The 230686-nt window shown below is 72.6% G+C and carries 164 protein-coding genes and 2 pseudogenes (2 of these 166 only partly in view); 89 read left to right on the forward strand and 77 right to left on the reverse strand.

Annotated elements, in window-relative coordinates:
• The 4 genes from ACLHRZ_RS02945 to ACLHRZ_RS02960 all read right to left on the reverse strand — a co-directional run.
• On the reverse strand, nt 1-50 hold the 5' portion of the coding sequence (locus ACLHRZ_RS02945; protein ID WP_490416609.1) for an APC family permease. 1438 nt of this gene lie to the left of the window's left edge; 50 of the gene's 1488 nt are visible here — the first part of the coding sequence; the start codon lies at nt 48-50; its stop codon lies beyond the left edge, outside the window.
• A gap of 99 nt (nt 51-149) precedes the next feature.
• Complete coding sequence (locus tag ACLHRZ_RS02950) at nt 150-467, reverse strand: hypothetical protein (RefSeq protein ID WP_490416610.1); 318 nt, start codon at nt 465-467, stop codon at nt 150-152.
• Nucleotides 468-647: 180 nt separating this feature from the next.
• On the reverse strand, nt 648-2036 hold the full coding sequence (locus ACLHRZ_RS02955; protein WP_490416611.1) for a S53 family peptidase: 1389 nt from the start codon (nt 2034-2036) through the stop codon (nt 648-650).
• A gap of 164 nt (nt 2037-2200) precedes the next feature.
• On the reverse strand, nt 2201-4438 hold the full coding sequence (locus tag ACLHRZ_RS02960) for an MMPL family transporter (RefSeq protein WP_490416612.1): 2238 nt from the start codon (nt 4436-4438) through the stop codon (nt 2201-2203).
• A gap of 248 nt (nt 4439-4686) precedes the next feature.
• On the opposite strand from ACLHRZ_RS02960, the gene ACLHRZ_RS02965 reads away from it, so the two are divergent.
• Nucleotides 4687-6264 (forward strand): hypothetical protein, encoded by a 1578-nt coding sequence (locus ACLHRZ_RS02965; RefSeq protein ID WP_490416613.1) that lies wholly within the window; start codon nt 4687-4689, stop codon nt 6262-6264.
• Here the strand turns inward: ACLHRZ_RS02965 and ACLHRZ_RS02970 are convergent.
• Entirely contained in the window at nt 6225-7814 is a 1590-nt protein-coding gene (locus tag ACLHRZ_RS02970; protein ID WP_490416614.1) for an FAD-dependent monooxygenase, read from the reverse strand. The two genes, ACLHRZ_RS02965 and ACLHRZ_RS02970, sit on opposite strands and share 40 nt — an antisense overlap.
• A gap of 49 nt (nt 7815-7863) precedes the next feature.
• Between ACLHRZ_RS02970 and ACLHRZ_RS02975 the strand changes: the two genes are divergently transcribed.
• Nucleotides 7864-8559, forward strand: a complete 696-nt coding sequence (locus ACLHRZ_RS02975) for a TetR/AcrR family transcriptional regulator (protein ID WP_490416615.1) — start codon at nt 7864-7866, stop codon at nt 8557-8559.
• A gap of 54 nt (nt 8560-8613) precedes the next feature.
• On the opposite strand, the gene ACLHRZ_RS02980 is transcribed toward ACLHRZ_RS02975, so the two are convergent.
• The gene (locus ACLHRZ_RS02980; protein ID WP_490416616.1) at nt 8614-8976 is read right to left on the reverse strand and encodes an SH3 domain-containing protein; all 363 of its coding nucleotides are present in this window, start codon (nt 8974-8976) and stop codon (nt 8614-8616) included.
• Between the two features lie 242 nt (nt 8977-9218).
• Between ACLHRZ_RS02980 and ACLHRZ_RS02985 the strand changes: the two genes are divergently transcribed.
• From ACLHRZ_RS02985 to ACLHRZ_RS03000, 4 genes are all read left to right on the forward strand, one after another.
• Nucleotides 9219-9620 carry a hypothetical protein gene (locus tag ACLHRZ_RS02985; RefSeq protein WP_490416617.1) on the forward strand — a complete coding sequence of 134 codons (402 nt, stop codon included), beginning with the start codon at nt 9219-9221 and terminating at the stop codon, nt 9618-9620.
• A 76-nt stretch (nt 9621-9696) separates the two neighbouring features.
• Entirely contained in the window at nt 9697-10128 is a 432-nt protein-coding gene (locus ACLHRZ_RS02990; RefSeq protein ID WP_490416618.1) for a DnaJ family domain-containing protein, read from the forward strand.
• A 79-nt stretch (nt 10129-10207) separates the two neighbouring features.
• Nucleotides 10208-10630 carry a hypothetical protein gene (locus tag ACLHRZ_RS02995; RefSeq protein ID WP_490416619.1) on the forward strand — a complete coding sequence of 141 codons (423 nt, stop codon included), beginning with the start codon at nt 10208-10210 and terminating at the stop codon, nt 10628-10630.
• Nucleotides 10631-10678: 48 nt separating this feature from the next.
• Nucleotides 10679-11758 (forward strand): ABC transporter permease, encoded by a 1080-nt coding sequence (locus tag ACLHRZ_RS03000; protein WP_490416620.1) that lies wholly within the window; start codon nt 10679-10681, stop codon nt 11756-11758.
• 25 nt (nt 11759-11783) lie between these two features.
• Here ACLHRZ_RS03000 and ACLHRZ_RS03005 read toward each other — a convergent pair whose 3' ends face one another.
• The gene (locus tag ACLHRZ_RS03005; RefSeq protein WP_490416621.1) at nt 11784-11993 is read right to left on the reverse strand and encodes a cold shock domain-containing protein; all 210 of its coding nucleotides are present in this window, start codon (nt 11991-11993) and stop codon (nt 11784-11786) included.
• Nucleotides 11994-12094: 101 nt separating this feature from the next.
• The gene (locus ACLHRZ_RS03010) at nt 12095-12547 is read right to left on the reverse strand and encodes a MarR family transcriptional regulator (RefSeq protein WP_490416622.1); all 453 of its coding nucleotides are present in this window, start codon (nt 12545-12547) and stop codon (nt 12095-12097) included.
• 101 nt (nt 12548-12648) lie between these two features.
• On the opposite strand from ACLHRZ_RS03010, the gene ACLHRZ_RS03015 reads away from it, so the two are divergent.
• The 8 genes from ACLHRZ_RS03015 to ACLHRZ_RS03050 all read left to right on the forward strand — a co-directional run bounded on the left by ACLHRZ_RS03015 (nt 12649) and on the right by ACLHRZ_RS03050 (nt 21625).
• Nucleotides 12649-13371, forward strand: coding sequence for an HNH endonuclease family protein (locus ACLHRZ_RS03015; protein WP_490416623.1), 723 nt, complete (start codon nt 12649-12651; stop codon nt 13369-13371).
• Nucleotides 13372-13384: 13 nt separating this feature from the next.
• Nucleotides 13385-14155 (forward strand): class I SAM-dependent methyltransferase, encoded by a 771-nt coding sequence (locus ACLHRZ_RS03020; protein WP_490416624.1) that lies wholly within the window; start codon nt 13385-13387, stop codon nt 14153-14155.
• Between the two features lie 271 nt (nt 14156-14426).
• The gene (locus ACLHRZ_RS03025; protein WP_490416625.1) at nt 14427-15089 is read left to right on the forward strand and encodes a transglycosylase SLT domain-containing protein; all 663 of its coding nucleotides are present in this window, start codon (nt 14427-14429) and stop codon (nt 15087-15089) included.
• Between the two features lie 94 nt (nt 15090-15183).
• Complete coding sequence (locus tag ACLHRZ_RS03030) at nt 15184-15861, forward strand: ribonuclease H family protein (protein ID WP_490416626.1); 678 nt, start codon at nt 15184-15186, stop codon at nt 15859-15861.
• Between the two features lie 59 nt (nt 15862-15920).
• Entirely contained in the window at nt 15921-16733 is an 813-nt protein-coding gene (locus ACLHRZ_RS03035; protein ID WP_490416627.1) for an alpha/beta fold hydrolase, read from the forward strand.
• A gap of 752 nt (nt 16734-17485) precedes the next feature.
• On the forward strand, nt 17486-17770 hold the full coding sequence (locus ACLHRZ_RS03040; RefSeq protein ID WP_490416628.1) for a hypothetical protein: 285 nt from the start codon (nt 17486-17488) through the stop codon (nt 17768-17770).
• A 91-nt stretch (nt 17771-17861) separates the two neighbouring features.
• Nucleotides 17862-18797 (forward strand): ALF repeat-containing protein, encoded by a 936-nt coding sequence (locus tag ACLHRZ_RS03045; RefSeq protein ID WP_490416629.1) that lies wholly within the window; start codon nt 17862-17864, stop codon nt 18795-18797.
• 146 nt (nt 18798-18943) lie between these two features.
• Complete coding sequence (locus ACLHRZ_RS03050) at nt 18944-21625, forward strand: glycosyl hydrolase (RefSeq protein WP_490416630.1); 2682 nt, start codon at nt 18944-18946, stop codon at nt 21623-21625.
• A gap of 140 nt (nt 21626-21765) precedes the next feature.
• Here ACLHRZ_RS03050 and ACLHRZ_RS03055 read toward each other — a convergent pair whose 3' ends face one another.
• From ACLHRZ_RS03055 to ACLHRZ_RS03065, 3 genes are read right to left on the reverse strand one after another with little or no spacing between them, the layout of a single operon-like run.
• Entirely contained in the window at nt 21766-22317 is a 552-nt protein-coding gene (locus tag ACLHRZ_RS03055) for a GNAT family N-acetyltransferase (protein WP_490416631.1), read from the reverse strand.
• Nucleotides 22317-23267: a DUF6114 domain-containing protein gene (locus ACLHRZ_RS03060; protein ID WP_490416632.1), complete on the reverse strand. Its 951-nt coding sequence runs from the start codon at nt 23265-23267 to the stop codon at nt 22317-22319. Before ACLHRZ_RS03060 ends, ACLHRZ_RS03055 begins: the two co-directional genes overlap by 1 nt.
• On the reverse strand, nt 23258-23875 hold the full coding sequence (locus tag ACLHRZ_RS03065) for a DUF6230 family protein (RefSeq protein ID WP_490416633.1): 618 nt from the start codon (nt 23873-23875) through the stop codon (nt 23258-23260). The genes ACLHRZ_RS03060 and ACLHRZ_RS03065 overlap by 10 nt, the downstream gene beginning before the upstream one ends.
• A gap of 164 nt (nt 23876-24039) precedes the next feature.
• Between ACLHRZ_RS03065 and ACLHRZ_RS03070 the strand changes: the two genes are divergently transcribed.
• From ACLHRZ_RS03070 to ACLHRZ_RS03090, 5 genes are all read left to right on the forward strand, one after another.
• Nucleotides 24040-31662, forward strand: coding sequence for a type I polyketide synthase (locus ACLHRZ_RS03070; protein WP_490416634.1), 7623 nt, complete (start codon nt 24040-24042; stop codon nt 31660-31662).
• A 161-nt stretch (nt 31663-31823) separates the two neighbouring features.
• Nucleotides 31824-33533 carry a cholesterol oxidase substrate-binding domain-containing protein gene (locus ACLHRZ_RS03075; RefSeq protein ID WP_490416635.1) on the forward strand — a complete coding sequence of 570 codons (1710 nt, stop codon included), beginning with the start codon at nt 31824-31826 and terminating at the stop codon, nt 33531-33533.
• A gap of 141 nt (nt 33534-33674) precedes the next feature.
• The gene (locus tag ACLHRZ_RS03080; protein WP_490416636.1) at nt 33675-34952 is read left to right on the forward strand and encodes a globin domain-containing protein; all 1278 of its coding nucleotides are present in this window, start codon (nt 33675-33677) and stop codon (nt 34950-34952) included.
• The gene (locus ACLHRZ_RS03085; protein ID WP_490416637.1) at nt 34949-36139 is read left to right on the forward strand and encodes a protoporphyrinogen/coproporphyrinogen oxidase; all 1191 of its coding nucleotides are present in this window, start codon (nt 34949-34951) and stop codon (nt 36137-36139) included. The genes ACLHRZ_RS03080 and ACLHRZ_RS03085 overlap by 4 nt, the downstream gene beginning before the upstream one ends.
• A 163-nt stretch (nt 36140-36302) precedes the next feature.
• Nucleotides 36303-37418 carry an alpha/beta hydrolase gene (locus ACLHRZ_RS03090; RefSeq protein WP_490416638.1) on the forward strand — a complete coding sequence of 372 codons (1116 nt, stop codon included), beginning with the start codon at nt 36303-36305 and terminating at the stop codon, nt 37416-37418.
• A gap of 37 nt (nt 37419-37455) precedes the next feature.
• On the opposite strand, the gene ACLHRZ_RS03095 is transcribed toward ACLHRZ_RS03090, so the two are convergent.
• Entirely contained in the window at nt 37456-38592 is a 1137-nt protein-coding gene (locus ACLHRZ_RS03095) for a site-2 protease family protein (RefSeq protein ID WP_490416639.1), read from the reverse strand.
• Between the two features lie 102 nt (nt 38593-38694).
• Nucleotides 38695-39588, reverse strand: coding sequence for a universal stress protein (locus ACLHRZ_RS03100; RefSeq protein WP_490416640.1), 894 nt, complete (start codon nt 39586-39588; stop codon nt 38695-38697).
• Nucleotides 39589-39762: 174 nt separating this feature from the next.
• Between ACLHRZ_RS03100 and ACLHRZ_RS03105 the strand changes: the two genes are divergently transcribed.
• On the forward strand, nt 39763-41232 hold the full coding sequence (locus ACLHRZ_RS03105; protein ID WP_490416641.1) for an alkaline phosphatase family protein: 1470 nt from the start codon (nt 39763-39765) through the stop codon (nt 41230-41232).
• 64 nt (nt 41233-41296) lie between these two features.
• On the opposite strand, the gene ACLHRZ_RS03110 is transcribed toward ACLHRZ_RS03105, so the two are convergent.
• Complete coding sequence (locus tag ACLHRZ_RS03110) at nt 41297-42355, reverse strand: NAD(P)H-dependent flavin oxidoreductase (protein ID WP_490416642.1); 1059 nt, start codon at nt 42353-42355, stop codon at nt 41297-41299.
• A gap of 49 nt (nt 42356-42404) precedes the next feature.
• Nucleotides 42405-42947: a YbfB/YjiJ family MFS transporter gene (locus tag ACLHRZ_RS03115; RefSeq protein ID WP_490416643.1), complete on the reverse strand. Its 543-nt coding sequence runs from the start codon at nt 42945-42947 to the stop codon at nt 42405-42407.
• Between the two features lie 15 nt (nt 42948-42962).
• Here ACLHRZ_RS03115 and ACLHRZ_RS03120 point away from each other — a divergent pair, with 15 nt between their 5' ends.
• Complete coding sequence (locus ACLHRZ_RS03120; RefSeq protein WP_490416644.1) at nt 42963-43829, forward strand: LysR family transcriptional regulator; 867 nt, start codon at nt 42963-42965, stop codon at nt 43827-43829.
• Here the strand turns inward: ACLHRZ_RS03120 and ACLHRZ_RS03125 are convergent, their stop codons facing one another.
• Both ACLHRZ_RS03125 and ACLHRZ_RS03130 read right to left on the reverse strand, forming a co-directional pair.
• Nucleotides 43830-46109, reverse strand: coding sequence for a SpoIIE family protein phosphatase (locus ACLHRZ_RS03125; RefSeq protein ID WP_490416645.1), 2280 nt, complete (start codon nt 46107-46109; stop codon nt 43830-43832).
• Nucleotides 46110-46254: 145 nt separating this feature from the next.
• Nucleotides 46255-46671 (reverse strand): DUF5997 family protein, encoded by a 417-nt coding sequence (locus ACLHRZ_RS03130; protein WP_490416646.1) that lies wholly within the window; start codon nt 46669-46671, stop codon nt 46255-46257.
• A 58-nt stretch (nt 46672-46729) separates the two neighbouring features.
• Here ACLHRZ_RS03130 and ACLHRZ_RS03135 point away from each other — a divergent pair, with 58 nt between their 5' ends.
• From ACLHRZ_RS03135 to ACLHRZ_RS03150, 4 genes are all read left to right on the forward strand, one after another.
• Complete coding sequence (locus ACLHRZ_RS03135; protein WP_490416647.1) at nt 46730-47527, forward strand: LysR family transcriptional regulator substrate-binding protein; 798 nt, start codon at nt 46730-46732, stop codon at nt 47525-47527.
• Nucleotides 47528-47764: 237 nt separating this feature from the next.
• Nucleotides 47765-48649, forward strand: coding sequence for an ATP-grasp domain-containing protein (locus ACLHRZ_RS03140; RefSeq protein ID WP_490416648.1), 885 nt, complete (start codon nt 47765-47767; stop codon nt 48647-48649).
• Between the two features lie 119 nt (nt 48650-48768).
• Nucleotides 48769-51588 (forward strand): M4 family metallopeptidase, encoded by a 2820-nt coding sequence (locus ACLHRZ_RS03145; RefSeq protein WP_490416649.1) that lies wholly within the window; start codon nt 48769-48771, stop codon nt 51586-51588.
• 95 nt (nt 51589-51683) lie between these two features.
• Entirely contained in the window at nt 51684-52079 is a 396-nt protein-coding gene (locus ACLHRZ_RS03150; protein ID WP_490416650.1) for a hypothetical protein, read from the forward strand.
• A 35-nt stretch (nt 52080-52114) separates the two neighbouring features.
• Here ACLHRZ_RS03150 and ACLHRZ_RS03155 read toward each other — a convergent pair whose 3' ends face one another.
• Nucleotides 52115-52621, reverse strand: a complete 507-nt coding sequence (locus tag ACLHRZ_RS03155) for a GNAT family N-acetyltransferase (protein WP_490416651.1) — start codon at nt 52619-52621, stop codon at nt 52115-52117.
• A gap of 152 nt (nt 52622-52773) precedes the next feature.
• Between ACLHRZ_RS03155 and ACLHRZ_RS03160 the strand changes: the two genes are divergently transcribed.
• Nucleotides 52774-54234 (forward strand): outer membrane protein assembly factor BamB family protein, encoded by a 1461-nt coding sequence (locus ACLHRZ_RS03160; RefSeq protein WP_490416652.1) that lies wholly within the window; start codon nt 52774-52776, stop codon nt 54232-54234.
• Between the two features lie 20 nt (nt 54235-54254).
• Here ACLHRZ_RS03160 and ACLHRZ_RS03165 read toward each other — a convergent pair whose 3' ends face one another.
• From ACLHRZ_RS03165 to ACLHRZ_RS03185, 5 genes are all read right to left on the reverse strand, one after another.
• Complete coding sequence (locus ACLHRZ_RS03165; protein WP_490416653.1) at nt 54255-55442, reverse strand: SGNH/GDSL hydrolase family protein; 1188 nt, start codon at nt 55440-55442, stop codon at nt 54255-54257.
• 61 nt (nt 55443-55503) lie between these two features.
• Entirely contained in the window at nt 55504-56076 is a 573-nt protein-coding gene (locus ACLHRZ_RS03170) for a TetR/AcrR family transcriptional regulator (protein WP_490416654.1), read from the reverse strand.
• A 92-nt stretch (nt 56077-56168) separates the two neighbouring features.
• Nucleotides 56169-57479 carry a hypothetical protein gene (locus ACLHRZ_RS03175; RefSeq protein ID WP_490416655.1) on the reverse strand — a complete coding sequence of 437 codons (1311 nt, stop codon included), beginning with the start codon at nt 57477-57479 and terminating at the stop codon, nt 56169-56171.
• Between the two features lie 104 nt (nt 57480-57583).
• Nucleotides 57584-57910: a hypothetical protein gene (locus ACLHRZ_RS03180; protein WP_490416656.1), complete on the reverse strand. Its 327-nt coding sequence runs from the start codon at nt 57908-57910 to the stop codon at nt 57584-57586.
• 193 nt (nt 57911-58103) lie between these two features.
• Nucleotides 58104-58361, reverse strand: a complete 258-nt coding sequence (locus tag ACLHRZ_RS03185; protein ID WP_490416657.1) for a hypothetical protein — start codon at nt 58359-58361, stop codon at nt 58104-58106.
• Between the two features lie 355 nt (nt 58362-58716).
• On the opposite strand from ACLHRZ_RS03185, the gene ACLHRZ_RS03190 reads away from it, so the two are divergent.
• Nucleotides 58717-59355 (forward strand): TetR/AcrR family transcriptional regulator, encoded by a 639-nt coding sequence (locus tag ACLHRZ_RS03190; protein WP_490416658.1) that lies wholly within the window; start codon nt 58717-58719, stop codon nt 59353-59355.
• 52 nt (nt 59356-59407) lie between these two features.
• Here the strand turns inward: ACLHRZ_RS03190 and ACLHRZ_RS03195 are convergent, their stop codons facing one another.
• From ACLHRZ_RS03195 to ACLHRZ_RS03205, 3 genes are all read right to left on the reverse strand, one after another.
• A complete protein-coding gene (locus tag ACLHRZ_RS03195) occupies nt 59408-60727 on the reverse strand; it encodes a nucleotide disphospho-sugar-binding domain-containing protein (RefSeq protein WP_490416659.1) in 1320 nt (439 codons plus the stop codon).
• Between the two features lie 286 nt (nt 60728-61013).
• Nucleotides 61014-62633, reverse strand: a complete 1620-nt coding sequence (locus ACLHRZ_RS03200) for an ABC transporter permease (RefSeq protein ID WP_490416660.1) — start codon at nt 62631-62633, stop codon at nt 61014-61016.
• A complete protein-coding gene (locus ACLHRZ_RS03205) occupies nt 62630-63556 on the reverse strand; it encodes an ABC transporter ATP-binding protein (RefSeq protein ID WP_490416661.1) in 927 nt (308 codons plus the stop codon). The genes ACLHRZ_RS03200 and ACLHRZ_RS03205 overlap by 4 nt, the downstream gene beginning before the upstream one ends.
• Nucleotides 63557-63666: 110 nt before the next feature.
• On the opposite strand from ACLHRZ_RS03205, the gene ACLHRZ_RS03210 reads away from it, so the two are divergent.
• Nucleotides 63667-64242 (forward strand): GbsR/MarR family transcriptional regulator, encoded by a 576-nt coding sequence (locus ACLHRZ_RS03210; RefSeq protein WP_490416662.1) that lies wholly within the window; start codon nt 63667-63669, stop codon nt 64240-64242.
• Between the two features lie 2 nt (nt 64243-64244).
• Here ACLHRZ_RS03210 and ACLHRZ_RS03215 read toward each other — a convergent pair whose 3' ends face one another.
• Nucleotides 64245-64808, reverse strand: a complete 564-nt coding sequence (locus ACLHRZ_RS03215; RefSeq protein WP_490416663.1) for a hypothetical protein — start codon at nt 64806-64808, stop codon at nt 64245-64247.
• 179 nt (nt 64809-64987) lie between these two features.
• Between ACLHRZ_RS03215 and ACLHRZ_RS03220 the strand changes: the two genes are divergently transcribed.
• Nucleotides 64988-65776, forward strand: coding sequence for a polysaccharide deacetylase family protein (locus ACLHRZ_RS03220; protein ID WP_490416664.1), 789 nt, complete (start codon nt 64988-64990; stop codon nt 65774-65776).
• A gap of 14 nt (nt 65777-65790) precedes the next feature.
• On the opposite strand, the gene ACLHRZ_RS03225 is transcribed toward ACLHRZ_RS03220, so the two are convergent.
• Nucleotides 65791-66480 (reverse strand): G1 family glutamic endopeptidase, encoded by a 690-nt coding sequence (locus tag ACLHRZ_RS03225; RefSeq protein ID WP_490416665.1) that lies wholly within the window; start codon nt 66478-66480, stop codon nt 65791-65793.
• Nucleotides 66481-66724: 244 nt separating this feature from the next.
• On the opposite strand from ACLHRZ_RS03225, the gene ACLHRZ_RS03230 reads away from it, so the two are divergent.
• From ACLHRZ_RS03230 to ACLHRZ_RS03250, 5 genes are all read left to right on the forward strand, one after another.
• The gene (locus ACLHRZ_RS03230; RefSeq protein ID WP_490416666.1) at nt 66725-67240 is read left to right on the forward strand and encodes a GNAT family N-acetyltransferase; all 516 of its coding nucleotides are present in this window, start codon (nt 66725-66727) and stop codon (nt 67238-67240) included.
• A 209-nt stretch (nt 67241-67449) separates the two neighbouring features.
• The gene (locus ACLHRZ_RS03235) at nt 67450-68358 is read left to right on the forward strand and encodes a pseudouridine-5'-phosphate glycosidase (RefSeq protein ID WP_490416847.1); all 909 of its coding nucleotides are present in this window, start codon (nt 67450-67452) and stop codon (nt 68356-68358) included.
• On the forward strand, nt 68355-69290 hold the full coding sequence (locus ACLHRZ_RS03240) for a carbohydrate kinase family protein (protein ID WP_490416667.1): 936 nt from the start codon (nt 68355-68357) through the stop codon (nt 69288-69290). The genes ACLHRZ_RS03235 and ACLHRZ_RS03240 overlap by 4 nt, the downstream gene beginning before the upstream one ends.
• Nucleotides 69287-70723, forward strand: a complete 1437-nt coding sequence (locus ACLHRZ_RS03245; RefSeq protein ID WP_490416668.1) for an erythromycin esterase family protein — start codon at nt 69287-69289, stop codon at nt 70721-70723. The genes ACLHRZ_RS03240 and ACLHRZ_RS03245 overlap by 4 nt, the downstream gene beginning before the upstream one ends.
• A 71-nt stretch (nt 70724-70794) precedes the next feature.
• Nucleotides 70795-71544, forward strand: coding sequence for a nucleotidyltransferase domain-containing protein (locus ACLHRZ_RS03250; RefSeq protein ID WP_490416669.1), 750 nt, complete (start codon nt 70795-70797; stop codon nt 71542-71544).
• A gap of 19 nt (nt 71545-71563) precedes the next feature.
• On the opposite strand, the gene ACLHRZ_RS03255 is transcribed toward ACLHRZ_RS03250, so the two are convergent.
• Entirely contained in the window at nt 71564-71989 is a 426-nt protein-coding gene (locus ACLHRZ_RS03255; RefSeq protein WP_490416670.1) for a nuclear transport factor 2 family protein, read from the reverse strand.
• Nucleotides 71990-72114: 125 nt separating this feature from the next.
• Between ACLHRZ_RS03255 and ACLHRZ_RS03260 the strand changes: the two genes are divergently transcribed.
• From ACLHRZ_RS03260 to ACLHRZ_RS03280, 5 genes are all read left to right on the forward strand, one after another.
• Complete coding sequence (locus ACLHRZ_RS03260; RefSeq protein ID WP_490416671.1) at nt 72115-72684, forward strand: PadR family transcriptional regulator; 570 nt, start codon at nt 72115-72117, stop codon at nt 72682-72684.
• Nucleotides 72671-73468 carry an SGNH/GDSL hydrolase family protein gene (locus tag ACLHRZ_RS03265; protein ID WP_490416672.1) on the forward strand — a complete coding sequence of 266 codons (798 nt, stop codon included), beginning with the start codon at nt 72671-72673 and terminating at the stop codon, nt 73466-73468. The genes ACLHRZ_RS03260 and ACLHRZ_RS03265 overlap by 14 nt, the downstream gene beginning before the upstream one ends.
• 84 nt (nt 73469-73552) lie before the next feature.
• Nucleotides 73553-73798, forward strand: a complete 246-nt coding sequence (locus ACLHRZ_RS03270) for an acyl carrier protein (RefSeq protein WP_490416673.1) — start codon at nt 73553-73555, stop codon at nt 73796-73798.
• Nucleotides 73795-74838: a 3-oxoacyl-ACP synthase III family protein gene (locus ACLHRZ_RS03275; protein WP_490416674.1), complete on the forward strand. Its 1044-nt coding sequence runs from the start codon at nt 73795-73797 to the stop codon at nt 74836-74838. The genes ACLHRZ_RS03270 and ACLHRZ_RS03275 overlap by 4 nt, the downstream gene beginning before the upstream one ends.
• Before the next feature lies 1 nt (nt 74839).
• Complete coding sequence (locus ACLHRZ_RS03280; protein WP_490416675.1) at nt 74840-75730, forward strand: hypothetical protein; 891 nt, start codon at nt 74840-74842, stop codon at nt 75728-75730.
• Here ACLHRZ_RS03280 and ACLHRZ_RS03285 read toward each other — a convergent pair.
• The 4 genes from ACLHRZ_RS03285 to ACLHRZ_RS03300 form a co-directional block, all read right to left on the reverse strand.
• Nucleotides 75700-76683 (reverse strand): 3-oxoacyl-ACP synthase III family protein, encoded by a 984-nt coding sequence (locus ACLHRZ_RS03285; protein WP_490416676.1) that lies wholly within the window; start codon nt 76681-76683, stop codon nt 75700-75702. The genes ACLHRZ_RS03280 and ACLHRZ_RS03285 overlap by 31 nt on opposite strands.
• Entirely contained in the window at nt 76680-77297 is a 618-nt protein-coding gene (locus ACLHRZ_RS03290) for a nuclear transport factor 2 family protein (protein WP_490416677.1), read from the reverse strand. Before ACLHRZ_RS03290 ends, ACLHRZ_RS03285 begins: the two co-directional genes overlap by 4 nt.
• A gap of 56 nt (nt 77298-77353) precedes the next feature.
• Nucleotides 77354-78544: a cytochrome P450 gene (locus ACLHRZ_RS03295; protein ID WP_490416678.1), complete on the reverse strand. Its 1191-nt coding sequence runs from the start codon at nt 78542-78544 to the stop codon at nt 77354-77356.
• A 311-nt stretch (nt 78545-78855) separates the two neighbouring features.
• A complete protein-coding gene (locus ACLHRZ_RS03300) occupies nt 78856-79458 on the reverse strand; it encodes a TetR/AcrR family transcriptional regulator (protein WP_490416679.1) in 603 nt (200 codons plus the stop codon).
• 119 nt (nt 79459-79577) lie between these two features.
• Between ACLHRZ_RS03300 and ACLHRZ_RS03305 the strand changes: the two genes are divergently transcribed.
• Nucleotides 79578-80345 carry a class I SAM-dependent methyltransferase gene (locus ACLHRZ_RS03305; RefSeq protein WP_490416680.1) on the forward strand — a complete coding sequence of 256 codons (768 nt, stop codon included), beginning with the start codon at nt 79578-79580 and terminating at the stop codon, nt 80343-80345.
• Here the strand turns inward: ACLHRZ_RS03305 and ACLHRZ_RS03310 are convergent.
• Together ACLHRZ_RS03310 and ACLHRZ_RS03315 are read right to left on the reverse strand one after the other, a co-directional pair.
• Nucleotides 80317-80850 (reverse strand): GNAT family N-acetyltransferase, encoded by a 534-nt coding sequence (locus ACLHRZ_RS03310; RefSeq protein ID WP_490416681.1) that lies wholly within the window; start codon nt 80848-80850, stop codon nt 80317-80319. The two genes, ACLHRZ_RS03305 and ACLHRZ_RS03310, sit on opposite strands and share 29 nt — an antisense overlap.
• Before the next feature lie 29 nt (nt 80851-80879).
• Nucleotides 80880-81071: a hypothetical protein gene (locus ACLHRZ_RS03315; protein WP_490416682.1), complete on the reverse strand. Its 192-nt coding sequence runs from the start codon at nt 81069-81071 to the stop codon at nt 80880-80882.
• 103 nt (nt 81072-81174) lie between these two features.
• Between ACLHRZ_RS03315 and ACLHRZ_RS03320 the strand changes: the two genes are divergently transcribed.
• The gene (locus ACLHRZ_RS03320) at nt 81175-81909 is read left to right on the forward strand and encodes a TetR/AcrR family transcriptional regulator C-terminal domain-containing protein (RefSeq protein WP_490416683.1); all 735 of its coding nucleotides are present in this window, start codon (nt 81175-81177) and stop codon (nt 81907-81909) included.
• 16 nt (nt 81910-81925) lie between these two features.
• Here the strand turns inward: ACLHRZ_RS03320 and ACLHRZ_RS03325 are convergent, their stop codons facing one another.
• The 3 genes from ACLHRZ_RS03325 to ACLHRZ_RS03335 form a co-directional block, all read right to left on the reverse strand.
• On the reverse strand, nt 81926-82936 hold the full coding sequence (locus tag ACLHRZ_RS03325; protein WP_490416684.1) for an LppY/LpqO family protein: 1011 nt from the start codon (nt 82934-82936) through the stop codon (nt 81926-81928).
• A 118-nt stretch (nt 82937-83054) separates the two neighbouring features.
• Nucleotides 83055-84500 (reverse strand): glyceraldehyde-3-phosphate dehydrogenase, encoded by a 1446-nt coding sequence (locus ACLHRZ_RS03330; RefSeq protein WP_490416685.1) that lies wholly within the window; start codon nt 84498-84500, stop codon nt 83055-83057.
• A 112-nt stretch (nt 84501-84612) separates the two neighbouring features.
• Nucleotides 84613-85461, reverse strand: coding sequence for an alpha/beta fold hydrolase (locus ACLHRZ_RS03335; RefSeq protein WP_490416686.1), 849 nt, complete (start codon nt 85459-85461; stop codon nt 84613-84615).
• 193 nt (nt 85462-85654) lie between these two features.
• Here ACLHRZ_RS03335 and ACLHRZ_RS03340 point away from each other — a divergent pair, with 193 nt between their 5' ends.
• The 4 genes from ACLHRZ_RS03340 (at nt 85655) to ACLHRZ_RS03355 (ending at nt 88038) form a co-directional block, all read left to right on the forward strand.
• Entirely contained in the window at nt 85655-86251 is a 597-nt protein-coding gene (locus tag ACLHRZ_RS03340) for a hypothetical protein (protein WP_490416687.1), read from the forward strand.
• Between the two features lie 118 nt (nt 86252-86369).
• On the forward strand, nt 86370-86780 hold the full coding sequence (locus tag ACLHRZ_RS03345; protein WP_490416688.1) for a hypothetical protein: 411 nt from the start codon (nt 86370-86372) through the stop codon (nt 86778-86780).
• Between the two features lie 73 nt (nt 86781-86853).
• Nucleotides 86854-87771 (forward strand): serine hydrolase domain-containing protein, encoded by a 918-nt coding sequence (locus ACLHRZ_RS03350; protein ID WP_490416689.1) that lies wholly within the window; start codon nt 86854-86856, stop codon nt 87769-87771.
• 129 nt (nt 87772-87900) lie between these two features.
• Nucleotides 87901-88038 carry a hypothetical protein gene (locus ACLHRZ_RS03355; protein WP_490416690.1) on the forward strand — a complete coding sequence of 46 codons (138 nt, stop codon included), beginning with the start codon at nt 87901-87903 and terminating at the stop codon, nt 88036-88038.
• Nucleotides 88039-88130: 92 nt separating this feature from the next.
• Here the strand turns inward: ACLHRZ_RS03355 and ACLHRZ_RS03360 are convergent, their stop codons facing one another.
• Together ACLHRZ_RS03360 and ACLHRZ_RS03365 are read right to left on the reverse strand one after the other, a co-directional pair.
• Nucleotides 88131-88535 (reverse strand): hypothetical protein, encoded by a 405-nt coding sequence (locus ACLHRZ_RS03360; RefSeq protein WP_490416691.1) that lies wholly within the window; start codon nt 88533-88535, stop codon nt 88131-88133.
• A gap of 135 nt (nt 88536-88670) precedes the next feature.
• A complete protein-coding gene (locus tag ACLHRZ_RS03365) occupies nt 88671-89270 on the reverse strand; it encodes a TetR/AcrR family transcriptional regulator (RefSeq protein WP_490416692.1) in 600 nt (199 codons plus the stop codon).
• 92 nt (nt 89271-89362) lie between these two features.
• On the opposite strand from ACLHRZ_RS03365, the gene ACLHRZ_RS03370 reads away from it, so the two are divergent.
• A complete protein-coding gene (locus ACLHRZ_RS03370; protein ID WP_490416693.1) occupies nt 89363-90853 on the forward strand; it encodes a carboxylesterase/lipase family protein in 1491 nt (496 codons plus the stop codon).
• 209 nt (nt 90854-91062) lie between these two features.
• Here the strand turns inward: ACLHRZ_RS03370 and ACLHRZ_RS03375 are convergent, their stop codons facing one another.
• The gene (locus ACLHRZ_RS03375) at nt 91063-91521 is read right to left on the reverse strand and encodes a hypothetical protein (RefSeq protein ID WP_490416694.1); all 459 of its coding nucleotides are present in this window, start codon (nt 91519-91521) and stop codon (nt 91063-91065) included.
• Between the two features lie 118 nt (nt 91522-91639).
• A complete protein-coding gene (locus ACLHRZ_RS03380; RefSeq protein ID WP_490416695.1) occupies nt 91640-93157 on the reverse strand; it encodes a flavin-containing monooxygenase in 1518 nt (505 codons plus the stop codon).
• A 239-nt stretch (nt 93158-93396) separates the two neighbouring features.
• On the opposite strand from ACLHRZ_RS03380, the gene ACLHRZ_RS03385 reads away from it, so the two are divergent.
• A complete protein-coding gene (locus ACLHRZ_RS03385) occupies nt 93397-93738 on the forward strand; it encodes a hypothetical protein (protein ID WP_490416696.1) in 342 nt (113 codons plus the stop codon).
• A 17-nt stretch (nt 93739-93755) separates the two neighbouring features.
• Here ACLHRZ_RS03385 and ACLHRZ_RS03390 read toward each other — a convergent pair whose 3' ends face one another.
• Nucleotides 93756-94178 carry a cysteine/serine endopeptidase inhibitor gene (locus ACLHRZ_RS03390; protein WP_490416697.1) on the reverse strand — a complete coding sequence of 141 codons (423 nt, stop codon included), beginning with the start codon at nt 94176-94178 and terminating at the stop codon, nt 93756-93758.
• A gap of 224 nt (nt 94179-94402) precedes the next feature.
• Between ACLHRZ_RS03390 and ACLHRZ_RS03395 the strand changes: the two genes are divergently transcribed.
• Nucleotides 94403-95287, forward strand: a complete 885-nt coding sequence (locus ACLHRZ_RS03395) for a glycoside hydrolase family 19 protein (protein WP_490416848.1) — start codon at nt 94403-94405, stop codon at nt 95285-95287.
• Here ACLHRZ_RS03395 and ACLHRZ_RS03400 read toward each other — a convergent pair.
• The 4 genes from ACLHRZ_RS03400 to ACLHRZ_RS03415 are packed head-to-tail and all read right to left on the reverse strand — an operon-like array spanning nt 95278 to nt 98287.
• Entirely contained in the window at nt 95278-96138 is an 861-nt protein-coding gene (locus ACLHRZ_RS03400; protein WP_490416698.1) for a DUF4232 domain-containing protein, read from the reverse strand. The two genes, ACLHRZ_RS03395 and ACLHRZ_RS03400, sit on opposite strands and share 10 nt — an antisense overlap.
• Before the next feature lie 23 nt (nt 96139-96161).
• On the reverse strand, nt 96162-96728 hold the full coding sequence (locus ACLHRZ_RS03405; protein WP_490416699.1) for a TetR/AcrR family transcriptional regulator: 567 nt from the start codon (nt 96726-96728) through the stop codon (nt 96162-96164).
• Nucleotides 96729-96738: 10 nt separating this feature from the next.
• Complete coding sequence (locus tag ACLHRZ_RS03410; RefSeq protein WP_490416700.1) at nt 96739-98091, reverse strand: amidase; 1353 nt, start codon at nt 98089-98091, stop codon at nt 96739-96741.
• Nucleotides 98078-98287, reverse strand: a complete 210-nt coding sequence (locus ACLHRZ_RS03415) for a hypothetical protein (RefSeq protein ID WP_490416701.1) — start codon at nt 98285-98287, stop codon at nt 98078-98080. Before ACLHRZ_RS03415 ends, ACLHRZ_RS03410 begins: the two co-directional genes overlap by 14 nt.
• Before the next feature lie 110 nt (nt 98288-98397).
• Between ACLHRZ_RS03415 and ACLHRZ_RS03420 the strand changes: the two genes are divergently transcribed.
• Nucleotides 98398-99309, forward strand: a complete 912-nt coding sequence (locus ACLHRZ_RS03420; RefSeq protein WP_490416702.1) for an MBL fold metallo-hydrolase — start codon at nt 98398-98400, stop codon at nt 99307-99309.
• Between the two features lie 5 nt (nt 99310-99314).
• On the opposite strand, the gene ACLHRZ_RS03425 is transcribed toward ACLHRZ_RS03420, so the two are convergent.
• The 3 genes from ACLHRZ_RS03425 to ACLHRZ_RS03435 form a co-directional block, all read right to left on the reverse strand.
• Complete coding sequence (locus tag ACLHRZ_RS03425) at nt 99315-100619, reverse strand: cation:proton antiporter (RefSeq protein ID WP_490416703.1); 1305 nt, start codon at nt 100617-100619, stop codon at nt 99315-99317.
• A gap of 126 nt (nt 100620-100745) precedes the next feature.
• Nucleotides 100746-102491 (reverse strand): chloride channel protein, encoded by a 1746-nt coding sequence (locus ACLHRZ_RS03430; protein ID WP_490416704.1) that lies wholly within the window; start codon nt 102489-102491, stop codon nt 100746-100748.
• 163 nt (nt 102492-102654) lie between these two features.
• Nucleotides 102655-103512, reverse strand: coding sequence for a geranyl diphosphate 2-C-methyltransferase (locus ACLHRZ_RS03435; RefSeq protein ID WP_490416705.1), 858 nt, complete (start codon nt 103510-103512; stop codon nt 102655-102657).
• 239 nt (nt 103513-103751) lie between these two features.
• Between ACLHRZ_RS03435 and ACLHRZ_RS03440 the strand changes: the two genes are divergently transcribed.
• Nucleotides 103752-104315, forward strand: coding sequence for a PadR family transcriptional regulator (locus tag ACLHRZ_RS03440; RefSeq protein WP_490416706.1), 564 nt, complete (start codon nt 103752-103754; stop codon nt 104313-104315).
• Nucleotides 104316-104361: 46 nt separating this feature from the next.
• The gene (locus ACLHRZ_RS03445) at nt 104362-106083 is read left to right on the forward strand and encodes an acyl-CoA dehydrogenase family protein (RefSeq protein ID WP_490416707.1); all 1722 of its coding nucleotides are present in this window, start codon (nt 104362-104364) and stop codon (nt 106081-106083) included.
• Nucleotides 106084-106147: 64 nt separating this feature from the next.
• On the opposite strand, the gene ACLHRZ_RS03450 is transcribed toward ACLHRZ_RS03445, so the two are convergent.
• Together ACLHRZ_RS03450 and ACLHRZ_RS03455 are read right to left on the reverse strand one after the other, a co-directional pair.
• The gene (locus ACLHRZ_RS03450; protein WP_490416708.1) at nt 106148-106339 is read right to left on the reverse strand and encodes a ferredoxin; all 192 of its coding nucleotides are present in this window, start codon (nt 106337-106339) and stop codon (nt 106148-106150) included.
• Nucleotides 106340-106352: 13 nt separating this feature from the next.
• A complete protein-coding gene (locus ACLHRZ_RS03455) occupies nt 106353-107456 on the reverse strand; it encodes a cytochrome P450 (RefSeq protein ID WP_490416709.1) in 1104 nt (367 codons plus the stop codon).
• Nucleotides 107457-107814: 358 nt separating this feature from the next.
• Here ACLHRZ_RS03455 and ACLHRZ_RS03460 point away from each other — a divergent pair, with 358 nt between their 5' ends.
• From ACLHRZ_RS03460 to ACLHRZ_RS03525, 14 genes are all read left to right on the forward strand, one after another.
• A complete protein-coding gene (locus tag ACLHRZ_RS03460) occupies nt 107815-130830 on the forward strand; it encodes a type I polyketide synthase (protein ID WP_490416710.1) in 23016 nt (7671 codons plus the stop codon).
• 79 nt (nt 130831-130909) lie between these two features.
• Nucleotides 130910-141448 (forward strand): SDR family NAD(P)-dependent oxidoreductase, encoded by a 10539-nt coding sequence (locus ACLHRZ_RS03465; protein ID WP_490416711.1) that lies wholly within the window; start codon nt 130910-130912, stop codon nt 141446-141448.
• 41 nt (nt 141449-141489) lie between these two features.
• On the forward strand, nt 141490-146922 hold the full coding sequence (locus ACLHRZ_RS03470; RefSeq protein WP_490416712.1) for an SDR family NAD(P)-dependent oxidoreductase: 5433 nt from the start codon (nt 141490-141492) through the stop codon (nt 146920-146922).
• A gap of 44 nt (nt 146923-146966) precedes the next feature.
• The gene (locus ACLHRZ_RS03475; RefSeq protein ID WP_490416713.1) at nt 146967-165317 is read left to right on the forward strand and encodes a type I polyketide synthase; all 18351 of its coding nucleotides are present in this window, start codon (nt 146967-146969) and stop codon (nt 165315-165317) included.
• A 46-nt stretch (nt 165318-165363) separates the two neighbouring features.
• Nucleotides 165364-175392, forward strand: a complete 10029-nt coding sequence (locus tag ACLHRZ_RS03480; protein ID WP_490416714.1) for a type I polyketide synthase — start codon at nt 165364-165366, stop codon at nt 175390-175392.
• Nucleotides 175389-176648 carry a crotonyl-CoA carboxylase/reductase gene (gene ccrA / locus ACLHRZ_RS03485; RefSeq protein ID WP_490416715.1) on the forward strand — a complete coding sequence of 420 codons (1260 nt, stop codon included), beginning with the start codon at nt 175389-175391 and terminating at the stop codon, nt 176646-176648. The genes ACLHRZ_RS03480 and ccrA overlap by 4 nt, the downstream gene beginning before the upstream one ends.
• 46 nt (nt 176649-176694) lie before the next feature.
• Nucleotides 176695-177894 (forward strand): cytochrome P450, encoded by a 1200-nt coding sequence (locus ACLHRZ_RS03490; protein ID WP_490416716.1) that lies wholly within the window; start codon nt 176695-176697, stop codon nt 177892-177894.
• 142 nt (nt 177895-178036) lie between these two features.
• Nucleotides 178037-179143, forward strand: a complete 1107-nt coding sequence (locus tag ACLHRZ_RS03495) for a tyrosine-protein phosphatase (RefSeq protein ID WP_490416717.1) — start codon at nt 178037-178039, stop codon at nt 179141-179143.
• A gap of 100 nt (nt 179144-179243) precedes the next feature.
• Nucleotides 179244-180455 (forward strand): cytochrome P450, encoded by a 1212-nt coding sequence (locus ACLHRZ_RS03500; protein ID WP_490416718.1) that lies wholly within the window; start codon nt 179244-179246, stop codon nt 180453-180455.
• 8 nt (nt 180456-180463) lie between these two features.
• On the forward strand, nt 180464-180685 hold the full coding sequence (locus ACLHRZ_RS03505; protein ID WP_490416719.1) for a ferredoxin: 222 nt from the start codon (nt 180464-180466) through the stop codon (nt 180683-180685).
• A 286-nt stretch (nt 180686-180971) separates the two neighbouring features.
• Nucleotides 180972-181649 (forward strand): PAS domain-containing protein, encoded by a 678-nt coding sequence (locus ACLHRZ_RS03510; RefSeq protein ID WP_490416720.1) that lies wholly within the window; start codon nt 180972-180974, stop codon nt 181647-181649.
• Nucleotides 181650-181717: 68 nt separating this feature from the next.
• Nucleotides 181718-182782, forward strand: coding sequence for an iron-siderophore ABC transporter substrate-binding protein (locus ACLHRZ_RS03515; protein WP_490416849.1), 1065 nt, complete (start codon nt 181718-181720; stop codon nt 182780-182782).
• Entirely contained in the window at nt 182779-183777 is a 999-nt protein-coding gene (locus ACLHRZ_RS03520; protein ID WP_490416721.1) for a FecCD family ABC transporter permease, read from the forward strand. Before ACLHRZ_RS03515 ends, ACLHRZ_RS03520 begins: the two co-directional genes overlap by 4 nt.
• On the forward strand, nt 183774-184847 hold the full coding sequence (locus ACLHRZ_RS03525; protein WP_490416722.1) for a FecCD family ABC transporter permease: 1074 nt from the start codon (nt 183774-183776) through the stop codon (nt 184845-184847). The genes ACLHRZ_RS03520 and ACLHRZ_RS03525 overlap by 4 nt, the downstream gene beginning before the upstream one ends.
• On the opposite strand, the gene ACLHRZ_RS03530 is transcribed toward ACLHRZ_RS03525, so the two are convergent.
• Entirely contained in the window at nt 184777-186162 is a 1386-nt protein-coding gene (locus tag ACLHRZ_RS03530) for a cytochrome P450 (RefSeq protein WP_490416723.1), read from the reverse strand. The genes ACLHRZ_RS03525 and ACLHRZ_RS03530 overlap by 71 nt on opposite strands.
• A 21-nt stretch (nt 186163-186183) precedes the next feature.
• Nucleotides 186184-186744, reverse strand: a complete 561-nt coding sequence (locus ACLHRZ_RS03535) for a methyltransferase family protein (RefSeq protein ID WP_490416724.1) — start codon at nt 186742-186744, stop codon at nt 186184-186186.
• 268 nt (nt 186745-187012) lie between these two features.
• Between ACLHRZ_RS03535 and ACLHRZ_RS03540 the strand changes: the two genes are divergently transcribed.
• Nucleotides 187013-188458 (forward strand): neocarzinostatin apoprotein domain-containing protein, encoded by a 1446-nt coding sequence (locus ACLHRZ_RS03540; protein ID WP_490416725.1) that lies wholly within the window; start codon nt 187013-187015, stop codon nt 188456-188458.
• A 4-nt stretch (nt 188459-188462) separates the two neighbouring features.
• On the opposite strand, the gene ACLHRZ_RS03545 is transcribed toward ACLHRZ_RS03540, so the two are convergent.
• Nucleotides 188463-189173 carry an MFS transporter gene (locus ACLHRZ_RS03545; protein WP_490416726.1) on the reverse strand — a complete coding sequence of 237 codons (711 nt, stop codon included), beginning with the start codon at nt 189171-189173 and terminating at the stop codon, nt 188463-188465.
• Nucleotides 189174-189205: 32 nt separating this feature from the next.
• Here ACLHRZ_RS03545 and ACLHRZ_RS03550 point away from each other — a divergent pair, with 32 nt between their 5' ends.
• Nucleotides 189206-190372: a copper resistance D family protein gene (locus ACLHRZ_RS03550; protein ID WP_490416727.1), complete on the forward strand. Its 1167-nt coding sequence runs from the start codon at nt 189206-189208 to the stop codon at nt 190370-190372.
• A gap of 349 nt (nt 190373-190721) precedes the next feature.
• Entirely contained in the window at nt 190722-192029 is a 1308-nt protein-coding gene (locus ACLHRZ_RS03555) for a DUF2254 domain-containing protein (protein WP_490416728.1), read from the forward strand.
• On the opposite strand, the gene ACLHRZ_RS03560 is transcribed toward ACLHRZ_RS03555, so the two are convergent.
• The gene (locus ACLHRZ_RS03560; protein ID WP_490416729.1) at nt 192004-192918 is read right to left on the reverse strand and encodes a LysR family transcriptional regulator; all 915 of its coding nucleotides are present in this window, start codon (nt 192916-192918) and stop codon (nt 192004-192006) included. The genes ACLHRZ_RS03555 and ACLHRZ_RS03560 overlap by 26 nt on opposite strands.
• 179 nt (nt 192919-193097) lie before the next feature.
• Between ACLHRZ_RS03560 and ACLHRZ_RS03565 the strand changes: the two genes are divergently transcribed.
• The gene (locus tag ACLHRZ_RS03565) at nt 193098-193682 is read left to right on the forward strand and encodes a DUF6817 domain-containing protein (RefSeq protein WP_490416730.1); all 585 of its coding nucleotides are present in this window, start codon (nt 193098-193100) and stop codon (nt 193680-193682) included.
• On the opposite strand, the gene ACLHRZ_RS03570 is transcribed toward ACLHRZ_RS03565, so the two are convergent.
• Together ACLHRZ_RS03570 and ACLHRZ_RS03575 are read right to left on the reverse strand one after the other, a co-directional pair.
• The gene (locus ACLHRZ_RS03570; RefSeq protein WP_490416731.1) at nt 193643-194068 is read right to left on the reverse strand and encodes a hypothetical protein; all 426 of its coding nucleotides are present in this window, start codon (nt 194066-194068) and stop codon (nt 193643-193645) included. The two genes, ACLHRZ_RS03565 and ACLHRZ_RS03570, sit on opposite strands and share 40 nt — an antisense overlap.
• A gap of 104 nt (nt 194069-194172) precedes the next feature.
• A complete protein-coding gene (locus tag ACLHRZ_RS03575) occupies nt 194173-194763 on the reverse strand; it encodes a snapalysin family zinc-dependent metalloprotease (RefSeq protein ID WP_490416732.1) in 591 nt (196 codons plus the stop codon).
• A gap of 603 nt (nt 194764-195366) precedes the next feature.
• Between ACLHRZ_RS03575 and hppD the strand changes: the two genes are divergently transcribed.
• Genes hppD through ACLHRZ_RS03600 form a run of 5 tightly spaced genes read left to right on the forward strand, consistent with a single transcriptional unit; the run spans nt 195367 to nt 200755 of the window.
• Nucleotides 195367-196470, forward strand: a complete 1104-nt coding sequence (gene hppD, locus ACLHRZ_RS03580) for a 4-hydroxyphenylpyruvate dioxygenase (protein WP_490416733.1) — start codon at nt 195367-195369, stop codon at nt 196468-196470.
• Nucleotides 196467-197597, forward strand: coding sequence for an alpha-hydroxy acid oxidase (locus ACLHRZ_RS03585; RefSeq protein WP_490416734.1), 1131 nt, complete (start codon nt 196467-196469; stop codon nt 197595-197597). Before hppD ends, ACLHRZ_RS03585 begins: the two co-directional genes overlap by 4 nt.
• 13 nt (nt 197598-197610) lie before the next feature.
• Nucleotides 197611-198546, forward strand: coding sequence for a phytanoyl-CoA dioxygenase family protein (locus ACLHRZ_RS03590; RefSeq protein ID WP_490416735.1), 936 nt, complete (start codon nt 197611-197613; stop codon nt 198544-198546).
• On the forward strand, nt 198543-199850 hold the full coding sequence (locus tag ACLHRZ_RS03595) for an aminotransferase-like domain-containing protein (protein ID WP_490416736.1): 1308 nt from the start codon (nt 198543-198545) through the stop codon (nt 199848-199850). Before ACLHRZ_RS03590 ends, ACLHRZ_RS03595 begins: the two co-directional genes overlap by 4 nt.
• The gene (locus tag ACLHRZ_RS03600) at nt 199847-200755 is read left to right on the forward strand and encodes a DMT family transporter (RefSeq protein ID WP_490416737.1); all 909 of its coding nucleotides are present in this window, start codon (nt 199847-199849) and stop codon (nt 200753-200755) included. The genes ACLHRZ_RS03595 and ACLHRZ_RS03600 overlap by 4 nt, the downstream gene beginning before the upstream one ends.
• On the opposite strand, the gene ACLHRZ_RS03605 is transcribed toward ACLHRZ_RS03600, so the two are convergent.
• Nucleotides 200738-202687, reverse strand: coding sequence for a helix-turn-helix domain-containing protein (locus ACLHRZ_RS03605; protein WP_490416738.1), 1950 nt, complete (start codon nt 202685-202687; stop codon nt 200738-200740). The genes ACLHRZ_RS03600 and ACLHRZ_RS03605 overlap by 18 nt on opposite strands.
• 168 nt (nt 202688-202855) lie before the next feature.
• On the opposite strand from ACLHRZ_RS03605, the pseudogene ACLHRZ_RS03610 reads away from it, so the two are divergent.
• Both ACLHRZ_RS03610 and ACLHRZ_RS03615 read left to right on the forward strand, forming a co-directional pair.
• Nucleotides 202856-203872, forward strand: a pseudogene (locus ACLHRZ_RS03610) (extracellular catalytic domain type 1 short-chain-length polyhydroxyalkanoate depolymerase); the annotation flags it as partial.
• Nucleotides 203868-205367 (forward strand): carboxylesterase/lipase family protein, encoded by a 1500-nt coding sequence (locus tag ACLHRZ_RS03615; RefSeq protein ID WP_490416739.1) that lies wholly within the window; start codon nt 203868-203870, stop codon nt 205365-205367. The pseudogene ACLHRZ_RS03610 and the gene ACLHRZ_RS03615, both read left to right, overlap by 5 nt.
• A gap of 20 nt (nt 205368-205387) precedes the next feature.
• Here the strand turns inward: ACLHRZ_RS03615 and ACLHRZ_RS03620 are convergent, their stop codons facing one another.
• A complete protein-coding gene (locus ACLHRZ_RS03620) occupies nt 205388-206230 on the reverse strand; it encodes a LysR family transcriptional regulator (protein WP_490416740.1) in 843 nt (280 codons plus the stop codon).
• Between the two features lie 110 nt (nt 206231-206340).
• Between ACLHRZ_RS03620 and ACLHRZ_RS03625 the strand changes: the two genes are divergently transcribed.
• Nucleotides 206341-207081, forward strand: coding sequence for an acetoacetate decarboxylase (locus ACLHRZ_RS03625; RefSeq protein WP_490416741.1), 741 nt, complete (start codon nt 206341-206343; stop codon nt 207079-207081).
• A 28-nt stretch (nt 207082-207109) separates the two neighbouring features.
• The gene (locus ACLHRZ_RS03630; protein ID WP_490416742.1) at nt 207110-207868 is read left to right on the forward strand and encodes a 3-hydroxybutyrate dehydrogenase; all 759 of its coding nucleotides are present in this window, start codon (nt 207110-207112) and stop codon (nt 207866-207868) included.
• Between the two features lie 185 nt (nt 207869-208053).
• Here ACLHRZ_RS03630 and ACLHRZ_RS03635 read toward each other — a convergent pair whose 3' ends face one another.
• The 4 genes and pseudogenes from ACLHRZ_RS03635 to ACLHRZ_RS03650 form a co-directional block, all read right to left on the reverse strand.
• A complete protein-coding gene (locus tag ACLHRZ_RS03635; protein ID WP_490416850.1) occupies nt 208054-208998 on the reverse strand; it encodes an MFS transporter in 945 nt (314 codons plus the stop codon).
• A 94-nt stretch (nt 208999-209092) separates the two neighbouring features.
• Nucleotides 209093-209617, reverse strand: a pseudogene (locus ACLHRZ_RS03640) (lysophospholipid acyltransferase family protein); the annotation flags it as partial.
• A complete protein-coding gene (locus tag ACLHRZ_RS03645) occupies nt 209614-210093 on the reverse strand; it encodes a phosphatidate cytidylyltransferase (protein WP_490416743.1) in 480 nt (159 codons plus the stop codon). The gene ACLHRZ_RS03645 and the pseudogene ACLHRZ_RS03640, both read right to left, overlap by 4 nt.
• Nucleotides 210094-210452: 359 nt before the next feature.
• The gene (locus ACLHRZ_RS03650) at nt 210453-210818 is read right to left on the reverse strand and encodes a hypothetical protein (protein WP_490416744.1); all 366 of its coding nucleotides are present in this window, start codon (nt 210816-210818) and stop codon (nt 210453-210455) included.
• A 466-nt stretch (nt 210819-211284) separates the two neighbouring features.
• Between ACLHRZ_RS03650 and ACLHRZ_RS03655 the strand changes: the two genes are divergently transcribed.
• On the forward strand, nt 211285-212430 hold the full coding sequence (locus ACLHRZ_RS03655) for a Vgb family protein (RefSeq protein WP_490416745.1): 1146 nt from the start codon (nt 211285-211287) through the stop codon (nt 212428-212430).
• A gap of 60 nt (nt 212431-212490) precedes the next feature.
• On the opposite strand, the gene ACLHRZ_RS03660 is transcribed toward ACLHRZ_RS03655, so the two are convergent.
• Entirely contained in the window at nt 212491-213510 is a 1020-nt protein-coding gene (locus ACLHRZ_RS03660) for an alcohol dehydrogenase (protein ID WP_490416746.1), read from the reverse strand.
• A gap of 192 nt (nt 213511-213702) precedes the next feature.
• Here ACLHRZ_RS03660 and ACLHRZ_RS03665 point away from each other — a divergent pair, with 192 nt between their 5' ends.
• On the forward strand, nt 213703-214422 hold the full coding sequence (locus ACLHRZ_RS03665) for a TetR/AcrR family transcriptional regulator (RefSeq protein WP_490416747.1): 720 nt from the start codon (nt 213703-213705) through the stop codon (nt 214420-214422).
• Nucleotides 214423-214504: 82 nt separating this feature from the next.
• The gene (locus ACLHRZ_RS03670) at nt 214505-214828 is read left to right on the forward strand and encodes a nuclear transport factor 2 family protein (protein ID WP_490416748.1); all 324 of its coding nucleotides are present in this window, start codon (nt 214505-214507) and stop codon (nt 214826-214828) included.
• 54 nt (nt 214829-214882) lie between these two features.
• On the opposite strand, the gene ACLHRZ_RS03675 is transcribed toward ACLHRZ_RS03670, so the two are convergent.
• Entirely contained in the window at nt 214883-215602 is a 720-nt protein-coding gene (locus ACLHRZ_RS03675) for a GNAT family N-acetyltransferase (RefSeq protein ID WP_490416749.1), read from the reverse strand.
• Nucleotides 215603-215680: 78 nt separating this feature from the next.
• Here ACLHRZ_RS03675 and ACLHRZ_RS03680 point away from each other — a divergent pair, with 78 nt between their 5' ends.
• On the forward strand, nt 215681-215890 hold the full coding sequence (locus ACLHRZ_RS03680) for a helix-turn-helix transcriptional regulator (protein ID WP_490416750.1): 210 nt from the start codon (nt 215681-215683) through the stop codon (nt 215888-215890).
• Nucleotides 215891-215897: 7 nt separating this feature from the next.
• Nucleotides 215898-216266, forward strand: coding sequence for a hypothetical protein (locus ACLHRZ_RS03685; RefSeq protein WP_490416751.1), 369 nt, complete (start codon nt 215898-215900; stop codon nt 216264-216266).
• An 18-nt stretch (nt 216267-216284) separates the two neighbouring features.
• Here ACLHRZ_RS03685 and ACLHRZ_RS03690 read toward each other — a convergent pair whose 3' ends face one another.
• The 3 genes from ACLHRZ_RS03690 to ACLHRZ_RS03700 form a co-directional block, all read right to left on the reverse strand.
• Nucleotides 216285-217133 (reverse strand): aminoglycoside 6-adenylyltransferase, encoded by an 849-nt coding sequence (locus ACLHRZ_RS03690; protein WP_490416851.1) that lies wholly within the window; start codon nt 217131-217133, stop codon nt 216285-216287.
• 89 nt (nt 217134-217222) lie between these two features.
• Nucleotides 217223-217570, reverse strand: a complete 348-nt coding sequence (locus tag ACLHRZ_RS03695) for a hypothetical protein (protein WP_490416752.1) — start codon at nt 217568-217570, stop codon at nt 217223-217225.
• Nucleotides 217571-217772: 202 nt separating this feature from the next.
• Entirely contained in the window at nt 217773-218072 is a 300-nt protein-coding gene (locus ACLHRZ_RS03700) for a hypothetical protein (RefSeq protein ID WP_490416753.1), read from the reverse strand.
• Nucleotides 218073-218293: 221 nt separating this feature from the next.
• Between ACLHRZ_RS03700 and ACLHRZ_RS03705 the strand changes: the two genes are divergently transcribed.
• Together ACLHRZ_RS03705 and ACLHRZ_RS03710 are read left to right on the forward strand one after the other, a co-directional pair.
• Complete coding sequence (locus tag ACLHRZ_RS03705) at nt 218294-218890, forward strand: TetR/AcrR family transcriptional regulator (protein WP_490416754.1); 597 nt, start codon at nt 218294-218296, stop codon at nt 218888-218890.
• A gap of 101 nt (nt 218891-218991) precedes the next feature.
• Complete coding sequence (locus ACLHRZ_RS03710) at nt 218992-220161, forward strand: MFS transporter (protein WP_490416755.1); 1170 nt, start codon at nt 218992-218994, stop codon at nt 220159-220161.
• A gap of 81 nt (nt 220162-220242) precedes the next feature.
• On the opposite strand, the gene ACLHRZ_RS03715 is transcribed toward ACLHRZ_RS03710, so the two are convergent.
• Nucleotides 220243-220800, reverse strand: coding sequence for a GlcG/HbpS family heme-binding protein (locus ACLHRZ_RS03715; RefSeq protein WP_490416756.1), 558 nt, complete (start codon nt 220798-220800; stop codon nt 220243-220245).
• Between the two features lie 155 nt (nt 220801-220955).
• On the opposite strand from ACLHRZ_RS03715, the gene ACLHRZ_RS03720 reads away from it, so the two are divergent.
• Together ACLHRZ_RS03720 and ACLHRZ_RS03725 are read left to right on the forward strand one after the other, a co-directional pair.
• Nucleotides 220956-222167, forward strand: coding sequence for a sensor histidine kinase (locus ACLHRZ_RS03720; protein ID WP_490416757.1), 1212 nt, complete (start codon nt 220956-220958; stop codon nt 222165-222167).
• Nucleotides 222164-222793, forward strand: coding sequence for a response regulator (locus ACLHRZ_RS03725; protein WP_490416758.1), 630 nt, complete (start codon nt 222164-222166; stop codon nt 222791-222793). Before ACLHRZ_RS03720 ends, ACLHRZ_RS03725 begins: the two co-directional genes overlap by 4 nt.
• A 7-nt stretch (nt 222794-222800) precedes the next feature.
• On the opposite strand, the gene ACLHRZ_RS03730 is transcribed toward ACLHRZ_RS03725, so the two are convergent.
• The 5 genes from ACLHRZ_RS03730 to ACLHRZ_RS03750 form a co-directional block, all read right to left on the reverse strand.
• Nucleotides 222801-223361, reverse strand: coding sequence for a CGNR zinc finger domain-containing protein (locus tag ACLHRZ_RS03730; protein ID WP_490416759.1), 561 nt, complete (start codon nt 223359-223361; stop codon nt 222801-222803).
• A 41-nt stretch (nt 223362-223402) separates the two neighbouring features.
• Complete coding sequence (locus tag ACLHRZ_RS03735) at nt 223403-225043, reverse strand: ABC-F family ATP-binding cassette domain-containing protein (protein ID WP_490416760.1); 1641 nt, start codon at nt 225041-225043, stop codon at nt 223403-223405.
• 81 nt (nt 225044-225124) lie between these two features.
• A complete protein-coding gene (locus ACLHRZ_RS03740; RefSeq protein ID WP_490416761.1) occupies nt 225125-226759 on the reverse strand; it encodes an ABC-F family ATP-binding cassette domain-containing protein in 1635 nt (544 codons plus the stop codon).
• Nucleotides 226760-227069: 310 nt separating this feature from the next.
• The gene (locus ACLHRZ_RS03745; protein WP_490416762.1) at nt 227070-227261 is read right to left on the reverse strand and encodes a hypothetical protein; all 192 of its coding nucleotides are present in this window, start codon (nt 227259-227261) and stop codon (nt 227070-227072) included.
• Nucleotides 227262-227287: 26 nt separating this feature from the next.
• Entirely contained in the window at nt 227288-228316 is a 1029-nt protein-coding gene (locus ACLHRZ_RS03750) for an alpha/beta fold hydrolase (RefSeq protein ID WP_490416763.1), read from the reverse strand.
• 250 nt (nt 228317-228566) lie between these two features.
• Here ACLHRZ_RS03750 and ACLHRZ_RS03755 point away from each other — a divergent pair, with 250 nt between their 5' ends.
• Nucleotides 228567-229223 (forward strand): maltokinase N-terminal cap-like domain-containing protein, encoded by a 657-nt coding sequence (locus tag ACLHRZ_RS03755; RefSeq protein ID WP_490416764.1) that lies wholly within the window; start codon nt 228567-228569, stop codon nt 229221-229223.
• A 100-nt stretch (nt 229224-229323) separates the two neighbouring features.
• Nucleotides 229324-229794, forward strand: a complete 471-nt coding sequence (locus ACLHRZ_RS03760; RefSeq protein WP_490416765.1) for an SRPBCC family protein — start codon at nt 229324-229326, stop codon at nt 229792-229794.
• Here the strand turns inward: ACLHRZ_RS03760 and ACLHRZ_RS03765 are convergent.
• Together ACLHRZ_RS03765 and ACLHRZ_RS03770 are read right to left on the reverse strand one after the other, a co-directional pair.
• The gene (locus tag ACLHRZ_RS03765) at nt 229757-230341 is read right to left on the reverse strand and encodes a rhodanese-like domain-containing protein (protein ID WP_490416766.1); all 585 of its coding nucleotides are present in this window, start codon (nt 230339-230341) and stop codon (nt 229757-229759) included. The genes ACLHRZ_RS03760 and ACLHRZ_RS03765 overlap by 38 nt on opposite strands.
• A gap of 36 nt (nt 230342-230377) precedes the next feature.
• Nucleotides 230378-230686, reverse strand: partial view of a sulfite exporter TauE/SafE family protein gene (locus ACLHRZ_RS03770; RefSeq protein ID WP_490416767.1) — the final stretch only. It continues 444 nt past the right edge of the window; the window shows 309 of its 753 coding nt (coding positions 445-753); the start codon falls outside the window, past its right edge; the stop codon is at nt 230378-230380.

Genomic DNA, 230686 nt, shown 5'->3' on the forward strand with positions numbered 1-230686 from the left:
GCGTCGCGCCGCAGTCCGGCGCCCGTCCCCCGGTTCCCGATCGTGGCCATCGCAGGCCAGGGTAGGGGCGGGACGGGTGCGGCGGAAGAGGACCGACCGGAAGGTGCAGGAGGTCCAGTACCTGCTGGACTGCACGGACGGCGGACGGCTCAGTGGCCGCCGAACTTCACGCTCTTGAAGACGAACTTGGCGGGGGCCTTCTGCCCGTGGCCCAGGTGGTGCTCCGCACCCTTGCAGCCCTTGTCGGCGTAGACCACGGCGACGCCCTTGGTCTTGTTCTCCGCCTGGCGCGCCTCCTGGGCCATGGCGAGGCACTTGCCCTCCGGCGGGTTGGTGATGAAGTAGGGCTTCCCCTCGGGGCCCCTCCAGTGGAACTCGCCGCCGGAGGCGCCTGCCGTGGCGGCAGGCAGCGAGACGGCGAGGAGGAGACCTCCCAGGGCGGCGACCGCAGTGCGGAACAGGCGCATCACAGATCCTTGCTCTCGACGGCGAAGCAGGCGGGGGAACGGCCCCCGATGCGCTCAACGAGGCTCGGCCCGGTACGACACGCAGTCGTCCGGTGACGGATGGTGACGGCCGGTCAAGCGGGCCGGGGGAGCAGGGCGTTCCCTGCTCCCCCGTTACCCCTGCGGGTGAGTCACGGTGCGTCAGCCGCGGCGGCTCGCCCGGGCGAGGGCCGGGACGAAGCGGGCGGCGTCCACGGTGCCGACGCCGGTCGCCATGTCGTAGCCGTTGACGGCGGTGTAGCCCTCGACGCCCTGGTAGCTGTTGTTCGTACCGTCGTTGACGTCGACGATGCCGGTCCTCTTGCCGTGCGCGGACTGCTTGTACAGCGTGTACAGCGCCTCGTTGATGTCGCCCACACGGCGCTTGGCGGCCTGGTCGGCCAGGGCGACGATGCCGGAGAACAGCGGGCAGGCCTCGCTGGTGCCGCCGGTGATGTCCCAGCCGGTCGCGGTCGGGTCGTAGCTGGAGTAGATCCAGGCGCCGCCGTCGACCGCGGCGGACATCGAGATGTCCGGGGTGCCGCGGCGGTCGCCGACGACGCCCTTGACGGCGTTCTGGAAGGACGGACGGCCGAAGACGTGCGACTGGCCGCCGCCGCCGGAGCCGTGGTCGTTGTAGACGCTGTCGGGCTTGACGCGGTTGCCCTTGTCGTCCAGGTGCAGCTGGGTGCCGCCGATGGAGGTCACCAGCGGGTCGGACGAGGGCCAGGAGTTGACGCGCTCCTTGTAGTAGCCCTTGCCGTCGGCCGTGTTGTCGGTGGCGCCGCCGTCACCGGAGGAGGCGAGCACGGTCACGTGCTTCTTCTTGGCGTCCTCGAAGGCGTACCGCAGGTTCTTGATGCTGGAGAAGTCGCCCTTGTCGAAGCCGGGGAAGGTGTTCTCCGTCGCGCCGAAGCTCTGGCTGATCACGTCGCCGACGCCGCGGTCGATCATGGCCTTCTCGGCGTCCATCATCTCGGGCAGACCGGTGGTGCCCTCGGTCTCCGCGACCGCCGTCTCGACCAGGACGATCTTCGCGTCGGGCGCCACGGCGTGCGCCATCTCGACGTCGAGGGTGGTCTCGCCGGCCCAGCCGGTCATGTCGGAGTTCTTGGGGTCGAACGCGGGGACGTTGCCCCACTTGACGACGTCGACCTTGCTGCTGGGTATGCCGAACTGCTTGCTGTAGACGTCCAGGTCGTGCTGGATCGTCGGCGAGCCGAAGGAGTCGACGATGACGATCGTGCGGCCCTTGCCGGTGATGCCGGCCTTGTACAGCGGCTCCAGGTTGTACGCCTTGCGGTACTGGAGCGGGTTGTAGCAGTTCAGCTTGAACTGGGCCTGGCACTGCTCGATGGGGAGCGGGCTGCCCACGGCGCGCACCAGCGTGTGGCCGGCGACCGCCGGAACCGCCTTGGTGTGCGGGACCGTCGCGGCGTGCGCGGCAGCGGTGGCCCCGGTCAGCGGGGCGGCCGTCAGCGCAGCGGCGGTGAGGGCGGCGGTGACCGCCGTTGCGGCCGCGGTGCGCGACCGGAGACGAGCTACGTGCATGAAATCTCCCTGGGAGGACCGGAGCCGCACGGAGCGGCTGTCGCGATCTCACGGGATGGTCATGCGCAGATCAAGAGTATTTGACGCTTGATATCGAATGTTTTGCCTAAACGCGAAGTTGACGGCCGTTTGCGGAGTCATGCCCTCCGCTACGGCCGGTCCCGTCAGCGCCGCGCGCCGCGTGCGGGCCACCAATTGGCCCGCCCCGCCAGGCACATGACGGCCGGGACCAGCAGGGCCCGCACCAGGGTGCAGTCCAGGACGACGGCGACGGCCAGGCCGAAACCGATGAGCTGCAGCATGGCCAGGTCGCAGGCCGCGAGGGAGGCCATGACGACGGCGAACACCAGCGCCGCCGAGGTGAACAGCCGCGCGGTGCGCTGCAGTCCGGTGGCCACCGCGAGCCGCGTCTCCGTGCCGTTGCGGTGCTCCTCCAGGATGCGGGAGAGCAGGAAGACCTCGTAGTCCATCGACAGGCCGAAGGCCGTGCAGAACATCACCGCGGGGATGATGACGTCGGTGGTGTCGGGGGCGTTGAGCGGCCCCGTCAGCCACTCCAGCCGGCCCTGCTGGAAGACCGCGACGATGATCCCGAACGTGGCCGCCAGACTGAGGGCGTTGAGCAGCACGGCCTTGACGGGCACCAGCAGGCTGCGGGTGTAGGCGAACAGCAGCACCAGGGTGGCCGCCACGGTGAGCAGGACCGCGGCCGGCAGCCGGCCGCCCAGCGCGTCCTCGGTGTCGGTCATCCGGGCCCCGGAACCGCCCACCAGCGCCGGGCCGGGAGCGGGCTCCCGGCGCAGCCGTTCGGTCAGCAGCCGGCCCTCCGGGGACAGCACCGACGGCACCGCCGGGGTGATGCTCAGCCAGGTTCCCGCGGGCCCGGCGAAGCCGGCCCCCCGCGCGTCCGCGTCGGCCGTGAGCCGGCCGGCGCGGTACGTGCCCGTCGCCGTCTGCACCTGCCGCACGCCCGGCAGCAGCGACAGCCGCGCGGCGTAACCGTGCACCGCCGCCGCGGCGGACGCCGCGCCCGGGGACACCTCCGGCGCATCCGAGGTCAGGGCCTCGGCCGGGGGTGCGAGGCGCAGGCCCGGCAGCACCACCGTGGCCGTGTCCTCGGCCTCCGCGGCGAAGTCGGTGCGCAGCCGCTGCGAGGCCCGGGCCACCGGCGAGGAGGGCGGCAGGATGCGGTCGTCGTACATGCCGAACCGCACCCCGGCCCCCGGTGCGGCCAGCACCCCGAGCACCAGCAGGGTGCCCACCGCGACGATCGCCGGGCGCCGTGTCACCCACATCGCCAGCCGGTACCAGCGGCCCTGTGCCAGTGGCCGCCGGGCCCCGCGCCGCCAGCGGGAGAAGAGGTCGAAGCGGTTGACGCGCACCCCCAGCAGCACCAGCATCGCGGGCAGCACCAGCAGCGCCCCGGCCGCCGAGCACACCGCCACGGCCGCCCCGCCGACGGCCAGCGAACGGGTCAGCGGCAGCGGGAAGACCATCAGTGCCCCCAGCGCCGCCGCCACGGTCGTCGCCGAGAACGCCACCGCCCGCCCCGCGGTGCCCAGGGCACGCTCGGCGGCCTGCACGGGCTGCGCCCCCGCGGCGAGCTCCTCGCGGTACCGGCTGACCATCAGCAGGCAGTAGTCGACGGCGAGTCCGAAGCCGAGCGCGGTGGCGATGTTCAGCACGAACACCGACACCGTCATCACCTCGCTGAGCAGCCGCAGCACGGCGGTCGTGGTGACGACCGCGAAGCCGCCCACGACCACGGGCAGCAGCGCGGCGACCAGACTGCCGAAGATCCACAGCAGGATCAGCAGCACCAGCGGCGCCACGACCATCTCGGCGACCAGCGCGCCCTCGGTGCTCAGCCGCTCCATCTCGGCGAACAGGGCGGCCTCGCCGGCGGCCGAGACCTGCAACGGACCGGTGTGTCCGGTCTCCCGGGCCGTCACGGCCTTGCTGGCCGCCAGCACGGCCCGTTCGTCGCCGTGGAACCGCACGGCGACCACGGCGCTGTGCCCGTCCCTGCTCCGCAGCTCGGGCATCTGCTGCGGCCAGTAGCCCCGGACCCAGGCCGTGTGCGGGTCGGACGTCAGCCGCCCGGTCAGCGCACGGCCGGCCTCGGCCGCCGCGGGTGCGTCGACCTGCCCCTTCGTGGTGAGGACCAGCACCAGGTGCGGCTCGCCGCCGCCGAAGTGCGACGCGAGGAAGGCGTCGGCCCGGGTCGACTGCGCCGTGGCCGGGGTCCACCCGCCCGGGGCCAGCCGCTCGCCCACACCGTGCCCGCCCACGGCGGCGGCCAGTGCCACCAGCGTGAGCAGGAGGAGCGTCCCCAGGGCCCGACGGGGCGAACCGTGGGCGACCCCTGCGAGAAGGGAATGGCGAGGCTTTCGGGGGAGCATCACATGGGCGTCCTTCGCAGGGGTCGGAGGCGCCTCCCACCATTAATCATTCAATGTCAAGAAAGGTGCATTGTGGTGATATGGGCGTGTCGCTCGGTCCGGCCGCCGCCGCTGCGAGGGCGGCCGCGGCCCGCGTTCCCCATGTGACATCTGTCAGCGTGCACCGGTGACACAGCCAACTGCCTCGAAGCGCCGCTCACTTGCGACGATGGTGAACACAACGGTTCATCCACCGAGAGGACTTGGCCTTGTTCAAGCGCATCATCGCCTTAGCCGCCGCCACCGCCGCCCTGGCGGGAATCGCCGCGGCGCCCGGCGCGGCGGCGGGAGCACCGGACGGTGCGGAGATCACGGTCGGCGGGCGGGTCACCAACACCGTCCCCGCCACCGCGATCGGCGTCAACACACCCTTCTGGAACCCCTACGTGAAGGATGCCAGGACACCCGGCCTCATCCGCAAGGCGGGCATCAGAACGCTCTCCTTCAACGCCGGAGGGCCCACCGACCTCTACCACTTCGACCACGGCGGCTGGCTGAGCCCCGACCCCAACGGCAAGGACAACGGCGGATACCAGGATCTGAACCCGGAGTTCGGCTTCGACCGGTTCGCCGCCACCGCACGCGCCGCCGGCGCCCGCATGCTCGTGCACGTCAACTACGGGACGGGCCCGACCGACACCAAGGCCGACCCCAGCACCCCCGGACATCCCAAGCCCGGCGACCCCCGCGAGGCGGCCGCCTGGGTGCGCTACGCCAACAAGACCCGCCACTACGGCGTCCGCGACTGGGTCATCGGCGAGGAGACCTACCTCAACGGATGGTTCACCGTCCCCGGCCGGGACTTCCCGCACGAGCCCGACGCCCACGCCGACAAGTCCCCGGCCGCCTACGCCCGCAACGTCATCGCCTACGCCGAGGCGATGAAGGCGGTCGACCCCGGCATCCGGATCGGCATCGAGCTGTTCCCCTACGACCCGGCGAGGCTGACCGACCCCGGCTTCAACAAGGCCATGAAGGAGTGGGACGACACCGTCCTCAACACCCCCGGCCTGGCCCGCGCCGTCGACTTCGCCGACATCCACTGGTACCACGCCGCCTTCGGCCAGAAGCAGAGCGACGCCGACGTGCTGGCCGACACCGCGGCCACCGGCCCCGTCCTGCGCGCCCTGCGCACCGACCTGGACCGGGCCGCGGGGCGGGGACACCGCATCGGCATCACCGTCGGCGAGAGCAACTCCGCGACCCTCAACGCCACTCAGCAGCAGATCAACGCCGTGGGGGCCCTCTACCTGCTGGACAGCAACCTGTCGCTCCTGGAGAACGGCGCCTCCGCCGTCGACTGGTGGGCCCTGTACAACGGCCCGTTGAACATGGGTACCGACAACTGGGGCGAACTCGGCCTGCTGTCGTCCGGAGTGTGCGTACCCGACGGCAAGAACATCGCCGGGAAGAACTCCGCCGGCAAGAAGGGGCAGCAGTGCGAGCCCCCGGTGGGCACCCCCTTCGCGCCGTACTACACGATGCAGTTGCTGACCACCGCGCTCAAGGGCGGCGGCAGCACCCTCGCCACCGCCGTCTCCGGCGGCAGCACCACCCTCACCGCGCACGCGGTCCGCCGGGCCGACGGCACGCTCGCGGTCGTGCTGGTCAACAAGGACCTCCGGCAGACACAGAAGGTCCGTCTGAACCTGCCCCGCGGCTACCGCGCCGACCGCACGCTGACCTGGCAGCAGGGCGACAAGGACCCGGCCACGCAGCACGGCCGGGTGCCCACCGCCCTCGCCCCCTACTCCGCCGCGGTCGTGCTGCTCGCGCCGCGTGGCTGAGGCGCCCCGAACCACTGCCCGAGCGCGGCGTCGAGCCCGTCGAGCTCCTCGCTGTCCGTCGCCCACGCGACGAAGCCGTCGGGCCGCACCAGCAGCGCCGCCAGTTCGGGATGCGAGGTGCATCCGGCCGTGACCGTCCGCACCCGGTCCCCGAACCCCTCGGCCCGGTCCGGGAGACCGGGCCCGGCGGCGCCGAGATCGAGCAACAGCGCCTTGCCGTCGTGGAGATGGTCGGCCAGCCGCGTGCCGTCGGCGAGGACGAGGTCCGGCGCACTCTGGCCCGTCAGCGGATGGTCGCCCGGCAGGTCGTACGTCTGCCAGACGCCCAGGATCTTCTTGACGAAGTACGTGGTGCCCGTGACCGTCCCCATCAGATCGCGCACGACGTTGCGCATCGCCTGCGCGTGCGGCGTCAGCCGCATGACGGCGATCTGCGCCCGGGTCCACTCCAGCACCCACGCGCCGATGGGGTGCCGCTCGGCCGTGTAGGTGTCGAGCAGGCCCTCGGGGGCCGTGCCGTGCACCGTGGCGGCCAGCTTCCAGCCCAGGTTCATCGCATCGCCGATGCCCAGGTTCAGCCCCTGGCCGCCGAACGGCGAGTGCACGTGCGCCGCGTCACCGGCCAGCAGGACGCGACCCTTGCGGTAGGTGCTCGCCTGGCGGGCGTTGTCGGTGAAGCGGGTGGCGGTGAGCACCTTGGTGACCCGGACATCCGCTCCGGAGACCTTGCGCAGGCTCGTCTCCAGCTCCTCGGCGGTCACCGGCGCGTCCCGGTCGGCCGGCGGGCCGTCGAACTCGACGGTGAGGATCCGGCCGGGGAAGGGGCCGTGGACGAAGATGCCGGTGTCGGTGGTCTGCCAGCCGCTTCCCAGGGCCTCCGCGCCCTCCAGCTCCACCACGGCCTGATGGCCGGTGATCTCCGGGGCCGTGCCGGGGAAGTCGAAGCCCGCGAGCCGCCGCACCGTGCTGCGGCCGCCGTCGCAGCCGGCCAGCCAGCCCGCGCGGATCGTCCCCTGACCCGTGCGGACGCTCACGCCCTCGTCGTCCGCGTCGAATCCCTCGATCTCCACGCCCCGCCGCAGCTCCACGCCCAGGGCGGCGGCGCGCTCCAGGAGCACCCGCTCCAGGTCGGCCTGGGGCACCAGGCCGACGTCGGCCGCCGGGCCGAGGTGGGCGAAGTCCGGGTCGGACGTGTCCAGCAGGTCGCCGAACATCGGTATGCCCGCGAAGTGGCCCGCGAACTTCGGCGCGCCCTTCCGCGTCTGTTCGTCGGGGGCGTGCGCCTGCAGGAACTCCGTGACCTCCGCGAGGCGGAGCTTCTGCACCGCGGCCATCGCGGGCAGCAGGCCCCGCCGGTCGAAGGCCACCGCGCTCGGCGTGTTGATGGCCCCCGCCTTGATCGTCCCGTCGGGCTCCGGCAGCCGCTCGACGACGACCACGGCCGTCCCCGCCAGCGCGAGCTCGCAGGCCAGCATGAGGCCCGTGGGACCGGCGCCCGCCACCACGACGTCGTAGTCCGTGGCCCTGACTTCCTGGGTCTTGTCATCCATGGCGATTACTGTAGTCACTAAAAAGATGTGGCCGCTATATAATTTTGGCGTGGAAGATCACAACGAGGACCCGGGGGCCCGGCAGCCGGCCCCGCAGCGCCTGACGCTGCGCGAACGGAAGAAACAGCAGACGCGGAAGCGCATCTCCGACGCGGCCACGGAGCTGTTCTGCGCGCGCGGCTTCGACAGCGTCACCGTCGCCGAGGTCGCGGAGGCCGCACAGGTTTCGGCCATGACGGTCTTCAACTACTTCCCGCGCAAGGAGGACCTCTTCCTCGACCGCATCCCGGAAGCCGTCGAACTCGTCGGCCGCGCGGTCCGCGAGCGGGAACCGGAGCACTCCCCGACGGAGGCGGTGCGCCGCATGCTGCTCGAACTCCACGACCAGCGGCACCCGTTGGCGGGGGTGGCCGACCGGTTCGTGAGCTTCTGGCAGGTCATCGTCGACTCGCCCGCCCTGCAGGCCCGTGCCCGCGAAGGCGTCGAGGAGGTGGAGGAGGCGCTGGCCGAGGCCATCGCGGAGGGGACGGGAGCGGAGGGGACGGGAGCGGAGGGAGCCGGTGCCGGCCCGGGCGGCGAAGGCCCGCGCCTGGCCGCGGCGCTGACCGTCGCGGCCTACCGCACCGCCTACCTCACCGCGGTCCGCCGCCTCATGGCCGGCGAGCGCGCGGAGGACTTCGCCGACGAGCAACGGGCCCTGATCCACCGCGTCTTCGACGCCGTGGAGCGTGCCCTCCGGCAGTGAGACGGCGGGGGCGGGCCCGGCCCGCCCCCGCGCTTCATCTCGTGCTCGCGCGCCTCACTTGCACAGCGGCACCGGCGACAGGTTCTGCACATAACGCGCAGCGACGTAGCCGGGCTTCCCGTTGCCGAGCAGGTACCACAGGTCGTTCCCGTTCACATTCGACCCGTGCCTCTTGCAGGACAGTTCGACGACCGTCCCCGGTTTGAGCGCGCCGAGGTACTTGGACGCCTGCGTCGGACGCTCGCGTACGGACAGCGGCAGCTTGGAGACCACCTTGCCCTTCGGCGGGACCGGCTTCGCCACGGCGGCCGGTGCAGCCGCGGGCGTCCGGGCGCCGGCCGGAACGGCGGCCAGGAGCGTGCCCGAAGCAATCAGCAGCGCGGATGCGCCGACAGCCGCTGCACGACGTACTGACATATACATCAACGTTCCCCCTGTTCTCTCCTCAATGGGCTCAATGGGAGATGCATGGTGTATGACCCATGGGGGAGCGAAACGGTTGCATGGGGGCGCGCGGTCTGTTTACGCATCCCCCCTTCGGGGGTTTCCTCCCGCAATGGGGGCGTACGGCGCGGGGATTGCTGCCAGCCTCGGCGGGTGACGGACGGTCATGGGGACCGTTACCGGGACTGCGGAGGGCGGAGCGGATGAAGAGTACGGTGGCGAAAGCGCGTTGGGTGATGCGCACGATGGTGAGTGCGGTGGGCGCCACGGCGGTGTTCCTGGCCTCCGGCCCCGCGGCCTTCGCGGGCTCGGCGTGCGGAGGGCCGGTCTGCCTCACCGTCGACAACAACGGCCGGTACGTCGCCCGGGCCACGGCCACGCCCGCGAAGGGCGGTGACTTCTTCGGCTACTTCGAGCTGCACGGCCCTCCCGGCCTCCAGGGCCGGAGCGCCTCGCGGCACTGGCGCGCCGGCCAGAAGTACGGCATGGCCCTGGGCCGTTCCGTCCCCGACCGCACGAAGATCTGCATCGACGGCTGGAAGCAGGCCGACGGCAACGGCAAGGACGACAAGCCCGAGCACTACGGGCACGCCTGCGTCGAGGTCCGCGGGCAGTAGCGCGCCGGCGACCGGCACACTGGAGGCGGGAAGCCCGGCGCGGGGCCGGGCCGACGGTTCCTGGAAGGAGCGCACGGTGACCGAACGCAAACCGCCCGGTGTCCGCTTCGAGACATGGGTCGAGCAGCAGATCCGCACCGCGGAGGAGCGGGGCGACTTCGCGGACCTTCCCGGCTTCGGCAAGCCCCTGCCCGGCGACGAGCACCGGCCCTACGACGAGAACTGGTGGGTCAAGGAGAAGATGCGCCGCGAGCAGATCTCCTTCCTCCCGCCGGCGCTCGCCCTGCGCAAGGAGGCCGAGGACGCCCTGGCCGCCGCGGCGGAGGCCAGGACGGAGGCGCAGGTCCGGCGGATCGTCGCGGAGATCAACGAGAAGATCGCCGCGGCCCTCAGGATGCCGCCGCCCGGACCGCCGCTGAACCTCGCCCCGTTCGACGTGGAGGAGGTTCTCGCGACGTGGCGCGAGCGGCGCGGCAGTGAGGAGCAGGGCGGCCGGGAGATGGCGTGATGTGGTGAGGACAGTTCCGGGCCGGGCGGGCAGTGTGGTGGGCGGTCAGACACCCCCCGACACACGTGAGGACGGACGAATGAGGCTCACTGCCTTGCTGACCGTGCCACTGGCCGTGGGAGCGCTGCTGGGCGTTGCGGCACCCCCCGCCCCGGCCAGGGCTGCGGACGTCGTCGATGTGACGCTCACCAATGCCGACAACGGCCGCACGCTGACCGTGCAGAGCGGTACGGACCTGCAGGTCCGGCTCACCGGATCCCGCTCGTCGTACGCCACCTGGACGTGGAGCCTGCCGACGGCGGACGATCCCGAAGTCGCCGACCGGGCAGCGGCGTTGACGTCCGAGGACGGCAGCGCGATGGCGGACTTCCAGATGCAGGGGCCCGGCACGGCGGGCATCTCGGCCTACGAGCGCTGCGTTCCGCAGCCGGGGCGGGTGTGTCCCCACCTGGTCATCCTCTGGAAGGTGACCGTCAGGGTGCAGGACGGCCCGGCTCGCTGAGTTCCATCGATTCCTGCTGAATCCGGCATATCCGCTTATGGTGACCCCATGGCGGATGGGAGCGGCGAGGGCGGAGACCGTGCCGACGCCGTCGGGCGGCGCAAGCGCCCCGGCGAGCTCTGGACGGCGTTCCGTCACTCGCCGTTCCTGCCGGCCACGGTGCTCGTCCTCCTCGTGGCCGCGGCCGCCGGGCTGTTCGCCGGCTCGTACAGCTACGCCATGGCCAACCCCACGCCGCACCGCGTCCCGGTGGCCGTCACCGGGGTGCCCGCGTCCAAGGTCGAGCGCGCCGCGTTCATCCAGGGGATGGAGAAGGCGCTGGGCGCCGAACTGGAATTGCACCACTACGGCACCTACGGGGCAGCCCTTGATGCGGTGGACGAACAGCGGGTCTACGCGATCCTCCGGGAGCGCCCCGGTACCCCCGCACTGGACGTCTCCGGGGCCTCCGGAGCCACCGTGGCGCAGCTGCTGGCCACGGCTGCGCCCAAGGTCGGCACGGCCACCGGCGTGCCGGTGACCGTGCGGGACATCAACCCGCTCCAGCCGGGCGACCCACGGGGCCTCGCCCTCTTCTACATCACGCTCGCCGCGGTGGTCGTCGGGATGGTCGGCTCCATCCAGCTGAGCGTGCACGCCCGCGGCCTCACCCCGGCCGAGCGCATCGCCTTCACCCTCGCCTACGCGCTCCTGGGCGGCTTCGCCATCGCGGCCGTCGTGGACTGGGGACTGGGCGCACTGCGGCTGCCGTTCGTCGAGTCCTGGCTGATCCTGGCGTTCACGATGTTCACGTCGGGGATGTTCTTCACCATGTGCAACACCCTCATCGGCCGGTGGGCGATGATCCCGGCGTGGGGCGTGCTGGTCCTGCTGGGCAACCCGTCCTCCGGCGGCGCGGTCTCCTGGCCGCTGCTGCCGTCCCTGCTGGGCTCGATCGGCCGCTGGCTCCCGCCGGGCGCCTCGGTCAACGCCCAGCACACGGCGGTGTACTTCCGGAGCCACCAGCACGCCCTCCCCTTCGTGGTGCTGGGGGTATGGGCGGCGGTGTCCTGCGCGGTCTTCTGGATCTGGCGCCACCGCCACCCGGGCGGCCGGGAGAAGGAGGTCGGCGCGGTGGCACCGGAGTGACCCGCGCCTTCCTGCCCCGTCCGCCTCACTCCACGACGCGCACGTGCTCCGCGTGGACGGTGCCGTCCGTGTCCATGGCGGGCACGTACGTCACCCGCATGCCCTCGGTGACGAAGGTGAGGTCGTCGATGGCCTCACGGCCGACCCGCACCTCGGACCCGTCGTCACCGTTGATGTAGCCGTATCCCCTGGCCTGGTTGAACCAGCGCACCACGCCGCTGACCCTGTCGCTCATTCCCCCGCCTCCCGCAGTCGGGCACTGTGTGTCAACTACCGTGTACCACAAGGGCGTTCCCGCAGTACAGGAGTGCGGCACGCGCGCAAGCCGAATGGTGCTCAGTGGTGCCAGGCCCGCCCGCCCGTGTTGTGGATCATCCGCTGCAGCACCTTGAGGGTGACGAGGTACTCCTCGTCCGTGATGCCGTCGTGCCGCTCCGCCCACATGGCCTTCTGCCGCTCCGCGCACTTTCGGTGGACGGCTTCGCCCTCGGCCGTCGGCCGGAGCAGGCCCGCCTCGTCGAAGACGATCAACTCCCGTCCGACGAGGTCGTCGATCTCGCCCTGAAGGATGTCCTGCACGTCGAGGTAGTTCTGGAGGAGCGCGGTCACCTCGGCACGGGTCTTCCTGTGTTCGCCGCTCGCCTGGCTCAGGACCCACCACTGGGGCTGGCTCACGCCGAACTCGGCCAGCCCGGACCGGATGTGATGGATGACCGCCTTGTACGCGGCCCAGCTCCAGTAGCCGATGGGCTGGTTGACGAGTTCGGCGTCGGGGTGTGAGTAGTTCATGACCCGAACGTAGAACCTCGACCAAGATTGAGGTCAAGTCGCACGTATCGTGGAGCCTCTGCAGTAAACGATCAGTCAAGAGAGAAGAGACGAGGCCCCCGTTGTCCGCGCGCACCCGCACCGTCGTCGCAGCCCTGCTGCTCCCCCTGGCCCTGGCCGGATGTTCCGGCGGCGGCCACAAAGGCACGGCCGACAGTGACGGCAGGCCCGGGTCCGCGCAAGCGGCCCTCGCCGCACTGCCCGTGAAGAAGGCGGCGTCCAAGGACGGTTACGACCGCACCAAGCAGTTCGGCACCGCATGGTCGGACTCCACGAGCGCCCCCGGCGGGGGCAACAAGTGCGACACCCGCAACGACATACTGCGCCGCGACCTGAAGAACCCTCAGTTCGAAGCCGGTTCGAAGTGCGTCGTCGCCTCCGGCACCCTCGCCGATCCCTACACCGGCAAAACGATCCGCTTCGAGCGCGGCCCGAAGTCCTCGGCGGTGCAGATCGACCACATAGTGGCCCTGTCGGACGCATGGCAGACCGGCGCGCAGAAAATCCCCCAGGACCGGCGCGAGGCCCTCGCGAACGATCCCCTCAACCTCGTCGCGGCGGACGGGCCGGCCAACATGGGCAAGGGCGACAAGAACGCCTCGGCCTGGCTCCCCGCCAACAAGGGCTTCGACTGCACCTACGTGGCCCGGCAGATCGCGGTGAAGAAGCAGTACAAGCTGTGGGTCACCCCCGACGAACGCGACGCCATGAAGAAGGTCCTGGACGGCTGCCCCTCCCAGCAGCTGCCGACCGAGTCCGCGTCCGGCGTCGCCCTCAAGCAGTAGGAGCCGAACCCCCATGTCCTCCGCCGGTGAGCAGGAACGCCTGGAGTCCATTCAGCGCAGCACGGATGCCCACACGGTCTCCGTCCTGGAGGGCCTGTCCCCGGCACCGGACTGGCACTGCCTCGAACTGGGCGCGGGCGCCGGCTCCATCGCGTACTGGCTCGCCGAGCGCTGCCCGGACGGGCGCGTGGTCGCCGTCGACATCGACACCCACCGGCTCGACGGCGGCCGCGCACCGAACCTGGTCGTCCAGGAGGCCGACGTCACCTGCGACGACTTCGCGCCGGGCGGCTTCGACCTCATTCACGCCCGGTACCTCTTCTGTCACCTTCCGGAACGGGACCGCCTCGTCGCCCGCGCGGCCGGCCGGCTCGCCCCGGGCGGCCGGCTGGTCGTCGAGGAGCCGTACCAGCTGCCGGCCGACACCTCTCCCTTTCCCGTGGTCCGGCGCCTGATGGCCGCCTACGGCGATCGGCTCGGCGCCCGCGGCACCGACCTGACCTGGGCCCGTGGACTCCCCGCGCTGCTGGCCCGCAGCGGGCTGGAGGGGGTCGACTTCACCGGCAGGCTCGCCTGCATGGGAGGCCTCGCCAAGGACCGCTGGCGCCCGATCATCGCTCAGGCGGCACCGGGGCTCCTCGCGGAGGGCGCGCTGACGGAGGCCGATCTGGAGGAGTTCGAGCGGCTGCTCGACGATCCGGCCTTCGTCGACATCCCGCAGTTCACGGTGTCGGCGTGGGGGCGGAGCCCCGAACAACAGTCACCGGTGCCCAGCGCAGCGTGACCGCGGGGGGCCTGGCTTGTGAGGGCACCCATAGGGCCCAGGTCACATACGACCCGCGGTAGTGGGCTGCCTATGCGGTCAATTCGGGCATTCTGCTGGTCTTCGGGGTGCCCCTTTCCGCCCGGTTCGGTAGTAGGTCACACCTTTGCCAGGGGATTTTTCCGCGGCTAACACTGGTCGGGTCGCACGGCGCCGTCGATCGGGACACGGCGCTTCTTTTGCGCCAATGACGGCCACTGCGACTTCGCGACTGAAAGGGATCTTCTCGCTCATGCGCTCCACCATCTCCGGCTATACCGCTCTGCCCAAGGCCCACAAGTTCTCCGCCGCTGCTGTTGCGGCGACCGGCGTCGCCGCCGTCGCCCTGGCCGCCGTGGGTGCCGGCACCGCCAGCGCCGCCCCGGCCGTCAAGACGGTCGCGCAGAACGCCAAGGCCTTCGGCGAGACGCAGCAGGACGAGCTGAGCAAGCAGACCGCCACCGCCGCCGCCCAGGCCAGGACCACCGCCGCCGCTGCCAAGACGGGTGCCGAGCGCACCGCCCCGGCCGCGAGCCGCTCCGCCGAGCGCGCCCCGGCCAAGGCCGAGGCCGCCGCTGCGGCCCCCAAGGCCTACGGTGACAATCTGGACGGCTGGATCACGCAGGCGCTGGATGTCATGAAGGCCAAGGGCATCCCGGGCTCGTACGAGGGCATCAAGCGCAACATCATGCGTGAGTCGACCGGCAACCCCCAGGCGGTCAACGACTGGGACGTCAACGCCCAGAACGGCATCCCCTCGAAGGGCCTGCTGCAGATCATCGACCCGACGTTCAAGGCGTACCACGTCGAGGGCACCTCCTGGGACATCTACGACCCGGTCGCCAACATCGTCGCCTCCTGCAACTACGCCGCCGACAAGTACGGCTCCATGGACAGCGTCAACTCCGCCTACTAAGAGCCGCCAGACAAAACACGCAAGGGCGGCGGCACCCGGTCAGGGTGCCGCCGCCCTTGCGCTGCGCGGCCGCAACCAATGGCATGATCGAGGGATGTCTGAACACATCATCGCCGCCTGCGACGGAGCCTCGAAGGGCAACCCGGGACCCGCGGCCTGGGCCTGGGTCGTCGCCGACACGGCGGGCGCTCCCCAGCGATGGGAGGCCGGCCCCCTGGGCAGGGCGACCAACAACGTCGCGGAGCTGACGGCTCTGGAACGGTTGCTGGAGGCCACCGACCCGGCCGTGCCCCTCCAGGTGCGCATGGACTCGCAGTACGCGATGAACGCGGTGACCAAGTGGCTCCCGGGGTGGAAGCGGAAGGGCTGGAAGACCGCTTCCGGTTCCCCGGTCGCCAACCGCGAGCTCGTCGTCCGCATCGACGCCCTGCTGACCGGCCGCACGGTCGACTTCGTCTACGTGCCGGCACACCAGGTGAACGGCGATCCACTGAACGCCATCGCGGACAAGGCCGCCAGCGACGCCGCGGTGGCCCAGGAGGCCGCGGGCACGTCCCACGGGCACACCGAGCTGCCCGTACCGGCCCAGCCTGTTGCGTCCTCCTCCGGCGCACCGGCCAAGCGGACCGCGTCCAAGCCGAAGGCCGGCCGCACAGCCGGGACGATCAAGGCGAAGTTCGCCGGCCGGTGCCCCTGCGGGCAGTCGTACGCGGTCGGGGAGTCGATCTCCAAGGGCCCCAAGGGCTGGGGCCACCCGCTCTGCGCCGCCTGACCGTTCGGCTGCGGGTGAACACGGGATCGATGGTTCGGCCCAACGGGTAGCTTCGGCCCGTGGCTGATCACTTTTCCGTCGAGGCCGGCGGCATCCGCCTCGCCTACCGCGTCTCCGGCCCGCCGGCCGCTCCGCCGCTCGTCCTCCTGCACGGCCTGGGGGAGGGCGCGGCGGACTGGGACGGCGTGGCGCCCGCCTTCGCGCACGACCGGCGCGTGTATGCGCCCGATCTGCGCGGCCACGGCCGCAGCGACTGGCCGGGCGCGTACTCGCTGCCGCTGATGCGGGACGACGTCATCGGCTTCCTGGACGCCCTCGCGCTGGAGCGCGTGGACGTCGTCGCCCACTCGATGGGCGGGCTCGTGGCCTGTCTCCTCGCGGCGAAGTGCCCGGAGCGGGTGCACCGGCTGGTCCTGGAGGACGTCGCCGCTCCGCTGCCCCGGGAGCGGAGCGTCCCGCCCAGGCCGGAGGGCGAGCTCGCCTTCGACTGGGACATGGTGCTCGCCGTCCGGCGCCAGATCGACGACCCCGATCCGCGCTGGCTCGCCGACCTGGGCAGGATCTCCGCGCGCACCCTCGTCCTGGCCGGCGGCCCGGGAAGTCACCTTCCGCAGGAGCGTGTTGCCGAGCTGGCCCGCCGTATTCCGGATGCGCGGTTGACGACGGTCCCGGTGGGGCACCTGATCCACGCTGCGGCTCCGGAGCAATTCACCGCGCAGGTCCGGGAGTTCCTGTGCGGCCTGGTCCCGTCACCGCTCGCCGCGCTGCCGGACCAGCAGAGTCCCCAGGGCGGTGCGCCGGTGCAGCACGGCCCGTCCTGCGCGGACCGTCGTGATCAGGTCCGCGCCGCGCAGCGCGGCCGCGTGGGGTGAACAGGCGGCGTTGCTGACCCCCAGGCGGCGGGCGAGCCCGCTGGTGGTGTGCTCCTCCGCCAGCAGGAGCAGCATCTCGCAGCGGGTCCGCCCCAGTACGCCGGCCAGTGCCGTGTCCGTTCCGCCGGTCCCGTCCGGTGCGAGCGGCAGGCCGGGACCGGCCGGGTAGGTCACGGCGGGCGGATCGGCGACGAGGGGCCGGCCGGTCCAGTGGAACGTGGGCAGGAGCAGCAGGCCCCGGCCGTCCGGCCTGACGTCCTGCTCGACGGGCCCCTCGAACTCCCAGATGTCCTCGCGCAGTCGGGATCCGGGGACGAGCGCGGCGAGCGCGGTGCCGATGCCGTGCTCGGCGACGGTCAGCGCATGACGCGTGAACTCCGCCCGGTGCAGGTCCTGTAGGAGGCACCACACCGGACGCACCAGAATTTCGAACGCCGCGTGCTGCGCGCGGAGCAGCGGTTGCCACGCACCCGCATCTCCCCGGTGCAGATCGCGCACCCATGCCGGGGCGGGCACCGGGTGCCCGGCGCGGACCCGTTCGGGTTCGGAGCGCGCCAGGCCGGGGTCCGTGCTCCGGACGGTGTGCAGGCCCTCCTCTGGGCCGTCACTGCCGTGGCGCAGGCGATGTACGAGGACCACCGCATCGGCGCGGCTGTGAACCTGGAGGGCTACCTGGACCGGGCGCCGCAGCACCCCGGCGAGCGGGGGGAGTTGCTCCCGGTCGCCCGGCACGGAACGGCACGGACCGTCCGTTGCTCCTGCTGGGCACCGAAGGCTTCGCACACCGGCGGGAGTTGGAGCGCTCCCGGTCCGCCGTGCTCACCCGCTCGGGCGGACGGGCCCGGCGGGCGCGGTTCGACGGTGCCGCACACTGGGTGTTCACCGACTACGCCGCCATGGCACCCCAGTTGCAGGCCGCGGGCCTCATGACCGCGGAGGCCCGCCGCGACATGGTCGGCGCGCTCGACCCGTCCGTGTCCGTGCCTGCAGTGCGCAACGCTGTCCGCTCGTTCTTCGCCCGGCACCTCCGGGCGTGAGGGGCCAATTTTGGTCAAGAGATATCTAAAAATGACATAAGCTGGTGTCGGCTATTTACAAGATCCTTATCAGGGCAAGTAGGTGTACTGCGTGAAGCTGACCCGTCTTTCGGCCGCCGTTGCCGCCGCCGCGATAGCGCCGGCCGTTCTGTTCGCCTCCCCGGCGGCCGCCGCCGACGGCGCGCAACTGCCCGCCAACTCGGCTCCCGACAAGGTGTCGGAGACCAAGGACGGCAAGGGCGACAAGGGCACGGAGTCGGCGGCGAAGCAGGACGAGGACAACAAGTTCGCGATCCTGCGGATGCTCAACGGCCAGCCCATCGGCCGCGGTCTTGAGCGTGAGGCGAACAAGGCGCTCAGCGGCACCGCGGAGGACCGGCGTCATTTCCTCGAAGTCGGCCAGTACCAGGCGCGTCTCGAGGACGACCGGGTCCGGGTCTCGACGATCATCAGCGCCGGCGGCCCTGCCGTGCAGGCGGCCGGCAGCAAGGTCCTCGACGACGGTGGCGCCGAGGCCATCAAGGAGTTCCTGGAGAAGGGCCGGTATGCGGCGCAGCGCGAAGACGACGAGGTGCGCGTCAGCCAGATCATCAACGACGGCGGCCCGGCGGTGAAGGAAGCCGGCAAGAAGGCGCTGCGCGGTACCGACGAGGACCTCAAGCACTTCCTGGAAACGGGCCAGTACGAGGCCCGCAAGAAGGACGAGGCGGCCGAAGAGGCGGCCAAGAACAAGCTCGCCGAGGACAAGGGCAAGAAGGACGCCGAGCAGCCGTCCATCGGTGACGGGCACAAGAAGGACGCCGGCCACGACGCCGCCAAGCCGGCCCAGGACGGCGGCAAGTCCTCCGCGAAGACCGCCTCCGCCAAGGACGCTCCGGCCGCTGCCTCCGCCAAGGGCGGCGAGATGGCGTCCACCGGCGCGGACGCCTCCGTGCCGTGGGCCCTCGGCGGCGGAGCCGCCGCCGTCGCAGCGGGCGCCGGCATGGTCGTCGTCGCGCGCCGTCGCCGCGCCGCCGAGCAGGGCTGAACACCCGGACGGGGCCTGGCCGCTGTGCATCGGCGGCCCGGCCCCGGGTCCGACGCTGCGGCCACCTTCCCTGACTGACGTGGCCACGCCAGAATCTCCCTCCTCGGTCCGGCCGCATCCGGCGGCCGCCGCAGGGAGGGACAGGCATGACGCCTCACCGGTATCGACGGCACCGACGGAGATACGCGGCCTGTGTGGTCCTGAGCGCAGCGTTCGCGCTGATCGGCACTCAGTCCCACGCGGCAACCGACCCGCAGCACCGACCCAGACCCTGGCACGCACGCCACCAGGCCGACATCGGCTGGCAGCACAGCCGCCTCGTCCGCTCCGGTCACCGGATGGCCGCGGTCGAGTCCCCCGGCGGGGACGGCGGTTCCGACGAGGCGGAGAACTCGGCCGAGGCCTCGGCCCAGTTCACCGAGGCGCGCACCGCCCCCGGCGTGGTCGCGCCGGGCGCCTACGGGGCCGCCTGGCGGCAGTTGCAGTCGATGCCCCGCACCGACGGGAACTGGTCGCACGTCACCCGGCGTCCCTACGACTCCGACGACCCCCGCTACCGCGACATCAACTCCAACTCCAGCGGCGGCGCAGGCTACGTCACCGGCCGGATCACCGGCATCGCCGCGGACGACCGGGGCTACGTCTACGCGGGCGGCGCCAACGGCGGTGTCTTCCGCTCCCGTACGGGCGGCGGCCACTGGCAGCCCATCGCCGACAGCCTGCCCTCCCTCTCCACGGGCACGCTCGCCCTCGACCACGCCGGGCGCCTCTGGTACGCCACCGGCGAGTCCAACACCGGTGCGACCTCCTTCGTCGGCACCGGCGTCTACGCCCTCGCCGACCCCCGGCACGGCACCTTCCGGCCCGGCGGCCGGGTCGGCGGGCCGGAACTGGAGAGCACCGTCATCCACGCCCTGCGCTTCGCCGGAGACGCCGTCTGGGCGGCCACCAGCCGCGGCGTGTGGTCGCACTCCACCACGGACCTCTCCGGGCCGTGGACGCTGGAGTTCGCCCCCAACCCCGCCTATCTGCCCGGCGGTTCACTCGCGGCCGATCCCGCCGCCCCCTACAAGAACATCGCCAACGACATCGCGGTCGACCCCAAGGACCCGTCCAAGGTCGTCCTCGCGGTCGGCTGGCGCGGCGGCGACACCTACAACGGCCTCTACAGCAAGCAGAACGGGACCTGGCAGCGGCTGTCCTCCCTCGGCGACCTGCCTTCCGGCAGCGCCGACGTCGGCAACGTGACCTTCGCGGCCGCCGCCGACGGCTCCCGCCTGTACGCGGTCGACCAGTCCCCGGCGCAGACGAACAGCAATCCGGACAGCGGCCTGAAGGGCGTCTACGTCTCCAAGTCAGGCTCACCCGCCGGTCCGTGGACGCAGATCGCCGACTACCCGAAGCTCAAGGCGTCCGGCTCGGCCCTGCAGGGCGCCGGCTACATGCCGGGAGTCCAGTCCTGGTACAACCAGTTCCTCCAGGTCGACCCGGCCGACCCGGACCACGTCTACCTCGGTCTGGAAGAGGTCTTCGAGACGAAGAACGGCGGCACGAGCTGGATCACCCCCGGCCCGTACTGGAACTTCCCCTTCCCCTGCTGGAGCGTCGACCCGGCCAAGCGCACCGGTGACTGCTTCCCGACCACCCACTCCGACCAGCACGCCGTCGCCGTCGGCAGTCACCACGGCAAGACCTGGGTGTATGTGGGCAACGACGGCGGCATCTACCGCCGTCCGCTCAAGGGCGCCGTCGACTCGGGTGGCCATGCCAAGGACTGGCAGTCGCTGGCCGACGGCACGATCGACACCCTCCAGTACTACTCGGTCGGCATCGGCAGGGACCGCACGTACGGCGGCGTCTCGGTCACCGGCGGCCTGCAGGACAACGGCCAGTCGATGCTGCGCAGCCGCGACAGGGTCATGGGCTCCAACTTCGGCGGCGACGGCGCCGACACCATCACCGACCCCGCCAACGGCTGCAACATCGCCCAGGAATACGTGTACCTCGACATGTGGGTCACCCAGGACTGCGGCGTGAACAACGGCGCCTGGAGCACCGACCCCGCCAAGGCGACCGAGTACGAAGTGGCGCCGCCGGACAAGGACCTCGGGGGCAACGGGGCCCGCTTCATCGCACCGATCGCCGCCGACGCGAAGGACGCCGGCACCTGGATCGCGGGCGGCCGGCACGTGTGGGTGCAGACCAAGGGCTTCGCGATCCGCAGCGGCGCGGAGTGGAAGAACACCTTCGACCTGGGCGACGGTCACGTGGCGACCGCCGTCGCGGCCTCGGGCGGCAAGGCCTACGTCGCCTGGTGCGGCCCGTGCAACAACCAGGGTTTCACCCGCGGCATCGCGGTCGGCAACACCGACGGCACCGGCTGGCACCAGCTCGCCCTGCCGGCGGACGGCACGGTCCCGAACCGCTACCTCTCCGCGTTCGAGACCGACCCCGCCGACCCGCAGCACGTGTTCCTGGCCGTCAACGGATTCTCCCGCGTCTGGACCGAGGGCCCGGGCGCCGGCGTCGGCCACGTCTTCGAGTCGCGGAACGGCGGCGCCGACTGGACCGACATCTCGGCGAACCTGCCGGACGTCCCGGCCGATTCGGTCCGGCTGCTGCCCGACGGCGGGCTGGCCCTCGGCACCGACCTGGCCGTCTTCCACCGTGCGCCCGGCGCCGGGCAGTGGGAGGCGCTGGGCCGCGCACTGCCGACCACGGCCGCGCTGCAGGTGCGGCTCGGCCCGGACGGGCGGCTCTACGCGGCCACGCACGGGCGGGGCATCTGGTCGTTCGACGTACGGCGCCTGGAGGGGCGCCGGGACTGACGTCCGACGCCGCGGGGGCCGGCGGCATGTGCGCCGGCCCCCTTCCGCCGTCCCGCGGTAGGACAGGGTGCCACGCCCCGCCCGGCAGCGGTGTCGCCCGTGCCGGGGAATCGCACGCCGCGCCCGCCGACGGCGCAGGGTCATGTGCCGCCGGGCGCCCGCCGGTCCGACGCCAGCAGGCCGAAGAGCATGTCGTCCGTCCACTCGCCCTTGATCCAGGTGGCCCGGCGGCGGACCCCCTCCTGCACGAAGCCCAGCCGCTGCAGCAGGCGTGCCGAGCGGACGTTGCGTGCGTCGCACTCGGCGGAGACCCGGTGCAGGCCCCGCCGCTCGAACAGGTCGGCCAGCACCGCACCCACCGCCTCGGCCGCATAGCCGTGCCCCTGCCGCTCCGTGGCGAGGGTGAAGCCGATCTCCGCCTGCATCAGGTTCTCGTGCAGGAAGACGCCGACGTCCCCCACCAGGCAGCCCTCTTCGGTGAGTTCGACCGCGTACTGGAACCAGCCCGGACGGTCCGGGGACCCCTCGGCGAACCCGCGCACCGCCCGGAGCGCCGCGTCGTACGGCACGGGCGCCGTCCAGCCCTGGTAGCGGGCGACCAGCGGATCGGACCGGTACGCGGCGAGCGCCGTCGCGTCCTCGGGACGGAAGCGGCGCAGGACGAGGCGGGGCGTCTCCAACATGACCGTCATCACCGGGTGATCGTCCCAGGAGCCCCGTCCTCCGCCGGCGGCAGGGGGTCCGTTCGCCGTGCCGAGAGGCGCAGCCCGTCGGCGGTGATCGTGTCGCTGGTGGCGAGGGCCTGTTCGGCGACCACGTCCGTCATGAACACGAACGGGGGCACGACGGGCGGGACGGGGAGTGCGTCGGGGGCGAACGACAGGCACAGCATTCCCTGGATGCAGCCGCGGAAGCGGCTGAGGTAGAGCGTGACGTCACCGCTGAGGCGCAATCGGTCCGCGTCCAGGGACAGTTCGTCCCCGCCGTCGTGGGTGCGGAGCCGGAAGTCGGCGAGCGAGGCCGCCGGCATCCTGAGGACCATCACCTTCCGGGGGCCGGAAGCGGTGGGCGTCTCCGCGACCGAGGCCCGGACGACGCCGCGCGGTGCGAAGCGCGAAGCCGTCACGGTCGGCGGTGTGCGGGCCGTTGTGACCGGTGCGGGTGCGGCCCGCGGCGGGGCGGGGCCGGCCATCGTCGTCAGCAGGACGACGGGCAGTGCGGCCGCCAGGGCCCGCGACGGGTCCTGACCGGGGAGGTTTTTCGGGGGAGCCGGGGGCGGTACCGGTTGCACGGTGGGAGTCCACGCGAACCCCATCGCCCCTCCCGCGATCCCCAGCAGCATCCCGACGAGGAAGCCGCCCAGGTTGGTGGCCGCGAAGGAGAACACCGACAGGATCACGGCATGGATGCCCACGTACCGGCGGGAATGGGGGAGGAACCACAGGAACAGGCCCGCGGCCGCCAGCGCGCATCCGAGCCCGGCCGCGGCGATGCCGCCGAGCCCCAGCCCGAACAGCACCCGCCAGGGCGCGAGCGGCGCGGTGACCAGCTCGGCACCGGCGGCGATCAGCAGCAGCCCCGCCCAGAACGGGCGCGTCCGCCGCCAGCGGCGCAGGCGCCGGAGCCCGCGCGTCAGAAGCACGCAGGCCCGTCCAGACTCACCTTGAGGCGCAGCCCCTTGAGCCGGAGGCTGCCGCCGGTGGCCGACCGGGCCTGCGACTTCACCCCGGTCACCGAGACGTCCGCGGCCTGGAGGCCGAACTGCCCCGGCTCGCCCCTGGTTCCGGGCACCCGGTCCAGCGTGGAGGCGTCCCGCCCGATCTCGACCTCGCCGAAGCGGGTGTCCCCGGTCAGCTCGTCGGCGTCGAGGACCAGCCGGCCCGCGGAAATGTTCCCCGCGCTGCCGCCGGCCGTCAACTTGAACACCACCGTCCCCAAAGGGGTCTTCACCTGCGCGGCCTGGCAGATGTCCGACAGCGTCGCGTCGCCGATGCCCAGCAGTGCCCCCGCGTGCCTGCTGCCGTCGGCGGACCGGGACACGTCGACGAACGAGGCGAGCCCCCTGCCCGACAGCCGCCCCGCCGACACCTGGAACACCCGGCCCGACACGGCCATGGACGAGGCCAGCACCCCCTGCGCCATGGCCACCGCCATCGCCGCCGCCACGGCCAGCGCCGGAACGGCGACAACAGCCGCCTTCCTCCAGGCCGTTCTGCCCTCGGGCAGCTCCGGTACGTCCTCAGGTGCCATGGGGAGTGGATGCCCACGAGACAGCCGGACATCCCCGAGGCCGCATCACTCGCTCGGGTGAGTTTGCAATGTTCCAAGTCGCTTGACACATGCGGGGGTTGATATCCGGTTATGGATGTCCGAGTGCCGCGGACCGGCCGCTCCCGGGGGAAGGGCTGAAGACCATGGGCATCGACGGAAGCAGCACGCGCCGCACCGACCGGTCGGTTGCCGTGGTGGGCGCCTCGTGCCGCCTGCCGGGAGGCATCGACGATCTCGACGCGCTCTGGCAGGCGCTGCGCGAAGGCCGGGATCTCGTGACGGAAGTGCCGGCCGACCGCTTCGACGTGCAACGGTTCGTGGACCCCTCGATGCCGCGCCCGGGCAAGAGCTACACGGGGGCGGGCGGATTCCTCGCCGATATCAGGGGTTTCGACGCGGACTACTTCGGCATCGCGCCCAAGGAAGCCGCCCAGATGGACCCGCAGCAGCGGCTGCTGCTGGAGCTCGCGGCCGAGGCCTGCGACGACGCGGGCATCGCCCCGCAGGAGCTGGCCGGTTCGGACACGGCCGTCTTCGTGGGCATCGCGGACCACTCCTACGGCGCGCTGCAGTTGCTCATGACCGAGAGCGTCAATGCCTACACCATGTCCGGCGCCGCCTCGTCGATCGCCGCGAACCGCGTCTCCCACTTCCTGGACCTGCGGGGCCCGAGCCTGGCCGTCGACACCGCGTGTTCCTCCTCGCTGGTCGCGCTCGTCCAGGCCTGCCAGGCCCTGCAGGCAGGAGCGAGCCGCGCCGCCCTGGTGGGCGGCGTCAACCTGCTGCTGAGCCCCTACCACTACGTGGGCTTCTCCCAGGCGTCCATGCTGTCGCCGACCGGCCGGTGCCGGTCGTTCTCGGCCGGTGCCGACGGGTACGTGCGCGCCGAGGGCGGAGGCGTGGTCCTGCTGAAGAGGCTCGCGGATGCGGTCGCCGACGGTGACCGCATCCGCGCCGTGATCGTGGACGGCGCCTCCAACAGCGACGGCCGCACCCCCGGTCTCGCCCTGCCCCGGAGGGAGAGCCAGGAGGCCCTGCTGCGGCAGGTCTACGCCCAAGCGGGCATCGATCCGGACGACATCGCCTATCTGGAGGCGCACGGCACCGGAACCCCGGTCGGCGACCCCATCGAGTGCGAGGCCATCGGCCGCGCCCTCGGCGTCCGCCGCACGCGCGGGGCCCTGCCCATCGGCTCGGTCAAGTCCAACCTCGGGCATCTGGAGCCCGCTTCGGGGATCGCCGGCCTGCTGAAGGCCCTGCTCGTGCTGCAGCACGGGACGATCCCCCCGACCCTCCACGCCACACCGCCCAACCCCCACGTCGACTTCGCCGCGCTCCGACTGGCCCCGGCAGGGGAGTGCCGCCCGACGGACGCCGGCGGGCAGTCCGTGGTCGGCGTCAACTCCTTCGGCTTCGGCGGGACCAACGCCCACGTGATCCTCGCCGCCGCGCCGCCCGCTCCCGCCGTGGCCGCGCCGTACGGCCCCCGGCCGCTCGTGATCTCGGCGGCCTCCCGGCAGGCCCTCGCCGAGACCGCCCGCCGCACGGCCGGCCGCATGGAGGCCGCCGGCCCCGGGGAGTTCTACGACCTCGCCTACACCGCCTCCCTGCGCCGAGGCCGGCGCGCCCACGCCGCGGCCGTGCTCGCGGCGGGCCCCGCCGATGCCGCGGGCCAACTGTCCCGGCTCGCCGACCGGTTGGACCCACCGGCGGCGGAGGACAACAGCCAGGACGAGACAGGAGCTCCCGACGAGAGCACCGAGCCGAGCCGGCAGGACGAAACGGGCGCCGTCGAGGACGCGGCCGTCGTCGACCGCGTCGCCCACGGCCGTATCGTCTTCGCCTTCTCCGGCAACGGGGCGCAGTGGGCCGGCATGGGCGCCGATCTCCTGGCATCCGACCCGGTGTTCGCCGAGGCCGTCGAGTCCGCCGACAAGGCCCTGTTCCCGCACGCCGGTTGGTCGGTCGCCGCGGCCCTGGCCGACCCTGCGCTCGCCTCCCGCCTCTCCGACACCGCCGTCGCCCAGCCGCTGCTGTTCGCCGTGCAGGTGGCCGTCGTCGAGGTGCTGCGGCAACGGGGCGTCCGGCCGGCCGCCGTCGTGGGCCACAGCGTGGGCGAGGTCGCCGCCGCGTACACGGCCGGCGCGCTGACGCTGGAGCAGGCCGCGAAAGTGATCGCCGCACGCGGCGGGGCCCAGGCCGCCACCGCCGGGGCGGGGCGCATGGCCGCGGTGTCCCTGTCCAGTGAGGAGGCCGAGAAGGCGCTCGAAGGCCGCCCACGGCTGGAGATCGCCTGCGTGAACACCCCGCGCGACGTCACGGTCTCCGGCCCCGCGGACCAGTTGGCCGTGCTCAGGGACGACCTGGTCCGCGAGGGCGTCGCCTGCACCGTGCTCGACGTGGACCACGCCTTCCACAGCCCGGCCATGGACCCGGTGAAGCAGCCCCTGAAGGCGGCGCTCGACGGGCTGGCCCCCGCCCCCGTCCGCGTCCCGATGGTCTCCACCGTCACCGCCGCACACGTCAAGGGCACCGAACTGGGCGCCGCGTACTGGTGGCGCAACGTCCGCCGGCCCGTGCTCTTCGCCCACGCCGTGCAGTACCTGCTGGGCAAGGGCCACGACGTGTTCGTCGAGATCGGCCCCCATCCCATCCTGCGGCCCTACCTGCGCCGCCTGACGGAGAAGCACTCGACGCCCGTGGCCGTCGTGCCCACCCTCGCCAAGGACACGGACGGCCCGGCGGCCCTGGAACACACCGTGGCCACCCTGGCCGCCGCCGGTGCGCGCATCGACTGGAGCGTCCACTTCCCCGTCCCCGGGCGCGTCGCCGACCTGCCCGCCTACCCGTGGCAGCGGACGGAGCACTGGAACGGTTCCCCGGGCGCATGGACCGGGACGTTCCGCGAGGGCGGGGTGGACCACCCGCTGCTGGGCGACCGGATGCCGTTCCACGCACCGACCTGGCGCGGGCCCGTCGAGCCGGTGCTCGTCCCGTGGCTGGCCGGCCACCGTGTCGGCGGCTCCGTGGTACTGCCCGCCACCGGCTATGCGGAGATGGCCCTGGCGGCGGGCCGCCGGGTGCTGGGCGGCCCCGCGGAGCTGCAGTACCTGGAGATCCTCCGGGTGCTCCCCGTCCCTTGGGAGAATCCGGGAAGCGTCCACCTCTGCCTCACCCTGTCCCGGGACGACGGCGCGGTCACGGTCACGAGCGCCACCGGGCGCACCGGGGAACCGTCCCTGCACGCCCGTGGCCGGGTGCGCAGGCTGCTGCGGCCGCGGCCCGCCCCGGTCGACGTCGCCGCCGTGCGGGAGCGATGCCGTAGGGAGACGGACCCGCAGGAGCTCTATGCGACGGTGGCCGCCGCCGGGCTCGACTACGGACCGGCCTTCCGCACCCTGCGCACGCTCCGCATGGGGGACGGCGAAGTCCTCGTCGCATACCGGCACGACGACACTTCGGACGCGTACGAGGTGCATCCCGCCCTGCTGGACGGGGCACTCCAGGCCGGGCTTCCGCTCATGGCCGACGCGCTGAAGCGGCAACTCGCCTATCTGCCCGGTGCCTTCGATGCGGTCCGCGTCTGGCAGACACCCCCTGCCGAGGGGCTGTTCCACCTTCGTGAGCGCGGCCGCACGCACACGGAGGTCTGCTGGGACATCACCGTCACCGACGCCGACGGCACCGTCATGGCCGAGGTGGAAGGGTGCAGGCTCCGGCGCTTCGCCGGCCTGCGGGGGACGCCGCTGACCCGCCACACGATCGTCATGCGGGCTCAGCCGCGTACGGACGTACCGGCGGCCCGTTCCCCGCTGCCCGCCCCGGACGCAGTGCTGGCGGCGGCCGGTCCCCGCATCGACGAACTGCGCGCATCATGGAGGTCGTTGCGCTACGACCAGGTGCGGTGCAGGAACAAGGAGGCCTTGGCCCTCGTGGCCGCGGAGTTCGTCACCAGGGCCCTGCACGATGCCGAAGGACCGTTCACCCTGGACGACATCTTCGCCAAGGGGTCCGGTAAACCCCACCACCGTCGGCTGGGGGCACTCATGCTGCCCCTGCTGGGACGTCACGCTCTCGCACAGCGGGAGGACGACGGCAGGTGGCGGCTGACCCCGCACGAGTCATCGGCGTGGGAGGCCGCTCGGCGCATTGCACGTGACCATCCCGCCTACGGGACGGAGGTCGCTCTGGCGGCGCACTGCGGGCAGAGTCTGGAGGAGGTGATGAACGGGGCGAAGGACCCGCTGGAGGTCATCGCACACGGCGGGGCCGATCTGGTGGAGCAGTACTTCGACACCGCACCGTGGAGCCGTTTCCACAACCGGCTGATGCAGGCGCTCGTCTCGGTGATGACCGAGCACTGGCCCGCCGACCGGCCACTGCGCATTCTGGAGATCGGCGCCGGTACCGGCGGCACGACGGCCGCTCTCCTGCCGCTGCTGCCGCCCGAGCGTACCCGGTACGTCTTCACCGATGTCTCACCACTGTTCCTCGGCCGGGCCGAGAAGCGGTTCTCCGGCTACGACTTCGTCGAGTACCGCACCTTCGACCTGAACCGTGCAGCTGCCGAACAGGGGCTGAACGAGGGCGCGTTCGACCTGATCGTGGCAGCCAACGCCCTCCATACGGCCAAGGATCTCGTCCGTGCACTCGGGCGGGTCAACGGCCTGCTCGCTCCCGGCGGACAGCTCATGGCGTTCGAGCTGCACGACCCCGAGATCATGGCCATGACCTTCGGGACCCTGGAGAGCTTCTGGAGCCACACCGACCGGGAACTGCGCCCCGGGCCGCCGCTGTTGTCCGCCCGCCGCTGGCCGGGGCTGCTGAAGGAGTGCGGCTTTACCGGAGTCGTGCGCACGGGCGACGAACGCCGCACCGCCGGCTCCGACGGGTCCGTGCTGCTGGCCGCCGCGCCCGAACGCCCCGTACCGCAGCCGGCACTGCCGGCCGCGGACGACGCGACGGCATGGATCGTCGCGGCCGAGAGCGCCGGCAGCGGGCCGCTGCCCGGCGCAGTGGCCCGGGCCCTCCGCTCTGCGGGCGGCAGCGTCGTCTCCGTGTCTGCTGCCGTCAACATCCCCGAGCACTGGGACAAATTGATTCCGCGGGACGCGGCCGCCGTCACCGTGGTCCTGATCCTGGACCCCGCCCACGGCGACCGTACCCCGGACGAGCTGCTGGACCTCACCACCCGCCGCGCCGCCGTGCTCAGGGCCCTCGCCGTCGCCTGCGACCGGCTGCCCGGCCGCGTCCAACCGACCCTGTGGCTGGTCTCCGGACCCAGCGGCGCCCTGCCGGCCCCCGAGCGGGCAGACGTCCCGGTCGATGCCGCCGCCTGGGGCGTCACCCGCACCCTGGCCAACGAACACCTCCGGCTGACCGTGCGCCGCCTGTCCCTGGAGCGCGCCGCCGACGACCCGGACGGCGACGCCCGCCGCATTGCCCGCGAGCTGCTCGACCCGTCCGACGAGGACGAGATCGCTCTCACCGCCCGCGGCCGCTTCGTCCCCCGTACGGTCGACGTGACCGCGAACCCGCAGGGCTCGGCCGACAGCCGCGACGTGCCCGCCTTCGCCCTGGAGGTACGCGACCCGGGACTCGGTTACCGGCTCGCCTGGACCGAGACCGAGCCGCCGCCCGCGGAACCCGGGCCCGGGGAAGTGGTCGTCGCCGTGCGCGCGGCAGCGCTCAACTACCGGGACGTGATGCAGGCCGTCGGCGTACTGCCCCCGGTCGAGGGCGCCCAGCGGCTGGCCCGCCGGCCCGGCCCCGGCATGGAGTGTTCCGGCACCGTCGAGGCGGTCGGCCCCGGCGTGACCTCCGTCGCCCCGGGGGACCGCGTCTTCGGCCTGGCGCCCGGCACGTTCGCCTCCCACACCGTCACCACCGAGCACGCCCTCGGCCGGATCCCCGCCGGCATGACCTTCGCCGAGGCCGCCACCCTTCCGGTGGTCTTCCTCACCGTCCACTACGCCCTCGGGCACCTGGCCCGGCTGACGGCCGGCGAGACCGTCCTCGTGCACGGCGGAGCCGGCGGAGTCGGCCTCGCCGCGCTGCAGTTCGCCCGTCGGCGGGGCGCCCACGTCATCGCGACGGCCGGCACCGAGGCCAAGCGCAGCCTGCTGCGCGCCCTCGGCGTCGAGCACGTCCTCGACTCCCGCTCCCTGGACTTCGCCGAGGAGATCCGGCAGATCACGGCGGGCCGGGGAGTCGACGTCGTCCTCAACTCCCTGGCCGGCGAGGCCATCACCCGCGGACTGGAGGCACTGCGCCCCGGCGGCCGGTTCGTCGAGCTGGGCAAGCGGGACATCCACGAGGACAAGCCCCTGCGCCTGCGCCCGTTCACCAGGAACATCGCCTTCTTCGGCGTCGACCTCAGCGAGCTCCTCCACGACCCCGACCTGGCCCGGCGGCAGTTCGCGGAGGTCGTCGCCCTGGTCCGGTGCGGCCGCTACCGGCCGTTGCTGCACACCGTCCACCCGGTCGCGCGGGCCGCCGACGCGTTCCGCCTCGTGCAGCACTCGCGGCACGTGGGCAAGGTCGTGGTGGCCTTCGACCCGCTGGACGAGCCGCTCATGGTCGAACGCACCCTGCGTGCCCCGGCGTTCGACCCTGAGGGCACCTATCTGGTGACGGGCGGCCTCGGCGGGTTCGGCGCGGCCACGGCCCGCTGGCTGGCCGACCGGGGAGCACGCAGGCTCGCTCTCGCCGGCCGCCGGGGAGTCGCATCCCCCGAAGCTTCGGGCCTCGTCGAGGAGTTGACCGCCCGCGGAGTCGAGACCAAGGTCTACGCGGCGGACGTCTGCGACGTCGAAGTCGTGCAGCGCATCGTCGCGGAAGCCGAGACGGACGGCCGCCCGCTGCGCGGCGTCGTCCACTCCGCGATGCACCTGGACGACGCCCTCCTGAGCCGGCTGTCGGACGAGCGGTTCCGCTCCGTCCTCGCCGCCAAGCTGGGCGGCGGAGCGGTGCTGGACGCCGTGACCCGGGGCCGGCCCCTCGACCTGTTCCTCGTGTACTCCTCGCTCGTGGCCTCGGTCGGCCACATCGCCCAGGCCCCGTACGTGGCGGGCAACCTCTACCTGGAGGCGCTGGCCCGCAGGCGCCGCCAGGAGGGCCTGCCCGCCCTGGCGGCCGCCTGGGGAGCGCTGGGGGAGACGGGCTACGTGGCCCGCCACAATCTCCAGGACACCATGACGCAGCTGGGCATGGAACCGGTCATGCCCCACGAGGCGTTCCAGGCACTGGAGGAATCCCTCACCGCCCGGCGGGACGTGGCCGGCTGCGGCCGCTACAACTGGGCGGCGTTGGGCGGCCTCCTCGAGTGCGTGGCCGTGCCGCGCTTCGCCGGACTCGTCCCCGTCCTGGACGCCAAGGGAACCCCGTCCCGGCAGGACATCCTCCGCAAGCTCTCCGGTATGTCGCCTGAGCAGGCGGAACAGTTCATCGCCGACTCGCTCGCCCAGAAGCTCGCCGAAGTCGCACAACTGCCGCTGGAACAGATCGACCTCCGGCGCCGCATCGACACCTACGGCGTGGACTCCCTCATGGCCACCGAGGTGCTCACCTCGCTCCGGCAGCAGTACGACGTCGACATCCCGCCGATGGAACTGCTGCGCAGCGAGGGCACCATCACCGACATCGCCCGCATCATCCGCCTGCGCCTGGGCCTGGGCGCCGCGGACGAGGCCACGGTGCCGGCCCTGCCGGTCGTTCGGCAGCACGGGCCCGCGGAGGAAGTGGAGGAAGGCGCCTCTGCCTCCTGAGCACAACGTCCGCTGCGTGGTGGTGACTTGACCGGAGGGTCATGGCCAGGGAGGCGCCTTGGCGCGCCACCGGTTGTGCGGAACCCGGCCGCACGCGGAACGCCCGTAATCCCCTGCCGGGAAAGGTCGTTGAACCCTGCGAAGAGGGAAGAGGGGGTGCCGTGCACGACGAGACCAGCGGAACCGGCCGGCCGCTTCCGGGGCGGCGCCAGGTGCTCACCGCCGCGGCGGCGGCAGCAGGCTGGACGCTCGCCTTCCGGACCGAGGCGCGCGCCGGGGACCCCGGCACACCGCCGTCGTTCCCGCCGGGGATCCGCCTCGTACGGGGTGCCTTCCGCAACTGGTCGGGGGAGCTCGCCCGGGACGCGGTGTGGACCGCACTGCCCGCCTCGCCCGCCGACCTCCCCGTCCTGGCCGACTGGGCACGGGCGCAGCGGTGGCGGCTGCGGGCCCGGGGCAGGTGCCACACCTGGTCGCCGATCCTCGCGGGCCGCGACGAGACCATGGACCGGGTCGTCATGGTCGACGCCACGGAGCACCTGACGTCGGTCGAGGTGCGGCACGGTGATCCGGCGTCGGTCACCGCCCAGGCCGGAGCGGCCATGGACGCGGTCCACGAGGCTCTCGCAGCCGCCGGGTACGGCCTGACCTGTGCTCCCGCCACCGGGTCGATGACCGTGGCGGGCGCCCTCGCCGTCGGCGGGCACGGCACCGGCGTGCCCGCCCGGCCGGGGGCGGGGCACGCGACGACGAGCGACGCGGTGGCATCGCTGACCGCAGTGGTCTGGGACGCCGCGGCCGGCCGCCACCTGCTGCGGACCTTCCACCGGTCCGATCCGGAGACGGCCGCGCTGCTGGTGCACCTCGGCCGGCTGTTCGTCACCGAGGCGACCCTGACCGTCCCGGCCGACGTGCGGTTGCGGTGCCGCAGCACCTTCGACGTGCCGGCCGCCGAGCTGTTCGGCCCGCCCGGCGGCCGGGGGCGGACACTGGAGCAGAGCCTGCGGGAGTCCGGGCGGGTCGAGGCCGTGTGGCTGCCGTACACCGCACCGGCGTGGCTGAAGGTGTGGACCGAGGAACCGCAACGGCCGCCCGCCTCCCGGGAGATCCGCTCGCCGTACCCGTACGTCTTCTACGACAGGATCCCGGAGCCTGTGTCGGACCTGGCCCGCCGGGTCACCGGGGGAGCGGCCGCCGTCACGCCCCTGCTCACCGAGGCCGTGAGCGCGGGCATCCGGCTGGGGCTGACCGCCACGGCCACCTGGGACCTGTGGGGCCCGTCCCGGTGCACCCTGCTCTACCTGCGGCCGGACGTTCCGCGCTGGGTGTTCACCGGCTGGGCCGTGCTCTGCGCGCGAGCCGACGTGCAGCACGTCGTCCACGGCTTCTGGTCCCGTCTCCAGCAGGGGCTCGCGGACCACCGCGCACGCGGGCGGTATCCGGTCAACGGGCCGGTCGAGATGCGCATCACGGGAGTCGACGGTGCGGGCGGCGCCGCCCCGCTGCTCTCCCCGGCCTGCCCGCGGCCCGACCACCCCGAGTGGGACACCGTGGTGTGGCTCAACACCACGGCGTTTCCGGGCACTCCGGGGGCCCGCACGTTCCACCACGACCTGGAGCAGTGGATGCTGGGCCACTTCGCGGGCCGGGCGGCGGTCCGGCCCGAGTGGGCCAAGGCATGGGCCTACGGACCGGACGGGCCGTGGACGGAGAGGTCCGTGCTCGCCGAGGCCTGGCCCGCATCCTTCGGTACGGGCCGCCGGGCGGGCGGGGGCTGGGACGAGGCCGTCGCCGTCCTCGACCGCCACGACCCGGCGCGGGTCTTCTGCAGCCCGTTCCTCGAGGCGCTCTTCCGGCCCGGGGCGGAGTGAGAAGCACACCCCCGCGGAGCCGGACAGGGCCGAAAGGCCCTGGAGAACGGGGCCTCTTGGGCACATGTGCCCGGTGCCATACTGGCGCGCGCCGTCCACGGAAAGGACGGCAGGACCCACCTCCCCGACTGGAGTCTCCCCGTGCCACGCGACACCGTCACCCCCGAGTACCACGCCCTGCTCGCCCGGCACGATGCAATGCGGCTGCGCCGGCAGCTGCTGACACCCGACCAGTCCCCGGGGGCGCGGACCGCCCGTAAGCTGGAGCTGCCCTACGACGGCGCGGCGGACCAGCGGGTGATCGCCCAGTCCCTCGAACTCGTCACCTCCCTCGATGACTTGATCGCCCGTCTCTACGACGCGTTGTTCGAGCACTGGCCCTATCTGCGCTCCCTCTTCCCCGAGTCGATGGACTTCCAGAAGCGGCATCTCGTGCAGATCTTCGGCTATCTGATCGGCCGTCTGCACCGGCCGGACGAAGTGGCCGCGGAGTTCACCCGCCTCGGCCGCGACCACCGCAAGCTCGGTGTGCGGCCCGCCCACTACCAGGCCTTCGAGGCCGCCCTGTGCGAGGCGCTGCGCGGCACGGCCGGAGCGCAGTGGACCGGCGCCATGGAGGAGGCCTGGCTGCGCATGCTGCGTTTCGCCGTGGGCGCCATGAACCGGGGAGCCGAGGAGGCCCTCCGCGAACCGCCCTCCTGGCACGCCACGGTGACCCGCCACGAGCTGCGCGGCCCCGGCCTCGCGGTGCTGCGCGTCAGCCCGCACGAGCGGTACCCCTACCGGGCGGGCCAGTTCGCGGCCGTGGCCTCGCCGCTGCTGCCGCAGGCGTGGCGGCAGTACTCCATCGCCTGCGCGCCCCGGGCGGACGGCGAGCTGGAGTTCCATGTGCGGCAGGCCGGCCCCGGCGGGGTCAGCGAGGCCCTGGTGGCCGGCACCCGCGTCGGCGACACCCTGCGCCTGGGGCCCGCGAGCGGGACGGCGACGCTGGACGCCGCACCGGCGCGCGACCTGCTGCTGGTGGCGGACGACGCCGGCTGGGCCCCCGCCAAGGCGCTGCTGGAGGAACTGGCCGCCCGCCGGAGCAGCCACCGCATGGTGCACCTCTTCCTGGGCGCCCGCCACGCCTCCGAGCAGTACGACGCCGCAGCCGTGGCCGCCCTGGCGCAGCGGCTCCCGTGGCTGCGCGTGGTCCACGTGGCCACCGGGGAGCAGACGCTGGCGGAGTCCGTGGTCCGGCAGCGCGACTGGAGCGGACACTTCGCCTTCGTCAGCGGCCCGCCCGCCGCCGTCGGCTCCGTCGCGACCCGGCTCGCCGCACTCGGGATGCCCGCCGAGCACATCCGGCACGACCCCCTGCCCGGCATGCCGGCCCTCGCCGGCCGCCGTGCGGAGGCCCTCGAAGGAGCAGGCGCATGAGCGGGCCCGTCGTCGCGGGCCACGTCATCGTCATCGGCGGCGGCATAGCGGGCCTCGCGGCCGCCCACCGCCTCGCCGGGACGGGCCGGCGTGTCACCGTGCTCGAATCCACCGCCCGGCTGGGCGGCAAGCTGCACACGGGCGACATCGCGGGCATCCCGGTCGACTTCGGCACGGAGGGGCTGCCCGCCGGGCGCCCGGAGGCGGTCGGCCTGGCGCGGGACGTCGGGCTGGGCGACCGGCTGCGGTTCCCGGCCGCCACCCCGGTCGCCCTGTGGTCCGGCAACGCCCTGCGCCCGCTGCCACGGGGGCACGGGACGGGCGCGCCGGGCGACCCGGCCGCCCTCGCGGACGCGCTGACCCCGGCCGGCACCCTCCGCACCGCCCGGCGCCGGCGGCCCGGTACCGCCCCGCGGTCCGCCGGCCCCGCCGTCATGGGCCTCGACGGCGGGGCCGGGGCCCTTGCGGACGCGGTCGCCGGTGCCGTCCGTGCCGCGGGCGGCCAGGTCTTCCTGCGCACGCCCGTCCTCGCGCTGAACCTCACCGCCGACGGCTGGGAAGTGCGCACCACCGCCCGGACCCTCGTATGCGACGCCGTGGTGATCGCGGCGCCCGCCTGGACGGCCTCCACGCTGGTCGCCGCCGCGGCCCCGGCCGCGGCGGCCGAGCTGTGCGAGATCGGGTACGTGTCGACGGCCGTGGTGACGATGGCGTTCCGGCGCCGCGACGTGGCCGGGCTGGCCGCGCTCGGCGACTGGTCCGGCTTCCTCGTCCCGCCCGCGGACGCCACCGCGTCCATCAAGGCCTCCACCTTCCTGACCGCGAAGTGGGGCTGGGTCGCCGGCCGTGCTCCGGAGCTCTTCGTCCTGCGCACCTCCCTCGGCCGGTACGGGGAGGAGGAGCGCCTGTACCTGGACGACGACGATCTCGCCGGCGCCTCCCGGCACGACCTGCGGGCCGCGACGGGGCTCGCCGCCCGGCCGGTGGCCACGCAGGTCACCCGCTGGATCGGCGGCCTGCCGCGCTACCCCGTCGGCCACCGCGGCCGGGTCGCCCGGATCCGCGGGGCGCTCGGCGGACTGCCGGGCCTGGAGATCTGCGGGGCGGCCTACGACGGGGTCGGCGTCGCCGACTGCGTGGCGAGCGGCCGGGACGCGGCGGACCGGGTCACGGGGCGGGAATCCTGAAGAACGCGAGGCCCGGGCGCGCCTGCCGGGCGCGTTTGTGATGGTTTCGTATCAAAGACCTGCCGATCGACGTGATCATGCAACCCTTGGCCCTGGCTCTCCGTCCGACAGGACGGAACTGACCTTCTTGTCCCTTTGGGGCAGTACCAGCCGGAGCAGCAAGATGACGAACCCACCCGCAGGGATGTACGAGTCCACCGGACGGCGCCGCGCGTCGCGCGCCCGGGGCTGGATCATCGGGGCGGCGTCCGTGGCCACGCTCGGGCTGATCGCCTGGCCGGTGATGAGCCACTACGAGATCCCGCCGTTCAGCGACAAGGGCGACCCCGTCAGCTACGACCGGGCCGGCGGCGGGGGCGACGGCAAGGGCGGGAACGCCAAGCCGGCCGACTCGAAGACGCTGATGCCCACGGGCCCCAAGGCCGACTTCAAGAACCAGAAGACGCTGAGCGACGGCACCCAGGTCAGCCTCGTCACCCTGGACGGCCCGAAGTCCGGCTTCAAGGGCAAGGTGTGGGTCTGGGCGCCCAAGGAGTACACGCAGGACCCGAAGTTCAAGGAGAGCGGCTTCCCCGTGATGGTCGCCCTGCCCGGCGGTCCCGGCTACAACAGCAACTACTGGGCGCTGGGCGAGTTCGGCAAGGACGAGCTCTCGATCGAGAAGAGCATCTCGAAGTGGTACCAGGAGGGCAAGAGCAAGCCGTTCCTGCTCGCCATGCCGGTCCTCAACCCCGGCCCGGACGACAAGGGCATCTACTGGGACGCCAGTGACATCCCCGGCCAGCAGAAGATGGGCACCTGGCTGACCGAGGACGTCCCGGACCTGATGAAGGCCAACTTCCGCACGATCAAGTCCCGTGACGGCTGGGCCTACATGGGCTCCTCCACCGGCGGCTTCGCGAGCCTGAAGTCCGTGCTCAAGCACCCGGACAAGTTCAAGGCCGCCGTCGCCAACGGCCCGGACATCGTGCCCGACTCCCCGCTGTGGAGGGGCCACGAGAAGGAGAAGCAGGAGAACAACCCGGAGGTGCTGGCCAAGCAGCTGGCGGCCACCAAGGGACCGGACGTCTACATCGCCTTCCAGTACGGCACGAAGGAGAACAAGACGATGATCAAGGGTGTCAAGGACTTCATGAGCACCTACGGCAAGGGCCCCGTCCACACCAAGCTCTGGGAGATACCGGGCGGTACGCACAACGGCGCCACGTACCTGTCCAACATGGAGGGCCCCGTGCAGTGGATCAGCGAGCAGCTGGAGGGGCCGACGCCCTCCTCCTGAGCCCCGCAGCAGGACCGTTCCGGCCCGCCGCCGGCCGTCAGATCCGCAGGCCACCGCCCGGATCCGGCAGCCGGCGGCGGGCCATCCGCATCACGTCCTCACTGGTGACGGTCCCGATCAGGCGATCGTCCTCCAGGACGAGGATCACCAGCTGCGCGGCGGGGGCCACCCGGCCCAGCACCTCCACGAGCGCGTCCTGCGGGGCGGCCACCGTGCACTGCGCCAGCGGAACGGCCAGGTCGCGGACGCGCAGCTCCGCCCGCCGCGAGACGGGCACCAGCAGGAGCCGGTTCCGCTCGACGACGCCGCTCGGGCGGCCGTCGAAGTCGGTCACGGGAACCGCCGCGCGCTGTGTCCGCGCCATCACCGTGGCGAGGAAGTCCTCCACGGTGCGCCAGTCGGGCCCCGTGACCGGGGGCGACGTCATGGCGTCGGCGACCCGCACCCCCTCCAGGGCCGCGAGGATCACGGCCTGCCGCATCTCCGCCGTGGCCGAGACGGCCACGAAGCCGCCCACGAGCATGAGCCACAGCCCCGAGCCCATGCCCCGGGTGAGCGCGATCCAGCCCGCGGCGATCATCAGGAAGCCGGCCACCTGACCGCTCCGCCCGGCGACCCGCTGCGCCCGCGGCCGGTCCCCGCCGCGCCACCAGACGGCCGACAGCAGGATCCGCCCGCCGTCCAGCGGGGCGGCCGGCACCAGGTTGAACAGCCCCAGCAGCAGATTCGCCCCGCCCGCCCAGACCAGCACCGCCGAGACCAGCGTCCAGTGCAGGACGTGCCCGGCCCCGTAGCCGGCCGCCAGGGCCAGCCCGCCCAGCACCAGACTCGTCACCGGCCCGGCCGCCGCCACCAGGAACTGGGTACGCGGGGTCGCGGCCTGGCCCAGACGGGTGACCCCGCCCAGCCCCCAGACCGTGATGTCCACGACCCGGATCCCCGCCCGGCGCGCGGTCACGGCGTGCGCCGCCTCGTGCAGCAGCAGGCTCACCGTCAGCAGGACCGCCCCCGCCAGCCCGGCCGTGTCGTAGACGGCGGCGGAACGCCCCGGCACCCACGCCGGCAGGGTCCCGCCGGCGAGCCCGAAGCCGAGGAAGAGGATCAGCACGGGCGCGCTCCAGTGGATCCGCAGCGGTATGCCGAGGAGCTTGCCCAGTGGTACGGAACCGCCCATGCGCCTGGCCCCCTCGCCCTGACCTCCGGCTTCCATCATCCGCCCGCACCCCCGCCCCGCACAGGGGAGGCAGGGGCGCGCCCCGGAGCCCCGGGGGGTGTCCTAGGACGGGCGCGCAACCGCATGCGGGACTGCGATGACCGGACACTGCGCGTGATGCAGGACGCCCTGGCTCACCGACCCCAGCAGCATCCCGGTGAAACCGCCGTGCCCCCGCGTCCCCACCACCAGGCCCAGGGCCTGCTCCGACGCCCCGGCCAGCGCCTCGACCGGATGCCCGCGGACGACGGCGAGCTCCAGCTCCACGTCCGGCCGGGCCGCGGCCGGCTCCGCCGTCGCACCGGCGAGGATCCTCCGGCCCTCCTGCTCCGCGGTCTGCTCGTCCCGGATCCCGCCCCCCTCGGGGCGCCACCACGCGTACACGGCCCGCAGCGCGGCCCCGTGCAGCGCGGCCTCCTCGAAGGCGAAGGCGACGGCCGCCGCGGACTGCGGGCTGCCGTCCACACCCACCACGAAGTACGGCGGCGCCGCGACGGTGTGCTCCCGCTCCGGGACGACGATCACCGGGCAGGGGCTGTGCGCGATGACGGGCAGGGCGACGGAGGCGGAGGAGAACACCTCCTGCACCCGGCTCAGGTGCGAGGAGCCCAGCACGACGGCCAGCGCGTCCCGTGCCTGCTCGCGCAGCACCCAGCCGGGCTCGCCCTCCGCGAGCAGCCCGGACACCTCCGCCTCGGGACGCCGTGACTCGGCGAAGGCCACCGCCTCCCCGAGCACCCGGTCCCCGGCCTCGTGCAGCGCCTCGTTCCACTGCTCCCACGACGGCAGCACGTCCGTCTTCCGGTAGCCGCCGGTCGGGGTCCCCTGGGCGTGGACGAGCAGCAGCGGCGCACCGCGGCGGGCCGCCTCGTCGACGGCCCAGGCCGGGGCCGCCCGCCGCGCGGTGTCCGGCGCGACTCCGGCCACGATCGGGCGAGATCCTCGCGCTCCTGCCATCGCCGCCTCCCAGCGGATCCACGCGTCCCCCTGCCTTCCAGGCTGACGCCGACCGCAGCGGGGCACCACTTCACCGGATCCGGAACCGGAACCCCTTGACCGGGGTCCCGGTGCGGCCCATGGTGGTTCCGGTCCCAGAGCCCGGCAAGTCCGGAGCCCGGCAGAGGAGTGCGCATGGACGCGGACCCGGCCCACGGCATCACCCGGCGCAGACTCCTGGGAGCCGCAGCAGGCATGCCGCTGCTGCCCGGCTCCCTGCGCAAGGCCCTTGCGGCGCCCGTACGGCCGCTGCACTCGCTCGACCAGATCGAGCACGTCGTCCTCCTGATGCAGGAGAACCGGTCGTTCGACCACTACTTCGGCACGCTCCAGGGCGTGCGCGGCTTCGACGACCCGGACGCCGTCACCCTGCCCACCGGCCGCTCGGTCCTCCACCAGCCCGACCCGCAGAACCCCGACGGATACCTGCTGCCGTTCCACGACGACACGAAGACCACCAGCGCCGCGAAGGCCTACGGCACCAGCCACTCCTGGCCGTCCCAGCACCTGTCCTGGAACCACGGCCGGATGGACGGCTGGGTGACCACCCACCGCGCCGCCGACGGCCCGGTCAAGGGCCCGTTCACCATGGGCTACTACACCCGCGACGACCTGCCGTTCCACTACGCGCTCGCGGACGCCTTCACCGTCTGCGACCACTACTTCTGCTCGGTCCTCGGCCCCACGCACCCCAACCGCGTGATGGCCATAAGCGGCACCGTCGACCCTGCCGGGCGGCTCGGCGGACCGGTCGTCGACAACACGTCCACCGGCTTCCGCTGGACCACCTACCCGGAACGCCTGCAGGCCGCCGGGATCAGCTGGCGCTACTGCACCGCCTACCCGCCGGACACCGACCTCGGCTGGTTCAAGGCCTTCCAGGACGCCCGGCCCGGTGACGACCTCTACGAGAACGCGATGGTGCCCTATGCGCCGTCCGACGTTGCGGACATGATCCGCAGGGACGAACTGCCCTCGGTCACCTGGCTGGACGCGCAGTACCTCCCCTCGGTCTACGGCCTCCCCGAGGCGTCCGAGGAACCTCCCAACTTCCCCGCGGCCGGCGCCGAGTACATCTGGACCGTTCTCGACGCCCTGGGCTCGCGGCCCGAGGTGTGGGCGAAGACCGTCTTCGTCATCAGCTACGACGAGAACGACGGCCGTTTCGACCACGTGCCGCCGCCGGTCCCGCCCGAGGGGACGCCGGGGGAGTGGGTCACCGTCTCCCCGCTGCCGGCCGGCGCGGCGGGGATCGCCGGGCCGGTGGGACCGGGATTCCGGGTGCCCGCGCTGGTCATCTCGCCGTGGAGCCGCGGCGGTTGGGTGTGCAGCGAGGTCTTCGACCACACGTCCACGCTGAAGTTCCTGGAACGCCGGTTCGGCGTGCACGAGCCCAACATCAGCGCCTGGCGCCGCAGCACGGTGGGGGACCTGACGTCGGCGCTGCGCCTGCACGACTGCGACCGGTCCTTCCCCGAACTGCCCGACCCCGCACCGCTCCTCGCGCTGGAGGAGCAGGAGGCGGCCACCCTCCCGCCGCCCGCAGTGCCGCCGGTCCAGACCGTCCCGCACCAGGAGCCCGGCCGCCGCCCCCGCACCCCCTGAACGGCCCGAGCCCGCGCAGGATCTGCGGCGGGGACGATCGGAGGGCGTCGGGCGCGCCCGGGTTTCACGCCGTTACGGCGGACAGGGCGGTACGGGTCTCCTCCCAAAGGGTGCGCGTGATCTCGGCGGCCGGTGCGCAGCGCGCCAGGCGGTAGCGGGCCCCGGCCCACAGGTGGAGCCGCTCGGCGTCGCCGGCCTCGGCGGCGGCCGAGCGCAGGCCGCGGGTCAGGTGGTGGACGTGCGGGTAGGCGCTGGGCGCGGTGCCGTCGTGCGCGTCGATGAAGCGGTTGCGCAGCCCCCGGGCCGGGCGCCCGGAGAAGGCCCGGGTGACGGCCGTGGTCCCGAAACGGGCGTCGGCGAGGGCGTCCTTGTGCGTCTGCGAGGCCCCGGACTCGTGCGCGCGCAGGTAGAGGGTGCCCAGCTGGGCGGCGCAGGCACCGCCGCGGAGCACGGCGGCGACGTCCTCGCCGGACCCCAGTCCGCCCGCGGCGACCAGCGGCAGCCGCACCCGCTCGCGCACCGAGGCGAGCAGGTCCGGCAGCGGCACGGTCTCCGGTTCGGCCGCGACGTCGTGCGTGGCCCGGTGCCCGCCCGCCTCCGGTCCCTGGACGCACAGCGCGTCCACGCCGACGGCCTGCGCCGCCTCGGCCTCGGCGACGGTGGTGACGGTGGCGAGGAGGAGGCTGCCCACGCGGTGCAGCGCCTCGGCCTCGGCGGGGGAGGGCAGGCCGAAGGTGAAGGAGACCACGGGCGCGGGCTCGTCGAGCAGCGCCTCGACTTTCGCTTCCCATGCGTCGTCGTCGCCCTCGGCCGCCGGGGCGGGCAGCGTGATACCGAACCGTTCGGCCTCGGCCCGCAGTTCGTCCCGGTAGGCGCCAACAGCCGCGGCCGCCGCGGGGTCCGCAGCGCCCGGCACGAAGAGGTTCACGCCGAACGGCCGTGAGGTCAGCCCGCGGGTGCGTGCCAGCTGCTGCCGCATCCCGTCCGCCGTGCGGTACCCGGCGGCCAGGAACCCCAGGGCGCCGGTGCTGTTGACCGAGGCGACCAGCTCGGGGGTGGACGCGCCGCCCGCCATGGGCGCCTGGACGATCGGGACGGACAGCTGGTCGAGGTGGAACGGCATGGTGAAGTCTCCTGGTTTTCAGTGATGGTGATGGAGCGTCAGAAGGAAGTCAGGCGTGGGCCGGGTCCGCCGCGCGCCGCACGAGCGGTGCGGCGCACACGGCTGCGGCCAGCAGCACTCCGCCGCTGATGGCCAGGGCGGGGCGGTAGCCGTGGGAGAGGACGGGCTGGACGGCCGGCGGCGTGCCCACCAGCACCGTCAGGCACACGGGCAGGACGGTACGGGAGCGAATGAGTTGCGGAACGAATCCCGCGGCGAGTGCGCCGAGCAGGTATCCGAGATAGTTGGCTGTGGCAATCGATGCGCCGTCCGATGCCGTCACATGGGCCTGATGCTCCATCATCGGAAGGATGGGAGTGAACACGAACCGGCCCACTCCCATGGCCACGGCCATCGCCAGAGCGCCTTGCAGGACGACTCTGCGTTCTGCCGGCCCCGATTTCCGCTGCGTCTTGTTCGCCGTTCCGTCGATTCGGCCGGACTGTTCGGACTGGTCCATCAACACGTGGCCAACACCCCCGTGGTCAAGGCGTCTACAGGCATCGAGTGAAGCACGCGAACAATCCAGGCGGAAATGCCTTCCCAAGCGCATCTATGCTGGGGACGCATGGATGTCGAACTCAGACACTTACGCGCATTTCTGGCCGTCGCCCGGCACCTTTCCTTCAGCCGGGCCGCAAGTGAACTCCGAGTTACCCAGCCCTCGTTGTCCCGCTCCGTCCAGCGGCTGGAGGCGGCACTGGGCACCCGCCTCGTCCACCGCACGTCGCGTCAGGTCGCCCTCACCCCGGCCGGCCATTACGCGCAGGACCGGCTCGGACGCCTGCTCCCCGCACTCGACTGCACGCTCCACGCCATCCGCGACAGCGGCACGATCCGGCTCGGCTTCGCCTGGCTGCTGCCCGACCCGTGGACCCAACGCGCCGTCGTCCGCTTCGAGAACGCCACCCGCGGCACCGTCGAGCCGGTGCGCCACGACGACCCCGCGGCGGCCGTCGACCTGGGCGAGGTGGACGTCGCCGTGGTCCGCGGCGCCCCGCCGGGCGGGAACGCGATAGCCGTGCCCTTCCTCGAGGAGCGCCGCGTCGCCGCCGTCTCCACCTCCTCCCCGCTCGCCGGGCGGGACCGCCTGGGCTGGGACGAGTTCCGCAACTGGCCGCTCGTGGTGAACACGGCCAGCGGCTCCACCACACCGGCGGACTGGGCGGACGGCGACGCCCCCGGCGACGTGGTCGCCTGCGGCAATTTCGACGAATGGCTCGAACTCGTCGCCGCCGGACGCGGGGTGGGCGTCGTACCCGACAGCGCCGTGCGCCGCAGCCCGCACTCGTGGATCCGATTCCTGCCGATCGACGACGCGCCCCCGATCCCCGTCCACATCGTCCACTCGCCCGGCAGCCGCCATCCGCTGCTGCGCGCGTTCGTCGAGGCGGCGATGGCGGAACGGCCCTGCCGCGCCCAGGGGACAGTGTGATCAGGCGCTGCCGGGGCCGGTGTCCGGCAGTGCCTGCTCGCTCCAGATGATCTTGCCGGTGGCGGTGTAGCGGGTGCCCCAGCGGTCGGCGAGCCGGGCGACGAGGAACAGCCCGCGCCCGCCCTCGTCCGTGGTCGCCGCGTAACGCAAGTGCGGGGCGGTGCTGCTGGCGTCGGAGACCTCGCAGACGAGGCTGTGGCCGCGCAGCATGCGCAGCCGGATCGGGGCGGCGGCGTAGCGGACGGCGTTGGTGATCAGTTCGCTGAGGATGAGTTCGGTGGTGAAGGACAGTTCCTCCAGCCCCCATTCGGCCATCGTGCGTGCGGCGGCGTTGCGTACCTCGGCCACGGCGGCGGGGTCGGCGGGCACGTCCCACGCGGCGATCCGGGCGGGCTCCAGCAGGCGGGTGCGGGCCACGAGCAGGGCGACGTCGTCGCGGGGCCGCTCGGGGGCGAGCGCGTGGAGCACCGCGTCGCAGGTCTCCTGCGGGGTGCGCCCGGCGCGGGAGGCGAGGGTGTCGCCCAGGGCGCGCATGCCGGCGGAGAGGTCCTGGTCGGCGCCCCTGATGAGCCCGTCGGTGTAGAGCACCAGCCGGCTGCCCTCGGGCAGGTCGAGCTCGGCCGCCTCGAACGGCAGGCCGCCCACGCCCAGCGGCGGGCCGACGGGGACGTCGGGGAACCCGACGCGGCCGTCGGGGCGCAGGACGGCCGGCGGCGGGTGCCCGGCGCGGGCGAGGGTGCAGCGGCCGATGGTCGGGTCGTAGACGGCGTACAGGCAGGTGGCCCCGGTGACCGGCGTGCCCCCGTCGGTCAGGGTGCCCTCGTCGATGCGGGTCACCAGCTCGTCCAGGTGGGCCAGGAGCTCCTCCGGCGGCACGTCGAGCGAGGAGAAGTTGTGCACGGCGGTGCGCAGGCGTCCCATCGTGGCTGCGGCGTGCAGCCCGCGTCCCACGACGTCGCCCACCACCAGGGCCACACGCAGGCCGGGCAGCGGGATGACGTCGAACCAGTCCCCGCCCACGCCGCCCAGCGCGGGCAGATAGCCGGAGGCGACGTCGACCCCGTCGTGCTCGGGCAGCACCCCGGGCAGCAGACTGCGCTGCAGGGTGACGGCCATGGTGTGCTCGCGGGTGAAGCGGCGGGCGTTGTCGATGCTCACCGCCGCCCGGGAACACAGCTCACCGGCGGCGGACAGATCGTCGGCGGCGAACGGCTGCGCCGCGCGCGACCGCAGGAAGGACACCACGCCCAGGGTGGCGCCGCGGGCGGCGAGTGGAGCCGCGATCAACGGCCCGTCCGCCTGCGGCGCGGACACCAGACAGGTCCGTCCGTCGCGCAGGGCGCGGTTCTGCGCCGCGGAGGGGGCGAACGCGACGATCTCCCCCTCGGGGGTCGGCGAGCGGTCGTCGTCGGTGCCGCCCCGGGCCACGCGCAGCAGCCGTACCTCGTCCGCCGGCTCCGGCTCGCCGCCGTGGACGACCGGTTCGGCCAGATCGACGGTAACCGTGTCGGCGAACGCGGGCACCGCCACGTGCGCCAGCTCCTGCGCGGTGCGCCGGACGTCCAGGGTGGTGCCGACGGCGGTGCTGGCGTCGTAGAGCAGCTTCAGGTGCTCGTACATGCGCCCCAGCTCCGCCGGGCCCAGCCCGTGGGTCTGGCGCCGCAGCCGCCGGCTGATCAGCGCGTTCCCGCCCACGGCCATCGCCAGCGCGACGGCGGCGGTACCGAAGAGGAACGGGATCCGCCGGGTGACGTGGCCGCTGAGACCGCGGACCGCTTCCCCGGCGGAGACCAGGCCGACCACCGTGTCGTCGGTGTCGGTCACCGGGACCACGGCCTGCACTTTCGACCCCTTCGGCGTACCGATCGTCTCGGTGAACGACTTCCCGGCCAGCGCGGGAGCGATCGTCCCGATGAACTTCTTGCCGATGAGCCGCGGATCGGGGGAGGTGTAGCGGATCCCGTCGGTGTTCATCACGATGACGAAGTCGACGGCCGACCGCGTGCTGGCCGCCTCGGCTCGCGGCTGCAGCAGTGCGGTCGGGTCGGATGAGTGCAACGCGGCGACGATTCCGGGGGAGTTGGCGAATCCCTCGGCCACGGACAGGGACCGGTCGCGGGCCTCGTGCAGGGCGTCGTCCCGCGCGATGAACACCCACATCACCGCCACGGCGGTGACCAGGAGCAGCACCACCGTGGCCTGGAGGGCGAACACCTGGGTGGCAACGCTCCACTCACGCGGCAGCCGGCGGCGCGGCCGCCGACCGGGTTCCCCGCTCATGCCGGGGCCTGCGGACAGTACCGGTGTACATAGCAGGACATGCCTGCATATCTACACTTTCCCGCCACAGGCCGCGCACATGGCACGCCTGCCACCCGCGATGCGGTGGTGCCGCTCCGCCGCCCACGACGCGGCGGTCACCGCCTCAGGAACGCGCCTGACGCGGCTGCCCGCCCTGCTCGGCGTTCTGCTGCTTGTGCTTCTCCTTGACGCGCACCGCTTCCTTGCGCACCTCGGCCTGGGTGGCGCGCTCCTTCTGCAGCCACTCGGGGGACTCCGTCTTCAGCGCCTCGATCTGCTCGGTGGTGAGAGCCTCGGTGACCCCGCCGCGCGCGAGGCCCGAGATGGAGATGCCCAGCTTGGCCGCGACGACCGGGCGCGGGTGCGGGCCGTTGAGCCGCAGCTCCTGCAGCCACGCGGGCGGGTCGGCCTGCAGGGCGTTCAGCTCGTCGCGCGAGACGACGCCCTCCCGGAACTCTGCGGGGGTGGCTTCGAGGTACACACCCAGCTTCTTGGCCGCGGTCGCGGGCTTCATGGTCTGGGTGTTCTGGTGCGACGTCATGGGGTCAAGGATATCGAGCGTGTGCACCGCTTCCGACCACGCCCGGTAATCTGGCCAGGTGACAGGCTCGGAAGTACAAGCATCTCCTTCGTTCCGGCTCGCGTACGTCCCGGGCGTGATCCCCGCCAAATGGGTGCGGATCTGGCAGGAGCGGCTGCCCGGCACTCCTCTGGACCTCGTTCAGACGTCCGCCGCCGAGGCGCCCGACGTGCTGCGCCGCGGCGACGCGGACGCCGGCCTCGTGCGCCTGCCGGTCGACCGCACGTACTTCAGCGCGATCCCGCTCTACACCGAGACCTCGGTCGTCGTGGTCCCGAAGGACCACGTCATCGCGGCGGTCGAGGAGGTGTCCGCCGAGGACCTCGCCGACGAGATCCTCTTCCACCCCCTCGACGACACCCTCGACTGGGAGCACCCGCCGGGACGGCCCGCGTTCGAGCGGCCCGCGACCACGGCGGACGCCATCGAACTGGTGGCGGCCGGGGTGGGCCTGCTCGTCGTCCCGCAGTCCCTCGCCCGCCTGCACCACCGCAAGGACCTCACGTACCGGCCGGTGACGGACGTGCCCCAGTCGAGCGTCGCGCTGTCGTGGCCCGAGGAGCGCACCACCGACATGGTGGAGGACTTCATCGGGATCGTCCGCGGCCGCACCGTCAACAGCACCCGGGGCCGCCGCGCCGACGCGGAACCGGAGCGCAAGCCCGCGGGCACGGACGGCGCACGGCGCAAGCCAGCCGGCGCCAAGCCCGCGGCCAGGTCCGGCGGCAAGCCGGCGGGCAAGGGCTCGCGCAGCGGCTCCGCCGGCGCCAAGGGAAGCCCCAAGCCCAAGCGCGGCAAGCCGCGGCGCCGGGGCTGAACGCTCCGCAGGAAGTGCAGTGCGTCGACTGCAGGCTCGTCGTGGCTGTTCGCGCAGTTCCCCGCGCCCCTTTGGGGCGCGGTCACGCACTGTACTTCGTCAAGCCCGCCTTAGCCCCGGCAGCACCCCGACAGCACCGCGACACGGCGAGGCCGTGCCCGTATCCCGTCCGTCTGCATCCGGCGTGGTCTGCTGTAACAGGGGCGCCGGTCCGGACCGCTGAGACGGGAGAGTCGCATGGGCGCCGACAGGATCGCGCTGGTGACGAGTGAGGGCGTCGACGAGCACGACGAGGACCTCCCCCTGCTCGTCGACGCCCTGCGCGCCGACGGCTGGGCCGCGGAGGCGGTGCCCTGGGACGCGGACACCGTGCGCTGGGACCGGTTCGACCTGGCGGTCATCCGCTCGACCTGGGACTACGTGGACCGCCTCGGCGAATTCCTGGCGTGGGCCGATGCGACGGCCCATGCCACCCGGCTGCGGAACCCGGCGCCCGTGGTGCGCTGGAACAGCGACAAGCACTACCTCCGCCGGCTCGCCGAACGCGGCGTCCCGGTCGTCCCGACGCGATGGCTCGAACCCGGCCGGCCGTGCACCGAGGCGGACGTCGACGCCGCCGGGGGAGTGGTGGTCAAACCCGTGGTCTCGCTGGGCGCCCGCGACACCGCGCGCTACGAACCCGGCTGCCGCGCCGACGCCGTACGCCACGCCCGCATGCTCCTGGACCAGGGCCGGGCCGTGATGATCCAGCCGTACCTGCGCCGTGTGGCGGAAGGCGAACGCGCCCTGGCCTTCTTCTCCGGCGCCTTCAGCCACGCGATCCGCAAGCAGCCGCTCCTGAGCGAACCGGGAGTGATCGACAACGACAGGACACCCCACCCCGGCGCCGCCCGCTACAAGCCGACCGAGACGGAGACCCGCACGGCGCTCCGGGCTCTGGCCGCGATCCCCGCCCCGGACCCGCTGCTGTTCGCCCGCGTGGACCTCGCACTGAACGAGGCCGGCGACCCGGTGGTCATGGAACTGGAGCTCATCGAGCCCAACTTGTTCCTCCGGCACGACCCGCACGCCCTGGAGCGCTTCGTCGAGGCCGTGGGGGCGGAGAGCCGTCGCCGGTCATGACCCGATCAAGGCCGAAAGTAGTCCGGCGCGAACCGTAACCGTTGATACCGCTGGCATATCACCGCTTGCATAGCCCTGCCCAAGACGTTCCAGGCTTCGGACACGTTGTGGAGGGGAACTTGCGCCAGCCCAGAGCACGCGCAGGAAGACGCAGATCAGGCAGAACACCTCAGGGCATATCCGGTGCGGCGGCGCTGTTCAGCGCCGCCGCACTCGTCGTCACGGCGGCGCCCGCCCACGCCGCGGCGGCCCCGGCGGGCAGCCCGGGAGAGGTGATACCCGGACGGCACACCGCGACGCCCTCGCTGGTGACCGGCATCCGGGACCAGGCCAGGGCCACCGGGAACGCGGCGGACGCCGCGCGCGGGCACCTCGCCGCGAAGGAGGGCCGCTACCGGATCGCGAACCCGGTACGGGACCTCGAACCCCTACGGACCACCACCACCGGCACCACCGAGGTCGTCCGCCTCCAGCAGCGCCACCGCGGTGTGGAGGTGCTCGGCGGCCAGTACGTCGTGCGGATGGAACACAAGAACGGCAAACGCGTCGTCACCGGCACCTCCGGCACGTACTTCACCGGCCTGACCACCGGCACCGAGCCCCAGGTCGACCAGGAACTCGCCGTCGAGCGCGCCGTCGAGGCGACCGTGGCCCAACTCGGCGGGGCCCGGCCCGGGGCGGACGAGCCGACGCTGACCGGCACCGCACGCGGCCTGGTCGTCCTGCCCAGGGGCACCGGCGTGCTCACGCAGCACGTCACCGTCCGCGGCACCGCCCCGGCCACCGGCGAACCGGTCCTCCGCGAGGTGTACGTCGACGCCGCGGCCGGCTATCCGGTCCTCCAGTACAGCGGTATCAAGACGTTCGCGCTCTCCAACCCGCGCCGCGTCCCCCCGGGGACGGACGCACCCACGCTCCCCCCGGCACCGCCGCCCGCCTCCGACTCCGGGATCCAGGGCTCCGGCGTCAAGGTCGACGGCACGACCGTCGACCTGCAACTGGCCCGCGACGCGGTGCACAACACCTACGTGATGCGCGACTACTCCCGGATGCGGGACACCAGCAAGAACGTCCTGGCCACCTGGGACGCGCGCAACCAGTACGCCGGCGACGTCACCGGCCACTGGCCCAACGGCATCGACGAGTTCGCCTCGCCGGCCCCGGCCTTCGGCAAGGACGCCACGGACGCCGGCGCGGTGGACGCCCACTGGGCCGCGGGCAAGGTCTACGACTACTACAGGACGGTCCACGGCCGGGACAGCCTCGACGGCCGTGGCATGACCGTCAACTCCCTCGTCGGCGTGAAGGATTACGGCGCACCGTACGACAACGCCTTCTGGGACGGCACCAAGGCGGTGTACGGCAATGGCGGCGATGAGCACCGCCCGCTCGCCACCGGCCTGGACGTCGTCGGCCACGAGATGACGCAGGGCGTCGTCGAGAACAGCGCGAACCTCGTCTACGCGGGCCAGTCCGGCGCCCTGAGCGAGGCGATCGCCGACTACTTCGGCACCGCGCTCAAGGACGACACGTACAACATCCCCATGGACAGCCCCGACTCCGGGCTCGTGGGCGACACGCTCTGCCGCACGAAGGCACCGCGGGACTGCGCGATCCGTGACCTGAACGACGGCCGGACCACCTCCGGATCGTTCGCCGGCGTGAGCTTCCGCACCGACGACGGCGGCGTCCACCTCAACTCCACCATCTTCTCCGGCGCGTTGTGGGACATCCGCAAGGATCTCGACCGCACACTCGCCGACAAGATCGTCTACAGGGGGCTCACCGAGTACATGACCCCCCTCGACGGCTTCACCGAGGGCCGCGCCGCGGTCATCGCCGCCGCCAAGGACCTCAAGGCCTCGGACGGCGACCTGAAGTCCGTCGAGCGCGCCTTCAACGCCCACGGCATCGTCCCGAACTGGGAGCTGGCCCTCGGCGTGGACTCCGACCAGCTGCTCGGCAAGGTCAACACCATCGACACCGGCATCGGCGCGGGCGGCGGCTGGTGGACCGCCTCCCGGTCCAACGACGACGGCACCGAGGCCTACTCGGTCTGGGCCGGGCGCACCGACGGCTCCGGCGCACCCAAGCTGATCAGCCCCAACGACGGCCGCTACCACGTCTCTCCGGTCACCGACGGCAAGACCGTGGTGTGGCAGGCGTACAAGGGCTGGAAGACGGAGATCCTCGCCCGGCCGCTCGCCGGGGGACCGATCAAGACGCTCTACTCCAGCCGGTACGGCGTCTACTCGCTGCACCTCGAGGGGAAGACCGTGGTCTTCGAGGTCACCCTGCGGCACGTCGGCCAGCGCGTGGTGTACCTGCGGATGGGCGAGACGGACCCGACGTACATTGCGCCGGGCGGCGACGGCTGGGGACGCGGCCCGTCCACGTCGAAGCCGTCCATCGCCGACGGCCGGATCGTCTTCAACGACTGGTACCGCGAGAACCGCAAGTGGCGCACCGAACTCCAGGTCCTGGACACCGCGACAGGGAAGCGGACGGTGCTGCAGCAGATCGGGCCGCAGCAGGAGGTCTTCCAGACCGCCGTCACCGGCAAGCACGCCTTCTGGCTGTCCAGGGACCACTGGCCCAGTGAGACGACAGGGGTGCACCGCGTGAACCTCGACGGCTCCGGTGCCGTCGACATCAGCTCGGACACCGGCAAGGACGCGCTGCAGGGCACCGGCCTGTCGGCCACCGAGGACGCGGTGACCGTCACCGCGCGGATGCCCGGCGCGCAGTACCGCAACGAGGCGCTGTCCAAGCTCTGGCAGTTCTCCGCCGACGGCTCGCGCAGGGCGCGGGTCTCCTGCAACCGCGGTGAGCAGCTGTGGGGTGCGGCCGACAGCGGCACCCGGGTGGTGTGGCTCGACGCCACGACCGGCTACACCGACATCGTCACCCGTTCCCGTCCGGCCGGCCGCTGCGGCTGACCGGCACGGCACGGGCCCGGCCGCAGGGATGCGTGTCCCTGCGGCCGCGGCCTCGTTGAGGCAGGCGGGGTTCAGATGTTCGGAAGGAGACCCGGATGAGTGAACAGCCGCCCGACGACGTGGCCGACGACCGCACACTCCTGCTGTCGGCGACCGGCCCCGACGTCGACCACCCCGGCGACGCCCTGCTCCTGCTCGCCGCACTGGCCGAGCAGAGCGACGACTTCCTGGCCGCCGCCCTGCAGGGCGACCCGGTGCCGGAGGACGAACGCGCCGAGAACCACCGCCGCCGCGCGTACGTCTGGGTGCGCGTCGCCGAGCACCGGTCGGAGTTCGAGCCCGTCGCCGAGGCCGAGATCCGCGCATGGCAGAAGGTCCGGACCGACGAGGTGGGGGACCCGGAGGTCTCGGAGGACGCAGAGGGCGCGGAGGACCCGGAGTCCTCGGAGGAGAGCGAGGACGACAAGGCCACCGCCACAGCGGGCGGGTGACGCCCTCGCTTCCGGCGTCGTCACGTCCGGTGTCGTCACAGGCCTCGGCGCATACAGGTCCGCGGCCACCGGTCCAGGCCGAGTTCCGCCTCGTGCCGGCGGATCCGGGCCAGGCCGGGGGTGAGGTCGCCGTCGTCCAGGGGCAGGAACCCCAGGCGCGCGTAGTAAGGGGCGTTCCACGGAACCTCGGTGAACGTGGTGAGGGTCAGCGCCGGGACCCCTTCGCCCGTGGCCCGGTCGGCCAGGTGGTCCAGCAGGGCCCGGCCGACACCGAGACGCGCGCTGTCCGGATGCACCGACACCTGCTCGACGTGGAGGTTGCCGTCGACGCGGTCCGCGATCAGATACCCGACCGGGGTGCCGGCGTCGTCGGCCGCGACCCAGGCCAGGCCGGCGCGCTGGTGGCGGGTGAGTTCGCCGAGCGACGGCGGCTCGTCGTCGGCGATCTCGGGCATGCCGATCTCACGGAAACACCGTCCGGCGGCTCTCTCGATGTCTTGGAGGACAGGCAGTTCGTCCAGGCGTGCTGCTCGGATATGCATGCATGCATTCTCCAAGGACGGGCGAAGGGGAGCACCCTGCCCCGGTTTGATAGAAATGGCCGTCGGACGAAAGATCGACGACCGACCACACGCCGGGTGCCGGAAAGGCGTTCGCGGCCGAGTGGGCCCGACTGCCCGAGGAGTACCCCGCGGTGAACGATGCCGCACAGCAAAGCCCCCTGCAGCCCCACGAGCAGCAGCCGTCCGACGGCCGCGCCGGCACTGCGCCCGTACCCGGGTACGGCGGCGCACCCGCCCCGGCCACCCTGTCCTCGGCCAGGATCATCGGGATGGTCGTGGCCGCGCTCCTCGCCTTCGTCGCCGTCGTGGCCGTCGGCGTCCGGTGGCTGTGGCCCGCTGTGGGCGTGGGGGAGCGGCACGGGGAGGCGGCGGCCGGCAAGGGGTCGTGGAGCGTGCCCTACATGCCGACCGGCGAGAAGCACCCCCAGAAGATCCGCGGCGTCTGGTTCACGGACAAGGCCGTCGTCAAAGCCCTGCCGGACGGCGTCCACGCCTACGAACCGGCTGACGGCAAGGAGTTGTGGACCGTCCGCAACCCCGACGGCACCAAGCTCTGCCAGGCGTCCACGGACTCCACCGGCGACGTCGCCGTCTTCGCCCGTGGCAAGGGCGACGACTGCTCCACCTTCGCCGCCGTCGACCTGAACTCCGGCAAGCTGCTGTGGGAGCACACCCTCGACGCCGAGGACGACGTCGTCGGCGCCGGCGACAAGATCGCCCGCAGCGGTGACACCGTGGTCGTCTCGGCGGTCGGGCACCGCACCAGCGCGCTGCGGGCCGGCGACGGCACCCTGCTGTGGAAGGAGACCGACGAACTCCTCGGCGGCAAGGACTGCCACGGCACCCTCGGCAACAGGAGCATGGGCTACACCGGCGGCCGCCGGCTCGTCCGCCTGCAGTCCTGCTGGAACGAGGCACGCGCCACCGTCTACGACGCGGTCGGCGTCGACCCCGCCACCGGGCGCGCCCAATGGGCCTACCGGATCGGCGAACACGGCAGCGCGGCCAAGGTGCTCGCCACCTCGCCGGTCGTCGTCAACGTGCCCGGGTCCCGCGACATGACGCAGCTGCGCCCGGTGGTGCTCGACGACGACGGCCGGCTCCGCGCCCGCCTCGCCGACGGCTCCGACACCGACCGCGAACTGCTGAGCACCGACGGCAGTCCGGCCGCCAACGTCCAGATCAAGGGCGACAAGATCTTCGTCGTGGCGCAGAGCAAGGAGACGGACGCCACCGACAACAACAAGATGGTCGCCTGGTCGTTGACGGACGGACGGCGCCTGTGGGAGCAGCGGTCGCGCGGCTATCTGCAGACCTTCTACGCCGTCGCCTCGGACACCGACGACGTCCTCGCCTACACGGCGGGCAACATCCACGACCCCGCCCGGCTCGTACGCTTCGATCCCGCGACCGGCCGTCAGACGACGGTGCGCCGCTACCCGCCGACGCCCCGTACCGCATGGGTCGGCTCCGACCCGCTGGCTCTGGTCAGCCGCGGGCGGCTGTACCTCTCGGCGGGCTATGTCAGCGAGAAGCAGGGGAAGGCGCCGGAAGCCCGGCAGAAGGCGCTGATCGCTCTGCCGGCTTCCTGAGGGCGGTCGCCCTGCTGTTGTCAGGCGCTGCGGTCCGCGAAGGGACCGCAGCCGCTGAACGCCAGCTCGGCGAAGCGGTCGCCGATGCGGCGGTGCGTGGCGGCGTCCGGGTGGAGCCCGTCGGGCAGCGGCAGTTCGGCGAAGTCGGCCTGCCCGTAGAGCTCGCGGCCGTCGAGGTGGTGCAGGTTCGGGTCGTCGGCCGCACGCTGCCGCACGATGCGGGCCAGCTCGTCCCGGATGACGCCCAGGGTCAGCTTCCCGCTCGCGCGCTCCGCCGGATCGCCCGCCGCCCGGAACTGCAGCCGTCCGGTGGCGAGGGCGGCGAGGTCCGGGGCGCTGGGTCCGGGGGCGTCCTCGTGGATGGGGCACAGGATCGGCGAGACGACCAGCAGCGGCGTGGCGGGGTGGCCTTCGCGGACGGTGTCGAGGAAACCGTGGACGGCGGGGCCGAAGGCGCGCAGGCGCATCAGGTCGGTGTTGACGAGATTGATGCCGATCTTGACGCTGATCAGGTCGGCGGGGGTGTCGCGCAGGGTGCGGGCGGTGAACGGGTCGAGCAGCGCGCTGCCGCCCAGACCGAGGTTGATCAGTTCCACGCCGCCGAGGGACGCGGCGCGTGCGGGCCAGATGGCCGTGGGGCTCGCGGCATCGGAGCCGTGGCTGACCGAACTGCCGTGGTGCAGCCACACCTTGCGGCCGCGGTCCGGTGCGGGCTCGACGGGGGCGTCGGTGCGCAGAGCGACGAGTTCCGTGGTCTCGTTGTGCGGCAGCCAGATCTCGACGTCCTTGTCCCGGCCGGGCAGGCCGGTGAAGCGGAGGGTGCCGGCCGGGCCGGGCCGGCTCTCGGCGGCCCCGGTCGTCATGTCGATGGTCAGCGTGCTGCCGCCGGCCACATGGCCCTGCCCGGCCAACCGGCCGTCGACGAGCAGGTCGTACACACCGTCCGGACGGGGCGGGGCGCCCACGTAGACGCGCTTGGTGGGCAGTGTGTCCAGCTCGACGGCGGTGGCCCGGGTCCGGACGACCAGCCGCACGCCGGAGGGCTGGGCCTCCGCCATGGCGAGCTGCCCGTCGGTGCACTGGGCGCGGGCCCGCGCGGGCAGCCGGTGCGGCAGCACCCCGTGCGCGGTGCGCTCCAACTCGAGGGCGCCGCGCAGGAGATCCGCGGTGATGGGCGTGGTGATCCAGTCGTGCTCGGTGGTGTTCATGCTCTCGGCCTGTCGATCAACGTTTTCGGGTGACGGGGCTGTGCGGCGCGGGGGCGGGGTGTCAGGGCGCCGCGGGCCAGTTGCGCAGCAGGGCGTCGAGGGAGTCCAGGATCCGTGACCAGGATTCCTGCGAGTCGGGGGCGCTGTGGCTGAACCCTCCGTCCGCCTCCAGGCTGACGTAGCCGTGGAAGACGCTGCCCAGCAGCCGGACCGCATGCGTCTGGTCGGGCTCCTCCAGGTCGTAGCCGCGCAGGATGGCCCGCATCATCCGCGCGTGCCTGACGCCGGCGCTGGCGGCGGCCGTCTCCGGGTCGAGCCGGAGACGGGCCGCGGCGTAGCGCCCGGGATGCTCCCGCGCGTAGTCGCGGAGGACGTTCGCGAAGGCGGTCAGCGCATCCTTGCCGGCCCGCCCGGCGAGGGCGTCGGCGGCCCGGTCGGCGAGCTCCTCCAGTGCGAGCAGGGCGATCCTGGTCTTGAGGTCCTGGGAGCTCTTCACGTGCGAGTACAGGCTCGCGACCTTGACATCGAACCGCCGGGCGAGCGCCGAGACGGTCACCTGCCCGAACCCGACCTCGTCGGCCAGCTCGGCCCCGGCCCGGGTCAGGCGTTCCGTGGTCAGTCCTGCGCGTGCCATGTCTCTCCTCCTGTGGACAGAATCGATTATGCAGTTGCCTAAAGCTTTTAGGCAAATCGTTCTGCTGCTCAGGAAGCGGGGTGGTGGCGCCGTCAGCCCGCCCATCGACGGCGGGCGAACCGGACGAGAGCACGCAGCGGCTGCACCAGCGCCAGCATCAGGCCCGCAACCGGGAGTACGAGCAGCAGGATCTGGAGGCAGGCCGAGAGCATCGTGAGCGGTTCGAGGTCCGTCGCGTCGGCGTGTGCGAGCAGCAGGGCGGCGCTCTGCCAGTCCGCGCGGAGCAGTTGGGGCAGGTTGACGATCAGCATGCCCAACTGGAGGGCGAGCGCCGGAATCAGGAACAGGACCCATGCCGTGACGACGGTTTGCGGCCACCGCTTGAGGTCCCGCAGCCGGTCGTCCTGGGGGCGGCGCAGCAGGACGCGCTTGAGGATGGGGGCGATGTACTTGAAGAGGTCGGGAATGCCGACCAGGTCCGCGACGATGTAGTAGCCGTCGAACCGCAGCGTGGGAAGCAGTTGCTGAACGATTTCGAGATGGACGGAGAGGAACGCCACCAGGAGCAGCGGGAATCCGGTGAGCGCATAGGCGCCCAACAGCCCGAGAGCGAACAGGGCGTTGAAGTAGACACCGCCCAAGTCGGCCCGGATGCGTCCGGCGCGGCCCAGCCGGTAGGAGTTGGTGATGTCGGTGTAGAAGGCGGGCCAGACGAGATAGATGCCGCATCCCATGGCGCCGGGCCGCACGCCCCCGTACCGGCATGCTGCGCCGTGACCCAACTCGTGGAATGCGCACGAGGCGAGGGCCAGCAGAATGACGAGGAGAACGCTGGACGGGGCCGACAGCACTTCCTGCAGTGCGGCACCGGTGTCCTGTGTCGTCCACAGCCACGCCTCGCCCGCCACGAAGGCGCCGATGACGAGCGCGACGAGCAGCGGGCGGAACAGCCAGGCGAAAAGCCCCGAGAGAAACCAGGTGATGTGCTCCGGGACGACCGCCAGGCGGAAGCGGAAGGAGAGGAACGGGTCTTTCCTGGACGTCGGCGGGGGCGGCGAACCGTCGCTGTGGGTGGTGATGCCGAGAGGCGCGAGTTTCTCGTCGATGAGGAATACGACGTGTGCCGCGGAGAATTGCCGGCCCGTCTCCCGGCTGAGTTCGTCCGCCACCTGCGCCGTGACCGTCCGGCCTTCGTCCGGCGGCCCGCCCCCGCGCTCCCGGTGCCGGCCGTCCAGTGCTCTGACGACCTGGTACAGCAGGGCCGGGAGCCGCACGAGCTGACCGTCGGGGCGGCAGACCAGGTGGGGCGGCTCGCGGTAGCCGGAGTCCTCGAACTCGCCGACCAGCTCCGTCCCGTCCACCAGCCCGGGCTCCCCGGTACGCGGGGCGGATGGCAGGGACATGGGTGCTCTCCAGGAGTGACAGGACGGGTGGACGGCCTGCGGTGGGGTGGGGAAGGGCCGGAAGACTGAGGCCCTTCCCCGTGTTATGCCGTGCTGCTATACGGTCAGTGGCTCGAGACGGCCGCAGGAATACAGGTAAAGGAGGTGTTCGGGTTCTGGGAGTTGAGGCTCAGCGAGCTGAGCAGGCCCGCGGGCTGCGGGTGGTCGATGGCCTGGCAGGAGGACAGCATCGTGGTGCCGTGGTCGCTGGGGGCGGGGGCGAAGACGCCGCCGCCCGTGGCCGCCGCGGAGCTGCTGCTGCCGGCGCCGGCGCTGCTGCCGGGGCCGCCTCCGTGGTTGAACGGAGTGGCCAGGACGCCCAGGACGGTCCGCTCGGGCAGCACCTCGCCCGCGACCATGTCGAGCTCCTCGAAGCTGATGGGGTTCTCCATGCCGTTCCCTTTCTCTCGTTTCCGCGGATTCCGCATTCGGATCGCCGGAACGGCAACCCGAAATCGTCCTCGAAGAAACCCCGTTGGGGCAGGCGTCGAGGACGAGTTCTTGTTTCGTGGAAAGTTGACCGGTGAAGTCAGGAAGTACAGGAAGTACAGGAAGTCGGTGAGGCGGTAAGCGCCGGTGCGGCGGTCAATGACGGGAGACGGCCGCGGGAATACAGGTGGTGGTGTACCCCGGAGTGCTCGGAGCCAATCCCAGCGCGACGAGAAGACCCGGGCCGGGCGCATCCTGCCGGTACTGGCAGGCATAGGCCACCGTCGTCCCGTGGTCCGTTCTCATCAGCATCGGATAGACGGCCTGTTCGGCGCCTGCCGGTGAGACGCTCGAAAGCGCGATCCGCGGCGGAAGCTCCTCCCCGCTCACCCGGTCGAGCTCTCCGAAGGTCACGGCGGACCACATCCCTGGTTCCCTCCCTCTGGGACGGCGCCGTTGCGCCCGGCCCTCCACCGTTCGCCCCCACCGGCGCATGCGGACACAACAGCCCTGGGCTGTTTATGCCTTTGCCGTCCCCTCACAGAGGCTAGCCGGAATAGGAATACAAAACATGTCGCCAACACGCCGATCACCCAGTCGTGTTGGATCGTCCCCCGGGAGGGGGCATACGGCGCAGCGCCCTGACGCCGACGGCGAAAACCGTGTCAGGCATGGAACGTTCGCCCGGACCGGGGCCGGACCGGGCCGGGGCACCGGTGCGGGACAGTCGCCGCTGGTCGTGCGGCGTGCGGCCGTGGAGACTGGTGTGGTGAACACTGCCTCTACCGACGACGGCGCATCGGCGCGAGCAGGCTACCGGCGGTCGGCAGGTTCCCCGCGCGGCGAGGCCAGACGCCGGGAACTGCTCGACCTGGTCGCCGACGACCTCGCGGCCAACGGGCTCCCCGACTTCTCGCTCCGGCGCGCGGCGCGAGCGGCCGGCACCACGCACAAGGTGCTGCTCTACCACTTCGACGGGGCCGACGACCTGCTCAGGCAGGCGATACTCAAGCTGCGCGAACGGCGCATGGACAATGCGCTGGTTGCCGCCGCCCGGGATCCGGCCCATCGGACGCTGGCAGCGCGCGTCCGCGCCGCATGGCCGGCCCTGAAGCGGCAGCAGTCGGGGGCGCGGGTGCTGGAGCAGGCCGTGGGCCTGGCCATGTGCAACCCGGGCCGCCACGGCGGGATCGCCAGGACGGCGGTGCAGGAGTACCTGCCGGCCATGCTGTCGCTCTGCCCGGCGGACTGGCCCGACCGGCGCAGGCTGGAGGTCGCCGCGATGACCCTGGCGACGCTCCGGGGCCTGCTGATGGAACTGGCGACGAGCGGGGATTCCGAGGGAGCCGACGCGGGGTTCGAGGCGCTGATCCGCGCGCTGGAGCGGGAGGAGGCCGCCGAAGGCTGAGGGGGGGGCGACGGGACGGCCGTGCGGGGCCGCTCCGCGTCGCCGGTACGCCCTATTCGTTCGTGAACGCCCGCTGGCTGCCGATCAGTTCCGCGATGGCGTCGAAGGGCCGGTGTGCGGCGAGTTCGCTGCGGAGCGCGTGGGCACGGGCGCGGTACGTGCCGTCGGTGAGCACGGCGTCGACCGCGGCGCGGAGGCCGGCGGTGCCGGGGCGCCCGGTGCGCAGGTCGATGCCCGCACCGCTCCACTGCACGCGTGCCGCGACCTCCGGTTTGTCCTCGCCCGCACCCGCGACGACCAGGGGCACGCCGTGGCGCAGGGCCGTGTGCACGCCGCCGTAGCCGCCATTGCTGACGAGGACGTCCGCGTGCGGCAGCAGCAGATCGAACGGCACGTACCCGGCGGCCCGTACGTTGTCCGGCAGCCCGCCCAGCAGGTTCTCCAGGAGCTGCGGGCCGTCCGGGCGGACGGTGGCGGCCACCACGAGCACCTCGGCATCGGCCAGTGCGCGGACGGCGGGTGCGACGAGGGCGGAGAGGTCGGAGTTGTCGAGGGTGCCCTGGGTGACGACCACGACCGGCCGGCCGTCCTGCGTCAATTCCGGCCACCAGGAGGGTGTTTCATATCCTGCCGGCGCACCGGCGACCGGGAGCGCGCCGATGCAGCGGAAGGAGTCCGGCGCGTCACTGCGCGGGTACTCGAAGCCCGGCACGGTGAGCTGGAGGTAGTGGTCGGGCACGGTGACCGTGACGTTGCCGACGGGGCCGTCGGGCAGGGTGGTGCCGATGCGCGCGAACACGTCGGCGGCGTACCGGCGCAGCGGTTCGGCGCGGGCGGCCGCCTCGGCGTTCAGCGCCGCGTTGCGGGCCCGGCCGGCCTCGTCGCTGCGGGGCGGGAGCGCGAGTCCGAACGGCGCGGTGTCGATGCTGAGCATGGTCGGCGGTGCCACGCCCACGCTGATGGTCACCGGGCGCTCGGGGGCCGGGTGGGCCAGGGCGAGTGCGAGGGTCCCGCGGAAGAAGTTGTCGCTGATCACGGCGGTTGCCGGGAACTTCGTCAACAGCTCGCGCAGGGCGCGGTACTGGGCCGGTACCGGGTCCAGGAAGATGTGCTTGAGGTCGAATGCCAGCCGTTCGGGCCCCGGCGGCACGAGCGCCCGTCCGGGGAAGCAGGCGTCGACCTTGCGGTCGTCGAAGTCGGCTTCTTCCGGCAGCGGGACGAACCGGGCCCCGGTGGCGGCGACGTCCTCGGCGAACCGGGAGCCGCCCAGGAAGGCGACGTCGTGGCCCCGGTCCGCCAGGTCGGCGGCTATGGCGCGCAGAGGTGCGGTGTGCCCGTGAGGGGGCGTGGCGGCGACGATGATTCTCGGCATACGGAAACCCTAGATCACGCCTCGGATCGCCCCTGGAAGCGGCGCACTTGATGCCGCTGATGCTGCGTCACGGCAGCGCAATATTCCCCTGACATTTTGTGAACCGAATGGTTCACTTTCTCCTGAGGCGGGCGGCCCGGACGCGCCACGGGGGTGCGGGTCCGGGCCGGGCAGGCTGTTCACCTCACCGCGCGCCAGCGCCCGGACAACTCGGACACTCTCGCCGCTGCCGGCGAACAACGCATTCCGGATCCGGCCCGACGCCGCATCGGCCCGGCGCTGCCGCTCACCCGGATATGTCCCGCCGCCGCAGCGCCGCCAGGCCTGCACCGGTCAGGGCGGCCGCCAGGACCAGCAGACCCAGGACCGGGAGCCAGTGCATCGGTGTACCCGGCAGCTTGGGGAGGTGACCGAACGGCGAGAGGTCCAGGGCGGCCTGAGGCAGGTTCAGTGCGGGACCGATCCAGCCGAGGGCGAGGCAGACGCCGACCACGCCCCACGTCGCCGGGGCCGCCTTCGGGAACGCCCCGTACAGCAGCACCGCCAGGCCCGCCAGGGCCCAGATCGCCGGAACCTGGATCAGCGCGGCACCCAGGATCCGCCCGAACCCCTCGCCGTAACCGGCCGCCAGGCCGAGGCCGCCGACCGTCACCAGCAGCACCGAGCCGCCGAACGCGATCCCCAAGTGGCCTGCGGCCCAGGGCAGTCGGCCCACCGCGTTCGCCAGGACCGGCTCGGCCCGCCCGCCCGTCTCCTCGCCGTGCAGGCGCAGCACAGACTGTGCGGCGTACAGCGCGGCGACCATGCCGAGCAGACCGACGATCGCGGCGAGATAGGCGTTGGTGAGCCCGGCCTGGCCGCCCATGCGCTGGAACATCTCCTTCGTCTGCTCGTTGTCGCCGAGCAGCTTCGTCGCTCCCTCGGTCATCCCGCCGAACAGCAGCCCTGCGAGGGCGAATCCAGCCGCCCAGCCGCCGACGGTGCCGCGCTGCAGCCGCCAGGCGAGCCCGTACGCGGTGGCCATGCGCCCCTCGGCCGGGCCCGGCCGAGGGGGCACGAGCCCCATGCCGATGTCGCGCCGCCCGGCGAGTGCGTAGGCCACGGCGCTCTGGGCCGCGGCCGCCGCCAGGAGCAGCAGCAGCGCCCACCAGCGCTCGCCGGCGTAGGGCCGCACGTTCTCCGCCCAGCCCAGCGGGGAGAGCCAGTCGAGCACCGACGAGGCATCGCGGGACGAGGTGTCGCCGGCCGCCCGCAGCACGAAGGCGGCGCCGAGCACGGCGCCCGCGAGCCCCTTGGCGAGCCGCGCGCTCTCCGTCAGCTGCGCCGTGATCGCCGCGACCCCGGCGAAGGCCATCCCCGTCGCGCCGACGGCGAGCCCGAGCGCCGCCGAACCCGCCGTGGAACCGGTCGACTTGGCGAGGCCTGCCGTGGTGATCAGAGCCACTCCGGCATTGGCGAGCAGTGCGGTCAGCAGCGCCGAGGCGAGCGGCGCGTGCCGCCCCACACAGGCCGAGGACAGCAGCTCCTGGCGCCCCGTCTCCTCCTCGTCCCGGGTGTGCCGCACGACGATCATGAGGCTCATCACCGCGGCCAGCACGGCCATGAACCCGCCCAGCCGCCAGGCGTTGAGCGCGCCGAGGGAGTCGGCGAAGACCGGGCCGTAGAGGGCGCGCAGCGAGCTGTTGCCGTTCATCGACTCGGCGAGGTCGGCCCGCTTGGCCGCGGTGTCGTACAGCTTCGCCAAGGTGCCGGCACCGCTGACCAGCGTCCCGCCGAGCGCCAGGATCCACACCGGGAGCATCAGCCGGTCCCGGCGGAGCGCGAGCCGCAACAGGGCGCCCGTACCGGCGAGCCGGCCGGAGGGCCTGCTGCGGCGGGCGAGCGCGGGGGCGGTTGCCGCGGTCATCGCGAGACCGCCTTTTCGCCGGTGGGGGCGCTGCTGCCGATGTCTTCCTGGTAGTGGCGCAGGAACAGCTCCTCCAGGGTCGGGGGAGTGGAGGCGAGCGAGCGGACCCCGGAGGCGGTGAGCGAGCGGAGCACCGCGTCGATCTTGTCGGTGTCCACCTGGAACCTGACCCGCAGGCCTTGGACGTCGAGGTCGTGCACTCCGGGCAGCCGGGAGAGCCCGTCGGGCGGGCCGGCCAGCTCGGCCGTCACCGAGGTGCGCGTGAGGTGGCGCAGTTCGGCGAGTGAACCGGTCTCCACGGTCCGGCCGTTGCGGATGATGCTGACCCGGTCGCAGAGCGATTCGACCTCGCTGAGGATGTGGGACGACAGCAGGACCGTCCGGCCGCGGCTGCGCTCCTCCTCGACGCAGCTCTGGAAGACCTCCTCCATCAGCGGATCGAGGCCGCTGGTCGGCTCGTCCAGGATCAGGAGCTCCACGTCCGAGGCGAACGCGGCGACCAGGGCGACCTTCTGCCGGTTCCCCTTGGAGTAGGTGCGGCCCTTCTTGGTGGGGTCGAGCTCGAAGCGGTCGAGGAGCGCGGCGCGCCGCCGCGCGTCGAGTCCGCCCCTCAACCGCCCGTACAGGTCGATGACTTCGCCGCCGGAGAGGTTGCGCCAGAGCGTGACGTCCCCCGGTACGTAGGCGACGTGCCGGTGCAGCTCCACCGCGTCGTGCCACGGATCGCGGCCCAGCACGCGGGCGGCGCCGGAATCGGCGCGCAGCAGCCCCAGCAGGACGCGGATGGTGGTGGACTTCCCGGCGCCGTTGGGCCCGAGGAAGCCGTGGACCTCACCGGCCTCGACCGTGAGGTCGAGCCCGTCCAGCGCGTGGGTCCGCCCGAACGACTTGTGCAGTCCGGCGACCGTGATGGCCTTCGTCATGCTTTTGAATGTACAGTAGTTTCACGAACTTGTGAAGATAAAGAACGGTGTAAAGTTCAAGCGTGCGGGATGACGTGCGGGACGGGGCGGACAGAGGAGGCGACAGGCCCATGAGCGGCAAGAACGGCAGGAGTGGTGACGGTGCCGGAACGGCGCCGGCGGACCGGGGCCCGGACGAGCTGTCCCGCTTCGTGGAACGGTTCGCCTCCGAGCTCGCCGAGGCGGGCATGCAGCGGATGGCCGCCCGCGTCTTCGCGGCCCTGCTCTCCTCCGAGTCCGCCTCGATGACCTCGGCGGAGCTGGCCCTGGCCCTGCAGATCAGCCCGGCCGCCGTCTCCGGCGCGATCCGCTACCTCTCCCAGGTCGACATGGTCAGCCGCGAGCGCGAGCCCGGCTCCCGCCGCGACCGGTACGTCGTGCACAACGAGATCTGGTACGAGAGCCTGACCCGCCGCGACCAGCTGCTCGCCCGCTGGGAGAAGCTCCTCCGCGAAGGCGCGGAGACCCTCGGCGGCGTGAGCACTCCCGCGGGGATGCGGCTGGTCGAGACGGCGGAGTTCATGCACTTCCTGCAGGGCGAGATGCAGACCATGCTGGAGCGCTGGCGCGCCCACCGCGCAACCCTGGACCTCCCGCCGGTGCCGCCGTCCGGCACCTCCGGCGACTCCGCCCGGCGCGGAGCGTGAACTCACTGCACCTTCGTGAACGCAGCCGTCCCGTTGAAGGCCAACAGCTTGTCGTGGATGCCGATCGGGCTGGCCGGGAAGGCCCTGAGGAAGGACGGGCCGGCGGGCTCGGCCAGGTGCAGTGACACCGAGGTGACCTTGACGGACGGGTAGGCGACCGTGACGTGTCCGGGGTTGACCGTGTAGGTGAGGAAAGTGACGTGGGCCGGCTGCGCGCCGTCTCGCACGAGGTCCGCCGTCGCCGTGCGACTGTCGATGCGGAAGACCAAGTTGCGCACGTCGAGCCGGTGTTGGGGCGTGTACAGGCGCATGCCGCCCTGGAACGGGATCTCGCCGGTCGTCAGGTCGGTGGAGAGGGTGCCCTTGGCGGGCAGGGTCGCACAGCCCCCCGAGGTCGACGCCCCCTCGATGCCCACGAGGCTCGTGCCGGTGCCCTTGGCCAGGCAGAACGTGCCCTTGCCGGTGATCGGGAGCGCGGGGCCGACCAGGGCCGCGCCGATGGCCCCGAGCGCCGTCAGCGCGGCGAAGGAGGAGAGAACGAGCTTCGGCCGCTTGGGAATCCGCATACGCTGTGCAACGACGTCGGCTCCGGCCGGTCACTCCAGCCGGTCACTCCGGCCTCCCGTCCTCTTCACCGCCTCGCACGCACCGCGTGCGCATTCCATGACCGGACGATGACAAGCCCGTTTTTGCCGTTTTTCGCGTGATTGGCTCGCCTGGCAGGCAACAACCAGGGAGCGGTCGGATGAAGGCAGTGTTCAAGGCCGGGACGGCCAGGGTGAAGTTCACGGCGATGCGGGGCACCGTGGGCGCGCTCACGGCGGCGCTGACGGGGGCGGCCGCGCTGACGGGCGCCGTGGTGCTGGGGCCGAACGGCTCGGCGGGCGCGTCGGAGGACGACAAGCCGGATCCCGGCCTGCCCAGCCCCGCCGTGGAGATGAGCATCTCCCGGCAGGCGGAGGACCCGGGCAAGGCCGTGAACCTCACCCTCGACGACGGCCCCGACCCGACATGGACCCCCAAGGCGCTGGAGATACTTGCCGCCGCCGGCGCCAAGGCGACGTTCTGCATGACCGGCCCCAACGCCCGGGCGCACCCGGACCTGGTGAAGAAGGTCGTCGAGGCGGGGCACCGGCTGTGCAACCACTCGGTGAGCCACGACACCGCCATGGACAAGAAGCCGGTGGACTACCAGAGCAAGGAGATCCTCGACGCGAAGCGGATGATCGACGAGGCGTCCGGCGGGGCGGAGCTCCGCTACTACCGGGCACCCGGTGGCGCGTTCACCCCGCAGAGCCGTCAGCTGGCCGCCGCGCACGGGATGCGCAGCCTGGGCTGGAACGTGGACCCGGGCGACTACCGGAAGCCCGGCGCCGACACCATCGTCACGACGGTGAAGCAGCAACTCGCCAAGGGGCCCACGGTCCTGCTCCACGACGGCGGAGGGGACCGCTCGCAGACGATGCAGGCCCTGGAGAAGCTCCTGCCCTGGCTCAAGGAGCAGGGCTACGCCTTCAGTTTCCCCAAGGCGTAGCCCGGGCTTCCGGTTCACGACGACCGGGTGAGGGTGAAGGAGCCGCCGGACAGCGGTCCGGGTGCGTAGCCGCCGCTGGACAGCGGCAGGGGGTCGGCCTTGCTGAACGACTGCCCGTTCACCGTGACGCCGGAGAAGGTCAGGCTGCTGAGGGACGGATAGCTCTGTGTGGGCGACTCGATGACCGCCTCGGCGCTGACATTGCGCCCGTTGATGTTCTGGACCACGCGCTCGGTCCAGCCCTGGGTCTTGTCGGTGAGCGTCAGGGCGTAGCTGTCCCCGCTGCCGGCGACGACGGAGGCGGTGATGCTGTCGCCCTCGCGCACGGGGTCGTTCCAGTACACCGGCGGACCGGGATACATCTCGTAGAAGGCGGTCAGCACGGGCGACCCGGTCGAGCAGTCGGTCTGCACGCCCGTCTGCTCGGCGGTGTCCGACCCGAAGCCGTCCAGGCCGACCCAGGGAGCGAACACGTCGTTGGTGCTTCCGCAGGCGACGTGCGGCTCGGTCCACGAACCGCTGATGCCGGTGAAGCTGCCCCGGGCGACATAGCCGCCCCAATTGCTGTCCACGTAGTTGTGCAGGACAGGGGTCGCGGATGCGGTGGCCGCGTGTGCGGCCCCCTGGGGAAGTGTGAGAACGGCGGTGCACATCGCAGCTGCCGCGATGCGCCCGCGCTTTCTCCTCCATGCCTTGTTGCCCATGGCCGTCCTCTTTGCCCGATATGCGTGACGGCTATGGGTGCGGGCCAGGCATGTCACCCTCACGAGCGACCGCCGTCGCGGCTCCGCGTACGCGAACCGCACGAACCGCACGAACCGTGCGAACCGAATGAACCGTGCGAACCGAATGAACCGTGCGAACCATGCGAATAAATTCGGAGGACGGGGTTCGGCAGCACCTGCTACGTTCAAGATTCCTCACCCTGGAACGGATCTTCGTCCCGCCATGCACACCCGCAACCAGTGGATCACTCGCGCCGAGACCGGCGCCGACATCCCCGCCATCCGCGAGATCAACCTCGCCGCGTTCGACACCCCGCTCGAGGCCGACCTCGTCGACGCCCTGCGCGCCGACCCCGCCTGGATCGACGGCCTGTCCGTCGTCGCCGCCGGCCCGGACGGCACGCCCGTCGGCCACGCCCTGCTGACCCGCTGCCACATCGGCGACACCCCGGCCCTGTGCCTGGCCCCCGTCGCCGTACGGCCCGAGCGGCAGGGGAGCGGCGCCGGCTCCGCCGCCGTCCGCGCCGCGCTGAGCGCGGCCGAGGGCATGGGCGAGCACTGCGTCGTCGTCCTCGGACATCCGGCGTACTACCCGCGCTTCGGCTTCACCCGCGCCTCCGCCCACGGCATCGGCGTGACCTTCGACGTCCCGGACGAGGCCCTGATGGCCCTCGCCCTGGACGCGTCCCGCCCGCTGCCGCGCGGCACCGTCCGCTACGCGGCACCCTTCGGGATCTGACCGGTTCCGACAGGCGCAGCCGACCGCATTGCCCGTGAGGCCGGAGGCCCCTCGGCCAAGGTGCCGAAGGCTTCCGGCCTCACGGGTTTGGAAGCGCCTCTGTGTCGCCAGGGATCCAGCGAGCAGTGCCATATGTGGTGCGACAGAAGGGACCTGCGATGTCAGAGACGTCAGAGGTGTCAGCCGGGCAGGCGTCGGCCGTGTCGGCTGTGCCGGCCGTGTCGGACGAGGTGCACGAGGCGCTGGACCGCGGTCGGCCGGTCGTCGCGCTGGAGTCGACGATCATTGCCCACGGCCTGCCACGGCCCCGGAACCTGGTGGTGGCGGAGGAGCTGGAGCGGCTCGTACGGGCCGGCGGCGCCGTCCCCGCGACGATCGCGGTGCTGGACGGGCGGCCCCGCATCGGCCTGGACAAGGCGCAGTTGGCGCGGGTGGCGGGCGAGGACGGCATCCGCAAGCTCGGGCACCGGGACCTGGCACCGGCCGTCGCGGCCGGTGCGAGCGGCGCGACGACGGTGTCCGCGACCGCGTTCCTGGCCGCACGGGCCGGGATCCGCGTCTTCGCCACGGGCGGCCTGGGCGGGGTGCACCGGGAATGGACGCAGACCCAGGACGAGTCGGCGGACCTGCGCCTCTTGGCGCGCGAGCGGATCGCGGTGGTCTGCGCCGGGGTGAAATCGGTCCTGGACGTGCCGGCCACCCTGCAGCGCCTGGAGACCCTGGGCATCGGCGTACTGGGCTTCCGCACCACGCAGTTCCCGGGCTTCTACCTGAGCAGCTCCGGCCAACCGGTCGACTGGACGGCCGAGTCCGCGGAGGAGGTGGCCGCCGTGCTGCGCGCCCAGGACGTGCTCGGCGGCCCGCCCTCGGCGCTGATCGTCGCGAACCCCGTGCCCGAGACGGAGCAGTTGGACCCGGCGCTGCACGACCGCGTCCTGGCCGGGGCGCTGGAGGCCTGCGCGCGGGAGGGGATCTCCGGCCAGGCTGTCACCCCCTTCCTCCTCGACCACCTCGTGCGGCACACGAGCGGCGCATCGCTGGAGGCCAACGTGGCCGCGGTGCGCGGCAACGTGCGGCTGGCGGCCGAGGTCGCCGTGGCGTACGCACCGGCGTCATGACGGGCGCCACGGGCGGGGCTCTGCTCGTCGTCGGAGACGTGGTGACCGATGTCGTCGCCCGTCACCGCACACCGCTCGCCCCCGCCACCGACACCGAGGCCCGTATCGCCACCCTCCCGGGCGGCGCGGGCGCCAACGTGGCCTGCTGGGCGGCCCGTTCGGGCACCCGCGACGTGCGCATCCTCGCCCGGGTGGGGGACGAGGCGGCGGACTGGCACGAGCGCTCGCTCCGCGCAGCCGGCGTCCGCCCCCACCTGGTGACCGACCCCGACGCCCCCACCGGCACGGTCGTCTCCCTGGTCGGCGCGGACGGCGAGCGGACGTTCCTCACCGACAGCGGCGCGGTGCTGCGGCTGTCCGCCGCCGACTGGAGTGACCGCCTGCTGGCCGGAGTCGGCCAACTGCATGTCTCCGGCTACCTCTTCTTCGCCGGCGCGAGCCGCGCGCTCGCCCGGCGGGCGATGGAGGCGGCCCGCGCCCGGTCCGTGCCGGTGAGCGTCGACCCGGCCTCGGCGGGCTTCATCGCCCGCTTCGGGGTGGGCCGTTTCCTGACGGCCGTTGCGGGAGCGGACGTCCTCCTGCCCAACTGCGACGAGGCGGAACTCCTCACGGGACTGCCGGATCCCGGGGACGCGGTGGCGAAGCTGAGCCGGGACTTTCCGCTCGTGGTCGCCACTCTCGGTGCGCGGGGCGCGGTGGTGGCCCGCTCCGGTGCAGTCGTCGGCCGGGTTCCGGCCGAGCCGGCCGCCGCCGTGGACACCACGGGCGCCGGCGACGCCTTCACCGGGGCGTACCTGGCGGCCGGGCTGGCGGGCCACGACCCGGTCACCGCCGCACGGCACGGCTGCCGCGCGGGCGCCGAGGCGGTGACCGTCATCGGCGGGCGCCCGCCACAGCAGTCACAGAAGTCGCCGGGTATAACACCTGTATGACGCACGTGACGTTACGCCGCGCCCCGCCGGCCGCGGCCCTCGCCCTGGCCGCACTCCTGGTCCCGGCCGCCCCCGCGACGGCGGCGGCCGGGCCACGGGCCGGCTCCTCCTCCTCCTCGGCTGCCGCCTCGGACCGGGCCGTGGTGGCGGGACTGCAGCGGTACGCCCATCCGCTGCGCAGCACGGAACCCGGCGCTTCCGGGAGCGACCTGGCCGCGTTCGGCGCGATGACCCGGGGCGCGACGGTGGTCGGCCTCGGCGAGGCCTCGCACGGCTCGAAGGAAGTCTTCACCGTCAAGGACCGGTTGTTCCGGCACCTGGTCGAGCGGGAGGGGTTCTCCGCCCTCGCCACGGAGATGAGCTGGTCGGCGGCGGCCCGGCTGAACACCTACGTTCTGACCGGCGAGGGCGACCCGCAGCAGATCATGCGCGAGGAGTTCCAGGACGGGTACCTGCTGCTGAACACCGACGAACTCCTCACCACGTTCCGCTGGATGCGGGAGCACAACCGCACCAGCGCCCACAAGATCCACGTCGTGGGCATGGACTTCTCCGACGCCGGCCCCGAGCAGTACGAACGCATCCTGACCTGGGCTGCTGCCCATGAACCCGCCCTCGTACCCGAACTGCGCAGCCGCTACACGGCACTTCGCGCCCTGCCCGGCGGCGTCGCCACGCGCATGGCTGCGCACAACGCCAAGCCGCTCGCCGAGCGGAAGGCCATCGCCGAGGACGCCGCGGCCGCCTACCAGCTCCTGGCCACGGCGGACAAAAGGGATCCCTGGGTGCTGGAAGAGGCCTGGATCATCTCCCGACTGGCCACGTCCTACACCTTCGACATCGACGACCCGGCCCAGGCGGCCGCCATGGGCCGCCAACGCGACCGCGTCATGGCGGAGATCGCCGTGTGGTGGCAGCGGCAGACCGGCGACCGCGTCGTCGTGTCGGCCCACGACGGCCACATCTCCTACGAGACCGTGATGCCCGCGTACTACCCCGTCACGACCGGCGCGGCCCTGCGCGAGCTCATCGGCAGCAAGTACTTGGCCGTCGGCACGTCCCTCTACGAAGGGGAGTACCGCGCCCGGACGTCGGCCGATGCCACAGGGGTGTTCTCGGTCGGCCCTGCCGCGCCGGGCAGCAACGAACACACCCTCGACAAGGTGCTCCGGCAGCGCGACTTCTATGCCGATCTGCGTGCGGCAGGCCGCCATGATGCGGTGGTGCGGGACTGGCTGAACGTCGCCCGTCCGACGTTCGTCATCCCCGGGCGGTATCCGAACCAGCCGGCGCCGGCGTTGGCGCTGGGGCGCGGTTACGACGTCGTCGTTCATCTGCACCGGGTGCATGCTGCGGGGCTGCTGCCGGCCGAGGGTTTCGCCGAGCGCCCTGCTGGACATGCCGTCTGGCGGCTGCGGGCGCGTCGTGGCTGATCGCGCAGTTCCCCGCGCCCCTTCGGGCGCGTACCGTCGCGCGTGACTGCCACGACCCCACAGGGACTCTTGTGACCGACAACATCTTCCTCGACCACATCGCCGACACGCTCGCCGGGCTGCCCGCCGTGCACGCCGTCACCCTCGGTGGCTCGCGTGCGCAGGGGACCGAAGCGCCCGACAGTGACTGGGACTTGGCCGTGTACTACCGAGGCGTCTTCGATCCGGCCGATCTGCGGGCCGTCGGCTGGGACGGCGAGGTGTCCGAGATCGGCGGGTGGGGCGGGGGCGTCTTCAACGGGGGAGCCTGGCTCGCGATCGACGGCCGGCACGTCGACGTCCACTACCGGGACCTCGATGTCGTCGAACACGAGCTCGGCGAAGCCCGGGAGGGCCGCTTCCGCTGGGAGCCGCTGATGTTCCACCTCGCGGGCATCCCCAGCTACCTGGTGGTCGCCGAACTCGCCGTCAACCGGGTGCTGCGCGGCACGCTGCCCCGCCCCGGCTATCCGGATGCGCTGCGCGCGGCGGCCCCGCCGATGTGGCGGAGCCGGGCGGCTCTGACGCTTCAGTACGCCGAAGGTGCCTACGTCCGGCACGGTCGGGCCACGGAGACGGCGGGCGCGTTGGCCACGGCCGCCCTGCAGACGGCGCATGCGGCGCTGGCGGCACGCGGCGAGTGGGTCACCAACGAGAAGCGGATGCTGGACAGGGCGGGCCTGCGCGGCATCGATGCGATCGTGGCCGGACTGCGGCCGGAACCGGAGGCTCTGGCCCAGGCTTTCACCGCGGCGCAGGAGTTGTTCCGGGCCGCCGTCTGAGGCCGGGCTCCGGTCCCGGTCAACGGGCGTCCGGCACGAGGCCGTCCGCCGCCAGCCCGGCGAACACCGCCTCGCCCAGGGCATGGACGGCGGACTGCGGCCGGACCATCACCGTGAACTCCTTGATCCGGCCGTCGTCGGCGAAGTGCAGCAGGTCGATGCCGTGGATCTGCTTGCCGCCCACGGCGGCGCGGAAGAGCAGGACCGCCGACGGGGCCGCCGTGCCGTCGGTACTGGTCTCCGCGGTGCCGGCGTACCGGCCGATGTAGTGGAAGTCCTCGAAGGTGCGCAGGAGGACCTTGAAGAGCCCCAGCACCATCGGCCTGCCTTCGAACGGTGTGAACTTCACCGGGCTGCAGAAGCGGATGTCCTCCGTGAACAGGCCCTCCAGGGCCGCGAGATCGCGGTTGTCGACGGCGGTGCGGAAGCGGTCTGCGGTGGACATGGCGGTGGTCATGGCACCCCTCTGCATAGCTGCATAGTCATGAATGTGACTAATCATGTTTATGAGTAGCATGGAAGGGGCGTCCGGCAACAGGGGAGCGGACCGGAGCGGGAGGAGGCGGTCCGATGGCCTTGCGGCACGCCGTTCTGGCGGCACTGCTCGACGGGGAGCTGAGCGGCTACGAACTGGCCAAGACGTTCGACCTCGGCGTGGCCAACTTCTGGTACGCCCAGCCGCAACAGCTCTACGCCGAGCTCACCCGGCTGGAGAAGGACGGGCTCGTCGCGGGCCGCGAGGTGGTCCAGGAGACCCGGCCCACCAAGCGCCTGTTCCACGTGACCGACGCCGGCCTGACGGAGCTGGAAGGATTCACGGCCGCTTCCGCGAAGCCCTCCTTCGTCCGCGACGACCTGCTCGTCAAGGTCCGCGCCGCCGGCCACGTCGACACAGCCGCCCTGATCGGGCAGCTCACCGAGCGCGCCGCCTTCGCCCGGGCCAAGATCGACCTGTTCGGACAGCTGCTGCGCAGCATGCGGGGCGACCGCACCGAGGAGGAATTCCTGCTCCACGGCGACCGCATCGGCCCCTACCTGACCTGTCTGCGCGGCCTGGCCTTCGAGCAGGGAAACCACGACTGGTGCGAACGTACGGTCACGGTCCTGAGGGAGAGGCAGGCAGCCCATGCCCGGCACTGAACACCCCCGGTACGCGCGGTACGTCGCCCTGGGCGACAGCCAGACCGAAGGACTGGGCGACGGCGACGACACCACGGGCCTGCGCGGCTTCGCCGACCGGCTCGCCGAGCACCTCGTCGGCCACAATCCCGGCCTGCGCTACGCCAACCTGGCCGTTAGAGGCCGCACCGCCGCAGGGGTCCACGCCCAGCAGCTCGCCCCGGCCCTGGCCCTGCGCCCCGATCTGGCCACCGTCGTCGCCGGGTTCAACGACCTGCTCGGACCCCGGTTCGACGCCGACGAACCGGCCGGTCACCTGGAGGCGATGTTCGCCGCACTCACCGTCCATGGCGCCCGTGTCGTGACCCTCACCTTCCCCGACCCGGCCCGCATCGCCCCGCTGGCCCGTCCGCTCGGCCCTCGCGTCACGGCCCTCAACCACCGCATCCGCGAAGCGGCGCGCCGCCACGGTGTCACCGTCGCCGAGGCCGCGCACCACACCGTCATCACCGACGCCCGCCTGTGGAGCCCCGACCGGCTGCACGCGAGCCCGCTCGGCCACCAGCGGATCGCCGCCGCCCTCGCCCACGCCCTCGGGATCCCCGGCACCGACGACTCCTGGACGCACCCGCTGCCCCCGCCGGCACGCCCCGCCCTCACCGGGTGGCATGCCGCCACGGCCGAACTGCGCTGGGCCACCGCCTTCCTCGCCCCCTGGCTCGTCCGCCGGCTCCGGGGCCGGTCCTCCGGTGACGGCCGCACGGCCAAACGACCGCATCTGCTCCCGGTTCTTGACGCAGCATGACGGAACGGCGGAAGCTGGGTCAAAGGAGAATCCGGACAAGCAATTCACCTTGCCTCTTTGGGGCATGTGCATCAGGACACGCGCATGACGGGTAAGCAAGAGGTGGCGCAAGCCGTTCACGAAATCCTGACCGGGCCTTTGGAGATCGCCCCCGAATGCGTCCGGCCCGGGACGCGGTTGCCGGACCTGGGGCTGGATTCGCTGGCCTATGTCGAACTCGCGGTCCTGCTCTCGTCCGCCTTCGGCGTCGACATCGGCGACGAGGAACTGCGGGACATCACCGTGGCGGAGCTGACCGGACTCGTCGAGCAGCGAAGAGGAACAGCATGACGTCGCTGCAGGAGAAACGATCCGTCGCCCGCATCGAGGCACTCGGGTGCCATGTGCCGCCCACGGTCGTCGGCACCCGGGACATGCTGGCCGAACGCCCGCTGCTGGGCGCCCTGGTGGAGGGGGCGACCGGGGTGCGCGCCCGGCGGACGGGCGGGGACTCCTATGACATGGCGGTACGTGCTGTCGGCGACTGCCTCTCCCGTTCCCGGTACACCGCAGCCGATCTGGATCTCGTCGTCTGCTGTTCCATCACCCGCACCAAGGAGAGCCGGCTGTACTTCGAGCCGAGCTTCGCATCGATGATCGCCCGCGAATTCGGTGCCCGCGAGGCATTGTGCTTCGACGTCTCCAACGCCTGCGCCGGGATGACGACCGGAATTCTCCTCGTGGACAGGATGATCCGGCGGGGACTCGCCCGCCGCGGCCTGGTCCTCGGTGCGGAACAGGCCACACTGGTCAGCACCACCGCGGTGCGGGAGATCGTCAATGCCCGGGACACACAGATGGCTTCGCTGACGCTGGGGGATTCCGCCGTCGCGGTGCTCGTCGACCGGGCCACCGACGAAAGGGACCGGATCCACGACGTCCAGCTGGTGACCGCCGCCCGCTACGCCCTCGTGTGTCTGGTCATGCCCAGCGACAAGAGCCAGGGCCTGGCCATGTACACCGACACCCGGAGCCAGCAGAGCGAGTCGGCCATGGAGATCTGGCCGACGTTTCTCGCCGAGCACATCCCGTCGTTCGAGGCGGAGCAATTCGACGGGATCATTCATCACCAGGTGTCGGCCCGCGTGGTCGGACAGCTGAACGCCGTCGGTGCCCGCGTGCTCGGGACGCCGATGCCCCGGTCGCCCACCGTCCTGGAAACGTACGGCAATACCGCGACGACGTCGCATTTCCTCGTGCTGCACGAGCAGTTGGCCCGCCACCGCATGGCGCCCGGCAGCAGGATGCTGCTCGTGCCCAATGCCTCCGGGCTGGTCACGGGCTTCATGTCCGTCACCGTGACGTCCCCGAGCGCGTCCCCGGTCGGGTGAGATGGGGGCCGTCGTCACGGCAACCGGAATCAGCCCGGAGCGGTCCGCCGGCGGAATCATCGAGCAGGAGGTCCGGGCCGCTCGCGCCTGCCTCCGCAGGGCGAGTCTTCCGGGAGAGTCCGTCGACGTCATCGTCCACCTCGGGATCTACCGGGACCGCAATCTCGTCGAACCCGCCGTGGCGGCGCTCGTCCAGAACAGGCTGGGTATCCACCTGGACCACCGGGCCGGTTCCCGGCCCGTGTTCGCCTTCGATCTCCTCAACGGCGCCTGCGGCTTTCTCACGGCCGTCCATCTCGCCCAAGGTCTTCTTGCGGGAGCCGAGGGCCGTTTGCTCGTCGTGGCCGGTGACGGCCACCCGGCACAGCGGCCGCATCGCGCATTCCCCTATCGCGCCGTCGGTACGGCGGCGCTCCTCGGTCTCCACGACGACCCGGGTACCGGTTTCGGACCGGTACGGTTCCGGGCCGACCACGGTGCGGCAAGCGCGGGCTTCCTCGACCTCACCACGATGGGAACCGGCGGCCGTTCGGACATCACCGTACGGCGCATCGCTCCCGACATCCGGCTCGTCGACCGGGCAGCGGAATGGGTACGCGCCCACCTGGCCGCCGACGGACTCGCCCCCGCGGCAGTCGGGCTGGTGAGCAACGAACCCTTCGACGGGTTCTCCGCGCTTCTCGCCGCGCGCACCGGAATCCCGTACGACGGACGTGCCGGCGCCGGGGAGGAGGGAATGCTGCACAGCGGCGCGTTGATTCTCGGCCATCACCGCACCATGCACGACCCGCCGTCCGCCGTCCTGTTCGTGGCCGTCGATCCGGGCTCCTCCCTGGGATGCGCCACGTACCGGCAGGGGCATCACGGCACGCGGATGATCTGCCCCGCGTAACTCATGCCCGCTCCGAATCCGATCAGCATGACCAGATCGCCGGAGCGTACCCGGCCCTGGGCCAGCAGCCGGTGCAGCGCCAGGGGCACCGACGCCGACGACGCATTCCCCGTGGTGCGCACATCGTCGGCCACGGCGACGTGACCGGGAACCGCCAGCAATTGGCCGACCGTCCGGATCAGCCGGAGATTCGCCTGATGCGGCACCAGCGCCGCAATGTCCGTCCACGTGAGTCCGCAACGGGCCAGCAATTCCCGCGCGGTCGCGGCGAGAGCCTCGATCGCCCACCGGGCGACCGCCGGGCCGTCCATGCACACGACCGGTCTCGACCGTGCCGAGAAGGAACTCGGCTGCGTGACGAGGATATCGGCGCACGAGCCGTCCGATCCGAGCACGGCGGGCGAGACACCGGTCTCGCCGGAGACCGTCAGCACGGCGGCCCCGGCCCCGTCCGCGAAGAGGGGAGCGGTGGTCCGGTCCATGGCGTCGACGATGTCGTGGACCCGGTCCGATCCCACGACCAGTGCCGTGCGCACCGCCGTGGACGCGATGAGCGCCCGGGCCGTCTCGACGCCGTAACACCATCCTGCACAGGCGGCGTTGACATCGAATGCGGCGATGCGCCGCATTCCCAGGTCGTGGGAGACCGAGGGGGCAAGAGGCGGAACGATGTGGGGATTGGTGGAGGTCGCCAGAATCAGCAGCTCCACGTCGTCCGGCGCAATCCGCGCCGCAGCCATGGCCTCGCGTGCCGCGTGCACCGCCATCGTCCGGACGGTTTCGCCGTCGTCCGCCCAGCCGCGCTCGGCCACTCCCGTCCGCCCGACGATCCAGTCGGTGTCCACACCCAGCCAAGCGGCCATGGCAGCCGAAGTGACCACCCCGCGCGGGCGGTAGGCCCCCAGGCCGGTGATGCCGACGGGGGCGCCCGGCCCGCACGGCAGACGGGTCATTCCTGCCATTCCTGCTCCATCGCGCCCGAGCATTCCTCCAGCAGCCTGCGCAGCGTGGACAACCGCACCACCAGGGAACCCTGCTGCCCCCCAGTGGACAATTCGGCGGTCAGGGCCTGCAATTCCGCCAGGCACAGATGGAGTTCGTGCCGGGAGAGGACACAGGCGTCCTGCCGGGGCGCATCCGTAAGCTGCCGGAGCAGGACCGCGGCATTCCAGTAGTCGCGTTCCCGGCGCACCCGGCCGTCGTCGGCGAACACGAGGACGGCGCTTCCCCGGACCGAGAACCGCCCTCCCACGGCGCCCGCCGGCAGCCCGGGAAGCGGATGCTCGACGGTGCCGCTCATCGTCCACTCCGCGGTGCCGACCTGCTCGACCGCGTGGGCGCTGTGCAGCTCGACGCGGAAGTCGGGAACGCTCTCCAGCCAGGTCTCACCGAAACGCAGGAATGCGGGCTTGCCGCGGCAGACCGTACCCGATCCGAAATCGGTGTACTCCATGTCCTCGGTGTAACAGGACACCAGGCGTTCGAGATCGTGGTCGTTGAGAGCTGTGCGGATGGTCTCGTGGACACGGAGACGGCCGGCGTGTCCGAAGGTGGTGGTCACCGACATGGCTGCGGGTCCTTTCCCCGGGCGTGCCGAACTGGGTCAAGAGGCATCGAGAGATATCAAGAGGCGAAATGCAGATGCAGGGATTCGGGCCCGCAGATTCCCAGCCCGCTGCGCCACGGCGGTTCACCGGACACCGACGGCGGGCCGAACCGGCTCGTCAACGCGACCAGCGCCTCCCTGAGTTCGGTGCGTGCCGTGGTGGCGCCGAGGCAGAAGTGCGGGCCCGCGCCGAACACCAGGGGTGCCGCCCGGCGCGGGACCGTGATGTCGAATGTCTCGGGGTCGTCGAAGACACGGCGGTCGCGGTGCGCCGATTTCACGCACATGGCGACGAAGGAGCCCGCGGGGATGTGCACGCCCTTGTAGTCGATGTCCTCCAGCGCGGAACGGTAGGCCGCCGTCACCGCGGGACACCACCGCAGGAGTTCCTCGACCGCTTGGGGCGCCAGCTGGGGCCGCTCGCGGAGTGCGAGCCACTGTCCGGGGTGTTCGGCAAAGGCGGCCATCGCCTGTCCGAGCTGGTGGCTGGTGGTGTCGTGACCCGCGAAGACGATCGAGACGACGAGGCTGCGCAATTCTTCCGGACCGATCAGTGTCTCGTGGTCCTGTGCACGGATGAGATGGGAGATGAGGTCGTCCCCGGGATCCGACTCCCGGGCGCGGACCAGCCTGTCCACGTACGCGAACAGGCCGCGGACGGCGGTCTCCAGCCGTGGCAGGGATTCGGGGTGCTGGACCAGCGCGTACACCAGGCCGATGTCGGTGCTCCAGCGGTGGAAGGAACCGTAGTCCTCGGTGGGAATGCCGAGAAGCCGGCTCATGACCCGGACCGGCAGCGGGTCCGCGAACGTCTCGATGAAATCGGGGAGTTCGCCCGCTGCCAGGTCGCGGGTCAAGGATGCGGTGGTCTCACGGATGAAGGGCAGCAGATTGCCGATGACGGCCGGCGTGAACGCGCGGTTCACCAGCCGGCGGAGCCGCGCGTGATCCTGCCCGTGCTGGTGGAGGATCATGGGCACGAACCAGTCGTGGACCGGGCCCGAAGCGATCCCCACCAGCTCCAGGTAGGCCCTGCCGTCCTGCACCAGCCGCGGATCGCGCATCAGGTCCTGCATTTCCGCGTACCCGAGAACGGCTGGCCCCAACGGGGTCCGTGCGCACCAGTTCTCGCCCATGACGGCGGTCACCTCGCCGGAGGCGAGGTCGAATCCGGGAACGGTGATGTCCAGAAAGGGGAGTTCGGCCATGCCTGACATGTTCCGGCCTTCCGCTGCGTGCCGACGTGTGCCAAGAGCGGGAAGGAATTACTTCACGACGCTAACGGGCGGACCGGAACACCAGCAAGGGTGGGGAAAGGGAATTCTGCCCGACGGGAATTGTTGTTCTCGTATGACCGTCATTGCGCCCGTGCGGGCCCGTCGCCCCGGCCCGATCGGTCGACCAGGTGGCCGACCGATCGGGCTTCGGCTCACCTGCCTCGGCCGGCTCGGGGATTGCGCTGGTCGTGGTGTCGGGAGCCGCGGTCACGTGGTGTGCGGGGGCGGAGCGGTAGGACGTCTCACGGCATCGGATCCCGTACGACGCCTGCGACGACCGCGGCCACGACCTTGCGGACGGCCTCCGTCTCCGGCGGACCGCCCTTGCGATCGGCGAACAGCAGGTGCCCGGCTCCGATCAGGGTGGGAGAGAGAGTGTCCACGTCGGCATCGGCCGCAATGCGCCCGAGCCGGCGCTCGGCGGTCAGGTACGCGGCGATCGCGGCCGTGGCTTCGGTGAGGACCGGTACGCCCGCCGGTCTGCTCCGGCGCAGCCGGGCGCGCAGGTCGTCGCGGAAGGTGATCAGTGCGACGACCGCCACGGCGACCGGCGAGCCGAACAGGTCCGTCAGCGCGCCGGTGAGGTTGCCGGTGACGGTGCCGGTCCCGGCGGACGTGCACAGCGCGGTGCCCTGGGCCTCGACGCGGGCGATGCGGTCCAGGACGAGCTCGGCGAGGAAGGCGTCGAAGTCGGCGAAGTGCCGGTGCAGGACGCCCTTCGCGCAGCCCGCCTCCGCGGTGACCGCCCGGCTGGTCAGCGCGTTCGGCCCCTCCCGCAGCAGGATGCGCTCGGCGGCGGCGAACAACTGCTCCCGCGCGTCACGCAGGGCCACCCCTGTCGGCATGTTCCGTGTCCCTCCCGGCAGTCGGTCTCCACCCCGTTGACGAGTGGGCATGCGCCCACCATAGTGGGCGCATGCCCACTATATGGCCTCCAGGGAACGAGCCCCATCAACAGCGGGATATGGCCGAGTCGTTCGGCACGGACGCCGAACGCTACGACCGCGCCCGGCCCCGCTACCCCGAAGCCCTGATCCAACGGATCGTCACCGCCGGCCCCGGGCCCGACGTCCTCGACGTCGGCTGCGGAACGGGCATCGTCACCCGGCAGCTCCAGGCGGCCGGCTGCAGGGTGCTCGGCGTCGATCCCGACGCGCGCATGGCCGGGCTGGCACGGCAGTTCGGGGGAGAGGTCGAGGTGGCGACGTTCGAGGAATGGGACCCGGCCGGCCGGGACTTCGACGTGGTCGTCGCAGGTCAGTCCTGGCACTGGGTCGACCCGGCCGCGGGAGCGGCCAAGGCCGCCCGGGTCCTGCGCCCCGGCGGCCTGCTGGCCATCTTCTGGAACGTGTTCCGCTATCCGCCCGAGGCCGCGGAGGCCGTCATCGAGGTCTGCGAACGGGAGCTCCCCGACGCGCCGTTCGACTTCCGGGCGGCGATCCAGGGTTCCGCGGACGTGTACCGGACGGTCCTCGGCAAGGTGGCCGACGCAATCCGGGAGCCGGGTGCATTCGACGAACCGGAACCGTGGGAATGCGACTGGGAATTCTTCTACACCCGGGACGCCTGGCTGGACCTGATGCCCACCACGGGCGCCTTCACCCGGCTCCCGCCGGACCGCATGGCGAGAGTACTGGAACACGTCGGATCCGCCATCGACGGAATGGGCGGCGGCTTCACCATGCGCTACACGACGGTGGCGGTCACCGCGGTACGGGCGGGCGCTGCGTGACCGGGTGCAGTGCGCGGCGATAGCGGACTTCGGCCACGGATACGCCGTCGTAGTCGTCGGATTGCACGGCACCGTCCGAGGCGTAGCCGGCTCGTTCGTAGAAACGACGTGCCGAGACGTTGTCCTGGAGAACCCACAACACCATCGTGCTCAGGCCCTGGTTGCCGGCGTGGGAGTGTACGGCGCCGAGCAGCGTACGGCCGATCCCGGCTCCCGTGAGGGAAGGGTGAACGTACAGCGCGAAGAGCTCGCCCGTGGCCGGTCCTCGGCCCTCGACGTCGTGACCGGGCCCCAGGCAGGCCCACCCCACGACGTCGTCGCGGCCGTCGGTCGCCACGAGGTGGGTCATCCGCCCCAGGGAACACGCGAATTGGCGTCGTCGCACTTCGGTGTCCGCCTCGACGGTCATGCCGTCCAGATAGGACTGCGGAATCATGCCGGCGTAGGCGGCCTTCCAGCCGGATACCCGTACGGCCGAGACCGCTGGAACATCGGTTTCCGTCATCGTGCGTACGGACCACATTTCATCGCCACCTACCCCTCGAGACAGAAGACGAACAGCGTGCAGCCCGTCGTCGTCTGCGGGCCCATTTCCGGCACGTGGGCCTTCGCCCCGTAGTCCCCGGTCCACAGGGGGCGTGCGCGGATGCCGGGGAAGACCTCGTGGACCGGGGTGTCCTGTACCGCGGACCACACGTGGCCGGGCATGTTCTGTGCTGTCGTCATGGGGCCAGTCCGGCGGGTGATCGCCGGCTCGCACACCCATCACCGTACAGCGTACGGGAATGGCTCGTGCTTGGATGGAGGCAGAAGAAGGGAGGGGGTCACCGTGGCCCGTGCAGGCTCACCCGGGCGCAAGGCCGGTGTGGACCCGGAGCTGCTCTGGGCGCAGCCCGAACGGCCGCGCCGGGGAAGGCCGCCGGCCCACAGCCGAGCGGCGGTCGCCGCGGAGGCGGTCGCCATCGCCGACGCGGAGGGGCTCGCCGCGGTCACCATGCGCGCGGTCGCGGCCCGGCTCGGGGCCGGGACGATGTCCCTCTACAGCTACGTCCCCAACAAGGAGACGCTGCTGGAGCTCATGATCGACCAGGTGAGCGGCGAGCACCGGCTGCCGGACGGGCCCTCGGGCGACTGGCGTGCCGACCTCCGGCAGGTCGCCCGGGAGCAACGCGCCATGATGCGGCGCCACCCCTGGCTGCCGGCCGCACTGACCGCCCGGCAGACCCTCGGCCCGAACACCCTCGCCGTCGTGGAGCACGCGCTCGCGGCGCTCGCCCCGACCGGTGCGGACGCCAGGGCCCGGCTGGAGATGTTCAGCCTGATCACCGGATTCGTCGTCAGCTACGTGTCGTACGAACTCGGCCAGGAGCAGGCGGGCGAAACCACGGGCCGCACGTCCGGCGAGCTGCGCGACGCGCGGGCCCGCTATCTCCGGGCCCTGACGGCCGGCGGGAGCCATCCCCACTTCGCCCAGGCGCTCGCCGCGCCCGGCGACCCGTCCCCGCAGGCGGTCTTCGACCGGCTCCTCGACCGCATGATCAACGGGCTGACGGCAGAAGCCTGATGGCCTGCCTCGGGTCTCAGACCGGTTCCGCAGGCGAGACGTTCGTGCCCGCGACGGCGGGGTGCAGGGATGCGGCCAGTTCGACCGCGTCACCGACTGCCCACAGGTGGACGAAGAAGAGCCGCGGGTTGTCCGCGAGCATGTGGTTGTGGAGCGAGACGATGTCGATCCGCCCCTTCCGAAGTGCCCTGAGGGTGTTGGGGACTTCCTTGGCGGTCATGACCAGGTCGCCGCTGAGCAGGGCCCTGTTGCCGCCGGCGGGCTGGAAGACGAGGGCCGTGGTCGAGCCGGTCATCTTGGGGAGCGCGCGGTCGTGCTCGACGATGGTCTCGTTGCGGGCGAAGGTGACCTTGTAGACCCCGCCCTGCCGGCGGCCCTTGGCGCCGAGGGCGCGGTCGATTCCCGCGGTGTCCAGTTCCACGGCGGCGTCGTCGGCGCCGTCCGCTTCCCTGGGGGTCCTGGTGGCGTCCATCGCCGCCCGCAGGCCCTTCGCCAGGCCGGCGGTGTCGGAGCTGATGGCGTGGATGTGGACCCACCAGACGGCGGGCTCCTGGGTGAACAGGTGCTTGTGGAGCGAGGTCTGCGTGATCCGGTGGGTGCTGAGCACGTCGTTCACGTGCTGCAGCTCGTTCTCCATGACGGCCAGTTCGCCCATCATCAGCGTCCGTCCGTCCTCGTAGCGGACGAAGGAGACGAAGGAGCCGATGGCCTTGACGGTGTGGCCCTGGGAGACGACGTGCGCGTCGCGGCGCGAGAACCCCACCCCGTAGATGTCGCGGCCGACCATCTTGCCCGGGTGGCCCAGCGCGGTGCCGACGCTCTTCCAGTCCGCGGCCGCGGTCGACACCGCCCGCATCGGCCCCCGCGACCTCGGGCGGCCACGGCGCACACCGCGCGGAGCGGGGGACTGCGCGTGCGCGGAGGCAGGCGTCGCGCCGGCGAGCAGGGAGGAAAAGGCCGTGGCCAGAACCAGGCGGCGCGGGGCCCGGGACGGCTCTTCCGTGGTGTGCGGTCTGCTGCTGGTCATCCGCCAGTCACCTCCGGCATGAATATAGGACCGAAGGTGCGCATTTCCGCCGAGGCGGAGTAGCCCATCGGGGTACGGGTGCCGGGGCAGTGCCCCGGCACCCGTACCCGCGCCGGGATCAGGCCAGCGGAACCGGGTAGGTCGGGTACTCCACCCCGGAGATGTGCTGGACGACGCGGACGACCTGGCAGGAGTAGCCGAACTCGTTGTCGTACCAGAGGTAGAGGATCGCGTTGTCGCCCTCGACCTTGGTGGCGCCGGCGTCGACGATCGAGGCGTGGCGCGAGCCGATGAAGTCGTTCGACACCGCGTCGGGAGCGGTGATGAAGTCGATCTGGCGCTTGAGCGGTGAGGTCAGCGACACGTTGCGGAGGTAGTCGAGGACCTCCTCGCGAGTGGTCTCGCGGGCCAGCTGCAGGTTGAGGATGGCGATCGAGACGTCCGGCACCGGGACGCGGATCGAGCTGCCGGTGATCTTCGCCTGGAGGTCCGGCAGCGCCTTGGCGACGGCGGAGGCGGCGCCGGTCTCGGTGATGACCATGTTGAGCGGCGCCGAGCGGCCACGGCGGTCGGACTTGTGGTAATTGTCCAGCAGGTTCTGGTCGTTGGTGAACGAGTGGACGGTCTCCACGTGACCGCGCAGGACGCCGTACTCGTCGGCCATCGCCTTCAGCGGCGGGACGATCGCGTTGGTGGTGCAGGACGCGCAGGACAGGATCTGCTCGTCCGGCTTGATCATGTCGTGGTTGACGCCGTGGACGATGTTGGGCACGTCGCCCTTGCCCGGCGCGGTGAGGACCACCTTGTCGATGCCCGGGCGCAGGTGGTTCGACAGGCCCTCGCGGTCGCGCCACTTGCCGGTGTTGTCGATCAGGATGGCGTTGCCGATCCCGTACGCCGTGTAGTCGACCGACGACGGGTCGTCGGCGTAGATCACCTTGATCTCGTTGCCGTTGGCGACGATCGTGCTGTTCGCCTCGTCGACGGTGATCGTGCCCTGGAACTGGCCGTGGATGGAGTCGCGCCGCAGCAGCGAGGCGCGCTTCACGATGTCCTGATCGCCGCCCCCGCGGACGACGATGGCGCGCAGCCGCAGCCCGTTGCCGGAGCCGGACTTCTCGATGAGCAGCCGGGCGACGAGGCGGCCGATGCGGCCGAACCCGTAGAGGACGACGTCGCGCCCCTCGCCGCGCTCGATCTTGTTGCCGCCCGTGGCGCCGGCGACGGCCCCGGCGGTGAACTCCTCCACCGACAGGCCGCGGTCGTCGGCCCGGTACGTCGCGGCGAGCATGCCGATGTCGATCTGCGAAGGACCGAGGTCGAGCGTGGTGAGAGCCTGCAGGAACGGCAGCGTCTCGGTGACCGAGAGTTCCTCGCCGGCGATCTGCCGGGCGAATCGGTGGGTCTTGAGGATGCTGACCACCGACTTGTTCACCAGGGAGCGGCTGTGGAGGAGGACGGTGACGTCCCGCTCCCGGTGCAGCTTCCCGATGATCGGGATCATCGATTCCGCGATCTCCTCGCGGATCTTCCAGTTCGTGAACGAGTCGTCGTTGACAGTCACAGGCTTCTCTTTCGAGCTAGGTAGCGCTCACATGCTAACTCGCTCCTCTGTTCGTTCAAGGGGCGCACCCCAGGGGGGTGATGGTTGTGGGTGTTTGTCCGCATATAGGTGTTTAGCGGTGATTGTTATCGGATGCGGTGAGAAAGGCGCCCATCTCGCGGGCCACGGCCTCGGGCTCGTCCAGCATGGACAGCACGTAGGCGCCCGGCACTTCGGCGTAGCGCCCCGCGGGCAGCAACGCGGCCAGGCGGCGCCCGTGTTCGGGCGGCATCACGCGGTTGTCGGGCGACCACAGCACGAGCGCGTCCCCGGTGAACCCGCGCAGCGCTTCGGTGTTGCGGACGAGCTCGGGCTTGTCGAAGGGATCGTGGCAGTAGGCGAGCAGGTCGCGACTGATACGGGCGTCGTCGATGAGCGGCTGGGTCCAGCGGCGGACGAGATCGTCGGGCAGCGGGCGCCGTGCCATCAGGCCCATCGTGAAGGGCAGCCGGCGCAGCCGGGCGATGCGCAGTTGCCGGGCGGCGAACCGGAAGCCGCCGGGCATGCGCATGGCCACGCCCAGGAATTTGCCGGGCAGGCCGGGCGGGAAGTTGTCGAACGCCTCGCACGACAGGATGATCGTGCGGGCGATGCGCCGGTCCAGTCCGTGGGCGGTGAGGAACAGGGATCCTCCCCAGTCCGCGTGGACCAGGGTGACGTCGTCCAGGTCGAGGGCGTCGAGGAAGTCGGCGACCAGGCGGACCTGTCCGCGCAGGGTGAGATCGGCGCCGGCCTTCATCGGCCGGCGATGGGACCCGAACGGCAGGACGGGGCGCACATACGTGAATCCCTCCGGCAGGAGCGGCAGTACGCGGTCCCACACCGTGTGGTCCATCAGCAGCCCGTGCAGCAGCACGACCGCGGGTCCCGATCCGGTCATGTCGTACTCGATGACACCGGCGGTCAGTTCGACACTCTGCACGACAGCCTCCCCCTGGGAAAAGCACTGGGGAAGGATTTTAAGGCCGAAGCGCCCACAACGGCCCGCCCCGGCAGGACCATTCGGCCTGTGGCGCGTTTGGCTCACGGGACCGTTGACGGGACCCCACCCGTACTCCGAGGCTGTCCGCCGTCCCAACTCCGGACCCTGGCAACCCGCAACTCGGGAGGACGCAATGCGAGCACGCATCACGGCAACGGTCATGGCCCTCGCCACCGGCGCCGCACTCCTGGTCACCACGCAGGCCAGCGCCCAGCCCGACAAGCCGGAATCACCTGCGGGCTGGTGTCAGCGGCACGGCGGCACGCCCGGCGACTACCGCGCGTACTACGACAACCAGGCCCGGCTCACGGCACTCGGCACCGTTCGCGAGCTGTGCCACTTCCGGGCCGAGGACGGGAGCCGGATCGTCATCCCGGCCGACACCCTGAACGCCGACAAGCCGACGCTCGCCGGCCTGGCCTACATCCGCAAGCCCGCGCTGCCCCACGTCACCGGAGGCGCCAACCCGGCCGCCGTGTACTGCGCCCACCTGGGCGGCACCTCGCAGTTCGGCATCAGCAAGCTCGAAGTGGGCGGCTGGATCAGGGAGGGCGATGCTGTCAGCCGCGACAACCTGCACAACATGTGCATGTTCGCGGACGGTTCGGCCATCGACGAGTGGGGGCTCGCCTACCACACGATGGGGGTCGTCCGGGGTGCGGACCTGGAGCACAAGTTCCGGGCGCACATCCCGCCGGCCGCGGCCCGGGGGGCGTACAACCAGCTCTGACGACAGGGCAGTCACTCACACCGGCGACATGTGCAGTGTCCTGCCCGCGCACAGGGCAGGGAGAGGAGACGGTGGCATCCGATCCCATCCGACACGACAAGCTTGCTGAGGTGGAACGATGAAGACTGCCCGATTGACGGTGGCGGCCCTGGCCGCGGCGCTGGCCCTGACCGCGACGCCCCTGGCGTCCGCGATGTCAGGGGGCCCGAAGCACCTGGACCTCGCGAACAAGGACAACAGACAGTCCTTCACCGTGCACAAGGGAGAACAGATCACCGTCCGCCTCTCGGGGGAGCAGACCGACAGCTCGACGTGGGCCTGGAGCGAACCCACCGCCGCCAACGACACGCTGCTCCACCGGGACGAGGCCAGGACGCTGCCGAACGGCGATGCCACCGCGGTCTTCCACGCCCGCGCCGACGGGACGACCACGCTCGACTCCCAGTTCCGCTGCAGGCCCCGACAGTCCGGCCAGGCCTGTTCCCACGTGGTCGTCCCGTGGCAGGTCACACTGAAGGTGCGCAAGTAGGGGGTAAACCCGAGGACGGGACCGGGGGACGGCCGGATGGCCGCCCCGGCCCGCGCCTTCGTACGGTCGGCCCATGCCGATCACGCACCACCGAGCCGTCCGCCGGGCGGCAATCGCCTGCACCGCCGCACTCCTTGCCGTCCTCGCCGCCGCCCCCGCACAAGCCGGAGCGGCCGCCGGCGGACGGACCGACGTGCTGCAACGGGACGCCGACGCGTTGCACGAGGCCGGCGTCACCGGGGTGTCCGCCCGGCTCGAAACGCCCCGCGGAGTCCGCACCGCCCGCAGCGGGACCGGCGACCTCCGCACAGGACGGCCCGTACCGCAGAACGAGTACCTGAGGATCGGCAGCACCACCAAGACCTTCGTCGCGACCGTGATGCTCCAACTTGCGGGCGAGGGAAGGCTGTCGCTCGACGACACCGTGGAGCAGTGGCTGCCGGGAACGGTCCGGGGACAGGGCAACGACGGCCACCGCATCACCCTGCGCCAGCTCCTCCAGCACACCAGCGGACTGCCCGACTACACCGCTGATGTCGTCCCCGACCTCAGCCCCGCCGGCTACCGCAAGGACCGCTCGACCACCTACACCTCCGAGCAGCGCGTCGCCTTCGCCATGAGGCACCGGCCCCTCTTCGCGCCCGGCACGGAGTGGAAGTACTCCAACACCAACTACGTCCTCGCAGGCATGGTGATCAAGGCCGTCACCGGCCGCTCCTGGGAGGACGAGGTACGCAGCCGGATCCTGCAGCCGCTGCGCCTCGCCCGCACCGTCCTCCCGGGCAACGATCCGCGGCTGCCGCAGCCGCACGCCCGCAACTACCAGCAGTTCACGCCGGACGGCCCGACGACCGACACCACGATCGCGTACCTGCCCTTCGACGGGGACGCCGACGGGGCCGTGATCAGCACGGCGGCGGACGTCAACACCTTCTTCACCGCGCTCCTGCGCGGCCGACTGCTCGCTCCCGCCCAACTCGCCGACATGTAACGGACCGTTGCCGTACCCGACGGCCCCGACAGCCCTCCGGGCAGCCGCTACGGTCTCGGGCTCGAATGGACGCCCCTGTCCTGCGGCGGAGGCTACTGGGGGCACAGCGGCAGCGGGTTCGGCTACCTCGTGTGGCCCGCGGCGACCGCGGACGGTCGGTCGGCGGTCACCGTCGCCGCGCACAGCCGCCCCGGGAACGAGGACACCGCCGTACGCCAACTCCGGGCCATGACGGGCATGGTCGACCACGCCCTGTGCACCGGCTGACCGCGGCAGGTGCACACAGAAGCCTCCGGTCCTGCTCGGGATCGCCCGAGCAGGACCGGAGGCAGGTGCGTCGACCACGGCTGCCTACGGCATCACCAGGTGTCGATGCCCATCACCTTGGCGGCGCTGTGGATCGCGTTGTAGTGCGCGATCGACATGTCGGACTTCTTGTCCTTGGCCGGGAGCTTCTTGTCGGCCGCACGGAACTCGTCGCGCGCGGCGGCCAGCAGGCTCGTGCCGTAGCCGACCGGGACATCGTCCTTGCCGTGGATGACGTGCGACTTGGCCGCCGTCTGGCTGCCGGCGTTGGCCAGGATGCTGCGCGCCTGGTTGTACGCGGCCGGCTTGATCGTCTTCGGGTTGGCGGCCACCGCGCGCGCACCGGCCACCGCGTGGGACGCGCCGGACGTGACGGCGGCGGAGGCGGGCACGACGGCCGTGGCGACCGCTCCGGCCGCCAGCACTGCGACGAGCCCGGTCCGGATGCTGGAATTCATGTGGTGCCCCTCATGCTCGACTGCGTTGCGTTGCCGCGAACGGAAACGTGCCCGTAAGCGATCACCATCATGATGGGCGAGGGGCAACTTCGCCGGCCATGAAGTCCGTTGAAGACGAGCTTTTCCCCTAGTCCTTCACGACTCGGGGAGCAGCCGGTCCAGATGGTGATCGATCGCAGCGAGTGCCTCCCGGGGCTCGACGACACCCAGTTCGAGCAGCGTGGTGAAGCCGGTGAGCGCGAGGAGGAGATGGGCCTCGGTCGCCGGGTCGCGGTCCGGGGCGATGTGCCCGTCGGCGATCGCCTGACGGATCAACTGCTCGACGGCGGCCCGTCCTTGGGTCATTCCGTCGCGCGCCCGTGCGTGGAAGGCCTCGTTGTGCAGCGCCTCCAGCACGAAGGCGGCGCTCATCCGGCTGGTCGCGCGGGCGTCGGCATGCAGGGGGAGCAGCTCCGTGAGCATCAGCCGGAGCACGTCGCGGGGATGCGGCCGGTCGCCGAGCTCCTGGAGGCCCCGGCCGACGCGCAGCGAGGTCTGTTCGGACGCGAAGTCCATGGCGAAGGAGAGCATCGCCTCCCGGGAGGCGAAGTAGTGCTGCAACTGGCCGTGGGACATGCCCGCCTCGCGTGCGACCTCACGCACCGTCAGGTGCATGACGCCGCGCTGCTCCACCACCCGCCACAGTGCGCGGGCGATCATTTCGCGGCGTTCGCGGTGGTCCACCTGTTTCGGCATCGTCGGGCTCTCCATGGCTCACGTTTCCATACGGTTGACATAATACATCTGGCCGATAACCCTGGAGGTCCCTGCGGAGGAAGGAAGCCGACATGCCTGGACAGCCAAAGGTACGGACCACGGAAGGCGTGGTGCAGGGGCGCCGACGGCAGGGGCACGCGGTGTTCCGCGGCATCCCCTACGCCCAGCCCCCGGTCGGAGCGCTCCGCTTCGCCGCGCCCGCGCCGCCGCACCGCTGGGAGGGGACGAGGCAGGCGGTCGAGTTCGGCCCCGTGGCGCCGCTGTCCCTGCCGATCGACGTGCCCCCGCAGGGCACCGACTGGCTGACGCTCAACGTCGGCACTCCGGATCCCGGCGCGGCGGGACTGCCGGTGCTGGTGTGGATCCCCGTGGGCGGCTACCTCTCGGCGGCGTCGAGCGACCCGATGTTCGACCCGGCAGCGCTGGCCGAGGCGGGAGTCGTCGTGGTGACCATCAACTGCCGTGTGGGCGCGGAGGGATTCGCGTTCCTCGACGACGTGCCGCCCAACCGCGGATTCCTCGACCAGATCGCGGCGCTGGAGTGGGTGCAGCGCAACATCGCCGCCTTCGGAGGCGACCCCGGCCGGGTCACCGTGGGCGGGGTGTCCGCCGGGGCGGGCTCGGTCGCCGCCCTGCTGACGATGAAGTCCGCGCGGGGCCTGTTCCGGCGGGCCATCGCCCATTCGGTGCCGGGGCTGCACAGCACCCCCGCGCTGGCACGGCAGGTCACCGCCGCGTTCGCGGGCCGGCTCGGCGCGGCGGCCCCCACCGCCGAGGCCCTGCGCGACATCGACCCATGGCACCTGGCCGCCGAGCTCACCTCCTTCAACGCCGGCCTCCACGCGCACCGGGAGAGCTGGGGGCGCCTCACGGACACCGGCACCGCGCTGTGCCCCGTCGTCGACGGCGAGGTCCTCCCGGAATCGCCCTGGCCCGCGCTGACCGGCGCGCGCGCGAGCGGGACCGAACTGCTCGTCGGCCACACCCGGGACGAATTCCGGTACTTCAGCGTCATGAGCGGACGGTACGGCACCTTCACCGAGGAGGACGCCCACGCAGCCCTGGAACTGCACGCCCCTCAACCGGACGGCGCGCGGGCCTACCGTGCCGCGTTCCCGCAGGCAGGCCCGGAGGAACTGGTGGAGACGGTGTACTCCGACGCCCTCTTCCGCATGCCGTCACAGAAGCTGGCCGAGGCGAACGCCGCAGCCGGCGGCACCTCGTACCTGTTCGAACTGTGCTGGGTGGCCCCGGCCCTCGGCGGCATCCTGGGCGCCTGCCACAGCCTCGACGTGCCCCTGGCGTTCGGCACGCTGGACAGCCCCGTCGGCACCCAACTCATCGGCGAGGAGCCTGCTCCCGAGGCCGTCGCGCTCTCCCGCGAACTCCAGGAGGCATGGGTCCGCTTCGCCACCACCGGCGACCCCGGCTGGGCCGCCTACGGGCCCGACCGGCAGCTCACCCGCATCCTGGACGCCGAGTCGAGGACCGTGCCCTACCCCGAACAGGCCTCCCGCCGGATCTGGGAGGGGCGTGCGCCGGTGCCCTTCGAAGTCGTGTAGCAGGGACGCGTACCAAGCGGGCTTGGCGAAGTGCGGTGCATGGTCGTGCCCCGAAGGGGCGCGGGGAACTGCGCGAACAGTTACGACGAGCCCGCAGCCGACGCACTGCACTTCCCGCGGAGCGCTTGGCATCCTCGGTCGCCGGGGGAGGGTTCGGGTCCGGCGGCGCCGTCGGCAGGCCGGAGCGACCGGCCTGCCGACGGCCTGGATCAGTGGTTCGTGCCGGAGGCCCAGACGGCCTGACTGCCGTCGTAGATCACGACGTTGCCGTCGTCCTGGACGGCGAGCCGGGAGCCCGGGTGCCCGGCGGTGTTGGACGCCCAGACCGGGTGGCCGGAGCGGGTGTAGACGACGAAGTTGCCGTCGGTCTGGAAGGCGGCCACCCAGCCGCTGCCGACGGTGTTGGACGCCCAGCGGGCGTGGCCGAACTCGTCGTAGATGACCAGGTTGCCGTCGGTCTGCATGACGAGCTGGGCGGTGTCGGACGTCCAGGACTGCCCCCGCTCCAGCGTGGCGGGTGCGGACAGTACCTGGGCCTGGGATCTCGCCGCGGTGACCGTGCCTCTTGCCCCGGCTGGAGCGTGCGCGGGCGCGGCGGCGGCCTGGCCGGCCAGTGCCAGAGTGGCGAGCGCGGCGGTGGCAACGAGCGTGCTGATCCTCTTCCTCACGGAAGGGTTTCCTTTCGCCGGACCGATCGTCCACCGGTCCCCGGCGGGGACGGCGGACCGAGTCTGGCATCGCACAACTGAACGGGTCTTTGGAATCCGTCGCGGTGACGCGATTCCGTCACTCTGTGGCCAAGTCGTCACCGGGGCACGGTGTGGACGGGCACCGTGACCATGCGTAGGCCTCGGGCGCGAAGGCGTGCAGGCGCCGGACGAGCCGGCGGGTGGACCAGGGCCAGCAGAAGGTGTTCACGCCGGGGAGCCCGAAGTAGTAACCGGAGCCGCCGGTGGTGTTGTAGACGGTGGTGTGCAACGCCCGGTGCAGGGCCCGCTGGTGTGCGGTCTCGACCTCCGGTCTGACGTCCAGCGCGGTGTGTCCGTCGGCGCGGAGGTGGGTGAGTGCGGCGGTGACGTAACGGAGTTGGGCTTCGAGGACGGTGGGGACGGCGGTGGTGCCGGTGAGCAGGTTCGGGCCGATGAGGAGGAAGAGGTTGGGGTATCCGCTCACGCTGGTGCCCAGGTAGGCGCGGCGGCTGTCGGCCCAGGCGTCGGCCAGGGGAGTGCCGTGGGCACCGTGCAGGCGCCGGGCGAGGGCGAGTTCGCCGATGTGGTAGCCGGTGGCGAGGACGATGACGTCGGCCGGGGTGCGGCTGCCGTCGGCGCCGACGACGTGCGGGCCCTCCACCGCGATCGCCCGGGTGGGATGCAGGCGGACGTTGGGCCGGGTGAGGGCGGGGTAGTAGGTGTCGGAGGCGATCAGGCGGCGCCCGCCGAGCCGGTAGCCGGGGGTGAGGGCCCGGCGCAGGGCGGGGTCCGGCACCGAGGTGCGCAGGTGGAGGCGTGCCGCGGCTTCCAGGGGCCGGAGCAGGTGTGGGTGACGCATAGGGACGCCGATGGCTTCCTGGGTCCACTGGTGCAGGCCGCGGAGCGCCTGCCGGGCCGCCGGGTGGCGTCCGAGGAACCGGTGCAGGCCCGGGGGGAGCGGGTAGTCCGGTCGAGGGAGCACCCACTGCGGTGTGCCCTGGAAGACGTCGATGCGGGACGCCAACGGCTGTATCTCGGGCAGGAATTGGACGGTGGATGCCCCGGTGCCCACCACGGCGACGCGGCGTCCGGTCAGGTCGACGTCGTGCGCCCAGCGGGCCGAGTGGAAGACGGGACCGGGGAAGCCGTCGAGTCCGGGGAGGTCGGGGTGGCGGGGGCGGTGCCAGGGGCCGGTGGCGACGACGACGGCCCGGGGCGTGTACGTACCCGCGGTGGTCCGCAGGTTCCAGCGGTGGGTGCCCGCGTCCCAGCGGGCGGCCAGCACCTCGGTGTCGTAGCGGATCGCCCTGCCCACGCCGTGCGTTGCCGCGGTGGCGTCGAGGTAACGGAGGATCTCGGACCGGTCGGCGTAGCACCGGGGCCAGGGGTGGGGTGCGAAGGAGTACTCGTACAGGACGGCGGGGACGTCGCAGCCGCAGCCGGGGTAGGTGTTGTCACGCCATGTCCCGCCGAGACGGCCGGACTTCTCCAGCACCACGACATCGCCGAACCCGGCCCGGCGCAGCGCGATCACGGCGGCCAGGCCGGACAGGCCTGCTCCGATGACGGCGACGTCGGCCGCGTGGCGCTTGCTGTCGGTGGTCTCCCCGGACACCGGCGCTCCCATCCCTCAGGGTGATGGAGCGTAGCGGCAGGGTGACCGTGGTGAGGCGATATGACCGGAAGATTCTTCGTGCGAGTGGTTTTCCGGACAGGGGATAGCCGACTCTGTCTTTGTGATCGGCTCCTCTTCGTGATGATCCGGGCCTCCGGCGCACGCGGGCCGGAACGGCCGTCGGGTAGCGTGCCGGACAGGGAATGATCTTCCGATGAGGGGTTTGGGGTGCCGCCCGCATGATCCGGACGCTCTTCTGCATAGCTGTGACACAGGAGTTCTTCAGCGCCGGCGAGGAGGAACGCGCCGCTGTGATGGAGGCCATCCCCGTCGCGTTCGACGACCTCGCCGGGCGCTTCGGTGTCACCGTACTGGGCACCTTGGACGACGACCGGACCGTGGTCGGCGCATCCGGCGGCTGGCCCTGGACGTCGTACATCCTGGCGGACGTGCCCGACATGGCCGCGGTCGAAGGCGTCTGCGGCATCTTGCGCGAGACCCGCGTCGGCGACGGGCGCCTGTGGCGGTACCTGCGGATCGAGGCCAGAGTCGGCCGGGAGCTGTTCTTCGGCAGCCGGTGACGTCCCCTGAGCGTCCGTCAGCGGACGAACTTCCAGGTGATTCCGTTGATCACGCCCCGGTCGAGCGGTGCCAGCTTCTGGAACGCCGTTTGGCTGAGGTCGATGTGCGTCGGGTCGCACGAGGGACACTTGTCCCTGACCGGCACCCTGATGGTCTTGCCGTTGTAGGCGACTTCCACCGACACGCCCTTGCAGAGGGGGTCGTTGTTCGGATTGGGGGAGGTCCACCACGAGGCCGGAATCGCGACCAGGTCCTGCGCGGTCGCGTCGATCGGCGTTCCGCAGGCGCCGTAACCCTTGTCGGTGTAGTAGGTCATCTTGCCGTTCATGGGCCGGCCGATCGGGACGTCGGCCGCTGCCGTTCCCGCGCCGATGGCTATACCGGTGACGGTGGCCACCAGGGCGGTGACGGCATATCTCACGCGTCTCAATTCACGCACGATGTCTCCTGGTTCAGGGGGAAAGCAGGGGTTCCTGCTCGAACATGAGTGCCATGTCTCCCAATCGCCCCGCAACCCCCTGAGGCGACAGTTGTCCTGAACTCGTTGATGCATGAACAGAGTTAGGCCGGAGATGACGCATGTCGTTGACAGCGATCACTCGGGACTATTCACTGCGCGGTGGTATGAGGCACTCAACCCCCCTTGGAGCAGCCGTGAGAAGAATGCGCACCGCCACCCTGCTGTCCGCCGTACTGGCCCTGGCCGGAACGCTGTTCGTCGGGCCCTCCGCCACGGCGAGCGCCGCCGGGCCCTGCGACAGTGCGGCCAACTGGGCCGCGGGCACCTGGTATCCCGCAGGAACGGTCGTCCGGTACAACGACGGCCGGTACTACGTGGCCGAGCACGACAATCCCGGCTACGACCCGGTCATCAGCACGTGGTACTGGGACCCCTACACCTGCCAGGGCGGCGGCACCCCGCAGCCGGGCGGTTTCCCGGTGAGCGAGGACCAGTTCCGGCAGATGTTCCCGAACCGGAACTCCTTTTACAGCTACAGCGGCCTGACCGCCGCACTGGGCGCCTACCCGGGCTTCGCCAACACCGGCAGCGCGGAGACCAGGAAGCAGGAGGCCGCCGCCTTCCTCGCCAATGTCGGCCATGAGACCGGCGGACTCGTCTACATAGTCGAGCAGAACACCGCCAACTACTCCCACTACTGCGACCGGAACCAGCCCTACGGCTGCCCGGCCGGCCAGGACGCGTACTACGGTCGCGGGCCGCTCCAGATCAGCTGGAACTTCAACTACAAGGCGGCGGGCGACGCCCTCGGCATCGACCTGCTCAACAAGCCGTCTCTTGTGCAGACCGACTCCGCCGTCGCCTGGAAGACCGCATTGTGGTACTGGAACACCCAGCGGGGACCCGGCAGCATGACGCCGCACGAGGCCGTGGTGAACGGCCGCGGGTTCGGCGAGACGATCCGCAGCATCAACGGTGCCGTGGAGTGCAACGGCGGCAATCCCGCCCAGGTGCAGAGCCGGGTGGCGAATTATCAGCGCTTCACCCAGATCCTCGGTGTGGCGCCGGGCGGCAATCTCTACTGCTGAATGGTGGCTCGGTCGACGGCCTTCCACGGGCCGACTGCGAGTCTTCCCGTGGCGCCGAGGTCGAGTTCCGGTGTCACGATCACCGGCGGGGATGCGGGCCCGGCCTTGACCCTGACGTACGGGACGTTCACGGCTGTGCCCGCGCCGGCGGTGTTGCGCCACACCAGACCGGCGGACGCCGACTCACCCGGAGCCAGGTCCACCGGCTCGGGCGGATTCTCGAAGCCGGTCCCCGAGGCGACGTCCTTGACGTCGTGCAGGATGTCGATGCCGGAGACCGGCTTCCTGCCCTCGTCGAGGAGTTCGACGAGCGGGGAGCCGTCGAGGTGGTAGGTATCGGTTCCGCAGTTCGTCAGGCGAACCCCCACGACGCGGAGTCCCATGGCGGCGTTGCCGTCGTCGGCCGAGATGCGGATACCCGAAGGCGGGCAGGAGCCCGTGACGGCCGGTGCCTCGGCCGAAGGCACGCGTCTGACTTTGGTGATCTGCACGTGCTTCCCGTCGTGCGCACTGCCGGGCGTGAGGCTCACGGGCACGGTCCCCTGCACGGTACGGCCGGGAGGCACCGACGGCACCGTTTGCTGCATGCTCTCCAGCGCTGCTCCGGAGGCGGACGTCACCGTGAACGTGACGGTGTACGTGAACGGTTCGGACTCGTGGTTGGTGACCGTGAAGGCGGCGTCGTGTGAGCGACCGACCGGGCCGGTGACCCTCACGCCGTCCTGCTCGGAGCCGGCGGGATCGGCAGGAACGTCCGTCGACGGGGCGGAGTTCCGTGACCCGCACGCCGTCAGGAGGACGGCACTTGCGGCCACGGCGATGACGGGACGGGCTCGGGCGGCGGTACGCATCCGAACATTTCACCATGCACGGTTCACGGCAAGGGCATGAGCCGGTAGAAGACGGTGGCGACCAGGTCGCGGGCATAACCCGCGTCGAGCGGCCCCGGGCGGAAGAGGACCCGGTACATCATCGGGGCCACGACGTGGTCCATCACGGTCTCGGTCCCCGGTACGTGCTCGCCGCGCTCCGCGGCCCGCGCGAGGATCGCCTCGACCTGCTCGTGCGCGTACCCGGAGCACTGCCCGGCGTTGGGCCCGTCCGGGTCGCCCGCGAGGGCGTCCCGGACGTAGGACCGGCCCGCCGGGGAGGACATCTCCTCCAGGAAGGCAGCTGCCCAGTGCTCCAGGTCCGCGCGCAGGCTCCCGTGGTCCGCCGGGGAGCCCTCGGGCCGCAGCCGCTCGACGGCGACGTCCGAGAGCAGTGCCTGCAGATCGCCCCAGCGCCGGTAGACGGTCGACGGGGTCACCCCCGCCCGGGCCGCGATCGACGGGACGGTGAGAGCGGCCTGTTCGGCCTGCAGCTCGCGCACGGCGCGGTGCACCGCCTCCTGGACCCGGGCGCTGCGGCCCCCGGGGCGGACTGCTGGTCTGGGGGTCATGCCCTCCACCCTAACGCAAAGCTGTTGCGCGATCTGCTGCGTCCTCGAAGGCGCGTCCGACGCGCAGCACGGTCGCCTCGCCGAGCGGCCGCCCGATGAGCTGCATGCCGATGGGCAGCCCGGCGGCGTCCGTGCCGACCGGCAGGGACAGCGCCGGTGCGCCGGTGATGTTCGCCGGGGCCGACAGCCGTACGTAGGCGTCGGACACGGTCTCCACGCTCCCGTCCGGCCAGGTGATCGACGGCTGGTCGCTCCGGGCCGCGACCGCCGGCACCGTGGGTGCCGCGATCACGTCCACGTCGCGGAACAGCTGCGCCCACGCCTCCTGCATGAGGGCGCGCGAGCGCTGGGCCCGCAAGTAGTCGCCCGCCAGGACGAGTTCGCCGGCCTCCAGCAGCACGCGCACGTCCGGTGCGTACAGCTCGGGGGACGAGCGGAGGGTCTCCTCGTGCGCGGCGCTGGCCTCGGGCACCATCAGCCCCCACTGCGTGGCCTGGAGGCGGTCGGCCATGGGGACGGTGATCTCCACCGGCTCGGCCCCGAGGTCCTGCAGGCGTGCGACGGCCGTTCGTACGGCCGCTTCCACCTCGGGCGTGACGCGGTCGAAGTAGTGGTTCCGCGGAATACCCACGCGCACGCCCGTCAGGTCCCGGTCGTGCGGTTCCGGCGGGGGCGCGTCATGACCGGTCAGTGCGGCGAGGACGAGTCCGGCGTCCCGCACCGTGCGGGTGAGGGGGCCGACGTGGTCCAGGGACCAGGACAGCGGGACCACCCCGTCGACGGGGACGAGCCCGTACGTCGGCTTGAGGCCCACGACCCCGTTGAGCGCCGCCGGGACGCGGATGGATCCGCCGGTGTCCGTGCCCAGGGTGAAGGTGGCCGTCCCGGCGGCGACCGCCACCGCCGAGCCGCCGCTGGACCCGCCCGCCACCCGGTCGGCGGCCCGGGCGTTGCGGGTCTGCGGGGTCGTCAGCCCGTAGGCGAACTCGTGCGTGTGGGTCTTGCCGAGCAGGACCGCGCCCGCCCGGGCGAGGCGTGCGGCGACGGTGCTGTCCCGCTCCGCCACGTGGCCCTCCCTGACCCGGGAGCTGGCCGTGGTCGGCATCCCGGCCACGTCGATCAGGTCCTTGAGTGCCATCGGGATGCCGTGCAGCGGGCCGCGGAGCCGGCCCGCCGCGATCTCCCGCTCCGCCTGCGCGGCGGCATGGCGGGCGGCGTCCGCCGCGACGCCGACGTAGGCGTTCAGGTGCGGCTCGACGGCCTCGATCCGGGCGAGGACGGAACCGGTGAGCTCCACCGGGGAGAGCTCGCGCCCGGCGATCGCCTCCGCCGCGTCGGCGAGGGACAGTTCATACGGTTCCATCGGTGTACCTGCTCTCCGGGTGGAAGGCGGCGGCGGGCGCGGTCTGACCGAAGTCGAGTCCGCGCAGGGCGCCGATGACGTTCTGGATGTGGTTCGCCGTGGCGGCGACGTCGGCGTCGCGCCCGGCTGCGAGTGCCAGGCCGGCCCGGCGGGCCCAGCGGGCCGCCTCGTCCGGATCGAGATCTGCTGTGGTCATGGGGTGTCCGGCCCTCCGGCTAAAAGCTTCATCATTGCGTTAGTGGAGCGTACGGGATACGATCTTCAAACGCAAACAATTTGCTTTTGGCTTTGACGGAAGGACCTTCGATGGACCGGCCCGCTTCGCACCAGCAGTCCACCGGCCACACCTGGACCGTGGGCGACCTCGTCGTGCACCGCGTCGACGAGATCGCCCTCCCGCCGCAGACCGGCGCCTGGCTGCTGCCTGCCGCCACTCCGGAGGCCGTGGACCGGCGGCCCTGGCTCCGGCCCGATTTCGCGGCCCCCGACGGCACGCTCCAACTGGCCAGCCACACCTTCGCCTTCGAGACCGGCGGCCTGCGCGTCCTCGTCGACACCGGCATCGGCAACGGCAAGACGCGCGCCAACCCGGCCTGGGACGGCCTCGACACCGACTACCTCCGGCGGCTCACCGACGCCGGCTTCCCGCCCGAGAGCGTCGACCTCGTCATCCTGACCCACCTGCACACCGACCACGTCGGCTGGAACACCGTCGCCACGGGCGACGGCGAGTGGACCCCCACCTTCCCCAACGCCCACTACCTCACCTCCCGTACCGAATGGGACCACTGGGCCGCCCAGGCCGGGGAGATGGAGGAGGCCCGCCGGCAGATGTTCCGCGACTCCGTCCACCCGGTCCGCGACGCCGGGCTCCTCGACCTGGCCGACGTGAGTGACGGGCCCGTCGACGTCGCGCCCGGCATCCGGCTGCTCCCCGCACCCGGGCACACCCCGGGCCAGGTCGCCGTGGAGCTCCGCAGCGCGGGGGAGTCGGCTGTGATCACCGGCGACTGCATCCACCACCCCGTGCAGCTGGCCGACCCGGAGGTCACCAGCTGCGTGGACATCGACCCCGGCCTCGCCGTCCGCACCCGCCGCGACCTCCTCGCCGCACTCGCCGGGACCGGCACCCTCCTGCTGGGCACCCACTTCCCGCCCCCCACCGGCGGGCTCGTCGTCGCCGACGGCGGCGGCTACCGGCTGGTCCCCGTGGCCTGACGGCGTCAGCCACCCTGTTCCTCGCTCAGTTCCAGCGCGGGGTGCGGCGCGCGCTGCTGGGCGGGGACGGGCCCGCCGGCTCCCCCGGTCAGGTGCCGTACCAGCGGGTTCACCAGAACCGTGGCCGTCAGTGCGGTCAACAGCAGTGCGGTGAAGAGCCGGTCGTCGACGAAGCCCGCGTCGCGGCCGAGGGTGAGCATGATGATCTCGCTCAGGCCCTTGGTGTTGACCAGGACGCCCAGGGTCGCCGCGTCCCGCCAAGGGTGGCGCAGGGCACGGGCGGTGAGGGCGGCTCCGGCGAACTTGCCGCCCCAGGCCACCACCAGGAACGTGGCAAGAGCGAGCACGCCGTGCAGACCGAGCCGGGTGATGTCGACGGTCAGGCCGGTGAGGGCGAAGAAGACGGGGATGAGCAGGGCGCCGGTGTGGTGCAGCGGGTTCTCGACGGCATGGCGCAGGCCGGGATCCAGGTCGCGGGGCATGACCAGGCCGAAGGCGAAGGCGCCGATGGCGGCGTGGATGCCCGCCCAGGCGGTGCACCACGAGGAGAGGAAGACGCCGCTGCTGACGACCATGATCAGCATCAGGGGCCGTGCGCCGTGCGGCCGTTGGCGGGCCAGGAAGGCGCGGAGCGCGGGGCGCACGGCGAGCAGCATGACCAGTGCGTAGGTGGTCAGCCGGGTCAGGGTCAGGGCGAGGCGGTCGGTGCCCAGCCCCTGTGCGACGGTCATCAGGGCGATCAGGGCGCACCAGGCGAGGACTTCGGTGATCGCTCCGCTCGCGGTGGCGATGGCCCCGACCGGTGTGGCCTGGAGACTGTTCTCGCCGATGATCCGGATCAGTACGGACAGCGCGCTCATCGACAGCACGATCCCCAGGAACAGGGCGAAGAGCAGCGGGGATCCGGACGATCCGGTGAGCTCCGGCCGCACGGAGAGGAGGGTGAAGGCCAGCGCCGTCGCGAGGGCGAACGGCACGGCCAGGGACGCGCCGGTGATGGCGAGGACGGAGCGGCCCCGTCCGCGCAGGGCCCGGAAGTCGAGTTCCCAGCCGGCGGCGAACATGAACAGGGCGATGCCCACGTTCGCGATCACCGACAGGTGCGAGCGGATCTCCTCCGGGAAGAGCGTGTCGGGCAGATCGCCCGGCAGGAGGCCGAGTGCGCTCGGCCCCAGCAGGATCCCGGCTGCGATCTCGGCGACGACGGCCGGTTGCCGCAGCCGGGCCCGTACGGGGGTCAGCGCCACTCCGACGAGCAGGACGAGGGCGATGTCGGCCAGGACGGCCGCGTCCAGCGAGGAACCCTTCACGGCCCTGTGCCTTCCTGGGAGTCGGGGGAGGGGAAGCCCGAACCAGGAAGACTGTAGGGGGCATTTACTGCGCGATGTTGGGTGTGTCCGGTGTTCCACCTGATTGAGCGATAAAGGGGGATCTCTTCACTTCTGCTGGAGTCCGCGCAGCGCGGCGTGCGGGGTGAGCCATCCGACGAGGCGGTCGCAGCCGGGATCCAGCACGGGCACGGGGGCGCCCCGCGAAGACACCAGCGTGGCCACGGCGGCGTGGAGCGGCATGTCCGGGCCGACGTGTGCGGTGAGCGCGGCGACCTGGCCGGTGGTGGGCGGGGGTTCGAGGTCGTTGACCGGCTCCTCGGCCAGGGCCCGGGCGATCCGGCCGGCGTCGACCGTGCCCAGGAAGCGGCCGGAGGAGCCGACGACGGGCAGTACACCGCACCCGGTCATGCCCAACCGCCGTGCCGCCTCGGAGAGTTCGGTGGCCGCGGGAAGCGGGTCGGGCGGCTCCTCCATGACGGTGGCGACGCTCCTGCCGTCGAAGCGCGGCCGTGGTGCGGAGCTGGTGATGTCGATGCCGCGGCGGCGCAGCCCGAGGGTGTAGACGGTGTCGCGGCAGAGCAGCCGGCTGGTGAGCGTCGCGGCGACGACCGCCGTCATCAGCGGCAGGACGACGGTGTATTCGGCTGTCAGCTCGAAGAGGACGACGGCCGCGGTGATGGGGGCGCGGGAGGCCCCGGCGAAGACCGCGCCCATGCCGACCAGCGCGTAGGCGCCGACGGTTCCCGCGGTGCCGGGGAGGAGGCGGTGGACGGCCGCGCCGTAGCCCGCGCCCAGCATGGCGCCGATGAACAGGCTGGGCGCGAAGACGCCGCCCGATCCGCCGATGCCGATGGTGAGGCTCGCGGCGAGCACCTTGCCGACGAACAACAGCAGCAGGAACGCCGGGAGATACCCGCCGTGAAGGGCCTTCTCCAGCACGGGGCCGCCCACGCCGTACAGCTCCGGCAGCGCCAGCAGCAGCGCCCCCAGCAGCAGTCCGCCGACGGCAGGGCGCAGCCATCGCGGCCCGCGCCAGAGGCGGTCGCAGGCACCCTCCACCAGGCACAGCGTGCGGGTGAACCCCGCCCCCACCGCTCCGGCCGCCACGCCGAGGAGGGCGAAGAGCGGGAACTGCACGAGGTGGCCGACGTGGAAGGGCGGGAGGGCGAGGAAGGCGGTGGTGCCGAAGGCCGCCCGGCCGATCACGTCGGCGGTGACGCTCGCGAGCGTCACGGCGGCGAACGCCTCGACGGTGAAGTCCCGCAGGACCAGCTCCATCGCGAAGAACACCCCGGTCAGGGGCGTGTTGAAGGTGGCGGCGACCCCGCCGGCCGCGCCGCAGGCCGTGAGCAGCCGCATCCGGTGCCCGTCCGCCCGGGTCACCCGCCCGGCGGCGGAGCCGAGGGCGGAGGCGAGCTGGACGACGGGCCCTTCCCGGCCGAGGGAGCCGCCGGAGCCGATGCACAGCGCGGAGGCGAGGGCCCCGGCCACGCCGGCGCGGGGGTCGATCCGGCCGCCGCGCCGCGCGACGGCAAGCATGACCTCGGCGACGCCGTGGCCACGGGCCTCCCCGGCGGAGCGGGCCGTCAGCGGGCCGTGCAGCAGGCCGCCGGCGACGGGGGCCAGGAGCACGAAGTACGGTCCCAGCCACGGCACATGGCCGTTGGCGGCACCTCCTGCGGCGGCGTAGTCGGCGTGGCCGGAGAACACCTGGGTGAGGATTGTGATCAGCCGGCGGAGGGCGATGGCGCCGAGCCCTGCCCCCGCGCCGACGAGCAGGGCCAGGATGCCCAGGGTCCAGGGCGTCCCGCGCGATATGCCGTCGGGGTCGGTTGTCGGTGTGCCGTTCATGGGCAAGTCCCCTTTCCGCCGAGCATTTTGCGGTAGCCGGAGGAGGCGGGAGAGGGGTGGTGAAGAGGCTGAGCAGGGGGGCGCGGTCGGGCATGCGCGCCCCGTAGGGGGAAACGGGCGGCCCCCGGCCGCAGTCGGGCCGGGGGCCTGGGCGCCGGCCGGATCAGACCCGGTCGGCGGCGATGAGCAGGTACTGGAAGCTGCCGTCCTTGTACGCGCTCAGGAAGGCCTTCTCGATGCCCGTGGCCAGCGGCGACTGGGCGCGCAGCTCCCAGTAGGGGATGGTGGCCTCGGTGAGGTCCACCACGGCGGCCGGGACGAGGCGGTTGCGCGCCATCTCCTTGAAGTAGCTGCTGCGCGGGTGGATGTCGCAGATGTAGTGGGCGTTGATCTCGCTCACGGCCCGGGAGGGCAGCCCGTAGGTGTCGTTGTAGCAGCCGGTGATGGTCACGTACCGGCCGCCGTGCCGGAGCATGCGGGCGTACTCCGGGAACAGCTGCGAGAGGTCCACGTACATGGTGCTCTCGTTGTTCCAGATCGACCGGAAGCGCCCCGACTCGAAGCCGGTGTCCAGCATGTTCTTCAGGTGGAAGCGCACTTTGCCGGCCACGCCGCGCTTCTCCGCCTGCTCGTTGGCGAAGGCCACCTGGGTCTCGGAAATGGACACGCCGTCGACGTGGCAGCCGAACCGCTGGTTGGCGACGAGGCTGCCGCCCCCGCGGCCCGAGCCGGAGTCGAGCAGGTGGTCGTCGGGGGAGACGTTCCCCAGGTGGTTGAGCAGCAGGTCCGCCTGGGCGCACTCCAGGCGGTGGAGCTCGGCGGTGATCCGCTCGTCCCGCGTCTCCTGCGGCCCCTCCAGGACGGACCAGTCGGCGTCGCCGATCCCGTAGTGGTGGTGATAGATGCCGTCCACCTCGCCGAGGCGGAGATTGACGGGGTTCTTCTCGTGGTTCCAGTACTCGGCGACGGACCGCTGGTAGGCACTGGCGAGAACCGGGGCGAAGGTTTCCTGGACGGTCAACGTGTGTCCTCTTTCTGATCAGGATCAGGGATCGCTCAGGCCGGGCAGCAGCCTGGCGGACCAGAGGGTGGCGGCACAGCAGGAACGGCGCACGTTCATCCGTACGTAGGTGTGTGTGTTTATCGACGCGATCCGTGGTGCAGGTACGCCGGAAGGCACTCGCCGTGCGTGAGTGAGCCGCGTCTCACCGTGGCGGCACCCTCTTGCCTATGAAACGAGTTGCATAGAGGATCCGGCGTATGGCGCTCGAGCACGCGATCCTCGTCTCCCTGCTGGAAAAACCGGGCTCCGGCTACGAGCTGGCCCGGCGGTTCGACCGGTCGATCGGCTACTTCTGGACCGCCACCCACCAGCAGATCTACCGCGTCCTCAAGCGGATGGAGAGCGACGGCTGGGTCGAGGCCCGCGAGGTGGCGCAGCAGGGCAGACCGGACAAGAAGCACTACGCGGTCGCCGCTGCCGGCCGGGCCGCCCTCTCCGCGTGGCTGCACGAGCCGATCGAGCCCGAGAGTGTCCGGCACGACCTCGCCGTGAAGATCCGGGGAGCGGCCTTCGGTGATCTGTCCGCCCTCCTGCACGAGGTCGAGCGGTACCGGAAGGTGCACTCCGAACGGCTGGCGCACTATGCCGCCGGAGAAGTGCGCGACTTCACCGGGCCCGAGGCCCCCGCGGAGCCGGACGTCATGCAGGAACTGCAGCACGTCGTGCTGCGCGGCGGCATCGCCTACGAGCGGATGACGCTCGCCTGGCTCGACGACGTGCTCGCCACCCTCGACCGGATCCGCGAGCGCCCGGGCAGCTGAGCCCTACCCCACCACCACCCTGAGCCGGAAAGGCGAACAAGCAGCCATGGCCGACCCGCTTCTCTTCAACCCGCGCACCTACGACCCGGCACACTTCGACCCCGAGACCCGCCGGCTCCTGCGCGCCACCGTCGACTGGTTCGAGACCCGCGGCAAGCGCAAGCTGATCGAGGACTACCGGACCCGCACCTGGCTGGCCGACTTCCTCGAATTCTCCACCGAGGAAGGCCTGTTCGCGACCTTCCTCACCCCCGCCGCAGCCGCCGCGGGCCATGAGGACAAGCGCTGGGACACCGCCCGCATCGCCGCCCTCAACGAGATATTCGGCTTCTACGGCCTCGACTACTGGTACGCGTGGCAGGTCACCATCCTCGGCCTCGGCCCGGTCTGGCAGAGCGACAACGCCGCCGTCCGCACCCGCGCGGCCGAACTGCTCGACCAGGGCGAGGTGTTCGCCTTCGGCCTGTCGGAGAAGACCCACGGCGCCGACATCTACTCCACCGACATGCTGCTCGAACCCGACGGCGACGGCGGTTTCCGGGCCACCGGCTCCAAGTACTACATCGGCAACGGCAACGCCGCCGGCCTCGTCTCCGTCTTCGGCCGCCGCACCGACGTCGAGGGCCCCGACGGCTACGTCTTCTTCGCCGCCGACAGCCGCCACGAGGCGTACCACCTGGTGAAGAACGTGGTCGACTCGTCGAAGTACGTCAGCGAATTCCGCCTGGAGAACTACCCCGTCACCCCCGGCGACATCCTGCACACCGGCCGCGCCGCGTTCGACGCCGCCCTGAACACCGTCAACGTCGGCAAGTTCAACCTGTGCACCGCCTCCATCGGCATCTGCGAGCACGCGATGTACGAGGCCGTCACCCACGCGCACAACCGCATCCTCTACGGCCGCCCCGTCACCGCCTTCCCGCACGTGCGCCGCGAACTGACCGACGCGTACGTCCGCCTCGTCGGCATGAAGCTGTTCAGCGCCCGCGCCGTCGACTACTTCCGCACCGCCGGCCCCGACGACCGCCGCTACCTGCTCTTCAACCCCATGACGAAGATGAAGGTGACCACCGAGGGCGAGAAGGTCATCGACCTGATGTGGGACGTCATCGCGGCCAAGGGCTTCGAGAAGGACACCTACTTCGCCCAGGCCGCCAGCGAGATCCGCGGCCTGCCGAAGCTGGAGGGCACGGTCCACGTCAACCTCGCGCTCATCCTGAAGTTCATGGGCAACCACCTGCTGGCCCCCGTCGACTACCCGCCCGTGCCGACACGGCTCGACGCGGCCGACGACGCCTTCCTCTTCCGCCAGGGACCGGCCCGCGGCCTGGGCTCGGTGCGCTTCCACGACTGGCGCGCCGCCTACGCCGCCTACGACCGTCTGCCGAACGTCGCCCGCTTCCGCGAACAGGCCGACGCCCTGTGCACGTTCGTCACCACGGCCGCGCCCGACGAGCGGCAGAGCCGCGACCTCGACCTGCTCCTGGCCGTCGGCCAGCTCTTCGCCCTGGTCGTGCACGGCCAGCTGATCCTGGAGCAGGCCGCCCTCGCCGGAGCGGAGGACGACGTGCTCGACGAGCTGTTCGCCGTCCTCGTCCGCGACTTCTCCGCCCACGCCGTCGAGCTGCACGGCAAGGACTCCGCCACCGAGGAGCAGCAGACCTGGGCCCTCGGCGCGGTCCGCCGCCCGGTCGTCGACGCCGCCCGCTCGGCCCGCGTATGGGAGCGCGTCGAGGCGCTCTCGGGCGCGTACGAGATGGCCCCGTAAGCGGCACACGCCCGGACACGGAAGGACCGCCGCCTCGTTGCGCGAGGCGGTGGTCCTCTCCGCGTCAGTCGATCGTGATGACCGCCGTCGGGCACCGCTCGGCGGCCTTCTCCACCGCCGCCCGCTGCTCCTCACCGGGAGCGGCGTCGAGCAGGATCACCGTGCCGTCCTCGTCGTTCTGGTCGAAGACGTCCGGGGCGAGGAGCACACAGGTGCCCGCGCCGCAGCAGAGGTCCTTGTCGATCCCGACCCTCATGCCGACCGCCTCCTCACCAGCGCACCGGCAGTCCGTGCACGCCGTACGTGACCATCATCTCCCGGGTGCCGATCTCCTCCGCCGGAACGGCGAGCTCCAGCCGGGGGAAGCGGCGCAGCAGCGACTCGTAGCCGATGGAGAGTTCCAGGCGGGCCAGGTGGTGGCCCATGCACTGGTGCGGGCCGCTGCCGAAGGCGACGTGACGGGTCGCGCCGCGCCGGATGTCGAAGGTGTCGGGGGCGTCGAAGCCGAGCGGGTCACGGTTGGCGGCGGGCAGCGACACCGTGACGACCTCGCCCTTGCGGATGGACTGCCCCTGGAACTCGAAGTCCTCGGCGGCCACGCGGATCGGGCCGACCTGCACCACGCTGAGGTAGCGCAGCAGCTCCTCGACGGCGTCGTCCGTCAAGGACCAGTCGGCGCGCAGGGCGGCCAGCTGCTCCGGGTGGCGCAGCAGGGTGTAGGTGCCCAGCGCCAGCATGTTGGTGGTGGTCTCCAGCCCGGCGATGAGCAGGACGATGGTGATGCCGAGCAGCTCCTCGTCCGTCAGCTCGGTCTCGACGGTGAGCCGGCCGAGGATGTCCGGGCCCTGGTCCTTGCGCGCGGCCGCGACCAGGGCGTTGAGCATGCCGCCGAGGATCGTCATCGACTCCTGCATCTCCTCCCCGCTGCTGGAGAGGCTGAAGAGCACGTCGACGTGGCGCCCGAACTCCGCACGGTTCTCCTCCGGCAGCCCGAGCAGCTCCGAGGTGACCAGCGTGGGCAGCGGCTTGGCGAAGGCCTGCACCAGGTCGACGGGCCCGCCCGCGCTCTCCATCTCGTCCAGCAGCCGGTCGGCCATCTGCTGCACGGCCGGGCGGAGTTCCCGTACCCGCCGGACGGTGAAGTGCTTGCTCAGCAGGCGGCGGTAGCGGGTGTGCTGCGGCGGGTCCATGTTGACGAACATGCCCTCCTGGGGGTGGGCATCGGTGCTCAGCTCGGAGCCGGGCACCTTCACCGGCGAGCGCTTCCCGGCCGGCAGCGAGCTGAACCGGACGTCTCCGAGTACGGCCCGCGCGGTCTCCAACCCGGTCACCAGACGGCCGACATGGCCGTCCGGATAGCGTAACGGGGTCATCGGGCATGTCTCACGCGCCTGCGTGAAAGGGGCGGGCGGGTCGAAGGGACAGCCCTCGGGGCGCGCCGTGGGAAAGGGCGGTGCTGCGTTCTGTTCGGCTTCTTGCAAATGCGTCATCGACGACGAGCCTCTTCACCGGAGAAAAGCGGGACAGAAAATACGAACTCCCGAAACCCTTCCCCAACTTCCCTAGGGTTCTCCTTAGAGATGGACACGCCACGGAGCGATGTCCGTTTGGGATTCCCCTAGACCTCATCCGCCACGGCCCCGGAACGCGCCCGGCGAGCCGAAACTGGGGGCACACGCGCCACGGGCAAGGTGTGGCGCCTTTTCTCTGTGTGGGTGGGTGGAGCACAACATGGTCGAGTCCGGGCTCAACGGGACTGGGAATCGGGCCGGTTCGGCGGCCGCGGCCGACGGCATCGCCGTCGTCGGTCTCGCCTGCCGGCTGCCGGGGGCCGCCGACCCGGCCGCCTTCTGGCGGCTGCTCAGCGAGGGCGCCGACGCGATCACCGACGTGCCCCCGGACCGCTGGGACGGAGCCGCGACGGCCGACGCCGACCCCACCGAGCCGGGCCGGACCGACATCCGCCGCGGCGGATTCCTCGACCGCATCGGCCACTTCGACGCCGGCTTCTTCGGGCTCTCCCCCAAGGAGGCCGCGGCCATGGACCCCCAGCAGCGGCTCGTGCTGGAGCTGGCCTGGGAAGCACTGGAGGACGCGCACACGCGCGCCGAGACGCTGCGCTCCACCCGCACCGGCGTGTTCGTGGGCGCGATCTGGGACGACTACGCGACCCTCCACTACCGCTCCGGGCTCACGGCCATCTCCCCGCACACCGTCACCGGCCTGCACCGCAGCATCATCGCCAACCGGGTCTCGTACTTCCTCGGCTTCAACGGCCCCAGCCTGACGGTCGATTCCGGCCAATCCTCCTCCCTGGTCTCCGTCCACCTGGCCTGCGAGAGCCTCCGCAAGGGCGAGTCCACGATCGCCCTCGCGGGCGGCGTCAACCTCAACATCGTCCCCGAGAGCACCCTGGGCGCGGCCAGGTTCGGCGGCCTGTCCCCGGACGGCCGCTGCTTCACCTTCGATGAGCGCGCGAACGGCTACGTCCGCGGCGAGGGCGGCGGCATCGTCGTCCTCAAGCCGCTGGCCCAAGCCGTTGCGGACGGGGACCGGATCCACTGCGTGATCCGCGGCAGCGCCGTCAACAACGACGGCGGCGGCGACGGGCTGACCGTCCCCCTGCAGTCCGGCCAGGAACAGGTGCTGCGGCTCGCCTACGAGCGGGCCGGGGTCGACCCCGCCCACGTCGGCTACGTAGAACTGCACGGCACCGGCACCAAGGTCGGCGACCCGATCGAGGCCGCCGCGCTCGGCGCGGTGCTCGGCACGCACCGCGACCGGGAACAGCCGCTGCGGGTCGGCTCGGCCAAGACCAACGTCGGCCACCTCGAAGGCGCCGCCGGCATCACCGGCCTGCTCAAGGCCGCCCTGGCCCTCAGCCACCGCGAACTGCCCGCCAGCCTGAACTTCGAGACCCCCAACCCCGCGATCCCGCTGGACCGGCTGAACCTCCAGGTACAGACCGAACACACCGCGTGGGACGGCCAGGACGGCCGCCCGCTGCTCGCCGGCGTCAGCTCGTTCGGCATGGGCGGCACCAACTGCCACGTCGTGCTCGCCGCACACGGCACCACGGCGGACGAGCCGGAACGCACCGCGCCCGCCGCCGGGCCGGACACCGCGCCGACGCCCTGGCCGCTGTCCGCCAAGACCGCGTCCGGGCTGCGCGCCCAGGCCGCCGCACTGCTCGCGCACGCCGAGGCCCGCCCCGGCCTCGCGCTGCCCGACGTCGGCTACTCGCTCGCCACCGGCCGCACCTTCTTCGACCACCGGGCCGTCGTCGTCGGCGAGGACCGCACGGACTTCCTGCGCGCCCTGCGCGAACTGGCCGCCGGCGGCATCGACGCCGCGCTGACCACGGGCCGCGTCACGCCGCGCGGCCGGGTCGCCTTCCTCTTCTCCGGCCAGGGCAGCCAGCGGGCCGGCATGGGCCGCGAACTCGCCGAGGCCTTCCCGGTCTTCGCCGCCGCGCTCGACGAGGTGTGCGCCCACCTCGCCCCCCGGCTGCCCAGGCCGCTGCGCGAGGTCATGTTCGCCCCCGAGGACTCGGAGGAGTCCGCCGAACTCGACCGGACCCTCTACACCCAGACCGCGCTGTTCGCCGTCGAGGTCGCGCTCTTCCGGCTGCTGGAGAGCTGGGGCATCACCCCCGACGTGCTCATGGGCCACTCCATCGGCGAACTCGCCGCCGCCCACGTGGCCGGCGTGCTCTCCCTCGCCGACGCCTGCGCACTCGTCGCCGCGCGCGGCCGCCTCATGCAGGAACTCCCCGCCGGGGGAGCCATGATCGCCGTCCAGAGCACCGAGGACGAGGTCCGCGCGCTCATCGGCGACCGCGGCGACCGCGGCGACCGCGTGAGCATCGCCGCGCTGAACGGCCCCGACTCCGTCGTCGTCTCCGGCGACGACGACCTCGTCACCGAGATCGCCGACGCCTGCGCGGCCCTCGGCCGCAAGACCAGCCGGCTGCGCGTCAGCCACGCCTTCCACTCCCCGCACATGGAACCCATGCTGGCGGAGTTCCGCAGCGTGGCCGAGAGCCTGACCTTCCACACCCCGCGCATCCCGGTCGTCTCCAACGTCACGGGCCGGCTCTCCGACACGTACGAGGGATGCACGGCCGAGTACTGGGTCCGCCACGTCCGCGACGCGGTCCGCTTCGCCGACGGCGTCGCCCGCCTCGACGAACACGGCGTCCGCACCTGCCTGGAACTCGGGCCCGGCGGCGTCCTGACCTCCCTCGCCCGCGCCTGCACGCCCGCCGACACCCTGTTCGTGCCCGCCCTGCGCGCCCGCCGCCCCGAGGCACAGGCCCTGCTGGCCGCGGTCGCCTCCCTGCACGTCCACGGCCTGGAACCGGACTGGCCCGCCCTGTTCGCCGGACACGACGCACGCAGGACGGCGCTGCCGACCTACGCGTTCGAACGGCAGCGGCACTGGCTGGACGAGACCACGTCCGCCGTCACCACCACCGCGCTGCCGGCCGTTCCGCAGCCGGAGGCGACGGCCGCCGCCGACAGCGGCACCGCGCCCGCCGGCGCCCTGGCACAGCGCCTGGCCGCCCTGCCCGAGGACGCACGCGACGACGCCGTCCTCGACCTGGTCCGCGCCCACATCGCCGCCGTCCTGGGCCACGCCGACGCCCGCCGGATCGAGACCGAATGGACCTTCAAGGACCTCGGCTTCGACTCCCTCAGCTCGGTGGAACTGCGCAACCAGCTCACCGAGGCCACCGGGCTGTGCCTGCCCAGCGGACTGCTCTTCGACCACCCCACCCCGGCCGCACTCGCCCGCCACCTGGGCACGGAGGCCCTGGGCCGCGGAACGGCCGCCACCGCGCACGGGCCTGCCGCCGACCCCGACGAGCCGATCGCCATCGTCGCCATGAGCTGCCGCCTCCCGGGCGGCGTCGGCTCGCCCGAGGACCTGTGGCGGCTGGTGTCCTCCGGCGGCGACGCCATCACCGGATTCCCCGCCGACCGCGGCTGGGACGTCGAAGCGCTCTACGACCCGGAGCCCGGCACACCCGGCAAGTCCTCCACCCGGCAGGGCGGATTCCTGCACGAGGCCGCCGAGTTCGACGCCGCCTTCTTCGGCATCAGCCCCCGCGAGGCCGCCGCGATCGACCCCCAGCAGCGGCTCGTCCTGGAGACCGCGTGGGAGGCCTTCGAGCGCGCCGGCATCGACCCGGCCTCGCTGCGCGGCAGCCGGGCGGGCGTCTTCATCGGCGCCACGGCGCAGGACTACGGCCCCCGCCTGCACGAGCCCGTGGAGGGCATCGAGGGCTACCTGTTGACCGGCACCACGACCAGCGTCGCCTCGGGCCGCGTGGCCTACTCGTTCGGCCTCGAAGGCCCCGCGGTCACCGTGGACACGGCGTGCTCGTCCTCGCTGGTCGCCCTGCACCTGGCCGTCCAGTCGCTGCGCAACGGCGAATGCACCATGGCCCTGGCCGGCGGCGTCACCGTGATGTCCACGCCCGGCATGTTCGTGGAGTTCAGCCGCCAGCGCGGCCTGTCCGCAGACGGCCGCTGCAAGGCCTTCGCCGCCGGGGCCGACGGCACCGGCTGGGCCGAGGGCGTCGGCATGCTCCTGGTGGAGCGGCTGAGCGACGCCGAGCGCAACGGCCACCGGGTGCTGGCCGTGGTCCGCGGGTCCGCCGTCAACCAGGACGGTGCGTCGAACGGCCTGACGGCCCCGAACGGCCCCTCGCAGCAGCGGGTCATCCGCCAGGCCCTGGCATCGGCCGGACTGTCGCCCACCGACGTCGACGCGGTGGAGGCGCACGGCACGGGCACGCGCCTGGGCGACCCGATCGAGGCGGAAGCCCTGATCGCCGCCTACGGACAGGACCGGGACGACGAACGCCCGCTGTGGCTCGGCTCGTTGAAGTCCAACATCGGTCACACGCAGGCCGCCGCCGGTGTGGCCGGTGTCATCAAGATGGTCATGGCGATGCAGCACGGCGTGCTGCCGCAGACCCTGCACGTGGACGAGCCGACCCCGCACGTCGACTGGACGGCGAGCGGCGTACGCCTGCTCACCGAGCCGGTGGAGTGGTCCGGTTCCGCCGGGCCGCGCCGCGCGGCGGTGTCGTCCTTCGGCATCAGCGGCACCAACGCACACGTCATCGTCGAGCACGTCACGACGAGCGAGAAGCCCGCCGTCGAGGCAGCGGCAGGCCCGGTTTCCTGGGTGCTGTCGGCAAAGAGCGAGACGGCGCTGCAGGGACAGGCGGAGCGGCTGCTGGCCTCCGTGGACGGTGACGCGCCGCTGACCGACATCGGCTTCTCGCTGGCCACGACGCGCGCCGCGCTGGAGCACCGGGCCGCGGTGGCCGGTGCCGACGCGGAGGAACTGCGGGCCGGACTGGCTGCACTGGCCGCCGGCCGGCCGGCGGCGAACGTGACCCTGGGACGCCCGGCGGGCGGCAAGGTCGGATTCCTCTTCTCCGGCCAGGGTTCGCAGCGCCTGGGCATGGGACGGGAGCTGTACGCGACGTACCCGGTGTTCGCTGCCGCGTACGACGAGGTGTGCGCGCTTCTCGAAGCCGCGGTCGATGTGGACTCGGAGGAGCTGAACCAGACCGGGTGCACCCAGCCCGCGCTGTTCGCCATCGAGGTGGCGCTGTTCCGGCTGCTGGAGTCCTGGGGCATCCGGCCGGATTACGTGGCCGGTCACTCGGTGGGCGAGATCGCCGCCGCGCATGTGGCGGGTGTGCTGTCGCTTGAGGATGCGGCGAAGCTGGTGTCCGCCCGTGCCGCGCTGATGCAGGCGCTGCCCACCGGTGGCGCGATGGTGGCCGTCCAGGCGACGGAAGCGGAAGTCCTGCCGCACCTCACCGACGAGGTCGGTATTGCCGCCATCAACGGCCCGCAGTCCGTGGTCATTTCGGGCGCCGAGAACGCCGCGACGGCGATAGCGGAGGCGTTCGCTCAGCAGGGCCGTAAGACGTCCCGGCTGAAGGTCAGCCACGCGTTCCACTCGCCGCTCATGGACCCCATGCTCGACGACTTCGCGGCGGTCGTGCACGGCCTGACGTTCAACGAGCCGTACATCCCGGTCGTTTCGAACCTCACCGGCGAACTCGCCGAGCCCTACACCGCCGAGTACTGGGTCGGACACGTCCGCGAGGCAGTGCGTTTCGCCGACGGTGTGCAGACCCTGCACGACCTCGGCGTGACCACCTTCGTCGAGATCGGTCCCGGCGGCGTCCTGAGCGCCCTGGTGCAGGGCTGCGTGGACGGTGCCCTCACCGTGCCCGTCCTGCGCGCCGACCGTCCCGAGCCGCACGCCGTCGTCACCGCCCTCGGGCAGCTCCACGCCCACGGCGTCTCCCCGGACTGGCACGCCTTCTTCACCGGCGCCCGCCAAGTCGGCCTGCCCACCTACGCGTTCCAGCGCGAGCGCTACTGGCTCGACGCACCCCGGGCGGCCTCCCTCGGCGCCGTGGGCGTGCTGGACGCCGAGTTCTGGGACGTCGTCGAGAGCGAGGACCGCGAGTCCCTCGGCGCCCTCCTGGGGCTGCCGCCCGCCGAGCTGGACGTGATCGCACCCAAGCTGTCCGGCTGGCGTCGGCAGCGGCGCGAGCAGTCCGCCGCCGACGGCCGCCGCTACCGCATCTCCTGGCAGCCGCTCGGCGACACCAAGGCCGTCCCGTCGGGGACCTGGCTCTTCGCGGTCCCCGAGGAGACCGCGTGGACGACGGCGATCCGCACCGGACTCGCCGGACTCGGCGTCGACCTCGTCCCGGTCGTCCTGGCCGGGGACACCGACCGCGCGACGCTGGCCCGGACGCTCACCGAGGCCGGACAGGCCGAGGGCGTGCTGTTCGCCGCGGCAGGCGCGGATGCCCTCCAGCGGCTCGTCCTGCTCGTACAGGCCCTCGGCGACGCCGGGACCGAGGCCCCGCTGTGGTGCGTGACCGGCGGCGCGGTGTCGACCGGCGCCCCGGACCCGGTCACCGACCCCGCCGCCGCACAGATCTGGGGCCTGGGCCGGGTCGTCGCCCTGGAACAGCCGCAGCGCTGGGGCGGGCTCGTCGACCTGCCCGCCGACCCCGACCCCCGGTCCCTGGAGCGGCTGGCCGGCCTGCTGACCCAGGCCGACGAGGACCAGCTCGCCGTACGCGCCTCCGGCGTCTCCGGCCGCCGGCTGGTGCGCGCACCGCAGAGCGCGGCACCGGCGGACGCGCCCTGGACGCCGCGCGGCACCGTGCTCGTGACCGGCGGCACGGGCGCGCTCGGCGGGCACGTGGCCCGCTGGCTCGCCGCCGCCGGAGCCGAACACCTGCTGCTCACCAGCCGCCGCGGCCCCGACGCCCCGGGCGCCGCCGAACTCGCCGCGGAACTGGAGGAGTCGGGCGTCCGCGTCACCGTCGCCGCGTGCGACGCCGCCGACCGGGACGCGCTGGCCGAGCTGTTCGACCGGCACACCGTGAACGCCGTGGTGCACACCGCCGGTGTGCTCGACGACGGCCTCGTCGAATCGCTCACGCCCGAGCGGCTGGACCACGTGCTGCGCCCCAAGGTGGACGCCGCGCTCCACCTGCACGAGCTCACCCGGGACCGGCACGACCTCGACGCCTTCGTGCTGTTCTCCTCGATGACCGGCGTCTGGGGCAACGGCGGCCAGGGCGCCTACGGTGCCGCGAACGCCTTCCTCGACGCACTCGCCGAGCAGCGCCGCGCGGACGGCCTGCCCGCGCTGGCCGTCGCGTGGGGACCCTGGGCGGACGGCGGCATGGCCGACGGCGCCGCCGGCGACCACCTGCGCCGGCGCGGCATCCGGGCACTCGAGGCCCGGCCCGCCATCGCCGTGCTGCACGGCGCGCTGACCCACGGCGAGACCGCCGTGACCGTCGCGGACGTCGACTGGGACCGCTTCGTCCCGGCCTTCGCCACCACGCGCCCCTGCCCGCTGCTGCTCGGGGTGCCCGAGGCCCGCCAGGCCCTCGAAGCCCTCGCCCGGGACACCCGGAGCACCGAGGTGCCCGCGTCCGCACTGGGCCGCCGCCTCGCGGGCGCCGCACCGCGGGAACAGGACCGCATGCTGCTGGACCTGGTCCGCGAGCAGTCCGCCGCCGTCCTCGGCCACACCGGCAAGGGCGCCTTCGAGGCCGACCGGACGTTCCGCGAGACCGGCTTCGACTCGCTCACCGCCGTCGAACTGCGCCACCGGCTCAACGCGGCCACCGGCCTCAAGCTGTCCGCCACGCTGGTCTTCGACCACCCGACCCCCACCGCCCTCGCCCGCCACCTGCGCGAGGAACTCCTCGGCCGGCACGGGCAGGAGGCGGACGCCGGGCAGATCACGGGCGTCGTGACCGACGAGCCCATCGCGATCGTCGGCATGAGCTGCCGCTTCCCCGGCGGCGTCGAGTCGCCCGAGGACCTGTGGGAGCTGCTGCACTCCGGCCGCGACGCGGTCTCCGGGTTCCCCACCGACCGCGGCTGGGACATCGGTTCGCTCTACGACCCGGACCCCGACCGGTCCGGCCGGACCTACGCGTGCGAAGGCGGCTTCATCCGGGGCGCCGACCGCTTCGACGCCGGTCTCTTCGGCATCTCGCCGCGCGAGGCACTGGCGATGGACCCGCAGCAGCGGCTGCTGCTGGAGGCGTCCTGGGAGGCCTTCGAGCGCGCGGGCATCGCCCCCGCGTCCGTCCGCGCCAGCCGGACCGGTGTCTTCATCGGCACCAACGGCCAGGACTACGCCAACGGACTGCGCAACGCGCCCGAGGAGATCGAGGGTTACGCCCTCACCGGCAAGGCGGCCTCGGTCGTCTCCGGCCGCATCTCCTACACCTTCGGGCTGGAGGGCCCGGCGGTCACGGTGGACACGGCCTGTTCGTCGTCCCTCGTGGCCCTGCACCTGGCGGTGCAGTCGCTGCGCAGCGGCGAGTGCTCGATGGCCCTCGTCGGCGGTGTCACCGTGATGACCACGCCGGACATGTTCGTGGAGTTCAGCCGCCAGCGCGGCCTGTCGCCCGACGGCCGCTGCAAGGCGTTCGCCGCCGGTGCCGACGGCACGGGCTGGGGCGAGGGCGTGGGCCTGCTCCTGGTGGAGCGGCTCTCCGACGCCCGCCGCAACGGCCACCAGGTGCTGGCGGTCGTCCGGGGCACGGCGGTCAACCAGGACGGCGCCTCCAACGGCCTCACCGCTCCCAACGGCCCGTCGCAGCAGCGCGTGATCCGGCAGGCGCTGACGTCGGCCGGTCTGTCGCCCGCCGACGTGGACGCCGTCGAGGCGCACGGCACGGGCACCAAGCTGGGCGACCCGATCGAGGCGCAGGCGCTGCTCGCCACCTACGGCCAGGAGCGGCCCGAGGACCGGCCGTTGTGGCTCGGCTCGGTCAAGTCCAACATCGGTCACACGCAGGCCGCCGCGGGCGTGGCCGGCATCATCAAGATGGTCATGGCGATGCGGAACGGCGTGCTGCCGCAGACGCTGCACGTCGACGAGCCGACCCCGCACGTCGACTGGACGGCCGGCGCGGTGCGGCTGCTGACCGAGGCCGTGGAGTGGCCTGCGGGCGACCTCCCGCGACGGGCAGCCGTGTCCTCCTTCGGCATCGGCGGCACCAACGCGCACTCCATCATCGAGGAGGCGCCCGCCGTCGCCGCCGCCGGGCCGGTGGAGCAGCACCGCCCGGCGTCCGTGCCGTGGGTGCTGTCCGGCAGGACCGAGGTCGCGCTGCGCGCCCAGGCGGAACGGCTGCTGGCCGCCGCGGACAGTGCGGCGCCGCTGACCGACGTCGGCTTCTCGCTGGCGGTCACCCGGTCGGGGCTGGAGCACCGGGCAGCGGTGGTCGGCGCCGACGCCGAGGAGCTGCGGGCGGCACTGGCCGCACTCGCGGCCGGCGAGTCCGCGGCCAACGTGGTGCTGGGCCGGGCCCGCTCCGAGGGCAAGGTCGCCTTCCTCTTCTCGGGCCAGGGTTCGCAGCGCCTGGGGATGGGGCGGGAGTTGTATGCGGCGTATCCGGTGTTCGCGGCGGCGTACGACGAGGTGTGTGCGCAGCTCGGGGTGACGCTGGACGTCGACTCGGAGGAGCTGCACCGGACGGGTATGACGCAGCCTGCGTTGTTCGCGGTCGAGGTGGCGTTGTTCCGGCTGCTGGAGTCGTGGGACATCCGGCCCGATTGCGTGGCCGGTCACTCGGTGGGCGAGATCGCCGCCGCGCATGTGGCGGGTGTGCTGTCGCTTGAGGATGCGGCGAAGCTGGTGTCCGCCCGTGCCGCGTTGATGCAGGCGCTGCCTGCGGGCGGCGCGATGGTGGCGGTGCAGGCCACGGAGGACGAGGTGCTGCCGCACCTCACGGACGAGGTGGGCATTGCCGCCATCAACGGCCCGCGGTCGGTGGTGGTTTCCGGCGCCGAGGACGCCGCGCTGGCGATAGCGGAGGTGTTCAGGCAGCAGGGTCGTAAGACGTCCCGGTTGAAGGTGAGCCACGCGTTCCACTCGCCGCTGATGGACCCGATGCTGGACGAGTTCGCCGCTGTCGTGCGTGGCCTGACGTTCAACGAGCCGCAGATCCCGGTGGTGTCGAACCTGACCGGCGTGCTGGCGGAGGCGTACACCGCCGAGTACTGGGTGCGGCACGTCCGCGAGGCGGTCCGCTTTGCGGACGGTGTGCAGACCCTCGGCGACCTGGGCGTGACGACCTTCGTGGAGATCGGCCCCGGTGGCGTGCTGAGCGCCCTGGTGCAGGCGTGCACGGACGAGGCGGTCACGGTGCCGGTGCTGCGCGCCGACCGTCCCGAGCCGCAGGCCGTCGTCACCGCCCTCGGGCAGCTCCACGCCCACGGCATCTCCCCGGACTGGCAGGCGCTGTTCCCCGGCGCCCGGCGCGTCGCCCTGCCCACCTACGCCTTCCAGCGCGAGCGCTACTGGCTCGACGCCCCCGCCGCGGCCGGCGACCTGCGTGCCGTGGGACAGGGCGAGGCCGGTCACCCGCTGCTCGGTGCCGCCGTGCCGCTGGCCGACGGGGACGGGCAACTGCTCACCGGCCGGCTCTCGTTGCACACCCACCCGTGGCTCGCCGATCACGCCGTGAGCGGGGTCGTCCTGCTGCCGGGCACCGCGTTCGTCGAGCTGGCCATCACCGCGGCCGACGCCGTCGGCTGCGACCTGCTCGAAGAACTCACCCTCGAAGCACCGCTGCGCGTGCCCGAGCGCGGAGGCGTGGCCCTGCAGGTGCGCGTCGGCGCCGACGACGGCGCGGGCCGCAGACCGCTGACCGTGCACTCGCGCCCCGAGGACACGGACAAGCCGTGGGTGCGCCACGCCGCCGGCTCGCTGGCCACGGCCACGGGCCCGGTGAACGGCTCGCTCGCCGCATGGCCGCCCGCGGGCGCGCAGCCGGTCGACGTCGACGGCTTCTACGAGCAGCTCGCCGGCATGGCCCTCGACTACGGCCCCGTCTTCCGGGGGCTGCACGCCGCCTGGCAGGACGGCGACGACTTCTACGCCGAAGTGGAACTGCCCGGGCCGGAGCGGACGGGCGCAGGCGCCTACGGTCTGCACCCCGCCCTGTTCGACGCGGCGCTGCACACCGTGTGGCTGGGTGCGGTCGCACCCGAGGCCGGGACGGGCAACGGGCTTCTGCCGTTCGCCTGGAGCGGCGTGCGCCTGGCGGCCGCCGGGGCCTCCGCGCTGCGCGTGAAGGTCTCGCGCGCCGGTGGCACCACGGTGTCGCTGGCGCTGGCCGACGGCACCGGCGAGCCGGTCGCGCAGATCGACTCCCTGACGCTGCGCCCGGTCTCCGCCGACCAGTTGCGCGGCGGGGCCGGCGACGGCGACTCGCTGTTCGGTATGGAGTGGACGGCGATCGGTCTGCCGTCCGTCGTGGACGGCGCCCTGCGGATCGCGGCCTACGCCGACGTCACGGCGCTGCGGTCCGCGGACCCGGCGCCGGACGCCGATGCCGTGGTCGTCCCGTGCCCGACGGGCGCCGCCGAGGACACCGCCACCCGGGTCCGCGAGGTCACCGACGCCGTGCTGGAGCTGGTGCAGTGGTGGCTGGCCGAGGACCGCCCGGCGCGCCTCGTGCTGGTGACGCGCACCGGGGACCTCGCCCAGGCGGCGGTGCGCGGGCTGGTGCGCTCGGCGCAGAGCGAGAACCCCGACCGCTTCGTGCTGGTCGACGCCGACGAGGGCGCCGACCTCGACGGCACGCTGCCCGGAGTGATCGCCTCCGGTGAGCCGCAGGCCCGGGTGTCCGCGGGCGAGGTGCGCGTGCCGAGGCTGGCCCGTATCGCCGTCCCGGACGGCGCGGACCGGGAGCTGCCCGACCTCGGTTCCGGCACCGTCCTGCTGACCGGTGCGTCGGGCGGGCTGGGCGGGCTCCTGGCCCGGCACCTCGTCGCGCAGCACGGTGTCCGCAGCCTGCTCCTGGTCAGCCGCCGTGGCGGGGACGCCCCCGGCGCGGCCGGACTCGCCGCCGAGCTGGCCGAGGAGGGCGCCGACGTCGCCTGGGCCGCCTGCGACGTGGCCGACCGCGACGCCGTCCGTGAACTCCTGGCCGGGCGACGGCTGTCCGCCGTCGTCCACACCGCCGGCGTCCTGGACGACGGAGTCATCGGCGCGCTGACCCCCGAGCGGCTGGACGGCGTGTTCCGCCCCAAGGTCGACGCGGCGCTGAACCTGCACGAACTGGCCGGGGACGTGAGCGCGTTCGTGCTCTTCTCCTCGGCGGCGGGCACCCTCGGCACACAGGGCCAGGGCAACTACGCCGCCGCCAACACCTTCCTCGACGCCCTCGCCGAGCACCGCCGGGAGCAGGGCCTGCCCGCCACGTCACTGGCCTGGGGCCTGTGGGCGCAGGACAGCGACAGCGCGATGACCGGCAGCCTCGACCACACCGACCTCACGCGCATCAAGCGCATGGGCCTGGCGGCCATCCCGGCGGGGGAGGGCCTGCGGATGTTCGACGCCGGCCTCGCCACCGGCCGCGCGGCCGTGGTCCCGATCCGGCTCGACACCTCCGCCTTCCGCGACGGACAGGGACAGCCGGTTCCGTCGGTCCTGCGCGGCCTGGTCCGGGTCGCGCCGGCCCGGCGCGCGGCAGCGGCGGCGAAGGCCGCCTCGTCCTCCCTGGGACAGACGCTGGCCGGACTGCCGGAGGCCGAGCGCGAGCAGACGGTGCTGGAACTGGTCCGCACCGAGGTCGCCGCCGTGCTCGGGCACGCCGACGCCCGGTCGATCGGCGCCGACGACCCGTTCAACGACATCGGCTTCGACTCGCTGACCGCCGTCGAACTGCGCAACCGCCTCAACACGGCCGCCGGCCTGCGCCTCCCCGCCACGCTGATCTTCGACTACCCGACGCCCGTCGCTCTCGCCCGCTTCCTCACCACCGAGGCCGTCGGCACCGGCGGGACGGCGGCCGCCGCCGTCGCCACGGTCGCCGCCGGGACGGACGAGCCGATCGCGATCGTGGGCATGGCCTGCCGCTACCCCGGTGACGTCCGGTCGCCCGAGGATCTGTGGCAGTTGGTGTTCTCCGGCCACGACGCGGTGTCGGACTTCCCGGAGGACCGCGGCTGGGACGTCGAGAACCTCTACAACCCCGACCCCGAACAGTGGGGCACCAGCTACACCCGCCAGGGCGGCTTCCTCCACGAAGCGGCCGACTTCGACGCGGAGTTCTTCGGCATCTCGCCGCGCGAGGCGCTGGCGATGGACCCGCAGCAGCGGCTGCTGCTGGAGACGTCGTGGGAGGCGTTCGAGCGGGCCGGTATCGACCCGGCCTCGGTGCGCGGCAGCCGGACGGGTGTCTTCGCCGGCGTGATGTACCACGACTACGGCGGGCGCGTGCACACCTCCCCGGCCGGACTTGAGGGCTACCTCGTCAACGGCAGCGCGGGCAGCGTCGCTTCGGGCCGCGTCTCCTACACGTTCGGCCTGGAAGGCCCCGCGGTCACGGTCGACACCGCGTGCTCGTCGTCGCTGGTCGCGCTGCACCTGGCGGTGCAGTCGCTGCGCAGCGGCGAGTGCTCGATGGCCCTCGTCGGCGGTGTCACCGTCATGGCGAGCCCGGCGGTCTTCGTCGAGTTCAGCCGTCAGCGCGGGCTCTCGGCCGACGGCCGCTGCAAGGCGTTCGGCGCCGGCGCGGACGGCACGGGCTGGGCCGAAGGCGCAGGCATGCTGCTCGTCGAGCGGCTCTCCGACGCCCGCCGCAACGGCCACCAGGTGCTGGCGGTCGTCCGGGGTACGGCGGTCAACCAGGACGGTGCGTCCAACGGCCTCACCGCGCCGAACGGTCCCGCGCAGCAGCGCGTGATCCGGCAGGCACTGGCCAACGCGGGCGTGTCCTCGGACCAGATCGATGCCGTGGAGGCACACGGCACCGGTACGAAGCTGGGCGACCCGATCGAGGCGCAGGCGCTCCTCGCCACGTACGGCCAGGAGCGGCCGGAGGACCGTCCGTTGTGGCTGGGTTCGCTCAAGTCCAACATCGGCCACTCGCAGGCCGCCGCGGGCGTCGGCGGCATCATCAAGATGGTCATGGCGATGCGCCATGGCGTCCTGCCACAGACGCTGCACGTGGACGAGCCGACCCCGCACGTCGACTGGTCGGCGGGCGCGGTGCAACTGCTCACCGAGCAGATGGAATGGCCCGGTGCCACCGGGCCGCGCCGGGCGGCGGTGTCGTCCTTCGGTGTCAGCGGTACCAACGCGCATGTCATCGTCGAGCAGGCGCCTGCGGTGGCGGAGCTGCCTGCCGCGCCGAGCACTGATGTGGTCGTGCCGTGGGTGCTGTCGGCGAAGAACGAGGCGGCGCTGCGGGCGCAGGCGGAGCGGCTGCTGTCCGCCGCTGGCTCCGAACTGCCGTTGGCCGACGTCGGATTCTCGTTGGCGACGGCACGTGCGGCGTTCGAGCACCGCGCGGTCGTCGTGGGCCGGGACCGCGAGGAACTCCTCGACGGGCTGCACTCCCTCCTGCACGACCGGTCCGCTGGGCAGGTCGTCCAGGGCGTGGCTGCCGGGGGCAAGGTGGGCTTCCTGTTCTCGGGGCAGGGTTCGCAGCGGCTGGGGATGGGCCGGGAGTTGTCCGCGGTGTTCCCGGTGTTTGCGGAGGCGTACGACGCTGTTTGTGCACAGCTCGATGCCGCGGTCGATGTGGATTCGGAGGAGCTGAACCAGACCGGGTGCACGCAGCCTGCGCTGTTCGCCATCGAGGTGGCGTTGTTCCGGTTGCTGGAGTCGTGGGGTGTGCGGCCGGATTACGTGGCCGGTCACTCGGTGGGTGAGATTGCTGCGGCTCATGTGGCGGGTGTGCTGTCGCTGGAGGATGCGGCGAAGCTGGTGTCCGCCCGTGCTGCGTTGATGCAGGCGCTGCCTGCGGGCGGTGCGATGGTGGCCGTGCAGGCGACCGAGGACGAGGTGCTGCCGCACCTGACGGATCTGGTGGGTATTGCGGCCGTCAACGGCCCGCGGTCCGTGGTGGTTTCCGGTGCCGAGGACGCGGTGACGGCCATTGCGGCGGTCTTCGCCGAGCAGGGTCGTAAGACGTCGCGGCTGAAGGTCAGCCACGCGTTCCACTCGCCGCTGATGGATCCGATGCTGGACGACTTCGCCGCCGTCGTGCGTGGCCTGACGTTCAACGAGCCGCAGATCCCGGTGGTGTCCAACCTGACCGGCGTGCTGGCGGAGTCGTACACGGCCGAGTACTGGGTGCGGCACGTCCGCGAGGCGGTCCGTTTCGCCGACGGTGTGCAGACCCTGCACGGCCTCGGCGTGACCACCTTCGTCGAGATCGGCCCCGGCGGCGTCCTCAGCGGCATGACGCAGGGCTGCCTCGACGAGGCCCTCACCATCCCCGTCCTGCGCGCCGACCGTCCCGAGCCGCAGGCCGCCGTCACCGCCCTCGGGCAGCTCCACGCCCACGGCGTCTCCCCGGACTGGCACGCCTTCTTCACCGGTGCACGGCGCATCGACCTGCCCACCTACGCCTTCCAGCGCGAGCGCTACTGGCTCGATGCACCCGAGGCGCGCGGTGACGTCCGGGCGGCCGGCCTGGGGGCGGCGGACCATCCGCTGCTCGGTGCCGCGCTCGCGACCGCCGACAGCGGTGGCCTGCTGCTGACCGGGCTGCTCTCTCTCGACACCCACCCGTGGCTCGCCGACCACGCAGTGCACGGAACCGTCCTGTTGCCCGGCACCGCGTTCGTCGAGCTGGCCATCAGGGCGGGCGACGAGGTCGGTTGCGGGTGGATCGAGGACCTCACCCTCGAAATGCCCCTCGTGGTACCCGAGCGCGGAGGCGTCACCCTTCAGGTGGCGGTCGGCGCGGAGGACGAATCCGGCCGCCGGCAGCTGACCGTGCACTCACGCGTCGAGGACGGCGCCTGGGTGCGGCACGCGACGGGTGCGCTGTCCTCGGCAGAGGCGCCCGGTGCGGAGATCGGGGAGTGGCCGCCACCGCCGGCCGCGGAGGCCGTCGACCTGACTGCCTTCTACGAGGGCATGGCCGAACTGGGTCTGGAGTACGGTCCGGTCTTCCAGGGGCTGCGGTCGGTGTGGCGCAGCGGGGACGACGTCTTCGCCGAGGTGGCTCTCGCGGAGGGCACCGAGGCTGACGGGTTCGCCCTGCACCCGGCGGTGCTGGACGCCGCGCTCCACGCCCTGGCCGCCGGCGGGCTCGTCTCGCTCGCCGACGGGCCGCGGCTGCCGTTCGCATGGTCCGGTGTCGCCGTCCAGGCGGCCGGTGCGGCCATGGTCCGGGTGAAGCTGTCGCGGACGGGCACCGACGCAGTCACGCTGACCGTGACCGACGCGGACGGTGGCCCGGTGGCCTCGGTCGAGTCGCTGGCGCTGCGCGCCGTCTCGGCGGAGCAACTGCGCGGTGCCGGTGGCGGCGACCAGCTGTTCGGCCTGGACTGGACGCCTCTCGTCCTGCCTTCCACCGCGGACGCGTTGACGATCGAGTCCGTTGCGGACGTCGATGCGCTGCGGGAGTCGGCAGGGGAGTCGGACGTCGTTGTCGTCCCGTGCCCGGTGGGATCGGGCGACGACACGGCCGCCCGGGTCCGTGAAGCCGTCAACGCCGTGCTGGCGCTGGTGCAGTGGTGGCTGGCGGAGGACCGCCCGGCGCGGCTGGCGTTGGTGACGCGTCCCGGTGACCTCGCCCATGCCGCGGTGTGGGGTCTCGTGCGCTCCGCGCAGTCGGAGAACCCGGACCGGTTCGTGCTGGTGGAGGCGGAGGACATCGAGGCGGTGCCCGCCGTTCTGCCCGGCGTGATCGCTTCCGGCGAGCCGCAGTTCGCGGTGCGCGGCGAGGACGTGCTCGTACCGCGCCTGGCGAAGACGTCCGGGGCCGTCGTCGACGGGCCGGACCTCGGCAACGGCACCGTCCTGGTGACCGGTGCGTCCGGTGCGCTGGGCGGGCTCGTCGCCCGGCACCTGGTCACCACCCACGGCGTGCGCAGCCTGCTGCTGATGAGCCGGCGCGGTGCGGACGCCCCCGGTGCGGCCGAGCTGGAGGCTGAACTGGCAGGCGCCGGCGCCGAGGTGCGCTGGGCGGCCTGCGACGCGGCCGACCGGGACGCGCTCGCCCGCTCGCTGGCCGGCGTGCCGGTGACCGCCGTGGTGCACACCGCCGGTGTGCTCGACGACGGCGTGATCGCCGCGCTGACCCCGGAGCGGCTGGACGCGGTGCTGCGCCCGAAGGTCGACGCCGTGCTGAACCTGCACGAGCTGACCGGTGACCTGTCGGCGTTCGTGGTCTTCTCGTCGGTGTCCGGCATCCTGGGCAGCGCCGGCCAGGCCAACTACGCGGCCGCCAACACCTTCCTCGACGCCTTCGCCGAGTCCCGCCGTGCGCAGGGGCTCCCCGCCACCTCGCTGGCATGGGGTCTGTGGGAGCAGGGCAGCGGCATGGCCGACCGGCTCGACCAGGCGGACCTCGTCCGGCTCAAGAGGGTGGGCCTGGCCCCGATATCCGTCGACGAGGGCCTGCGGCTGTTCGACGCGGCACTGTCGGTGGACCGGGCGGCCGTCGCCCCGCTGCGGCTGGACCTCGGCGGGCTCCAGGGCACGGTGCCCGCGGTCCTGCGCGGGCTGCGCGGCCCTGTCCGGGGCACCGCGCGGCGCACGGCCTCCACCGCCCCCAAGGGGTCGCTGGGGCAGCGGCTGGCCGGGCTGCCGGAGGCCGAGCGCGAGCAGGCGGTGCTGGAGCTGGTGCGTACCGAGGTCGCCGCGGTGCTCGGACACGCCTCGGTCCAGGCCGTCCAGCCCGAACACGCCTTCCAGGACGCCGGTTTCGACTCGCTCACCTCGGTGGAGCTGCGCAACCGGCTGAACACGGCGACCGGGCTGCGACTCCCGGCGACCATGGTCTTCGACTACCCGACGCCCGTCGCCCTCTCCCGCTTCCTGCTCACCGAGACGCTGGGCGTCCAGGAGCAGCAGCCGGAGACCGCGGTCGTCACGGCCGCCGGGACGGACGAGCCGATCGCGATCGTGGGCATGGCCTGCCGGTTCCCCGGTGACGTCCGGTCGCCGGAGGACCTGTGGCGTCTGGTCGCCTCCGGCGGCGACGCGATCTCCGGCTTCCCGGAGGACCGCGGCTGGGACGTCGAGAACCTCTTCGACCCCGACCCCGACCGCTCCGGCAAGTCCTACGTGCGCCACGGCGGCTTCCTCCACGAAGCGGCCGACTTCGACCCGGCGTTCTTCGGGATCTCGCCGCGCGAGGCCCTCGCCATGGACCCGCAGCAGCGGCTGCTGCTGGAGACGTCGTGGGAGGCGTTCGAGCGGGCCGGTATCGACCCGGCCTCGGTGCGCGGCAGCAGGACGGGTGTCTTCGCCGGCGTGATGTACCACGACTACGGCGGGCGCGTGAAGACGGCGCCGGACGGCATGGACGCCTACCTGGGCAGCGGCAGCGCGGGCAGCATCGCCTCGGGCCGCGTCTCCTACTCGTTCGGCCTCGAAGGCCCTGCGGTCACGGTCGACACGGCGTGCTCGTCGTCCCTCGTCGCGCTGCACCTGGCGACTCAGGCACTGCGCAGCGGCGAGTGCTCGATGGCTCTGGTCGGCGGTGTCACCGTCATGGCGACTCCCTCGACGTTCGTGGAGTTCAGCCGTCAGCGCGGTCTGTCGCCGGACGGACGCTGCAAGGCGTTCGCGGACGGTGCGGACGGCACGGGCTGGGCCGAGGGCGCGGGCATGCTGCTCGTGGAGCGCCTCAGCGACGCGCAGCGCAACGGCCACCGGGTACTTGCGGTGGTCCGGGGCACGGCGGTCAACCAGGACGGTGCGTCCAACGGCCTCACTGCGCCGAACGGTCCGGCCCAGCAGCGGGTGATCCGGCAGGCGCTGGCGTCGGCCGGTCTGTCGCCGGCCGATGTGGACGCGGTCGAGGCGCACGGTACGGGCACGAAGCTGGGTGACCCGATCGAGGCGCAGGCGCTCCTCGCCACGTACGGCCAGGAGCGGCCGGAGGACCGTCCGTTGTGGCTGGGTTCGCTCAAGTCCAACATCGGCCACACGCAGGCGGCTGCGGGCGTCGGCGGCGTGATCAAGATGGTGATGGCGATCCGGAACGGTGTGCTGCCGCAGACGCTGCACGTCGACGAACCGTCGTCGCATGTGGACTGGTCGGCCGGCGCAGTGCAGTTGCTCACCGAGGCCGTCGACTGGCCTGAGAACAACCTGCCGCGCCGGGCGGCGGTGTCGTCCTTCGGCATCAGCGGTACCAACGCGCATGTCATCGTCGAGCAGGCGCCTGCGGTGGCGGAGCTGCCTGCCGCGCCGAGCACTGATGTGGTCGTGCCGTGGGTGCTGTCGGCGAAGACCGAACCGGCGCTGCGGGCGCAGGCGGAGCGGCTGCTGTCCTTCGCGGACGGTGACGCGCCGCTGGCCGACGTCGCGTTCTCGCTGGCCACCACCCGCTCGTCGATGGAGCACCGAGCGGCCGTGGTGGGGGAGGACCGGGAGGATCTCCTGACGGCGCTGCGTGCGCTGGCCGCCGGCTCCCCGTCCGCCCGCGTCGCCGTGGGCGAGCCGGGTGCCGGGGGCAAGGTGGGCTTCCTGTTCTCGGGGCAGGGTTCGCAGCGGCTGGGGATGGGCCGGGAGTTGTCCGAGGCGTTCCCGGTGTTTGCGGAGGCGTACGACGCTGTCTGTGCACAGCTCGATGCCGAGATCGATGTGGATTCGGAAGAGCTGAACCAGACCGGGTGCACCCAGCCTGCGCTGTTCGCGGTCGAGGTGGCGTTGTTCCGGCTGCTGGAGTCGTGGGGTGTGCGGCCGGATTACGTGGCCGGTCACTCGGTGGGTGAGATTGCTGCGGCTCATGTGGCGGGTGTGCTGTCGCTGGAGGATGCGGCGAAGCTGGTGTCGGCGCGTGCTGCGCTGATGCAGGCGCTGCCCACCGGTGGCGCGATGGTGGCCGTGCAGGCGACCGAGGACGAGGTCCTGCCGCACCTGACGGATCAGGTCGGTATCGCGGCCATCAACGGTCCGCGGTCCGTGGTGATTTCCGGTGCCGAGGATGCAGTGACGGCGATTGCGGAGCTCTTCGTTCAGCAGGGCCGTAAGACGTCCCGGCTGAAGGTGAGCCATGCGTTCCACTCGCCGCTCATGGATCCGATGCTGGACGAGTTCGCGGCAGTGCTGGAGGGTCTGTCCTTCAACGAGCCGCAGATCCCGGTGGTGTCGAACCTGACCGGCGTGCTGGCGGAGTCGTACACGGCCGAGTACTGGGTGCGGCACGTCCGCGAGGCCGTCCGTTTCGCCGACGGTGTGCAGACCTTGAACGGCCTCGGCGTGTCCACCTTCGTGGAGATCGGCCCCGGTGGCGTGCTCAGTGGCATGACGCAGGGCTGCTTGGACGAGGCCCTCACCGTCCCCGTCCTGCGCGCCGACCGTCCCGAGCCGCAGGCCGCCGTCACCGCGCTCGCCGAGCTGCACGTGCACGGTGTCTCCCCGGACTGGCGGGCGCTCTTCCCGGGTGCCCGTCAAGTCGACCTGCCCACCTACGCGTTCCAGTACGAGCGGTACTGGCTGGACGCGCCCGAGGAGTTCACCGGCGGTGCTGCCGCCACCGGACTCGGGCTGGGGGCGGCCGTGCACCCGCTGGCGGGTGCCACCGTCGCGCTGCCGGGCACCGGCGGGTTCCTGGTCACCGGGCGGCTCTCGCTCGCGACCCACCCGTGGCTCGCCGACCACATGGTCATGGGCAGCGTGCTGCTGCCGGGCACCGCACTCGTGGAGCTGGCGGTGCGTGCGGGCGAGGAGGCCGGCTGTGCGCGGATCGACGACCTGACCCTGGAGGCGCCGCTGATCGTCCCGGAGCGCGGCGGTGTGGCCGTGCAGGTGTGGGTCGGTGCCGAGGACGAGCCGGGCAGGCGCGCGGTGACCGTCCACTCGCGGCCGGACGATGCGCCGGACGACGCGTCATGGGTCCGGCACGCGGTCGGCTACCTGACGGACGAACTGCCGCAGCCGTCGCACGCAACCGCCTTCGAAGCGGCCGCCGGAGCGTGGCCGCCGCCGGGTGCCGAGGCCGTCGACCTGACCGCTTTCTACGAGGGCATGGCCGAACTGGGTCTGGAGTACGGTCCGGTCTTCCAGGGGCTGCGGTCGGTGTGGCGCAGCGGGGACGACGTCCTGGCCGAGGTGGCTCTCGCGGAGGGCACCGAGGCTGACGGGTTCGCCCTGCACCCGGCGCTGCTGGACGCCGCGCTCCATGCGATCGGCGCGGGCGGTCTCGTACCGGTCGACGACGGGCCGTTGCTGCCCTTCGCCTGGTCCGGGGTGAGCGTGTCGGCCGTCGGGGCGACGGCTCTGCGGGTCAAGGTCTCGCGGATGGGCACCGATGCGGTGTCGCTGGCCGTGGCCGATGCCGCGGGTGGCCTGGTGGCCACGGCCGACACGCTGTCGCTGCGGCCGGTGTCGCGGGAGCAGCTGCTCAAGGCGAGCGGTTCCGGCCGGCGTACCGAGGATTCGCTGTTCGGCCTCGCCTGGCAGCCGGTCTCCCTCGCCGAGGCGGACGAGCTCGACGTACGGGGCTACGCGGACCTGGCTGCGCTGGCCGCCGAGTCCGCCCTGCCCGACGTCGCGGTCGTCGCGTGCCCGGTGGGGACGGGCGAGGACGGCGCGGAGCAGGTGCACGCCGTCACCCGCGAGGTGCTGGCGCTGGTGCAGTGGTGGCTGGCGGAGGACCGTCCGGGGCGCCTGGCGTTGGTGACGCGTCCCGGTGACCTCGCCCATGCCGCGGTGTGGGGTCTCGTGCGCTCCGCGCAGTCGGAGAACCCGGACCGGCTGGTGCTGGTGGAGGCCGAGGACGCCGATGCGGCGACCCGGGTCCTGCCCGCCGCCGTCGCTTCCGGTGAGCCGCAGTTCGCGGTGCGCGGCGAGGACGTGCTCGTACCGCGCCTGGTGAAGGCGCCCGCGACCGCCGGGAGCACGCCGGACCTCGCTGCCGGCACCGTTCTGGTGACCGGTGCGTCCGGTGCGCTGGGCGGGCTCGTCGCCCGGCACCTCGTCTCCGAGCACAAGGTGCGCCGACTGCTGCTGGCGAGCCGCCGGGGCGCGGAGGCCGCCGGGGCGGCGGAGCTGACGGCCGAACTGGCTGGCTGGGGGGCCGAAGTCTCCTGGGCGGCCTGCGACATGGCGGACCGGGATGCCGTCTCCGCCATGCTGGCCGGGCTCGACGGGCGTCCGCTGTCGGCCGTCGTGCACACCGCGGGCGTTCTGGACGACGGGGTCGTCTCCTCGGTCACACCGGAAAGGCTGGCCGGTGTCCTCCGGCCCAAGGTGGACGCCGTGCTGAATCTCCACGCGTGCACCCGGGAAATGGGCCTGGCCGCCTTCGTGGTGTTCTCGTCGGTCGCCGGAATGGTCGGCAGCGCCGGTCAGTCGAGTTATGCGGCGGCGAATTCCTTCCTCGACGCCTTCTCGTCGTACCGTCGCCGGGAGGGCCTGCCCGCCACGTCGCTGGCGTGGGGAGTGTGGGAGGAGTCCGGTGCGATGACGGACGGTCTCGCCGAGGCCGACCGGGCCCGCATGGCGCGCAGCGGCGTCCTGCCGCTGTCGTCGGAGGAGGGACTGCGGCTGTTCGACCTGGCGTTGGCCACGGACGAGGCGGTGCTCGCCCCGGTGCGCATCGACACCGGTGCGCTGCGCGCCGGCGGGGTGCCGGCCGTGCTGCGCGCCCTGGCGCCGGCCGCGGTCCGCAGGGCGGCGCAGGCCGCTGCCGCACCGTCCGCGTCGTCGCTGGCGGAGCGGCTGTCCGGGCTGCCGGAGGGCGAGCGCGACAAGGTCGTCCTGGATCTGGTGCGGGCCGAGGTGGCCGCGGTGCTGGGCCACTCCTCGGAGCGTACGGTCCAGCCGGAACACGCCTTCCAGGACCTGGGATTCGACTCGCTGACGGCCGTCGAACTGCGCAACCGGCTCAACAAGGCGACCGGATTGCGACTGCCGGCGACGCTGGTCTTCGACTATCCGACGCCCGCTCTGCTGGCCCGGCAGGTGCTCACGGAGACCACGGATGCGGTCGAACCAGCCCTAGTGGATTCCCTACTTGCCCACCTCGACAGGCTCGAACAAGAATTGACCACGAAGTTGTCCATGGGTGATGCCCGCGACCGGATCGTGTCAAAGCTCCAGGAAGTGCTGGCACTTGCCGGTGAATCCGGCAAGGCGCCGGAGGGCTCCGGAATCAACGGCAGTGATCTGGAATCGGCCACGGACGACGAAATGTTTGATCTGCTCGGCAAGGAATACGGGATCTCCTGACGATTCCGGTGTCCCGGATATCCCTTGCCGATTTCCAAGTTTCCAAGTGGAATCTGCACAGGGGTAGGGGACGATTTCGGTGACGAACGAGGACAAACTCCGCTTTTTCCTGAAGCGAGTCACCGCAGATCTCCAGGAGACCCGGCGGCGTCTTCGCGACTACGAGGACGCCGCCGGGGAGCCGGTGGCCATCGTCGGCATGAGCTGCCGCTACCCGGGCGGCGTCCGCTCGCCCGAGGACCTGTGGGAGCTGGTCTCCACCGGCCGGGACGCCGTCTCGGAGTTCCCCGCCGACCGCGGCTGGGACCTGGACGCGCTCTACCACCCGGACCCGGAGAACCGGGGGACCAGCTACGCCCGCGAGGGTGCGTTCCTGCAGGACCTGGCGCGGTTCGACCCCGGTCTCTTCGGGATCTCGCCCCGTGAGGCGCTCGCCATGGACCCCCAGCAGCGGCTGCTGCTGGAGACGTCCTGGGAGCTCTTCGAGCGGGCCGGCATCGACGCCGCCTCGCTGGCGGGCAGCAGGACCGGCGTCTTCGCCGGCGTGATGAACCACGAGTTCCTCGCCGCCCTGCAGAACTCCCCGGAGGACCTGGAGGGTTACCTCGGCACGGGCACCTCGGGCAGCGTCGCCTCCGGCCGCGTGGCCTACACCTTCGGCCTCGAAGGCCCGGCTGTCACCGTGGACACCGCGTGCTCGTCCTCGCTCGTCGCCCTGCACCTGGCCGTCCAGGCCCTGCGCAACGGCGAGTGCTCGCTCGCCGTCGCGGGCGGTGTCACGGCCATGGTCGGCCCCGCCACCTTTGTCGGCTTCAGCCGCCAGCGCGGACTGGCGCCCGACGGCCGCTGCAAGGCGTTCGCGGCCGGCGCGGACGGCACCGGCTGGGGCGAGGGCGTCGGCCTGCTGCTCGTCGAGCGGCTCTCGGACGCCCGCCGCAACGGTCACGAGGTGCTCGCCGTCGTGCGCGGGTCCGCCGTCAACCAGGACGGCGCGTCCAACGGCCTCACCGCCCCCAACGGCCCTTCCCAGCAGCGCGTGATCCGGCAGGCACTGGCCGCCGCACAGCTGACCACCGCACAGGTCGACGCGGTGGAGGCGCACGGCACCGGCACCCGGTTGGGTGACCCGATCGAGGCCCAGGCGCTGCTGGCCACCTACGGTCAGAGCCGCTCCGGCGACAAGCCGCTGTGGCTCGGCTCGATCAAGTCCAACATCGGCCACACGCAGGCCGCCGCCGGCGTCGCCGGCATCATCAAGATGGTCATGGCCATGCGCCATGCCGAACTGCCGCCCACCCTGCACGTCGACGCGCCGTCCCCGCACGTCGACTGGTCGGCCGGCGAGGTGCGCCTGCTGACCGAGCCCGTGCCCTGGCCGTCCTCGGACGAGCCCCGCCGGGCCGGCATCTCCTCCTTCGGCATCAGCGGCACCAACGCACACACGATCATCGAGGAAGCCCCGTCGGCCATTGCGCCCGACGAGGACGCGGAGACCCCGGAGGAGGGCGCCGAGGAGCCCGCGGCCGCCGCCGTCGAGGTCGCACTGCCGGCCGCGGGCGGGCCCGTGCCGTGGGTGCTGTCCGGCAAGACCGAGGCGGCACTCGCCGCCCAGGCCGAGCGCCTGCTCTCCGGCCTGGACCCCGAAGCCCCGCTGACCGACGTCGCGTTCTCGCTCGCCACGACGCGCACCGTCCTGGAGCACCGCGCGGTGGTGCAGGGCGAGACCCTGGACGAACTCACCGAGGGCCTGCGCGCAGTGGCCGCCGGCTCCCCGGCCCCGGGCGTGGCACGAGGCCACGCCGAGACCGCGGGCCGTATCGGCTTCCTCTTCTCGGGCCAGGGTTCGCAGCGCCTGGGCATGGGGCGGGAGTTGTACGCGGCGTACCCGGTGTTCGCGGCGGCGTACGACGAGGTCTGTGCGCAGCTCGGGGTGACGCTGGACGTCGACTCGGAGGAGCTGCACCGCACGGGCATGACCCAGCCCGCCCTCTTCGCCGTCGAGGTGGCCCTGTTCCGGCTGCTGGAGTCGTGGGGTGTGCGGCCGGACTATGTGGCCGGTCACTCCGTGGGTGAGATTGCTGCGGCTCATGTGGCGGGTGTGCTGTCGCTGGCTGATGCGGCGAAGCTGGTGTCGGCGCGTGCCGCGCTGATGCAGGCGCTGCCCGCCGGTGGCGCGATGATCGCCGTGCAGGCCACCGAGGACGAGGTGCTGCCGCACCTCACCGACCAGGTGAGCATCGCTGCCATCAACGGCCCCCGTTCCGTGGTCATTTCGGGTGCCGAGGACACGGCGCTGGCGATCGCGGAGGCGTTCAAGGAGCAGGGGCGTAAGACGTCCCGGCTGAAGGTCAGCCACGCGTTCCACTCGCCGCTCATGGACCCCATGCTCGACGAGTTCGCCCAGGTCGTCCGCGGGCTGACCTTCGAGAAGCCCAAGACCCCGGTCGTCTCCAACGTCACGGGCCGGTTCGCCGACGCGTACACCGCCGACTACTGGGTCCGCCACGTCCGCGAGGCCGTGCGCTTCGCCGACGGCGTGCGGACCCTGCACGAGCACGGCGTGACGCACTTCGTCGAGATCGGCCCCGGCGGCGTGCTGAGCGCGCTGGCCCAGGGCTGCCTGGACGACGCCGCAGTGCTCACCGTCCCCGCCCTGCGCGCCGACCGCCCCGAGCGCGCGGCACTCGTCGCCGCGGTCTCCGAACTCCACGCGCACGGCGTCTCGCCGGACTGGACCGCGTTCTTCCCCGCGGCGGCACGCGTGGAACTCCCCACCTACGCCTTCCAGTACGAGCGCTACTGGCTCGACGCCTCCGCTGCCCAGCCCGGCGACGTCCGCGCCGCCGGCCTCGGCTCCGCCGACCACCCGCTGCTGGGCGCCGCCGTCGCTCTGGCCGGCGGCGACGAGCGGCTGCTGACCGGGCGGCTGTCGCTGCGCACGCACCCGTGGCTGGCCGACCACGCGGTCCTCGGGAGCGTGCTGCTGCCGGGCACCGCCTTCGTCGAACTGGCCGTGCGCGCGGCCGACGAGGCCGGCTGCGAACTGCTGGAGGACCTCACCCTCGAAGCACCCCTGGTGGTGCCCGAGCGCGGCGGCATCGCGGTCCAGGTGTGGGTCGGCGCGGACGACGGCTCCGGCCGCCGGCCGCTGACCGTGCACTCGCGCCCCGAGGACGGCACGGACCTGCCGTGGGTGCGGCACGCCACCGGCTTCGTCGCCGACGGCACCGGCGCCCCGGCCGGCCAGCCGCTCACGGCCTGGCCGCCCGCCGGCTCCGAAGCGGTCGACCTCGACGGCTTCTACGAGCGGCTGGCCGGCCTCGGCCTGGCCTACGGCCCCGCGTTCCGCGGCCTGCAGCGCGCATGGCGCGCGGGCGAGGACGTCTGTGCCGAGGTCGCCCTCCCCGACGGCATGGACGTCGGCTCCTTCCTCCTGCACCCGGCGCTGCTGGACGCGGCCCTGCACGCGATCGGAGCGGGCGGCACCCTGGTGGCCGCGACGGACGGGCCGCTGCTGCCGTTCGCCTGGTCCGGCGTGACCGTGCGCGCCACGGGCGCCTCGACCGTGCGCGTGAAGCTGTCGCGCGCCGGCACGGACACGGTGTCGCTGCTCATCGCCGACGGCGCCGGTGAGCCGGTCGCCTCCGTCGAGTCGCTGACGCTGCGCGCCGTGTCGGCGGAGCAGCTGCGCAAGCGCTCCGACGACGCGATGTACTCGGTGGAGTGGACGCCGCTGACCCTGCCGTCCGACGCGGACGGGGTGAGCGTCGAGTACGTCCAGGACCTTGCTTCGCTCGCCGACAGCACGCAGTCGGACGCCGTCGTGGTCCCCTTCCCCGAAGGCCCTGAGGGGGCCTCCGAGGCCGAGCGGGTCCGCGCGGTCACCGCAGGCATGCTGCAACTGCTCCAGTGGTGGGCCGCCGTGGAGCGGGGCTCGCGCCTGGTGCTCGTGGCGCGCTGCGACGACCTCGCCCACGCCGCCGCGGCCGGACTGGTGCGGTCGGCCCAGGCGGAGAACCCCGGCCGGATCGTGCTGATCGAGACCGACGGCAGCCCGGCGGACGTCCCGGCGCTCGTGCCCGGCGTCGTGCACTCCGGCGAGCCCCATGTCGTCCTCCGTGACGGGGAGTTCCGCGTCCCGCGCCTGGCCCGCGCGGCCGCCCCGGACGCCGTGGCTCCCGAACTCGGCACCGTACTGCTGACCGGCGCCTCCGGTGCGCTGGGCGGCACCCTCGCCCGGCACCTGGTGACCGAACGCGGCGTGCGCAGGCTGCTGCTGGTCAGCCGCCGCGGTGCCGGCGCACCGGGCGCAGCGGAGCTGGAGACCGAACTCGCCGCGTGCGGCGCCGAGGTGACCTGGGCCGCCTGCGACGTGGCCGACCGCGACGCACTCGCCCGGGTGCTGGCCGGGACGCCGGTCGACTCCGTCGTGCACACCGCCGGCGTGCTGGACGACGGCGTGCTCGCCGCGCTGACGCCCGAGCGCCTGGACGCCGTGCTCAGGCCCAAGGCCGACGCCGTGCTCAACCTGGACGAACTGACCGGCGGCGACAAGCCGTTCGTGCTCTTCTCCTCCGCCGCGGGCGTCTTCGGCAACCCCGGCCAGGGCAACTACGCCGCCGCCAACTCCTTCCTCGACGCCTTCGCCCGGCACCGCCGCGCCCAAGGCGTGCCCACCGTCTCGCTGGCGTGGGGACTGTGGGAGCAGGAGGGCGCCATGGCCGACGCCCTCGACGAAGCGGGCCGGTCCCGCATGGCACGCTCCGGGGTGCTGCCGCTCTCCACCGAGGACGGGCTGCGGCTCTTCGACTCCGCGCTCGCCTCCGAGGAGGCCGTGCTCGTACCCGTCCGCCTCGACACCGCCGCACTGCGGAACCGGGCGGCCGGAACCCTGCCGGCGCTGCTGCGCGGACTCGTCCGCGGCACCACGCGCGGCACCGTCCAGCCCGCCGCCACCGGATCACTGGCCGCCCGCCTCGCCGGGCTGGCGCAGGACGAGCGCGACGAGGCCGTCCTGGACCTGGTCCGCTCCGAGGTCGCCGCCGTGCTGGGGCACTCCTCGCCCAAGGCGATCCGCCCCGCGCACGCCTTCCAGGACCTGGGCTTCGACTCGCTGACCGCCGTGGAGCTGCGCAACCGGCTCTCCACCGCGACCGGCCTGCGGCTCCCCGCGACCCTGGTCTTCGACCACCCGACGCCCGCCGCCCTCGCCCGGCACATCGGCACCGAACTCCTCGGCGAGGCCCCGGCGGACACGGCCGCGGCCACGCGGCGGTCCGCGGTCACCGTCGACGAGCCGATCGCCATCGTCGGCATGAGCTGCCGCCTCCCCGGCGGGGTGCGGTCCCCCGAGGACCTGTGGCGGCTGGTCGCGGAGGGCCGGGACGGCATCTCCCGCTTCCCGGACAACCGCGGCTGGGACATCGACTCGCTCTACGACCCGGACCCCGAGCGCCTGGGCAAGACCTACGCGCGCGACGGCGGATTCCTGCACGAGGCCGCCGAGTTCGACGCCGCCTTCTTCGGCATCAGCCCGCGCGAGGCGCTGGCGATGGACCCGCAGCAGCGGCTGCTGCTGGAGGCGTCCTGGGAGACCTTCGAGCGGGCCGGGATCGACCCGGCCACGCTGCGCGGCAGCAGGACCGGTGTCTTCACCGGCCTGATGTACCACGACTACGGCCAGGGCCCGCGCGAACTCCCCGAGGGCGTCGAGGGTCTGCTCACCACCGGAGGTTCGGGCAGCGTCGCCTCGGGCCGCGTCTCCTACACCTTCGGTCTGGAGGGTCCGGCGGTCACGATCGACACGGCGTGCTCGTCGTCGCTGGTGGCGCTGCACCTGGCCGTTCAGTCGCTGCGCAACGGTGAGTGCACGATGGCGCTTGCCGGTGGTGTGACGGTGATGGCCAGCCCCACGGTGTTCGTGGAGTTCAGCCGCCAGCGCGGTCTGTCCGCCGACGGACGCTGCAAGGCCTTCGCGGCCGGCGCGGACGGCACCGGCTGGGGCGAGGGCGTCGGCATGCTGCTGGTGGAGCGCCTCAGCGACGCGCAGCGCAACGGGCACCGGGTGCTGGCCGTGGTGCGCGGGTCCGCCGTCAACCAGGACGGTGCGTCGAACGGTCTGACCGCTCCGAACGGCCCCTCGCAGCAGCGGGTCATCCGGGAGGCCCTCGCATCCGCCGGGCTCGCGTCCACCGACGTGGACGTGGTCGAGGCGCACGGCACGGGCACGAAGCTGGGCGACCCCATCGAGGCGCAGGCGCTGCTCGCCACCTACGGCCAGGGCCGCACCGGGGAACAGCCCCTGTGGCTGGGCTCGTTGAAGTCCAACATCGGTCACACGCAGGCCGCCGCGGGCGTGGCCGGTGTGATCAAGATGGTGATGGCCATGCGGAACGGCGTGCTGCCGCAGACGCTGCACGTGGACGAGCCGACCCCGCACGTGGACTGGACGGCCGGTGACGTCCGGCTGCTGACCGAGGCCGTCGACTGGCCGGAGGCGGACCGTCCCCGCCGGGCGGGTATCTCCTCCTTCGGCGTCAGCGGCACCAACGCCCACACGATCATCGAGCAGGCCCCCGCGCCGGCCGAACTGCCGTCCGCGCCGGGCGCGGACGCGGCCCAGCCGTGGGTGCTCTCCGGCCGGACCGAAGCCGCCCTGCGGGCGCAGGCTGCCCGCCTCGCGTCCTTCCTGACGGACGCCGGCCGTGCCGTCCCCGCGGCCGACATGGCGTACTCGCTCGCCACGACCAGAGCGGCCTTCGACCACCGTGCCGTGGTCGTCGCGGACACCCCCGAGGACGTCCGCACCGGACTGGCCGCCGTCGCGGACGGCTCCACGCCGTCCCACGTGGTGACCGGCGCCGCACGGACCGGTGGCAAGGTCGTCTTCGTCTTCCCCGGCCAGGGGTCGCAGTGGGCGGGCATGGCCGCCGAACTGCTGGAGACCTCACAGGTCTTCCGCGAGCGGATCGCCGACTGCGAGCGCGCCCTCGCGCCGCACGTCGACTGGTCGCTCACCGAGGTGCTGCGCGGCGAGTCCGCCGTGGAACAGGACCGGGTCGACGTGCTGCAGCCCGTGCTGTGGGCGATGACGGTCGCCCTGGCCGAGGTGTGGCGCTCCTTCGGGGTCGCCCCCGCCGCCGTCGTCGGACACTCGCAGGGCGAGGTCTCCGCCGCGGTCGTCGCCGGAGCGATCTCCCTGGAGGACGGCGCACGCATCGCGGCGCACCGCAGCCTGTCCGTCATCGGGCTCCAGGGCCGCGGCGGCATGGCCTCGGTGACGCTCCCCGAGGCGGAGGCGGAGGAACTGATCGGCCGGTGGCCCGGCCGGCTCGGCATCGGCGCCGTGAACGGGCCGGGAACCGTGGTGGTCTCCGGCGACCTCGACGCCCTGGACGAACTGCTCGCGCACTGTGAGGAGCACGGCATCCAGTCGCGCAAGGTCGCCGTCGACTACGCGGCCCACTCGCCGCAGATCGAGCAGGTCGAGACGGCGGCCAGGGAGGGCTTCGCCGACATCGCGCCCCGCACGGACGCCGTGCCGTTCTACTCCACGGTGACGGGCCTGAAGCTGGATGCGGGCGAGCTCGGCTCCGGCTACTGGTACCGCAACATGCGGCAGACCGTGCGGTTCCACGACGCGGTGCGGTCCGTCCTGGCCGACGGGCACGACGTGTTCGTCGAGATCAGCCCGCACCCCGTGCAGCTGGCCGGCATCCAGGACGCCATCGAGGCCGCTGAGGCCGAGGCCGTGGTCGTCCCCACGCTGCGCCGCGGCGACGGCGGCCGGCACCGGCTGCTGCTGTCGCTGGCCCAGGCCCACGTGCACGGCGCGCGCGTCGACTGGAACGCGGTCGTGCCGGGGGCGCGCAGCGTCGACCTGCCGACGTACGCCTTCCAGCACGAGCGCTACTGGCTCGACGCGGTGGCGGCGGCCGGTGACGTGCGCGCGGCCGGACTGGACTCCGCCGACCACCCGTTCCTGGGTGCGGCGGTCGAACTGCCCGACGCCGGTGGTCACTTGCTGACCGGCCTGCTGTCGCTGCAGACCCAGCCCTGGCTGGCCGACCACGCGGTGCTGGGCACCGTGCTGCTGCCGGGGACGGGCTTCGTCGAACTGGCCGCCCACGCCGCGGCCGAGACCGGCTGCGACCTGGTGGAGGAACTGACCCTGCAGGCACCGCTGCTGCTGCCCGAGCGCGGCGGCGTCGCGATCCAGGTCCTGGTGGGCGCCCCGGACGAGGCGGGCCGCCGCCCGCTGAGCGTGCACTCGCGCGGCGAGGACGGCACGTGGGTCCGCAACGCCACCGGCACCCTCGCCACGGGCGCGGCCCACGGCGACGCCGAGCCGCACACCTGGCCCCCGGCCGGCGCGGAACAGGTCGACCTGGACGGCTTCTACGACCGCCTGGCCGACCTCGGCCTCAGCTACGGACCGCTGTTCCAGGGCCTGCGCGCCGTCTGGCGCGGCAGCGACGCGGTCTACGCGGAACTCGCCGTCCCCGAGGAAGCGGGCGCGGACGCCGGCGCGTTCGGTGTGCACCCGGCCCTGCTGGACTCCGCCCTGCACGCGCTCGGCGCGGGCGGCCTCGTACCGGCGGCCGACGGTCCGCTGCTGCCCTTCGCCTGGTCCCGCGTCGCCGTGCACGCCACCGGAACCGCCGCCCTGCGGGTGCGGCTGTCCTCGGCCGGCGGGGACGCGGTGCGGCTGACGGCCACCGACGGCGCGGGCCGGCCCGTCGTGTCGGTGGAGTCGCTGACGCTGCGCCCGGTGTCGGCGGACCAGCTCCGTACCGGCGCCCGCGACGCGCTGTTCACCGTGGAGTGGACGCCGCTCGCCGCGCCGTCCGAGGCCACCGGCCCGGCCGTCCGGGCCTACGACGACATCGCCTCCCTCGTCTCCGCCCCGGAGACGGACGCGGACGCCGTCGTCGTGCCGTGCCCGGCCGGACCGGCGGGCACGGACGCCGAGCGGGTCCGCGCGGTCCTCGCCGAGGTGCTCGGCCTGGTGCAGTGGTGGCTGGCCGAGGACCGTCCCGCACGCCTGGTGCTGGTGACCCGGGGCGCGGTCGACCCCGGCGACGACCCGGTACAGGCGGCCGTATGGGGCCTGGTGCGGTCGGCGCAGTCGGAGAACCCGGACCGGATCGTCCTGCTCGATGCCGAAGAGGCCACCGGCTGGGACGAGCTCGTGACGACCGCCGTGCCCCGGCTCCTCGCCTCCGAGGAGCCCCAGGCGGCACTGCGCGATGACACGCTGCTGCTGCCCCGGCTCGCCCGGGCCACCGCCGAAACCCCGCAGGGCGCACCGGACTTCGGGACCGGCACGGTCCTGCTGACCGGCGCCTCCGGCGCCCTGGGCGGACTGCTCGCCCGGCACCTGGTCACCGCACACGGCGTGCGCAGCCTGCTCCTGATGAGCCGGCGCGGCGCGGACGCCGAGGGCGCGGCGGAACTGCAGGCCGAACTGGCCGCCGCGGGCGCCGAGGTGACGTGGGCCGCCTGTGACGCGGCCGACCGGGACGCGCTGGCCGCGGCACTGGCCGGCGTGCCGGTGACCGCCGTGGTGCACACGGCCGGTGTCCTCGACGACGGCGTGATCGGTTCGCTCACCCCCGAGCGGCTGGACGCCGTGCTGCGCCCGAAGGCCGACGCCGTGCAGAACCTGCACGAACTGACGGACGACCTCTCGGCGTTCGTGGTCTTCTCCTCGCTCGCCGGCACGCTCGGCACCCCCGGCCAGGCGAACTACGCCGCGGCCAACGCCTTCCTCGACGCCTTCGCCAGGCGCCGCCGGGCGCAGGGACTGCCCGCGGTGTCCCTGCCCTGGGGCCTGTGGCAGCGGACCGGCACCATGACCGAGGACCTCGACGGAACCGACCGGGCCCGGCTCGCCCGCGGCGGCGTGCTGCCGCTGTCCGACGAGGACGGTCTCGAACTGCTGGACGCCGCCCTGGCGTTGGAGCAGCCGATGGTGGTGGCGGCACGGCTGGACACCGCCGCGCTGCGGAACGCGGCCGCCCCGGTGCCGCCGCTGCTCAGGTCGCTGGTCGGCGGCCGGCCGCGGCGCACGGAACGGGCCTCCTCCGTGCCGCTGGCACAGCGGATCGCGGACCTGCCCGAGAGCGAGCGCGCGGAGGCGGTGCTGGACCTCATCCGGTCCGAGGTCGCCACCGTGCTCGGCCACAGCTCGGCCAAGTCCGTACAGCCCGACCAGGCTTTCGGCGACCTGGGCTTCGACTCCCTGACCGCCGTGGAGCTGCGCAACCGGCTGAACAGGGCCACGGGGCTGCGGCTTCCGGCGACGCTGGTCTTCGACTACCCGACGCCCGAGGTCCTCGCCCAGCGGGTGCTGAAGGACCTCCCCGGCGGTACGGGCGGCACGGTGTCGGTGTTCGACGAGATCGACCGCCTCGCCGCCGCCCTCGACACCGCCGAGGCGGACAACGTCACCCGCACCAAGATCAACATGCGTCTCCAGGCGCTGCTCGCCCGCTGGAACGGGGACGAGCCGGCCGACCCGGGACGCGCCACCGATGCCGAGGACGAAGACGACCTCAGCTCGGCGAGCGACGAGGAGCTGTACGAGCTGCTCGACGACGAACTCGGCATCTCCTGAACTGCGCAGGCCACTAGCAGGCCAAAAGGGGCGGGCACACCATGATGAACGAAGACAAGCTCCGGGACTACCTCAAGCGGGCCACCACCGACCTGCGCCAGGCCCGGCGGCGCGTGCGGGAGCTGGAGACCCGGGACCGGGAGCCCATCGCCATCGTGGGGATGAGCTGCCGGTTCCCCGGCGGCGTGAACTCCCCCGAGGAGCTGTGGCAGATGCTGGCCGAGGGCGGCGACGCGATCTCCGCGTTCCCCGAGGACCGCGGCTGGGACGTCGACTCGCTCTACGACCCCGACCCCGAGCAGCCCGGCAAGGTCTACACCCGGCAGGGCGGATTCCTGCACGACGCGGCGGACTTCGACGCGGCCTTCTTCGGCATCTCGCCGCGCGAGGCCCTGGCGATGGACCCGCAGCAGCGCCTGCTGCTGGAGGCCTCCTGGGAGGCCTTCGAGCGGGCGGGCATCGACCCCGCCTCGCTCAAGGGCAGCCGCACCGGCGTCTTCGCCGGCCTGATGTACCACGACTACGGCTTCACGCCGGGCGTCCTCCCGGACGGCGTCGAAGGGCTGCTCAGCACGGGCAACTCCGGCAGTGTCGCCTCCGGGCGCATCGCCTACACCCTCGGCTTCGAGGGTCCGGCGGTCACGATCGACACGGCGTGCTCGTCGTCGCTGGTGGCGCTGCACCTGGCCGTCCAGTCGCTGCGCAACGGCGAGTGCTCGATGGCGCTCGCCGGCGGCGTGACGGTCATGGCGGGCCCGAGCGCCTTCGTGGAGTTCAGCCGCCAGCGGGGCCTCGCCCCCGACGGCCGCTGCAAGTCCTTCGCGGCGGCCGCCGACGGCGCGTCCTGGTCCGAGGGCGTCGGCCTGCTGCTGGTGGAGCGCCTGCGGGACGCCCGCCGGCTGGGCCACGAGGTGCTCGCGGTCGTCCGCGGCAGCGCCGTCAACCAGGACGGTGCGTCCAACGGCCTGACGGCCCCGAACGGCCCGTCGCAGCAGCGTGTGATCCTGGAGGCCCTGTCGTCGGCGGGGCTGTCGCCGGCCGACGTGGACGCGGTCGAGGCGCACGGCACCGGCACGAACCTGGGCGACCCGATCGAGGCACAGGCCCTCATCGCCACCTACGGCCAGGAACGCCCCGCGGAACAGCCTTTGCTGGTGGGCTCGTTGAAGTCCAACATCGGACACACGCAGGCCGCCGCCGGTGTGGCCGGTGTCATCAAGATGGTCATGGCGATGCAGTACAGCGTGCTGCCGCAGACGCTGCACGTCGACGAGCCGACCCCGCAGGTCGACTGGTCCGCCGGCGCGGTCGGCCTGCTGACCGAGGCGACCCCGTGGCCCGCCTCGGAACGCCTGCGCCGGGCCGGCATCTCCTCGTTCGGCATCAGCGGCACCAACGCGCACATCGTGATCGAGGAGGCGGTGGAGGAGCCCGTCGAGGGCGAGGCCGAAGAGGCCCCGGCCGACGAGCCGTTGCGGGCGGCGACGCCCGTGGTGCCGTGGGTGCTGTCGGCGAAGAGCGAGACGGCGCTGCAGGCCCAGGCGGAGCGGCTGCTGTCCTCCGTGGACGGCGACGTGCCGTTGACGGACGTCGCGCACTCGCTGGCCACGACGCGAGCGGCGCTGGAGCGCCGGGCCGCGGTCGTCGGCGAGACCGCGGCCGAGCTCCGGCAGGGGCTCGCCGCCCTCGCGGCGGGCGAGCCGGCGGCGAACGTGGTGCAGGGGCGCCCGGCCGGCGGCAAGGTCGGCTTCCTGTTCTCGGGGCAGGGTTCGCAGCGGCTGGGCATGGGCCGGGAGCTGTACGCGGCGTTCCCCGTGTTCGCGGAGGCGTACGACCGGGTGTGCGCTCACCTGCCCGCGCCGGTGGACGTGGACGCGGAGACGCTGAACGAGACCGGGTGCACGCAGCCTGCGCTGTTCGCGGTCGAGGTGGCGTTGTTCCGGCTGCTGGAGTCGTGGGGGATCAGGCCTGATTACGTGGCCGGTCACTCGGTGGGCGAGATCGCTGCTGCCCATGTGGCGGGTGTGCTGTCGCTGACCGATGCGGCGAAGCTGGTGTCGGCGCGTGCCGCGCTGATGCAGGCGCTGCCCGTCGGCGGTGCGATGGTGGCCGTGCAGGCGACCGAGGACGAGGTGCTGCCGCACCTGACGGACGAGGTCGGCATTGCGGCGGTCAACGGGCCGCAGTCCGTGGTGCTTTCGGGTGCCGAGGGCGATGCCTTGGCGATTGCGGAGATCTTCGCCGAACAGGGTCGTAAGACGTCCCGGCTCAAGGTCAGCCACGCGTTCCACTCGCCGCTGATGGACCCGATGCTGGACGACTTCGCCGCGATCGTCCGTAACCTGACGTTCAACGAGCCGCAGATCCCGGTCGTTTCGAACCTCACCGGCGAGCTGGCGGAGCCGTACACCGCCGAGTACTGGGTCGGACACGTCCGCGAGGCGGTCCGTTTCGCCGACGGCGTGCAGACCCTGCACGACCTGGGCGTGACCACCTTCGTCGAGATCGGCCCCGGCGGCGTCCTGAGCGCCCTGGCACAGGGCTGCGTCGACGACGCCCTCACCGTCCCCCTGCTGCGCGCCGGCCGCCCCGAGCCGCAGGCGATCGTCACCGCTGTCGCGCAGCTGCACGTGCACGGCCTCTCCCCGGACTGGCAGGCACTCTTCCCCGGTGCGGGGAAGGTCGCCCTGCCCACCTACGCGTTCCAGCGCGAGCGCTTCTGGCTCGAAGGCACGGCCGCGCTCGACGTGTCCTCGGCGGGCCTCGACTCCTCCGGCCACCCGCTGCTCGGCGCCGTGGTCGAGACCGCCGGGGGACAGGAGGTGCTGTTCACCGGTCAGCTGTCCCCGGCCGGCCTGCCCTGGACCGTGGAGAACACGGTCGGCGGAGTGCCGGTGCTTCCCGTCGCCGCATTCGTCGAGCTCGCCCTCTGCGCGGGCCGGCAGGCCGGGTTCCCGCACCTGGAACAGCTGGACGTGGAGGCCCCGCTGGTGCTGGCGCACCAGGGCGCGGTCCGCATCCAGGTGCAGATCGGCGCGGGCCAGGACGCCGGCCGACGGTCGGTGCGGATCTACAGCCGGGCCGCCGGCAGCGGTGACGAGCCGTGGGTCTGCCACGTCACCGGAGAGCTCACCGGACACGTTCCGGCAGCCGGCTTCGACATGATGATCTGGCCGCCGGCGCAGGCCGAGCCGATGGACGTCGCGGACCACCCGGTCCTGCAGGCCGCCTGGCGCGCCGGGGACGAGCTGTACGCCGAGGCCGTGCTGTCGGGCACGGAGCGCGAACGGGCGGACCGCTACGGTCTGCACCCCGTCCTGCTGGACGCCGTCCTGGAGGCCCTGACCTCGGCCGGCGCCGGCGAACCCGGCAAGGTGCTCATGCCCTACGCCTGGAGCGGCGTCTCCGTGCACGCCCCGGGAGCCGCGACCGTGCGCATCCGGGTGCGCCCCGCCGACGGTGACGCGGTGACGGTCGAACTGGCCGACACCGACGGTGCCCCGGTCGCCTCCATGGCGGGTGTGCGGACGCGGCCGGTGTCGCCGCAGCAGGTCCTGGCGGCCCGCGCGCTGAACCAGGACTGGATGTTCGAGGTCGACTGGGTCGAACACACCGCCCCCGCTGCCTCGTCCGCCGAGCCCGTATCGGTGGTCCTCGGCGCCGACGGCCCCTACCCCGGCATCGACGCGCTCCGCCAGGCGGTGGACGGCGGGTCGGCACTGCCCCCCTACGTGCTCCTGCCCTGCGCCGTGAGCGAGGGAGATGCCGCCGCCGCCACACGGAAGGTGCTGACCGGCGTCCTCGCGGTCGTCCAGGAATGGGTCGACGACGAGCGGTTCACCGATGCGAAGCTCGTCGTGGTGACCCGCGGAGCCGTCGCCCTGGACGGCCGGGCCCCGGACCTCGCGCACGTCGCGCTGACCGGCCTGGTGAAGTCGGCCCAGGCCGAACACCCGGACCGGCTGCTGCTCGTCGACACGGACACGGACGGCACGGCGGGCCCCGCCCTCGCCGTGCTCGCCGCCCTGGACGAACCGCAGGCGGCAGTGCGCGGCGGCACCGTGTTCGTACCGCGCCTCGACCGGATCACCCTCCCCGAGGAGACCCCCGGGCACACGTGGGACCCGCAGGGCACGGTGCTGCTCACCGGCGCCTCCGGCGGCCTCGGACTCTCGCTCGCCCGGCACCTCGTCGCCGAACGCGGCGCACGGAGGCTGCTGCTGGTCAGCCGCCGCGGCCCGGCCGCCGAGGGCATCGACGAGATCCGCACCGAACTGACCGGACTGGGCGCACACGTCGACGTGGCCGCCTGCGACGTCGCGGACCGGGACGCCGCCGCGGCGCTCCTGGCCTCGATCCCCGCCGCACACCCGCTCGTCGCCGTCGTGCACGCGGCCGGGGCCCTGGACGACGGCGTGATCACCGCGCTGACCCCGGAGCGCCTGGACACCGTGCTGCGGCCCAAGGTCGACGGAGCACTCAACCTGCACGAGCTGACCAAGGACCTGGACCTCTCCGCGTTCGTCCTCTTCTCCTCCCTGGCCGGAGTCCTCGGCAGCGCCGGCGCGGCCAACTACGCGGCCGGCAACGCCTTCCTGGACGGCCTGGCACGGCAGCGCCGCGCCGAGGGCCTGCCCGGCACCTCGCTGGCGTGGGGCCTGTGGACGGACAACGGCGGCATGGGCGACCGGATCACCGAGGTCGACCGCAACCGCATGGGCCGGGCCGGCGTGGTCCCGTTCACCTCCGCCGAGGGACTGGCCCTGTTCGACCTCGCCCTCACCCTGGACGAGCCGGTGATCGTGCCCGTCCGGCTGGACTTCCCGGGGCTGCGCTCGATGGCCCGCACCGGCATGATGCCCGCGGTCTTCCGCGGCCTCGTACCGGACACCGGCGGCGCCACCGAGGAGGCCGCGGCCGCCGGCCGCACCCCCGCCCTGGCCCGCCGGCTGGCCGGAATGCCGGAGGCCGACCAGGAGAAGGTGCTGCTGGACCTGGTGCGCAACCAGGCGGCCGCCGCCCTGGGGCTCGCCGGCACGGCCACGGTCGAACCGACCACCGCCTTCCGGAACATCGGCTTCGACTCCCTCACCAGCGTCGAACTGCGCAACCGGCTCAACGCGGCGACCGGACTGCGGCTCAAGCCCACCCTGGTCTTCGACCACCCCAACCCGGTCGCCATCGCCCGGCTGCTGCACAAGGAACTGGTCCTCGACCTGGCCGCCGAGACCCTGCCGGTCCTCGACGAACTGGACCGGCTGGAGGAACAGCTCGCCGCGGCCGCCCTGGACGGCGGGGACCGGGACAAGGTCACCGCCCGGCTGAAGGCGCTGCTCTGGAAGTGGACCGACTCCCACCAGGACACCGCGGCGACCGCCGCGGACGCCGGCCCCGACATCGACCTCGACCGGTTCGACGCCGCCACCGACGACGAGATGTTCGACCTCATCGACCAAGAGCTCGGGTCTCTCTAACCCCTTCTCCCTCTCACGCACTGCAGATCGAGGACGTAAAACACATGTCGAACGACGACAAGCTCAGGGACTACCTCAAGCGCGTGATGGTGGACCTGCGCCAGACCCGCAGGCAGTTGGGTGAGCTGGAGGCGAAGGACACCGAGCCCATCGCCATCGTCGGGATGTCCTGCCGCTACCCGGGCGGGGTCGGCTCGCCCGAGGACCTGTGGCGGCTCGTCTCCTCGGGCGGCGACGCCGTGACGGCGTTCCCCGCCGACCGCGGCTGGGACATGGACGCGCTCTACGACCCCGAACCCGGCCGGACGGGCCGGACCTACGTGCGCGACGGCGGCTTCCTGCACGACGCGGCCGATTTCGACCCCGCGTTCTTCGGGATCTCCCCCCGCGAGGCCCTCGCCATGGACCCGCAGCAGCGGCTGCTGCTGGAGACCTCCTGGGAGGCCTTCGAGCGCGCGGGCATCGACCCCGCCGCCGCCCACGGCACCCGGACCGGCGTGTTCGTCGGCACCAACGGCCAGGACCACGCCTACCTCCAGCGGCAGGGCGACGAGGACGTCGAGGCCCACCTCGTCACCGCCAACACCGCGGCCGTCGTCTCCGGCCGCATCTCCTACACGTTCGGCCTCGAAGGCCCGGCCGTCACCGTGGACACCGCCTGCTCGTCCTCGCTGGTGGCCCTGCACCTGGCCGCCCAGGCGCTGCGCCAGGGCGAGTGCTCGCTGGCGCTGGCCGGCGGTGTGACCGTCATGGCCACGCCGAACACGTTCCTCGCGTTCAGCGCACAGCGCGGCCTGTCGCCCGACGGCCGCATCCGCGCGTTCTCCTCGACCGCCGACGGCACGGCCATGTCCGAGGGCGTCGGCGTGCTCCTGCTGGAGCGCCTGTCCGACGCCCGCCGGCTCGGCCACGACGTGCTCGCCGTCGTCCGCGGCAGCGCCGTGAACCAGGACGGTGCCTCCAACGGCCTGACCGCGCCGAACGGTCCGTCGCAGGTGCGGGTGATCCAGCAGGCCCTGGAGAACGCACGGCTCACCGCCTCCCAGATCGACGCGGTCGAAGCGCACGGCACGGGCACCACCCTCGGCGACCCGATCGAGGCGGAGGCCCTGCTCGCCACCTACGGCCAGGAGCACCCCGGGGACGAGCCGCTGTGGCTGGGCTCGGTCAAGTCCAACATCGGTCACACCCAGGCGGCTTCCGGCGTCGCCGGTGTGATCAAGATGGTGATGGCCATGCGGCACGGCATGCTGCCGCAGACGCTGCACGTGGACGAGCCGACCGCGCAGGTCGACTGGTCGGCCGGCGGCGTCCGGCTGCTGACCGAGACCGTCCGGTGGCCGGAGACGGACCACCCGCGCCGGGCGGCCGTCTCGTCCTTCGGCGTCAGCGGCACCAACGCGCACACCATCATCGAGCAGGCCCCGCCGCTGGAGGAGGAGCCGGGCGAGGAGCCGCAAGAGGCCCCTGCCGCCGGGCCGTTGGCGTGGGTGCTGTCTGCGAAGAGTGCGGCGGCCCTGCGGGCGCAGGCGGAGCGGCTGCTGTCGTTCATGGAGAGCACGCCCGGCCTGTCCCCGGCCGACGTCGGCTTCTCCCTCGCCACCACGCGTGCCGCCTGGGACCGCCGCGCGGCCGTCGTCGGCGAGACCCTGGAGGAACTCACCGAGGGCGTACGGGCCTTGGCCTCCGGCACCCCCTCCGCCTCCGTGGCCGAGGGAGCGGCCCGCCTCGGTGGCAAGGTCGGCTTCCTGTTCTCCGGGCAGGGTTCGCAGCGCCTGGGCATGGGGCGGGAGTTGCATGCGGCGTATCCGGTGTTCGCGGCGGCGTACGACGAGGTGTGTGCGCAGCTCGGGGTGACGCTGGACGTCGACTCGGAGGAGCTGCACCGGACGGGTATGACGCAGCCTGCGTTGTTCGCGGTCGAGGTGGCGTTGTTCCGGCTGCTGGAGTCGTGGGGTGTGCGGCCGGATTACGTGGCCGGTCACTCGGTGGGTGAGATTGCTGCGGCTCATGTGGCGGGTGTGCTGTCGCTTGAGGATGCGGCGAAGCTGGTGTCCGCCCGTGCTGCGTTGATGCAGGCGCTGCCTGCGGGCGGTGCGATGGTGGCCGTCCAGGCGACGGAAGAGGAAGTTCTGCCGCACCTCACCGACGGGGTGGGTATCGCGGCCGTCAACGGCCCGCGGTCCGTGGTGGTTTCCGGTGCCGAGGACGCGGTGACGGCCATTGCGGCGGTCTTCGCCGAGCAGGGTCGTAAGACGTCGCGGCTGAAGGTGAGTCACGCGTTCCACTCGCCGCTGATGGATCCGATGCTGGACGACTTCGCCGCCGTCGTGCGCGGCCTGACGTTCAACGAGCCGCAGATCCCGGTGGTGTCCAACCTCACCGGCGTGCTGGCGGAGTCGTACACGGCCGAGTACTGGGTGCGGCACGTCCGCGAAGCGGTCCGTTTCGCCGACGGCGTGCAGACCCTGCACGGCCTCGGCGTGTCCACCTTCGTCGAGATCGGCCCCGGCGGCGTCCTCAGCGGCATGACGCAGGGCTGCGTCGACGACGCCGTCACCGTCCCCGTCCTGCGCGCCGACCGCCCCGAGCAGCAGGCGATCACCGCCGCGCTCGCCGAACTGCACGTGCACGGCGTTCCCCTGAACTGGCAGGCGCTCTTCCCGGGTGCGCGGAAGACCGACCTGCCCACCTACGCCTTCCAGCAGCAGCGCTTCTGGATGGAGAAGCCCGACGCCGAGGCGGCCGTCGTGGACGCGGTCGACGCCGAGTTCTGGGCGGGCGTCGAGCGCGAGGACGTCCAGTCGCTCGCCGCCACGCTGGGGCTGAGCGCCGAAGAGCTGGACGTCGTGGTCCCGAAGCTGTCCGCATGGCGGCGGCAGCGCAAGGAGCAGTCCGTCGTGGACGGCTGGCGCTACCGCTCGGTCTGGCAGCCGCTCAGCGGCCTGCCCGCCGCGGAGTTGTCCGGCACGTGGCTCTTCGTGGCGCCCGAGGGCGACGCGTGGGCCGAGACGGTCCGCGCGGCGCTCGCCGGGCGCGGCGCCCACCTGATCCCGCTGCCGGTCGGCGCGGACGTCGACCGGCAGTCCCTGGCCGCCCGACTCGCCGACATCGAGCCGGTGACGGGCGTGCTGTCGCTGCTCGCAGTCGACGAGAGCGCCTCGCCCGAGCACCCCGCGGTCTCCCGGGGGCTCGCCCGGACCGTGGCGCTGACCCAGGCGCTCGGCGACGCGGGCATCGACGCGCCCCTGTGGTGCGCCACCCGGGGCGCGGCGGCCACCGGCCGTTCGGACGACGCGCCGCTCAGCGCGGTGCAGAACCAGGTGTGGGGCTTCGGCCGGGCCCTGGCCCTCGAACAGCCGCAGCGCTGGGGCGGGCTGATCGACCTGCCCGAGACCGTCGACGAGCGCGCCGCAGGCCGTATCGCCGCCGTCCTGGACCAGGCCGCCGGGTCGGCCGAGGACCAGGTCGCGGTCCGCACGTCCGGCGTGTTCGCCGCACGGCTGACCCACGCCCAGAGCGGCACCGGCCGCCCGTGGTCGCCGCGCGGCACGGTGCTGATCACCGGTGGTACCGGTGCGCTGGGCGGCCACGTCGCCCGCTGGCTGGCCGGCAACGGCGCCGAGCACCTGGTGCTCGCCGGCCGGCGCGGCGCAGACGCGCCCGGTGCCGCCGAACTGAAGGCAGAACTGGAGGAGTCGGGCGCGTCCGTCACCCTCGCGGCGTGCGACGTCGCCGACCGCGACGCGGTGGCCGGGCTGCTTGCGGAGCACACCTTCACCGCCGTGTTCCACGCGGCGGGCGTGGAGCAGTTCGCCCCGTTCGGCGAGCTGACCCAGGCCGACTTCGCCCGCACGATGGCGGCGAAGACCGGCGGCGCCACGCACCTGGACGAACTGCTGGGCGAGCAGGAGCTGGACGCCTTCGTCCTCTTCTCCTCGATCGCCGGCGTGTGGGGCAGCGGCCTGCAGACCGCCTACGCGGCCGCCAACGCCCACCTCGACGGGCTCGCCGCACAGCGGAGGGCCAAGGGCCTGACCGCCACCGCCATCGCCTGGGGCCCCTGGGCCGACGGCGGCATGGTCACCAGCGACGACGAGGAGCAGCTGCGCCGCCGCGGCGTCGTCACCCTGCCCGCCGCGCTCGCCGTCTCCGCGGTGCAGCGCGCGCTGGACTGCGACGAAACCGCCGTCGTCGTGGCCGACATGGACTGGGAGCGGTTCATCGGGCCGTTCACGCTGAGCCGCCCGAGCCCCCTGCTGTCCGAGCTGCCCGAGGTGCGCCGCGCCGGTGCCGCAGCGGCGGCCGACGACACCACCGGTGCCGCGCCGCTGGTGGCCCAGCTGGCCGGACTGCCGGAGGCCGAGCGCGCGGAGACCCTGCTCGGCCTGGTCCGCGCACAGGTCGCGGCCGTGCTGGGACACGCCTCGGCAGCGGACGTGGAGCCGGACCGGGCGTTCAAGGACCTCGGCTTCGACTCGCTGACCGCCGTCGAACTCCGCAACAGGATCAACACCGCGACCGGCCTCGCCCTGCCGCCCACCCTGGTCTTCGACTATCCCAACGCCGCTGCCCTCGCCCACTTCCTGCAGAGCGAACTGCTCGGCGCGCAGGCCGCCGCCGCACTGCCGGCGGGGCGGACGGCCGCTGCCGACGACGAGCCCATCGCCATCGTGGCGATGAGCTGCCACCTGCCCGGCGGGGTCGACTCGCCCGAGCAGCTGTGGGACCTCGTGGTCTCCGGCGGCGACGCCATCTCGGAGTTCCCGGCCAACCGCGGCTGGGACACCGACAACCTCTACGACCCCGACCCCGAGCGCGTCGGCAAGACGTACGCGCGCGACGGCGGCTTCCTCTACGACGCCACCGACTTCGACGCCGCCTTCTTCGGCATCTCGCCGCGCGAGGCGCTGGCGATGGACCCGCAGCAGCGGGTGCTGCTGGAGACCTCGTGGGAGGTCTTCGAGCGCGCCGGCCTGACCCCCGCACAGGTGCGGGGCAGCCGCACCGGCGTGTTCGTCGGCATGGCCTACCAGGGGTACGGCGCCGACGTGCGCCGCACGCCGGAGGGCGTCGAAGGACACCGGCTGGTCGGCGGCGCGTCCAGCGTCGTCTCCGGACGGGTGGCCTACACCTTCGGCCTGGAGGGCCCGGCGGTCACGATCGACACGGCCTGCTCGTCGTCGCTCGTCGCGCTGCACCTGGCCATTCAGTCGCTGCGCAACGGTGAGTGCACGATGGCGCTTGCCGGTGGCGTCACCGTGATGGCCAGCCCCACGGTGTTCGTGGAGTTCAGCCGCCAGCGCGGTCTGTCCGCCGACGGACGCTGCAAGGCGTTCGCCGCCGGTGCGGACGGTACGGGCTGGTCCGAGGGCTCGGGCATGATCCTCGTCGAGCGCCTCAGCGACGCCGTGCGCAACGGCCACCAGGTGCTGGCCGTGGTCCGCGGCAGCGCGGTGAACCAGGACGGTGCCTCGAACGGCCTGACCGCTCCGAACGGTCCGGCCCAGCAGCGGGTCATCCGGGAGGCCCTCGCATCCGCCGGGCTCGCGTCCACCGACGTGGACGTGGTGGAGGCGCACGGTACGGGTACGACGCTCGGTGACCCGATCGAGGCGCAGGCGCTGCTGGCGACTTACGGCAAGGACCGCGAACAGCCGCTGTGGCTGGGTTCGTTGAAGTCCAACATCGGTCACACGCAGGCTGCTGCGGGTGTGGCCGGCATCATCAAGATGGTCATGGCGATGCAGCACGGTGTGCTGCCGCAGACGCTGCATGTGGACGAGCCGACGCCGCACGTGGACTGGTCGGCCGGTGCGGTGCAGCTGCTGACCGAGGCCGTGGACTGGCCGGAGGCGGACCGTCCCCGCCGGGCGGGTATCTCGTCCTTCGGTGTCAGCGGCACCAACGCGCACACCATCATCGAGCAGGCCCCCGCACCGGCGGAGCTTCCCGCCACGCCGGACTCCGGCGCGGTCGTGCCGTGGGTGCTGTCGGGCAAGGGCGAGCCGGCCCTGCGCGCGCAGGCGGCCCGGCTGGCCGACCACCTCGACACGCAGGACGGTTGGGCCGCCACCGACATCGGCCTCTCGCTCGCCTCCCGCGAGGCGTTCGAGGACCGCGCCGTGCTTGTGGCGCAGCACCCGGACGAGCTCCGGCAGGCGCTGGCCGCCCTCGCGGCCGGTGAGCCGGCGGCGAACGTGGTGCTGGGACGGGCCCGTTCGGGGAGCAGGACCGGCTTCCTCTTCTCCGGGCAGGGTTCGCAGCGCCTGGGCATGGGACGGGAGTTGTACCGGGAGTTCCCGGTGTTCGCGGACGCGTACGACGAGGTGTGTGCGCACCTGGATGCGCCGGTCGATGTCGATGCCGAGTCGCTGAACGAGACCGGGTGCACGCAGCCTGCGCTGTTCGCGGTCGAGGTGGCGCTGTTCCGGCTGCTGGAGTCGTGGGGCATCCGGCCCGACTACGTCGCGGGTCACTCGGTGGGCGAGATTGCTGCGGCTCATGTGGCGGGTGTGCTGTCGCTGGCCGATGCGGCGAAGCTGGTGTCGGCGCGTGCTGCGCTGATGCAGGCGCTGCCCACCGGTGGCGCGATGGTGGCTGTGCAGGCCACGGAAGAAGAGGTTCTGCCGCACCTCACCGACGGGGTGGGTATCGCGGCCGTCAACGGCCCGCGGTCCGTGGTGGTTTCCGGTGCCGAGGACGCGGTGACGGCCATTGCGGCGGTCTTCGCCGAGCAGGGTCGTAAGACGTCGCGGCTGAAAGTGAGTCACGCGTTCCACTCGCCGCTGATGGACCCGATGCTGGACGACTTCGCGGCAGTGCTGAACGGTCTGTCCTTCAACGAGCCGCAGATCCCGGTCGTTTCGAACCTGACCGGCGAGCTGGCGGAGCCGTACACCGCCGAGTACTGGGTCCGTCACGTCCGCGAGGCCGTCCGTTTTGCCGACGGCGTGCAGACCCTGCACGACCTTGGTGTGTCCACCTTCGTGGAGATCGGCCCCGGCGGTGTGCTCAGCGGCATGACGCAGGGCTGCCTCGACGGCGCCCTCACCGTCCCCGTCCTGCGCGCCGACCGCCCCGAGCGACAGGCGATCACCGCCGCGCTCGCCGAACTGCACGCGCACGGCGCCTCCTTGGACTGGCTGGAGTTCTTCCCCGGCGCCCACCGCGTCGACCTGCCCACCTACGCCTTCCAGCGCGAGCGCTACTGGCTGGAAGGGGAGGAGCTGGACGCCGCCGGCATCCCGGCGGACGCCATGGACTCCGGGTTCTGGGACACCGTCGAGCGGGAGGACGCGGAGTCCCTCGCCGCGACCCTGGGCGTCGGCACGGACGAATCGCTGAGCGCGATCCTGCCCCGGCTGTCCGCGTGGCGGCGGCAGCGCCGCGAGCAGTCCGTGGTCGACGGCTGGCGGTACCACGTCACGTGGAAGCCGCTCGGTGCGCTCCCGGAGGGCGGCGCGTCGGGGACCTGGCTGCTCGTGGTGGCCGCGGAGAGCGAGTGGACCGCCTCGGTCCGCACCGCGCTCGGCGAGCGCGGCCTCGACCTGGTGACGCTCGTCGCCGGGCCGGGCACCGACCGCGCGTCGCTGGCCGCTGAGCTGGCCGGCGTCGGCCCGGTGGCCGGTGTGCTGTCCCTGCTGGCCGAGGACGGCGCCGACTCAGCCGGTCACCCCGGCCTGTCGCACGGCCTCGCCTCGACCCTCCTGCTGGTGCAGGCGCTCGGCGACGCGGGCATCGACGCGCCGCTGTGGTGCGCCACCCGGGGCGCGGTGACCACCGGCCGCTCGGACCGCGTGGAGCACCCCGTGCAGTCGCAGGTGTGGGGCTTCGGCCGGGCGGCCGCCCTGGAGTACCCGCAGCGCTGGGGCGGTCTGCTCGACCTTCCCGAGCAGCTGGACGCCCGTACGGCGGCCCGTGTGGTCGCCGTCCTGGGGCAGTCGGCCGAGGACCAGGTGGCGGTGCGCGCCTCGGGCGTCTTCGGACGCCGGCTGGTGCGGGCCGTCGGCGCCACCGGGTCCGAGCAGCAGTGGTCGCCGCGCGGCACCGTGCTGATCACCGGTGGTACGGGTGCGCTGGGCGGGCACGTCGCCCGCTGGCTGGCGGGCAACGGCGCCGAGCACCTCGTGCTCACCAGCCGTCGCGGCCCGGCCGCGCCGGGAGCCGCCGAACTCGTCGCGGAGCTGGAGGAGCTCGGCGCCACCGCCACCGTCGTGGCCTGTGACGCGGCCGACCGGGACGCCCTGCAGGCCGTGCTGGCCGCGCACCCCGTCAACGCCGTCGTCCACGCCGCAGGCGTCGGCGACCACGTGATGATCGCCGACACCGACCCGGCCGGGTTCGCCGGCACGCTCTCGGCGAAGGCCGCGGGCGCGACGTACCTGGACGAACTGCTGGCCGACCAGGAGCTGGACGCGTTCGTCCTGTTCTCCTCCGGCGCTGGCATCTGGGGCGGCGCCGGCCAGAGCGCCTACTCGGCGGCCAACGCCTACCTGGACGGCCTGGCCGAGTACCGGCGGGCACGCGGGCGCACCGCGCTCGCCGTCTCCTGGGGCGGCTGGGCCGAGGGCGGCATGGCCGGCGTCGGCGACGGCGAGGAGATGCTGCGCCGCCGCGGCCTGCCGCCCATGCAGCCCGCACTCGCGATCAGCGCGCTGGCACAGGCCCTGTCTGCCGACGAAACGGCCGTGACCGTGGCCGACTTCGACTGGGAGCGGTTCATCGGACCGTTCACCGTCGGCCGCCCGAGCGCCCTGCTGTCCGACGTGCCCGAGGCGCGCCGCGCGCTGGAGGGCGGGCCCTCCGACGGCGCCGCGGCCGGCAACGCGCTGGCGGCGGAGCTGGCCGCACTGTCGGCCGGCGAGCAGGAGCGCACCCTGGTGGACCTGGTCCGCACCCACGCCGCCGCCGTGCTCGGCCACGCCGGTGCCGCGGCGGTGGAAGCGGAACGGGCCTTCAAGGACCTCGGCTTCGACTCGCTCACCGCCGTCGAGCTGCGCAACCGGCTCACGGCCGACACCGGCCTGAAGCTGCCCACCACGCTCGTCTTCGACTACCCCAACGCCACCTCCCTGGCCCTGTTCCTGCGCGCCGAACTGCTCGGCGCCCGGTCCGCCGCACTGCCGGTGGAGCGGACGGCCGAGGCCGACGAGCCGATCGCGATCGTGGCGATGAGCTGCCGCCTTCCCGGCGGCGTCGGTTCGCCCGAGGACCTGTGGCAGCTCGTGCTGTCCGGCGGCGACGCGGTCTCCGGCTTCCCCGAGGACCGCGGCTGGGACGTCGAGGGCCTCTACGACCCCGACCCGGGCACCCCGGGCAAGACGTACGCGCGCGACGGCGGATTCCTCTACGACGCGGGCGACTTCGACGCCGCACTGTTCGGCATCTCGCCGCGCGAGGCGCTGGCGATGGACCCGCAGCAGCGGCTGCTGCTGGAGACCACGTGGGAGGCCTTCGAGCGCGCGGGCATCGACCCGTCCTCGCTGAAGGGCAGCCGCACGGGCGTTTTCGTCGGCATGTCCTTCCAGGGCTACGGCGCCGGCCTCTCGAATGTGCCCGAGGGCGTCGAGGGCCATCTGCTCACCGGCAGCGCCGCGAGCGTCGTCTCCGGGCGCGTGGCCTACTCGTTCGGCCTGGAGGGGCCGGCGGTCACCGTGGACACGGCGTGCTCGTCCTCGCTGGTCGCCCTGCACCTGGCCATCCAGTCGCTGCGCAACGGCGAGAGCACGATGGCCGTCGCGGGCGGTGTGAACGTCATGGCCGTACCGGCCGCGTTCGTGGAGTTCAGCCGGCAGCGCGGGCTCTCGCCCGACGGCCGCTGCAAGGCGTTCGGCGCCGGCGCGGACGGCACCGGCTGGGCCGAGGGCGCGGGCGTGGTGCTCGTCGAGCGGCTCAGCGACGCCGTGCGCAACGGCCACGACGTCCTCGCGGTGGTGCGGGGCAGCGCGGTCAACCAGGACGGCGCCTCCAACGGCCTGACGGCACCGAACGGTCCGGCGCAGCAGCGGGTCATCCGCCAGGCGCTGGCCTCCGCCGGGCTCACCGAGGCCGACGTGGACGCCGTGGAGGCGCACGGCACGGGCACCGCGCTGGGCGACCCCATCGAGGCGCAGGCCCTCATCGCCACCTACGGCCAGAGCCGCACCGGGGAACAGCCGCTGTGGCTGGGCTCGTTGAAGTCCAACATCGGTCACGCCCAGGCCGCCTCCGGCGTCGCCGGCGTGATCAAGATGGTGATGGCGATGCAGCACGGTCTGCTGCCGCGCACCCTGCACGCGGACGAGCCGACCCCGCACGTGGACTGGTCCGCGGGCGCGGTGCGGCTGCTGAACGAGGCCGTGGAATGGCCGGAGTCGGACCACCCGCGCCGGGCGGCCGTCTCGTCCTTCGGCGTCAGCGGCACCAACGCGCACACCATCATCGAGCAGGCCCCGGCGGCCGAACCGGCCGCCGTCGCACCGGCCGAGGTCGCCTCGGCGACCGTCCCGTGGGTGCTGTCCGGCAAGTCCGAGGCGGCTCTGCGGGCCCAGGCCGAGCGCCTGCTGTCCCTCGCCGCGCAGGCGGACGACCTGTCCCTCGCCGGCGTCGGCTTCTCGCTGGCCACCACCCGGGCCGGACTGGAGCACCGCGCCGCCGTGACCGGCGGCGACCGCGACCGGCTCCTCGGCGGCCTGCGGGCCCTGGTGTCGGGTACGCCCGCTCCCGGTCTCGTGCTCGGCCGCGCGGACGCCGGCCAGGTCGGCTTCCTCTTCTCCGGCCAGGGCTCGCAGCGCATCGGCATGGGCCGGGAGCTGTACGAGGCGTTCCCGGTCTTCGCGGAGGCGTACGACCAGGTGTGCGCCCACCTCGACCGGCACCTCGAACGGCCGCTGCGCGACGTGGTCTTCGGCGAGGACGCCGACGAGCTGAACCGCACGGTCTTCACGCAGCCCGCGCTGTTCGCGATCGAGGTCGCGATCCACCGCCTGCTGGAGTCGTGGGGCATCCGGCCCGACTGCCTGGCGGGTCACTCCGTGGGCGAGATCGCCGCGGCCCATGTGGCGGGTGTGCTGTCGCTGGCGGATGCGGCGAAGCTGGTGTCGGCGCGTGCCGCGCTGATGCAGGCGCTGCCCGCCGGTGGCGCGATGATCGCCGTGCAGGCCACCGAGGACGAGGTCCTGCCGCACCTCACCGACCAGGTGAGCATCGCGGCGGTCAACGGGCCGCAGTCCGTGGTGGTTTCGGGTGCCGAGGATGCGGTGGAGGTCATCGCGGAGGTCTTCGCCGAGCAGGGTCGTAAGACGTCCCGGCTGAAGGTGAGTCACGCGTTCCACTCGCCGCTGATGGACCCGATGCTGGAAGAGTTCGCCCGCGTCGTCGAAGGCCTGCACTTCGAGAAGCCGCGCATCCCGGTCGTCTCCAACGTGACCGGCCGGCTCGTCGACATGTACACCGCCGAGTACTGGGTGCGGCACGTCCGCGAGGCCGTGCGCTTCGCCGACGGCATCCGGACCCTGGACGAGATGGGCGTGACCCGGTTCGTGGAGGTCGGCCCCGGCGGCGTGCTGAGCGCCATGGCCCAGGGCTGCCTGGACGGCGCGATCACCGTCCCGGCCGTCCGGGCGGACGCACCGGAACCCGAGGCGATCACCGGCGCCGTTGCGCAGGCCCACGTGCACGGCGTCCCCGTCGACTGGCACGCCTTCTTCGCCGGCCGCGCCGCCCGGCGCGTGGACCTGCCCACCTACGCCTTCCAGCACCAGCGGTACTGGCTGGAGACCACCGCCCCCACCGCCGCCACGGGCACCGACCCCGTCGAGGCCGGGTTCTGGGAGACGGTGGAGCGCGAGGACGCCCAGTCCCTCGCCGCCACGCTCGGCCTGCCCGCCGAGCAGCTGGACGCGGTGCTGCCCCGGCTGTCCGCGTGGCGCCGCCGGCGGCGCGAGGAATCCGTCGTGGACGGCTGGTCCTACCGCGTCGGCTGGAAGCCGCTGACCGGCCGCTGGAACGGTGAACTGTCCGGCCACTGGCTGTTCCTGGCCGCCGAGGAGACCGAGTGGACCGCCGCCATTGGCGACGGGCTCACGGCCCGCGGCGCCCGGCTGGTCCCGGTGACGGTCGACCCGGCCGCCGACCGCGGCACCCTGCAGCAGCAGATCGAAGCTGCCGTCCGGGAGACCCCGGTCGAGGGCGTGATCTCCCTGCTCGGCATCGACGAGCAGCCCCACCCCGAGCACCCGGCCGTCTCCGTGGGCACCGCGCTGTCCATCACCCTCGTGCAGGCGCTCGGCGACGCGGGCATCGACGCCCCGCTGTGGGCGCTGACCAAGTCGGCCATGTCCACCGGCCGTTCGGACACCGCACCGAGCGCCGTCCAGAACGCCGTCTGGGGACTCGGCCGGGTCGCTGCGCTGGAGCACTCACGGCGCTGGGGAGGTCTCGTCGACCTCCCGGAGACGCTCGACGAGCGGGTCACCGGCCGCCTCGCCGCGGTGCTCGGCCAGTCGGCCGAGGACCAGGTCGCGATCCGCGCCCGGGGCGTCTTCGGACGCCGCCTCTCCCACGCCCCTGCCGGCCGCACCGGCCGTGCGTGGTCGCCGCGGGGCACGGTGCTGGTGACGGGTGGTACGGGTGCGCTGGGTGGTCATGTGGCGCGGTGGCTGGCCGGTGCGGGTGCGGAGCATCTGGTGCTGACGAGTCGTCGGGGTATCGGTGCTCCTGGTGCGGCGGATCTGAAGTCCGAGCTGGAGGCGCTGGGTTCGCGGGTGACGGTTGCCGCGTGTGATGTGGCCGATCGTGCGGCGGTGGCCGCGCTGCTGGCCGAGCACCCGGTGAACGCCGTCGTGCACACCGCCGGCGTGGACCACCTGGAACCCTTCGAGAGCATGACGCTCGGCTCCTTCGCCGACGGGCTGGCCGCCAAGGCGGCCGGCGCGGTCCACCTCGACGAACTGCTCGCGGGCCAGGAGCTGGACGCCTTCGTCCTCTTCTCCTCCATCGCCGGCGTGTGGGGCAGCGGCCACCAGGCCGCCTACGCCGCCGCCAACGCCGTGCTCGACGGCCTCGCCGAACGCCGCCGTGCGCACGGCCTGGCCGCGACCGCCGTGGCCTGGGGCCCCTGGGCCGGCGGCGGCATGGCCGAGAGCGAGGGCGCCGACGAACGCCTGCGCCGCCGCGGCCTGATCCCGATGCCCGCCGCCCTCGCGGTGTCCGGCCTCCGGCAGGCCCTGGACTCCGGCGAGACGACCGTGACCGTGGCCGACATCGACTGGGAACGGTTCATCACCCCGTTCACCGTGGGACGCCCGAGCGCACTGCTCGGCGAACTCCCCGAGACCGAGCGGGCCCTGAGCACCGGCGGCCGGACCGAGGAGACTGCCACCTCGCCGCTCGCCGCCCGGCTCGCCGGGATGCCCGAGGCCGAACAGCACACGCTGCTCGTCGATCTCGTCCGCACGCACGCGGCGGCCGTGCTCGGCCACAGCGGCGCCGGTGAGGTCGAGGCCGACCGGGCGTTCAAGGATCTCGGCTTCGACTCGCTCACCGCCGTCGAACTGCGCAACAAGCTCAACACCGAGACCGGCCTCGCCCTGCCCCCCACGCTCGTCTTCGACTACCCGAACGCCCACGCGCTCGCCCGTCAACTGCGCACCGAGCTCACCGGCCGCACCGCCGCGGCCGCGCCCGACGTGGTCACCGCGGCGGCCGCGGACGACGACCCGATCGCCATCGTGGGGATGGCCTGCCGGTACCCGGGCGGCGTCCGCTCGCCCGAGGACCTCTGGCGGCTCGTGGCCTCCGGCAGCGACGCCGTCGGGGAGTTCCCGGCGGACCGCGGCTGGGACCTGGACGGCATCTACGACCCGGACCCGGACGCAACCGGCAAGACCTACACGCGACACGGCGGATTCCTGTACGAGGCCGGGGAGTTCGACCCCGCGTTCTTCGGGATCAGCCCGCGCGAGGCCACGGCCATGGACCCCCAGCAGCGGCTGCTGCTGGAGACCACGTGGGAGACCTTCGAACGGGCCGGCATCGACGCGGAGTCGGTGCGCGGCACCCGGACGGGCGTCTTCGTCGGATCCGGCTACCAGGACTACGCGGCACAGGCGTTCAACGCCGTCGACGACTCCGAGGGCTTCTTCGGCACCGGCAACTCCGCGAGCATCATGTCCGGCCGCATCGCCTACAGCTTCGGTCTCGAAGGCCCGGCGGTCACCGTGGACACGGCGTGCTCGTCGTCCCTGGTGGCCCTGCACTGGGCGACCCAGGCACTGCGCAACGGCGAGTGCACGATGGCACTGGCCGGCGGCGTGATGGTCATGTCCACCCCGCGCGCCTTCATCGAGTTCAGCCGCCAGCGGGGCCTGGCCGCCGACGGCCGCTGCAAGGCGTTCGCCTCGGCGGCGGACGGTACAGGCTGGGCGGAAGGCGTCGGCATGCTCCTGGTGGAGCGGCTCTCCGACGCCCGCCGCAACGGCCACCAGGTCCTCGCGGTCGTCCGCGGCACCGCCATCAACCAGGACGGCGCGTCCAACGGCCTGACCGCCCCGAACGGCCCCGCCCAGCAGCGCGTCATCCGCCAGGCCCTCGGCGCCGCCGGCCTCACCGCCGCCGACGTCGACGTGGTCGAGGCGCACGGTACGGGCACGACGCTCGGTGACCCGATCGAGGCGCAGGCGCTGCTGGCGACCTACGGTCAGGAGCGTCCCGAGGGGCAGCCGTTGTGGCTGGGTTCGTTGAAGTCCAACATCGGTCACACGCAGGCTGCTGCGGGTGTGGCAGGCATCATCAAGATGGTCATGGCGATGCAGCACGGTGTGCTGCCGCAGACGCTGCACGTGGACGAGCCGACCCCGCACGTGGACTGGACGGCCGGTGACGTCCGGCTGCTGACCGAGGCCGTCGACTGGCCGGAGTCGGACCGTCCCCGCCGGGCCGCCGTCTCGTCCTTCGGTGTCAGCGGCACCAACGCCCACACCATCATCGAGCAGGCCCCGCCGGCCCCCGCCGACGAGACCGGCACTGCAGCATCCGGCCCCCTGCCGTGGCTGCTGTCCGCCAAGAGCAGTGCGGCGCTGCGCGACCAGGCACGACGCCTGCTGAACTTCGCCGTCGACGGTGTCTCACCGGCCGATGTCGGCTTCTCGCTGGCCACCACCCGCACCGCCCTGCGCCACCGGGCAGCCGTCGTGGGGGAGAACCACGAGGACTTCCTGCGCGGTCTCAAGGACCTGGCCGCGGGGAACCCGTCGCCCGGTGTGGTGCTGGGGCGTTCGGCCGGCGGCAAGACCGGCTTCCTCTTCTCCGGGCAGGGTTCGCAGCGCCTGGGCATGGGACGAGAGCTGTACCGGGAGTTCCCGGTGTTCGCGGACGCGTACGACGAGGTGTGTGCGCACCTGGACGTGACGGTCGACGTCGATGCGGAGCAGGAACTGAACCAGACGGGAGTCACCCAGCCTGCGCTGTTCGCGGTCGAGGTGGCGTTGTTCCGGCTGCTGGAGTCGTGGGGTGTGCGGCCGGATTACGTGGCCGGTCACTCGGTGGGTGAGATCGCTGCGGCTCATGTGGCGGGTGTGCTGTCGCTGGCTGATGCGGCGAAGCTGGTGTCGGCGCGTGCTGCGCTGATGCAGGCGCTGCCCACCGGTGGCGCGATGATCGCCGTGCAGGCCACCGAGGACGAGGTGCTGCCGCACCTCACCGACGAGGTCGGTATCGCCGCCATCAACGGCCCGCAGTCCGTGGTGATTTCGGGTGCCGAGGACGCCGCGACGGCGATTGCGGAGCTCTTCGTTCAGCAGGGCCGTAAGACGTCCCGGCTGAAGGTCAGCCACGCGTTCCACTCGCCGCTCATGGACCCGATGCTGGACGACTTCGCGGCCGTGCTGAAGGGGCTGACCTTCAACGAGCCGCAGATCCCGGTCGTCTCCAACGTGACCGGCCGGCTCGTGGACGCGTACACCGCGGACTACTGGGTCCAGCACGTCCGGGGCGCCGTGCGGTTCGCCGACGGCATCCGGGCGCTGCACGCCGAGGGCGTCACCACCTTCGTGGAGATCGGCCCCGGCGGCGTGCTCAGCGGCATGGCCCAGAGCTGCCTGGACGAGGCGGTCACGGTGCCGGTGCTGCGCAACGACCGCCCCGAGCGGCACGCGCTCACCACCGCCCTCGCGCAGCTGCACACCCACGGCGGCACGGTGGACTGGAGGACGTTCTTCTCCGGTGCCCGGAAGGCCGACCTGCCCACCTACGCGTTCCAGCACGAGCGCTACTGGGTGGACGCCGCGGCACCCGCCGCCACGGCGGCCGACCCGGTGGACGCCGAATTCTGGGAGACCGTGGAGCGCGAGGACTTCGCCTCGCTCGCGGCCACGCTGGAGATCCGCGCCGAGGACGCGTTCAGCGACGTGCTGCCGCGCCTGTCGTCATGGCGGCGGCAGCGCAAGGAGCAGTCCGCCGCGGACGCCCTGCGCTACCGGATCACCTGGAAGCGGATCTCCGACCCCACCGGCACGCACCGGACCGGCACGTGGCTGGTCCCCGTCGGCGCCGCGCAGCTCGACGACGCATGGGTCGCCGCCTGCCTGAGCGGGCTGACGGCCCAGGGCCTCGCCCCGCTGCCGGTCCCGGTCGACCCGGCCGCCGGCCGGAAGGACCTGACCGGCCTGCTCGCCGAAGCGGCGGGCGACGAGCCCGTCGCGGGCGTGCTCTCGCTGCTCGCCCTCGACGGCTCTCCGGCCCCGACCGCCGGACTGGCCAACGGTGTCGCCCTGTCCGTCCTGCTCGTGCAGGCGCTCGGCGACGCGGGCATCGACGCACCGCTGTGGTGCGCGACCCGGAACGCGATGGGCGTGAGCCCCGACGACGACCTGGCGGACCCCGTCCAGTGCCAGGTGTGGGGCCTCGGCCGGGCGGCCGCGCTGGAGCACTCCGCGCGCTGGGGCGGTCTGATCGACCTTCCCGCCGGGATCGACGACCGGACCGCGGAGCGGCTCGTCGCCATGCTGGGCCAGTCGGCCGAGGACCAGGTCGCGATCCGCGCGGCCGGGGTGTTCGTACGACGCCTCGCACGGGCCACCGATGCACCGGGCGGCCGTGCGTGGTCGCCGCGGGGCACGGTGCTGGTGACGGGTGGTACGGGTGCGCTGGGTGGTCATGTGGCGCGGTGGCTGGCCGGTGCGGGTGCGGAGCATCTGGTGCTGACGAGTCGTCGGGGTATCGGTGCTCCTGGTGCGGCGGATCTGAAGTCCGAGCTGGAGGCGCTGGGTTCGCGGGTGACGGTTGCCGCGTGTGATGTGGCCGATCGTGCGGCGGTGGCCGCGCTGCTGGCCGAGCACCCGGTGAACGCCGTCGTGCACACCGCCGGCACCGCCGAGCCGGGCATGCTCGCCGAGACCGGCCTGGAGGACTTCGCGGCCACGGTCGCCGCGAAGGCGCTGGGCGCCCGGCACCTGGACGAGCTGCTGGGTGATCAGGAGCTGGACGCCTTCGTGCTCTTCTCCTCGATCTCCGGCGTCTGGGGCAGCGGCGGCCAGGCCGCCTACGCGGCCGGCAACGCCTTCCTCGACGGCCTCGCCCGGCACCGGCGGGCCCGCGGCCTCGCCGCGACCGCGGTCGCGTGGGGCCCGTGGGGCGGGGGCGGCATGGTCGACACCGCGGAGGAGGAGCGGCTGCGGCTGCGCGGCCTCACGGTGCTGCGCCCGGCGCAGGCGGTCTCCGCGCTGCACGGCGTGCTGAGCAGCGGGGACACCGCGGTCACCGTGGCGGACGTGGACTGGGAGCGGTTCGTCGTCCCGTTCACCCTCAGCAGGCCGAGCGCCCTGCTGGGCGACCTGCCCGAGGTCAGGAGCGTCCTGGCCGAGGAGTCCGCCGAGCGGGCGGGGGAACCGTCGGCGCTGCGGGAGAAGCTCTCCGGGCTGGCCGGGGACGAACAGGAACGGCTGCTCGTGGACACGGTGTGCGCGCATGCCGCGGCCGTCCTCGGTCACAGCGGCTCGGGGGCGGTGGAACCGGACCTGGCGTTCCGGGACCTCGGCTTCGACTCGCTGACCGCGGTGGAGCTGCGCAACCTGCTCACCGCCGACACGGGCCTGACGCTGCCCGCGACGCTGGTCTTCGACCACCCGACGCCCCAGGCCATCGCCCGGTACCTGCGGTCCGAACTCGCCGGCGAGGCGGGTCCGGCGGAGGTCTCGGTCTTCGGCGAACTGGACCGGCTGGAGGCAGTCATCTCGACGGCCGTCGACGGGGAGACGGTCCGGTCGGGCGTGCGGAAGCGGCTGCAGGACCTGCTGGCCCTGGTCAACTCCGCAGGTGAGCGCGGGGAGAAGGACGCCGACGCGCAGCGGAAGCTGGAGGACGCGACGATCGACGACATCTTCGACTTGATCGACCAAGATCTAGAAAATTCCTAGTCCTCGGCCCTCTACCTTCGACAACAGCCAAGGACGGATGGGGCGGATGAGCAGCAACGAAGACAGGCTCCTTGAGTATCTCAAGCGGGTCACCGGAGACCTCCGCGAGGCCCGCGAGCGCCTGCGCGAGGCCGAGGAGAAGAACCAGGAACCCATCGCCATCGTGGGGATGGCCTGCCGGTACCCGGGCGGCGTCCGCTCGCCCGAGGACCTGTGGCGGCTGGTGGCCTCCGGCGGCGACGCCGTCGGGGAGTTCCCGGCGGACCGGGGCTGGGACGTGGAGGACATCTACGACCCGGACCCGGAGGTGCAGGGCAAGACCTACGCACGGCACGGCGGATTCCTGTACGAGGCCGGGGAGTTCGACCCCGGGTTCTTCGGGATCAGCCCGCGCGAGGCCGTCGCGATGGATCCCCAGCAGCGGCTGCTGCTGGAGACCACGTGGGAGACCTTCGAACGGGCCGGCATCGACGCGGAGTCGGTGCGGGGGAGCAGGACCGGGGTCTTCGTCGGGTCCGGCTACCAGGACTACGTCAACCTTCTGCTCGGGGTGGGCGGCGAGTCCGACGGCCACGTCGGGACGGGCAACTCGGCCAGCGTGATGTCCGGCCGCATCGCCTACACCTTCGGTCTCGAAGGCCCGGCGGTCACCGTGGACACGGCGTGCTCGTCGTCCCTGGTGGCCCTGCACTGGGCGGTCCAGGCGCTGCGCAGCGGCGAGTGCTCGATGGCACTGGCCGGCGGCGTGCAGGTGATGACGACGCCCACCCCGTTCGTGGAGTTCAGCCGCCAGCGCGGGCTGGCGCCCGACGGCCGCTGCAAGGCCTTCGCGGCCGGCGCGGACGGTACGGGCTGGGCCGAGGGCGTCGGTATGCTCCTGGTGGAGCGGCTCTCCGACGCCCGCCGCAACGGTCACCAGGTGCTCGCGATCGTCCGCGGCAGCGCGGTCAACCAGGACGGTGCGTCCAACGGCCTGACCGCGCCGAACGGTCCGGCGCAGCAGCGGGTCATCCGCCAGGCGCTGGCGTCGGCCCACCTGTCGCCCGCCCAGGTCGACGTGGTGGAGGGGCACGGCACGGGCACCACCCTCGGTGACCCGATCGAGGCGCAGGCGCTGCTCGCCACCTACGGCCAGGAGCGGCCCGAGGGACAGCCGTTGTGGCTGGGCTCGCTGAAGTCCAACATCGGTCACACCCAGGCCGCTGCCGGTGTCGGCGGCATCATCAAGATGGTCATGGCGATGCACCACGGCGTGCTGCCGCGCACGCTGCACGTGGACGAGCCGACCCCGCACGTCGACTGGTCGGCGGGTGCGGTGCAGCTGCTGACCGAGGCCGTGGAATGGCCGGAGTCGGACCACCCGCGCCGGGCCGCCGTCTCGTCCTTCGGTGTCAGCGGCACCAACGCGCACACGATCATCGAGCAGGCCCCGTCGCCGGAGGAGGAGCCGGAAACGGCTTCCGCGGCCGGTCCGTTGGCGTGGGTGCTCTCGGCCAAGAGCGATGCGGCGCTGCGGGCACAGGCGGCCGGTCTGCTGTCCTTCGTGGACGACGAGACGTCGCTGCTGGACGTCGGCTTCTCGCTGGCCACGACCCGGGCGGCGCTGCGCCACCGGGCCGTGGTGGTGGGGGAGACCCGCGAGGAACTGCTGGGCGCCCTGGGTGACTTGGCGTCCGGGACCCCGTCGTCCGGCGTGGTGCCGGGGCGTCCGGCCGGCGGCAAGACCGGCTTCCTCTTCTCGGGCCAGGGCTCGCAGCGCCTGGGCATGGGCCGCGAGCTGTACGCGGCGTACCCGGTGTTCGCGGCGGCGTACGACGCGGTCTGTGCGCAGCTGGACGCCGATGTCGACGTGGACTCGGAGGAGCTGCACCGCACGGGCGCCGCCCAGCCGGCCCTCTTCGCCGTCGAGGTGGCCCTGTTCCGGCTGCTCGAATCCTGGGGCATCCGGCCGGACTACGTGGCCGGTCACTCCGTCGGCGAGATCGCTGCGGCCCATGTGGCCGGGGTGCTGTCGCTGGAGGACGCGGCGAAGCTGGTGTCCGCCCGCGCCCGGCTCATGCAGGCGCTGCCTGCGGGCGGTGCGATGGTGGCTGTGCAGGCGACCGAGGACGAGGTGCTGCCGCACCTGACGGACGAGGCCGGTATCGCGGCGCTCAACGGCCCGCAGTCGGTGGTGCTTTCGGGCGCCGAGGACGCGGTGACGGCCATTGCGGCGGTCTTCGCCGAGCAGGGTCGTAAGACGTCGCGGCTGAAGGTGAGTCACGCGTTCCACTCGCCGCTGATGGACCCGATGCTGGACGAGTTCGCCGCCGTCGTGCGCGGCCTGACGTTCAACGAGCCGCAGATCCCGGTGGTGTCCAACCTCACCGGCGCGCTGGCGGAGGCGTACACCGCCGAGTACTGGGTGCGGCACGTCCGCGAGGCGGTCCGTTTCGCCGACGGCGTGCAGACCCTGCACGGCCTCGGCGTGACCAAGTTCGTGGAGATCGGCCCCGGCGGCGTCCTCAGCGGCATGGCACAGAGCTGCGTGGACGCGGCCCTGACGGTCCCCGTCCTGCGCACGGACCGTCCGGAGCAGCAGGCGATCGTCACGGCCCTCGCGCAGCTGCACACCCACGGTGTCCCGGTGGACTGGAGCGCGTTGTTCTCCGGCGCCCGGAAGACCGCTCTGCCGACGTACGCGTTCCAGCACGAGCGGTACTGGGTGGACGCGACGGAGTCCGCCGCCGCTGCGGTGGACCCGGTCGAGGCGGAGTTCTGGGAGACCGTGGAGCGCGAGGACCTGGAGGCCCTCGCCGGAACCCTGGACATCCGCGCCGAGGACGCGTTCAGCGACGTGCTGCCGCGCCTGTCGTCGTGGCGGCGGCAGCGCAAGGAGCAGTCCGCCGCGGACGGCTGGCGCTACCGGGAGACGTGGAAGCGGCTGAGCGGTCTCACGTCGGCGGGCATCGGCGGCACGTGGCTGCTGGCCGTGCCGGAGGAGGAGAACGAGCAGGCCGCCGCGGTCCGTACCGCGCTCGCCGCCCGCGGTGCCGACCTGAAGACCCTGGTCGTCGGCCCCGCGAGCGACCGCGACGGGCTGGCCCGGGAGCTGGCCGGACTCGGGCCGGTCGACGGCGTGCTGTCCCTGCTGTTCACCGACAGCCCCGTGCTGTCCACGCTGCTGCTCGTCCAGGCCCTGGGCGACGCGGGCGTCGAGGCCCCGCTGTGGTGCCTCACCTCGGGCGCGGTGGCGGTGGACGGTTCCGACGCGGTGCGCAACGCCCGGCACACCCAGGTCTGGGGCCTGGGCCGGACCGCCGCCCTGGAACTCCCGCGGCGCTGGGGCGGGTTGATCGACCTGCCCGAGGCCGTCGACGACCGGGCCGCGGCCCGCCTCGTCGAGGTGCTGGGGCAGGCCCGTACGGGCCGGTGGGAAGAGGACCAGCTCGCCGTCCGCGCCTCCGGCGTCTTCGCCCGGCGGATCGCGCACGCCCCGGCCCGCCCGGCCTCCCGCCGCTGGCAGCCGCGGGGCACCGTCCTGGTCACCGGCGGCACCGGCGCCCTCGGCGGGCACGTCGCCCGCTGGCTGGCGCGCAACGGTGCCGAGCACCTGGTGCTCACGAGCCGGCGCGGCGCGGAAGCGCCCGGAGCCGCCGAACTGGCGGCGGAACTGGAAGCGTTGGGCGCCCGCGTCACCGTCGCCGCCTGCGACGTGGCCGACCGCGACGCCGTGGCCGCCCTGCTGGCCGGGCACACCTTCACCGCCGTGGTGCACACGGCCGGAGTCGCCGACGCCGGCATGGTGACCGAGACCACCCCGGCCGAGTTCGCCGCCGCACTCGCCGCCAAGGCCGGCGGCGCCGCACACCTGGACGAGCTGCTGGGTGATCAGGAGCTGGACGCCTTCGTGCTCTTCTCCTCGATCTCCGGCGTCTGGGGCAGCGGCGGCCAGGCCGCCTACGCGGCCGGCAACGCCTTCCTCGACGGCCTCGCCCGGCAGCGCCGCGCCCGCGGCCTCACCGCGACCGCCGTCTCCTGGGGACCGTGGGCCGACGGCGGCATGGTCCAGGACGGCGACGACGAGGAGCGGCTGCGCCGCCGCGGGCTGCACGTGATGGCCCCCGAGTCGGCGATCACCGCCCTGCACCGCGTACTCGACCGCGACGAGCCGCAGCTGACCGTGGCCGACGTCGAATGGCCGCGCTTCGTCGTGCCGTTCACCCTCGGCCGCCCGAGCCCGCTGCTCGGCGACCTCCCCGAGGTGCGCGAGGCGCTGGCCGAGAACGCCCCCGCGGAGCAGCACGGCTCCGGGGCGCTCGCCGGGAGCCTGGCCGGGCTGGCGCGGGAGGAGCAGGAACGCCTCCTCGTGGACCTCGTCCGCACCCACGCGGCCACCGTGCTCGGGCACCGCGGCGCCGGCGCCGTCGAGGCCGACCGGCCCTTCCGGGACCTGGGCTTCGACTCCCTGACGGCGGTCGAACTGCGCAACAAGCTCAACGAGGCCACCGGCCTGGCCCTGCCCACGACCCTGGTCTTCGACCACCCCACGGCGGCCGACCTCGCCGCCCACCTGCGGGCCGAACTCACCGGCGGCGACAGCCCGGAGAGCACGGCCGAGGCCGCGGCCGCGGTGCTGGACGAGCCGATCGCCATCGTCGGGATGGCCTGCCGCTACCCCGGCGGCGTCCGCTCGCCCGAGGACCTGTGGGAGATGGTCGTCTCGGGCCGCGACGGGATCACGCAGTTCCCCGCCAACCGCGGCTGGGACATCGAGGCGCTCCACCACCCGGACCCCGACCACCCCGGCACCACCTACACCACCCAGGGCGGATTCCTGCACGACGCGGACGGGTTCGACCCCGCCGTCTTCGGGATCAGCCCGCGCGAGGCCGTGGCCATGGACCCCCAGCAGCGGCTGCTGCTGGAGACCACGTGGGAGACCTTCGAACGGGCCGGCATCGCCCCCGACACGGTGCGCTCCACCGGAACCGGCGTCTTCATCGGCTCCGGCTACCAGGACTACGCCGCCCGCCCCATCAAGGTCCCCGACGGCGCCGAGGGCTACCTCTCCACCGGCAACTCGGCCAGCGTGATCGCCGGCCGCCTCTCCTACACCTTCGGCCTGCAGGGGCCCTCGGTCACGGTCGACACCGCGTGCTCGTCCTCACTGACCGCCCTGCACCTGGCCGTTCAGGCGCTGCGCAACGGCGAGTGCTCGATGGCGCTGGCCGGCGGCGTGATGGTGATGTCCAGCCCGTCGGCGTTCACGATGTCGAGCCGGCAGCGCGCCCTGTCCGTCGACGGCCGCTGCAAGGCGTTCTCCGCGTCGGCCGACGGCACCGGGTTCGCCGAGGGCGTGGGCCTGGTCCTGGTCGAGCGGCTCTCCGACGCGCGCCGCAACGGGCACGAGATCCTGGCCGTGGTCCGCGGCAGCGCGGTCAACCAGGACGGCGCCTCCAACGGCCTGACCGCGCCCAGCGGCAAGGCCCAGCAGCAGGTCATCCGGCAGGCACTGGCCAACGCCCGGCTCGCCCCGGACGCCGTGGACGCCGTGGAGGCCCACGGCACCGGCACCCGGCTCGGCGACCCGATCGAGGCGCAGGCCCTGCTGGCCACCTACGGCAAGGACCGCGAACAGCCCCTGTGGCTCGGCTCGTTCAAGTCCAACATCGGCCACTCGCAGGCGGCCGCGGGCGTCGGCGGCGTCATCAAGATGGTGATGGCCATCCGCAACGGCGTCCTGCCGCAGACCCTGCACATCGACGAGCCGACCCCGGACGTCGACTGGTCCGCCGGGAACGTCCGCCTGCTGACCGAGCAGATCGCCTGGCCCGACCAGGGCAGGCCCCGCCGTGCCGCCGTCTCCTCGTTCGGCATGAGCGGCACCAACGTGCACACCATCATCGAGCAGGCCCCCGCCGAGCAGGTCCCGGAGCCGGCCGACGCCGCCCCCGGTGCCGTGGGCGTCGTCCCGTGGGCGCTGTCCGCGAAGTCCGCGCGGGCCCTGCGCGAGCAGGCACGCCGGCTGCTCGGCCACGTCGACCGCACCGCCGGTCTCGCCCTGCCCGACGTGGGCCGCGCACTGGTGACCACGCGGGCCCGGCTGGAGCACCGGGCCGTGGTCGTCGGCCGCGACCGGGAGGAGCTGCGGGCCGGACTCGCGGCCCTCGCCGACGGCGAACCGTCGGACAGCGTGGTCCAGGGCTCCGCCGGAGCCTCGGGCAAGGTCGCCTTCGTCTTCCCCGGCCACGGCTCGCAGTGGACGGAGATGGCCCGGGAACTGCTGGAGACCTCCCCGGTCTTCGCGGAGCAGGCGCAGGCCTGCGCAACGGCCTTCGCCCCCTACCTCGACTGGCCGCTGCTCGACGTCCTGCGCGCCGAACCGGGCGCGCCGGGCCTCGGCGACCTGGAGGTCGCCCAGCCCGCCCTGTTCACCGTGATGGTGTCGCTGGCCGCGCTGTGGCGCTCCTACGGAGTGACGCCCGCCGCCGTGATCGGCCACTCGCAGGGCGAGGTCGCCGCCGCGTACGTCGCGGGGGCGCTCACGCTGGAGGACGCGGCCCGGATCGTGGCGCTGCGCAGCCAGGTGCTGCTCAAGCTGGTGGGCAAGGGCGCGATGCTGGCGGTCGCGATGCCCGCCGACGCGGTGCGCGCGCGGCTGGAGACGTACGGGGACCGGCTCTCGGTCGCCGCCGTCAACGGCCCCGCCACGCTGACCGTCTCCGGCGAACCGGACGCGGTCGACGAACTGCTGGCGGAGCTCGAGGCCGAGGGCGTGCGCGTGCGCAAGGTCCGCGGTGCCACCGGTGCCGGGCACTCCGCCCAGGTCGAGAACCTGCGCGAGGAACTGCTGGAGCTGCTGGCCCCGGTCGCGCCGCGCGCCGCGGAGATCCCCTTCTACTCCACCGTCACCGGCACCCCTGTGGACACCGCGTCCCTGGACGCCGAGTACTGGTACCGCAACGCCCGCCGGACCGTGGAGTTCGAGCGGACCGTCCGGGCGCTGCTGGAGGACGGGCACGGGGTGTTCGTCGAGTGCAGCCCGCACCCGCTGCTGGTCGGCGCCGTGCAGGAGATCGCGGAGGACGCCGGCGCGGACGCCGTGGCCGGGGGCTCGCTGCGCCGGGACCACGGCGGCATGGACCGCTTCCTGCGCTCGGTGTCCGAACTGCACGTCAACGGCGTGCACATGGACTGGTCGGTGCCCTTCGCCGGGCACCCCGTGCGCCGCGCGGAGCTGCCGACGTACGCCTTCCAGCGGCAGCGGTACTGGCTGGAGGACGCCGACACGGCGCCCGCGGGTGCCGATCCGGTCGAGGCCCGGTTCTGGGAACTGGTCGAGCGCGCGGACCTTCCCGAACTCGCCGGGGAACTCGGCACGGACGACGCCGCCCTGATCGGCCCGGCGCTGCCGGTGCTCTCCTCGTGGCGGCGGCGCAACCGCGACAGGTCCATGGTGGACGGCTGGCGATACCGGGTCTCCTTCCGGCAGCTCGCCGAGGAGCCGGGCGCTCCGGAACTGGACGGCCTGTGGCTCGCCGTCCTCCCCGCCGGACTGGCGGACGAGGAGTGGGCACCCTGCGTCGTCGGCGTGCTGAGCGCCCACGGGGCCAAGGTCCGCGTGGTCGAACTCCCCGTCGACTGCGACCGGAAGGAGACCGCGGACCGGCTGGCCGCGGAACTCGGCGGCGAACAGCCGGCCGGAGTCCTCTCCATGCTCGGCTTGGCGCCCGGCCCGCACCCGCAGCACGCCACGCTCTCCGCCGGCCTCGCCGCGACGGTGACCCTGCTGCAGGCGCTCGGCGACCTGGACGTCCAGGCACCGCTGTGGTGCGCGACCCGGGGCGCCGTCTCCACCGGGGCGGCCGACCCGCTGCGCGATGCCGACCAGGCACAGCTGTGGGGCATGGGCATCGTGGCCGCACTGGAGCAGCCCCGGCGCTGGGGCGGTCTGATCGACCTGCCCGAGGTGCTGGACGAGCACGCCCTGCGCCGTCTGGCCGGGGCACTGGCCCAGGACGGCGAGGACCAGCTGGCCGTGCGCACGGACGGCGTGTTCGGCCGTCGCATGGTCCGCGCCCGGCCGGCCGAGGGACAGCCCGCCCGGCCGTGGCAGCCGCACGGCACCGTCCTGATCACCGGCGGCACCGGCGGCGTGGGCCGGCACCTGGCCCGCTGGCTGGCCGGCGCGGGCGCGCAGCACCTGGTGCTGACGAGCCGGCGCGGGCCCGACGCCCCCGGCATGGAGGAGCTGAGCGCGGAGCTGACCGCGCTGGGCGCCGAAGTCACCGTCGCCGCCTGCGACATGGCCGACCGTGACGCGGTCGCCCGGCTGCTCGCCGGCATCGACTCCCGGCACCCGCTCACCGCGGTGCTGCACGCCGCCGGCACGGCACGCTCGTCCCTGCTGAGCGACGCCGGTCTCGAGGAGTTCGCCGAAGCGGCGGCCTCCAAGGTCGCGGGCGCCGTCCACCTGGACGAACTGCTGGGCGACCGGGAGCTGGACGCCTTCGTCCTCTTCGCCTCCGGCGCCGGGGTCTGGGGCAGCGGCGGACAGGCCTGCTACGCCTCCGCCAACGCCTTCCTCGACGCCCTGGCCCTGAGCCGCCGGGCCCGCGGGCTGACCGCGACCTCGGTGGCCTGGGGCGGCTGGGCCGGCGGCGGCATGGTCGACGACGCGGTCCAGGAGCGCGGCGAGAAGCGGGGCCTGGGCTTCATGGCCCCCGAACTGGCCGTCTCCGCCCTGCACCAGGCCGTCGAGCACGACGAGGCGGCCCTGACCGTGGCGCCGATCGACTGGGAACGGTTCCTGCCCGCCTTCACCGTGGGCCGGGCGAGCGCGCTGCTGGCCGACCTGCCGGACGTGCAGCGGCTGCTGGCGGCCGAGCAGGCCGCCGAGGAGCCCGAGGGCGAGGCGGCCCTGGCGGCCGAGCTGGCCGGGCTCTCCGCGGCCGAGCAGGAGGAACGGCTCCTGGAGCACATCCGCTCACAGAGCGCCGTGGTCCTCGGCCACACCTCCGCCGAGGACGTGCCGCCCACCGCACGGTTCCTGGAGCTGGGCTTCGACTCGCTCACCGCGATCGACCTGCGCCGGCGCCTGGCGGCCGCGACCGGTCTGAAGCTGCCCGCCGGGCTGGCCTTCGACCACCCCTCGCCGGCCAAGCTCGCCAGGCACCTGCAGAGTCTGCTCTCGGGTTCCGGGCGCGGCGCCGCCGAGGAACGGCCCGCCGACATGCTGGTGCAGCTGTACCGGCACGCGAGCGAGACCGGGACGGCCGGCGAGGCCATGGGGATGCTCATGCAGGCGTCCCGGTTCCGGCCCGCCTTCGAACGGCCCGAGGACCTGGCCGAACGGCCCGTCCCGGTGCGGTTCGCGCAGGGCGACGCGGCAACGCCGGTGATGTGCTTCTCGCCGTACGTCGTACCGGCCGGGGCGCACCAGTACGCGCGGTTCGCGGCACCCTTCCGCGACCAGCTGGACATGTGGGCGCTGACCAACCCCGGCTACGAAGCGGGCGAACCGGTCCCGTCCGACGTGGACGCCGTGCTGCGGCTGCACGCGCAGACCGTGCTGGAGTGCGCGGGCGGCCGGCCGCCGGTCCTGCTCGGCTACTCCTCGGGCGGCTGGATCGCCCACGGGGTGGCGGCGCACCTGGAGGCCATGGGCGTGAAGCCGGCGGCCGTGGTGATGGTCGACAGCTTCAGCCGGGCCATCCCCTTCGACCCCCAGGTGCTCAACGCGATGGCCCAGGCGCAGTCGGAGCGGCTGGACTACATGAAGTCCGGTGGCGAGCAACTCACCGCGATGGGCTGCTACATGCGCCTGTTCGACGACTGGGAGGCGCCGTCGATCGCCGCGCCGACCCTGCTGGTGCGCGCGGGCGAGCCCCTGCCGACCGACACCGCGGACGGTGACGGACGCGCGGCGCCGCCCGAGCACGTGGACACGATCGTCGAAGTGCCCGGAAACCACTACTCGATGATGGAGGACCACGCCGGCACCACCGCGGCGGCGGTCCGCTCCTGGCTCGCAGGCACCGTCGAGTCCATCAACCCCCTTGCAGAAGACAGCGAAGCTGGGAGAACAGCATGACGAAGGCGCTCTACGAGATCGGTGAGACCCCGCCGCTCGGCGAGGTACCGCAGCAGATGTACGCCTCGGTGATCCGGCAGGACCGTTTCGGCGAGCCCAAGCAGGCGTTCCGTACCGAGGTCGTCGACACCCCCCGGGTGGGCCGGGGCCAGGTGCTGGTCTACGTGATGGCCGCCGGCATCAACTACAACAACGTGTGGTCCTCGCTGGGTACGCCGGTCGACGTCATCGGCATGCGGCAGCGCCAGGGGCAGCCGGAGGACTTCCACATCGGCGGCTCGGAGGGCTCCGGCGTGGTGTGGGCCGTCGGCGAGGGCGTCCGCAACGTCTCGGTCGGCGACCAGGTGCTGCTCACCAGCGGCCAGTGGGACGAGAGCGCCGAGGACATCCGGCTGGGCACGGACCCGCTGATCGCGAACAGCACCCGGGCCTGGGGCTACGAGACCAACTACGGCTCGTTCGCGCAGTTCTGCCTGGTCGACGAGTACCAGTGCCACCCCAAGCCCGCGGGCCTGTCGTGGGAGGAGTCGGCGGCCTTCCTGCTCACCGGGCCCACCGCCTACCGGCAGCTGTTCGGCTGGCAGGGCAACCGGGTCGGCCCCGGCGACCCGGTGCTGATCTGGGGCGGCGCGGGCGGCCTCGGCTCGATGGCCATCCAGCTCGTCAAGATGGTCGGCGGCATCCCGATCGCCATGGTCTCCGACGAGGCCCGTGCCGAGTACTGCCGCGGCCTCGGGGCCCAGGGCACCATCAACCGCCGCGAGTTCGACCACTGGGGCCGGCTGCCCGACGTCGACGACGCCGAGGGCTCCGCCCGCTTCCTGCGCGGCGCCCGCGGGGTCGGCAAGAAGATCTGGGAGATCCTCGGCGAGCGCAAGTCCCCGAAGGTGGTGCTGGAGCACAGCGGCCAGGACACCCTGCCGACGTCGATGTACCTGTGCGACAACGGCGGCATGGTGGTGATCTGCGGCGGCACCTCCGGCTACAACGGCGACATCGACCTGCGGCACCTGTGGATGCGCTCCAAGCGCCTGCAGGGCTCGCACTACGCCAACCTCCGCGAGTGCCGCGAGGTCATCCGCCTGGTGGAGGCCGGCCTGATCGACCCCTGCCTGGCCGCCTGCGAAGGCTTCGAGGACATCGGGCGCATGCACCAGATGATGCACGACAACGTGCACCCCTCCGGGAACATGGCCGTCCTCGTGAACGCGACCGGCCGCAACCAGACGACGCTCGAACTCCCCACCGCCGCCTGACGGTTCCCGACGACCACCCCTCTCACCAGTACGTGCAAGGAGAGTCATGACCGACGCCACCACCGGGGCACCCGCCGTCCCCAAGGCCCGCAGCTGCCCGTTCCTCCCGCCGGACGGCATCGCCGGGATCCGTGAGACCGCCCCGGTGACCCGGGCCACCTTCACCAGCGGCCAGGAGGCCTGGCTGGTGACCGGCTACGAGCAGGTGCGCGCCCTGCTGCGCGACCCGTCGTTCAGCGTCCAGGTGCCGCACGCGCTGCACACCCAGGACGGTGTCGTGACCCAGAAGCCGGGCCGCGGCAGCCTGTTGTGGCAGGACGAGCCGGAGCACTCCACCGACCGCCGGATGCTCGCCAAGGAGTTCACCGTCCGGCGCATGCAGGCGCTGCGGCCGAACATCCAGCGCATCGTCGACGAGCACCTCGACGCCATCGAGGCCCAGGGCGGCACGGTCGACCTGGTGAAGACCTTCGCCAACCCGGTGCCGTCCATGGTGATCTCCGACCTGTTCGGCGTTCCGGTCGAGCGTCGGGAGGAGTTCCAGGAGATCGCCGAGGCGATGATGCGCGTCGACCAGGACGTCGCCGCCACCGAGGCCGCGGGCATGCGACTGGGCGGCCTGCTCTACCAGTTGGTCCAGGAGCGCCGGGCCAACCCGGGCGACGACCTGATCTCGGCGCTGATCACCACCGATGACCCCGAGGGCGTCATCGACGACATGTTCCTGATGAACGCCGCCGGCACCCTGCTGATCGCGGCGCACGACACCACCGCGTGCATGATCGGCCTCGGTGCGGCGCTGCTGCTGGACCGCCCCGACCAGCTGGCCCTGCTCCGCGAGGACCCGTCGCTGATCGGCAACGCGGTCGAGGAGCTGCTGCGTTACCTCACCATCGGCCAGTTCGGCGGCGAGCGCGTCGCCGCCGAGGACGCGGAGATCGGCGGCGTGCGCATCGGCAAGGGCGAGCAGGTCGTCGCCCACGTCCTGGCCGCCGACTTCGACCCCGACTTCGTCGAGGACCCGGAGCGCTTCGACATCACCCGTCGCCCCGCCCCGCACCTGGCGTTCGGTTTCGGCCCGCACCAGTGCATCGGCCAGCAACTGGCCCGGATCGAGCTGCAGATCGTCTTCGAGACGCTGTTCCGCCGCTTCCCGACCCTGCGCCTGGCCAAGCCCGTGGAGGAGCTCCGCTTCCGCACCGACATGGTCTTCTACGGCGTGCACGAGCTGCCCGTCACCTGGTGACCCGCGCGGCACCCTGAGTTCCCCCGGTGAGCAGCGCCCGTGAACTGCGGGCGCTGCTCAGCGCTTTCCGGCGCCGGGGACCGGGAATAATCGGCCGGGAATACTAGGGGATGCCCTACTGACGGGTACATAGCATCTGAGCATGGAGACTCCGCAAGCTGCGCGCCGGACCGGCACGGTCCTGGCAGCCGCCGTCACGACGCTGGCGTTAACCGCGCCCGCGGCGCTCGCCTCACCGCCGCAGCCCGCCGCGGCGGTGACGGCCGTCGCCCCGGCCGCGCAGCCGCAGGCGGCCCGGCACGCCATCCCGTTCACCGAGGCCGTCGTCACGCAGCACGACGACGGCTCGTACTCCGTGAACTGGCGTGCGCCGGGCGTGCGGTCGGTGACCGTGTACGCCGACGGGCGGGAGGTGGCCCGCGGGGGTGCGGAGGCGAGCGTGACGGTGCGCGGCCTGCCGGCGGCCGACCGCCAGTGGTTCCGCCTCGTCCCCGACCAGGGCGACCCGCTGACGCTCGCGGACCGCTCGCTCCACCTGGCGGGCGCACCCAACTTCCGTGACGCGGGCGGCTACCGGACCTCCGGCGGGCAGTGGGTGCGGATGGGCGTGCTGTACCGCACCGGCGCGCTGTCGAAGCTGACCGACACCGACGTCGCCAGGCTCCAGCGCCTCGGCATCCGCACCGACTACGACCTGCGCGCCCCGGGGGAGCGGGCGAAGGCGCCGGACCGCATCCCGCAGGACACCCGCTACGTGGTCGCCGACGTCACCGGCGAGGACGTGGACCTGCCCGCCACCCCCGAGCAGGCGGCCGAGCTGATGACCGAGGGCAACCGCGCCTACGTCTCCAGGGATTCGGCGCGCAAGGCCTACGGCGCCCTCTTCCGCGACGCCGCGAACCCGGCCGCGTACGCGCTGGCCTACCACTGCACGGCGGGCAAGGACCGCACGGGCTGGGCGAGTGCCGCCCTGCTGACCGCGCTCGGCGTCGACCGCGGCACGGTCATGCGCGACTACCTGGCGACCAACGAATACCGGGCGCAGGAGGTGCAGGAGATCCTCGGTCAGGCGACACCCCATGACGCGGCCATCCTGAAGCCGGTGCTCGAGGCGCGTGCCGGATACCTGGACGCCTCTTTCGACGAGGTCGGCCGCCGGTACGGCACATTCGAGAACTATCTGCACGAGGGCCTGGGGCTCGACGACCAGGCGCTGGCCGGACTGCGCAAGGCCCTGCTGACGGACTGAATCCGCGGGAGCCGTACGGAGCATCCGGAACGCCCTTATTTTTTCGGGCAATTGATGTATCACCCATTGTCGAATTCATCGATCGCGTGAAAGGCACGACATGACCGAGACCGACCTCCGCACCGGGTCGCCGGCCCTCGACTTCCCCCAGAGCAGGACCTGTCCGTTCCAGCCGCCGAAGGACTACACGGAGCTGCGGGAGCACGGCCCGCTGGCCAAGGTGAGCCTGTTCGACGGCCGCCCGGCGTGGCTGGTGCAGGGGCACGCGGAGGGGCGCGCCCTGCTCGCCGATCCCCGGCTGTCGTCCGACTGGGGACACCCGGTCTTCCCCGTCGTCGTCCAGCGCACGGAGGACCGCGGCGGGCTCGCGTTCCCGCTGATCGGCGTCGACGACCCCGAGCACGCACGGCAGCGCCGCATGCTGATCCCGAGCTTCGGCGTCAAGCGCATGGCCGCCGTGCGCGCCATGATCCAGCGCGACGTCGACCGGCTGCTGGACACCATGCTGGAGAAGGGGCCGGGCGCGGACCTGGTGTCCGCCTTCGCGCTGCCCGTGCCGTCGCTGGCCATCTGTGCACTGCTCGATGTCCCGTACGACGACCACGACTTCTTCGAGGAGCGTTCCCGCGACTTCGTGGGCGCCAAGACCTCGGCGGAGGCCGACGCGGCCTTCGGCCAGCTCTACGCCTACCTCCACGGCCTGATCCAGCGGAAGCAGGCCGAGCCCGGGGACGGGCTGCTGGACGAGCTGATCGCCAGCCAGCTCGCCGAAGGCGCGCTGGACCTCAACGAGCTGACCATGATGACCCTGGTCCTGCTGGTGGCGGGGCACGAGACCACGGTCAACGCGATCGCCCTGGGGTCCCTCACGCTCCTCCAGCACCCCGAGCAGCTCGAGATGCTCCAGCGCGACCCGGGCATGATCTCCCAAGTGGTCGAGGAGCTGCTGCGGTTCACCTCGGTCTCGGACTTCATGGTCCGGATGGCCAAGGAGGACATCGAGGTCGCGGGCCGGACCATCAAGGAGGGGGACGCCGTACTGGTCTCCATCACGCTGATGAACCACGACGCCGAGGCGTACGAGGACCCGTACTCCTTCGACATCCGGCGCAGTGCGCGGCACCACGTCGGTTTCGGCCACGGCATCCACCAGTGCCTCGGCCAGAACCTCGCGCGCGCCGAGCTCGAAGTCGCCATCGGTACGCTCTTCTCCCGCATCCCCGGCCTCAAGCTGGCGGTTCCCCTCGACGAGGTGCCGATCAAGGCGGGCCACGACGCCCAGGGCCCGATCGCGCTCCCGGTCACCTGGTGAGGCGCGCGATGGAGACAACGGAAGAGGGCGGCGCCCCGCGCATCACCGTCGACCGCGACCGGTGCATCGGCGCCGGGCAGTGCGTGCTGGCCGCGCCCGAGGTCTTCACCCAGGACGACGACGGACTGGTCGAACTGCTCCCGGGACATGAGGACATGTCGGGCGAACCGCACGTGCGCGACGTCGCGATGGCCTGTCCGGTACAGGCCGTGACGATCTCCGGCGACTGAGCCGGGCCGGCTGCGCACGACGAGGCCCGCGACCGCGACGAGCGGTCGCGGGCCTCTGCGTATCCGGGCGGGCACGGAGAGTGGAGGAACACTCCGCGGGTGGCGCAAAACCGCCGTGTTCTGGCGTGACTTCGACCGTACCGAACCCCGTCGGGGCGGCTACCTGCCGTATACCGAACCTTTGATGCGGAGCCGCAGTCTTAAGTGCCCCTGATGGGGCGGTCGTTGACCGCCCGAGCGGTAGTTAACTAGCCTTCCAAACAGTTTCACCCTCCACAGCAAATTCATGAAGGGGAACTCCCTCTTGTCGAATGCAGCGCTCATTGCCCTTGATCCGGCGCGCTCCGCGGCTCACGACAACTCTTCCGGCCAGACAGGCCTGTGCATGGCGAGCCTCGATTCCGCCCTGACCATTCAGCAGGCGAACCAGGAATTCTTCCGGCAGTTCAACGGCTCGTCCGAGGAATTGTGCGGCCGGAGTTTCCGTGAAGTGGTGCACCCGAGTGTCCGGCAGCCGCTGATGCGGCAGTTCTCCCACCTGCTGGAAGGCAAGCACCAGCGGTTCGTCAGCCCCGTCATCGCGGTCGGCCCCGGCGAGGAGTCGGCCTTCACGGTCCCCCTCACCGCGGTCGCGGTGCGCGGCGGCGTGCCCGGCACGACGGCCATCCTGGTCATGATGCCCACGGCCCGCGATGCGGAGGAGACGCGCGTGGTCACCAACCGCAAGAAGATCCTTTCCGAGATGGATGCCCGCATCCTGGAGGGCATCGCCGCCGGCGTCTCCACCGTCCCGCTGGCCTCGCGCCTCTACCTGAGCCGGCAGGGCGTGGAGTACCACGTGACCTGCCTGCTGCGGAAGCTGAAGGTGCCCAACCGCGCCGCGCTGGTCTCCCGCGCCTACTCCATGGGCGTGCTCAAGGTCGGCACCTGGCCGCCCGAGGTCGTGGAGGACTTCGTGAAGTGAGCCCGTGCAAACCCCCGCACAACGGTCCACTAAGGTAAGGCTTACCTTTGTGAGTGATCGGAGCCGTTGTGCGTGCGTTGGGGTTGAGGGCCGTCCTGGCCGTGTCCGTCGTCGGAGGCCTGCTGGCCGGCTGCTCGTCCGGCCCGGAGGCGGGCGGCGGTCCGGCGAAGGGGGAACGCCCCGCCGCCGGCACCAGGAACCACGTGGCCGGCGCCGCGGAGGGGCCGTCCGCCGCCCCGAGCGCCCTGGCCGACGGGATGGGGTCGGACACCGCGCAGGACGGACGGTTCCCGCGCACGGTCGGCCACTACCGGGGAAAGACCCGGCTCGACACCGCACCCACACGGATCGCCGTGCTCAGCACGGGACAACTGGACGACCTGCTCTCCCTCGGAGTCGTCCCCGCAGCCTCCACCCGAGCCCAGAACGCCGGACTCGTCCCCGGCTATCTGCGCGACGCCTTCCCGCAGTACGGGGAGAAGCTCGCCGCCATGGCCGACGCCGGGACGCGGACGGCACCGAATCTGGAGTCCCTGGCCGCGGTCAAGCCGGACCTGATCCTGGTCAACGACACACTCGGCGACCTCTACCCGAAGCTGTCGAAGATCGCGCCCACCGTCGTGACCAAGGGCCAGGGCATCAACTGGAAGCGGGACCTGCTCCTGGTCGGCGCCGCCGTCGGCAAGGGCGAACAGGCGCAGAAGCTCCTGCAGGACATCACCGGGGACGCCGCGGCACGCGGCAAAAAGCTCGGCGGCGCGGAGACGACGGTCTCCATGGTGCGCTTCACGCCCGACCGCACACGCATGTTCGGCGTGTCCTCCTTCACCGGTTCCATCGCCGCCGACATGGGGCTCGGACGGCCTAAGTCACAGCAGTTCACGGCCATTTCGCAGGACATCGGAGCCGAGAGCATCGACGTCGCCGACGCGGACTGGATCTTCTACTCGGTACAGGGGAAGGAGGGGAAGACCGAGGCCGGGAGCGTGCTCGCCGGGCCGCTGTGGACGTCGCTGAAGGCCGTCGGGGCCGGGCACGCCGTCCGCGTCGACGACGACCCCTGGTACCTCAACGCCGGTCCGGCCGCCGCGCGCCTGGTCGTCCGTGACCTCGCCGAGCAGCTCGGCAAGTGACCGCCCGAACTGCGGCCTGGAACGTCGCCGCCCTCGTCCTCCTCGCCGCGGCCGCCGCCCTCAGCCTCGCCGTCGGCACCCGGCCCGTCCCGCTGCCGTCCGTCCTCGACGCCCTGCTGTCCGGCGGGAGTTCCGCCGACCCGGACGCGCTGGTCGTGCGGTCGCTGCGGCTGCCGCGCACGGAGACCGGGCTCGCGGCAGGAGCCGCCCTCGGCATCGCCGGGACGGCGCTGCAGGCCGTCAGCCGCAACCCGCTCGCCGACCCGGGCATCCTCGGGCTGAGCCAGGGCGCGGCCGCCGGGGTGGTGCTGGCCATCGCCCTGGGCCTGGCCAACGGCTTCGGCGGCTACGTCTGGTACGCCTTCGCCGGTGCCTGCGCCGCGGCCTGCGTCGTCCACGCCATCGCCTCCCGCGGCCGCGGCGGCGCCACCCCCGTCAAGCTGGCCCTGGCCGGGACGGCCTGCGCGGCGATGACGACCGGGGCCACCACCGTGGTGCTGACGTCGAGTTCGGCCGCCCTCGACCAGTTCCGGTTCTGGCAGGTGGGCTCGCTGAGCGGACGCGACCCGCAGACCGTCGTCCGCATGCTGCCCTTCCTCCTCGGAGGCGCCCTGCTGGTGCTGGGCTGCGCACGCAGCCTGGACGCGCTGGCCCTCGGCGACGACACGGCCCGCGCCCTCGGCCACCGCGTCCGCCTCGTCCGGGCCTGCGCGGCACTCGGCGCGACCCTGCTCACCGCGGCCGCCGTCGCCGCAGCCGGCCCGATCGCCTTCGTGGGCCTCGCCGTTCCGCACCTCGCCCGCCGCCTCGTCGGCGGCACCCACCGCCGGCTGCTCCCCCTCTCCGCCCTGCTCGGCGCGGCACTGCTGCTCGCGGCGGACGTGGCCGGCCGGGTGGTGCGGGCCCCGGGGGAGGTCCCGGCCGGGGTGATGACGGCGCTGGTCGGAGCGCCCGTGCTCGTCCTCCTCGTACGCCGCAAGGGGATGCCGACGTGACGAGCCCCCCTCCGCCCTATCCGCAGTCGGCCGGACTGTCCGTCCTGCGCCTGCCCGGCCGCCGCCCCGTCTCCCTTCTCCTGCACCGCCGTTCGGCGGCCGTGGCGGGCATGCTGCTGGCCGTGCTCGCGGCCGTCATGCTCGCCTCGGCCTGCCTGGGGCGGACCGTGGTGACCCCGTACGACGTCTGGCACGTCGTCCGCGGCGGCGCCGGCCCGTACACCCTCGTGGTCGGCGAACTGCGGGTACCGCGCATCGCGCTCGGGGCGCTCGTCGGCGCCGCGCTCGGGACCGCCGGGGCGCTCGTGCAGAGCGTGACGCGCAACCCGCTCGCCAGCCCCGACGTCATCGGCGTCGGGCACGGTGCGGCGGCCGCCACCGTCCTGGCCCTGGCCACCGGGACCGTCGCCTCGCCCGGCGCCCTGCCCGCCGTGTCCGTGGCGGGCGGCCTGGCCGCCGCCGCCCTGGTGTACGCCCTGGCCTGGCGGCGCGGCATGCAGCCGAGCCGGTTCGTGCTCGCCGGCGTGGGGATCGGCGTGGCGCTCTCCGCCGTCGTCCACCTCTACCTCACCGACTCCGAACTGGACGCCGCCGAACAGGTCAAACTGTGGCTCACCGGAAGCCTCAACGGGCGCGGCTGGGACCAGGCGGGCCCGCTCGGGTGCGTCCTGCTGCTGTGCCTGCCCGGCCTGCTGTGGGCGGGCCGCGTGCTGCGGCCGCTCGCCCTGGACCCGGACACCGCGGCCGCACTCGGCGTCCGGGTCCGGCGGGCCCAACTGGGCCTGACCGTCCTCGGCGTCGTCCTCGCCGCGAGCGCCACCGGCGCGGCGGGCCCGCTCGGCTTCGTCGCCCTCACCAGCCCCCAGCTCGCCAGACGCGCCGCCCGCACCCCGCAACTGCCCCTGCTGTGCTCCGCGCTGACGGGCGCGGTCGTCGTGGTCGCCGCCGACCTCGCGGCCCGTACGCTGCTCACTCCGCTGGAGATCCCGGTGGGAGCCCTCACGGCGCTGGTCGGCGGGCCCTATCTGCTGTGGCTGCTGGGCCGGTCGGGCCGGCCCCGCCGGGCGTGACCCGCGGGCTCACGACCATGCGGATGTCCTCCGCCGCCCACAGCACGAACCGCTCGACCGGGGTCACCTCGTGCCCCGGGACCGGCCGGAACCGGAAGCGCTTGAGGAGGACGGCCAGGACCAGCTCCGCCCCGACCATGGCCAGAGCGGCGCCCTCACAGCTGCGCGGCCCGAGCCCGAAGGGGAGGTAGGCCAGCCGCGGCCGCTTCGCCACCTCCTCCGGCGCGAACCGCCCGGGCACGAACTCCCCGGGCTCGGGCCAGTACTCGGGGTTCAGGTGCACGGCCCAGAACGGATAGAAGACCGTCGCCCCGGCCGGGATCTCGTAATCGCCCACGACGAGCGCCTCGGTCGTCTCCCGCGCCCCGTACGGGCCGGGCGGGAAGAGCCGCATCGACTCCTTGAGAGCCATGTCGAGCCGCGTGAGGCAGCGCAGATCCGCGTAGCCGGGCGCGACACGGTCACCGAGCACACCGTCCAGCTCCTCGCCGATGCGGTCGGCAACTTCGGGGTGCCGGCCCAGCAGGTGCAGGGTCCACGAGACGGCGACCCCGGTCGTGTGATGGGCGGCCAGCATCGCCATCATGACCGTGTCACGGATCCGCGCCGGCCGTTCACCGGCCTCGACAAGTGCCCCGATCAGATCGCTCCGGTCCGCACGGCCACCGGAACGGTGCGCCGCGACCACCCGGTCGACCATGGCACGCAGATAGACGAGGGCCTGCTCGGCCCGCTCGGCACGTTCCCGCTGCTGCAGGCCCGGCAGCGGCAACCGGTAGAGCCGCCCCAGGTGTTCGGTCAGCACCTCCTCGAACGCGGTGACGGCGCCGTCCGGATCCGCGGCCTCACCGCCCAGCGCGTACGCGCAGATCATCCGCAGCGACAGCGCGGTGAGATCCTTCTGCAGCTCGACGGGCTCACCGCCCGCCTGCCCGGCCCAGCGGTCCGCGAGCGCCGTCGCCAGCGCGGTGAACTCCCCGAAGTGCCGCTCGTGGGACGGGCGTCCGGCCAGCACCGACAGCAGCAGGCGCCGCAGCGGTGTGTGTTCGTCGCTCGGCAGCACCTGCACGTTCCCCGCCTCGAACAGCGGGTCCAGGAAGGCGAAGAGCCGCTCCGGCCGCCTGTCGAGGTGCGCCGTGGCCTCCAACAGCACGGGGTCGGCGATCGAGACGGCCGTCTCCGCGCCCGGAAGCTGGAACCGCACGACGGGCCCGTACTCGGCGTGCAGCTGCAACTGATAGGTGTGCAGGCCGCCCGCTGCCGCGACGGCACCGGCTCCGCCGTCCGAACAGGGCTCGGGACCGGGGATGTCCATCGTTGCTCCTCCTCACGACTCTCACCACAATCCGGGGACGAGCCTGCGCGTGCGGGCCGCATACGCGCGGTACTCCTCGCCCAGGGCATCGAGCAGCATCCGCTCCTCCACCCGGATGCGATAGAGCACGGCCGCCAGGATGCACACGGCGAACAGCAGCCACGACAGCGCGTTGCCGAACAGGACGGCGAAGCCGAACACGGTCAGCAGCAGCCCGCTGTAGGACGGATGCCGCACCCACCGGTAGGGCCCGGAGGCGATCACCTTGTGCCCGTGCTGGATGTGCACCGTCCCCCGGAAGAACCGCCCCAGCGTGACAATCGACCACAGCCGCAGCGCGATACCCGCCCAGGCCACGGCCAGGACCACACCCTGCAGGACCGGACCGTGCACGGAATAGGACACGGCCGGGACCGCGTGACGGACGAGCCGGGCCAGCACGACCCCGCCCCAGAAGAGCACCCCGATGACCACGAAGCTGCGCCGCTCCGTCCGCTCCGTGCGCTCGCTGCGCCACCGCTGCCGCGCCTGCAGCAGGAGCTCGGCCGCCGCCCACACGCAGGCCGTGAAGATCAGAGCCATGCTCAGGGGGTGGTGCATCGTCCTCGCCTCCGGCCCTCGGTCCGTGATTCAAGCATCGCACCGGGCGGGCCCCGGGAGGCCCCTGACCCTGGCCGAAAATGCGGCCTGGCCGCGGCCGCACGTACGCCACGAGGATGCTCCACGGCCGGATGTGGCCCATCGGAAGGGCGGGGAACGGATGCGAATACGACGAAGAGGGTTGCAGACGAGACGGGTTGGGACATGGGCACGCAGTGCGGTCGCGCTGGCGCTCGCCTGTGCCGGGGCCGTGGCGGTCCCTGCGGCGGCGTCGGCCGCACCCGCCGTGGCCGGGTGCGGCATGGACACCGGGGCCCAGGGGCTGGCGAGCACCCCGCTCCCCGACAGCCTGGTGTCCGTGGACCGCGCGGACGGCCGGATCGCCCAGTTCCAGCTCTTCTACGACTCCACGGCGACCGGACAACTGCCCTTCGTCTGGCACCGCGAACAGGACGAGCCCGGCGGTGCGTACGGGTCCTGGCAGCGGGTGAGCGCCGCGACCGTCGGCCCCAAGAGCTACGCCATCACGGCGATGGAGAACTCGGCGGGCAACCTGGAGCTGCTGTTCTCCACCTACGGTTCGTTCTGCCACACGGTGGAGGACGGCAGCGACGACGGCTGGAGCACACCGGACGCATTCGGCCTCTCGCCGGCGCCGTACCACGGCGCAGCCGTGCTGTTCAAGGAACGGGACGGCAGCATCGACGCCTTCGCCTCGGGCGCGCGGACCGGCGTCGCGATGCAGCTGCGGCACCAGCAGGACCCGGACGCCGGCTGGGGCCCGGTCCAGGACATGGGCAAGGTCCCGGACCCGAACGTGGGCCTGAGCCAGCCGGCCACCGTGGAGCAACTCCCCGACGGCAGGATCCACTTGACGGCACGCGAGTGGAACAGGGACCGCACGTGGGAGGTCGACCAGTCGGCGCCGGGCGGCGGCTGGGGCCCGTGGCGGCTGGCCTCCCCGGGGACGGCAGTGCACCCGAAGGCCACGGCCACCACCGGCCCGCAGCTGCAGGTGAACCGCACCACCGGCCTCCTGGACGGCGACATCCTCACCTTCACGATCGCGAGCGGCCCGCCCAAGGAGCGCGTCTGGGTCAAAATGTGCGGCCCCTCGGCATCCGCGACCACCTGTGACGACGCCACCGGCCGCCAGTTCCGCGTGTACCCGGACGGCACGTACCATGCCTCGCCGAAGAAGACGTACGCCCAACTGGTCACCAAGGCAGGGAAGTTCGACTGCCGCACGGCGCCGGCCGACAACCCGTGCACCTTGGCCCTCACCGACAACTCCGGGGCCCTGCTCACCACCGTCCCGCTGCGCTTCCGCCCGCACGGCCGCCCGGAGGCACCGCCCACCGTGGCCGTCGACCCGGACGACGGCCTGGTGGACGGCCAGTCGGTGCACGTGACGGGCAGCCGCTACGAACCGCAGTTCCACGTGCTGGTCATGGAGTGCGCCACCGGCTCCACCGACACCCTGGGCTGCCGCCCGCGCGCCAGGCCGCCGGCGACGACCGACGCCGGCCGGCTCGACGAGACGGTCACCCTCTCGGCGACGTTCACCAGCATCGGCAACCGCACCGTCGACTGCCGCACCGAAGACGCCTGCGAACTGGTGGTCTTCGGCACCCGGGTCCGCGGACCGGAGTCCGTCCGGCACCCGTTGAGCTTCGAACCGACGGACAACGGCTGAGCGACTACGCCGGCTCCGGTACCGACACAGGTACGTCGCGGAGCCGGCGGAGCGGGGAGAACACCACGAACAGCGAGGCGCTCCACATGCCCAGCACGCACACCCACAGCGTCGGCCGCAGCCCCGCCGCCGTGCCGAGCATGCCGCCGAACAACGAACCGAGCGGGATGACTCCGTAGGAGATCCACAGGTAGACGGCGCTCACCCGGCTCTGCAGCCCAGGCGGGCAGACCGTCTGCCGGTAGGAGATCGCCGCGGTGTTGAACAGCACGGCATTGGCCGACAGGGCGGTCAGCCCGATCCCGTACAGGGCAAGCCCCGGGCCGGGCTGTGCCAGCGGCATCAGGAAGTACAGCGGGCCGGGCACCAGCATGGAGACCCAGACGATCCGTGCGGTGCCCACCCGCGCGGAGATGCGGTGAGCGAACGCGCCCGTGAGCAGGCCGCCCACGGCACCCAGGCCGAACACCAGCCCGACGGCCGCCGCGGGCGCGTGCAGCTCGCGCAGCAGGAAGGTGACCGCGATCGACGAGGTCGCCATGACGAAGAAGTTGGAGACGCTGGTGCAGAGCAGGAGCCTGCGCAGGGTGGGGTGTCGGCGGACGAATGCCAGGCCCTCGTCGATGGCCGACCTGAGCATGATCCTGCGCTGGTCTGACCGGTCAGGAAGGTAGCGCCGCCGCCCGGCCGCGGTCGAAGGGATTTCGCCGGTCATCCGCGAGGTGATGTTAGGTTAGCCTCACCTTCATGAATTGTGTGCACCTCGCCGAGGCCACGGCCTACACCACCCCGCCCCTCTGGCGGATTCTCACCAAATCCGGCTATTTCGTGGGCCTGTGCGGGGCCATCGGCTTCACCGTGACGTACGCGGCGGCCATCCGCCCGGCCCTGCGCGCGCCGGGAAGCGAGCGCGGCGACGTCGCGGCCCTGCAGCGGCGTGCGGCGTTGTCGCTGGCCTGGGCCGGGGTGGTGCTGCTGGTCGCGGGCTACTTCCAGCTCGCGGCCCGGGTGGCCCGGGCCGGCAAGGGCATGCCGTTCGGGGATGCGCTCGCGCCGGGACACATATGGGACTTCCTGCGCGCACCGGCGGCGCGGGGCGCATGGGTGTCGCAGGGCACGGTCTACCTGGTCCAGAACATCGTGCTCGTCCTGGCCTCCGTCGCACTCGTCGCGCTGTTCAGCCCGGCCGCACGCCGCCACCTGAACGCCCTTGCCCTGACCGCCCTGCCGCTCTCGGCTGCGGTGTCGCTCGTCGCCGCCGTACCGGCCACCGTCCCCGCGAACGCGGACCGCGTGCTCGACCTCGTCTTCGACCAGGTCCACATCGTCAGCGGCGTCGTGTGGACCGGGGGCCTGGTCCTGCTCGTCGCCCTCGCCGGCGTCCGCCGCCGGCTGGGCGGAATCGCCGGCCTGCTGTGGGCGGACATCTGGCGGCGCTTCAGCCTCGTCGCCCTGGTCTGCGTCGGGGCGGTGCTGACGTCCGGCCTGTGGATGTCGTGGAAGCACGTGGGCGGCATCGGGCAGCTGTGGACGACGACCTACGGCCTCTTCCTGCTCGTCAAGACCCTGCTGGTGCTCGGCATGGTCGCGGCCGGCGCCGTCAACCAGTTCTGGCTGATGCCGCGCATCGCCCGGGCCCGCCGGGCCGATGCGACGGCCTCTCTCCTGCACCTGACGTTGCGGCACTTCCCGAAGGTCGTCTGGGCCGAAGTCGTCCTCGGGGCCGGTGTCCTGGCGCTCGTCCCCTTCCTGAGCGGTTCGGCGCGCTCCCAGGCCGGCAGCCCGCCGCCCGTCGCGACCGGCAGCGTCTTCGCCGTCGGCGCCGTGCTCGTCCTCACCCTCGCCGCTTCGCTCTGCATCACGGCCAGGGCCTCCGATGCCCTCTCCCGGCGCCAGGTCGTGGCCGCGGCCTGACCCGACGCCGCGGGCCGGCCCGCCCGGTCGCGGTGCCGGCGGGTAGGACGAGCCGCACTACGTCGACGACCGCAAGTACTTCGAACTCGACACCTTCTGCAACGAGTTCGCCGAGCCGTGGCAGGACCGCCGCCTGCCCATGCACCACGAGCTCCGCGAGGACGCCGTCGAGGTCCACCGGTTCTGGCAGGAGCGCAACGGCGGCGAACGCCGCGTGGCCGGCACCCCCACCACCGCCTGAGTGTCCCGTTGGGCCGTCCGGTCGAGGCGCACGCGCGCCGGCCGGGCGGTCCGGGGAAGCTTGCCGCAGGAGCAGCAGTCACGCGGCGGGAGGTCGACGATGCGGCCGGTGCGACGGGGGGCCAGGGCCGCGGCGCTGGGGGAGTACCTGCGCGGCGCGCTGTGGGTCCTGCCCGCGGCGGCCGCGGCCCTGGCCCTGGTGGCGGGCAGCCTTCTCTCCCGCGTGCGGATCCCGCCGGGCTCGGTGTGGCAGCCGCTGGCGTTCGCCGGTACCGCGGACGACGCCCGCCAGGTGCTGATCACGATCGCCTCGACCGTGGTGACGGTGATCGCGCTGGTCCTCGGCCTGACGATCGTCACGCTCCAGCTGGCCTCGACCCAGTTCTCCCCGCGGCTCCTGCGCAACTTCCTGCGCGACCGTCCCAACCAGGTGGTGCTCGCGACCTTCGTCGCCACGTTCGCCTACAGCACCGCCGGGCTCTACACCGTCCGCGCCACCGGCGGCGCTGACTTCCCCCGGCTCGCCGTCTCCGTGGCGATCGCGCTGATCTTCCTCAGCCTCGGGATGCTGGTGTTCTTCGTGCACCACATCGTGCACTCGATCAAGATCGACACGATCATGACCTCGGTCGCCGAGGTCGCCGCCCGTACGGTCCGGGCCTACACCGCCGAGGGCCCCGGCACCGACCGCACGGGCCCGGTCCCGCCGCCGGGAGCGCTCGCGCTGCCCGCCACGCGCTCCGGCTACGTGCAGACCGTCCAGCCCGCCCTGCTGCTGGAGGCCGCGGCGGACCAGGACGCCGTGGTGGCGATCGTTCCCCGGGTGGGCGACCACATCGTGGCCGGCACGGAGCCCCTGGCCCTGGCCTGGTCGCGGCAGGGCGGGCCCCCGGCCGACGCTCCCGCGCTGGCCCGCGCGGTGCACCACGCCGTGCAGATCGGCACCGAGCGCACCCTGCAGCAGGACGTCATGTTCGGCATCCGCCAGCTCGTCGACGTCGCACTGCGCGCCCTCTCGCCCGCGGTCAACGACCCGTACACCGGCGTCCAGACGCTCGACCGGCTCGCGGTGCTCATCGAGGCCCTGGGCAGGCGCCCCCTCGGCGACGAGGTCAGGACGGACGCGGCGGGCGTGGTGAGGGCGGTCGTCGCCGGTCCCGCCTTCGCCGACCACCTCGACCTCGCGTGCGGCCAGATCCGCCGGTACGGCGCCGGCGAACCCGCCGTGTGCCTGGCGCTGTTGCGCCTGCTGGCCACGGCCGCCGCCTCCGTCACCGACGCCCGCCGCCGGGCCGCCGTCACCGACCAGATTCAGCTCGTCCTGGCCGCCGCCGAGTCGCGCATCGCCCAGCCCGCCGACCGGTCGGCGGTCCGTGAACTCGGCGCCCGGCTCATGTCGTTGCAGATCTCCGGGTAATCCCTGTCCTGGTGCCTGCGACCATGCCGGCGAAGGCCCGGGCCAGTGGAGGGAGCGCGTCCCAGCGGCGCACGGCCCAGCCGACGGAGAACGGCGGCAGCGCGGGGACGGGCACGAAGCGCAGCGGAGCGTCCGCGCCGGAGGCGGGCAGGCCCGGCAGGGCGGGCACCACGGCGTGCCCCAGGCCCAGTTCGGCGAGCAGCAGGGCCGTGTCCCAGTCGGCGACGCCGGTGTCCGAACCGGCCCGGACGCCGAGTTCGGCGAAGGCCGCGTCCAGATGGGCGCCGGAGACGGAGTGCGGCGGCAGCCGCACGAGCGGGACCCCGTCGAGGTCCGCGGGGTCGATGCGCGGCCGGTCCGCGAGCGGATCGCCGGCCCGTACCGCGAGTACCCAGGGCAGGTCGAGGACGGGCCGCTGCTCGATCCCGCGCACCGGGTCGCCGACGGTGATCCAGGCCAGGTCCAGCTCGCCGGAGAGCAGGGCGTCGAAGCAGCGGCGACCGGAGGTCTCGGTCCGGAACTCCAGGCCCACCCGGGGGTATTGCCGGCGGAAGGCGACGACGGCGTCGGCCATGAAGTGCCGTACGGTCGTGCCGCCGGTGGCGATGCGCACCGACCCGCTCTCCCCGTTCACCAGGTCCCCGATGCGCCGCAGTGCGACGTCGAGCCCCGCGAGCCCGTCGGCCGCGGCCTCGTACAGGATGCGTCCCGCCGCCGTGGGCACGACACCGCGCGGCCGGCGTTCCAGCAGGCTCACGCCGGCTTCCCGTTCCAGGCGCTTCACGTGCTGGCTCACCGCCGACTGCGTACAGGTCAGTTCGCGGGCCACGGCACTGAGGCTGCCGGCCCGGCACACGGCGACGAACACGCGCAGGTCGTCCAGAGTCACGGCATCCAAGCTACGCCTTGGGTCAAGCGAGCAATCCCCAGGATTGACTGGATACTCGGGCGGCACGAGGATCGACGCAGGGCCCAGGCGGCAACCCGCCCGACGCCTTCGCACGAATCCGGATCGGGCGAAGGCGGCCGGGCGGGTGCCGACCACTCCCGGCCGAAAGGACGTGGCGCGTGTCCGCTCCTCCCACCGCAACCGGCCAGGCCTTCGCCCTCCTTCACCGGCTCGGGGCCGAGGGCATCGCCCACCCCGGCGGCACCCTCCTGGCCCACCTCCGGAGCGTGCAGGCCCGGCTGGCCGCGTGGAACGCCCGGCCCGCCCTGCAACTCGCGGGCCTGTGCCACGCGTTGTACGGCACCGACGGTTTCCCCACGGCCCTGCTCCCGCCGGCCCGGCGTACGGAGCTGGCGGCGGTGATCGGCGCCGAGGCCGAAGCCGTCGTGTACGTGTATGCCGCGTGCGACCGGAAACGCACCTACCCGGTCTTCGGCCGGGACGGCACCTTCCACGACCGGTTCACCGGCCGGGCCTGCATCCTGGAACCCCAGGAGTGCCGGGATTTCACCGAGTTGTCCGCGGCCAACGAACTCGACATCGCCCGGGCCGATCCGGCCTTCCGCGCCGCGTGGGGCCCTGAACTGCTCGCCCTGTTCACCCGGTGGAAAGACCTGCTGAGCGCCGAGGCCTGGCTCGACTGCCGCACCGTGCTCGCGGGGCCTCAGCCCTGGCGCACCGAGACGCCGCCGATCAGGGAGTAGGCGCGGACCTTGACCACGGCGCCGCCGGGCTCGCCGGCCACGTCCTTGCTGCGGCCGCCGACGAGGGAGAAGCCGCGGACCTCGACCGCCGTGCCGGGCGGGACGGTCAGGTCGACGCCGCCGAAGACCGAGAACGCGTCGACCTCGGCAGAGGCCCCCTCAGGGTAGGTGAGTTCGGCTCCGCCGACCATGGAGACCTTCACCAGGTGCGCGGGGCCCGCGGGCAGCCGGGCGTCGGTGTGGTCGAGCTTGGCCCCGCCCACGGCGGCCACGTGCACCGTGCGCTCCCGGGCCGTGAAGTCGCCCCGACGCTTGAGGCCGCCCAGGAGCGAGAGGCTCCACTCGGTGCGGCGGGTGCTGGACGGGGCGTTCTTCGTGATCTCCATGTGCCCAAGAATATGCGCGGGACCGGACATGCCGTCAGTGACCGTCGCCACCGGCCCGAGATGACATAAGTCATGGTCAGCCCCGTCCCGGCTCGGCCGGCCGGTCAGCGGGATCCGGTGAGAATCCGGCCGGACCAGACGTCGATCACCACCTGGTGGTGGTGGGGGCGCACCGTCGGCGTGCCGGCGGCGTAGTTTCTGTCGACCTGCGCGGCCTCGGCCGCGTCCGGCTTGGCGTTGGTGCAGGACGTGCCCGGGCCGTGGCCGGACATGAGTTCCGAGCACGGGCCGCTGTAGTCGTCGGGCAGGCCGAGGATGTGCCCGGTCTCGTGCGCCGTGATCCGGGTCGCGTCGTAGCCCTCGTCCACCGCCTGCTGTCCCAGCTGCACGTCACCGCTGCCGCCGGGGAAGATCGGCCCCAGTGTGGTCTGCGGCCAGCCGCTGGTCGCCTGGTAGACGTAGTCGGCCGTGCCGGGGGTGCTCGTCGGCTCCAGGCGCACGTTGTGCACCGCGGCGTTCCAGTTCTGCACGGCCTGCTGGATCGGGCCCGCCCACTGGCCGGCGCCACTGGCGTCGTAGGTCAGGGTGACCACGGCCGGGGCCGCGTGCGGCGCGGGGTGTGCCGAAGCCATGCCGACCGTGGGGCTCAGCATGAGGGGGACAAGTGCCGTCAGGGCGGCCATTTGCTTGATCATGGGGGGTGCGCCTCCTCGAGTCTCAGGTGCTGCCCGCAGTAAACGAGTTCGTCGCGAACATGACAAGCGTTCGGTCGGTGATCGGGCTCGGTGACCGTCAAGTTGGCCGAAAGGTCATGGGGGATGTCCGACCGCCGGATCAAGCCACCTGTGAAATTCCCGAAGTTCTAGGGGTTTTCCGGCAAGCGCGCGCGAACGACTCCCGTACCCCGCGTAAGGGCAGCTTCAGGCCCTGTCCGCTTCGCGAACGCTTCAATTCCCTGTCACATGCACCCGGTTCGCCGGACCCGTCCGTACGGCCGAAAATTGCCCTTGCTCGCGACTGAGTGGCATGGACAGGATGATCACCATCCGTTCCCGGCGATCACTCCAACACCCCCCAACACCGTTGATGCGGATCGAAGAAGGCCACCGTGCGGCCTCTCTCCCCGCGGTGCATCGCCCGATGAAGGCCACAGCGGCGTGCCCTTCGTCTCCACGCAGTTCCCGCAGTTCCATGCAATTCCACGCAGTGAAATACCGGCCCGCCACGGGGCCGGGCGAGCCGACGGCGTGCTGTGCCGCCGTGCGGGTCGGCCCGATTGCACAACAGAGGTGAGAGACGTGACTTTGCTGGCTGTCGACCACGTCGGTCTGAGCGTGGGGGACGCCGTTCAGGCGGCCCACTACTTCCGCTCGGCCTACGGATTCCACACCGAGGCGGAGACCGGGCCCGGAGCCGGGCCGGACGGAAGCCGCTCGTTCGTGCTCCGGCACGGGGACGTCCGGCTCGTGGTGACCTCCTCCCTGAACGACGACGGCCCCACGGCCGACTTCGTCCGCCGCCACGGCGACGGCGTGCGGGACGTGGCCTTCTCGTCCACCGACGCGGTCGGCGACTTCGAGCATGCCGTCGCGGCCGGCGCCGAGGCCGTCCGCGAACCGGTGGTCCACGAGGACGAGTCCGGGCGGGTCACCGTCGCCGTCGTCGGAACCGATTCCGACCTGGTCCACTCGCTCGTCCAGCGCGACAATCCGGACGGCTCCTTCCTGCCCGGCGTCCACCGGTCCGTCCCGCACCAGGGCGGCGGCAGCCGACTCCTGCACAGCGTCGACCACTTGGCGCTCTGCCTGCGCCCGGACAGCCTGGACCGCTCGGTCTCCTTCTACGAGCGTGCCCTCGGCCTGCAGCACACCTACGACGAGACCATCGTCGTCGGCGGCCAGACCATGAACTCCAAGGTCGTGCAGAACGACAGCCGCCGCATCACCTTCACCATGGTCGAGCCCCGCACCGACGGCCCCCGGGGCCAACTCCACGACTTCCTCGACAACTTCGGCGGCCCCGGTGTCCAGCACATCGCGTTCGGCACCGACACCATCGCCGACGCCGTACGCGCACTGGCCGTCCGCGGCGTGGACTTCCTCTCCACCCCGGCCGCCTACTACACGGCGCTGGCCGAACGCGGTATCGACGTCGGCATGGAGACGGAGACCCTGCGCGAACTGAGCCTCCTGGTCGACCGCGACGACTGGGGCCACCTGATACAGATATTCACCCGGTCCCCCTACGCCCGGCGCACCCTCTTCTTCGAGCTCATCCAGCGCGTCGAGGCCCGCACCTTCGGCAGCGGCAACATCAAGGCCCTCTACGAGGCCGTCGAACGCGAACGGGCCCGCACCGGCGCCGACGAGACCGCCGTGCTCGCCGGCACGGCTCAGGCATGAGCGCACCGGTCCCGCAGGCGCTCGTCACCCTGGACGACTACCGCACCGCCGCACGCGACCTCGTCGAACCCTCCGCCTGGGACTACATCGACGGCGGCAGCGGCGACGAGACCACCCTGCACGCATCCGAGGCGGCCTACCGCCGCCACCGGCTGCGCCCCCGCGTCCTGGTGGACGTCTCCCGCTGCGACGCGAGCACCACCCTGCTGGGCAGCACCGTCGAACTGCCCGTCGGCATCGCGCCGATGGCCTTCCACGGACTGGTCACCCCCGAGGCCGAACTCGCCTGCGTCCGCGCCGCCGGGGAGGCCGGTGCGCTGATGGTCGTCAGCACCTTCTCCGGCACCCCGCTGGAGGACCTCGCCCGGGCGGCGAGCGGCCCGCTGTGGATGCAGCTGTACGTCTTCCGGCACCGTCCCACCACCGAGGCGCTCGTCCGGCGGGCCGAAGCGGCCGGCTACCGCGCGCTGGTGGTCACCGTGGACACCCCGCGCATGGCCCGCCGTCCGCGCGACCTGCGCAACGGCTTCCGCCTGCCGCCGGGCGTGTCCCCCGCGAACTTCGGCAGCGAGATCTCGGCCGGCCTGCACGCCGGCACGGCCGGCGCCTCGGCGCTGGGCACGCACGCCGAACGCCACCACGACGCGGCCTTCACCTGGGACGACCTGGCCTGGCTGCGCTCGCTGACTCAATTGCCCATCGTCCTCAAGGGCGTGCTGACCGCCGAGGACGCGGACCGCGCGGCCGCCCTGGGGGTGGAGGCGATCGTGGTGTCCAACCACGGCGGCCGCCAGCTCGACGGCGCCGTCACCGCCCTGGAGGCGCTGCCCGAGGTGGTCGCCGCCACGGCCGGGCGCTGCGAGGTGCTGGTCGACGGCGGCATCCGGCGCGGCACGGACGTCCTCGTCGCGCTGGCCCTCGGTGCCCGGGCGGTCCTGGTGGGCCGGCCCGTGCTGTGGGGCATGGCCGTGGGCGGTGCCGACGGCGCACGCGAGGTGCTGTCCGTCCTCGGCGCCGAACTGGAGAACGCCATGGCCCTGTGCGGCCGCCCCGACCTGGCGTCCGTCGACGCGGACCTGCTCCGTGCACCGCGGAGCACCACCCCTGCAACCCCCCGCCATTTCTGAGGAGACTCTGCCCATGCCCGCAGACCAGCAGCTGGAGACCGTCGTGGACGCCTTCTCCCTGAGCCCGGCCGACCGTGAACTCCTGCCCACCGCCGAGGACGTGGACTTCTACCAGGAACACGGCTGGTTCCTCACCCGCAAGCTCCTCACCGACGCCGAGGTCGACGAACTCGTCGAGGCCAGCGAGCGGTTCTACGCCGGCCACCGCGACCGCACCCTGCCCACCCGCCCGCCGCGGCTCGCCTACTGGACGCCGGAGAAGGGCGAGGTGCACCGGCACAACGACTACATCTTCTACGAGGACGCGACGATCCGGCGCATCCTGTCCAAGCCGGTCATCGCGGCGACGGCCGCACTGATCGCCCGCACCGACCAGATCCGGCTGTGGAACAGCACGCTGATCTACAAGCCGTCCAGCACCGTCGACGAACGCAACATCGTGCCCTGGCACTTCGACCGCCACTACTGGCAGACCTGCGCCTCCGACAACATGCTCACCGCCTTCATCCCCTTCCACGACTGTGACGAGGAGATGGGCACCATCAGCATGGTCGACGGCAGCCACACCTGGCGGGAGACCGGCGCCGACGACTCCACCACCCGGCACTTCGCCGAGCGCGACCGCCTCGAACTCGAGGACATGCTGCAGGAGAACGCCGCGTTCAACGGCGCCGAGGTGCGCAAGGTCCCCGTCGTCATCCCCAAGGGACACATCAGCTTCCACCACTGCCGCACCTACCACGGCAGCGGACTGAACACCAGCGGCCGTCCGCGCCGCGCCATCAGCCTCCACCTGCAGGACCGCGACAACGCCTGGCGTCCCTTCCCGCTGGCCGGCGGCGGCAACGTCGTCTACAACAACGACGTGCTCGTCCGCCCGGACGCCGACGGCCACCCCGACTACGCCGACCCGGACTTCTGCCCGGTCCTGTGGGAAGGCCGGCTGTGACACCTCTCGTCCTGCCCCTCGACGAGCTCCACGGCTCCCTCGCCGATCCGCTGATGGAGGTCATGAACTTCCTCAACGAGATCACCCTGCGCCACCCCGACGCCATCTCCTTCGGCCCCGGACGCCCCTACGAGGGCTTCTTCGAGACCGACAGCATCGGCACCTACCTCGACGCCTGGACCCGTCACCTCACCGAGGACCTGGGCCGCACCCCCGACCAGGTGCGCACCAGCCTCTTCCAGTACGGCCGCACCAACGGCCAGATCCACGAGCTGATCGCCCGCACCCTGCACAACGACGAGGGCATCGAGACCGACCCGGCCGCCGTGGTCGTCACCGTGGGCTGCCAGGAGGCCATGCTCATCACCCTGCGCGCCCTCTTCGCCGGGCCCTCCGACGTCCTGCTGGTCACCGACCCCGTCTACGTGGGCATCGCGGGTGCGGCCCGGCTGCTGGGCATCGAGACCGTACCCGTCGCCGAGGACGAGAGCGGCATCAGCCCCGAAGCACTGCTCGCCGCCGTAGGAGCCGTACGGGCGGCCGGCAAGCGCCCCCGCGCGCTGTACACCATCCCCGACTTCTCCAACCCCTCGGGCGTCAGCCTCCCGTTGGAACGCCGCCACGAACTCCTCCGCATCGCCGAGAGCGAGGACCTGCTCGTCCTCGAGGACAACCCCTACGGGTTCTTCACCCGCACCGGCACCGTCCGCCCCACCCTCAAGGCACTCGACACCCGCGGCCGCGTCATCCACCTCGGCTCGTTCGCCAAGACCTGCTTCCCCGGCGCCCGCGTCGGCTACGTCATCGCCGACCAGACCGTCACCGGCCCGGAGGGACGCCGTACCCTCCTCGCCGACGAACTGTCCAAGATCAAGAGCATGGTGACGGTCAACACGCCCACCCTCAGCCAGGCCCTCATCGGCGGCATGCTCCTCACCCACGACTGCCGCCTGCGCGAGGCCAACAAGCAGGCCGTCGACTTCTACCGCACCAACCTCGACGTCCTCCTCGCCTCCCTGGACGAGCATTTCCCCGCGGAGGTCCGCGAGCGCACCGGCATCCACTGGAACGTCCCCGACGGCGGCTTCTTCCTCACCCTCGCCCTGCCCTTCCCCGCGGACGACGCGCTGCTGCGCCTCTCCGCGAGCGAGCACGGCGTGATCTGGACACCCATGCGCTACTTCCACACCGACCACGCCGGTGACAACCGGCTGCGCCTGTCGTGCAGTTACCTCTCGCCCGACGACATCCGCGAGGGCGTCCGCAGGCTGGCGGCACTCGTGGAGAGGCGGACAGCACGGTGAACGCGCTCCTCTACGCGGTGACGGTGGTCATCTGGGGCTCGACCTGGCTGGCCATCAAAGGCCAGCTGGGCGACGTCCACCCCACCCTCTCGGTCTTCTACCGCTTCGCCCTCGCCGCCGTGATCATGCTGGTGTACGCCCGGGCGCGCGGACTGCCACTGGCCTACCCCGCGCGCATGCACGCCCGGTTCGCCCTCATGGGCGCCCTGATGTTCTCGTCGAACTTCGTCCTCTTCTACTTCGCCGAGCAGCACCTGGCCACCGGACTGGTCTCCGTGGTGTTCGCCATGTCCCTCCTGGTGAACATCTGCTTCGCCCGGGTCTTCTTCCGCCGCAGGGTCCCCGCCGTGGTCCTCGTCGGCGGTGCTCTCGGCCTCGCCGGCATCGTCACCGTCTTCTGGCCCGCTCTGACCGCTTTCGACCCCTCCTCCGGCGACGGCCTGGGCATCCTGCTGGCCTGTGCCGGAACGCTGGTGTTCTGCCTGGGCAACGTCGTCTCGGGCAAGGTCCAGGCGGCCGGCGTGCCGGTCGTGCAGAGCACCGGCTGGTCGATGCTGTACGGGGCCGTGCTCATCGCCCCGTTCGCCGCGTTCTTCGGCCACGGCACCCTCTACGAACCGACGTGGAAGTACACCGGCTGCCTGGTCTACCTCGCCGTCATCGGCTCCGTCGTCGGCTTCGGCACCTACCTCACCCTGCTGGGCCGGATCGGCGGCGAACGGGCGGCGTACGCCACCGTCCTCTTCCCCGTCGTCTCGCTGCTGCTGTCGACCGTCTTCGAGGACTTCACCTGGACCGCGCAGGACGTCCTCGGCGTCGCCTGCATCCTGCTCGGCAACGCCGTCGCCCTGGCGGGCCCGGTCCTGCTGCGCCGACGCGCGGAACGGTCACCCGCCGTGACGTGAGGCCAGGTGATGCAGTTTCAGGGCCATGTGGAGTTCCAGCGCGCGTTCGGGGCTGTTCCAGTCCGGGCCGATCAAGGCCTGTATCCGGTCGAGGCGCTGGACGACGGTGTTGACGTGGACGTGCAGTTCGTCCTTGGCGCGATTGAGCCTGCCGCCGGAGTCGAAGTACGCACCCAGGGTGCGCACCAGCTCGGTGCCGCGGCGCGCGTCGTATTCCAGCAGCGGGCCGAGGGCAGCGGTGACGAAGCCGGAGACGTCGTGACCGTTGCCCAGCAGGACTCCCAGGAAGCCGAGTTCGGCGGCGCAGGCGCCGTCCCCGGTACGGCCGAGGACATGCAGGGCGCGCAGACAGCGCGCCGCCTCCGCGTGAGCGTCGGCGAGTTGCCGTGGTCCGGCGGCGGGTCCGGCGGCCGCGACGGTCACCGGCGCGCCGACCAGCAGGGCGAGCTGCCCGGCGGCGTCCCGGGCCGTCCTTCCGGGGTCGGTGCCGTGGGGCGCGGGCAGCAACAGCACGGTGGCTCCGGCGTATTCGGTGCCGATGCCCTCGGTGCCGAAGAGGTGGCGCAGCGCGGCGGCGGGCAGCCGGCCCGGGCGGGCGGGGTCGTCCTGGGCGACCAGCAGCAAGTGGGGGCGGTCCAGGTCGATCCCCAGGCGGCGGCCCCGTTCGGTGAGCCCGGACGGATCGCGGGCGGGGTCGGTCAGCAGGTCGGCGAGCAGGTCGCCGCGTATCCGGTTCTCGGTCTCCGCCACCGAGCGGCGGAGCAGCAGCAACAGCCCGGCGACCACCGCGGCGCGTTCGAACAGCCGCCGGTCGGAGGTGTCCAGCCGTGGTCTGCCGTGGAGTACCAGGCTGCCCAGGGTCTCGGGCCCGGCGAGCACGGCGCAGACCCAGCGCCCGTCGCGCAGTACTGCACGGCCGGCGATTCTCGACTCGTCGACGGCCGCCGTCAGGCGCGCTGCTTCGCCGTGGCCGGTGGCGAACGTGCCGCCGTCCGGGGGTACTTCGGTCAGGGGCTGCCCGGCGGGATGGTGGACGGTGACCGGGCCGTCCAGCACGGCCGCCACCGCGGAGGCCAGCTCCGGCAGTCCGCCGCCGCGCAGTACCAGGTCGGTGAGCCGGTCATGGGCCCGTTCGGCACGCTGGACGGCGGCGGCGTGTGCCCGGATGACGGCGTTGGCCTCGGCCAGTTCGGCGAGGGCGGCCCGGGTGTCGTCGAGGGCCTGGGTGGTGTCGATGGCGATCGCGGCATGTGCGGCCAGCGAGCACAGCAGGGCCACCTCGTCGGGGGAGAAGGTGCGCGGTGTCCGGTCGGCGGCGAACAGTACCCCGATGACCGTGCCGCCCTCGGTGGAGCGTGAACCGAGCAGGAGCGGCACGCCGAGGATGGCCGCCAGACCCTCGTGCGTCACCCCCGTGTCGATGGTGCGGGTGTGGCGGAAGAGCCGGTCGGTCCGGTAGTCGGGAGTGGCGTAGGGGCGGGCGGTTTGTGCCACCAACCCGCCGATGCCGTCGCCGAGTCCGACGCGCAGGTTCTGGAAGAGCGGGGAGACGGAGCCGTCGGTGACCGCCACGTAGGTGTCCCCGGCCTCCTTGTCGGAGAGCGTCAGATAGGCGGTGTGCGTGCCCAGCAGCATCCGTGCCCGCCGCACGATCGACTGGAGCACGGAGTCCGCGTCGCGCAGCGCGGCGAGGTCGCCCGCGGTGTCGAACAGCGCCGTCAGCTCGGCCTCCCTGCGCCGGTGGCGGCGCAGTACGTGGTGGACCCGGAGCGCGTTGTCGACCGCGTGCTGCAGTCCGGAGAGGTCGGGGTCCGGTGCTCCGGCGGTGCGGGCGTCGTGCAGCAGTGCCTCGAAGTGTGCCGCGGGAGCGTCGGCGGCGAGCAGTTCCAGCAGGCGGCTCATGCGGTGGAGGGCCGGAGATTGTGGTGACATGACAGATCATCATGGGCCAACGGGTCGGGGACCGGAGCCCGTCGCACATGTCGCTGCGGCACACAGTCCGGGGGGCGGTTGTGGGGCCGCGCCCCATGCCCCGCAGCTGCTCGCCGCCCTACGGTCGGCCGGAACCCTTCCACTCACCCATGACCGCGGGAGCCCCCCATGCGCTCATCGATCTCACGGAAACCGGCCGGGCCCGTACGACGGCTGCTGCGACGGCTTGCCCCGGCGGCCGTCGCGGCCCTGCTCATCGCCGGCCCCGGCCCGCTGACGGTCCCGGCCGCCGCATCGGGCGGCACCCTCCGGCAGGTCACCGGGTTCGGCTCCAACCCCGGGAATCTCGCGATGTACGCGTACGTTCCCGACGGGCTGCCGTCCGGAGCGCCGCTGGTCGTCGCGCTGCACGGCTGCACCCAGACGGCGGGGGACTACTACGCGCACTCCGGCTGGCAGAAGTACGCCGACCTGTGGGGATTCGCCGTGGTCTTCCCGCAGACGGGCTGGGCCAACAACGCGATGTCCTGCTTCAACTGGTTCGATCCCGCCAAGGATTCACGCGGCAACGGAGAGGCGCAGTCCGTCGCCGAGATGACCGACTATGCGGTGCGTCAGTACGCGTCCGACACGCACCGCGTCTACGTCACCGGGCTCTCCGCGGGCGGCGCCATGGCCGCCGACCTGCTGGCCGCCTACCCCGAGCGCTTCGCGGGCGGTTCCATCGACTCCGGAGTCGCTGCGCAGTGCGCCGCCACTGTGCTGCAGGCGACCGGCTGCCAGATGAACGGTCAGTACCTCTCGCCGGCGCAGTGGGGCGACAAGGTCCGGGCCGCGAACCCGGGATATCGCGGACCCTGGCCTCGCGTCGCGATCTGGCAGGGCAGCGCCGACTACACCGTCCGCCCGGTCAACGCCGATGAGCTGCGCGATCAGTGGACCGATGTGTGGGGCATCGGACAGAGCCCGTCGAGCACCCGCACCCTGCCGGGCAACACCACGCTGAGCGTCTACGACGATCCCGCCGGCGCACCCGCGGTCGAGGTCTACAAGATCTCCGGCATGGGTCACGGACTCGCCGTCGACCCCGGCGCGTCCCCCGAGCAATGCGGTTCCACCGGCGCCTACTTCCTCTCCGGGATCTGTTCGACGTACTACACCGCGAGGTTCTGGGGGCTGGGTGGCTAGCCACATCGCCGTCACCGCGTACGGGACCGTACGCGGTGCGCTCGGCGAGGAACAGGTCATCGTCTTCAAGGGCATTCCGTACGCGGCCGCGCCCTTCGGCGCCCGTCGGTTCCGGCCGCCGCGGCGGCCGGAACCGTGGCGCGGGCTCCGTGACGCCGTCGCGTACGGGCCCACCGCGCCGAAAGCGCCGTACCCCGCACCTTTCGACGCATTGATCGACGAGGTCGACGTCCCCGGGAAGGAGTGCCTGAACCTCAACGTGTGGACGGCGGACACCACGGCACGGCTGCCGGTCATGGTGTGGCTGCACGGCGGGGCGTTCGCCAACGGGTCGGGATCCGCTTCCCTCTACGACGGCAGCCGCTTCGCCCGTCACGGAGTCGTCCTCGTCACCCTGAACTACCGCCTCGGCGTGGACGGTTTCCTTCACCTCGGGGACGGCATCGCCAATCTCGGGCTGCTCGACCAGATCGCGGCCCTGGAGCGGGTGCGGGAGAACGTGGCGGCGTTCGGGGGTGATCCGGACAAGGTCACGGTCTTCGGCGAGTCGGCAGGTGCCATGAGCATCGGCGCCCTGCTGGCCGCGCCGCGTGCCGCCGGTCTCTTCCACCGGGCCGTCCTCCAGAGCGGTGCCGCCCACCACTCCCTGACCCCCGCCACCGCCCATGCCCTGGGCCGTCGGCTGGCTGTGCTCCTCGGTGTCGAACCCACGCGCCGGGCCCTTGCGGCCGTGCCCCTCGACCGGCTCGTCCTGGGCCAGTGGCAGTTGCGCGCCGAGATCTCCGCCGACCCCGACCCGGCACGCTGGGGCGAGGCCGCCCTCAACCTCATGCCCTTCGAGCCGGTCGTCGACGGCGGGCTGATACCGGCGTCACCGTTCGAGGCGATCGTGGCGGGCGCGGGCGCGGATGTGGACATCCTCGTCGGCGCCAACCGCGACGAGTTCCGCTTCTTCCTCACCCCCACAGGCACCATCGACCAGGTCACCGTCGGCATGCTCCGGGAAGCCGTCACCCGCTACGGGCTCGACCCCGGCTCGGCTCTCCCCGTCTACCGGGCGGGACGGCCCGGGGCCGCTCCGGGCGAGCTGTTGTCTGCGGTGGCGACCGACTGGTTCTACCGCATCCCTGCGATCCGCCTCGCCGAAGCCCGGGCCGCGCTGCGCGCCGGATCGGCCTTCCTCTACCAGTTCGCCTGGCAGCCCGACACCTTCGACGGGCGCCTGGGCGCCTGCCACACCGCCGAACTCCCCTTCGTGTTCGACAATCTTCACCTCAAGTCCGCGGCCCGCGCCCGGCTCCTCGGCGACCGGCTCCCGCAGGGCCTCGCCGACGCCATGCACGCCGCCTGGATCTCCTTCGCCGCCACCGGAAACCCCGGTTGGCCCGCCTACGACACCGAGCACCGTTCCACCATGCGCTTCGACACTGCTCCCGGCATCGACCCGGATCCGTACGGGGAGGAGCGCCGGCTGTGGGACGGCCGGCGCTGAGGCGAACGCCGGCGTCCGCTCTACCGGGCGACGGCGCAGGTGATGTCCTCCAGACGGCGGGCGAGCGGGTGTCCGCCGCGCGCGGGGCGGACGAGCACCAGGGGAACGGGTGGCGCTTCCGTCAGCGCCACGTAGCGCAGACCCGGGTGCGGGTGGTGGCGAGCGGATTCGGGCAGGACACCGATGCCGCGGTCTGCGGCGACCAGTTCCAGGCACTCGTCGAACGTCCGGCACTCGGCGGCGACTCGAGGTCGCCGGTCCCGGGGCCACAGGCTCGGGTCGACGGTGCCGCTGCCCGCGTTCACGACGAGCGGCCAGTCGGCCAGTTCGGACCACCGCAGGCGTCGCCGCCGTGCCAGGGCGCCGGTGCGGGAGACGGCAGCCACCCGTTGCTCGCGTCGCAACTCGACGGTGTGCAGGTCCGGTTGGGAGACGTCTCCGTAAAGGATGGCAGCGTCCACCGCGCCACGCTCGACACCGGCCAGTCGATCGTCGCGGCGAACGAGTTCGACACGGCATCCGGTGCGCTGCTCGAAGGTGCGCAGGGTGGCCGGGAACCAGTCGGCGGGCAGCAGCCAGGTGAAGCCGATGGTGAAGGTCCCCTCCGAGGAGGCTGCCTGGAGCGCACCGTCGACCCGCTCCAGGGCCTCGCGGAGCTCGTCGCCCAGCCGGCGGCCGGCCGGGGTGAGGGCGACGCTGCGCGTCGTGCGGTCCACCAGCCGCACTCCGAGCGCCTCCTCCAGACCGCCGACGGCGCGGGTGAGGGTGGGCTGGCTGACCCGGCAGACGGCAGCGGCCCGGGAGAAGTGCTCCTCCTCCGCCAGAGCCACGAAGTAGCGCAGATGCCGCAGATCGATATCCATACGGCTGCAGTATAAATCCGTCTCCCACGGTATTTCCGCCCGGGCGGCGGCCCGCCTAGCCTCGGCCGACGAAGCGTTCCTCCTTCTCCCACCAGGAAGCAGTGATCCGTGTGCACCGTGCCGATGTGCTGAGCCGGCCCACCACCCCACTGTCCGGCCCCGCCTACCCCGCAGGCCCGTACCACTTCGCCCGCCGCGAGTACCTGAACATCACCTACCGGACCGACCCGGCGGCGATGCGCGCCGTGGTGCCCGAGCCGCTGCAGGTCGACGATCCGCTGGTGCGCTTCGAGGTCATCCGCATGCCGGACTCCACCGGACTGGGCGACTACACCGAATCGGGCCAGGTCCTCCAGGTCCTCCTCGACGGAGAGCGGGCCGACTACATCCACTGCATGTACCTGGACAACGGCCCCGCCATCGCCGTCGGCCGGGAGGCGTCCGCGTACCCCAAGAAGCCCGGCAGCCCCCGGCTGTTCACCGACTCCGACACCCTCGTCGGTACGCTCGACTACGGCAGCCTGCGCGTGGCCACCGCCACCATGGGGTACAAGCACCGCCCCCTCGACCGTACCGAGGCCCGTGCGGAGATCGCCGCCCCCACGTACATGCTCAAGATCCTCCCGGGGTACGACGGGACTCCCCGCATCTGCGAACTCATCCGCACGGAGATCACCGACCTGGAGGTCCTCGGCGCCTGGAGCGGTCCCGCCCGCCTCCAGCTCTTCGAGCACGCCCTCGCGCCCATGGCCGACCTTCCCGTGCGCGAGATCGTCTCCGCGAGCCACATCCTCACCAATCTCACCCTGCCCACCCCCAAAGTCGTTCACGACTACCTCGCCCGACCCTGATCGCCACCACTCTCACCCGGAGCACACTGTGACCACCACCCCCTTCGATCTCACCGGCCGCACCGCCCTTGTCACCGGCGCCGGCAGCGGGATCGGCCGTGCCATCGCCCTGCGTCTCGCCGAGGCCGGGGCGCACGTCCGCGTGCTCGACCTCGATGCCGGTGCGGTGCGTGAGGTCGCTGCGGTCACCGGCGGTGAGGCGCTCGTCGCGGACCTGTCCGACCTCTCCCGCCTGGACGCGCTGGACCTGCGTGCCGACATCGTGGTCAACAACGCCGGACTCCAGCATGTCTGCCCCGTGGAGGAGTTCGACCCCGAGCGCTTCTCGCTGATGCTGCGCGTCATGCTGGAGGCGCCGTTCCGGATCATCCGTGCCGCGCTGCCGGGCATGTACGCCCGGGGCTGGGGCCGGATCGTCAACGTCTCCTCCGTGCACGGCCTGCGTGCCTCCGCGTACAAGAGTGCCTACGTGGCGGCCAAGCACGGTCTGGAGGGTCTGTCGAAGGTCGTCGCCCTGGAGGGCGGCCCGCGCGGGGTGACCTCCAACTGCGTCAATCCCGGCTATGTGCGGACCCCGCTGGTCGACGGTCAGATCGCCGCGCAGGCCCGCGTCCACGGCATCGGCGAGGACGAGGTCCTCAGCGCCGTGATGCTGGAGGGCGTGGCGGTCAAGCGGCTCGTGGAGCCGGAGGAGATCGCCGAGGCAGTGCTGTTCCTGTGCGGGCCGCACACCGCCGCCATGACCGGCTCCTCCCTGGTCATCGACGGCGGCCACACAGCACGCTGACGGAATCCGGGGGCCGTTGGAGAGCGCGTTCCAGCCGACAACCAGTCGGTGTCAAGGCGCCCTGTTGCACACCGGAACCGCGGGGGCCGGAACTTCGAGCACGTGGAGATCTTCTGAGGGCAGCGTCCTGCCCTGGTGCACGAGGGCCCGCCGACCGCCGAGTCGGCGGGCCCTCCGCTCCCCGCTCAGCTCGCGGCGCTGCCGGCCGCCTCCCGCACAGGCGCCGGCTCCCGCTCCCGGTGCCACACCCCGTACACCACCGCGGCCACGACCGGCACGCCCGCCAGCACCCACCACACCCGGTGGTACCCCGCCGGGAGGTCGCCGTCCCCCAGCACCGCCGCGAAGACGCTGACCCCCAGCAACGCCCCCAGCTGCCGGAAGCTGTCGTTGACCGCCGTTCCGACCCCGAAGCGCTCCGGCGGGAGCGCTTGCGCCGCCGCGCTGTTGAGGGCGGACAGGGCCAGGCCGACACCGACGCCGTTGACCAGCAGCGTGGGCAGCCAGTGCGTGGTCCAGTGCGGCGAGGAGCCAGTGCGCAGGGCCAGGCCGGCCGCGCCCGTCGCGTAGCACAGGGTGCCGGCGGTGAAGACCGCGCGGTGGCCGAAGCGTTCGATCAGACGCCCCGCCTGCGGGGCGACGAGCGCGGTGACCAGAGCGCTCGGGCTGACGGCCAGTGCGGCCCGCAGGACCGAGTAGTGCCAGACGTTCTGGAGGAACAGCAGGCTGGACAGCAGCACTGCGAAGAAGGCGACGGAGAAGATCAGCGTCGCGACGTTCGACGCCTGGAAGTTGCGGATCCGGAACAGGCCGGGATCGAGCGCCGGACGCGCGGCACGCCGGCTGCGGCGGACGAGTACGAGTACCAGCACGGCGATGGCCCCGACGGCGGCCGGCACCCGCGGGTCCTGCCACCCCAGGCGCGGACCGTACACGACGGTGAAGCAGAGCAGGGCGGGCACGACCGCGGTGAGGGCGATGCCGACGGGATCGGGAAAGCCGCGGCGCGTCCGTCCGCCGCCGGTCGAGGGCTCTGCCGGCAGCGGCAGCCGCCCGCCCCACGCCACCGTGGCCAGGCAGACGGGCACGTTCAGGAGGAAGACCCAGCGCCAGCCCGCGGACGCGATCAGCCGTCAGCGGCCGGCCGATGCGCACCTGGACGGCGCTCGGCCGCAGCTGCCCGCCCTTCGGCAGCAACTCCCGGGTGCCGACGAGGGCGACGGGCACCACGGGCACCCCGGCGTGGGCGGCCAGTCCGACGGCACCGCTGCGGAATTTCCCCGCCGGACCGTTTTCCCGGGTGCCCTCGGGAAACAGCACGACCGCGTGCCCGGCGTGCAGCAGGGGCACACCGGTTTCCACCAGGTCGCGGTATCCAACACCATTGCGGCGCACCGGAAATGCTGCGGCCAGTACCGAACCCACCGTGGCGCGCGGCAAATTGCGGAACCAGTAGTCGGAAGCCGCCGCCACCCGGGGAGCGTGCCGCGCATCGAGTGCGGCGAGAAGTGCCGCCGTATCACTGTGCGAGGAATGGTTGGCCACGACGACACAACCCCCCTTGGGTAATTTCCCCTTCACCGTGATTCCCCCGGTGAGGAAGAGGATCAGGCGCCACAGGCGGCGGCGCAGCCACGCCGTGAGGACGGCCGTTGCGCCGGGCCGCGCCCGCGTGACCGGGCCGCCGGCGGGCGGCGCGCCGGCTTCCGCCGGCAGGGGTTTCGTCGTCGTTGCGATGTCGTACGTCATGGCATGACTCCCAGCAGCAGGAGGGTGACGAGCAAGGAGTCGATGCGGTCCAGCAGTCCGCCGAATCCCGGCAGCCAGCGGCCCGCGTCCTTGACGCCCGCCTCCCGTTTGATCATCGATTCGAGCAGGTCCCCCAGTGCGCAGCCGCACACCACGGCGAGCCACACCGGCAGGGCGAAGGCGCCCAGCGCCCACAGCGCCACGGCGGACAGCGCACCGGAGCCCACGACTCCGCCCCACGTCTTGGCCGGTGACAGCGCCGACAGCGGACGGCTCAGCGGGCCGGAGCGCCCCAGCAGCCTGCCCCCGCACCAGCCGCCGACGTCGGCGAAGGCCACGGCGACACAGACCGCCAGGGCCGAACCGCCGAGCGGAACCAGCCCGCTCAGCGCGACGGGCAGCCAGATGAGCCCGAAGGTCGTACGGGCGGCGCGCCCGGCGCCGCGGGCGGCGTCCTGCGTCAGCAGGGGCGGCACGACGGCCGCGCCGAGCAGGAGGCCGGCGACGGGCAGGGTGAGCGACCCGGGGCGGAGTCAGGCGATCAGGGGCAGTGCGGTGCTCGCCGCGCACAGCACGGCACCGTCGACGGCCCGCAGCCCCACCAGGCGCGCGTACTCGACCGAGCCCACCACCCCGAGCCCGACGGCGAGCAGCGCCGCACCGGGCGGGCCGCAGGCCAGCGCTCCGCAGAGGAGCGGGGCGGCGGCGCACCAGATGCGTCAGCGGCGGCGCAGCTCGCCGTTGCGGACGAACAGGAGCACGAGGCCGGTGTCGGCGAGCGTGCCGCCGAGGAGCGGGAGGGCCCGTACCACGTCGGATGCTGCGGATGCCGCCATCACGACAGGTCGCTCGCGGGACGCGGACGGGGCACGGTTCCGCGCCCCGCGGCCGGCTCCTTGCAGAGCGCGCCGACCTGGAACAGCCGCACCGCGACAGTGAGTACGGAGCCGGCGATCAGCACCACGGCGGCGAGCCCGTACCAGCCGGAGGCCGAGGCGAGCGCGATGACGAGACAGCGCTCCGTCTTGCCCATCGGCCCGCCGTTGATCCGCCGGACGCCCGCAGCCGCTCCGGCGAGCGCGATCCACGAGGGTGCCGAGCCCGCCAGCAGCACGCCCAGCACCAGGGGAGGGGACACGTGCGGCAGCAGGCCGAGCAGCATCACCAAGTCCGCGGCGCGGTCGCCTATTTCATTGAGCACCGCACCCCGCAAGGTCTCCCGGCCGGTCTCCCGGGCGATGGCGCCGTCGAGATTCGCGCAAGCCAGCCGGGCCGTAGGAAGAGCGCGACGGGCAGCACGGACACCGGGGCGGGCAGCGCCGCCAGGGACACGGCGGCGGCCCCCGCGCAGAGAACTCCCGCAATACTGACGGTGTTCGGGGGCATGCCCCGGTGAATCAGCCGACGGCGCAGGAGAGTTAATCGGCGGGTGAACCACGGTTTCAGTGCGTATAACCCCATCATGCCGCGACGCTAACAAAGGCATTCCGGAGCCGTGCAACCCGTGGCAAATGAAACTAGTGGAATAAGCAAACGGATCCCGTCCATGAGGTTTCGGGCCCGCCCTGTCACTTGGACGAGTGAATCCGTCCCGATGGTCATCCGATGGTCGGAGCGCATCGCTTTCATGGACATGTCGATGAAACCGCGCGTACCGAGGGGGCCGGTTGGACCGCCGTACATTTCAGAGCCGACTGCTTGCACTGGGCAGTCTGACCGCGGCCGGGGCGCTGCTCGGGGCGCCGGAAGGGGAGGCGGCCGGCCCGGGCTCCCGGGCGGCGCCGTGCCGGCGGTCGTTGGTGGAGTACGGGCTGCCGCCCGCCGTGGAGACGCACGAGATCGTCAAAGTGCCGGGCAGGCCGATGGCGTTGGTGTCCCAGATGTCCGACAGCCGTCTGGTGAAGCTGCGTCTGGACCCGCGCACCGAGCAGGTGACGGGCATCCGGGCGTTCGCGCTGGGACCCGCGGACGCGATGTTGCACGGACTGGCCGTCTCGGCGCGCCACCCGGGACGGATCTGGGCCACGCACGAGGGCGGGAACCGGCTGCTCCTGGTGGATCCGCGGCCGGACGCGCTCGACGAGGCGCCGCGCATCGTGCGGGAGATCGCCGTCCCCGGCGGCGGCCGGGGGCCGCACTACATCAGCGAGCACGGCGAGATGCTGTGGGTGACGCTGAAGGAGAGCCACCAGGTGCTCGCGCTGGACCACACCCGGCCCGGCCGCCACCGGCTCTTCGAGGCGCGGCCCCAGCCCATCTTCGCCGCGCAGCACCCGGTCGGTGGAGACTTCTACGTCAGCCAGGACGCTGCGAGTTCGGTGCTGCGGATCGACCCGCGCAGCGGACGCACGGCACAGATCCCCGTGCCGGCGGAGCAGGGCAGCACGCCGGTCGGCCTGGTCGCCGGACCGGGCGGCGTGTGGGTGGTGCTGCTCGGCACGGCCCGGGGCGGCACGGGGACGTTCGGCCGCATCGGTGCGGACGGCCGGATCGCCTGGCACCGCCTGAGCAGTCCGCAGGGGCGTGCGGCGGGGCTGCTGCACCTGGCGTTCGATCCGCCGGGCTCGCGGCGCGGACGGGAGCCCGGCCTATGGCTGTTGGGCTCGTCGATCAGTTCCGACGCCGTGCAGGACGTCATCGTCCGGGTGCGGTTCGATCCGTCGTGGACGCGGATCGTCGGGGAGGAGTACGCGGCGCTGCCGACGCAGCGGTGCAAGGCGCACCGTCTGCTGCCGTTGGAGAACAGTGTGTTCGCGACCGAGCTGGCCACGGCCACGGTGGCGCAGCTGACCGGTGCGGAGGTGTGCCGCTGAGGGGAGCGGCTGCCGTCCGGCCGCCCGGGGCCCGCCGCTGCGGGCCCCGGGCGCGGGCGGCTACTTGCCGGTGGTGAGGACCATGCGGAAGCGGGCGTCGCCGCCGAGCATCCGCTCGAACGCGGCACCGGCCTCCTCCAGCGGCATGGTCTCGATCATGGGACGCACACCGCTGAGGGCGGTGAAGGCCATGGTCTCCTCCACGTCCTGGGAGGTGCCGGAGGGGTGGCCGTGGACGGTGCGGCTGCCCATGATCAGCTGGAGCGGGCTGATGGCCAGCGGCTCGGGGGTGGCGCCGATGACGACCAGTTCGCCGCGGTGGGCGAGGCCGTCGACGGTCGCGCTCATCGCGGCGGAGCTGGCCGCCGTGGCCAGCACCACCTTGGCGCCGCCCAGGGCCTGGAGGGCCTCGGCCACGTCGGTCGCGGTGCTGTCGATGTAGTGGCGGGCACCGAGCTTGTGGGCGAGGTCCTTCTTGTCGGCGCCGCGGGCGATGGCGACGGTGTCGAGGCCGAGCGCGGCCGCGTACTGGACGCCGAGGTGACCCAGCCCGCCCAGGCCGAGCACGGCGACGAGGTCGCCGGGGCGGGCGGCGGAGTGCCGCAGGGCGTTGAAGGTGGTCACCCCCGCGCAGCCGAGGGGGGCGGCCTCGGCCGCGGAGAGCTCGTCGGGGATGCGTGCGAGCGCGCTCACGGGGGCGACCATGGCCTCGGCGAAGCCGCCGGGGTAGGCCCAGCCGGGCACCTGCAGGTTGGCGCAGTCGATGAAGTGGCCCTCCCGGCACGGCCGGCAGTGTCCGCAGTGGCCGCCGAACCAGCCGACCGCCACTCGGTCGCCGGCCTGCCACCCGGTCACGCCCTCGCCCAGGGCGTCGATGCGCCCGGCCACCTCGTGGCCGGTGACCAGCGGGAACCCGACGCCGGGGAAGGCGTTGTGGACGAAGGCGGCATCGGTGTGGCACACCCCGCACGCCTCGACGGTGATGCGGACGTGGCCGGGGCCGGGCTGGGGCAGCTCGCGCTCGACGATCTCGAACTTTCCGCCCGGGGAGCTCACCTGGGCAACACGCATGGACGTCATGGCAGAGGTCTCTTTCCTCGAAGGGGCACTCGGTGAAGCGCCGGGAGAAGGCCGGACCGCTACGGGGCCGGGCAGGGACAGGGGCGAGCGGCGCCCGCTGTGTCATCAACGGTACACCCATCTGTGTAGCGTCGCTATATCGCGGGGCGGGTTTCTTTACCGGCCCGCCCCGCCCCCCTATATCGTTGCTATATGACCGCCAGTCCCCGAGAACGCATCCTCCAGGCCGCCGCCCGGCTGCTCGCCGCCTCCGGCGGGGCCCCCGTGTCCACCCGCGCGGTCTGCGAGGCCGCCGGTGTCGGGGCCCCGACGCTCTACCACCACTTCGGTGACAAACAGGGCCTCTTCGACGCCGTCGTGGCCCACGGCTTCGAGCAGTACCTGGCGGAGAAGAAGGCCGCCGGATCCACCGGGGACCCGGTCGAGGACCTGCGCCGCGGCTGGGACGCCCACGTCGAGTTCGGCCGCACCCACCCCGCCTTCTACGCCCTCATGTACGGCACCCCGCGCCCCGGCCCGCCCCCGGCCGCCGCCCGGGAGGCCCACGGCGCCCTGCTCGAACTGTGCCGCCGCATCGCCCTCGCCGGACGCCTGCGGACCGCCCCCGAACCGGCCGCGCACATGGTGCTCGCCGCCAACACCGGCGTCACCCTCTCCCTGATCGCCGACCCCGCACCCGACGGCGACCAGGTCTCCCGCCGCACCCGCGACGCGATCATCGACGCCATCACGACCGAGGCGACCGGAACCGCCGCCGGGACGGGCCCCTCCGGCGCTGGACCGCACAGCGCCGCCGCCACCCTCGCGGCCGCCCTCGCCCACCACGACGCCCCGGGACTGACCGCGAACGAGACACTGCTGCTGCGCGACTGGCTGCGCCGCATCACCGACAACGGAGCCCCGGCCGGCTGAGAGCCGGCCCCCGGTGGCGGGGCGGCACCGCGTGCGGTGTGCTGGTGCGGGCACCCCGCATCCCCGCGCTCCTGGAGGCACCGTGAGCATCGCCCTCGACAAGCTGACCGAACCGGCCGTACAGGCCTTCGTCGCCGCGCTCAACGCAGGCGACCGCGAGGCCTTCGCGGCGGCGCTCGCGCCCGGAGCCACCATGTCCGACGACGGTAGCGACCGCGATGTCGACGACTGGACCGAGCGGGAGATTTTCTCCTCCGCCGGGCACATGGACATCGTGACGCAGACCAATGACGGGCTCGGCCTGGTCGCCGACTACCGCAACGACACCTGGGGGGAGATGCGCACCGCCTGGCGCTTCACGGTGGACGGCGGAAAGGTCAGCCGCTTCGAGACCGGACAGGCCTGAGCCCAAGGGCCGTACGGCGCGCGGTACGGCAAGTGCGCCTCGGGCGCGGCCGGTTCAGCCGACCCGGACGCCGAGCTGCTGCCCCAGCGCGCAGAAGCCCAGCGCGAGGGCGACCCGCCGCGACCGGTACGGACGGGCCCTCCACTGCGGCATCAGCCCGGCATCGAGCGCGTGGGAAACGGCCGCGGACGCGCAGACCCGGGCCAGCCCCCGCCCCCTGCAGGGCCGGGCGACCAGCACGCTCATGTGGGCCACGGAGCGGGGCCAGCAACGGTAACCGGCTGCGGCTGTCGGTCGGTTGTCCACGTGCACCACGAAGGCGGGGGAGGTGATGTCCCCCAGCCCGCTCTCCTCGGCCTCCGGCCTGTCGGTCTCCGCCAGCAGCGTGGCCACCCTCCGGTCGTCGGCCGGCAACTGCCGGACGCCCGCGGCCCGGTGCGCGGGGGCGAAGTCGTCCCTGCCGAGGTAGAGGAGCGATGCGGGACCCAGGGCGTCGAGCACGGGAACCGCGGCGGACAGGCGTGCCGGATCGAGGAGTTGCGCCGCAGTCAGCCTTCGTGCGGCGCTGCGCATGAGCCCGGCCCTCCGCGTGTCCGGCGCGGTGACGACGACCGCGCCACCGAGACTCACGATGCCGGTCCACCCCGGCGTGCACATCCGGGAACCCGGCGCGACCACGACGTCCACCCCTCCCGAGGGGGAGAACTCCACCGGGGCACCGGCCAGTTCCGTCCACAGACTCCGCACACGCGCGGGCAGGTCGTCATCGGTCATGAGGGCAACCCTGCCGACCTCTCCCGCACATGTAAAGGTCGCTTGACACCGGACGAGGGTGTCAAGCACCCTTTACATGTGCGGAACAGGGTCAGAGAACTGCGGTCGTTGCGTGGACTGTCCCAGGGCGGGCTGGGCGAGGCCCTGGGGGTTTCGCGGCAGACGGTCAACGCCATCGAGACCGAGCGGTACACGCCTTCCCTGCCGCTCGCCTTGTCCATGGCCAAGTATTTCGGCGTAAGTGTGGAGGAGATGTTCTGTGTCGACGAAGGCCCAGCAGATGAATGACTTATCGATGAGGCGGGCCGTGCCCCGCTTCTTCCTCGGCGTCGGGGTCGCCTGCCTGGTGGCCGCGACGGTCGGCGGCCACCTCGGCATCGGCCTGGTGATGGCAGGCGTCATGGCGCTCTGCAGCCTCGCCGTGATCCTGCTCGGGCGCCGCAGCGAGACCTACCGGGGCCTCACCGAGGAACCCGACGAGCGGTTCGCCCTGATCGGCCAACGCGCCTGGGCCGGCACGGGTGTGGTCCTGACCCTGGGGAACCTCGGCGCCTTCGTCGGTGAGCTGGCGTCCGGGCGGAGCGGTGGCCCCTACGTGTGGATGGTCGGGGTCGGCGCCGTCGCGTTCGTCGTCTTCGTCGCGCTCGGGCGCCGGTTCTCCTGACGGGTCGTCGAACAAGCCTCAGAGCAACGGAAGTTCGTCGAGCGCCGGCCGGATGGCCCGCTCGGCCTTCTCCGGGTACGGGAAGCCGTGGGCCCCGGCCACTTCCGCGGCCAGCTCGGCGAAGAGGTCGGCGGTGGCGCGTGCGCCGCGGAGGATCTCCTCGGCGGTGAACCCGCCGAAGGTCTCCGGCAGGCGCTCCCACACCCCCGGCGCCGCCCACCGGCGCATGCGCGTACCGCCGTACCAGACGTCGTGGCCGGCGCCGTACCGCGTCAGGGCATGCCACTCGATCATGGTCTGCAGCAGCTCCTTCGCGGTCCAGTCCCGGGACTTGGCCACCCACAGCTCGCCACGGGCCAGGCAGCGCGGCAGGTGCGCCGTCTCGAACCAGAACTCCGCGCAGAGTTCGTGGAACTCCTGGGCATCGGGCAGCGCGGCGGCCGGCGCTCCGCCCGGGGCCGCGGGCAGCCGGGCGGCGGCCCCGTCGCGGTCGAAGAGCACCTCGTAGCCGCGCACATGCACGTCGTCCAGGCCCGCCGTCGCCATCTCGGCCAGCCGGGACACCGGCAGCACCTGGAAGTCGGCCTTCACCCCGTCCTCGAAGAACACCAGCCGCGCCGGGTTGTCCCACGGCCCGTCCAGCCCGACCGAGACCAGCACCGGGCCGAGGGCCCCGACCCATGCGTCCGAATCCGCGTACTGCTGCGGATCGGTGGTGTAGAGCTCGATGTCGTGGTCGGAGACGGCGTCGGCCGTGCCGTCGCGCCGGGCGCGCGAGCCCGTACGCAGCACGGCACTGATGTCGGGCCGGGGCCGTGCCCACTCCAGCACCCGTGCGACGAACTCTTCATCGGTCGTGGAACGCATCACCCCACGACCCTACGTGACGGCCGTGGGGGGACGGATCCGGCTCCGTCCCCCCCCCCCCCCCCCCCCCCCCACGGCCCTGTGCGGGATCAGGTGTTGGTGCCGGTGGCCCAGACCGGCCGGCCGTCCCGGTTGTAGATCACCAGGTTGTGGTCGTCCTGCAGGGCCAGAACGGAGCCGCGGTTGTCCTCCGACCCGGTTCCCGACTCCCAGACGACATTCCGGTCCCCGTCGAAGACGACGAAGTTGCCGTCGTACGAGAAGAGGGCCTCACGCCCGTTCGGGTAGACGTCCTCGGCCTGCCACGTCGGTTTGTCCTCCTGGTACAGGACGAAGTTGCCGTCCTCCTGCAGACGCAGGGACGAGTCGCCCCTTCCGTTGGTCAGCGCCTGGTTCTGCACGATCCTGGTACCGGCCGGGAACTTGGCGTCAGCCATGCTCGCGCCCTCCTCGGTGTGGATGCGGGGCTCCTTCCCCCGGAGCGCCCCACACGCTACCGACGTGCCCCGCGGCGGCATCAGGGCGTGAAGCGCGCGCCCGGACCGCCGCGGGCGGCGCGGCCTGCGCCCCGTCCGTGCGCTCCGGTGCGACCCGGTCATCGAACCGGGGAGGGGTGCGGGCCGCCTCGCCCCGGCCGGCTCAGCGGAGGACGACGTTGTGGGCGGGCGAGACGTCCGGCTGGAGGTGCCCGTAGCCCAGGTCGGTGATGAGGGGCCTGAGAATCTTGGTGAAGGCTTCGAACGACTCGGGGGAGTCCCATACGTCGGTGACCCGCCAACGGCCGCCGACGACCCCGGCGATGTGGGCGAGCAGTCCGGGTACGGGCATGTCGGCCAGTGAGGTGAAGCCCCGGCCTTCGGTGACGCGGTCGATGCAGGTGGCGTACAACTCCTTGACGGCAGGGGTGTTTTCCATTTCGAAGGTGACGATGATGGCCATGTCGGGTGCTCCTGTCCCGTTCTCCGCCGGATTCGGCGGATGCCGCCCCACGGTCTCCCCGCTCCGACGGCGGCGGCAATGGCGCACGGGTGGCCCGCCGGAGCGCCGGGAGCGGAAGCGCGTGCGAGCCTTCGCCGTGCGCGTCCCGCACGCCCCGCGGGACCGCGCCCTCCGGAAAATGTTTTGGGCCACGCGTTCCATAACGTGTTACGGTGGTGATCATGGGTCGACCGCGACAGTTCGATGAGCAGCAGGCGGTGGCGGCGGCGTGCGACGCCTTCTGGGCGAAGGGGTACGAGGCCACCTCCACGCAGGACCTCTGCGAGGCCACCGGCCTCGGCCGGAGCAGCATCTACAACACCTTCGCCTCGAAGGACCACCTCTTCCGGCGCGCCCTGGCGCACTACGCCGACACCATGACGGCCCGTCAGGTCGCCCTGCTCGGCGAGGAGGGGCGCAGTGCCGTGGACCGGATCCGCGCCCTGTTCGAGGTGGCCGTCGAAGGGGAGATGGAGAACCGCCGCCTGGGGCACGGCTCCGGCTGCTTCACCGTGAACACCGTCACCGGCCCGGCCGCGGGCGATCCCGGCGTCGCGGAGATCCTGGCCAAGGATCTGGAGCGGCGGCTCGGCGCGTTCCGTGCCGTCGTCGAGGAGGGGAAGCGGGACGGATCCGTCCGTTCATCGCGCGACCCGGCCGGGCTGGCCTGGTACCTGACCTCGGTGATCTCCGGGATGCGGGTCGCCGCCCAGTCGGGTGCCGACCGCGCCGCGCTGGAGCAGATCGCCGCTGCCGGGATCGACGCACTCACGCACTGACGGCTGCCCACCGCCCACCGTCTGCCCGTGCTGTCGCGGGCCGGCCTTTCCGTGCCCATTTTTTGTTCTGATCAGTACAAAATCAAGGGGGACCCTTCCGCATGCCCAAGTCCGTCCATCTCATGGCGCTCGGCATCTTCGCCATGGTCACCAGCGAGTTCCTGGTCGGCGGCCTCATGCCGCAGATCGCCGACGACCTCCACGTCGACATCGCCCAAGTCGGCTACCTCATCACGGCGTTCGCCCTCGCCATGGCCCTCGGCGGGCCGTTCGCCACCGTCGCCGTCCTCAGACTCCGGCCCAAGACCGCACTGATGACGCTCTTCGCCGTCTTCCTCGCCGGCAACGTCCTGGCCACCACCGCCACCGGCTACGGCGTCATGCTCGTCGCCCGCGTCGTCACCGGCACGGCCTCCGCCGCATTCTTCGGCGTCTCGCTCTCCGTCGTCGCCCAGATCACCTCGCCGGAGGTGCGCGGCCGCGCCATCGGCGTCGCCATGCAGGGCCTCATGGTCGGCACCCTGCTCGGGCTGCCCCTGTCCACGCTCGTAGGCCAGGAGTGGGGCTGGCGCGCGGGCTTCGTCGCCGTCGGCGCCATCACCGTCGTGGCCGCCGTCGCCACCGCCGTCGCCGTGCCGGCCCTCGAACACGCCGACGGAGCAGGCGACTTCCGCAACGAGCTCACCGTCTTCCGCAACGGCAGGCTCTGGCTCGTGCTGTCCACCTCCATGCTCGTCATCGGGGCCACTTTCGCCGCGTTCTCCTACTTCACGCCGATCCTCACCGAGGTCACCGGCTTCTCGCGCGGCACCGTCCCGCTGCTCCTCCTCGGCTACGGCGCCGCAACGGTCGTCGGCAACGCGGTCGTCGCCCGCCTCGCGGACTCCCACACCGTCCGGGTACTCGTGACGGGCCTCGCCCTCAACGCGGTGTTCCTCACCGCATTCGCCCTCCTCGCCGACCTCAAGGCACCCGCCGTCGCCGCCATGACGGGTATCGGGCTCGTCGGGGTCACCCTCAACCCGGCGATGATCAGCCGCGTGCAGCGCACCGCGAACGCGCGGCCGCTGGTCAACACCGTCCACTCGTCCTTCATCACGCTCGGCGTGGTGCTCGGCTCCGGACTCGGCGGCGCCGCCACCGACAGCTACGGGCTCCGGGCACCGCTGTGGCTGGGCGCGGGCATGGCGGTGCTCGGGCTGCTCACGCTGATACCGGACGTCGTGCGGGTACCGCTCCGCGGGGAGTGCAGTGCGTCGGCTGCGGGTTAGCCGTGGCTGGTCGCGCCGTTCCCCGCGCCCCTTCGGGGCGCGACCACGCTGAGCCGGGCGGCCCGGCTCAGCGTGAGGACGTCACTTGCCCAGCGCAGCGACCCCGGCCTGGGCGAACTTCTCGTCGAGGTCGCCGCTGGGCGCGCCGGCCACGCCGACGGCCGCGACCGGGGCGCCCTTGGCCTGGACCGGGGCGCCGCCCGGCAGGAAGAGGGTGCCCGGGATGTCCTTGAGGTTCGGGGTCTTGGACAGGCGGTCCATCAGGGCGGAGGTCGGCGCGTTCCAGGAGACGGCGGTGAAGGCCTTCTTCTCGGCGGACTCGTACGACTGCGGGCCCGCGCCGTCGCCGCGCAGGGTGACGAGGGTGTTGCCGTTGCGGTCGACGACGGCGACGGAGACCTTCTGGTTCTCCTTCGCCGCGGCGTCCAGGCTGGCCTGCGCGGCCTTGGTGGCGGCGGCGATCGTCAGGTGCGTGGACTGGGTGAGGTTGCGGTTCGCGGCATCGGCCTTGACCGTCGACTTGGCCTCGGCCGCCGGGGCGGCGGCGTTCGCCGCGACGGCGCCGACGGCACCGGCCGCGAGGACGGCGGTGGCGGTGGCGACGATCTTCGTGGTGCTGAGCTTCTTGGCGTTGGTCATGATCCGATCCTCCGGCCCGTCCCCCTCGCGGGGCTTCGGCCCGCGGGCTGCTCCTGCCGTGCCCGACGGCCGACGCGCCTGTCAACCGATCGGTTGATGCGAGGATGGCCGCACCGGTCGAGGATGGGTGCGTATGCGCAGGTGAGGAGAGTTCGATGCGGCAGGCAACGCCGTCGGCGCAGGAGGCCGCGGGGTCGGGGGAGCGCCTTCTCGCGCTCGTCATGCACGCCGCGTTCTTCCTCCTGCTCGCCGCCTCGCTGGTCCGGTTCCTCATCCGGCACCCCGGCAACCCCCACACCCCGTGGATCATCGGGCTCTCCGCCGTCCTGGCCCTGCTGTACCTGCTCGGCCCGGCACCGCTTGCGCGGCCCACGCCGCGCCGGCTCGCCTGGCTGGGAGCCGTCGTCGCCGTCTGGATGGTGCTGGTGGTGCTCGCGCCGAGCTTCGCCTGGTGCGCGGTGCCGCTGTTCTTCACCGGCCTGCGCATCCTGCCCTCGCGCGCGGCGCTCGTCCTCGTCGCCATGCTGACCGCCTTCGTGGTCGCCGCCCAACTGCAGCTGTCGACGGGCGGATTCGACCCGAACCTGGTCCTCGCCCCGCCCGCCGTCGCCGCCATCGCCACCGCCGTCTTCGTCCACATGCAGCGCCAGGCCGAGCGGCAGCGCCAGTTGATCGACGACCTCATCCGCACCCGGCGCCACCTGGCCGCCACCGAGCGCCGCGAGGGCACGCTCGCCGAGCGGCAGCGCCTGTCCATGGAGATCCACGACACCCTCGCCCAGGGCCTGTCCAGTCAGCAGATGCTGCTCCAGGCGGCCGACCGGGTCTGGACGGCCGAGCCCGCCACCGCCCACCACCACGTCCGCACCGCCGCCTCGATCGCCGCCCGCAACCTCGCCGAGGCGCGCCGCCTCGTCCACGACCTCGCCCCCGCCGACCTCGCCGACGGCGGCAGCCTGGAGGAGGCCCTGCGCGCGCTGGCGGCCCGCGCCGCGCAGGAGTCCGGCGGACTCGCCGTCCGCTGCATCGTCGAGGGCGCCCCGGCCTTCCCCCTGCCCGGCCGGACGGCCTCCGCGCTGCTGCGCATCGCCCAGGGCGCGCTGGCCAACGTCCGCGAGCACGCCGGCGCCGGCACGGCCACGCTCACCCTCACCTTCCTCGGCGACCAGCTGGTCCTGGACATCGCCGACGACGGCCGGGGCTTCGACGTCCCGGCCGCCACCGCCCCCGCCCGCGGCCCGCGCGGGCACGGGCTGCCCGCGATGCACGCCCGCGTCCGGCAGCTCGGCGGCACCCTGACCGTCGAGTCCGCGCCCGGCGAGGGCACCGTCGTATCCGCCGCGATCCCCCTGGAAACCCCCTCATGACCAAGGCCCCCGTCCGCATCCTGCTCTGCGACGACCACGCCGTCGTACGCGCCGGACTGCTCGCCCTCCTCGGCAGCGAACCCGACATCGAGGTCGTGGGCGAGGCCGGCAGCGGCGAGGAGGCGGTGGCCGCGGCCGCGAAGCTCCGGCCCGACGTGGTGCTCATGGACCTCCAGCTCGGCCCCGGGATCGACGGGGTCGAGGCCACCCGGCGCATCGCGGCCACCGGCGTCCACGTCCTGGTCCTCACCACCTACGACACCGACGCCGACATCACGCGCGCGATCGCCGCGGGCGCCACCGGCTACCTGCTGAAGGCCGAGCGCCCCGAGGAGCTCTTCGCCGCGATCCACTCCGCCGCCCAGGGCCGCACCACCCTCTCGCCGCCCGTCGCCAGCCGCGTCATGGACCACATGCGCGGCGCGGCCCGCCCCGCCCTGACCGCCCGCGAACTCGACATCCTCGCCCAGCTCGCCCAGGGCCTCGGCAACCGCGACATCGCCCGCGCGCTGTTCATCAGCCAGGCCACCGTGAAGACCCACCTGGGCCGGATCTACGACAAGCTCGGCGTCGACACCAGGGCGGGGGCCGTGGCGGTCGCCAAGGAACAACGGCTGCTCCCGTGACCGGCGCTCACCCCGCGAAGGTGACGGCGGTCTTCCTGCGGGCGCGGTACGCGGCTGCCTTGATCTTGTTGCCGCAGGACTCCATGCCGCACCACTGGCGCCGTCCGCCGCGTGAGCGGTCGATGTAGACGCGGGTGCACTCGGCGTTTCCGCACTCCTTGAGCAGCGGTACGTCCGGGCCGCTCAGCAGCTCCACCGCGTGCCGGGCGACGGTGGACAGCGCCTCCCGCTGGGTTGCCGCCGTCCAGCGGCCGGCATGGGTCAACTGCGGTGCCGCGGGCGCCCTGCGGGCCGCATCGTTGACCACGGCCAGCGCCTCGTCGTCGAAGTCCGTGCCGAGGCGCCGGGCCGTGATCAGCCGGTAGACGGCCTCGCGCACGGTCGTCGCCCGCGCCACGTCGGCCTGCCGGGCGGGCGGGACGGAGTCGGCGATGCCGGACTCCAGGTACCACGCGTCCAGGCGGTCCGGTGTCGCGAACATGTCCCGTCGCGCCGTGCGGCGCGCCCGGAGCGTGGCTGCGAAGTCCAGGGCCGGGTTGCCGCACACAAAGACGTGATGAAGGTCCACGTCACCATCCTGACGGGTGACCGTGGTGGTCGCAAGGGCCGTCAGCCGCTACAACGGAGCCCTCCTTCCGCGGCGTTCAGCCGGAGCTCGCGGCCCGCCCAGCGCCGCCGCAGCCAGCGATCGTGGCCGGCCAGGACGATGGCGCCGGGGCCCGGGCCCAGCGCGGACTCCAACTCGTCGCACAGGCGCGGGGAGAGATGGTTCGTCGGCTCGTCGAGCAGCAGCAGCGCGGGAGGACGGGCCACCAGGAGCGCCAGTGCGAGCCGGCGGCGCTGCCCGACCGACAGCTGCCCGACCGGTTTGCCGAGGTCCGCCTCGTGCAGCAGCCCCAGCGTGCCCAGCGGAACCGCGTCGGCCCGCTCGGCGCCGAGGACGGACGCGTAGGTCTCCCGGGCGGTGCGGTCCGGGCGGTCGAAGACGGTGTCCTGGGCCAGCATCCCCACGGTGAGGCCCCGCCGTCGCCGCACCTCTCCGCCGGCTTCGAGCCGCCCGGCGAGAACGGCCAACAGGGTCGACTTTCCCGCCCCGTTGCCGCCGGTGACCAGCAGCCGCTCGGTCGCCGACACATCCAGGCGGTCGAGGGCGAGCCGGCCCGGCACGCGCACCCGGCGCAGGGAGACGAGGGTGCCCTCCGTGGACGGCTGCGCCAGTGGGGTGTGCCGCAGGTGCAGCACCTGCGGCGGTGCTGCGATCTGGTCGCGTTCGAGTTCCCGGAGCCTGCGGGTGGCGCTGCGCACCCGCCGTGAGATCTGGTGCTGTACGCGCCCGGAGCGGTGGCCGTAGCCCATCTTCTCGTTGTCGGGCCGCGCGCGGCCCGGTGCGACCAGATGGGCCGTGACCTCTGCCGAGCGGCGCAGCGACGCCAACTCCTGCTGCTCCTCGGCGTACCGCTGCAGCCAGCGCTCCCGCTCGGCACGCTTCTCCGCCAGGTAGGCGCTGTAGTTGCCGCCGTGGCGGACCGGGCCGTGCACCGCCGGGTCGAGGTCGACGACGTCGGTGCAGACGGCGTCGAGGAAGGCCCGGTCGTGGCTGGCCGCCACGACGACGCCGGGCAGGGCGCGCAGTTGGTCCTCCAGGAAGGCGGCGGCGCTGTCGTCGAGGTGGTTGGTCGGCTCGTCCAGCAGCAGGGCGGACGGCCTTCTCACCAGCAGCGCGGCCAGCGCGAGGCGTCCGCGCAGGCCGCCGGAGAGGGAGCCGAGGGTCCGCTCGTGCGGCAGTGCGCCGAGGCCGAGCCCGTCGAGCACGATCGCGGCGCGCCGGTCGGCGTCCCACACCTCGCGCTGCCGGGCGTGTTCGAGGCGCCGCGCGTAGGCGTCGAGCAGTTCCGCGTGGCCGGGAGCGTCCTCGGGGGTACGGGCCAGGTCCTGGGCGAGGCGGTCGAGTTGCGCGAGGGTCTCGCGCGCCTCGCGCAGGGCGTCGTCCAGGACGTCGGCGATCGTCGCCCCGGCGGCGTAGGGCATCTCCTGGTGCAGGAAGCCGAGGTCGGGCGGCCGGACGACGCTGCCCGAGTCGGGCTCGTCGGCACCGGCGAGGATGCGCAGCAACGTCGTCTTGCCGGCGCCGTTCTCGCCGATGAGTCCGATGCGGTGGCCGGGAGAGGCGGTGAGGCCGACTCCGTCGAGGACCTTGCGGGTGCCGAGGGTGCGGACGATGTCGTGGGCGAGCAGGGCGGGGTGAGGCATGATGATCCGTCCGACGTGATCGTTTCTGGGCCCACCGGGCGCGGTGCCTCGGGCGTGGGCGTGGCCGACGACGTCAGCGGTTCAGGCCTGCGGTGCTCCCGTCTCGGTCAGTTCGCCGTCGGCGACCCGCAGCCACCGGTCGACGCCGATCCGCTCGAGGAAGCGCGCATCGTGGCTGACCACCACGAACGCGCCGCGGTAGCACTTCAGGGCGCTCTCCAGCTGGCCCGCGCCGACCAGGTCGAGGTTGTTGGTCGGCTCGTCCAGCAGCAGCAGCTGCGGGGCCGGTTCGGCGCACAGGACGCAGGCCAGGGTGGCGCGCAGCCGTTCGCCGCCGGAGAGCACGCGCACGGGCAGGTGCGCCCGGGGGCCGCGGAACAGGAAGCGGGCGAGCAGGTTCATCCGCTCCGCCTCCGGCCGGTGCGGGGCGAACACCGCGAAGTTCTCGGCCACGGTGCGGTCGGGGTCGAGCAGGTCCAGGCGCTGCGACAGGGCGGCGATCCGCCCGTCGGCACGCTTGATGCTCCCGCCGTCCAGGGCGAGTTCACCGGTGAGCAGCCGCAGCACGGTGGTCTTGCCCGCACCGTTGGGGCCGGTGAGCGCGATGCGTTCGGGCCCGCGGATCGTGAGGTCGACGCCGTCCCCTGCGAACAGGTTCCGTTCGCCGCGGCGGACCTGCATCCGCTCGCCCAGGACGACGGTGCGTCCGGCGGGCACGTCGGTGTCGGGCAGTTCCAGGACGAGCCGCTGGTCGTCCCGCAGGGCGCGTCCCGCCTCGTCGAGCCGGGCCTGTGCCTCGTGGACGCGGCCGGCGTGCATCTGGCCCGCGCGGCCGGCGGATTCCTGGGCGCCGCGCTTCATGTTGCCGGCGAAGATGCGGGGCAGGCCGGCGTTCTTGAGGTTGCGGGCGGCGTTGCTCGCGCGGCGCTCGGCCCGTTCGCGGGCCTGCTGCATCTCGCGCTTCTCCCGCTTGAGCTCTTGTTCGGCGTTGCGCACGTTCTTCTCCGCAACCTCCTGCTCGGCCTGCACGGCCTCCTCGTACTGCGTGAAGTTGCCTCCGTACAGCCGCAGTTCACCGCGGTCGAGTTCGGCGATGCGCTCCATGCGGTCCAGCAGGGCCCGGTCGTGGCTCACGACCAGCAGGCTGCCGTTCCAGTCCGAGAGCACGTCGTGGAGCTTGTGGCGGGCTTCCAGGTCGAGGTTGTTGGTCGGCTCGTCCAGCAGCAGCACGTCGGGGCGCTTGAGCAGCTGTGCCGCCAGGCCGAGGCTGACGATCTGGCCGCCGCTGAGCGTGCCCAGGGTGCGGTCGAGGGCGAGATGGCCGAGGCCGAGCCGGTCGAGCTGGGCGCGGGTGCGCTCTTCGATGTCCCAGTCGTCGCCGATGGTGGTGAAGTGCTCCTCGCGCACGTCGCCGGACTCGACCGCGTCGATGGCGCGGATCACCGCGTCGACGCCCAGGACCTCGGCCACCGTCGGTTCGCCGGTCAGGGGGAGGGTCTGCGGGAGGTAGCCGACCGTGCCGTTGACGGTCAACGAGCCTGCTTTGGCGTGCAGTTCACCGGCGATGAGCTTGAGCAGGGTGCTCTTGCCGGAGCCGTTGGGCGCCACGAGGCCGGTATGGCCGGCGCCGAGGGTGAAGGACAGGCCTGCGAAGACGGGGGTGTCGTCGGGCCAGGAGAAGGACAGCTGGGAGCAGATGACGGAAACGTCGGACATGAGGATGACCTTGTGGGGAAAGAGGGCAGGTCGCTCCACCGGGAAACCGCAGTACGGAAAGACCGCTGGGTGAAGGGCGCTGCCGCTGAGACAGGGAAAAGGGACGTCGAGACGACCACGACGGCGGCGCTGTCGAAGGCGCGTCTGCCGGTGGCCGGTCAACTCCGGGTATCACCCGGAGATGTCGTCGTCACCCGCCATGTCTGTTCTCCTCCGCGGAAGATCGTTTGGTGCGGTTACCGTATCAGGCTCCACGCGGTCGTCCGCAAGCCCTTTTCCCCTCCGACGGTGCGGAGGGGAAAAGGGCGCTTCACAGCACCAGGTCCCACGCCATGCAGGCGAGGAGATTCCCTGCCCCGGAGGTGCCGGTGTCCCGCTCCGGGTCCCTCGGTGAGGCCGCCTTCACCTCGACCATGTCCTCGTAGGCGATCCGCTCGGGCAGTGCGCCGAACCACGCATGGCGCACTGCCGAGTTGCTGTCCTGCGTGCCGGGGTTCTGCATGCTCGGCCTCCTTGGTTGATGGCCCGTCAGAGACGGTCGGCGTCGGTGACGGCCCGGGCGAACGCCGCAGGTGCCTCCTGGGGCAGGTTGTGGCCGATACCCGTCAGGGTCCGGTGGTCGTACGGGCCCGTGAACCGGTCCCGGTACGCGGATCCGTCGCCGGGAAGCGTGAACGGGTCGCGCTCGGCGTCGAGCGTCACCGTCGGCACGGTGATGACCGGCCGGGCGGCGAGCCGCTTCTCGTACGGCTCGTAGCGCCGTTCGCCCTCGGCGAGGCTCAGCCGCCAGCGGTAATTGTGGATCACGATGGCGGCGTAGTCGGGGTTCTCGAAGGCGGCGGCCGTGCGCTCGAAGGTGGCGTCGTCGAAGTCCCACGTCGGGGACACGGTGTCCCAGACCAGCCGCGTCAGGTCGTGCCGCTTGTCCTTGTCCTCCATGGCGATCCGGCCCCGCTCCGTGGCGAAGTAGAACTGGTACCACCAGGTGTGCTCGGCCGCCGGCGCGAGCGGCCGGAGGTTCGCCTCGCGATCGGTGACGAGGTAACCGCCCACCGACACCAGGGCCTTGCAGCGCTCGGGCCACAGCGCCGCGATGATGCCGGCGGTCCGGGCTCCCCAGTCGAATCCGGCGAGCACCGCCTTCTCCAGCCCCAGCGCGTCCATCAGGGCGATGATGTCGAGGGCGACGGCCGACTGCTGCCCGTTGCGGAAGGCCCGGGGCGAGACGAAGCGCGTCGTGCCGTGGCCGCGCAGATAGGGGACGATCACCCGGTGGCCCTCTGCCGCCAGCAGAGGCGCGGCCTCGGCGAAGCTGTGGATGTCGTACGGCCAGCCGTGCAGGCAGATCACCGGCGGCCCGTGCGCCGGCCCCACCTCGGCGTAGCCGGTCTCCAGCAGACCGGCCCTGACCGTCTTGAGCGGGGGGAACGCGCTGCGCCTGCGCGGTACGGCCGCGGACGCGGCATGCGCCGGCCCCGACGCCCCTGCCAGTGCCGCGGCGACCGCGCCGCCGGCACCCAGGCCGAACGCCTTGCCGACTGTACGCCTGTTGATCACGTGAAGCCCTCCGTGCGTCTCGAAGTGCCGGACTGCGACCGGTCGTGCCGTGCAGGAGATCCCCCGCGCACCGGGGTCCCGAAGGCCGCCGGGTGCGTGCCAGTCGACTGTGGCACAGCATACGTCACCGGTCAAACAGGTGATGCATGTCAACTCTCCGCATGTCATGGGTGCTTGACCGCAACACCGTTCCGCCGTGCATGATGAAGCGTCAGCGGAATTACCCCCTCGACGAAGGAGACCTGCCGGCATGGCCGTCGTGCACCGCACCACCCTCACGCCCACCAAGGACGAACTGCTCACCGCCTGGCTGCCCACCCGGCCCTGGTACCGCTCCGGCACCGGCGCACCGCAGCTGGAAAGGGCGGGCGGCTTCCGGCTGGACGACCCGAAGGGCGAGGTCGGCATCGAGTTCATGGTGGTGACCGACACGGCCGGCGCGGAGCCGGTCACCTACCTGGTGCCGCTCTCCTACCGCGGCGCCCCGCTGGAGGGCGCGGAGGACGCACTCGTCGGGACGATGGACCACGGCGTACTGGGCAAGCGCTGGGCCTACGACGGCTGTCACGACCCGGTGCTCGTCGCCGAGCTGCTCGCCCTCGTCGAGGGCCGGGCCCGGCCGCAGGACCAGAACCTCAGCAACACCCCCGACCCCGACGTCGCCTCCGCGTACACCGGCGACGCCCCGGTCCCGGCGGACTTCGCCACCGTCACCGAGGTCCCGGACGCCACCGAACTCGCCTCCGCCGCCCACGGCGTGATCCTCCGCCTGCACCGCATCCTGCGCCCCGGCCCGGACACCCTCCCGCAGGGCGCCACCGGACACGTCACGTCCTGGTGGCGGCTCCCGGACGGCACCAACCGGGCCCGCGGCCTCTTCGCCGTCCTCGGCGCGCCCACGGAGTGACGCACGTCACCGGCGGCGATGTCACAGTCCCGGGCCCGCGCGGAGTCCGAACAGTGAACCGGCCCCCTCAGGGGGCGGCAGGCACGAGGAGGGACGCGGCATGGAAACCGTGACGGTACGACGTGTCATCGCAGCACCGATCGCCGACGTATTCGACTGGTGCGCCGTCAGCACCAACTACACCCGCACCCCGTTCGTCCTCAGGGCGCGCCTGGCCCGGCCGGGCGCGGACGCGCCCTACGGAACGGGCGCCGTCCGGCTGCACACGTGGCTGATCGGCTGGTTCCGTGAGCGGATCACCGCCTACGACCCGCCGTACACCTTCGACTACGCCGTCGAACGCAGCTTCCCGCCGGCCCGGCACGAGTTCGGCCGCATGACCTTCACCGAAGTCGACGGGGGCACGCTCGTGGTCTGGACGACCACGTCCGAGGTCCGCCTGCCCTTCTTCGGCGCGGCCGTCACGCGCCTGTTCGCCAAGCCTGTCATCTCGCACGTCTTCGGCGCGATCCTCGACGCCGCCGACGAATCCCTCACCGGCCGACGTCCTGCCGGCCGGCCAGGGCGGTAAGAGTGGCGTCGAGGCCGGCGGACCGGGACCGGTTGCAGGGGAGCCGGGCGAGGACACGGGCCATGCCGCAGGTGTCGGTGAGGGCCGAGAAGACCAGGCCGCCCGCGATCGCCCCGGACAGCAGACGCGCCTTCGGCCGACGGCGCCCGGCGAGCAGCCCGCACAGGACGAGCGAACCGGCGGCGAGGCGGACCTGGCGCTCCATGGCCCAGACGGCGCGGGCGCCCTCGGTGCGGTCGACGTCGTAACCGCACTCGGCCCACGCGGCGGTGCCGCCGGAGAGCGTGGCGGCGGCGACACCGTGCGCGGCCAGGCGCCTGCACGCCTGGGCCGAACGGTCGCCGCCTGCACAGACGACGAGGAGGCCGCCGCGCAGATCGGCGCGCTGCAGGGCGTGCACGGCCCGGTCGAGGTGGTCGAGGGGGACGTTGTGGGCCCCGGGCAGATGGCCGGAGGCGTACTCGCCAGGGGTGCGCACGTCGATGACGGTCAGCTCGTGCAGGCGGACGCGGGCCTGCTCCGGGGTGAGGACGGCACTGATGGTCACGGTCTTCCCCTTCCCCCGGCCGAGGAGTTGAACCGGTCAGGTCAGCGCATCGACGAGCATGAAGCCCGCAACGGCCAGCAGGACGACGGCGAATGCGCGCCGCAGCCGGGTGCCGGAGACCTTGGCGGACAGGCGCTTTCCGTCCCAGGCGGCCAGCACCGCCGCCCCGGTGAACGGTCCGATCACCGCCCAGTCCAGCCCGGCGGAGGCGGCGCCGCGCAGGGTCAGGGAGGCCAGCGAGTTGGTCGTGATGACCAGCAGGCTGGTCCCGACGGCGGCCTGCATCTCGAACCCCATGACGGTCACCAGCGTCGGTACGACGAGGAAGCCGCCGCCCACGCCGAG

The sequence above is a fragment of the Streptomyces sp. AM25 genome (assembly GCF_058146165.1).

Coding starts and splice junctions, on each gene's coding strand:
- ACLHRZ_RS02950 (WP_490416610.1), bottom strand. CDS start 467: ATGCGCCTGTTCCGCACTGCGGTCGCCGCCCTGGGAGGTCTCCTCCTC.
- ACLHRZ_RS02955 (WP_490416611.1), bottom strand. CDS start 2,036: ATGCACGTAGCTCGTCTCCGGTCGCGCACCGCGGCCGCAACGGCGGTC.
- ACLHRZ_RS02960 (WP_490416612.1), bottom strand. CDS start 4,438: ATGCTCCCCCGAAAGCCTCGCCATTCCCTTCTCGCAGGGGTCGCCCAC.
- ACLHRZ_RS02970 (WP_490416614.1), bottom strand. CDS start 7,814: ATGGATGACAAGACCCAGGAAGTCAGGGCCACGGACTACGACGTCGTG.
- ACLHRZ_RS02980 (WP_490416616.1), bottom strand. CDS start 8,976: ATGTCAGTACGTCGTGCAGCGGCTGTCGGCGCATCCGCGCTGCTGATT.
- ACLHRZ_RS02995 (WP_490416619.1), top strand. CDS start 10,208: ATGAGGCTCACTGCCTTGCTGACCGTGCCACTGGCCGTGGGAGCGCTG.
- ACLHRZ_RS03000 (WP_490416620.1), top strand. CDS start 10,679: ATGGCGGATGGGAGCGGCGAGGGCGGAGACCGTGCCGACGCCGTCGGG.
- ACLHRZ_RS03005 (WP_490416621.1), bottom strand. CDS start 11,993: ATGAGCGACAGGGTCAGCGGCGTGGTGCGCTGGTTCAACCAGGCCAGG.
- ACLHRZ_RS03010 (WP_490416622.1), bottom strand. CDS start 12,547: ATGAACTACTCACACCCCGACGCCGAACTCGTCAACCAGCCCATCGGC.
- ACLHRZ_RS03020 (WP_490416624.1), top strand. CDS start 13,385: ATGTCCTCCGCCGGTGAGCAGGAACGCCTGGAGTCCATTCAGCGCAGC.
- ACLHRZ_RS03025 (WP_490416625.1), top strand. CDS start 14,427: ATGCGCTCCACCATCTCCGGCTATACCGCTCTGCCCAAGGCCCACAAG.
- ACLHRZ_RS03030 (WP_490416626.1), top strand. CDS start 15,184: ATGTCTGAACACATCATCGCCGCCTGCGACGGAGCCTCGAAGGGCAAC.
- ACLHRZ_RS03050 (WP_490416630.1), top strand. CDS start 18,944: ATGACGCCTCACCGGTATCGACGGCACCGACGGAGATACGCGGCCTGT.
- ACLHRZ_RS03055 (WP_490416631.1), bottom strand. CDS start 22,317: ATGACGGTCATGTTGGAGACGCCCCGCCTCGTCCTGCGCCGCTTCCGT.
- ACLHRZ_RS03065 (WP_490416633.1), bottom strand. CDS start 23,875: ATGGCACCTGAGGACGTACCGGAGCTGCCCGAGGGCAGAACGGCCTGG.
- ACLHRZ_RS03070 (WP_490416634.1), top strand. CDS start 24,040: ATGGGCATCGACGGAAGCAGCACGCGCCGCACCGACCGGTCGGTTGCC.
- ACLHRZ_RS03085 (WP_490416637.1), top strand. CDS start 34,949: ATGAGCGGGCCCGTCGTCGCGGGCCACGTCATCGTCATCGGCGGCGGC.
- ACLHRZ_RS03090 (WP_490416638.1), top strand. CDS start 36,303: ATGACGAACCCACCCGCAGGGATGTACGAGTCCACCGGACGGCGCCGC.
- ACLHRZ_RS03095 (WP_490416639.1), bottom strand. CDS start 38,592: ATGGGCGGTTCCGTACCACTGGGCAAGCTCCTCGGCATACCGCTGCGG.
- ACLHRZ_RS03100 (WP_490416640.1), bottom strand. CDS start 39,588: ATGGCAGGAGCGCGAGGATCTCGCCCGATCGTGGCCGGAGTCGCGCCG.
- ACLHRZ_RS03105 (WP_490416641.1), top strand. CDS start 39,763: ATGGACGCGGACCCGGCCCACGGCATCACCCGGCGCAGACTCCTGGGA.
- ACLHRZ_RS03110 (WP_490416642.1), bottom strand. CDS start 42,355: ATGCCGTTCCACCTCGACCAGCTGTCCGTCCCGATCGTCCAGGCGCCC.
- ACLHRZ_RS03115 (WP_490416643.1), bottom strand. CDS start 42,947: ATGCGCTTGGGAAGGCATTTCCGCCTGGATTGTTCGCGTGCTTCACTC.
- ACLHRZ_RS03120 (WP_490416644.1), top strand. CDS start 42,963: ATGGATGTCGAACTCAGACACTTACGCGCATTTCTGGCCGTCGCCCGG.
- ACLHRZ_RS03125 (WP_490416645.1), bottom strand. CDS start 46,109: ATGAGCGGGGAACCCGGTCGGCGGCCGCGCCGCCGGCTGCCGCGTGAG.
- ACLHRZ_RS03130 (WP_490416646.1), bottom strand. CDS start 46,671: ATGACGTCGCACCAGAACACCCAGACCATGAAGCCCGCGACCGCGGCC.
- ACLHRZ_RS03140 (WP_490416648.1), top strand. CDS start 47,765: ATGGGCGCCGACAGGATCGCGCTGGTGACGAGTGAGGGCGTCGACGAG.
- ACLHRZ_RS03150 (WP_490416650.1), top strand. CDS start 51,684: ATGAGTGAACAGCCGCCCGACGACGTGGCCGACGACCGCACACTCCTG.
- ACLHRZ_RS03155 (WP_490416651.1), bottom strand. CDS start 52,621: ATGCATATCCGAGCAGCACGCCTGGACGAACTGCCTGTCCTCCAAGAC.
- ACLHRZ_RS03165 (WP_490416653.1), bottom strand. CDS start 55,442: ATGAACACCACCGAGCACGACTGGATCACCACGCCCATCACCGCGGAT.
- ACLHRZ_RS03170 (WP_490416654.1), bottom strand. CDS start 56,076: ATGGCACGCGCAGGACTGACCACGGAACGCCTGACCCGGGCCGGGGCC.
- ACLHRZ_RS03175 (WP_490416655.1), bottom strand. CDS start 57,479: ATGTCCCTGCCATCCGCCCCGCGTACCGGGGAGCCCGGGCTGGTGGAC.
- ACLHRZ_RS03180 (WP_490416656.1), bottom strand. CDS start 57,910: ATGGAGAACCCCATCAGCTTCGAGGAGCTCGACATGGTCGCGGGCGAG.
- ACLHRZ_RS03195 (WP_490416659.1), bottom strand. CDS start 60,727: ATGCCGAGAATCATCGTCGCCGCCACGCCCCCTCACGGGCACACCGCA.
- ACLHRZ_RS03200 (WP_490416660.1), bottom strand. CDS start 62,633: ATGACCGCGGCAACCGCCCCCGCGCTCGCCCGCCGCAGCAGGCCCTCC.
- ACLHRZ_RS03205 (WP_490416661.1), bottom strand. CDS start 63,556: ATGACGAAGGCCATCACGGTCGCCGGACTGCACAAGTCGTTCGGGCGG.
- ACLHRZ_RS03210 (WP_490416662.1), top strand. CDS start 63,667: ATGAGCGGCAAGAACGGCAGGAGTGGTGACGGTGCCGGAACGGCGCCG.
- ACLHRZ_RS03215 (WP_490416663.1), bottom strand. CDS start 64,808: ATGCGGATTCCCAAGCGGCCGAAGCTCGTTCTCTCCTCCTTCGCCGCG.
- ACLHRZ_RS03220 (WP_490416664.1), top strand. CDS start 64,988: ATGAAGGCAGTGTTCAAGGCCGGGACGGCCAGGGTGAAGTTCACGGCG.
- ACLHRZ_RS03225 (WP_490416665.1), bottom strand. CDS start 66,480: ATGGGCAACAAGGCATGGAGGAGAAAGCGCGGGCGCATCGCGGCAGCT.
- ACLHRZ_RS03230 (WP_490416666.1), top strand. CDS start 66,725: ATGCACACCCGCAACCAGTGGATCACTCGCGCCGAGACCGGCGCCGAC.
- ACLHRZ_RS03240 (WP_490416667.1), top strand. CDS start 68,355: ATGACGGGCGCCACGGGCGGGGCTCTGCTCGTCGTCGGAGACGTGGTG.
- ACLHRZ_RS03245 (WP_490416668.1), top strand. CDS start 69,287: ATGACGCACGTGACGTTACGCCGCGCCCCGCCGGCCGCGGCCCTCGCC.
- ACLHRZ_RS03255 (WP_490416670.1), bottom strand. CDS start 71,989: ATGTCCACCGCAGACCGCTTCCGCACCGCCGTCGACAACCGCGATCTC.
- ACLHRZ_RS03260 (WP_490416671.1), top strand. CDS start 72,115: ATGGCCTTGCGGCACGCCGTTCTGGCGGCACTGCTCGACGGGGAGCTG.
- ACLHRZ_RS03265 (WP_490416672.1), top strand. CDS start 72,671: ATGCCCGGCACTGAACACCCCCGGTACGCGCGGTACGTCGCCCTGGGC.
- ACLHRZ_RS03270 (WP_490416673.1), top strand. CDS start 73,553: ATGACGGGTAAGCAAGAGGTGGCGCAAGCCGTTCACGAAATCCTGACC.
- ACLHRZ_RS03275 (WP_490416674.1), top strand. CDS start 73,795: ATGACGTCGCTGCAGGAGAAACGATCCGTCGCCCGCATCGAGGCACTC.
- ACLHRZ_RS03280 (WP_490416675.1), top strand. CDS start 74,840: ATGGGGGCCGTCGTCACGGCAACCGGAATCAGCCCGGAGCGGTCCGCC.
- ACLHRZ_RS03285 (WP_490416676.1), bottom strand. CDS start 76,683: ATGACCCGTCTGCCGTGCGGGCCGGGCGCCCCCGTCGGCATCACCGGC.
- ACLHRZ_RS03290 (WP_490416677.1), bottom strand. CDS start 77,297: ATGTCGGTGACCACCACCTTCGGACACGCCGGCCGTCTCCGTGTCCAC.
- ACLHRZ_RS03295 (WP_490416678.1), bottom strand. CDS start 78,544: ATGGCCGAACTCCCCTTTCTGGACATCACCGTTCCCGGATTCGACCTC.
- ACLHRZ_RS03300 (WP_490416679.1), bottom strand. CDS start 79,458: ATGCCGACAGGGGTGGCCCTGCGTGACGCGCGGGAGCAGTTGTTCGCC.
- ACLHRZ_RS03305 (WP_490416680.1), top strand. CDS start 79,578: ATGGCCGAGTCGTTCGGCACGGACGCCGAACGCTACGACCGCGCCCGG.
- ACLHRZ_RS03310 (WP_490416681.1), bottom strand. CDS start 80,850: ATGACGGAAACCGATGTTCCAGCGGTCTCGGCCGTACGGGTATCCGGC.
- ACLHRZ_RS03315 (WP_490416682.1), bottom strand. CDS start 81,071: ATGACGACAGCACAGAACATGCCCGGCCACGTGTGGTCCGCGGTACAG.
- ACLHRZ_RS03325 (WP_490416684.1), bottom strand. CDS start 82,936: ATGACCAGCAGCAGACCGCACACCACGGAAGAGCCGTCCCGGGCCCCG.
- ACLHRZ_RS03340 (WP_490416687.1), top strand. CDS start 85,655: ATGCGAGCACGCATCACGGCAACGGTCATGGCCCTCGCCACCGGCGCC.
- ACLHRZ_RS03345 (WP_490416688.1), top strand. CDS start 86,370: ATGAAGACTGCCCGATTGACGGTGGCGGCCCTGGCCGCGGCGCTGGCC.
- ACLHRZ_RS03350 (WP_490416689.1), top strand. CDS start 86,854: ATGCCGATCACGCACCACCGAGCCGTCCGCCGGGCGGCAATCGCCTGC.
- ACLHRZ_RS03360 (WP_490416691.1), bottom strand. CDS start 88,535: ATGAATTCCAGCATCCGGACCGGGCTCGTCGCAGTGCTGGCGGCCGGA.
- ACLHRZ_RS03365 (WP_490416692.1), bottom strand. CDS start 89,270: ATGCCGAAACAGGTGGACCACCGCGAACGCCGCGAAATGATCGCCCGC.
- ACLHRZ_RS03370 (WP_490416693.1), top strand. CDS start 89,363: ATGCCTGGACAGCCAAAGGTACGGACCACGGAAGGCGTGGTGCAGGGG.
- ACLHRZ_RS03385 (WP_490416696.1), top strand. CDS start 93,397: ATGATCCGGACGCTCTTCTGCATAGCTGTGACACAGGAGTTCTTCAGC.
- ACLHRZ_RS03395 (WP_490416848.1), top strand. CDS start 94,403: ATGCGCACCGCCACCCTGCTGTCCGCCGTACTGGCCCTGGCCGGAACG.
- ACLHRZ_RS03400 (WP_490416698.1), bottom strand. CDS start 96,138: ATGCGTACCGCCGCCCGAGCCCGTCCCGTCATCGCCGTGGCCGCAAGT.
- ACLHRZ_RS03405 (WP_490416699.1), bottom strand. CDS start 96,728: ATGACCCCCAGACCAGCAGTCCGCCCCGGGGGCCGCAGCGCCCGGGTC.
- ACLHRZ_RS03410 (WP_490416700.1), bottom strand. CDS start 98,091: ATGGAACCGTATGAACTGTCCCTCGCCGACGCGGCGGAGGCGATCGCC.
- ACLHRZ_RS03415 (WP_490416701.1), bottom strand. CDS start 98,287: ATGACCACAGCAGATCTCGATCCGGACGAGGCGGCCCGCTGGGCCCGC.
- ACLHRZ_RS03420 (WP_490416702.1), top strand. CDS start 98,398: ATGGACCGGCCCGCTTCGCACCAGCAGTCCACCGGCCACACCTGGACC.
- ACLHRZ_RS03430 (WP_490416704.1), bottom strand. CDS start 102,491: ATGAACGGCACACCGACAACCGACCCCGACGGCATATCGCGCGGGACG.
- ACLHRZ_RS03440 (WP_490416706.1), top strand. CDS start 103,752: ATGGCGCTCGAGCACGCGATCCTCGTCTCCCTGCTGGAAAAACCGGGC.
- ACLHRZ_RS03445 (WP_490416707.1), top strand. CDS start 104,362: ATGGCCGACCCGCTTCTCTTCAACCCGCGCACCTACGACCCGGCACAC.
- ACLHRZ_RS03450 (WP_490416708.1), bottom strand. CDS start 106,339: ATGAGGGTCGGGATCGACAAGGACCTCTGCTGCGGCGCGGGCACCTGT.
- ACLHRZ_RS03455 (WP_490416709.1), bottom strand. CDS start 107,456: ATGACCCCGTTACGCTATCCGGACGGCCATGTCGGCCGTCTGGTGACC.
- ACLHRZ_RS03460 (WP_490416710.1), top strand. CDS start 107,815: ATGGTCGAGTCCGGGCTCAACGGGACTGGGAATCGGGCCGGTTCGGCG.
- ACLHRZ_RS03470 (WP_490416712.1), top strand. CDS start 141,490: ATGATGAACGAAGACAAGCTCCGGGACTACCTCAAGCGGGCCACCACC.
- ACLHRZ_RS03475 (WP_490416713.1), top strand. CDS start 146,967: ATGTCGAACGACGACAAGCTCAGGGACTACCTCAAGCGCGTGATGGTG.
- ACLHRZ_RS03480 (WP_490416714.1), top strand. CDS start 165,364: ATGAGCAGCAACGAAGACAGGCTCCTTGAGTATCTCAAGCGGGTCACC.
- ccrA (WP_490416715.1), top strand. CDS start 175,389: ATGACGAAGGCGCTCTACGAGATCGGTGAGACCCCGCCGCTCGGCGAG.
- ACLHRZ_RS03490 (WP_490416716.1), top strand. CDS start 176,695: ATGACCGACGCCACCACCGGGGCACCCGCCGTCCCCAAGGCCCGCAGC.
- ACLHRZ_RS03495 (WP_490416717.1), top strand. CDS start 178,037: ATGGAGACTCCGCAAGCTGCGCGCCGGACCGGCACGGTCCTGGCAGCC.
- ACLHRZ_RS03500 (WP_490416718.1), top strand. CDS start 179,244: ATGACCGAGACCGACCTCCGCACCGGGTCGCCGGCCCTCGACTTCCCC.
- ACLHRZ_RS03505 (WP_490416719.1), top strand. CDS start 180,464: ATGGAGACAACGGAAGAGGGCGGCGCCCCGCGCATCACCGTCGACCGC.
- ACLHRZ_RS03510 (WP_490416720.1), top strand. CDS start 180,972: ATGAAGGGGAACTCCCTCTTGTCGAATGCAGCGCTCATTGCCCTTGAT.
- ACLHRZ_RS03530 (WP_490416723.1), bottom strand. CDS start 186,162: ATGGACATCCCCGGTCCCGAGCCCTGTTCGGACGGCGGAGCCGGTGCC.
- ACLHRZ_RS03535 (WP_490416724.1), bottom strand. CDS start 186,744: ATGGCTCTGATCTTCACGGCCTGCGTGTGGGCGGCGGCCGAGCTCCTG.
- ACLHRZ_RS03545 (WP_490416726.1), bottom strand. CDS start 189,173: ATGACCGGCGAAATCCCTTCGACCGCGGCCGGGCGGCGGCGCTACCTT.
- ACLHRZ_RS03550 (WP_490416727.1), top strand. CDS start 189,206: ATGAATTGTGTGCACCTCGCCGAGGCCACGGCCTACACCACCCCGCCC.
- ACLHRZ_RS03570 (WP_490416731.1), bottom strand. CDS start 194,068: ATGGAGATCACGAAGAACGCCCCGTCCAGCACCCGCCGCACCGAGTGG.
- ACLHRZ_RS03575 (WP_490416732.1), bottom strand. CDS start 194,763: ATGATCAAGCAAATGGCCGCCCTGACGGCACTTGTCCCCCTCATGCTG.
- ACLHRZ_RS03585 (WP_490416734.1), top strand. CDS start 196,467: ATGAGCGCACCGGTCCCGCAGGCGCTCGTCACCCTGGACGACTACCGC.
- ACLHRZ_RS03590 (WP_490416735.1), top strand. CDS start 197,611: ATGCCCGCAGACCAGCAGCTGGAGACCGTCGTGGACGCCTTCTCCCTG.
- ACLHRZ_RS03605 (WP_490416738.1), bottom strand. CDS start 202,687: ATGTCACCACAATCTCCGGCCCTCCACCGCATGAGCCGCCTGCTGGAA.
- ACLHRZ_RS03620 (WP_490416740.1), bottom strand. CDS start 206,230: ATGGATATCGATCTGCGGCATCTGCGCTACTTCGTGGCTCTGGCGGAG.
- ACLHRZ_RS03660 (WP_490416746.1), bottom strand. CDS start 213,510: ATGACGTCCATGCGTGTTGCCCAGGTGAGCTCCCCGGGCGGAAAGTTC.
- ACLHRZ_RS03665 (WP_490416747.1), top strand. CDS start 213,703: ATGACCGCCAGTCCCCGAGAACGCATCCTCCAGGCCGCCGCCCGGCTG.
- ACLHRZ_RS03675 (WP_490416749.1), bottom strand. CDS start 215,602: ATGACCGATGACGACCTGCCCGCGCGTGTGCGGAGTCTGTGGACGGAA.
- ACLHRZ_RS03685 (WP_490416751.1), top strand. CDS start 215,898: ATGAGGCGGGCCGTGCCCCGCTTCTTCCTCGGCGTCGGGGTCGCCTGC.
- ACLHRZ_RS03690 (WP_490416851.1), bottom strand. CDS start 217,133: ATGCGTTCCACGACCGATGAAGAGTTCGTCGCACGGGTGCTGGAGTGG.
- ACLHRZ_RS03695 (WP_490416752.1), bottom strand. CDS start 217,570: ATGGCTGACGCCAAGTTCCCGGCCGGTACCAGGATCGTGCAGAACCAG.
- ACLHRZ_RS03700 (WP_490416753.1), bottom strand. CDS start 218,072: ATGGCCATCATCGTCACCTTCGAAATGGAAAACACCCCTGCCGTCAAG.
- ACLHRZ_RS03705 (WP_490416754.1), top strand. CDS start 218,294: ATGGGTCGACCGCGACAGTTCGATGAGCAGCAGGCGGTGGCGGCGGCG.
- ACLHRZ_RS03710 (WP_490416755.1), top strand. CDS start 218,992: ATGCCCAAGTCCGTCCATCTCATGGCGCTCGGCATCTTCGCCATGGTC.
- ACLHRZ_RS03715 (WP_490416756.1), bottom strand. CDS start 220,800: ATGACCAACGCCAAGAAGCTCAGCACCACGAAGATCGTCGCCACCGCC.
- ACLHRZ_RS03720 (WP_490416757.1), top strand. CDS start 220,956: ATGCGGCAGGCAACGCCGTCGGCGCAGGAGGCCGCGGGGTCGGGGGAG.
- ACLHRZ_RS03725 (WP_490416758.1), top strand. CDS start 222,164: ATGACCAAGGCCCCCGTCCGCATCCTGCTCTGCGACGACCACGCCGTC.
- ACLHRZ_RS03735 (WP_490416760.1), bottom strand. CDS start 225,043: ATGCCTCACCCCGCCCTGCTCGCCCACGACATCGTCCGCACCCTCGGC.
- ACLHRZ_RS03740 (WP_490416761.1), bottom strand. CDS start 226,759: ATGTCCGACGTTTCCGTCATCTGCTCCCAGCTGTCCTTCTCCTGGCCC.
- ACLHRZ_RS03745 (WP_490416762.1), bottom strand. CDS start 227,261: ATGCAGAACCCCGGCACGCAGGACAGCAACTCGGCAGTGCGCCATGCG.
- ACLHRZ_RS03755 (WP_490416764.1), top strand. CDS start 228,567: ATGGCCGTCGTGCACCGCACCACCCTCACGCCCACCAAGGACGAACTG.
- ACLHRZ_RS03760 (WP_490416765.1), top strand. CDS start 229,324: ATGGAAACCGTGACGGTACGACGTGTCATCGCAGCACCGATCGCCGAC.